This window comes from Vreelandella halophila (assembly GCF_019903425.1).
Classification (GTDB): domain Bacteria; phylum Pseudomonadota; class Gammaproteobacteria; order Pseudomonadales; family Oleiphilaceae; genus Halospina; species Halospina halophila.
In genome coordinates this window covers 1,633,328-1,848,799 of record NZ_JACHUZ010000013.1, presented here as the reverse complement: position 1 = coordinate 1,848,799, position 215,472 = coordinate 1,633,328, and the positions used below count along the sequence as shown (strand labels likewise).

Annotated in this window: 209 protein-coding genes, 8 tRNA genes and 3 pseudogenes (1 of these 220 running past the window's edge); 76 read left to right on the top strand and 144 right to left on the bottom strand. The window is 61.5% G+C overall.

Translation table 11 applies throughout. The features are described 5' to 3' along the window. Positions 1-249: 249 nt before the first annotated feature. The 12 genes from H4I92_RS12930 to H4I92_RS12875 all read right to left on the bottom strand — a co-directional run bounded on the left by H4I92_RS12930 (position 250) and on the right by H4I92_RS12875 (position 14,283). Entirely contained in the window at positions 250-1,074 is an 825-nt protein-coding gene (locus tag H4I92_RS12930; RefSeq protein ID WP_077530983.1) for a sulfite exporter TauE/SafE family protein, read from the bottom strand. After that, the gene (locus H4I92_RS12925) at positions 1,062-2,642 is read right to left on the bottom strand and encodes a gamma-glutamyltransferase family protein (protein WP_077530982.1); all 1,581 of its coding nucleotides are present in this window, start codon (positions 2,640-2,642) and stop codon (positions 1,062-1,064) included. Before H4I92_RS12925 ends, H4I92_RS12930 begins: the two co-directional genes overlap by 13 nt. Next, positions 2,642-3,847: an amidase gene (locus tag H4I92_RS12920; protein ID WP_077530981.1), complete on the bottom strand. Its 1,206-nt coding sequence runs from the start codon at positions 3,845-3,847 to the stop codon at positions 2,642-2,644. Before H4I92_RS12920 ends, H4I92_RS12925 begins: the two co-directional genes overlap by 1 nt. Before the next feature lie 16 nt (positions 3,848-3,863). Then, positions 3,864-4,955, bottom strand: coding sequence for a purine nucleoside permease (locus H4I92_RS12915; RefSeq protein ID WP_218668214.1), 1,092 nt, complete (start codon positions 4,953-4,955; stop codon positions 3,864-3,866). Between the two features lie 33 nt (positions 4,956-4,988). Next, a complete protein-coding gene (locus tag H4I92_RS12910) occupies positions 4,989-6,230 on the bottom strand; it encodes a tetratricopeptide repeat protein (RefSeq protein WP_077530980.1) in 1,242 nt (413 codons plus the stop codon). Positions 6,231-6,259: 29 nt separating this feature from the next. Next, positions 6,260-6,904 carry an energy transducer TonB gene (locus H4I92_RS12905; RefSeq protein WP_077530979.1) on the bottom strand — a complete coding sequence of 215 codons (645 nt, stop codon included), beginning with the start codon at positions 6,902-6,904 and terminating at the stop codon, positions 6,260-6,262. Next, on the bottom strand, positions 6,904-7,311 hold the full coding sequence (locus H4I92_RS12900; RefSeq protein WP_077530978.1) for an ExbD/TolR family protein: 408 nt from the start codon (positions 7,309-7,311) through the stop codon (positions 6,904-6,906). The genes H4I92_RS12905 and H4I92_RS12900 overlap by 1 nt, the downstream gene beginning before the upstream one ends. A gap of 25 nt (positions 7,312-7,336) precedes the next feature. Further along, entirely contained in the window at positions 7,337-7,849 is a 513-nt protein-coding gene (locus H4I92_RS12895; RefSeq protein WP_077530977.1) for a MotA/TolQ/ExbB proton channel family protein, read from the bottom strand. 14 nt (positions 7,850-7,863) lie between these two features. Continuing rightward, positions 7,864-9,249, bottom strand: coding sequence for a MotA/TolQ/ExbB proton channel family protein (locus tag H4I92_RS12890; RefSeq protein WP_218668213.1), 1,386 nt, complete (start codon positions 9,247-9,249; stop codon positions 7,864-7,866). A gap of 10 nt (positions 9,250-9,259) precedes the next feature. Further along, a complete protein-coding gene (locus tag H4I92_RS12885) occupies positions 9,260-10,015 on the bottom strand; it encodes a DUF3450 domain-containing protein (protein WP_077530975.1) in 756 nt (251 codons plus the stop codon). A 60-nt stretch (positions 10,016-10,075) separates the two neighbouring features. Then, positions 10,076-12,439 carry a TonB-dependent siderophore receptor gene (locus H4I92_RS12880; protein WP_245800980.1) on the bottom strand — a complete coding sequence of 788 codons (2,364 nt, stop codon included), beginning with the start codon at positions 12,437-12,439 and terminating at the stop codon, positions 10,076-10,078. Between the two features lie 443 nt (positions 12,440-12,882). Further along, on the bottom strand, positions 12,883-14,283 hold the full coding sequence (locus tag H4I92_RS12875) for an adenosine deaminase family protein (protein WP_143512690.1): 1,401 nt from the start codon (positions 14,281-14,283) through the stop codon (positions 12,883-12,885). Positions 14,284-14,586: 303 nt separating this feature from the next. Between H4I92_RS12875 and puuE the strand changes: the two genes are divergently transcribed. The 5 genes from puuE to H4I92_RS12850 all read left to right on the top strand — a co-directional run bounded on the left by puuE (position 14,587) and on the right by H4I92_RS12850 (position 19,776). Beyond that, positions 14,587-15,567, top strand: a complete 981-nt coding sequence (gene puuE / locus H4I92_RS12870; protein WP_077530973.1) for an allantoinase PuuE — start codon at positions 14,587-14,589, stop codon at positions 15,565-15,567. 56 nt (positions 15,568-15,623) lie between these two features. Next, positions 15,624-16,157 (top strand): cupin domain-containing protein, encoded by a 534-nt coding sequence (locus tag H4I92_RS12865; RefSeq protein WP_077531760.1) that lies wholly within the window; start codon positions 15,624-15,626, stop codon positions 16,155-16,157. Positions 16,158-16,517: 360 nt separating this feature from the next. Further along, on the top strand, positions 16,518-17,783 hold the full coding sequence (locus tag H4I92_RS12860) for a sensor domain-containing phosphodiesterase (RefSeq protein WP_077530972.1): 1,266 nt from the start codon (positions 16,518-16,520) through the stop codon (positions 17,781-17,783). Between the two features lie 37 nt (positions 17,784-17,820). Continuing rightward, entirely contained in the window at positions 17,821-18,918 is a 1,098-nt protein-coding gene (locus H4I92_RS12855) for a methyl-accepting chemotaxis protein (protein ID WP_077530971.1), read from the top strand. Between the two features lie 3 nt (positions 18,919-18,921). Further along, positions 18,922-19,776: a nitrate- and nitrite sensing domain-containing protein gene (locus tag H4I92_RS12850; RefSeq protein WP_077530970.1), complete on the top strand. Its 855-nt coding sequence runs from the start codon at positions 18,922-18,924 to the stop codon at positions 19,774-19,776. On the opposite strand, the gene fghA is transcribed toward H4I92_RS12850, so the two are convergent. Further along, positions 19,767-20,609 (bottom strand): S-formylglutathione hydrolase, encoded by an 843-nt coding sequence (gene fghA / locus H4I92_RS12845; RefSeq protein ID WP_077530969.1) that lies wholly within the window; start codon positions 20,607-20,609, stop codon positions 19,767-19,769. The genes H4I92_RS12850 and fghA overlap by 10 nt on opposite strands. A gap of 9 nt (positions 20,610-20,618) precedes the next feature. Then, positions 20,619-21,728, bottom strand: coding sequence for an S-(hydroxymethyl)glutathione dehydrogenase/class III alcohol dehydrogenase (locus tag H4I92_RS12840; protein ID WP_077530968.1), 1,110 nt, complete (start codon positions 21,726-21,728; stop codon positions 20,619-20,621). Positions 21,729-21,842: 114 nt separating this feature from the next. Here H4I92_RS12840 and H4I92_RS12835 point away from each other — a divergent pair, with 114 nt between their 5' ends. After that, positions 21,843-22,730: a LysR family transcriptional regulator gene (locus H4I92_RS12835; protein ID WP_077530967.1), complete on the top strand. Its 888-nt coding sequence runs from the start codon at positions 21,843-21,845 to the stop codon at positions 22,728-22,730. Here H4I92_RS12835 and eutC read toward each other — a convergent pair. The 21 genes from eutC to H4I92_RS12730 all read right to left on the bottom strand — a co-directional run bounded on the left by eutC (position 22,724) and on the right by H4I92_RS12730 (position 44,933). Next, positions 22,724-23,497, bottom strand: a complete 774-nt coding sequence (gene eutC, locus H4I92_RS12830) for an ethanolamine ammonia-lyase subunit EutC (protein WP_077530966.1) — start codon at positions 23,495-23,497, stop codon at positions 22,724-22,726. The genes H4I92_RS12835 and eutC overlap by 7 nt on opposite strands. Further along, positions 23,494-24,903: an ethanolamine ammonia-lyase subunit EutB gene (locus tag H4I92_RS12825; RefSeq protein WP_077530965.1), complete on the bottom strand. Its 1,410-nt coding sequence runs from the start codon at positions 24,901-24,903 to the stop codon at positions 23,494-23,496. Before H4I92_RS12825 ends, eutC begins: the two co-directional genes overlap by 4 nt. A 64-nt stretch (positions 24,904-24,967) precedes the next feature. Then, the gene (locus tag H4I92_RS12820) at positions 24,968-25,603 is read right to left on the bottom strand and encodes a helix-turn-helix domain-containing protein (RefSeq protein WP_245800907.1); all 636 of its coding nucleotides are present in this window, start codon (positions 25,601-25,603) and stop codon (positions 24,968-24,970) included. 91 nt (positions 25,604-25,694) lie between these two features. Then, a complete protein-coding gene (locus tag H4I92_RS12815) occupies positions 25,695-27,020 on the bottom strand; it encodes an FMN-binding glutamate synthase family protein (protein ID WP_077530964.1) in 1,326 nt (441 codons plus the stop codon). Further along, positions 27,013-27,714, bottom strand: coding sequence for a hypothetical protein (locus H4I92_RS12810; protein WP_077530963.1), 702 nt, complete (start codon positions 27,712-27,714; stop codon positions 27,013-27,015). The genes H4I92_RS12815 and H4I92_RS12810 overlap by 8 nt, the downstream gene beginning before the upstream one ends. After that, positions 27,711-28,637, bottom strand: a complete 927-nt coding sequence (locus tag H4I92_RS12805) for a class II glutamine amidotransferase (RefSeq protein ID WP_077530962.1) — start codon at positions 28,635-28,637, stop codon at positions 27,711-27,713. The genes H4I92_RS12810 and H4I92_RS12805 overlap by 4 nt, the downstream gene beginning before the upstream one ends. A 25-nt stretch (positions 28,638-28,662) precedes the next feature. Next, on the bottom strand, positions 28,663-29,997 hold the full coding sequence (glnT, locus tag H4I92_RS12800; RefSeq protein ID WP_077530961.1) for a type III glutamate--ammonia ligase: 1,335 nt from the start codon (positions 29,995-29,997) through the stop codon (positions 28,663-28,665). 17 nt (positions 29,998-30,014) lie between these two features. Then, positions 30,015-30,494, bottom strand: a complete 480-nt coding sequence (locus H4I92_RS12795) for a hypothetical protein (RefSeq protein WP_077530960.1) — start codon at positions 30,492-30,494, stop codon at positions 30,015-30,017. Beyond that, the gene (locus H4I92_RS12790; RefSeq protein ID WP_077530959.1) at positions 30,491-33,400 is read right to left on the bottom strand and encodes a 2Fe-2S iron-sulfur cluster-binding protein; all 2,910 of its coding nucleotides are present in this window, start codon (positions 33,398-33,400) and stop codon (positions 30,491-30,493) included. The genes H4I92_RS12795 and H4I92_RS12790 overlap by 4 nt, the downstream gene beginning before the upstream one ends. Next, the gene (locus H4I92_RS12785) at positions 33,381-33,653 is read right to left on the bottom strand and encodes a sarcosine oxidase subunit delta (protein WP_077530958.1); all 273 of its coding nucleotides are present in this window, start codon (positions 33,651-33,653) and stop codon (positions 33,381-33,383) included. Before H4I92_RS12785 ends, H4I92_RS12790 begins: the two co-directional genes overlap by 20 nt. A gap of 4 nt (positions 33,654-33,657) precedes the next feature. Continuing rightward, complete coding sequence (locus H4I92_RS12780) at positions 33,658-34,899, bottom strand: FAD-dependent oxidoreductase (protein WP_077530957.1); 1,242 nt, start codon at positions 34,897-34,899, stop codon at positions 33,658-33,660. 7 nt (positions 34,900-34,906) lie between these two features. Continuing rightward, on the bottom strand, positions 34,907-35,761 hold the full coding sequence (gene purU / locus H4I92_RS12775; RefSeq protein ID WP_143512688.1) for a formyltetrahydrofolate deformylase: 855 nt from the start codon (positions 35,759-35,761) through the stop codon (positions 34,907-34,909). Between the two features lie 454 nt (positions 35,762-36,215). Further along, a complete protein-coding gene (locus H4I92_RS12770) occupies positions 36,216-36,425 on the bottom strand; it encodes a hypothetical protein (RefSeq protein WP_143512685.1) in 210 nt (69 codons plus the stop codon). Between the two features lie 71 nt (positions 36,426-36,496). Further along, a complete protein-coding gene (locus H4I92_RS12765; RefSeq protein WP_077530955.1) occupies positions 36,497-37,798 on the bottom strand; it encodes an ammonium transporter in 1,302 nt (433 codons plus the stop codon). 271 nt (positions 37,799-38,069) lie between these two features. Continuing rightward, entirely contained in the window at positions 38,070-38,975 is a 906-nt protein-coding gene (locus H4I92_RS12760; RefSeq protein ID WP_077530954.1) for a DMT family transporter, read from the bottom strand. 32 nt (positions 38,976-39,007) lie between these two features. Next, positions 39,008-40,876, bottom strand: a complete 1,869-nt coding sequence (locus tag H4I92_RS12755) for a methyl-accepting chemotaxis protein (RefSeq protein ID WP_077530953.1) — start codon at positions 40,874-40,876, stop codon at positions 39,008-39,010. Between the two features lie 118 nt (positions 40,877-40,994). Beyond that, a complete protein-coding gene (locus H4I92_RS12750; RefSeq protein WP_077530952.1) occupies positions 40,995-42,059 on the bottom strand; it encodes a heme-dependent oxidative N-demethylase family protein in 1,065 nt (354 codons plus the stop codon). 41 nt (positions 42,060-42,100) lie between these two features. Further along, entirely contained in the window at positions 42,101-43,066 is a 966-nt protein-coding gene (locus H4I92_RS12745) for a PDR/VanB family oxidoreductase (protein ID WP_077530951.1), read from the bottom strand. Further along, positions 43,063-43,683: a dimethylamine monooxygenase subunit DmmA family protein gene (locus H4I92_RS12740; RefSeq protein WP_077530950.1), complete on the bottom strand. Its 621-nt coding sequence runs from the start codon at positions 43,681-43,683 to the stop codon at positions 43,063-43,065. Before H4I92_RS12740 ends, H4I92_RS12745 begins: the two co-directional genes overlap by 4 nt. A gap of 29 nt (positions 43,684-43,712) precedes the next feature. Beyond that, positions 43,713-44,069 (bottom strand): cupin domain-containing protein, encoded by a 357-nt coding sequence (locus tag H4I92_RS12735; protein WP_077530949.1) that lies wholly within the window; start codon positions 44,067-44,069, stop codon positions 43,713-43,715. A gap of 273 nt (positions 44,070-44,342) precedes the next feature. Next, entirely contained in the window at positions 44,343-44,933 is a 591-nt protein-coding gene (locus H4I92_RS12730; protein ID WP_077530948.1) for an acyl carrier protein phosphodiesterase, read from the bottom strand. A gap of 201 nt (positions 44,934-45,134) precedes the next feature. Between H4I92_RS12730 and H4I92_RS12725 the strand changes: the two genes are divergently transcribed. Beyond that, positions 45,135-46,049 (top strand): sensor domain-containing diguanylate cyclase, encoded by a 915-nt coding sequence (locus H4I92_RS12725; protein ID WP_077530947.1) that lies wholly within the window; start codon positions 45,135-45,137, stop codon positions 46,047-46,049. Positions 46,050-46,082: 33 nt separating this feature from the next. Here H4I92_RS12725 and H4I92_RS12720 read toward each other — a convergent pair whose 3' ends face one another. Next, positions 46,083-46,358: a fused DSP-PTPase phosphatase/NAD kinase-like protein gene (locus H4I92_RS12720; RefSeq protein WP_077530946.1), complete on the bottom strand. Its 276-nt coding sequence runs from the start codon at positions 46,356-46,358 to the stop codon at positions 46,083-46,085. Positions 46,359-46,468: 110 nt separating this feature from the next. Between H4I92_RS12720 and H4I92_RS12715 the strand changes: the two genes are divergently transcribed. Beyond that, positions 46,469-46,837, top strand: coding sequence for an ArsR/SmtB family transcription factor (locus H4I92_RS12715; protein ID WP_218668211.1), 369 nt, complete (start codon positions 46,469-46,471; stop codon positions 46,835-46,837). Positions 46,838-46,916: 79 nt separating this feature from the next. After that, the gene (locus tag H4I92_RS12710; RefSeq protein ID WP_077530945.1) at positions 46,917-47,663 is read left to right on the top strand and encodes a ParA family protein; all 747 of its coding nucleotides are present in this window, start codon (positions 46,917-46,919) and stop codon (positions 47,661-47,663) included. 34 nt (positions 47,664-47,697) lie between these two features. Here H4I92_RS12710 and H4I92_RS12705 read toward each other — a convergent pair whose 3' ends face one another. Continuing rightward, positions 47,698-47,997 (bottom strand): hypothetical protein, encoded by a 300-nt coding sequence (locus tag H4I92_RS12705; RefSeq protein ID WP_077530944.1) that lies wholly within the window; start codon positions 47,995-47,997, stop codon positions 47,698-47,700. Between the two features lie 222 nt (positions 47,998-48,219). On the opposite strand from H4I92_RS12705, the gene H4I92_RS12700 reads away from it, so the two are divergent. The 11 genes from H4I92_RS12700 (at position 48,220) to H4I92_RS12650 (ending at position 59,382) form a co-directional block, all read left to right on the top strand. Continuing rightward, complete coding sequence (locus H4I92_RS12700) at positions 48,220-49,458, top strand: sulfotransferase (protein ID WP_077530943.1); 1,239 nt, start codon at positions 48,220-48,222, stop codon at positions 49,456-49,458. Further along, positions 49,439-50,602, top strand: a complete 1,164-nt coding sequence (locus H4I92_RS12695; RefSeq protein WP_077530942.1) for a glycosyltransferase — start codon at positions 49,439-49,441, stop codon at positions 50,600-50,602. Before H4I92_RS12700 ends, H4I92_RS12695 begins: the two co-directional genes overlap by 20 nt. Continuing rightward, positions 50,572-51,339: a polysaccharide deacetylase family protein gene (locus tag H4I92_RS12690; RefSeq protein WP_077530941.1), complete on the top strand. Its 768-nt coding sequence runs from the start codon at positions 50,572-50,574 to the stop codon at positions 51,337-51,339. Before H4I92_RS12695 ends, H4I92_RS12690 begins: the two co-directional genes overlap by 31 nt. A gap of 109 nt (positions 51,340-51,448) precedes the next feature. Beyond that, entirely contained in the window at positions 51,449-51,793 is a 345-nt protein-coding gene (locus tag H4I92_RS12685; protein WP_077530940.1) for a DUF6482 family protein, read from the top strand. Between the two features lie 213 nt (positions 51,794-52,006). Continuing rightward, positions 52,007-52,573 (top strand): isopentenyl-diphosphate Delta-isomerase, encoded by a 567-nt coding sequence (gene idi, locus H4I92_RS12680; RefSeq protein ID WP_077530939.1) that lies wholly within the window; start codon positions 52,007-52,009, stop codon positions 52,571-52,573. Positions 52,574-52,799: 226 nt separating this feature from the next. Beyond that, positions 52,800-53,588: a bacteriorhodopsin-like gene (locus tag H4I92_RS12675; RefSeq protein ID WP_077530938.1), complete on the top strand. Its 789-nt coding sequence runs from the start codon at positions 52,800-52,802 to the stop codon at positions 53,586-53,588. Positions 53,589-53,721: 133 nt separating this feature from the next. Continuing rightward, a complete protein-coding gene (locus tag H4I92_RS12670) occupies positions 53,722-54,711 on the top strand; it encodes a polyprenyl synthetase family protein (RefSeq protein WP_077530937.1) in 990 nt (329 codons plus the stop codon). 1 nt (position 54,712) lies between these two features. Next, complete coding sequence (gene crtI / locus H4I92_RS12665; protein ID WP_077530936.1) at positions 54,713-56,272, top strand: phytoene desaturase family protein; 1,560 nt, start codon at positions 54,713-54,715, stop codon at positions 56,270-56,272. After that, the gene (locus H4I92_RS12660) at positions 56,269-57,270 is read left to right on the top strand and encodes a phytoene/squalene synthase family protein (protein ID WP_077530935.1); all 1,002 of its coding nucleotides are present in this window, start codon (positions 56,269-56,271) and stop codon (positions 57,268-57,270) included. Before crtI ends, H4I92_RS12660 begins: the two co-directional genes overlap by 4 nt. After that, positions 57,260-58,417, top strand: a complete 1,158-nt coding sequence (locus H4I92_RS12655) for a lycopene cyclase family protein (protein WP_077530934.1) — start codon at positions 57,260-57,262, stop codon at positions 58,415-58,417. The genes H4I92_RS12660 and H4I92_RS12655 overlap by 11 nt, the downstream gene beginning before the upstream one ends. Continuing rightward, on the top strand, positions 58,414-59,382 hold the full coding sequence (locus H4I92_RS12650; protein ID WP_077530933.1) for a Brp/Blh family beta-carotene 15,15'-dioxygenase: 969 nt from the start codon (positions 58,414-58,416) through the stop codon (positions 59,380-59,382). The genes H4I92_RS12655 and H4I92_RS12650 overlap by 4 nt, the downstream gene beginning before the upstream one ends. A 6-nt stretch (positions 59,383-59,388) precedes the next feature. On the opposite strand, the gene H4I92_RS12645 is transcribed toward H4I92_RS12650, so the two are convergent. After that, positions 59,389-60,093 carry an HAD family hydrolase gene (locus tag H4I92_RS12645; RefSeq protein WP_077530932.1) on the bottom strand — a complete coding sequence of 235 codons (705 nt, stop codon included), beginning with the start codon at positions 60,091-60,093 and terminating at the stop codon, positions 59,389-59,391. Positions 60,094-60,253: 160 nt separating this feature from the next. Here H4I92_RS12645 and H4I92_RS12640 point away from each other — a divergent pair, with 160 nt between their 5' ends. The 5 genes from H4I92_RS12640 to H4I92_RS12620 all read left to right on the top strand — a co-directional run bounded on the left by H4I92_RS12640 (position 60,254) and on the right by H4I92_RS12620 (position 64,469). After that, the gene (locus tag H4I92_RS12640; RefSeq protein ID WP_077530931.1) at positions 60,254-61,180 is read left to right on the top strand and encodes a homocysteine S-methyltransferase family protein; all 927 of its coding nucleotides are present in this window, start codon (positions 60,254-60,256) and stop codon (positions 61,178-61,180) included. A gap of 208 nt (positions 61,181-61,388) precedes the next feature. After that, positions 61,389-62,177 carry an ABC transporter ATP-binding protein gene (locus H4I92_RS12635; protein ID WP_077530930.1) on the top strand — a complete coding sequence of 263 codons (789 nt, stop codon included), beginning with the start codon at positions 61,389-61,391 and terminating at the stop codon, positions 62,175-62,177. Between the two features lie 90 nt (positions 62,178-62,267). Further along, positions 62,268-63,020 carry a transporter substrate-binding domain-containing protein gene (locus H4I92_RS12630; protein ID WP_077530929.1) on the top strand — a complete coding sequence of 251 codons (753 nt, stop codon included), beginning with the start codon at positions 62,268-62,270 and terminating at the stop codon, positions 63,018-63,020. An 18-nt stretch (positions 63,021-63,038) separates the two neighbouring features. Continuing rightward, positions 63,039-63,743, top strand: a complete 705-nt coding sequence (locus tag H4I92_RS12625) for an ABC transporter permease (RefSeq protein WP_077530928.1) — start codon at positions 63,039-63,041, stop codon at positions 63,741-63,743. A 3-nt stretch (positions 63,744-63,746) separates the two neighbouring features. Continuing rightward, positions 63,747-64,469 carry an ABC transporter permease gene (locus H4I92_RS12620; RefSeq protein ID WP_077530927.1) on the top strand — a complete coding sequence of 241 codons (723 nt, stop codon included), beginning with the start codon at positions 63,747-63,749 and terminating at the stop codon, positions 64,467-64,469. Between the two features lie 13 nt (positions 64,470-64,482). Here the strand turns inward: H4I92_RS12620 and H4I92_RS12615 are convergent, their stop codons facing one another. The 3 genes from H4I92_RS12615 to H4I92_RS12605 form a co-directional block, all read right to left on the bottom strand. Further along, on the bottom strand, positions 64,483-64,968 hold the full coding sequence (locus H4I92_RS12615; RefSeq protein WP_218668210.1) for a GNAT family N-acetyltransferase: 486 nt from the start codon (positions 64,966-64,968) through the stop codon (positions 64,483-64,485). 62 nt (positions 64,969-65,030) lie between these two features. Then, positions 65,031-65,435: an MOSC domain-containing protein gene (locus H4I92_RS12610; RefSeq protein WP_245800905.1), complete on the bottom strand. Its 405-nt coding sequence runs from the start codon at positions 65,433-65,435 to the stop codon at positions 65,031-65,033. Positions 65,436-65,578: 143 nt separating this feature from the next. Then, the gene (locus H4I92_RS12605; protein WP_218668285.1) at positions 65,579-65,959 is read right to left on the bottom strand and encodes a hypothetical protein; all 381 of its coding nucleotides are present in this window, start codon (positions 65,957-65,959) and stop codon (positions 65,579-65,581) included. A 52-nt stretch (positions 65,960-66,011) separates the two neighbouring features. On the opposite strand from H4I92_RS12605, the gene H4I92_RS12600 reads away from it, so the two are divergent. Together H4I92_RS12600 and H4I92_RS12595 are read left to right on the top strand one after the other, a co-directional pair. Next, on the top strand, positions 66,012-66,299 hold the full coding sequence (locus H4I92_RS12600) for a hypothetical protein (protein ID WP_077530924.1): 288 nt from the start codon (positions 66,012-66,014) through the stop codon (positions 66,297-66,299). 31 nt (positions 66,300-66,330) lie between these two features. After that, positions 66,331-66,957 carry an SOUL family heme-binding protein gene (locus H4I92_RS12595; RefSeq protein WP_218668209.1) on the top strand — a complete coding sequence of 209 codons (627 nt, stop codon included), beginning with the start codon at positions 66,331-66,333 and terminating at the stop codon, positions 66,955-66,957. A gap of 11 nt (positions 66,958-66,968) precedes the next feature. Here H4I92_RS12595 and H4I92_RS12590 read toward each other — a convergent pair whose 3' ends face one another. After that, positions 66,969-68,408, bottom strand: coding sequence for an aminotransferase-like domain-containing protein (locus H4I92_RS12590; RefSeq protein ID WP_077530923.1), 1,440 nt, complete (start codon positions 68,406-68,408; stop codon positions 66,969-66,971). 150 nt (positions 68,409-68,558) lie between these two features. Between H4I92_RS12590 and H4I92_RS12585 the strand changes: the two genes are divergently transcribed. The 4 genes from H4I92_RS12585 (at position 68,559) to H4I92_RS12570 (ending at position 71,779) form a co-directional block, all read left to right on the top strand. Further along, entirely contained in the window at positions 68,559-69,329 is a 771-nt protein-coding gene (locus H4I92_RS12585) for a class I SAM-dependent methyltransferase (RefSeq protein ID WP_077530922.1), read from the top strand. Between the two features lie 79 nt (positions 69,330-69,408). Further along, complete coding sequence (locus H4I92_RS12580) at positions 69,409-70,233, top strand: SAM-dependent methyltransferase (RefSeq protein WP_179105706.1); 825 nt, start codon at positions 69,409-69,411, stop codon at positions 70,231-70,233. Between the two features lie 96 nt (positions 70,234-70,329). After that, entirely contained in the window at positions 70,330-71,541 is a 1,212-nt protein-coding gene (locus H4I92_RS12575) for an enoyl-CoA hydratase (RefSeq protein WP_179105705.1), read from the top strand. Between the two features lie 16 nt (positions 71,542-71,557). After that, complete coding sequence (locus H4I92_RS12570; protein WP_077530920.1) at positions 71,558-71,779, top strand: hypothetical protein; 222 nt, start codon at positions 71,558-71,560, stop codon at positions 71,777-71,779. A gap of 234 nt (positions 71,780-72,013) precedes the next feature. On the opposite strand, the pseudogene H4I92_RS16925 reads toward H4I92_RS12570, so the two are convergent. From H4I92_RS16925 to H4I92_RS12550, 6 genes and pseudogenes are all read right to left on the bottom strand, one after another. Continuing rightward, positions 72,014-72,577, bottom strand: a pseudogene (locus tag H4I92_RS16925) (transposase); the annotation flags it as partial. Positions 72,578-72,579: 2 nt separating this feature from the next. After that, positions 72,580-72,897: pseudogene (locus tag H4I92_RS17180) on the bottom strand (IS1182 family transposase); the annotation flags it as partial. Between the two features lie 80 nt (positions 72,898-72,977). Beyond that, positions 72,978-73,515: pseudogene (locus H4I92_RS17175) on the bottom strand (transposase); the annotation flags it as partial. Between the two features lie 137 nt (positions 73,516-73,652). Continuing rightward, positions 73,653-74,279: a hypothetical protein gene (locus H4I92_RS12560; protein ID WP_077530919.1), complete on the bottom strand. Its 627-nt coding sequence runs from the start codon at positions 74,277-74,279 to the stop codon at positions 73,653-73,655. Positions 74,280-74,353: 74 nt separating this feature from the next. After that, positions 74,354-74,779, bottom strand: coding sequence for a hypothetical protein (locus H4I92_RS12555; RefSeq protein ID WP_143512683.1), 426 nt, complete (start codon positions 74,777-74,779; stop codon positions 74,354-74,356). A gap of 10 nt (positions 74,780-74,789) precedes the next feature. Beyond that, a complete protein-coding gene (locus H4I92_RS12550) occupies positions 74,790-75,158 on the bottom strand; it encodes a hypothetical protein (protein WP_143512681.1) in 369 nt (122 codons plus the stop codon). A 93-nt stretch (positions 75,159-75,251) separates the two neighbouring features. Here H4I92_RS12550 and H4I92_RS12545 point away from each other — a divergent pair, with 93 nt between their 5' ends. Then, entirely contained in the window at positions 75,252-76,202 is a 951-nt protein-coding gene (locus H4I92_RS12545) for an IS5 family transposase (protein WP_077528626.1), read from the top strand. 202 nt (positions 76,203-76,404) lie between these two features. Here H4I92_RS12545 and H4I92_RS12540 read toward each other — a convergent pair whose 3' ends face one another. The 7 genes from H4I92_RS12540 to putP form a co-directional block, all read right to left on the bottom strand. Next, the gene (locus tag H4I92_RS12540; protein WP_077530917.1) at positions 76,405-77,244 is read right to left on the bottom strand and encodes a hypothetical protein; all 840 of its coding nucleotides are present in this window, start codon (positions 77,242-77,244) and stop codon (positions 76,405-76,407) included. 415 nt (positions 77,245-77,659) lie between these two features. After that, positions 77,660-78,070: a type I restriction-modification system subunit M N-terminal domain-containing protein gene (locus tag H4I92_RS12535; protein WP_077530916.1), complete on the bottom strand. Its 411-nt coding sequence runs from the start codon at positions 78,068-78,070 to the stop codon at positions 77,660-77,662. Positions 78,071-78,209: 139 nt separating this feature from the next. Continuing rightward, a complete protein-coding gene (locus H4I92_RS12530) occupies positions 78,210-79,160 on the bottom strand; it encodes a 5-oxoprolinase subunit C family protein (protein ID WP_077530915.1) in 951 nt (316 codons plus the stop codon). Beyond that, positions 79,157-79,867 carry a 5-oxoprolinase subunit PxpB gene (gene pxpB / locus H4I92_RS12525; protein ID WP_077530914.1) on the bottom strand — a complete coding sequence of 237 codons (711 nt, stop codon included), beginning with the start codon at positions 79,865-79,867 and terminating at the stop codon, positions 79,157-79,159. The genes H4I92_RS12530 and pxpB overlap by 4 nt, the downstream gene beginning before the upstream one ends. Beyond that, positions 79,864-80,625, bottom strand: coding sequence for a 5-oxoprolinase subunit PxpA (locus H4I92_RS12520; protein ID WP_077530913.1), 762 nt, complete (start codon positions 80,623-80,625; stop codon positions 79,864-79,866). The genes pxpB and H4I92_RS12520 overlap by 4 nt, the downstream gene beginning before the upstream one ends. Positions 80,626-80,641: 16 nt before the next feature. Continuing rightward, positions 80,642-81,514 (bottom strand): urea carboxylase-associated family protein, encoded by an 873-nt coding sequence (locus H4I92_RS12515; protein ID WP_077530912.1) that lies wholly within the window; start codon positions 81,512-81,514, stop codon positions 80,642-80,644. 30 nt (positions 81,515-81,544) lie between these two features. Then, a complete protein-coding gene (gene putP / locus H4I92_RS12510) occupies positions 81,545-83,011 on the bottom strand; it encodes a sodium/proline symporter PutP (protein WP_077530911.1) in 1,467 nt (488 codons plus the stop codon). Positions 83,012-83,156: 145 nt separating this feature from the next. On the opposite strand from putP, the gene H4I92_RS12505 reads away from it, so the two are divergent. Further along, positions 83,157-84,068, top strand: coding sequence for a LysR substrate-binding domain-containing protein (locus H4I92_RS12505; RefSeq protein WP_179105704.1), 912 nt, complete (start codon positions 83,157-83,159; stop codon positions 84,066-84,068). 34 nt (positions 84,069-84,102) lie between these two features. Here H4I92_RS12505 and H4I92_RS12500 read toward each other — a convergent pair whose 3' ends face one another. Then, entirely contained in the window at positions 84,103-84,654 is a 552-nt protein-coding gene (locus H4I92_RS12500; protein WP_077530909.1) for a DUF2058 domain-containing protein, read from the bottom strand. Positions 84,655-84,819: 165 nt separating this feature from the next. Beyond that, positions 84,820-84,896, bottom strand: a tRNA-Val gene (locus H4I92_RS12495). Positions 84,897-84,998: 102 nt separating this feature from the next. Between H4I92_RS12495 and H4I92_RS12490 the strand changes: the two genes are divergently transcribed. Beyond that, positions 84,999-86,516, top strand: a complete 1,518-nt coding sequence (locus tag H4I92_RS12490; protein ID WP_077531755.1) for an SLC13 family permease — start codon at positions 84,999-85,001, stop codon at positions 86,514-86,516. Between the two features lie 5 nt (positions 86,517-86,521). On the opposite strand, the gene H4I92_RS12485 is transcribed toward H4I92_RS12490, so the two are convergent. The 3 genes from H4I92_RS12485 to purC are packed head-to-tail and all read right to left on the bottom strand — an operon-like array spanning position 86,522 to position 89,069. Further along, a complete protein-coding gene (locus H4I92_RS12485; protein WP_077530908.1) occupies positions 86,522-87,529 on the bottom strand; it encodes an NAD-dependent epimerase in 1,008 nt (335 codons plus the stop codon). Positions 87,530-87,544: 15 nt separating this feature from the next. Then, the gene (locus tag H4I92_RS12480) at positions 87,545-88,291 is read right to left on the bottom strand and encodes a TIGR04219 family outer membrane beta-barrel protein (RefSeq protein WP_179105703.1); all 747 of its coding nucleotides are present in this window, start codon (positions 88,289-88,291) and stop codon (positions 87,545-87,547) included. A 58-nt stretch (positions 88,292-88,349) separates the two neighbouring features. Then, positions 88,350-89,069 (bottom strand): phosphoribosylaminoimidazolesuccinocarboxamide synthase, encoded by a 720-nt coding sequence (purC, locus tag H4I92_RS12475; protein WP_077530906.1) that lies wholly within the window; start codon positions 89,067-89,069, stop codon positions 88,350-88,352. A gap of 143 nt (positions 89,070-89,212) precedes the next feature. On the opposite strand from purC, the gene H4I92_RS12470 reads away from it, so the two are divergent. Next, entirely contained in the window at positions 89,213-90,508 is a 1,296-nt protein-coding gene (locus H4I92_RS12470; RefSeq protein ID WP_077530905.1) for an MgtC/SapB family protein, read from the top strand. 13 nt (positions 90,509-90,521) lie between these two features. On the opposite strand, the gene bamC is transcribed toward H4I92_RS12470, so the two are convergent. The 4 genes from bamC to H4I92_RS12450 all read right to left on the bottom strand — a co-directional run bounded on the left by bamC (position 90,522) and on the right by H4I92_RS12450 (position 93,846). Beyond that, entirely contained in the window at positions 90,522-91,580 is a 1,059-nt protein-coding gene (bamC, locus tag H4I92_RS12465; protein WP_077530904.1) for an outer membrane protein assembly factor BamC, read from the bottom strand. Beyond that, entirely contained in the window at positions 91,571-92,446 is an 876-nt protein-coding gene (gene dapA, locus H4I92_RS12460; protein ID WP_077530903.1) for a 4-hydroxy-tetrahydrodipicolinate synthase, read from the bottom strand. Before dapA ends, bamC begins: the two co-directional genes overlap by 10 nt. A 72-nt stretch (positions 92,447-92,518) precedes the next feature. After that, positions 92,519-93,589: an AI-2E family transporter gene (locus tag H4I92_RS12455; protein WP_077530902.1), complete on the bottom strand. Its 1,071-nt coding sequence runs from the start codon at positions 93,587-93,589 to the stop codon at positions 92,519-92,521. After that, entirely contained in the window at positions 93,589-93,846 is a 258-nt protein-coding gene (locus tag H4I92_RS12450; RefSeq protein ID WP_077530901.1) for a sulfurtransferase TusA family protein, read from the bottom strand. Before H4I92_RS12450 ends, H4I92_RS12455 begins: the two co-directional genes overlap by 1 nt. A 110-nt stretch (positions 93,847-93,956) precedes the next feature. Here H4I92_RS12450 and H4I92_RS12445 point away from each other — a divergent pair, with 110 nt between their 5' ends. After that, on the top strand, positions 93,957-95,396 hold the full coding sequence (locus H4I92_RS12445) for a M48 family metalloprotease (RefSeq protein WP_077530900.1): 1,440 nt from the start codon (positions 93,957-93,959) through the stop codon (positions 95,394-95,396). An 8-nt stretch (positions 95,397-95,404) separates the two neighbouring features. On the opposite strand, the gene nadA is transcribed toward H4I92_RS12445, so the two are convergent. The 15 genes from nadA to aspS all read right to left on the bottom strand — a co-directional run bounded on the left by nadA (position 95,405) and on the right by aspS (position 106,931). Then, entirely contained in the window at positions 95,405-96,466 is a 1,062-nt protein-coding gene (nadA, locus tag H4I92_RS12440; protein WP_077530899.1) for a quinolinate synthase NadA, read from the bottom strand. A gap of 129 nt (positions 96,467-96,595) precedes the next feature. Then, positions 96,596-96,671, bottom strand: a tRNA-Lys gene (locus H4I92_RS12435). 28 nt (positions 96,672-96,699) lie between these two features. Next, positions 96,700-96,775, bottom strand: a tRNA-Lys gene (locus H4I92_RS12430). Between the two features lie 51 nt (positions 96,776-96,826). After that, positions 96,827-97,606 carry a tol-pal system protein YbgF gene (gene ybgF / locus H4I92_RS12425; RefSeq protein WP_179105702.1) on the bottom strand — a complete coding sequence of 260 codons (780 nt, stop codon included), beginning with the start codon at positions 97,604-97,606 and terminating at the stop codon, positions 96,827-96,829. 16 nt (positions 97,607-97,622) lie between these two features. Further along, positions 97,623-98,213 carry a peptidoglycan-associated lipoprotein Pal gene (gene pal / locus H4I92_RS12420; protein WP_077530897.1) on the bottom strand — a complete coding sequence of 197 codons (591 nt, stop codon included), beginning with the start codon at positions 98,211-98,213 and terminating at the stop codon, positions 97,623-97,625. 78 nt (positions 98,214-98,291) lie between these two features. Then, on the bottom strand, positions 98,292-99,605 hold the full coding sequence (gene tolB / locus H4I92_RS12415; RefSeq protein WP_077530896.1) for a Tol-Pal system beta propeller repeat protein TolB: 1,314 nt from the start codon (positions 99,603-99,605) through the stop codon (positions 98,292-98,294). A 6-nt stretch (positions 99,606-99,611) separates the two neighbouring features. Continuing rightward, positions 99,612-100,469 carry a cell envelope integrity TolA family protein gene (locus tag H4I92_RS12410; protein WP_077530895.1) on the bottom strand — a complete coding sequence of 286 codons (858 nt, stop codon included), beginning with the start codon at positions 100,467-100,469 and terminating at the stop codon, positions 99,612-99,614. 34 nt (positions 100,470-100,503) lie between these two features. Continuing rightward, positions 100,504-100,941 carry a protein TolR gene (tolR, locus tag H4I92_RS12405; protein ID WP_245800896.1) on the bottom strand — a complete coding sequence of 146 codons (438 nt, stop codon included), beginning with the start codon at positions 100,939-100,941 and terminating at the stop codon, positions 100,504-100,506. Between the two features lie 18 nt (positions 100,942-100,959). Continuing rightward, positions 100,960-101,646 (bottom strand): protein TolQ, encoded by a 687-nt coding sequence (gene tolQ, locus H4I92_RS12400; protein ID WP_077530894.1) that lies wholly within the window; start codon positions 101,644-101,646, stop codon positions 100,960-100,962. Positions 101,647-101,655: 9 nt separating this feature from the next. Next, on the bottom strand, positions 101,656-102,081 hold the full coding sequence (gene ybgC, locus H4I92_RS12395; protein WP_077530893.1) for a tol-pal system-associated acyl-CoA thioesterase: 426 nt from the start codon (positions 102,079-102,081) through the stop codon (positions 101,656-101,658). After that, positions 102,078-103,097 carry a Holliday junction branch migration DNA helicase RuvB gene (gene ruvB, locus H4I92_RS12390; protein ID WP_077530892.1) on the bottom strand — a complete coding sequence of 340 codons (1,020 nt, stop codon included), beginning with the start codon at positions 103,095-103,097 and terminating at the stop codon, positions 102,078-102,080. Before ruvB ends, ybgC begins: the two co-directional genes overlap by 4 nt. 136 nt (positions 103,098-103,233) lie before the next feature. Beyond that, on the bottom strand, positions 103,234-103,857 hold the full coding sequence (ruvA, locus tag H4I92_RS12385; protein ID WP_077530891.1) for a Holliday junction branch migration protein RuvA: 624 nt from the start codon (positions 103,855-103,857) through the stop codon (positions 103,234-103,236). Between the two features lie 12 nt (positions 103,858-103,869). After that, complete coding sequence (gene ruvC / locus H4I92_RS12380; RefSeq protein ID WP_077530890.1) at positions 103,870-104,385, bottom strand: crossover junction endodeoxyribonuclease RuvC; 516 nt, start codon at positions 104,383-104,385, stop codon at positions 103,870-103,872. Then, positions 104,382-105,134 carry a YebC/PmpR family DNA-binding transcriptional regulator gene (locus tag H4I92_RS12375; RefSeq protein WP_077530889.1) on the bottom strand — a complete coding sequence of 251 codons (753 nt, stop codon included), beginning with the start codon at positions 105,132-105,134 and terminating at the stop codon, positions 104,382-104,384. Before H4I92_RS12375 ends, ruvC begins: the two co-directional genes overlap by 4 nt. A 12-nt stretch (positions 105,135-105,146) precedes the next feature. Next, positions 105,147-106,931, bottom strand: a complete 1,785-nt coding sequence (aspS, locus tag H4I92_RS12370; RefSeq protein WP_077530888.1) for an aspartate--tRNA ligase — start codon at positions 106,929-106,931, stop codon at positions 105,147-105,149. Between the two features lie 200 nt (positions 106,932-107,131). On the opposite strand from aspS, the gene fabR reads away from it, so the two are divergent. Continuing rightward, entirely contained in the window at positions 107,132-107,743 is a 612-nt protein-coding gene (fabR, locus tag H4I92_RS12365; protein WP_077530887.1) for an HTH-type transcriptional repressor FabR, read from the top strand. Between the two features lie 70 nt (positions 107,744-107,813). Here fabR and H4I92_RS12360 read toward each other — a convergent pair whose 3' ends face one another. From H4I92_RS12360 to guaB, 5 genes are read right to left on the bottom strand one after another with little or no spacing between them, the layout of a single operon-like run. After that, positions 107,814-109,157, bottom strand: a complete 1,344-nt coding sequence (locus H4I92_RS12360; RefSeq protein WP_077530886.1) for a UDP-glucose dehydrogenase family protein — start codon at positions 109,155-109,157, stop codon at positions 107,814-107,816. Positions 109,158-109,168: 11 nt separating this feature from the next. Continuing rightward, positions 109,169-110,173, bottom strand: a complete 1,005-nt coding sequence (gene galE, locus H4I92_RS12355) for a UDP-glucose 4-epimerase GalE (RefSeq protein ID WP_077530885.1) — start codon at positions 110,171-110,173, stop codon at positions 109,169-109,171. Next, positions 110,170-110,673, bottom strand: a complete 504-nt coding sequence (gene tadA, locus H4I92_RS12350) for a tRNA adenosine(34) deaminase TadA (RefSeq protein WP_077530884.1) — start codon at positions 110,671-110,673, stop codon at positions 110,170-110,172. Before tadA ends, galE begins: the two co-directional genes overlap by 4 nt. Before the next feature lie 12 nt (positions 110,674-110,685). Continuing rightward, complete coding sequence (guaA, locus tag H4I92_RS12345; protein ID WP_077530883.1) at positions 110,686-112,263, bottom strand: glutamine-hydrolyzing GMP synthase; 1,578 nt, start codon at positions 112,261-112,263, stop codon at positions 110,686-110,688. A 23-nt stretch (positions 112,264-112,286) separates the two neighbouring features. Continuing rightward, positions 112,287-113,750 (bottom strand): IMP dehydrogenase, encoded by a 1,464-nt coding sequence (guaB, locus tag H4I92_RS12340; RefSeq protein ID WP_077530882.1) that lies wholly within the window; start codon positions 113,748-113,750, stop codon positions 112,287-112,289. A 148-nt stretch (positions 113,751-113,898) separates the two neighbouring features. Here guaB and xseA point away from each other — a divergent pair, with 148 nt between their 5' ends. The 3 genes from xseA (at position 113,899) to H4I92_RS12325 (ending at position 118,047) form a co-directional block, all read left to right on the top strand. Next, positions 113,899-115,266: an exodeoxyribonuclease VII large subunit gene (gene xseA, locus H4I92_RS12335; protein ID WP_077530881.1), complete on the top strand. Its 1,368-nt coding sequence runs from the start codon at positions 113,899-113,901 to the stop codon at positions 115,264-115,266. Positions 115,267-115,459: 193 nt separating this feature from the next. Then, positions 115,460-115,669 (top strand): cold-shock protein, encoded by a 210-nt coding sequence (locus H4I92_RS12330; RefSeq protein ID WP_077530880.1) that lies wholly within the window; start codon positions 115,460-115,462, stop codon positions 115,667-115,669. A gap of 293 nt (positions 115,670-115,962) precedes the next feature. Then, positions 115,963-118,047 (top strand): dehydrogenase, encoded by a 2,085-nt coding sequence (locus tag H4I92_RS12325; RefSeq protein ID WP_077531753.1) that lies wholly within the window; start codon positions 115,963-115,965, stop codon positions 118,045-118,047. Between the two features lie 54 nt (positions 118,048-118,101). Here the strand turns inward: H4I92_RS12325 and H4I92_RS12320 are convergent, their stop codons facing one another. Both H4I92_RS12320 and H4I92_RS12315 read right to left on the bottom strand, forming a co-directional pair. Beyond that, positions 118,102-118,347: a ClpX C4-type zinc finger protein gene (locus tag H4I92_RS12320; protein WP_077530879.1), complete on the bottom strand. Its 246-nt coding sequence runs from the start codon at positions 118,345-118,347 to the stop codon at positions 118,102-118,104. A 2-nt stretch (positions 118,348-118,349) separates the two neighbouring features. Then, positions 118,350-118,742: a thiol-disulfide oxidoreductase DCC family protein gene (locus tag H4I92_RS12315; RefSeq protein WP_077530878.1), complete on the bottom strand. Its 393-nt coding sequence runs from the start codon at positions 118,740-118,742 to the stop codon at positions 118,350-118,352. 97 nt (positions 118,743-118,839) lie between these two features. On the opposite strand from H4I92_RS12315, the gene H4I92_RS12310 reads away from it, so the two are divergent. Continuing rightward, positions 118,840-119,571 carry a DsbA family protein gene (locus tag H4I92_RS12310; RefSeq protein WP_077530877.1) on the top strand — a complete coding sequence of 244 codons (732 nt, stop codon included), beginning with the start codon at positions 118,840-118,842 and terminating at the stop codon, positions 119,569-119,571. On the opposite strand, the gene H4I92_RS12305 is transcribed toward H4I92_RS12310, so the two are convergent. The 4 genes from H4I92_RS12305 to cysQ all read right to left on the bottom strand — a co-directional run bounded on the left by H4I92_RS12305 (position 119,565) and on the right by cysQ (position 122,617). Further along, entirely contained in the window at positions 119,565-120,101 is a 537-nt protein-coding gene (locus H4I92_RS12305; protein ID WP_077530876.1) for a DUF192 domain-containing protein, read from the bottom strand. The genes H4I92_RS12310 and H4I92_RS12305 overlap by 7 nt on opposite strands. Further along, positions 120,098-120,364: a Smr/MutS family protein gene (locus H4I92_RS12300; protein ID WP_077530875.1), complete on the bottom strand. Its 267-nt coding sequence runs from the start codon at positions 120,362-120,364 to the stop codon at positions 120,098-120,100. The genes H4I92_RS12305 and H4I92_RS12300 overlap by 4 nt, the downstream gene beginning before the upstream one ends. Before the next feature lie 4 nt (positions 120,365-120,368). Then, positions 120,369-121,754, bottom strand: a complete 1,386-nt coding sequence (locus H4I92_RS12295; protein ID WP_077530874.1) for a sodium-dependent transporter — start codon at positions 121,752-121,754, stop codon at positions 120,369-120,371. Positions 121,755-121,849: 95 nt separating this feature from the next. Beyond that, positions 121,850-122,617: a 3'(2'),5'-bisphosphate nucleotidase CysQ gene (gene cysQ, locus H4I92_RS12290; RefSeq protein ID WP_077530873.1), complete on the bottom strand. Its 768-nt coding sequence runs from the start codon at positions 122,615-122,617 to the stop codon at positions 121,850-121,852. Positions 122,618-122,921: 304 nt separating this feature from the next. Here cysQ and lipA point away from each other — a divergent pair, with 304 nt between their 5' ends. Next, entirely contained in the window at positions 122,922-123,962 is a 1,041-nt protein-coding gene (gene lipA / locus H4I92_RS12285) for a lipoyl synthase (protein WP_077530872.1), read from the top strand. 81 nt (positions 123,963-124,043) lie between these two features. Here the strand turns inward: lipA and leuA are convergent, their stop codons facing one another. Next, positions 124,044-125,720 (bottom strand): 2-isopropylmalate synthase, encoded by a 1,677-nt coding sequence (gene leuA, locus H4I92_RS12280; protein WP_077530871.1) that lies wholly within the window; start codon positions 125,718-125,720, stop codon positions 124,044-124,046. A gap of 464 nt (positions 125,721-126,184) precedes the next feature. Between leuA and H4I92_RS12275 the strand changes: the two genes are divergently transcribed. Beyond that, positions 126,185-126,679: an Lrp/AsnC family transcriptional regulator gene (locus tag H4I92_RS12275; RefSeq protein WP_077530870.1), complete on the top strand. Its 495-nt coding sequence runs from the start codon at positions 126,185-126,187 to the stop codon at positions 126,677-126,679. An 8-nt stretch (positions 126,680-126,687) separates the two neighbouring features. Here H4I92_RS12275 and H4I92_RS12270 read toward each other — a convergent pair whose 3' ends face one another. Both H4I92_RS12270 and H4I92_RS12265 read right to left on the bottom strand, forming a co-directional pair. After that, the gene (locus H4I92_RS12270; protein ID WP_077530869.1) at positions 126,688-126,906 is read right to left on the bottom strand and encodes a DUF3565 domain-containing protein; all 219 of its coding nucleotides are present in this window, start codon (positions 126,904-126,906) and stop codon (positions 126,688-126,690) included. Further along, a complete protein-coding gene (locus H4I92_RS12265; protein ID WP_077530868.1) occupies positions 126,903-127,310 on the bottom strand; it encodes a PaaI family thioesterase in 408 nt (135 codons plus the stop codon). Before H4I92_RS12265 ends, H4I92_RS12270 begins: the two co-directional genes overlap by 4 nt. A gap of 126 nt (positions 127,311-127,436) precedes the next feature. Between H4I92_RS12265 and H4I92_RS12260 the strand changes: the two genes are divergently transcribed. After that, positions 127,437-129,170 carry a proline--tRNA ligase gene (locus H4I92_RS12260; RefSeq protein WP_077530867.1) on the top strand — a complete coding sequence of 578 codons (1,734 nt, stop codon included), beginning with the start codon at positions 127,437-127,439 and terminating at the stop codon, positions 129,168-129,170. A 10-nt stretch (positions 129,171-129,180) separates the two neighbouring features. Further along, positions 129,181-129,759, top strand: a complete 579-nt coding sequence (locus tag H4I92_RS12255; protein ID WP_077530866.1) for a lytic transglycosylase domain-containing protein — start codon at positions 129,181-129,183, stop codon at positions 129,757-129,759. Here H4I92_RS12255 and H4I92_RS12250 read toward each other — a convergent pair. The 4 genes from H4I92_RS12250 to H4I92_RS12235 all read right to left on the bottom strand — a co-directional run bounded on the left by H4I92_RS12250 (position 129,749) and on the right by H4I92_RS12235 (position 132,940). Further along, a complete protein-coding gene (locus tag H4I92_RS12250) occupies positions 129,749-130,012 on the bottom strand; it encodes a DUF2835 family protein (protein ID WP_077530865.1) in 264 nt (87 codons plus the stop codon). The genes H4I92_RS12255 and H4I92_RS12250 overlap by 11 nt on opposite strands. A 12-nt stretch (positions 130,013-130,024) precedes the next feature. Next, complete coding sequence (gene htpG / locus H4I92_RS12245; protein WP_077530864.1) at positions 130,025-131,932, bottom strand: molecular chaperone HtpG; 1,908 nt, start codon at positions 131,930-131,932, stop codon at positions 130,025-130,027. A gap of 103 nt (positions 131,933-132,035) precedes the next feature. Continuing rightward, positions 132,036-132,467, bottom strand: coding sequence for a PaaI family thioesterase (locus tag H4I92_RS12240; RefSeq protein ID WP_077530863.1), 432 nt, complete (start codon positions 132,465-132,467; stop codon positions 132,036-132,038). Further along, positions 132,464-132,940, bottom strand: coding sequence for a PaaI family thioesterase (locus H4I92_RS12235; RefSeq protein ID WP_077530862.1), 477 nt, complete (start codon positions 132,938-132,940; stop codon positions 132,464-132,466). The genes H4I92_RS12240 and H4I92_RS12235 overlap by 4 nt, the downstream gene beginning before the upstream one ends. 79 nt (positions 132,941-133,019) lie before the next feature. Between H4I92_RS12235 and H4I92_RS12230 the strand changes: the two genes are divergently transcribed. Beyond that, on the top strand, positions 133,020-134,312 hold the full coding sequence (locus H4I92_RS12230; RefSeq protein WP_143512679.1) for a M48 family metallopeptidase: 1,293 nt from the start codon (positions 133,020-133,022) through the stop codon (positions 134,310-134,312). On the opposite strand, the gene H4I92_RS12225 is transcribed toward H4I92_RS12230, so the two are convergent. Beyond that, entirely contained in the window at positions 134,295-135,200 is a 906-nt protein-coding gene (locus H4I92_RS12225; protein ID WP_245800894.1) for an alpha/beta fold hydrolase, read from the bottom strand. The genes H4I92_RS12230 and H4I92_RS12225 overlap by 18 nt on opposite strands. Before the next feature lie 154 nt (positions 135,201-135,354). Between H4I92_RS12225 and H4I92_RS12220 the strand changes: the two genes are divergently transcribed. Together H4I92_RS12220 and H4I92_RS12215 are read left to right on the top strand one after the other, a co-directional pair. Beyond that, positions 135,355-135,903: a hypothetical protein gene (locus H4I92_RS12220; RefSeq protein WP_077530859.1), complete on the top strand. Its 549-nt coding sequence runs from the start codon at positions 135,355-135,357 to the stop codon at positions 135,901-135,903. Next, positions 135,900-137,081, top strand: coding sequence for an iron-containing alcohol dehydrogenase (locus H4I92_RS12215; protein WP_077530858.1), 1,182 nt, complete (start codon positions 135,900-135,902; stop codon positions 137,079-137,081). The genes H4I92_RS12220 and H4I92_RS12215 overlap by 4 nt, the downstream gene beginning before the upstream one ends. Here the strand turns inward: H4I92_RS12215 and H4I92_RS12210 are convergent. The 3 genes from H4I92_RS12210 to H4I92_RS12200 are packed head-to-tail and all read right to left on the bottom strand — an operon-like array spanning position 137,078 to position 139,981. After that, positions 137,078-138,043, bottom strand: coding sequence for an ArsA family ATPase (locus H4I92_RS12210; protein WP_179105701.1), 966 nt, complete (start codon positions 138,041-138,043; stop codon positions 137,078-137,080). The genes H4I92_RS12215 and H4I92_RS12210 overlap by 4 nt on opposite strands. Beyond that, entirely contained in the window at positions 138,034-138,294 is a 261-nt protein-coding gene (locus tag H4I92_RS12205; RefSeq protein ID WP_077530856.1) for a cory-CC-star protein, read from the bottom strand. The genes H4I92_RS12210 and H4I92_RS12205 overlap by 10 nt, the downstream gene beginning before the upstream one ends. Further along, positions 138,287-139,981, bottom strand: a complete 1,695-nt coding sequence (locus H4I92_RS12200; protein WP_077530855.1) for a carbon starvation CstA family protein — start codon at positions 139,979-139,981, stop codon at positions 138,287-138,289. Before H4I92_RS12200 ends, H4I92_RS12205 begins: the two co-directional genes overlap by 8 nt. Before the next feature lie 159 nt (positions 139,982-140,140). On the opposite strand from H4I92_RS12200, the gene H4I92_RS12195 reads away from it, so the two are divergent. Beyond that, positions 140,141-140,701, top strand: coding sequence for an Hsp20/alpha crystallin family protein (locus tag H4I92_RS12195; protein WP_077530854.1), 561 nt, complete (start codon positions 140,141-140,143; stop codon positions 140,699-140,701). A 72-nt stretch (positions 140,702-140,773) separates the two neighbouring features. On the opposite strand, the gene gabT is transcribed toward H4I92_RS12195, so the two are convergent. The 3 genes from gabT to H4I92_RS12180 form a co-directional block, all read right to left on the bottom strand. Next, complete coding sequence (gene gabT, locus H4I92_RS12190; protein ID WP_077530853.1) at positions 140,774-142,051, bottom strand: 4-aminobutyrate--2-oxoglutarate transaminase; 1,278 nt, start codon at positions 142,049-142,051, stop codon at positions 140,774-140,776. A gap of 75 nt (positions 142,052-142,126) precedes the next feature. Further along, on the bottom strand, positions 142,127-144,613 hold the full coding sequence (locus H4I92_RS12185; protein ID WP_077530852.1) for an ABC transporter permease: 2,487 nt from the start codon (positions 144,611-144,613) through the stop codon (positions 142,127-142,129). Further along, the gene (locus H4I92_RS12180; RefSeq protein WP_077530851.1) at positions 144,610-145,311 is read right to left on the bottom strand and encodes an ABC transporter ATP-binding protein; all 702 of its coding nucleotides are present in this window, start codon (positions 145,309-145,311) and stop codon (positions 144,610-144,612) included. The genes H4I92_RS12185 and H4I92_RS12180 overlap by 4 nt, the downstream gene beginning before the upstream one ends. Positions 145,312-145,331: 20 nt before the next feature. Between H4I92_RS12180 and H4I92_RS12175 the strand changes: the two genes are divergently transcribed. Next, the gene (locus H4I92_RS12175; RefSeq protein ID WP_077530850.1) at positions 145,332-146,024 is read left to right on the top strand and encodes an arylesterase; all 693 of its coding nucleotides are present in this window, start codon (positions 145,332-145,334) and stop codon (positions 146,022-146,024) included. On the opposite strand, the gene H4I92_RS12170 is transcribed toward H4I92_RS12175, so the two are convergent. Continuing rightward, the gene (locus H4I92_RS12170) at positions 146,021-146,998 is read right to left on the bottom strand and encodes a YheT family hydrolase (RefSeq protein WP_077530849.1); all 978 of its coding nucleotides are present in this window, start codon (positions 146,996-146,998) and stop codon (positions 146,021-146,023) included. The two genes, H4I92_RS12175 and H4I92_RS12170, sit on opposite strands and share 4 nt — an antisense overlap. A gap of 241 nt (positions 146,999-147,239) precedes the next feature. Here H4I92_RS12170 and H4I92_RS12165 point away from each other — a divergent pair, with 241 nt between their 5' ends. From H4I92_RS12165 to H4I92_RS12155, 3 genes are all read left to right on the top strand, one after another. After that, a complete protein-coding gene (locus H4I92_RS12165; RefSeq protein ID WP_077530848.1) occupies positions 147,240-148,187 on the top strand; it encodes an esterase/lipase family protein in 948 nt (315 codons plus the stop codon). A gap of 60 nt (positions 148,188-148,247) precedes the next feature. Then, positions 148,248-149,285 carry a lipase secretion chaperone gene (locus H4I92_RS12160; RefSeq protein WP_077530847.1) on the top strand — a complete coding sequence of 346 codons (1,038 nt, stop codon included), beginning with the start codon at positions 148,248-148,250 and terminating at the stop codon, positions 149,283-149,285. A gap of 20 nt (positions 149,286-149,305) precedes the next feature. After that, a tRNA-Asn gene (locus H4I92_RS12155) sits at positions 149,306-149,381 on the top strand. Positions 149,382-149,385: 4 nt separating this feature from the next. Here the strand turns inward: H4I92_RS12155 and H4I92_RS12150 are convergent. Both H4I92_RS12150 and H4I92_RS12145 read right to left on the bottom strand, forming a co-directional pair. Next, positions 149,386-150,048, bottom strand: a complete 663-nt coding sequence (locus tag H4I92_RS12150) for a haloacid dehalogenase type II (protein ID WP_077530846.1) — start codon at positions 150,046-150,048, stop codon at positions 149,386-149,388. 11 nt (positions 150,049-150,059) lie between these two features. After that, positions 150,060-151,358, bottom strand: a complete 1,299-nt coding sequence (locus H4I92_RS12145) for a M18 family aminopeptidase (protein WP_077530845.1) — start codon at positions 151,356-151,358, stop codon at positions 150,060-150,062. A gap of 83 nt (positions 151,359-151,441) precedes the next feature. On the opposite strand from H4I92_RS12145, the gene H4I92_RS12140 reads away from it, so the two are divergent. Beyond that, on the top strand, positions 151,442-151,936 hold the full coding sequence (locus tag H4I92_RS12140) for a hypothetical protein (RefSeq protein ID WP_143512677.1): 495 nt from the start codon (positions 151,442-151,444) through the stop codon (positions 151,934-151,936). Between the two features lie 87 nt (positions 151,937-152,023). Next, on the top strand, positions 152,024-152,641 hold the full coding sequence (locus H4I92_RS12135; protein WP_077530843.1) for an outer membrane beta-barrel protein: 618 nt from the start codon (positions 152,024-152,026) through the stop codon (positions 152,639-152,641). Positions 152,642-152,656: 15 nt separating this feature from the next. Here H4I92_RS12135 and rlmKL read toward each other — a convergent pair whose 3' ends face one another. Next, complete coding sequence (gene rlmKL, locus H4I92_RS12130) at positions 152,657-154,171, bottom strand: bifunctional 23S rRNA (guanine(2069)-N(7))-methyltransferase RlmK/23S rRNA (guanine(2445)-N(2))-methyltransferase RlmL (RefSeq protein WP_080506802.1); 1,515 nt, start codon at positions 154,169-154,171, stop codon at positions 152,657-152,659. 311 nt (positions 154,172-154,482) lie between these two features. On the opposite strand from rlmKL, the gene rmf reads away from it, so the two are divergent. After that, complete coding sequence (rmf, locus tag H4I92_RS12125) at positions 154,483-154,695, top strand: ribosome modulation factor (RefSeq protein WP_077530841.1); 213 nt, start codon at positions 154,483-154,485, stop codon at positions 154,693-154,695. A gap of 179 nt (positions 154,696-154,874) precedes the next feature. Here the strand turns inward: rmf and H4I92_RS12120 are convergent, their stop codons facing one another. Next, positions 154,875-155,900: a quinone-dependent dihydroorotate dehydrogenase gene (locus tag H4I92_RS12120; protein ID WP_077530840.1), complete on the bottom strand. Its 1,026-nt coding sequence runs from the start codon at positions 155,898-155,900 to the stop codon at positions 154,875-154,877. 435 nt (positions 155,901-156,335) lie between these two features. Between H4I92_RS12120 and H4I92_RS12115 the strand changes: the two genes are divergently transcribed. Beyond that, a complete protein-coding gene (locus H4I92_RS12115; RefSeq protein WP_077530839.1) occupies positions 156,336-157,541 on the top strand; it encodes a cation diffusion facilitator family transporter in 1,206 nt (401 codons plus the stop codon). 211 nt (positions 157,542-157,752) lie between these two features. Here the strand turns inward: H4I92_RS12115 and uvrB are convergent, their stop codons facing one another. Continuing rightward, the gene (gene uvrB, locus H4I92_RS12110; RefSeq protein WP_077530838.1) at positions 157,753-159,780 is read right to left on the bottom strand and encodes an excinuclease ABC subunit UvrB; all 2,028 of its coding nucleotides are present in this window, start codon (positions 159,778-159,780) and stop codon (positions 157,753-157,755) included. A gap of 108 nt (positions 159,781-159,888) precedes the next feature. Here uvrB and H4I92_RS12105 point away from each other — a divergent pair, with 108 nt between their 5' ends. The 4 genes from H4I92_RS12105 (at position 159,889) to H4I92_RS12090 (ending at position 162,332) form a co-directional block, all read left to right on the top strand. Further along, positions 159,889-161,073: a pyridoxal phosphate-dependent aminotransferase gene (locus tag H4I92_RS12105; protein ID WP_143512675.1), complete on the top strand. Its 1,185-nt coding sequence runs from the start codon at positions 159,889-159,891 to the stop codon at positions 161,071-161,073. A 37-nt stretch (positions 161,074-161,110) separates the two neighbouring features. Beyond that, positions 161,111-161,186, top strand: a tRNA-Asn gene (locus H4I92_RS12100). Between the two features lie 56 nt (positions 161,187-161,242). Continuing rightward, positions 161,243-161,809 (top strand): nucleoside 2-deoxyribosyltransferase, encoded by a 567-nt coding sequence (locus H4I92_RS12095; RefSeq protein WP_077530837.1) that lies wholly within the window; start codon positions 161,243-161,245, stop codon positions 161,807-161,809. 160 nt (positions 161,810-161,969) lie between these two features. Further along, on the top strand, positions 161,970-162,332 hold the full coding sequence (locus H4I92_RS12090; RefSeq protein WP_077530836.1) for a translation initiation factor Sui1: 363 nt from the start codon (positions 161,970-161,972) through the stop codon (positions 162,330-162,332). On the opposite strand, the gene pyrF is transcribed toward H4I92_RS12090, so the two are convergent. From pyrF to gyrA, 11 genes are all read right to left on the bottom strand, one after another. Then, the gene (pyrF, locus tag H4I92_RS12085; RefSeq protein ID WP_077530835.1) at positions 162,329-163,024 is read right to left on the bottom strand and encodes an orotidine-5'-phosphate decarboxylase; all 696 of its coding nucleotides are present in this window, start codon (positions 163,022-163,024) and stop codon (positions 162,329-162,331) included. The two genes, H4I92_RS12090 and pyrF, sit on opposite strands and share 4 nt — an antisense overlap. 15 nt (positions 163,025-163,039) lie before the next feature. Continuing rightward, the gene (lapB, locus tag H4I92_RS12080) at positions 163,040-164,209 is read right to left on the bottom strand and encodes a lipopolysaccharide assembly protein LapB (protein ID WP_077530834.1); all 1,170 of its coding nucleotides are present in this window, start codon (positions 164,207-164,209) and stop codon (positions 163,040-163,042) included. Further along, positions 164,206-164,511, bottom strand: a complete 306-nt coding sequence (locus tag H4I92_RS12075) for a lipopolysaccharide assembly protein LapA domain-containing protein (protein ID WP_077530833.1) — start codon at positions 164,509-164,511, stop codon at positions 164,206-164,208. The genes lapB and H4I92_RS12075 overlap by 4 nt, the downstream gene beginning before the upstream one ends. 18 nt (positions 164,512-164,529) lie before the next feature. Beyond that, positions 164,530-164,844 carry an integration host factor subunit beta gene (locus H4I92_RS12070; protein ID WP_479694241.1) on the bottom strand — a complete coding sequence of 105 codons (315 nt, stop codon included), beginning with the start codon at positions 164,842-164,844 and terminating at the stop codon, positions 164,530-164,532. Positions 164,845-164,943: 99 nt separating this feature from the next. Continuing rightward, positions 164,944-166,629: a 30S ribosomal protein S1 gene (gene rpsA, locus H4I92_RS12065; protein WP_077530831.1), complete on the bottom strand. Its 1,686-nt coding sequence runs from the start codon at positions 166,627-166,629 to the stop codon at positions 164,944-164,946. A 132-nt stretch (positions 166,630-166,761) separates the two neighbouring features. Continuing rightward, positions 166,762-167,445: a (d)CMP kinase gene (cmk, locus tag H4I92_RS12060; protein WP_077530830.1), complete on the bottom strand. Its 684-nt coding sequence runs from the start codon at positions 167,443-167,445 to the stop codon at positions 166,762-166,764. Beyond that, positions 167,445-169,670 carry a bifunctional prephenate dehydrogenase/3-phosphoshikimate 1-carboxyvinyltransferase gene (locus tag H4I92_RS12055; protein WP_077530829.1) on the bottom strand — a complete coding sequence of 742 codons (2,226 nt, stop codon included), beginning with the start codon at positions 169,668-169,670 and terminating at the stop codon, positions 167,445-167,447. The genes cmk and H4I92_RS12055 overlap by 1 nt, the downstream gene beginning before the upstream one ends. After that, complete coding sequence (gene hisC / locus H4I92_RS12050) at positions 169,670-170,776, bottom strand: histidinol-phosphate transaminase (protein WP_077530828.1); 1,107 nt, start codon at positions 170,774-170,776, stop codon at positions 169,670-169,672. Before hisC ends, H4I92_RS12055 begins: the two co-directional genes overlap by 1 nt. Then, a complete protein-coding gene (gene pheA, locus H4I92_RS12045) occupies positions 170,776-171,873 on the bottom strand; it encodes a prephenate dehydratase (RefSeq protein WP_077530827.1) in 1,098 nt (365 codons plus the stop codon). Before pheA ends, hisC begins: the two co-directional genes overlap by 1 nt. Positions 171,874-171,875: 2 nt before the next feature. Continuing rightward, entirely contained in the window at positions 171,876-172,958 is a 1,083-nt protein-coding gene (serC, locus tag H4I92_RS12040; protein WP_077530826.1) for a 3-phosphoserine/phosphohydroxythreonine transaminase, read from the bottom strand. Between the two features lie 3 nt (positions 172,959-172,961). Continuing rightward, entirely contained in the window at positions 172,962-175,526 is a 2,565-nt protein-coding gene (gyrA, locus tag H4I92_RS12035; RefSeq protein ID WP_077530825.1) for a DNA gyrase subunit A, read from the bottom strand. 190 nt (positions 175,527-175,716) lie between these two features. Here gyrA and H4I92_RS12030 point away from each other — a divergent pair, with 190 nt between their 5' ends. Together H4I92_RS12030 and H4I92_RS12025 are read left to right on the top strand one after the other, a co-directional pair. Further along, positions 175,717-176,010 carry a helix-turn-helix transcriptional regulator gene (locus tag H4I92_RS12030; RefSeq protein ID WP_077530824.1) on the top strand — a complete coding sequence of 98 codons (294 nt, stop codon included), beginning with the start codon at positions 175,717-175,719 and terminating at the stop codon, positions 176,008-176,010. Continuing rightward, on the top strand, positions 176,007-177,263 hold the full coding sequence (locus H4I92_RS12025) for a type II toxin-antitoxin system HipA family toxin (RefSeq protein ID WP_077530823.1): 1,257 nt from the start codon (positions 176,007-176,009) through the stop codon (positions 177,261-177,263). The genes H4I92_RS12030 and H4I92_RS12025 overlap by 4 nt, the downstream gene beginning before the upstream one ends. An 8-nt stretch (positions 177,264-177,271) precedes the next feature. Here H4I92_RS12025 and H4I92_RS12020 read toward each other — a convergent pair whose 3' ends face one another. Next, entirely contained in the window at positions 177,272-177,613 is a 342-nt protein-coding gene (locus H4I92_RS12020; protein WP_077530822.1) for a 4a-hydroxytetrahydrobiopterin dehydratase, read from the bottom strand. A gap of 424 nt (positions 177,614-178,037) precedes the next feature. Here H4I92_RS12020 and H4I92_RS12015 point away from each other — a divergent pair, with 424 nt between their 5' ends. After that, positions 178,038-178,307 (top strand): hypothetical protein, encoded by a 270-nt coding sequence (locus H4I92_RS12015; protein WP_143512673.1) that lies wholly within the window; start codon positions 178,038-178,040, stop codon positions 178,305-178,307. Between the two features lie 1,058 nt (positions 178,308-179,365). Further along, on the top strand, positions 179,366-180,040 hold the full coding sequence (locus H4I92_RS12010) for a hypothetical protein (RefSeq protein ID WP_077530819.1): 675 nt from the start codon (positions 179,366-179,368) through the stop codon (positions 180,038-180,040). Between the two features lie 177 nt (positions 180,041-180,217). On the opposite strand, the gene H4I92_RS12005 is transcribed toward H4I92_RS12010, so the two are convergent. Continuing rightward, entirely contained in the window at positions 180,218-182,785 is a 2,568-nt protein-coding gene (locus tag H4I92_RS12005; RefSeq protein WP_218668208.1) for a penicillin acylase family protein, read from the bottom strand. A gap of 301 nt (positions 182,786-183,086) precedes the next feature. Here H4I92_RS12005 and H4I92_RS12000 point away from each other — a divergent pair, with 301 nt between their 5' ends. After that, positions 183,087-183,548 carry a host attachment protein gene (locus H4I92_RS12000; protein ID WP_077530817.1) on the top strand — a complete coding sequence of 154 codons (462 nt, stop codon included), beginning with the start codon at positions 183,087-183,089 and terminating at the stop codon, positions 183,546-183,548. Between the two features lie 7 nt (positions 183,549-183,555). Here the strand turns inward: H4I92_RS12000 and H4I92_RS11995 are convergent, their stop codons facing one another. Together H4I92_RS11995 and H4I92_RS11990 are read right to left on the bottom strand one after the other, a co-directional pair. Further along, positions 183,556-184,767 carry an argininosuccinate synthase gene (locus H4I92_RS11995; protein ID WP_077530816.1) on the bottom strand — a complete coding sequence of 404 codons (1,212 nt, stop codon included), beginning with the start codon at positions 184,765-184,767 and terminating at the stop codon, positions 183,556-183,558. 112 nt (positions 184,768-184,879) lie between these two features. Then, positions 184,880-185,803: a flagellar protein MotY gene (locus H4I92_RS11990; RefSeq protein ID WP_179105700.1), complete on the bottom strand. Its 924-nt coding sequence runs from the start codon at positions 185,801-185,803 to the stop codon at positions 184,880-184,882. A 93-nt stretch (positions 185,804-185,896) separates the two neighbouring features. Between H4I92_RS11990 and pyrC the strand changes: the two genes are divergently transcribed. Together pyrC and rnt are read left to right on the top strand one after the other, a co-directional pair. After that, the gene (gene pyrC / locus H4I92_RS11985; RefSeq protein ID WP_077530814.1) at positions 185,897-186,946 is read left to right on the top strand and encodes a dihydroorotase; all 1,050 of its coding nucleotides are present in this window, start codon (positions 185,897-185,899) and stop codon (positions 186,944-186,946) included. A 26-nt stretch (positions 186,947-186,972) separates the two neighbouring features. Beyond that, complete coding sequence (rnt, locus tag H4I92_RS11980; RefSeq protein ID WP_077530813.1) at positions 186,973-187,593, top strand: ribonuclease T; 621 nt, start codon at positions 186,973-186,975, stop codon at positions 187,591-187,593. Between the two features lie 52 nt (positions 187,594-187,645). On the opposite strand, the gene H4I92_RS11975 is transcribed toward rnt, so the two are convergent. The 9 genes from H4I92_RS11975 to alaS form a co-directional block, all read right to left on the bottom strand. After that, on the bottom strand, positions 187,646-188,971 hold the full coding sequence (locus tag H4I92_RS11975) for a sodium ion-translocating decarboxylase subunit beta (RefSeq protein WP_218668207.1): 1,326 nt from the start codon (positions 188,969-188,971) through the stop codon (positions 187,646-187,648). A gap of 15 nt (positions 188,972-188,986) precedes the next feature. Then, the gene (gene oadA, locus H4I92_RS11970; RefSeq protein WP_077530812.1) at positions 188,987-190,780 is read right to left on the bottom strand and encodes a sodium-extruding oxaloacetate decarboxylase subunit alpha; all 1,794 of its coding nucleotides are present in this window, start codon (positions 190,778-190,780) and stop codon (positions 188,987-188,989) included. A 57-nt stretch (positions 190,781-190,837) separates the two neighbouring features. Further along, positions 190,838-191,083: an OadG family protein gene (locus H4I92_RS11965; RefSeq protein ID WP_077530811.1), complete on the bottom strand. Its 246-nt coding sequence runs from the start codon at positions 191,081-191,083 to the stop codon at positions 190,838-190,840. 379 nt (positions 191,084-191,462) lie between these two features. Continuing rightward, positions 191,463-191,539 (bottom strand) — tRNA-Arg (locus H4I92_RS11960). 56 nt (positions 191,540-191,595) lie between these two features. Continuing rightward, positions 191,596-191,672 (bottom strand) — tRNA-Arg (locus H4I92_RS11955). A gap of 6 nt (positions 191,673-191,678) precedes the next feature. Next, positions 191,679-191,769, bottom strand: a tRNA-Ser gene (locus tag H4I92_RS11950). Positions 191,770-191,856: 87 nt separating this feature from the next. Continuing rightward, positions 191,857-192,048 carry a carbon storage regulator CsrA gene (csrA, locus tag H4I92_RS11945; RefSeq protein ID WP_077530810.1) on the bottom strand — a complete coding sequence of 64 codons (192 nt, stop codon included), beginning with the start codon at positions 192,046-192,048 and terminating at the stop codon, positions 191,857-191,859. 160 nt (positions 192,049-192,208) lie between these two features. Further along, complete coding sequence (locus H4I92_RS11940; protein WP_077530809.1) at positions 192,209-193,447, bottom strand: aspartate kinase; 1,239 nt, start codon at positions 193,445-193,447, stop codon at positions 192,209-192,211. Positions 193,448-193,559: 112 nt separating this feature from the next. Beyond that, positions 193,560-196,190, bottom strand: coding sequence for an alanine--tRNA ligase (gene alaS / locus H4I92_RS11935; protein ID WP_077530808.1), 2,631 nt, complete (start codon positions 196,188-196,190; stop codon positions 193,560-193,562). A 191-nt stretch (positions 196,191-196,381) separates the two neighbouring features. On the opposite strand from alaS, the gene H4I92_RS11930 reads away from it, so the two are divergent. Then, the gene (locus H4I92_RS11930; protein ID WP_077530807.1) at positions 196,382-196,888 is read left to right on the top strand and encodes an RDD family protein; all 507 of its coding nucleotides are present in this window, start codon (positions 196,382-196,384) and stop codon (positions 196,886-196,888) included. A gap of 6 nt (positions 196,889-196,894) precedes the next feature. Here the strand turns inward: H4I92_RS11930 and lptG are convergent, their stop codons facing one another. Together lptG and lptF are read right to left on the bottom strand one after the other, a co-directional pair. Beyond that, positions 196,895-197,953, bottom strand: coding sequence for an LPS export ABC transporter permease LptG (lptG, locus tag H4I92_RS11925; RefSeq protein ID WP_077530806.1), 1,059 nt, complete (start codon positions 197,951-197,953; stop codon positions 196,895-196,897). Beyond that, positions 197,944-199,029: an LPS export ABC transporter permease LptF gene (lptF, locus tag H4I92_RS11920; protein ID WP_077530805.1), complete on the bottom strand. Its 1,086-nt coding sequence runs from the start codon at positions 199,027-199,029 to the stop codon at positions 197,944-197,946. Before lptF ends, lptG begins: the two co-directional genes overlap by 10 nt. Positions 199,030-199,116: 87 nt before the next feature. Here lptF and H4I92_RS11915 point away from each other — a divergent pair, with 87 nt between their 5' ends. The 3 genes from H4I92_RS11915 to H4I92_RS11905 all read left to right on the top strand — a co-directional run bounded on the left by H4I92_RS11915 (position 199,117) and on the right by H4I92_RS11905 (position 203,111). Beyond that, entirely contained in the window at positions 199,117-199,554 is a 438-nt protein-coding gene (locus tag H4I92_RS11915) for a DNA polymerase III subunit chi (RefSeq protein ID WP_077530804.1), read from the top strand. A gap of 91 nt (positions 199,555-199,645) precedes the next feature. Further along, a complete protein-coding gene (locus H4I92_RS11910) occupies positions 199,646-202,498 on the top strand; it encodes a valine--tRNA ligase (protein WP_077530803.1) in 2,853 nt (950 codons plus the stop codon). Positions 202,499-202,544: 46 nt separating this feature from the next. After that, positions 202,545-203,111, top strand: coding sequence for a cob(I)yrinic acid a,c-diamide adenosyltransferase (locus H4I92_RS11905; protein WP_077530802.1), 567 nt, complete (start codon positions 202,545-202,547; stop codon positions 203,109-203,111). On the opposite strand, the gene H4I92_RS11900 is transcribed toward H4I92_RS11905, so the two are convergent. The 4 genes from H4I92_RS11900 to H4I92_RS11885 all read right to left on the bottom strand — a co-directional run bounded on the left by H4I92_RS11900 (position 203,101) and on the right by H4I92_RS11885 (position 209,175). Then, the gene (locus H4I92_RS11900) at positions 203,101-205,134 is read right to left on the bottom strand and encodes a methyl-accepting chemotaxis protein (RefSeq protein ID WP_077530801.1); all 2,034 of its coding nucleotides are present in this window, start codon (positions 205,132-205,134) and stop codon (positions 203,101-203,103) included. The genes H4I92_RS11905 and H4I92_RS11900 overlap by 11 nt on opposite strands. 226 nt (positions 205,135-205,360) lie before the next feature. Then, a complete protein-coding gene (locus H4I92_RS11895) occupies positions 205,361-206,251 on the bottom strand; it encodes a hypothetical protein (RefSeq protein WP_077530800.1) in 891 nt (296 codons plus the stop codon). Beyond that, positions 206,251-206,841 (bottom strand): 1,6-anhydro-N-acetylmuramyl-L-alanine amidase AmpD, encoded by a 591-nt coding sequence (gene ampD / locus H4I92_RS11890; RefSeq protein ID WP_479694240.1) that lies wholly within the window; start codon positions 206,839-206,841, stop codon positions 206,251-206,253. The genes H4I92_RS11895 and ampD overlap by 1 nt, the downstream gene beginning before the upstream one ends. A gap of 75 nt (positions 206,842-206,916) precedes the next feature. Then, complete coding sequence (locus H4I92_RS11885) at positions 206,917-209,175, bottom strand: DUF1631 domain-containing protein (RefSeq protein ID WP_077530799.1); 2,259 nt, start codon at positions 209,173-209,175, stop codon at positions 206,917-206,919. A 127-nt stretch (positions 209,176-209,302) separates the two neighbouring features. Here H4I92_RS11885 and nadC point away from each other — a divergent pair, with 127 nt between their 5' ends. Both nadC and thpR read left to right on the top strand, forming a co-directional pair. Then, entirely contained in the window at positions 209,303-210,160 is an 858-nt protein-coding gene (gene nadC, locus H4I92_RS11880) for a carboxylating nicotinate-nucleotide diphosphorylase (protein WP_338072767.1), read from the top strand. A gap of 73 nt (positions 210,161-210,233) precedes the next feature. Further along, positions 210,234-210,818: an RNA 2',3'-cyclic phosphodiesterase gene (thpR, locus tag H4I92_RS11875; RefSeq protein ID WP_281247517.1), complete on the top strand. Its 585-nt coding sequence runs from the start codon at positions 210,234-210,236 to the stop codon at positions 210,816-210,818. Here thpR and H4I92_RS11870 read toward each other — a convergent pair. The 4 genes from H4I92_RS11870 to H4I92_RS11855 are packed head-to-tail and all read right to left on the bottom strand — an operon-like array spanning position 210,815 to position 214,005. Further along, a complete protein-coding gene (locus H4I92_RS11870) occupies positions 210,815-211,156 on the bottom strand; it encodes a YqcC family protein (protein WP_218668206.1) in 342 nt (113 codons plus the stop codon). The genes thpR and H4I92_RS11870 overlap by 4 nt on opposite strands. A gap of 5 nt (positions 211,157-211,161) precedes the next feature. After that, positions 211,162-211,959 (bottom strand): ParA family protein, encoded by a 798-nt coding sequence (locus H4I92_RS11865; RefSeq protein WP_077530797.1) that lies wholly within the window; start codon positions 211,957-211,959, stop codon positions 211,162-211,164. Between the two features lie 54 nt (positions 211,960-212,013). Beyond that, on the bottom strand, positions 212,014-212,715 hold the full coding sequence (gene hda, locus H4I92_RS11860) for a DnaA regulatory inactivator Hda (protein ID WP_077530796.1): 702 nt from the start codon (positions 212,713-212,715) through the stop codon (positions 212,014-212,016). 9 nt (positions 212,716-212,724) lie between these two features. Then, entirely contained in the window at positions 212,725-214,005 is a 1,281-nt protein-coding gene (locus tag H4I92_RS11855; protein WP_179105698.1) for a DUF2066 domain-containing protein, read from the bottom strand. Positions 214,006-214,146: 141 nt separating this feature from the next. Here H4I92_RS11855 and purM point away from each other — a divergent pair, with 141 nt between their 5' ends. Beyond that, the gene (purM, locus tag H4I92_RS11850) at positions 214,147-215,202 is read left to right on the top strand and encodes a phosphoribosylformylglycinamidine cyclo-ligase (RefSeq protein WP_077530794.1); all 1,056 of its coding nucleotides are present in this window, start codon (positions 214,147-214,149) and stop codon (positions 215,200-215,202) included. Further along, positions 215,202-215,472: the beginning of a phosphoribosylglycinamide formyltransferase gene (purN, locus tag H4I92_RS11845; RefSeq protein ID WP_077530793.1), read on the top strand. Its footprint extends 389 nt past the window's final position; only the first 271 of its 660 coding nucleotides appear in the window; the start codon lies at positions 215,202-215,204; the stop codon falls past the right edge of the window. Before purM ends, purN begins: the two co-directional genes overlap by 1 nt.

Here is a 215,472-nt window from a genome sequence, read left to right as displayed (position 1 = left end):
ACCCCAGCTGGTGGGGCGCCGCCAAAAGGGAAGCCCCCCTCTTTCTCGTTTAAAAAGCCCCGCCGGTACAATGCCATGGTCTCATTCATGCAGCTGGTCATGGCGGGGTCGTACTGCCCCACCAACTGACAGGACATGGCCTGAAGAACCCGGGGATCCACCGTAATCGGGCCGGGCCCCATTAAGAGCCTGGGCGGGGGTGTAAAAGGCCGCATCGACGGTGATGCGGCGTTGAGTCCTTCCGTCATATCAACCTCCAAGGGCCTGCATCAGCATGCGTAACCCGCTGATGCAGAGAAACACCGCGAACACACGCTTAAGCATGAGTGCATCCAGCCTGGCGCCCAGGCTGGCCCCAACCGGTGCCATGAAAACCGTCAGCGGCACGATGGCCAGGAACCCCGCCAGATTGACCGCTCCCAGCATGCCAGCTGGCGCCCCCTCTGGAGTGGTCGCCAACAGCATCGCAATCGCTCCGGGCAGCGCAATCAGCAAACCGAAGAAAGCCGCCGTTCCGACAGCCCTGTGGGAGGGATAGTTGCACGCGGTCAGCATGGGCACGCCCATGGTGCCTCCGCCGATGCCAATCATCACCGAGAAGAATCCGATGCTCCCGGCCATCAGGCCCTGACCAGGGAGTCTCGGCAGACCGCTGGCCACCGGCTTTGCTCGGGGGCGCAGCAGGATATTGGCGGCCACCAGCAGGGCAATCACACCGAAAACGCCCCCGATCAGACTGCCGTCCGCATAGAGCGAGACAGTGCTGCCAGCCACCACGCCCGTAACCATGAACAGCCACCAGCGGCGAATGAGGGCCCAGTCGACATTGCCACGCCCATGATGGGCCCGGACCGACGAAATGCTGGTTGGTACAATCACCATCAGCGAGGTAGCGGTGGCCACGCGGATGGCCACATCCGGATCAATACCCATGGCCTGCAGGATGAAATAGAACACGGGCACAATGACGATGCCCCCGCCCACCCCAAGCAGACCCGCAAGCAGGCCCGCCAGCAGTCCGGTTGCAAGCATCCCCAGAACAAGGGGCAACCAGGCCGTTATCATGTCGAGCATACCCCCTCCCTGGCGGCGCCATCACTCCGTGGATCGCTGGCAGCAGTCACACCACCGTCGGGAAATCGCACCACGGCCCCGGCATGCCCCATCATCTCACTGTGATCGGGCACGGTCTTGAAGCGGTGGCCGCGCAATGCCAGCTCATCACCCAGATGACGGGCCAGGCTCGCCTCGAGCTTGAGATCATCATCCCGATCCCCCCAGGTCCGACCGAGGAGCCACCGACCCCGAGCTATGGATTCGCCGAGAGGCAGTCCGTCGTACAGGTAACGGGTGAAAAGCGCGGCCTGGGTCTGGGGCTGGCCCTCACCGCCCATGGTGCCGTAGCTCATACGCCGTCCGTCATCCAGAACCGCGAACGCCGGGTTCAGGGTATGGAACGGCTTATATCCCGGCTCCAGGGCATTACGGTGGTCGGCATCCAGACTGAAGCTCAGTCCCCGGTTGTTCCATACCAGTCCCGTACCCGGAATGGTCACTCCCGAACCGAACTCCCAGTAAACACTCTGGATGAAGCTAACCATGGTCCCTTCCGCATCCACACACCCCATCCAGACCGTGTCGCCAGGCTCCGCCGGCCACGGCCAGGGTGAGGCCTCTTTTCCCACGACCGCTGCCAGCTTGCCAATGGATACGCTGTTCAGATGAGACTCTGCAGGCGCACGCATCCGTGCAGGATCGGTAACTTCCCGATCCCTTACCCGAAACGCCTGCTTGGTCGCCTCAACCAGTGTGTGGACCCGGTCGGCGTCGGACCACTGCGGATCGTAGAGCTGATCGTAGATGGCAAGGATCAGCAGTGAGGCCAATCCCTGGGTAGGAGGCGGGAAATTGTAGAGGCTCCCGACGCGGGTTCGGACAGACAATGGCGTTACCTCTTGAGCTTCATACCCAGTGAGGTCGTTGGCGCGAATTGGGCTACCCCTGGCTGCCAGCTCCGCCGCCACGGTTTCAGCCAGCTCGCCGTCATAGAAATCCCTCGGCCCTTTGCGCGCCAGGTGCGCGAGCGTCTCCGCCAGGTCCGGGTTACGCAGCTGCTCCCCCTGCCGAAGCGGCCGTCCTTCAGGGGCGAAGATAGCCCGGAACGCCGTTTCATCGGCAAGCGATTCATGCACTTTCTCGCTGGCCACGGCCAGACTGGCCGTCACCTCAATTCCATCCCGCGCCAGTGCTTCAGCCGGAGCCAGAAGCTCCCCGTAAGGGCGGCGCTGCTCGGGTGCCACACAGCACTCACGGGCCTTTTCCCACCCACTCAGGGTGCCACCAAGCGTGAGCGCCGATAGCGGCCCCCGGGCAGGAATGGCATCACACCCCTGCTCCCGGTACCAGTCAATGCTGGCCAACGCCGCGGCATGACCACACGCATCAATCGCCCGGGGCGCTTCACCGGGACGCTGTACGAGCCAGAACCCGTCACCGGCGAGACTGTTCATGTGGGGATAGAGGACGGCGATCGCTGCCGAGGCGGCAATCATGGCGTCCACGGCGCTAGCGCCGTCACGCAACAGAGACAACCCAATATCAGCCGCCCCGCTGTGGGGCGCCGTAAAGGCAATATTGCTCATCAAATAGACTCCATTGGATTTTGGGCTTCCGCGCCGCAAAGCGCGTCCGCCAGCTTCAGAAGCATTAGATCCGAGTGTCGGGGCCCCAGAAGCGATACCCCTGCCGGTGCGCCTTCCCGGGTAATCACCGGGAGATGGACCTGGGGCAGACCGGCCAGACCAGCGGGGGCCGTCAGTCCCATAAGCTTCGCACGATAGTCACGCATCCATTCACTGCTGGCATCGAGGCGTGGTGCTGGGCCTGGGGTGGTCGGCATCACGATCGCGTCCACGCCTTCGAACCAGGCGCTGATATCCTGATGCAGACGCATCTGACCAGTCCGTGCCGCGGTCTCGTCTTCCGCACTCAGCCGGCAACACCATTCCAAACGGGTCCGGATGTCCTCCGCCATACGCGGATCCACCTCACGGAACCAATCCCCGTGGGTCTGCCAGATCGCCCGCCCCTGCAGGACCCGGAAATACTCACTGGCCGACTCGAGCCATGCCGCCTCGAGCGGTATGCGCCGATGAACCTCAAGCCGCGGCTGCTGGCGCAGCCAAGCCTCCTGATCTGCCTGCCAAAGCGCGACGCCATCCATGGTTGGTTCGAGCACGCCCACCCGCACAACCCCGCTGCCGTCGCACTCATCCGCCCCTGGCAGTAACGCCCGGCCAACCGCCAATAGTGTGGCCGAATCCCGGCTCATCCATCCGACCGTATCGAAAAGGGGGGCCAGCGGCACCATCCCCTCGGTCGAAATCGCACCGTGAGTGGGACGAACCCCGAACAGGCCGTTGTAGCTTGCGGGAACGCGGATGGAACCGCCCGTATCCGACCCCAGCCCGATGTCCGCTTCCCCGGCTGCAACGGCGACGGCAGAGCCGGTACTGGAGCCGCCGGGGAGTCGCTCCGGCGCCTTCGGATTCAGCGGCGTGCCGTAATGCGTATTCAAGCCGTTCAGGCTGTAGGCAAGCTCATCCGTCTGGGTCTTGCCGATTAGCTGAGCCCCCGCCTTCTGCAGGTCACGGATCACTGGCGATGTTTCACGGGCCACGGGGTGGGTTGCCAGCCAGTAGGGGTTACCCGCGCCGGTTCGGTGTCCGGCGATCGCAAAGAGGTCCTTGACGACCAGACGGAAACCAGACAGGGGGCCGCTTTCCGAGGACAGTTCACCGGGTGCGGCGCGCCATGTATAGGCGCGCGCATCGAACAGCTCATTCATGGGCACGGATCCGGAATCAGTCAATGTCACCGGGAGTGGGCACCCGCTCACGATAAACATCCCAGTTGGTGGTGATCTCATCCAGCACTGTCTCGCCAACCCGGTAGGCGGACTCCAGAGCCGCGTCAAGTCCGGCGTAGCCCTCGCTTTCCGCAACCAGGTTCTCTGCCGCGCCCACACCGGGCGGAGGCATGGTGTAATTGCTGCCGGTTCGGAGCACCATGACACGATCACTATCGGCAAGCCCCGCCTCATCCAACAGCCTCAGGGATAGGTAGCTGCCGCTGTCCTCCATGGCCGAAGTCACGAATTCCCCCTCTCCATCAGTCCAGTAATCCACCCACCGATTGGCCCAGTCGTTCATGATCTCCCCATGCCAGAACGTCATCGCTGCCAAGTGGTCGCCTTTCAGGACAAACGGAGCCTTTCTAGCATTCGGATGCTCCGTGTACAGGGAACGTGTTTCTTCCAGAGCCTCGGGGTTGGGCAGTTCCGTATCCTTTGTCAGTTCATAGGCCCAGTCGGTGAGTTCCGGGTTCAGCTGCTGCACCTCGAAGCTGGGATCGGGCTTGTTGGGGTCATAGGGCTTCTTCGCGTCCCTGGGAAAATAGCCGGTGTCCCAGTCGTCCGGTATCTCTCGGGCGTCGATGTGGTGCGCCAGATCCCCGTCGACCACGTATTCCGCCCAGGCAGCTGAACCCAGTGACGCATCCTCGGGATCAATACCGGCTATGCCGGCGATCAGCCAGTAGGCATTGGAAAGGTCAAAGCGCGGATCCATACCCAGTGCCATCACCGCCGAGGAGGAGTAGGCCGTCCCGATACCGGTCACAATGCTCAGCACACCGGTTTCCTCATTCACGTAGATATCATGATGCCCTTGGGGAAACGGATATCGCGTATCCAGTTCCTGGCGCTCCTTCCACAACTGAAATTCGCCCGGCTGGTCGCCTTCATCGTCACCGATCTCAAACATGGTGACCACGACGAACTTGATTGGAATCGGCTCTGGCTCCTGCTGGCCGGCCTGCATCATCGAGTGCTGCGCACAGCCGCCCAGCAGAACAAGCGCGGCTACGACCAGCGCATGGCGTGCATTAAACATCATGGTTCATTCCTCTTCTGGTTATGGACGGACACACTAGGCGCCTTCGGACTGATTCCGTTGTTTCCAGTTGTGCTGCTTCTGGAGCTGTTGCGCGTACTGAATCCAGCGCTGGGCACGCTCACGCGAGTCCTCAAAGGCACGGCCCTTGCGAAGGGCCTCGAAACCGCCTTCGAAATCTTCCTGCTCAGTCAGTGCGATACCCAGTAGAACCCAGGCCTCGCCAGGCTTTTCGAGCTCACTCTCTTGCGCCGAGCGCAGGCTGGCTTCCGCTTCCTGCCACCGCCCTCGCTCGATATGAAGGTTCGCGATGCGGACATGGGGATCTCCAGAGTCCCGCAGCGAGGCCAGCCGCTCGAGCGAATCGATGCCGTCCTTGTATTCCCGCGCGGAGATCCAGGCGTTGGCCAGCAGCTCCACGTAATCAGCCTCAGTAGGCAATGCCCCCTGCTCCAGAGCACGATCGAGCAGACGGGCACCTCTTTCGGGAATCCCACGGTTGATGGCCAACTGGATCATTGAGCGTATGGACCCTTCCTCCTCGAGCACCCCGGACTTCCAGGCCAACTGGAGAACGGCGAGGCCACTGTCCCGGTCATCCAGCTGGACATAAATGTTAGCCAGCTGTTTCCAGTAATCCGGTTTCTCTGGCCATCGACGCACCATCCGTTTCAGATCCCTGGCCGTCTGCCGGTAATCGCCTTGCTGGAAGCTGGACGCCACCAACAACTGGAACCAGCTCTCCCGGGGATCATCACTGGCCTCAATCGCCCTGTTGGCCATTGCCATGGCGCCGTCATAACGCTCGGTCTGGGCCATCAGGTTGGCCAGGAACATATACTGCTGCGGCTTTGGCTCCTCCTGGGATTCAAGCCAGGCTCTGGCATACTTTAGGGCCTGTTGATACTGTTCCTCGGAGGCATAAAGTTGCGCCAGCATGCGCCCGACCTGCTGATGCATCTGCTCAGGCAGCTTGCCGGTGTCGTGGCTCACTTTGAGGTGCTGGATGGCCTGCGGGTAGTTTTCCCGGCTCAATTCGACCCGTCCCAACATCTGCAGCACTACTGCCTGGTCTATGGTGTCGGCCTCGAGGTCCTCGCGCAGACCGTCAATCTCGTCATAGGCATCATCGAGCCGATCCTCCCCCATCAACTTCTGGGCTTCCTTGAGCCCCTCGTAGATCGGTCCGCTGACATTCTCCTCCCCGGACACGCCAGCCGAGACAAACGCCATCAAAACCCCGACCATCAACACCCAGTGTCCCGTTTTCCGAATCATCGCTCTGACCTCCCCTGCTCTACCCAGGCTCATTTGTCCAGGGTGAATTCAATCGTCTGTCGGGCTTTTTGTGGTCTGTTTTCGCCATTTTCGGTTTTCGGTCGGAAGCGCCAGCGCTTCATGGCACGAACAGCTGCATCATCGAACATCCGTGGTGGTTCCGACTCCAGCACCTCGACACTCGCCACTGTCCCGTCCGCGCGGATATCTACCGCCATGGTGACGTAACCCTCCAGGCCGGCCCGCTTGGCCTTCTGCGGGTAGTTGGGGGGCACCCGGAGGGTGGGCACGGCGTCGGAACTGAATCCCGAGAGCCCTCCACCACCACCGGCGCTCAGCCCTTCCAATGACATCCCATCACCCTGGCTGACCGAGGCGTCCATGCTTGGCATGTCCATGCTGAGTTGCTGGCTGGTATCCGGTTGATCGCTCTCGACGCTGGCGTCCGGCGTCTCGGGCGACGGTTCAGGCTCCGGCGGTGGATCCGGCTGTTCGCGGTCCTTGGTCTCCGCTTCCTGCTCCGCGGAGTCAACGCGCACGAAGTTGAGCGAGGCACTCTGGCTGTCCTCTTTCTCGAGGTCCCCATCCATCGCGACCAGCACCTGCATCCCGATGAACACCAGGAGGCTCAGCCCCGCCGCCACAAGAAGACTCAGAACGTACTTCGCCACCATTACCTGCTCTCCGAAGCAACCGACACCGATTCCGCCCCGGCCAGGCGGGCCTGATCCATAACCCTGATCAGGGTGTTCGTATTGGAATCCTGGTCCGCCACGATAACCACACCCGCTCCCGGGCTCTCAGCCAGAGCGCGTTCCACGTTGGCTCGCACGGCGCGCGTGTCGACCTCCCGGTCGTCCATGTAGATCTGGTTGTTGGCATTGATGCCCACCTGGATGCTGTTGGATTCGGTCTGTACCGCCGTTTCAGCGTTCGGCCGGGTCACGTCCACACCGGCCTCCTTCACGAAGGTGGATGTCACGATGAAAAAGATCAGCATGATGAAGACCACATCGAGCATGGGCGTCATGTCGATTTGGTTATCATCCTCCTCCCCGTTCAAAAACTGGTTGTCGTTCATAGCAACCTCTCTCGTGTGCAGGGCGTTAATGCGTGGTCATGCCACTCGCCAGCCGGTGCATTTCCCGCTGATAGCGCCGATTGAGTTCTGTGGAGAACGGGATTCCCAGGAGGGCGACCACCATCCCGGCCATGGTCGGGAAAGTGGCCGAACTGACCCCGTCCGCCATGGCGCGGGGGTTCCCCGATCCCAGGAATGCCATCACGTCAAAGACCTGGATCATGCCGGTGACAGTACCGAGCAGCCCCAGAAGGGGCAGTGCGGCGATCAGGGCCGTGATCAGGTTCAGATTCCGGATCATCTGGCAGTCCACCTCGGAAATCAGCTGTCGCCGATATTGTTCCCCGGCCCAGGAGCGCTTGTCCCCGGCCTGTTCCCAGCTCTCCAGGCGGGCGTGACGCTCCGCCGGCAACTGCCGGAAAAAGAACCAGTAGCGCTCGAAGATCAGGACGAACAGACAGAACGTCACCGCCAGGATCAGCCACAGGACGTCACCCCCTGTCTCCAGGAAATCATTCAGAAGGCCCAGTGGATCCATGCCCTCACCTCCCCCTAACTGTTCCGTGATTCGGCGATATTGACGGCCTTGCGGGCTACCATGCCGTAGGACTGTTCACCGATGATCTTGCCCAATTGCTGAATCCGACTGCTCAGAAAGCTGGAGGACAGCAGCAGTGGGATAGCGACGATCAGGCCCAAAACGGTCGTGATCAGCGCCTGGGAAATCCCGCCAGCCATGAGCTTGGGGTCACCGGTCCCGAACAGCGTGATCGCCTGGAAGGTGCTGATCATTCCCGTCACCGTGCCGAGCAGCCCCATAAGGGGTGCGATCGCTGCCAGTACCTTGACCGTGGGCAGCCCCTTGCGCAGCTCCGCCATATCCGAGAAGGTCACCTCATCCAGTTTCTTACTGAGCACATCCAGATCATCCAGGTGCTTGTTCTCGTAGTAGGCCAGCATCATCCGTCCGAGCGGGTTGTCCTCCCGGGCATGCTCCATATCGTTAAGCTGCTGCTTGATCCGCCGCGATGTGCGGGTAAGTCGGGCCGCGCGATCAACCACCACCAGAAGACCGATCACACCGAGGGCCAGAATGATGTAGCCGACGATACGCCCCTGCTGAATGCGCTCCATCAGGGTCGGAACCTGGACCAGAAGCCCCAAAAGCGCCCCTCGGGAGGGATCCAGGGAAAAGCCGACCTGGCTGCCGTCGCTTGTGTTGCTGAGTTCCGAGGCACTGTCGCGGGCCTGGCCACCAGGCTGGCGTGAAAGTTCAACCAGGGCCTGGGACTCCGGCGAAAACTCCAGGTACTTGTCTCCAGCAACCGCGTTGAACGTGCCCACCCGCGTTACCGGAACCGTGTCGCTCTGGCCACTTGGGCGTGTCACTTCGGTTTCAAAGCGTGAGACCTTTCCGGACTCCGAGATTTCCTGGAGCATCAGGCTCCAGAGTTCGCGCATCTGCCGGATAGTGGGAACATCCTCCACCTCAGCCAGGGACTCGATGGTGCTCCCCCGCTCCGGATGTTCGAGATTGACCATCGAGTCGAAGAGCGTGCCCTCCAGATCACCGGCAACCTGGCGGAAAACACCAAATAGTTCACCCAGATTGCCGCTGCGTTGATTCAGCTGCTCCTCGAGTTCCGCCAGTGTTGATTCGTTATCGTCAAAACGCTGCTGCAGTTCTTCCCGTTGAGCTTCGGCGGAAGCTACTTTGGATTGAACATCCTCCAGCATCGCCTCACGTTCTTCCGCACGCTGCAGGAAACGCTGCAGCCGCTCGTCGTTGTGAGTCGCCTCAGATTCCACGTCCTGTTGGACGCGCTGGTAAAGCTCATCAATGGTCGTCTGTGCAACAGACGGACCGGGCACTGCCACGACGAGCGCCGTAAAACAGACTGCCAGCGTTACAGCATGCTTGATTGGGGATTTCATCATTGCGGCATCCTTACTGCTCAGGCGCATTAATGGGCAGGGTCAGAAGCTCGGGAGGCGCCTGGTCCCGCGCGATTCGCAACCCTTCTTCAACCGATTCGAGGTAGCTGGGCTGGATCTTTTCCCAGCGATCCTCGGAGGGATTCCAGCGGCCGCTGTTCTCCCCATCCAGCGTCTGGTAATAGAGCCCGACACGGCCAATGCGCAGGAAATCGACCCGGCGTGCCTCGTCATCAATCACCAGATCGCCGCGATAGGCCTCGATCGTGCGGCCATACTCAAGTTCGACCTGGTAGGCTTCCAGGATGCGACGGTACTTTTCCCCGACCGTGACGTCCGCCCGGTCCACGAGATCGCGCAGGTTATCCACCCGCTCCTGGCGTTCCTGTTCGAGGAAGGGCGCATCTGCCTCTACCAGCTCGGCAAGCGTGTCCGTCATCTCGATCATCAATGGAAGCGCCCCGGTTTCGATGGTGTCGATCTCCTCGATCTGGCCCCGGATCTTTTCCATTTCCTCATTCTGTGAGTCGACAAGCCGATCCATCTGCCGGTTGTAGATCTCCAGGCTCTCCAGTCGCTTCACCGAGCTGCGGTATTGCTGGAAGTCCTGCTTGGCCTGGTCGTCCAGCTCATTGATGCGCGACTGCGTCGAGGCTGAATCACTGTTGATTGCCTTCTGGGTTTCAATACTGTCATCCACCGCCAATGCAATCGGCGATCCAATGACCACGGCGCAGATCGAAACACTGAGAAGTCTGCGAAAAACCATAATTACCCTCTTTCTCATATCAGCCCCGCCCACCGGGCGGGGCTACTGTTCAGCCGATTCTTAGAAGCTGTAGGAGAGACTCGCCGTCCAGTTACGCGGACGTTCCGGCTTGACCACGGTGGAACCGAAAAGGTCCGGGAAGTTGGAGCGGAAGTAATCCTCATCCGTAAGGTTGCGAACCTGCACGTCGAACTTCCAGGGGCCGGTGCGGTAGTTGAGCCCCGCATTGACCAGGGTGTAAGCCGGCAGGCGGACAGACTTGGAGAAGCCCGAGTAGACCGAGTCCACATGCTGGACACTGGTGGTCACCCCGAAACCGTTGCCGAACTGATAGGCACCGGTCACGCTGTAAACATGCTCCGGAACACCGGCCTTGCGGGCATCGCTCTCGGAATTAACGGGAATGATGCCACCCGGCTGGTTGGCATACTGATCCTCGGGGTCAGCTCCAGGGAGGTCTTCAGCACCCAGGAAGCTGAACTGCGACCCCGCATCAAGCGCCGTGAGATTAATGACCTCAAGGTTGGTGTAAGCGGCCGTAAGGGTCAGGTTGTCCGTAGCCAGAAAACGGGCTTCAAACTCATATCCTTCTGTTTCCGTCGTGTTATTGCTGGTCAGGTCCTGGGCGTTATAGTTGGTTCGTTCCTGCGTAAACCAGGCACCCGCCATAAACAATCGTCCGTTGAACAGGTCCGCCTTGACTCCAATCTCTTCAAGTTCAGAAGTGGCCATGGCATCACCGCTCGCAATAAGCCCCGGATCCACCTCTGAACCCTGATCGGATATTACCGTGGCCTGCTCCGAGACGGTCACATAGGGCGTTACCCCCCAGGGAGTTTGGTAGTTGACGCTAGCAGTCCAGGAAAGCTCGCTATCACTGTCATCCGCCTCCATTACATCGATGTCATTGGCAAGAATGTCGGGATCAATTCGACTGGCATCGCGGTTGGAGTCAAATTCCACATAGTCGTAACGAGTACCCAGAAGCACACCGACCCGGTCCGCAATAGTGAAGTCGCCCAGATAGGCGAGACCGTAGTTGGTGTAGCTGCCATAGCTGTAATCGTCGTAGTTTTCACCTGACTGTGTGGACAGAAGACGCTTGTCGCGGGGCGTTGAGGGCTGCGTCAGGTCCCTGCGGTCAAAGAACTCATAGCCAAAGTCGTTCCCACGCTCAAACTCGGTATGGCGAACACTCGGAGAGAGCTGGTGACTCGCCTGAAGCCAATCAGCATGTTCGGTATCAAACGAGAAGATGGTCTGATTCTCAACCACCCAGCTGTCTATGTTGCTGGAAAAGCCGTAGGTGTTCTCGTTGATGCTGTCCAGCGATTCATAGAAGGTCTTGTTCGTGATCCGTGCGTTGTTACCGAGATCATGAATCAAGTCAAAGTAGAGCGTGGTGACGTCCGACTCGAGGCGGTCCTCGGGAGCCACCAGAACCTGGTCGCCATCAAGCTTAGCTGTCCCGGAACTCTCAAGCGCGTCTTCAGGCTCAAGATCCGAGCTGTCTCCAATGAACCGCATCACATCCGAGAACTCACCGAAATAATTTTTCATTTCATCCCGTGACATGCGACCGTCATTGTTGGAATCCACATCGGGGGCAAGGCCCGTGGTGTAGGTCCCGTTATCGATCAGGTCCTGCGTCAGCCGGTTCCAGCCTGCGACCTGGTTACCATCGAAGTCCTGGCGCATGCCGCCAAACTCGATCCGGGTGCTATCACTGAAGGCGGTGTTGAAGGATGCCTGCAGCACATTCTGGTCAGTATCCGTATTGCGGTAATAGTCGTCCGAGGTTTCTGTTTCACCATAGAGGTAGTAACCGAAGTCCTGGCCCACGATTTCACCAGGACCACCAACCTCCGCTGTCAGCACGTTCTTGTCCCAACTGCCCTGGGTGAACGACATCTTACCCGTGGGCTCGTCCAGGTATTGCCCTGTTTCAACCCGTGCCGACTTGGGCACGAAATTTAGGTAGCCACCGATCTTGGATGGCCCCATGATGGGGCTCGCCGGGCCCCGAACCACGTCGACTCGATCCGAGGCTCCGATGGGGGTGGGGAAGTTACCCGGATTGTTGAGCCGGCGAACCCCCCTAAAATAGTTCTCACCAGGGTTACCACGAACATCCAGTGAACCACCAACCCCAAAAAAAGACTGGCGGAATGAACCCGGAGCAATCAGCGCCAGGTCGTTGATCGATTCAATCTCGAAGTTCTCCATCATGTCGGCACTGACCGAGGTCGCACCTCGCGGGGTCTCCATCAGGGTCTTGTCGAACCCGAATACTGATTCGACCGGTTCCGTCGGCATCATCCCCATGGGATCGTCCACTCTGTCCTGAGCCTGATACCGATCCAGCTCAAGCATGTCCTCGCTCTCACTGGTGGCCTGGTCTTCAGACGTCTGCCCCAAAGCCACCCCCGGAAAAACGATTGCGCAATGCAGCCCGATTACCAGGGCCAATCTATTTCTCTTAAAATGCGTCCCGTCGGTCATGTCCCGTCCACTCCTAAAGCCGTCTCACATACCGTTATCTGCCATCAGGCATCGGGTCCCCTGGCTGCAATCGCTGTGCCATTTCCTGTCCAATTGGTTACCTTTTGCGATTACCAGTATTTATATCTTATTTTTCAGTTACTTATGAATATAGTTTAATTGTCCGACAGGGTATTTATGTGATGGAGTGGCTCAAAGCTGGCTACTATGGCCGGCCCAGGAACCCCAAGTTGATGCAGCCGAGGAAGGCGGTGCACCAAAAGGTATCCTGATCATTAACGGGACATGACTATTCAGACATCAAAGGGGAAGGCGAAGACGGGGAGGCCGTCTTCAACTGCAGGATCAGGGCGCCAGGAGAGCAATCAGTGTCCTGCGCCGCACAGGTCGTAATGGCGGCATATGAAGCCATTGTAGGTTGGCTCTACATCCTCGAAAGCGGTTATGCCGGATTCACGGAATCTGGACTCAAAAGCCGCAATGTCATCCTTGTAACGCTTGATCAGCTGATCCCGGACACGCTCTTCCACAAACCCATGCCGCAGGGAATTGAGGCTCAGTGTCCGGATCTCGTGCCAGGAAAGATCAAACTCCCTGACAGCGACGAAGAACTCGTCAGTAAGGTTGGAATCCCACATGCCACGATCATCCGTGGAAAGCGCCACCGGAATGCCCAACCTCAGGTATTCCGGGAAGGGGTGCTCGGAGAAATCGTTCACATACTCAAGCAATAGGTTCGAGATCAGGTTGATCTCGATCAGGTAGGGACCGTGCCTCAATTCCCGTAACAGAGACTCGTCATTGATGAGCTGCAATCCGTGACCGATTCGGTCAGCCCCAAGCATCAGGGTATTGCGGATATGGCTGTTGGGTTCATCCAGCTCCCCCGCGTGAATCGCGAGGTTGACATCGCTATGCTCCTGGCGGAGGTTGCGCAGGGTGTCCCGAAAACGCATGGGGTATCCCTTGTCATTATCCTCTCGCCCCACCATATTGACCGCCACATAAAGGTCGCGGTTATTGCTCACGAATGCGTAGTCATCAATCAACTGCTGTTCCGCATTGGGCGCGAAACGCAAAATGGACTCCTGGAGCCGCACCGTGACACCGGTATCTAACGCATCTTCCTCGGCCAGCCGCTTCCTGTAGATATCCGCGACCTCGTCCCTGGGAATCCGCTCGCCGCCTGGTGTGCGATACCCTGCGCTGCCCATCATGGATTCCAGGTAAATCAGCCCCTCCTCAGAAAAGGCCTCCATGTTGCGATACAGCACCTCGGCCATCAGATAGGGATTGGCGGTCAGGGCCCCCAGACGTTGCCAATGACGCTGAAAGAACTCATCACGACCCTCGTGGGGTTTATCCAATCGGATGCTGTCGAGCCAGCCCTCTTTCTGCTGCCGGGTCAGATTCTCAAGCCGCCGATACTCGGACTGCCTACAATCCGACATGGATTCGTAGGTATCTTCAGTCACATTCCGGAAGTACATCTTGTAAGGGGTACGCCCGAACTCGTTCCGACCATACGCACCGCAATTGTTGATCCTGACCTTGGTGTAATAGCGATAGCCATTATCTTTCTGGTCCAGGGCCAGCTCGTACCACCAGGAAGGAAACGCGTTCCCACTCATATGATTGTGCAGATCGCCGCCTTTGGGCATGGCATAAAGGAAGCGATACAACTCATGATCCGAGGCGTTTTCCCGGAAGGTCTCGAACCAGGCATCGTCAGGTGGAATGGCGGCGGTGGCCGTACATGCCATCATCGCGAGTAACACTGAAACCAGAAGACTGCCAGCCCGACCACCAGAACACCGCATCATCTTTCCCGCCTTTCGTTCATTCATATAACCAACGAGTCAGCAATTTCTGTACCACGTCACTTCGCCTATTTAACGCCCGGTGCGAGGCTATCTTTTCCTGTCCAATTGGTCCAGTTTTGATCCTTGTTGGTGCATTCAACGATTGGATGCCCCCTTAACGCTCTTGAGTGCGCCCGAACACCAGCCCAATGCCGGCAACTAGCCCATGGCACACATCTTGAATCCTGCGGGTACTGATCGAACAAAATGGAGAGAACGGCATTGACTCAGAACTGGGCCAGTACTGAACCGGATTACCCACGGGATATGGTCGGGTATGGACGCGATCGCCCTCGGGCCAACTGGCCTGGAGGAGCCCGAATCGCACTGCAATTTGTGCTGAACTACGAAGAAGGGGGGGAGAACTGCGTACTCCACGGTGATGCCCATTCGGAGACGTTTCTCTCTGACATCATCGGAGCGCAACCCCACGCAAGCCGTCACATGAGCATGGAATCGCTGTACGAGTACGGCTCAAGGGCAGGCTTCTGGCGTATTCACAGACTGTTCCAGCACTACAGGCTGCCGATTACTGTCTTCGGGGTTGCCATGGCGATGCAGCGTAATCCAGATGCGGTTGAGGCCATGTTGGAGGCGGGGTGGGAGATCGCGAGCCATGGCTATCGCTGGATTGACTACCAGTCTGTTCCGGAAGTCCAGGAGCGGGAACACATGCAGGAGGCCATCCGAATTCACAGGGCGTTGACGGGTGCCACACCCCTCGGATGGTATACGGGGCGAGACAGCCCCAATACACGCCGGTTGGTTCTCGAGCAACAGCAATTCCTATACGACGCCGACTCATACGCCGACGATCTGCCCTACTGGCACCATGAGCCAGGCTATCGCCCCCACCTAGTGATTCCCTACACCCTGGATGCCAATGATATGCGATTCCTAACGCCCCAGGGATTCAATTCGGGTGAACAGTTTTTTCAGTATCTCAAGGACAGCTTCGACACCCTTTACGCAGAAGGCGACACCGCACCTGCAATGATGAGTGTCGGCCTGCACTGCCGAGTAATCGGACGTCCCGGTCGCTTCCAGGCGCTGGTGCGGTTTCTCGAGTATGCACTACAGCACGAGGATGTCTGGATATGCCGCCGTCTGGACATTGCGCGGCACTGGTACAAGGAGCACTACCCTACCTCTGACGCCCAACAAAGAATAGGACGCACACAGAAATGAAAAAGTGCATTACCGCAACAGCCATTGCAGTCACTCTCGCCACAGCAGGCTGCAGTATGCATGGACACCATGCATCGCCATCCCCCGCCGCCACTCCCGACAGGGCAGCCGTAATCGAGGGGCTCGGGCTCGAGAAACACGTTGAGGGGGGCTATTTCCGGCGCACCTACCAGGCTGATCATCGGCCCATGATGGAAACCGAAGCGGGAGAACGGTTTTTGATGACGTCTATTTACTACCTGTTGACCTCTGAATCGCCCGTCGGCCACTTCCATCGCAACCGATCGGACATCATGCATTATTTCCATCAAGGAGACCCGATACGGTACACACTGATCCACCCAGACGGCACCCTGGAGACCGTTGTGATGGGACCGAATGTCGCCAATGGGCAGCGACTGCAGCTACACGTAGCTGGCGGTATCTGGAAAGCGTCCGAACTTCTGGACGGCCCTCATGGCTACGGGCTGATCAGTGAGGCCGTCTCCCCAGGCTTTGATTACGACGACATGACACTGGGCGATGCGGCGATGCTCCGGGAGCGATTCCCGGAGCACAAGGGACTGTTCGAGGCGTTAATCCAGGAATAACCGTTATCAACCATAGATGGCGGTCCTGGAACTGCAGGTACTCCTCGATGAGGAGTGCACCAGCCCCATACATAGTGCACATCTTTGGAACACGACTCCATGAGCGCTTTACGCAATTTCACTAAATCCTCGGAATCCATGGATTGTTGCAGCAGACATATAGACTCTCGATGTTTACCACCTAAACAACGCCCCCCGCATAAAAATCAATAGGCATGGCCAATTCCCTGAATACCCTGAAAAATCCATCAATTTCCAGCAACACAGGTAACAAACAGAAACATTGCTCCGCCCTGCCTGGTACTTCTGTTGCTTGCTTATTAAATTGTCGTTGAGTGGAGAATCCAAGGCCTGAGCCCGATGAATGATCTCACTGGTTGTATACACGAACAGCGCGGCTGCCTGCCCAAGTGGTTTGGGGATTTCGAGCTTTCCTGTGAATTCCAGCCGATCGTCAGCCCAACGCACCGTCGGACCATCGGCTTCGAGGCACTGGCCAGGCCCCGCCGCGGAAATGCGCGCGTCTCACCCGCTACCCTGTTCTCGGAAGCCGAATCGGACGGCCACGAGCCTTGTCTCGATATCGCTCTCTGGCAACAGGCGCTCCATACCTACGCCGCAACCAGACCGAACGCATGGCTGTTCCTGAACCTGAGTGCGGCAAGCGTGGTGGATTCACGCACCGCGCCGGACATCCTGGCGCACCTCGTGCACCAATTCGGCCTCTCCTGCGACCGGATTGTGCTCGAGATCGTGGAAGACGCCGTCAGTGACCAGCCAGCACTGGCACGATTCGTGACGGGATGCCGAAGCCACGGCTTCCGGATCGCGATTGATGACTTCGGCGCCGGTGATGCCCACTTCGAACGGATCTGGCGCATCCGGCCGGACATCGTAAAGATGGACAGAGCGATGGTGGTTCACGCCGCTGAGAACGATCGCGCCTTCAGGCTTTTCCTGAGCCTGATCCGGATGATCCGGGAAAACGGCAGCCTGGTCCTCGTGGAGGGACTGGAAACCCGTGAGCAGGCGGCCCTTGCCTGGGAATCCGAGGCGGATTTCTACCAGGGATTCTGGTACAGCCATCCCCGCGCCGAATTGGAAACGGCCTCGGCGGAAGCGGAACCACGGCTTCAACAGGCTCAGAAACACTTTACGGCCCTTAACGACCAGCAGGAATCGGAACAGATCCAGTGCCTTCGCACCCTGCGTCACGAGATACTTGAGACCTGTCACCAGATTGCCGGCGGCACTGCCCTCCCAGAAGCCGCAACGCATCTGCTCACGTGCCCTGGCGCCAAACGGTGTTACCTGCTGGACACCCGCGGCGTACAACAGGGCCAGACCGCCTTCGCTGCCGGCTACGAAAGCAGGGGCTCAGCCTTCAACCCCCTACTGAGCGCCGAGGGGGCCAGCTGGTCTCACCGGGAATACTTCCGCAGTGCGACGAACCGGCCCGGCGAGATCCATCTTTCACGCCCTTATGTGGCACTGCCCGATTCAGCAAGGACGGTCACCGTTTCACATATGACCTTCACGTATTACGGCTACCGGATCCTGTGCCTCGATATCCATCCCGAACAGGCGTTTCCAGGGTCTCACCACCACCTTCCGCATCATATCTAGAGCATCAGTGACGCATTCAGAAAGGAGGCACCGTCCAATGATGATCCTAAGCCTTCCCGGAGGTCTGCTTGTTCAGGAAGCCGGGCTCAGGGGCGTCATCCGCCTTCTGGTCGGACTCGTTCTGGTGAGCCTGGTTGCGCCGCTCGTCTTGCCCTGGCCGATTGCCTTCGGGCTGGTTGTTGCCGGCGCTCTGATCGCTATTTCCGTCCTTCTCCTTGTCCTGCAGGAACTCGAGGCATCCGGCACCCCCGCCAGCCAGAGGAGTAAGTGGTTGGCCGGGGTTTTCGAAACGTCTCACGGTCACAATGTGGCGGAAGCCCAGCGGAACAGCCACGGGCTGCAGCAGCGGCTCGACGAGATCGCCCACGCTGCCGGCGAGGTGGCCCAAAGCGCGGAATCCGTCACGCAGAACGCCCAACAGCAGCATGAGGCCGCCGAGACCGCCGCCTCAGCTATTGAACAGATGAACGCCAGCATCAATGAGATCGCGGGTATCGCGAACGAATCCCGGGCCAGTAGCCTGCACGCCAGCGAGACCCTGGCGGACGGTATCCATAAACTCACCGAGCTGGTGGGGAATGTTGACAGCATGGCGCAACAGGCGCAGGCGACCAATGCACTGATGGCGGAGTTGAATGACTACTCACGCCGCATCACGGAGATGTCCACCACCATTCGCGGCATCGCGGACCAGACCAACCTGCTGGCACTGAACGCCGCCATCGAGGCCGCGCGAGCGGGGGACTACGGGCGTGGGTTTGCGGTGGTGGCGGATGAGGTGCGCCAGCTCGCCCGTTACAGCGAGGAGTCCGCGTCCGAGATCGACCGCAATAACCAGTCGGTTCTGGAACACATCGACACAGCCACCCAGCGGATCGGCCAGTTGACGGATAAGGCGGACACAAGCGCCAGCCGGTCCAGCGAGGTCAGCAACCTCCTGGCGCACGTTCAGGAAGGCGTGAACACGTTGACGGACCAGGTGATCCAGGTCGCAACCAGTACCGAACAGCAGAGCCAGGCGATCACCGAGATCGCAACGCTTGCGGATCGGGTGCGGGAAGGCAATGGCGACAACCTCGAGGCGGCCCGTCAGGCACGCACCATGGCGACACACCTTTCCCAGCTGACGGAGTGACCCATGCTGCCCTTCCCAGCAGAATCACTGTTGCTCCCAATTTTGCTCCTTGCTGCCACGGCCGGCCTCATACCGGCCCTTTTGATACGACAGCATTACCGGCATCAAAGGTTCCAGCGGATACAGCTGGCCCGCCTTCAAAGCCTGAGGGACCTGATCCTGAACCTGCAACGTCATAGGGGCCTGAGCACAGGCGTACTCTCTGGTGACTCAGGCATGCGGGCCGAGCTGGACAACCGGCGCTATCAACTGGATCGGATCATCCGGGAGGCACCGATGGATGATGCCCGCTACGCCGAGCGCTGGTCGGGCATTGCGGACCATTGGTCACGCCTGCGCCAGACCGACAACCACACAGTCGAGAACAACTTGGACCAGCATCACCAGATCATCCGTAATGCCCTCTTTCTGATCCAGGATGTCGCCGCGGACGACCGGGTAGCGCCCCACCCTGCCAACCAGCGCTGTATCTGGAACGAAGTGCTCGAGGCAGCGGAGTGGTCGGGCCAGGCCCGGGCACTGGGAACCGGCATGGCAGTAGCCGGCACCAGTTCGGCAGCCCAGCGAGTACGCATGCGGTTTCTCAGCGATAAAATCCAGGACCTTTCAGGCACGGCATTCGAAACCCTGAAGGATGCCCCATCCTCGAGCGTCAGCAACCAGCATCTGAACGAGGCGCAGCAGGCGGTTGAACGCCTGCTGCATGAGGTCGAGAACGAACTGCTGACAGCCGATCCCATCGTGATTCCCGCCAAGACCTATTTTGACGACGCCACGGCCACCGTGGATGCGCTCTTCACGCTGGTGGCGGACACGCTCGGTGCCATGGCCGAACACAACAGGCCCCGTCAGAGGTGACGGGCGTGAAACCGCAGATGATCCTCAATGAAGCTCGCAATGAAGAAATAGGAGTGGTCGTACCCGGGCTGGTACCTCAGGGTCAGATCAGCGCCGGCCTCGGTGCAGGCAGCCTCAAGGGCTTCAGGCTGGAGCTGCCCGGCCTCAAGGAAGTTGTCCGCATCCCCTTGGTCGACCAGCACCGGGTGAGCGGTACCTTGGGAGCGGATCAGCTCACTGGCATCCCATGCCTTCCAGGCCTCACGGTCATCGCCCAGGTAATTCCCAAAGGCCTTCTCCCCCCAGGGGCAGTTGACCGGGTGACAGATCGGCGCGAATGCGGACACGGACTGGTAGCGTTCCGGGTTGTGGAGCGCGCACACCAGGGCGCCATGGCCGCCCATGGAATGCCCTGAAATAGCCTCCTGCCCGTTGAGCGGGAAGACGTTGTGCACCAGGTCGGGCAGTTCCTCCACGACATAGCTGTACATACGGTAGTGCTGGTTCCAGGGCGCCTGGGTGGCGTCCACATAGAAACCGGCACCGGAGCCGAAATCGTAGCTGTCATGCTCACCGGGAAGGTCCGTCCCGCGCGGGCTGGTGTCCGGGCAGATAATCGCCATGCCCAGTTCCGCCGCCACACGGTGGGCACCGGCTTTCTGCATGAAGTTCTCGTCCGTGCAGGTCAGGCCCGAGAGCCACCACAGCAACGGGACGGACTGTGTTTCGGCCTGCGGCGGCAGGTAGATCCCGAAAACCATATCGCAGTCCAGGACCTCCGAGCGGTGGCGGTACCGCCGGAGCCAGCCACCGAAGCTCTTGTTCTCTGAAACCAATTCCAGTGTATCGGTCATGGATGCTCCTCAGTAATGCAGGACGGTACGGATGCTTTCGCCGCGGTGCAGCAGCTCAAACGCCTCGTTGATTTCCTCGAAGGGCATGTTGTGGGTGATGAACTCGTCGATCTTCACCTTGCCCTTCATGTAGTCATCCACATAGGTGGGCAGCTCACTGCGCCCCTTCACGCCACCGAAGGCGGAACCTTTCCAGACGCGCCCGGTCACCAGCTGCACGGGCCGGGTACTGATCTCCTCGCCGGCACCGGCAACGCCGATGATGATGGATTCGCCCCAGCCCTTGTGGCAGCACTCCAGGGCGGAACGCATGACGTTCACGTTGCCGATGCACTCAAAAGAGTAGTCCACGCCACCGTCGGTCTGGTCGATGATGACCTGCTGGATCGGGTCGCTGTAATCGTTCGGGTTCACGAAGTCGGTGGCGCCGAACTGGCGGGCCAGGTCGAACTTCTCCGGGTTCACGTCGATGGCAATGATCCGCTCAGCACCGATCATCTGGGCCCCCTGGATCACGGCCAGGCCGATAGCGCCGAGACCGAAAACGGCGATGGTCGAGCCGGGTTCCACCTTGGCGGTGTTGTGCACGGCGCCAATGCCGGTGGTCACGCCGCAGCCGAGCAGGCAGATCTTGTCCAGCGGTGCTTCCTTCGAGACCTTGGCCAGTGACACCTCGGGCAGCACCGTGTACTCACTGAAGGTCGAGCAGCCCATGTAGTGATGAAGGGGCTTGCCGTTGAGCGAGAAGCGCGAGGTGCCGTCCGGCATAACCCCCTGCCCCTGGGTGGCACGCACGGAACTGCAAAGGTTGGTCTTGCCAGAGCGGCAGAACTTGCACTGGCCGCATTCAGCGGTGTAGAGCGGGATGACGTGGTCGCCGGGCTGCAGACTGGTCACGCCCTGCCCCACTTCCTGCACCACGCCGGCGCCTTCGTGGCCGAGCACTGAGGGAAAAAGCCCCTCCGGGTCCGCGCCCGAGAGTGTGTAGGCATCGGTGTGGCAGACACTTGTTGCGGCCATGCGCACCAGGACTTCGCCCTGCTTCGGGCCTTCCACATCGATTTCTTCAAGTACCAGGGGCTTGTTGGCCTCCATGGCGAGTGCGGCGCGTGATTTCATCGAAATCCTCCGGAAGCGGTATGCGGGTTTATTGATTGGTATGGCGCAGTATAGGTATCTATGACCAGCGCTTTAATGCACCATGCGACAAAGGATTATTGCTGGAGAGCAACAATGCAGCACTGGGACCGGATCGAGGCCTTTGTCCAGGTGGTGCGGCAGGGGTCATTCGCCAACGCCGCCCGTCACCTCGGGGTTTCAAGCTCCCATGTCAGCCGCTTGGTAACCCGGCTGGAGACCCAGCTTGATACCCAGCTTCTGTATCGCACCACCCGCCAGCTGGGGCTGACAGACGCGGGCGAAGTGTACTTCAACCACTGTGCGCACCTGTTCGATGGCTTCCAGGAGGCGCTCAACGCCATCGGCGATTACCAGCAACGACCAAGCGGTGTCCTGCGTCTCACCTGTGCCGCCACTTTCGGGGAGCGCTACATTGCGCCACTGGTCAATAACTTCCTGCTCCGCCATCCCCAGCTGACTGTCGACCAGGAGTACACCAATCGCTGGGTGGATATCGTCAATGAGGGCTTCGATGTGGGGGTGCGTGCCGGCTCCATGCCCAGTTCATCGCTGATCGGGCGTCGACTGTGTGACAGGCGTGAATACGTTGTCGGTTCTCCAGCCTACTTCAGGCAGCGACCGGAACCTGAGTCGCTTGATGATCTCGCCAGCCACAATTGCCTGGTGGGTTCCAACGACTACTGGAGCTTTGACGTCGCGCAGCAGCACCGGGCGCTCAGGGTCCACGGCAACTGGCGGGGCAATTCCGGGGAGGCGCTCCTGGATGCGGTTCTCAAGGGGATCGGACTGGCACAGCTGCCGGACTACTACGTGCGGCACTACCTGGAGACGGGCGAGCTGATTTCAGTGCTCGACGACTGTATGTGCACTCATACCGCTGTCTGGGTCGTGTATCCCCGGCATCGGCATGTTTCCCCCAAGGTGCGCCAGTTCGTGGATTTCCTGGTCGAGAACATCAACGCCGACGAAACACCTCAGTAACCCTCAATCCCCGGCTCGTCCTGTTCGAGCAACTGGCTTTCATCCTTCAGCGAGACGCCCGTCAGGCCAAGCCGGAGTGCGCCCTTGACCAGGTACATCATGGTGTTTGCCGCCATCTCCGGTGCCTGGCCACCGTCCCGGATATTGGAAAGGCAGTTTCGCTCAGCATCCGTCATACCCGGGCGTGGGCCATAGGTCAGGTAGGCACCCAGGCTGTCAGCTGCCGAAAGCCCCGGACGCTCCCCGATGAGTACGACCACCAGCTTTGCGCCGAGGCTGGCGCCGATCGGATCACCGATGGCCACGCGCCCCTGGCGGGCCAGGACGATGGGCGCGAGACTCAGCCCCTCCCCGGCAGCCAGCCTGCCAAAGGCCTTAATGAGCGGAACCGCGTTCTCCGCAACCGCCAGGCCGGACAAACCATCCGTAACCACGATGCTGACATCCCAGGAGGCCCCTTCCATTGCCTCAAGCCGCTGGCTCTCACCCTCCGCCAGCTGTCTGCCCAGGTCCGGCCGCCGCAGGTAGACCTCACGCGACCCGGCCGCGCTGGCTACCTGCGCACAGGCGTACCCGAGTTCTTCAATGCGCGCCTTCAGGGCATCGAAATCGAGTTCGTAGTAGACGGCATCGCGGGCCCGGGCCCAGTCGTACTGGAAGGCCAGCAATTCCCTGGTCCCCAGGCTTGAGCCTGCAGTGTCCAGGGCGATCCGGGCGTTGGTCAGTTCACGCAGGCGACGGTAGGCGGGAGGCAGCTCGCGATTCATGTCGACGTCTCCATGGCAGCGGGCAACTGCCGTGCATGCTCCAGAAGCTTCTGGTCATGGGCAGGAGACAGAAGGCGATCCTGGGCATCAAAAACGCCCATGGCCTGAAGCCACTGCTCGAACTCAGGGGCCGGGCGTTTACCCAACAGCTGGCGGATGTAATTCACATCGTGAAAGGACGTGCTCTGGTAGCCCAGCATAATGTCATCCGCGCCCGGAACCCCCATCACGAACTGGCAACCGGCGGTCGACAGCAGCGTCAGCAGCCCGTCCATATCGTCCTGGTCCGCCTCCGCATGGTTGGTGTAGCAGACATCGCATCCCATGGGCAGGCCCATCAGCTTGCCGCAGAAATGATCCTCCAGCCCGGCACGGGTGATCTGTTTGCCATCCATCAGATACTCCGGGCCGATGAACCCAACCACCGTGTTCACGAGCAGTGGGTCGAATTCGCGGGCAACCGCATAGGCACGTGCCTCGCAGGTCTGCTGGTCAATGCCATGATGGGCGTCCGCGGAAAGGGCACTGCCCTGCCCGGTTTCAAAATACATAACGTTCTGGCCAATGCTTCCGCGCCCGAGCTCAAGCGCTGCTTCATGGGCCTCCCGCAGCAGCGCCAGGTCAATCCCGAAGGCACTGTTCGCAGCTTCGGTTCCCGCGATCGACTGAAAGATCAGATCGACCGGTGCATTGCGCTTCATGGCTTCAATCGCCGTGGTGACATGCGCCAGGACACAGGACTGCATGGGAATGGCGTACGCCTGACGGAGATCATCCATCAACTGGGTCAGGGCAATGTAGGATTGAACGTTGTCCGTTGCCGGATTGATGCCCACAGTGGCATCGCCGCAACCGTTCAGGAGCCCATCGAGAATGGAAGCGGCAATCCCCGTCGGATCATCGGTGGGGTGGTTCGGCTGAAGGCGGGAACTGAGCCGCCCTTCTCCCCCAATGGTATTGCGGAACCGGGTTTGCACACGGATACGGCTGGCCACGAGAATCAGGTCCTGGTTACGCATCAGTTTGCTGACGGCGGCAACCATCTCGGGGGTCAGTCCGGGCGACAGCCGCGCCAGTGCCTCACCATCAGCGTCATACCCCAGCAGCCAGTCCCGCCACTCGCCGACCGTCATATGGGCGATCGGGCGAAACGCCTCTGTATCATGCCGATCCATGATCAGGCGCGTCACCTCGTCCTCGTCATAGGGGATGATGGGTTCCTCGAGAAACCGGGCCAACGGCACGTCGGCCAGCGCCATCCGGGCCGCCACCCGTTCCTCGGCTGATCCGGCGGTGACGCCCGCCAGCTGGTCTCCCGAACGGAGCGGACTCGCCCGCGCCAGCAGCGTCGCCAGATCCGGAAATGTGTACCGCCGTGAACCGAGATCGACTGAATAGCCCTTCATCTGTGCTGCCCTTTTCCACTATCTTGCTGGCATTACCATGCAAGTTGGCTGCCACCCCTTCGGCTCATTCCCTGGGCGAGAAAATGGTCACAGCGAGAAACCGGATCGGGACCCTGGCGAGTCGCTCCGGCCCATGGGGAACCTGGGCGTCGAAGGTGAACGAATCCCCGGGTTCCAGGGTGTAGACGTGCTGACCGTGGCGGTAATCGATCCGTCCCTCCAGCATGTGGATGAACTGAACCCCCTCGTGCTGGAAGGTGGGGAACGCTTCGCTTTCGTCATCCATGGAAATCAGGAAGGGCTCGAAGTTTCTCTGGTGCCCCCGGTTGTACGCCAGCAGGTGATACGTATGCCCTTTCTTGGTGCCGCGACGCACCACCTCGAGCCCATCTCCGGCCTTGACGTGCTGGGCACCGCCCTCCGGCGAATCGTAATCCCGGAACAGTTGCGACAGGGTCAGGCCAAGCACGCTCGTGAGACGTGCCAGGGAGTCGAGACTGGTTGCCACCTGACCGTTTTCGATCTTGCTGACCATCCCCCTGCTCAGCCCCGCCAGCTCCGCCACGTCCGCGATCGTAAGCTCCTGGTTGATGCGTTTCTGACGCAACACAGTCCCGATGTAGCTCTCAAGCCCCATCTGGCGGTCTTCGTCCACGACCCGTGTAGCCAGGGTCTTGGGCACGTAAGGATCTTTCGTCACGGCAACCGTCACCTTCTGCTGATCAAAGTTCACCTCAGGGCCAGCCTGGCCCCAAGTGTGAAGAATCAGTATAGCAAGGGGCTCCGGTCAACTAGGTTCCCATTCCCGGAATCCACTCCGTACCCGCGAGCGGCACCCGTGCCATGGCGGCTGCCTCCATGTTGAGCGCGACCAGATCCTCAGGTTCCAGGTTATGCAGGTGCGATTTTCCACAGGCACGCGCGATGGTCTGGGCTTCCAGGGTCATCACCTGCAGGTAGTTGGCTAGGCGTCGTCCGGCCCGCTCTGGGTCCAGCCTGGCGGCCAGCTCCGGATCCTGGGTCGAAATACCCGCGGGATCCTGCCCGGCCTGGTAATCATCATAGAAGCCGGCTTCCGATCCGATCCGCTGGTAGTCCTCACTCCAGCGTGGGTGATTGCAGCCCAGGGCAATCAGGGCGGCAGTCCCGATTCCCACTGCATCCGCCCCCAGTGCCATGGCCTTGGCAACATCCGCACCGCTGCGGATGCCACCGGAGACAATCAGCTGAACGCGCCGGTGCATGCCCATCTCCTGCAGTGCCTGGACCGCCTGGGGAATGGCCGCGAGAATCGGGATGCCAACGTGCTCAATGAACACTTCCTGGGTGGCCGCCGTGCCGCCCTGCATCCCGTCCAGCACCACCACATCGGCACCGGATTTCACCGCCAGCTTCACATCGTAATAGGTGCGGCTCGCGCCCACCTTGATGTAGACCGGTGTCTTCCAGTCCGTGATCTCCCGCAGCTCCTCGATCTTGATGGCCAGGTCATCGGGGCCGGTCCAGTCCGGATGCCGGCAGGCGCTACGCTGGTCAATTCCTGCCGGCAGGGTGCGCATCTCAGCCACGCGCTCACTGATTTTCTGGCCCATCAGCATGCCACCGCCACCCGGCTTGGCACCCTGACCAAGAACCACCTCGATGGCATCCGCCATACGCAGATGGTCCGGATTCATGCCATATCGTGAGGGCAGGTACTGATACACAAGGTTTCGGGACTGGCCGCGCTCCTCGTCGGTCATGCCGCCATCGCCGGTGGTGGTACTGGTCCCCATGGCCGAGGCACCACGTCCAAGTGCTTCCTTGGCATTGGCGGAGAGGGCCCCGAAACTCATACCCGCGATGGTCACGGGAATATCGAGGTGCAGTGGCCTGCTGGCATAACGGTCGCCCAGAACCACATCGGTGGCGCACTTTTCCCGGTACCCTTCCAGGGGATAGCGGGACATGCTGGCGCCCAGGAACAGCAGGTCATCAAAGTGCGGCAGATGGCGTTTGGCCCCGAAACCGCGGATATCGTAGATACCCGTGTCAGCAGCGCGCTGGATCTCATGGATGGTCCGCCGATCGAAGGTTGCGGATTCGCGAAGCCCCCAGTCCTCGGTACGCTCACTCATGGCTGTCTCCTTGTTCGATACCGGCATTGTCGACGTGAAAGTTGTAGAGCTTGCGGGCCGATCCATAGCGGCGGAATTCGCCGGGATCAAAATCCATATCGGCGTGCGCCAGCAGCCCCCTGAGTTCTTCCCGGTGTTCCTCACGCATGGGCTTTTCGATGCAGTCCGCCCCAAGCGATTCCACCTGCCCCCGGACATAGAGCCGGGCCTCGTAGATGGAATCACCAAAGGCTTCTCCCGCGTCCCCACACACCACGAGCCGGCCGGCCTGCCCCATGAAGGCACTCATATGGCCAACGTCACCACCCACGACAATGTCGATCCCCTTCATCGAGATCCCGCAGCGGGCCGAGGCATTGCCCTCGATGACGAGCAGGCCGCCATGGCCGGTGGCACCGGCGGACTGCGAGGCGTTGCCGCGCACCCGCACAAGGCCCGACATCATGTTCTCGGCCACCCCCACCCCCACAGTCCCGTTGATTACAACGGTTGCGTGCTGGTTCATTCCGGCGCAGTAATACCCGGCGTGACCATCGATGGTCACTTGCAGTTCGTCGTTCAGGCCGCAGGCAAGCGCGTGGCGGCCGTCCGGATCACTGACATACCATTCGGTACCATCGTCCATGGCCCGGGGATCGTGAAGCGCTGAGTTCAGCTCGCGTACTGAGTGCTCAGCAAGACTCAGTTTTTTCATGTTCCCGTCTCCTCACTGGCCTGCTGGGCGTTTTCCCAGACATAAACCCGGCCCGGCTCGGGCTCCCAGACGCGTGCGCCGGCGATGCCGGGCAGACGCGCCAGTGCCCGGTATTCCGAGGCCATCGCCACGTAGGCATCCGTCTCCGCAAGCACCGCCGGCTTGCAGGCAATGGGGTCACGCAGTACGGCAAACCCGTCCCGCGTGCCGATGGTGAAGGTGTAGAAGCCATCAAGATCCTGGATCGCACTTTCCAGTGCCTGGGTCAGGGTCTCGCCCTCACGGAGCTTCCAGGTCAGGTACGCCGCGGCCACTTCCGAATCGTTCTCGGTTTCGAACGTCATGCCCTGGCGCTCAAGCTCCAACCGCAAGCGGTTGTGGTTCGACAGGGATCCGTTATGCACGAGGCAGAGATCCAGCCCCGTGGTGAACGGGTGACTGCCCTCCATGCTGACCGCACTCTCTGTCGCCATACGGGTATGCCCGATGATATGCGAGCCCTTCATACCGCTCAGGGAGAACCGGTCGGCCACCAGCCTGGGGTGCCCTACCCCCTTGAGAATCTCGATACTGCGGCCCACGCTCATGAGGCTCACGCCCGGGGCGTTACGGGCCAGCCACTCACGCACCCGCTCCTCCCCGGACCCGCTCTTGATCACAACCGCCGTGGCGTTGCGAAACCAGCTCAGCGGGTTACCAAGGTCCCGCTCCATGGCGGTAACCAGTCCCTCCCAGTCGTAGCCCGGCTCTTCGCTCTGCAGCGTGAACTTGAGCTGGTCGGCAGGCACTTCGTCTCCATAGATCGCAAAACCCGCGCTGTCCGGCCCCCGGTCCGCCATTGCCAGCAGCATGGGCTCGAACAGTTCACCCAAACGCGGCTCAAGCGACGGGTCTTTCAGATACAGTCCAACAATTCCACACATGGTTCTATCTCCTGGCCTCCCCGGTTCAGAAAAACTCCGCGTAACGCGTTACTTCCCAGTCGGAGACATGACGGCTGTACTCAATCCACTCATCCCGCTTGATCCGCAGGAATTCGCTGACAATGCCCTCGCCCAGCGTTTCACTGAAAAGCAGATCCGCCTCAAGCGCATCCAGCGCCTCATTGAGGTTCTGCGGGAGAAGGCCAATGCCGGCTTCTTCCCGCTGTTCGGGAGACAGGTCGTACAGGTTGATGTTCTGGGCCTTACCCGGGTCAAGCTTGCGTTCAACCCCGTCCAGCCCCGCGGCGATCATAGCGGCGGTCACCAGGTAGGGATTACAGCCCGAGTCCGGCAGACGGAACTCAAGCCGGCCATAGGGCACCCGCACCATAGCCGAGCGGTTGTTGTCGCCGTAGGTGATGTACACAGGCGCCCAGGTGGCACCGGAACTGGAGCCGCCCACGACCAGCCGCTTGTAGGAATTGACGGTGGGGGCTGCAAAGGCGCAGAGCGCGGGCGCATGCTCCAGAAGCCCGCCCAGGAAGTTGTACGCCAGGGGCGACAGCCCCAGCCCCTGGGGATCGTCGTCATCACCGAACAGGTTGCGCCCCTGCTCATCGGTAATGGACATGTGGTAGTGCATGCCGTTGCCCGTGCGGTTCGACATGGGCTTGGGCATAAACGAGCAGACCATTCCCAGGTGGTTGGCGATTTCGCCCGCCCCCATCCTAAGCAGCACAAAGCGGTCGGCGGATGTTAGGGCATCGCTGAACCTGTAGTTGATCTCGAACTGGCCGTTGGCGTCTTCGTGGTCGATCTGGTAAACCTCGAAGCCGACCTGCTGGAGGCTGGAAACCAGCTCCTCCAGGAAGGAACGGGCACGCGAAAGGCCCTTATAGTCGTAACAGGGTTTGTCGAGGTTGTCGGTATCGTCCACCAGTCGCAGCTGCCCGGACTCATCCCGCATGAACAGCGAGAATTCCGGCTCCAGGCCGGTATTAAAGGTCCAGCCCCGCTCATTCAGCCGTTCCAGCTGTCTCTGCAGGACATACCGGGAATCGTAGGGATGGGGTTCGTTATTGACGTAACCCGTGCAGGCCAGGCGTGCATAGCCCGGCTGCCATGGAATCGGGGTCAGCGTATCCAGATCACCCCTGGCCATGAAGTCCGGACCATGGGGCTCGATCCCCAGCCCCCATACCGCGAATCCCGCGAAGCCGGCACCATCCTCGACCACATTCATGAGACAGTTCGCCGGCACGGACTTGGTCTTGGCAACACCGTGGATATCCACGAACTGCGCCAGCACATAATGAATGTCATTCTCCGCCAACAGCGTTTCAGCATCTTTCGGCAACATCGTCACACTCCTCTCGCTCAATTGAATCTCTGATACCGGTCTGCAATGACCGCATCCAGAACACTTCGCAGGTAGTCACCCAGTGACGGGTCACAACCAACCAGAACGCCGCCTTCGTCGCTGCCCGTGACGTACAGCCAGGCATCAACACCGGCCATGCTTCCCATGAACCAGTCCCCACTCCCCATGCGGTGCATATCGTGCGAGCACAGTTCACTCATGACCTCACACCAGCTTTCCCCCTGAAGCCGCAGGATCCGGTCGCAGCGTTCAAAGCACCAGGGCGGCATGGATGCTTCGCCCGGTGTCCATCCCAGGCGATGCCCCACCAGGTACTCCCTTGCGCCCGTCCGCGCCACGAAACCGGCCTCATGCGGCAGGGCTTCCAGCTCACCGGGCGGCGTGGGCAATCCGTCGCGAGCAAGCGCCTCGGAGGCGCCCGGGCCCACCAACTGGTGGAGCGACAGCCGATGTTCCTCGGTTACGGTTAGGCTCATTGGTGACTCTCCTCACTGCTGTCCGGGTACCCGGCAAACTGGCGGCGGCCCTCCGGGTCGTAGAAAGGCGTGGTCATGCGCCAGGCGCTCACCATCCGGCCCTCGTCGATTCGTATCTGAAGGGGATCCCCGCGCTCGGCCAGGGCCCGGTCCACCATCGCCAGTCCAATGGGATGACCGAGAATGGGGCTGGCGGCCACGCTGGTGACGCGGCCCGCTATCTCGCCGTCCTCGATCACCAGATGGCACTCGCGGGGCAAGGGGGAATCCGCGGGAAGCGCAAAACCAACCAGCTGCTGGGACTCGCGCCCCTTCAGGTGAGCCAGTGCCGGACGCCCGCGGAAGAACGGCTTCTTCAGGTGAACAGACCAGGGCATACCCGTGTTGAACGGGGTAGTCAGTCCGTCGGTATCCTGCCCGACGATGATGTGCCCCTTCTCCAGGCGCAGAATCCGTTGTGCTTCCACTCCGAAAGGCCGTATCCCGGACTCAGACCCTGCGGCCATGAGGGAATCCCAGATGGTCCCCATCACAGACGCCGGTGCATGGATCTCATAGGCCAGTTCCCCGACGAACCCCACCCGAAGGAGGCGTACCCGGGCCTCGCCGATCCGGGCTTCGCGGACGCCCAGATTGGGGAAGGCTTCTTCATGCAGTGGCGTATCCACCAGGGACTCCAGCACACGCCGGCTTTCCGGCCCTGCCAGGTTCACCGCCCCCATCTGTCCAGTGCGATTGACCACGTGGACATCCAGCCCCCACTCGAGGGCGTGGCGCCGAAGCATTCGATAGGTGGCAGCCGCATGCCCGCTGGTTGCCGACAGGTAGAAGTGATCCTCGGCCAGGCGCGCTACAACACCGTCATCCTCGATCACGCCGGATTCGTCAACGATCAGTCCGTAGCGCGTCATTCCGGACCGCAGGTTCCCCATGCGCATGGTGTAGGAGCCTTCCAGCAGCCGGGCGGCATCCGGCCCGAAAACCTCGATCTTGCCCAGCGTCGACACATCGATCACACCCAGCGCGTTCCGGACTGCCTGAACCTCGTCAGCAATGGCAGCCTCTGGCTCCCTTGTGCCGCCGTAGTGGGCCACCCTGAGCCACTCGCCAGCTTCCATGAATTCGGCGCCGAGCTGCTGATGGCGATCGTGCAGCGGAGAAAGGCGCCTGGGCCGGAAGCGGCGGCCCGCCAGATCCTCCAGCCGGACGGGGTGATACATGGGGCGGGCGGTTGTGGTTCCGGTCGCATCCATGCCCTGGCCCATGTACCGTGCGAGAACCCGGATGGCATTGACGTTGGAGTGCTTGCCCTGGCTGGGCCCCATGCCCACGGTGGAGTAGCGCTTGAGAAGCTCGACGTTATCGAACCCCTCACGGGCGGCCTGCTCGAGGTCCTTAAGCTGCAGATCCTCGTCGAGATCCACGAAATTACGGCCCCGGGGATGGCGGGATACCGGCCACGCCGCGCCATGGGCCACGCTGTCGCGAAACAGCGAACGCGCCCGATACCCAGTTTCACCTTCCATGGCCGCAGTCAGGCAACGCACAGCCTCGCGGGCATCGTCCCGCTGCTGCTGGAGCGTGAAGGCACCATTGAGACGCCCCGCCGGAACAACCGTTTCGGGCCACTCAGAGGGGACCTGCATCTCCAGAGTGTCGTCATAACGCAAGCGACCGCCGGCCTGGTACAGCAGATGGGCAGCCGGTGCCCAGCCAGTGCTGACAAGAACACCGTCGCAATCAATGCGATCCACTGGTGACGATCCGCCGTCAGTCCCGATCAGGGAAACGCCGCTAACCGAGTTCCGACCATGCACTTCGTGAATGGTGGTCGCCGGCCACAGGGGCACTCCAGCACGGGTCAGTGCCCGCGCGTGCTCACTGTCACTGCCGGATTCCCCACAGATGGCAATGCCACGGATGCGAACGCCAGCTTCCTGCAGCTGACGGGCGGCCGCGTAGGCCTCGGGATTGGCGGCCAGCACCACCGCCTCCCTGCAGGGCATGATGCCGAAACGCTCCAGCAGCCGTTGGGCGCCCGAAACCAGCATCACGCCCGGGCGGTCGTTGTTCCGGAACACCGCCGGCTGCTCGAGCAGCCCAGCTGCCACCACCACGCCACGAGACCGAACCTTGACGATGCCATCCGGGGTCGCCACCGGAAGCCAGTGATCCTCGTAGTACCCGAGCACTACCGACGAGGTCATGACGGTTATACGCGGATGGGCGTCCACCTCTTCAAGCAGCTGCCCAAGCCACTGCCGGGCATCAGCATCCCCGCCCCACTGGTACCCGAGTGACCCTCCCAGGACCGGGTTCTCATCGGCCAGGATGACCTCAAGACCCTGAGCGGCAGCCTCAAGCACGGCACTCATTCCGGCGGGTCCGCCGCCCACCACCATGACATCGCAGTGGCCATAGCGTTTCGGCCTCCGGCGGGCCGACCATTGCATGTTGACCCGTCCCAGACCTGCCCGCTCGCGGATCATCCGCTCAAAGAACGGAAACAGCGAGCGTGGCCGGTGAAATGCCTTGTAGTAGAACCCGACCGGCATGAAACGCCCGAACCAGTCGAGGTAACGATCACGGTCCTTCCTGAGACCGCCACGCGCGTTGACCGGGTGCAGCTCCATGCCATCCTGAACAGGCGTTATGTCACCCCGGATGTTGGTATCGTCCCCGGTTTCAAACAGCGCGTTGACGTCGTGATTCGCCATGCTGACGACACCGCGTGGACGGTGGTACTTGAAACTGCGCCCCAGCAGCGAGACCCCGTTGGCAAGCAGTGCCGATGAAATGGTGTCCCCTGGATGAGCGGTGTAGGAGTGCCCCTCGAACTGGAAACGCAGCTTACGGGAACGATCGATCCACTCGCCGGGCCGGGGTTCATAGCATCGGAATGGCATAGGCCACCTCCTCGGGCTCAACAGTCCTCAGGATGTCGTTGGTCGCCGTATTCCGTTCCAGGACAAACCAGCGACCGGTCGGCCGGTGGTACCACCACTCGCGCAGGACCCCGGGAGCCCCGGCACGGTAGAAAACATGCTCGGCCAGCTGGTCAGGCGTCGGATCCTCCACGGGCGGGGCCCCTACTGCCCCGCCGTAGGTGAACTCAGCAGCCGGGCGTGGCCCGATAACCGGACAATCGATGATCTTCATAGCGTCAATGCCCCACTGAAGCGGCTCCCTTTTCCCCGACCAGTTCAAAGTCGCGGAAACGGGAGTAACGGAAAGGTTCGATCAGCTCATGGTTACGGCCGGTGGCCACGGTCTCCGCCATGGTCTTGCCGCTGATGGGAGTCGCCTTGAAACCCCAAGTACCCCAGCCGGCGTCCAGATAGAAGCCAGACAGCGGCGTGGTTCCCATGATCGGCGCGAAATCCGGCGTAAGATCGCTCATGCCGGCCCACTGGCGGACCACTCGCAGCCGGGAGGTAAACGGCATCAGGTCGACGATGTTGTCCGCCAGCCCCTCAACGAACCCGAATGTGGAACGGGTTGAATGAAGCACGAAGGGATCCACCGCCGCACCCATGACCAGCTCGCCCCGCGAGGACTGGCTGAGATAGAGGTGGAGGCTTCCGGACACCACGATGGTGTTGAGAAAGGGTTTAACCGGCTCCGTAACACAGGCCTGCAGGGGGAAAATCTCAATCGGCGTGGGCAGCCCAACCATGTCGGTGATGATGGGCGTTGATCCCGCCACCATTGAAATCACCGAGTCGCACTCAATCGTGCCCCGGTCGGTGGTAACGCCACGCACCCGCCCCCCGGACTGCTGGATGCCAGTGACCCGGGTTTTCTGGTGGAGCTCCACGCCACGCGCCGCGGCGGCACGACCATAGCCCCAGGCAACCGCGTCATGGCGTGCCACTGCCCCCGGGGCGTGATAAAGGGCCCCCATCACTGGCTGCGAGCCACCGCAATCCGGATCCAGGCCCGGGATTGCCTGCGTCACATAGTCGCGATCGACCACATGGCTTTCCACGCCCTGGTGCCGGTTGACCTCCGCACGCCAGCGCATGGTGCGCATGGCGTCATCGGAATGTGCCAGGGTGTAATGGCCGCGTGTGGAGTAGAACAGGTTGATGTCCAGGTCCTCGGAAAGGTCCTGGAACAACCGCAGGCTGGCATCGTAGAAACGGACCCCCTCGGGCGTCAGGTAGTTGGAGCGCACGATGGTCGTGTTCCGCCCCGTATTACCGCCGCCCAGATAACCCTGCTCAAGAACAGCGACATTGCGGATGCCGTGATCCCGCGCCAGGTAGTAGGCGCAGGCCAGGCCGTGGCCGCCGCCGCCGATGATGACCACATCGTAGTGAGACTTAAGCTCGCCGGGCTGAGGGAAGAACCGTGGTTCATCGTCCGTCCCTTTCAGTCCCAGTTTCAGCAGATGCAATGACATAGCACACCTATTGGAAAATGACGGTTTTGTTGCCGTGGATAAGGACCCGGTCCTCGAGCTGATAACGCAGTGCCCGGGCCAGTACGGTCTTCTCCACATCCCGGCCGAGCTGGACCATGTCCGCGACCGTGTTGTGGTGATTAACCCGCACAACGTCCTGCTCAATGATCGGGCCGGCATCGAGATCGGGCGTCGCGAAATGGCTGGTGGCGCCGATGAGCTTCACGCCACGCTCTGCCGCCTGCCGGTAGGGATGGGCACCGGCAAAGGACGGCAGAAAGCTGTGATGGATATTGATGATCTGCCCCTGGTAACGCTCGCAGAGGAAGGGCGGCAGGATCTGCATATAGCGCGCGAGGACAATGGTGTCCGCCTGCCTGCGCTGGAATATATCGTCCAGGGCGACGAAAGCCGCTTCCCGATCCTGCGGATCCACAGGAAGATGGATGAACTCGATCCCGTGCCATTCCACGAAGTCGCGCAGGTCCGGGTGATTGGACACAACACAGGGAATATCAAACGCCATATCGCCGCTGCGCCACCGGTACAGCAGATCCGAAAGGCAGTGGGACTCGCGGCTGGCCAGGATGATCACGCGCTGGCGCTTTTCCGAGTCGGTAACCCGCCACTGCATGGAAAACCGGCGGGCGATGGGAGCCAGCACCTCCCTGAACCCGTCCCCATCAAAAGGCAGGCTGTCGGCACTTACCTCGTAGCGCATGAAAAACCAGCCGTGATCCGGATCCGCAAACTGATGGGCTTCCGTAATCCAACCACCGTGCTGGGCGACGGCATCCGTTATGGCGGCCACGATACCCAGATCATCGGGACAGGACAGTATGAGTCGGTATCTGCGATTCATTGGATGATAGTTTCTCATTAATCAACTTTGTTTCATATAAAGAATGCAATCCCCTTGCCAACTCACAGCTTCACCACACCGCCCTTCAGAGAAACGGGAAAATCTTTTGATTCAGAAATCTATGGAACAAAGAAAGAAACCGACCTGACCACTCCTGCACTTTCTTTGTGCGAATCTTTTTTTACTGACCTAAAAAAACGCATGCTTCTTCGCCCTGCCGGCGGTGTAAAGAAAGAGTCCGGCATCCAGGGCTGTAACCGGGTGAAAGCCATCAGTTGCCTGAAAGAAATACGGGCGGGTCTCACCTGCAGTGAGCGGTATGGTTCGGAGCGGGTATTCCTGTACGAAAACAAAAGAAGCCCTGGGAACTCCAGGGCTTCGAGTACCCCCGAGAGGTCTGTGCCGCTCAACTCGCACACAGCCTCCCCGGGGATTGGTTGATGGTCCTGCGGGGTCAGATGTTGGCGCCCCGCATTCCCCCTTCCTTCACCAGGTCCGGGTCCAGGGACCGGAACGTCTGGTTCTCATGGATGATCATCCGACCAAGAACCCCGATCCCGATCCCAATGGCACCCAGCAGGAACAGCCACATTCCAGCTGAGCCGGGCCCGAAGGTGAATACCGCATTAGCCCCTTCCCACGCAGCAAATGTACTAGGATCCATAGTTCAACTCCTTCTTTAACAGGTTGATACGATGGGTCGCCAGCCAGGGCGACCCTCATGCATCCTCCAGCTCACTGGTTCGCGCGGGCTGGGATGGATGATTCCGGATAGGCCACGGACGGAACTTCCACCGCATCCAGACCAATCTTTTCGACCTCCTCGGGTACCCGAAGGACTCCCAGGGATTTCATGGCAAGTGACAGCCCATAGCCAGGAACAAAGCCAAGCGCCATCATCACGACTGCACCGATCAGCTGCCCGATGAAGGTAACGTCCGGCAGATCGCCCACATTCGGATAACCGTGCAGGAAGATCCCGGAGGCAATAAGGCTCCAGACACCGGCGAAACCATGAACCGAGATAGCGCCCACCGCATCGTCGATACCGGCTTTTTCAAGCATGCGACCGCCAATCGGTGCGAGACAGCCGCCGATGAAGGCAACCAGGAAGGCAACCGGCGGATAATAGACATCCAGACCCGCCGCCGCGGAAATGATCCCGGCAAGGGCGCCGGACATCATCCAGAAAGGCTCACGGCTGATCGCGTAGGCACCGATAACGCCACCGGCAAAGCCCATCAGCGTATTGAAACCAAACGCGGACAGGTTCGTTGGGTTGCCATAGATGGTGGTCCAGTCACTACCCACGTTGTAGATGATGCAGCCACCCAGGAAGCCAAAGAAGCCGACGATGATCAGCATCAGACCAATCAACGCCATGGGCAGGTTGTGCGGACGGATATCATTGATCTCACCATTGGGGCCGTATTTGCCCACGCGCGCACCCAGGTTGATCAGCACACCCAGCGCAAAGAACCCGGCCACGGTGTGAACGACCCCAGCGGCTCCGATGTCGTGATAGCCCAGCTCTGTCAGCAGCCAGCCGTCCGGATGCCAGCCCCAGGCGCCGCCCAGAATCCAGACGCCGGCCCCGAGCACGCACGCCAGGATCACATAGGCACTCAGCCGGATCCTTTCAATCGCTGCCCCCGAAAGGATTGATGCCGTGGTGGCACCAAACAGGGTAAAGGCAGCCCAGAAAACCCCGGTTCCCTTGTCCGATAGGTTGGGCCCCATATTCGAACTCCAGGGGGCGGCTGCCGAAGCGCCTTCCGTTATCGTGAAACCTCCGGGAAAAGCGTTGTAGATCCACCAACCTACAAAGTAAAAAGCCGGAATCAGGTAGGCCAGTGCCAGGATATTCTTGACCCCTGCCGTCAGCGAGTTCTTGACTCGTGACGCCCCCATTTCATAGGCAAGAAAGCCGGCGTGAATAAGAAACATGATGGCGGTACACCACCAGTAGTAAATCTCCATATCGACGGCGCTCAACAGCTCCACCGTTGATTGCAGTTGACTCAGTTGCTCTTCCATCAGCTCCACTCCCGCAGTTGACAGGCACTTCTTTTACTACAAAGAAACTATGTTTCTTCCCCGTTATTACCTATGCAAGCTGCGGGCCACACAGGGTCGAAACGAAGCGATGCCCCGTTTAACTTCCCTGGAATTCAATGGGTTGAGGGGGAAGGTGCTGAGATGGGAGCGAACGCAGAGGACAGCCAGAGCCCTGACCGTGCCCCAATCACGGGCGTGTCGGGGTCTGGGCTCTTCAGGACAGTGCACAGGGTGCGCTCTGAGGGGAGGATCAGGGGCAGGCTGCAGCCGTATGGGCGGTGGCTTCACGGGGCCAGGTCTCGATCACGGCCGCTGTTACCACCATGACGGCGCCCAGCACCATCCAGCCACCCAGGTGTTCCCCGGCAAGCAGGACCGCTGAGACCATACCTACCACCACTTCCCCCATCAGCAGGATCCCCACACGGGCAGGCTCCATCCGCTGGGCGCTCCAGAGAAAGGCAGTCAGCGCGAACGCCCACCAGACCCCGCCAAGAAACAGCGCCCAGGCCACGACTCCGCCCAGATTCCCGGAACTGATACCAGGCATAGCCACACCATCGAGAGCCAATGCCAGCAGGAGTGCAGTAATTAGGCCACCAAGGCAGAACACGAAGTTACACTCCACGGCACTCAGACCCGGCTGGGTCCGGATGCCGGTTGAGGAGATCGCCCAGACAAGCCCGGACATCAATGCCATCCAGTCACCGATGCCGCTGGGCAGTGGTATGCCGCCGTTGGATGGGCCCATGACCAGCGCGATCCCAACAAACCCCAGCACAATGGCCCCCACGCGCCAAGGTGTAATCGGCCATCCGAACCACAGCCGGCCGATCAGGGTGCTCCAGATCGGGGTCAGGTAAAACAGCAGGATAACGACAGCCACCTGGCCATAAAGAAGCCCATTCGAGTACAGAACGAACGCCCCACCACCGGCTCCCGTGACCATGAGCGTACCCAGGCCCGTCCGCCGGATCCGGTGGCGAGAGGGAATAACCCAGGGCGCAAGCAGCGCACAGGCAAAGAACAGGGCACAGACCGTTGCCCAGGAGCCAAGTGGTGCCGCTTCATTGATCTGACGCAGCGGAAACCAGTAGGTGCCCCACAGGCAGCCCACCAGAACGACAACGACACTCCCCAACCGGGCCTCTTTCATGTCAACTCACCTCGGCTGGACATCATGCGGGCTCAATCAATACTGAAATGGCGGCAGTGCGCCTGGTGGGTCCGCTCCAGCTCGGCAACCGTGACAACGCCTTCAGGGTACTGCCAGCCAGGATTATCGTAGACTTGGCCCAACCACTGCTGGAGTATGCCCTGGTAGGTCTGAGTCTGGCGGAACTCCCGGATAAACCGGTTGATGCTTTCGAGGAGCGTGTAACTCCCCGGCGAATTGGCCACGGCAGCGCTGTAGTACCACAGTTCATCGTCAATATTACCCGGCAGGATTTCAAGCTGCCCCCGCATGGGGCTGTCCTCGCCGTAGCAGACCCAGTGATAGATGGGCAGATCCACGGCAAACGCATCCACCACGCCGTTGGCCAGGCTGTCGTGAATGACGCTCTGGTCATTGTACGCCAGAAGATTGGCCAACCGGATCGTTCCGCCCGGCTTGCCGGCATTGGCCTGCCAGCGCAGTCCCTTCTGCTCCAGTATCTGCAGCGCGGCGGGGTCATTGATCACCCCGAGCACCCGCCCTTCCAGATCGGCGAGACCGGTAATGCGCTCATCACCGGCCCGGCGGGCCAGCACGTAGGGGAGAAAGGCGTAGGGTTCGGAGAAAGCAGCCCGGTCATATCCCGCCACTGGCGGCAGGGCGCTCCACGCCACATCCGCCTCGGGCTCTCCCCTTTTGCGGCCCGCTTCCAGCAGCTGGGTACAGAGCGCCCAGGGGTGCTCCACGAACTCACAGCGAACCCCGAGCCAGTCGGCGAAGGCACGCGCGCATTCCGCATCAAGGCCCTTGAGCGGTTCGTTCGGTGAGGAACGGAACGAGACCCCCAGAAAGGCCGGCTCAATCGCGATCCGGATCACCCCGCGTTCACGGATGTCAGCCAGTCGATCATAGCCGGGATCCGGCGTAATACGTTCCCGTTGGAGTACACTCGCGACAGCCTTCCGAGCCTCACGCGGGTCGTCTCCCGCATGACCGCCAGCAACCTCACGGAGCGTAGTGCGACTCCATTCACTGCGGGTCCGGGCATGACGGGTCGTATCACCCGCCAGGGCAACCGTCTCACTGATGATTCGGTTATTGCTCTGGATCTTGTCGATGTAGCCGCTCATGGATCCCAGCAGACGATGGGAAGTTCCCAGTGAATCGCTGACCTGATGGGAGAGTGTTTCCAGGCGCGCTTCCGCATCACTCAGAACCTGCGACAGGGACTCGGAGACAGCCGTCAGGTCAATCTGCTCGTCCGCCTCACGCGCACTCTGCTGGGTCCGCATGGCCAGGTCCCGGATCTCCGAGGCGACAACCGCGAACCCCTTGCCCGCTTCCCCGGCATGCGCCGCTTCAATGGATGCATTGAGTGACAGCAGCTGGACGGTCCGGCTGATGTCATCAATCGTCTTGATGAATGCCCGGGATCGCTCGGACTGATGTTCGATCCGTTCCGACAGGGTCGCGAAGCGATCAGTAAAAAACTGGTGCGTTTCCTGTAGCTCCTGATCCATCGCGGTGCGCAGCGAGTCAGCGTTGCGATCACTCTCATCAAGCTGCTCGCGCGTCTGGCCCAGGAACGTCTGCTGTTCCTCCGAACGGGCCCCTATTTCACCGAGCGTGGTATCAACCACATCAAGGCCCTGTTCCGCGTGAGCGACCAGAGCCTCGGCCCGCTCTGCGAGCAGCTGCAAGGCACGTGGTGAGCCGCCCGCCTGCTCCACAGCCTGCACCGACTCCAGGCCATGACGCACATTATCCGGTATGGCGCTTCCCCCAATCGCCAGTGCCCTGTGCACTTCCCCGGACTCCAGGGCATGCAGCCATTCAGGCAGGCTTTCCTGGCTCGCCCCATTTTCCTTGTTGCGCTGACCCAGTCCGGGGATCAAAAGCATGGCCTACTCCTGTATGGGTTCATTACAGACCGACTTCCTGTGATACTCGGGATAAAGCAAATTGCAGGCCAGCCAGAAGAGTGTCTGCGCCTGGCTCCCTCCGGCATGTAAACACCCTCTACCCGGGCGCTGCGCCCGGCGTCAGTTCTTCCCCATCATCGAACTGGGACAGGTAATCCACGACGAGAGGGCGATAGTCGATAAAGCCCTTGTAGTCCGCCAGATCATCAGGAAGCGTTTTCAGCACACGATGGAAGCGCTTGGCCCATTTGGGGATGGTGGCGAGCTCGTTCACGCTGATGAGATAGCAGCGGATGCTGAACAGCACGGCGTTGCTGCGCGGTAACCGATAAAGGGCCTGCAGCTCAACGCGCAGGTGAGCTTTGTCGCCGACGTTCTCCGGTGTTACGCGAGCCCGGTCGATGCCCCACTTGTGGTAGTTCTCCGGCGACGTATCCATACGCGGGTTGACCGTCATGGTCCAGTTCAGGCGCCGGACGGGATGGCCCACCTGCAGATTCAGGAGGTACTTGAGCGCGCGGTCAAAGATGCCCATTTCATGGGCTCGCGGCACCGGCCCGTGCCACTCATGGAAGTTCATGCCCAGATCGAACTGAAGCGACCAGTCCGCCTGACAGGTGAGCATGCCGCCATCCATGTAGAGCATGTCATCGCGCTGATCGTGCAGGGTGAAATCCCCCTGGACCTGGCGCGTGATGTACTCGAACGGCTCCCGTGGCAGGGTCTCTGGATCCCCGAACGTAAAGGTGTCACGGATACCCAGCAACCGGTTCTCCCAGGTCCAGCGATCGCCATCCCGGGTCAGTGTGAAGTGCTGCGGGTAGTCCGTGGAAAGCGACTCCATGAGAAGCTCGAGCGTATCCCACTGGGCCGTCATCATGTGCGGCAGCACCGTGCAGCGGCTGGGATCCTCTTCCAGCACCCGGCGGCGTTCCTCGATCTCTGACAGATAGTGCTCGTCAATGTCGAAAGCCGGTGCGTAGGCCGAACCCGGAGGCCCGCCATTGTGCGGCTCGATGTTGACCGAGTACATGTAGCTGTCCTCGGGAAACGGAAACGGGAATCGCCGTATAGCCTCCGGACTGTTGCTGTAGGTGAAGTCATCGCGGAAGGTTTCCACGGGTTTCACATTCGGCTCTGCGACTGTTGTTTCTGCTTGCATGGTTCGACTCCTGAGCGTTCACCGCCGCCGGCACCGCCGGCCTATAGATCCAGCACGACGCGTTGTGAGCGGGCCCTGGATACACAGATCATCATCCGGCTGTTTGCCGCTTTCACGTCGTCGGACAGGAAATGGTCGTAATGCTCGATATCGCCTTCGAGCACTCTGGTTTCGCATTCACCGCAGGCACCGCCCCGGCAGGAGCACGGCGGTTCCAGCCCTGCTCCCTCCAGCGCTTCCAGAACACTGGCAGTACCGGGCACCTCGATCTCCCGTTCACTCCTGTTACAGACCACCGTGAACGGCTCCCCCACAGGCGGCGCTGTAAACGCTTCGGCATGGACATGGCGCGCCGGCCACCCAAGCTGAGCCGCAGCATCGCTGACCCTTTCAATCAGTCCGGCAGGGCCACAGACGTAGACATGGGTGCCCAGCGGCTGATCACGCAGAATCGCGAGCGGATCCAGGTACTCGCCTCGATCGCTTTCGTAGAAGGTGGCGGTGGGCTCCCGGGCAGCAATGGCATCCCGATAGGGAGCGCCATCGTCATCCCTGAACTGGTAATGCAACTCATAGGGCACGCCACGCTGGCGCAGCTCGTGCATCTGTGCGAGAAACGGCGTTATCCCGATACCGCCAGCAATAAGCACATGCCGGCGGGCAAGGACATTCAAAGGGAACAGGTTGACGGGCGCGGATATTTCCAGGAGATCGCCCTCACCGAGCCGCTCATGCATGAACAGGGAGCCGCCCCGCCCCGCATCGTCACGGCGCACCGAGATCCGGTAACAGCGGCCGTCATCCGGCGGACTGGTGAGTGAGTAGGGATTGCGGTGGCAGACCTGCCCCTGCGCATCCTTCATGGTGACAACCACGTGGCTGCCCCCGGAGAAACATGGCAGGGTAATGCCCTCAGCGTGCTCGAGGGTAAAGGTCTTCACCGAGGGTGTGACCTGATCGATTCCGGCCACCCGCACCGGGATACTGGGTTGCTGTGAGGTGATCATGAATCAAGCTCCTCCGGCTCAGGCACGTCACCCGGCGCCTCGGCGTCCACACAGACCCCCTGGTAGACACCCAGCCGGCGTGAGAAGTGATCCCGGACGAAAAGATTCAGGCCACAGCCAGGACACTGGTATACGGTAGTGGATACGGCAGGATCGGTCGTTTTGCAGTGTATGCAGCACACCGGTCGCGCTGGCGGACCGCACCGCTCCATCTGGATGGCCGCCTCCGACATGCCCACCCCATCGCGGGCACTTGCCACGACCCGCCAAAGAAATGCTTCACTGCCGGCAACGTACAGCCGTACCCCCATACCGGCATCAGCAAGGTATTCATTCAACGCTTGGCAAAGCCCATCGGTATCGGGGAAAAAGCGGGGAGAGCCATGACCGTCGCGGGCCAACTCATCCCCCCGGTCAGGACCAGCACCTGCCGTATAGAACAGAGCCACTGACGATGCCGCCGGCGCCATGCCGTCATTCCCTTCGGCCAATTCGCGGCGCATCCGCAACAGTGCCTCCGTTCCCGGACCTTCGCCCGCGAGTACATGCTGGCAGGCCCCCGGATCAGGCGTGAGTCCGGTATAGACTGGTTTGCTCTTGATGCCTGGCATCGACATGCCGAACCTCCTCCATCACGGTTAACCCACTACCCTTCGCCTTCCCGGCGCTGTCCGCAGAAGAACCCGACGCCGAAATCATCGGTCTCGAACGTGATCTGACTGCCGGCAGGGAAATAGAAAACATCACCAGGACGGGCTTCGACACTCTGGCCGGTTTCATCCGTGATGGTGAAACCTCCGGCAAAGATGCACTTCATCTCATGGTAGGTGTAGTCATAGACCAGTGGCTTATCGGACTGCTCCATGCGGAAGAAGCCGCTCACAATGGTCTTGTCCGGGTCATCCGATACCGCGACGTCCCCGAGCCAGGCATTGCACCCCTCGACTTCCATGCTCGGAAAGCTGCGCTCGGAAGCACCGGGAAAATGGGTCATCTTCTTCATGAGAGATCTCCTTACTTGTTTCTCTGTGGGAATCAAATTTTCTCAAAAAGAATGCAAAAGATTTGCCAGGGAGATCTCAAAGGACGCTGCCCGTTTCTGGAAAGAACTCAAAGTATTGATATTATGCTTTTTATGGCTACAGGGCTGGGCACGGAAGCTGGCTGCATAGCCACCGCTCACGACAGGTAACGGTCGTCATTGCGTTCATTCTTAGTGCAGCTGGAGTCCTGATGCACTCTTGCAGGACATCAGGCGGCTCGAGGCGGGGATTGCTCAGATGGGAGCTGGTGGCTGACTCGCCCCGAGATCGCGTTGCAGATCGCGGAAGAAACAGAGGAAATGCGCTTCGAGAGTCTGGTCGTTTTGACGTATCTCCTCGATGATGCCGTCAAATCGGTTCGGAAACCGGATACGACCGGCAACCCGATCCAGCGCATAGCCGATGTTATCGAGGTCCCGATAATGGCCAAACCAGTCGTCCAGAGTGATCCGCCGGGTCACACGGATCATTGGATCCGGCATAAGGTGTTCGTGTTCCTGGAGCTCACGGTAGACCTGCCGGATAAAGGCATCAGGATCCCGGCCACTGAATTCAGGCCAGTATCTGAGCAGATAGTGATCATAGAGGATATCCAGCGCGACGCCGGCAAAGCGCCGGCGCCGCGCCGAGAACAGGCGCCGACTCGCCAGGACCTGGGGATGGCGGTCCGTGTAGCTGTCGACCGAGAGATGGTGCTGCACGCCCCACTGCACCTCCTCCGGCAGAGCCTGAACCCTCACGCCACGGCAGAAATCACCAAGAACGCTGCCAACCCTGGCCTCCGACGAATCCGGAGCCAGAAAGAGATGGGCGAGATGATTCACTGCACGCTCCTCTTACATTTCTGCATGGATGCCCCAATAGTCTCAGACTCCAGCCCGCCGACAAAGGATGGTTACGGCTTCTCCCGGGTAGCACTGGGCAGCAACAGGAGCGACAATGGAATCAAGGCATGAGGGAATACCGATTTGAGAAAGAACGGTCAGCACATGGTTCCTGTTCCCCAGTCGTAAAGGACACTCATATTGGAACACTCACCGGATTTCTTACGCGCGATTCTTGATTCCGTCAGCGAAACCATCGTGGTGATTGATGAGGCCGGCACTATCCAGTATGTGAATAGGGCGTGGCGTGACTACGGGGAAAACAACGACGCCTGCATCCCTGGTGACCACTGGCAGACGCTCAATTACCTTGCGGCGTGCGACAAGGCATCCGCCATGGGAGATGAGTTCGGCGCGGGAGCCGCTGAGGGCATACGCAGTGTTGTGAGCGGCAGACGACCGGAATTCTATCTTGAATACCCCTGTCACAGCCCCGATGAAAAACGCTGGTTCATGATGCGGGTTGCGCCATTGCAGTTGAATGAGGGCAGCTACTTTGTGATCGTCCACCAGAACATCACGGAACGGAAGCTGGCCGAGGAAAAAGTCAGCGCGCTCGCACGCATCGATGGGCTGACCGGGATCGCCAACCGGCGCGCCTTTGACGAATTCCTTCATGAGGAAGTCCGCCGGTGCATGAGGCTGGGCAAACCGGTCAGCATGGCCATCGTGGATCTGGATCATTTCAAACTACTGAATGACACCTTTGGCCATCAGGTCGGTGATGACACCCTGCGCCGGGTTGCCTCCCTCCTTCAGGAAACCGTAAACAGGCCAAGCGATACCTGTGCCCGGTACGGAGGTGAAGAGTTCGCCCTGATCTGGGGTGACACGTCACTGGAACAGGCACGGCAGCTGGCCAACCAGTTCCTGCGAAACCTCACCGAAGCAAAGATACTCAACCTACATTCCCCCACCGGCAAATACCTCACAGCCAGCATTGGCCTCACATCGATCATTCCCACTTCGGATTCCGACATGGAGAAACTGATCAGACAGGCGGACAACATGCTCTATGAAGCAAAGGCCAACGGACGCAATAGGATTGAGCCCTGACGCCGGCTCCCTGCTTCCTGGCCTCAAAGACTTCTACTGGGACGCACCCAGACCGACACGTTCCCGCACTGCCGGTACCCGACTGGTCTTCAGCCCGGCTGCCTTGGCCTCCTCCAGAGCGATCTCCGCGGGCACGCCCATATGATGGCGATACAGAGCCCACATCGCGCCTACCCGATTACTGCTGGCGCAGTGCACCAGAACGGGGTAGTTACCCGTCGTGGAGACAATCCTGGCGAACTCCTCTACCTGCTCTCCGGTAGGGGCCTTGCTGGAATAACACGGTTCTTCATCATCGTCTCTCTCCACAATTTCTACCTTATATTAAGTATTACTAATATAAAGACTGGAAAGTATCCGTTGCAAATACAAGAGCCACCTAACGCGGTATAATCTGACCCAAAACCGGAGAGCGACTTATGGATCCAGAGGACTATGCGAGAACCCTGCAGCAGTTCAGCGGCGCCTCGGCCCTTACGCCGGATGAAATGGCTGAGCACGCAGCCGAGGCGAGCCAGGTTCTTAAGTCGATCGCCAACCCCAACCGGCTGATGATTCTGTGCACGCTGACCGAGGGCGAGAAATCCGTGGGGTCCATCAACAGCAGTGTGCCACTCAGCCAGTCAGCCCTCTCCCAGCACCTGGCACGCCTCAGAGCTGAAAACCTCGTCAGTTTCAGGAAGGAGGGACAGTTGGTGCTTTACCGCATTCGGGACCCGCGGATTGTGGCGCTGATGAGCCGCCTTTATGAGCTTTACTGTGCACCCGATGCAACTTTAAGTTCCTGACTGTCATTGAATTGACATAAAGTAAGAGAAATTCAACCCTATAATACGATCCAAATTCTGAGTCGAATTATGAGCATGCATGCAGATCATCGCATTTCATAACGTTAAAGGCGGTGTTGGAAAAACGTCAGCCGCCGTGAATGTTGCGTATCTTGCGAGCCAGGCAGGTATATCCACACTTCTGTGGGATCTGGATCCTCAGGGAGCAGCCACTTGGTTTCTGTCTGAAGACACACCACAGCCTGGCAGGAAACTTGCACCCCTGATCAAAGGCAAATCGCCTGTTGGCGATTACGTCCGTTCGACGCCATACCCTAAACTCGAGTTGATCCCGGCCCACCAGAGTGCGCGCAATTTCGACATCAAGCTCAGTCAGGCTGGCTCGGGCCGGGAACTCAAACAATGGCTCAAGTCCCTGAGTGAGGAAACAGCTCTGGTCATTCTCGATTGCCCACCATCACTCTCGGAACTTGCCGAGCAGGTCATGGAGACCGCGAATGCGGTCTACGTGCCCATCATCCCGACGAAGCTCTCACTCAACAGCTGGGAGCAAATCGACGGTTTCGCGAAAGACCACAAGATTAAAGCCAAGCGCCTGCGGCCATTCTTCTCGATGGTCGATCGTCGGAAAACACTCCACAGGGAGTTAGCGGACAACCGGGCCAAAACCCTGCCGCGGGCATTAAATGCGGTGATTCCAAACGCCAGCGCGATCGAGCGAATGGGCGAAGAGAGAAAGCCACTGGAGCTGATGGCTCGGCGAAGCAAGGCAGCACAAGCCTACCGTGAGCTGTGGCAGGAAATCAGGGATAAACTAAAGCTCTGACCCAGGACACCTTGGATGACCTGCCCAGGTCATCCTAATCCGGAGCACTCCGACCCACACTGAAAACATCGACTGGGCCATCAAGACGTCCACTCGAACGGCCGTTGTTGATGGGCAGTACCTGTATCCCAAGCGCTTTCACATACTGGAAAAGAGCCGCCCGAATCCCGCTGATGAGCATCGTTTCCTGCTCACCGTCTTCCGATAGCCTGATCCGTATAAACACATCGGTTGCAATAACTTCAAGTTTTTCCTGGGGCACATAATCGATGTTTTCCAGCCCCTTGCACCCCCGCGCAATTTCTCTTTGGATCTGAGACATGGCCATACCCATCAAAACCTCCGGCACACAGGATGTAATGGTGAGAGCCCGCACCAACTCAGGCTCCCGTTCCGGGTTCTTGGAGGCCATCCTAGCGAGCTAATTTAACGATTTGGTGACACAGCAATCCCGCAGTTCCCCGGCTCGCGATCCCCGAACGGACCAGTGCTGGCTGTAACCCCCCTGTCACTTGATAGGGCTAACCTCTTCCCAACTGGAAACACAGGAAAAACCATGCTGACGCTCGCGCTCAGGAACCACGCCCGTTTACTGGGCGATACTCTACGTCCAGGACCGGAAAGCCAGGGGCGATTGACCCTCAAGCGCGCGGCTGTGATGGGCGTATTTCTGCCGGCCTACACATTGATCCAGTCAGTCAACGCCACGGGACTGGCTCTGGATCGACTGCTGTTCCCCGGCTTTCGGAAGGTTGTTGTAAATCGGCCGGTATTCGTTCTCGGCATGCCGAGGAGTGGCACTACCTTTCTGCATCGTCTTCTAGCGAAGGACGAAAAGCGCTTTACCTCTACCAGGCTCTGGGAACTGATTTTCGCACCCTCCATTACCCAACGCTATTTTTGGCTGGGCGTCGGTCGCGTGGACCGGGTCCTGGGCCGACCCTTGGGCAGATCCCTGGCCTTGGCTGAAAACGTGGTTTTCGGTTGGTTTGGCGACGTCCACCAGACGGGATTACGGGATACCGAGGAAGATTACCTGGCGCTTTCCCTTGTCGGAGCCTGTTTCTTGTTGGTACTTCCCTTCCCTGTCGAGCGCGTCTGGCGCCTGGCGTATTTTGACGAGCAGCTGAGCCCCAAGGAGCAGTGCCAGGTTATGACGTTCTACAAAAGCCTTGTCCAGCGTCATCTGTACGTCCACGGTACGGAACGGCGCTTCCTGTCCAAGAACCCGTCATTCACGCCCGTGATCAGGACCCTGGTCCGCCAATTCCCGGATGCTCAGTTCATTGCCTGTTACCGTACACCCGAGGCTGCTGCTCCTTCTCTGGTCAGTTCGCTCCAGCAAGGCGCGCGCCTTTTCGACCACAGGGATCCCAGTTCAGCGCTGAGCCGGAAGCTCATTGCCATGCTGAAATTCCAGGCCCGTCACCTTCTCACTAACCTTACGCCAATGGAACGGGACCAGTATGCGCTCATGGCCATGGAAGACCTCACCCCGGAACCCAGGCGCCAGATCGAACGTCTTTACACACGGCTGGGCTGGGAGCCCACGAACGAGTACAAAGCCGTACTGAACCGCGAAGAGCATAAAGCCAGGGGCTATACAAGCAGACACCGGTATTCACTCGCCAACCTCGGATTGGATAAGACCATGATCGAGCGTGACCTTGGTCCTGTGATCAGGGAGCTGGCTGATGCAGACCAGAAGCCGTCTGTCACTGAAACATCAGACGACGTTCACACCACTTTCACAGTGAGCTCCGATACTTCGCAGCATGGAAACGAGCGAGCTTAGAGTCCTGTTTGTTGTCGACGCGATCCAGGGGCGGAACGGCGTTGGCACCTACTTTCAGGATCTGGTGGACCATCTCGATCAACGGATCGGGCAAGCGGAACTGATCGCCCCGAGCATGGATAACCCAAGGGCCTACCAGGGCCTCGCACTGCCTGTTCCGGGCGACCCCACACAGAAACTCTATCTCCCGAGAATGCGTGTTCTCACACGCATCTTTCTCGACGTACAACCTCACGTAGTGGTGGTCCCCGGCCCTGGCCTCTACTCCCTGGCCGGCTTCTGGCTGGCCAGCAAGCTGGGCATTCCAGTATGCGTTACCTACCAGACAGACTACCGGCAACTGGCCCGGATCTACTTCAATCGTGTGGCAGGCTACCTGGGCGGCCGCCTTATGGACTGGCTGAACCTGACCATGTCCCGCCGTGCGTACTCCGCAATCACCGTCAGCGACCATATGACAGGGCTCGCCAGAGCCGCCGGCATCCCCAGCCCCAGACGGATCGGTACTCCGGTCGCCCGGACTTTTCTGGACAGACCCGTAACGCCCCTCCGCGAACGGCTTCAGTCCGTTCTGTATGTGGGACGGCTGGCCGCGGAGAAAAACATTGAGGCTTTCATCGAGTTGGCACGCCAACGGCCGGACCTGGATTTTCTCATTGCGGGTGATGGGCCCCAGCGACCCGAAATCGAGAAAGCGGCGCGAAAGCTCGACAATGTGCAGCTTCTTGGCTGGCTCCCCCGAACGGAGATCATCGACTGGCTGGACCGGGTAGATGCGCTGGTACTGCCCTCCTCGGTGGAAGCGTTCGGTACGGTCGCGCTGGAAGCGATGATGCGGCAACGGCTGGTACTGACCTCGCCCCAGTGTGGCATAAACCAATGGCCTGAACTCCGGCAATCCCTGTTCAGCGTGCAGGGTGACGAAAACCTCGGCCAGGCCCTTCAGCGGATGGAAGCACTGCCCGCCGAACAACGCCAGTCACTCGCTGAACAAAGCCGGCAAGCCGCCGTCAGCGTTAGTTCGGGCGCTGTAAACCAGTGGCTCGAAGTGCTGATGCAGGCAGCAACAAAGCGGGAGCCGAGAACAGTAAGCCATCCCACTGGAACCGTGGCATGGCTGCAGCGCCTGGACAGCCGCTATTGATTCCGGTTCAGCCTCTTGCCGTTACCGCAGAGCTCTCTGCACTGGTTTCCGTGCATGACGTTATGCCGGAGACTCGGCATCAAGTTGAGCGCATACTGCAGCGCCTGGACGCCATCCCTCCTGATGCCGTCGCCCTTCTGGTCGTTCCAAGCCGAGCCTGGACACCGCAAGACCTGAGTTGGCTGCACGGTTTGGCACAACAGGGGTACACCATGATCGGCCATGGCTGGTGCCATGAATGCGGACCGCCCCGGACGCTGAGGCACCGGCTGCACAGCCTTATCCTGTCCAACCGTGCCGCGGAGCATCTTTCGCTGACCGACAGCAGCATCGCCCAGTTGATGCACAGGTGCCAGAACTGGTTCCTGGAAGTGGGGCTTGGCTCCTGTGATGTCTACATTCCACCCGCCTGGGCCCTGGGGGCGGTCGAGCGCGACACGCTCGCCACCACGCCATTCCGCTATATTGAGACCCTTCGCGGGCTCCACGACCTCCAGACCGACCGCCGGCAGCATTTACCCGTAGCCGGTTTCGAGGCCGACCGCTGGTGGCGTGCGATCGCTACGCGACTCAGTAACCAGGTCAATGCATGGCTGGCGATTCGGCGTCAGATTCCTCTGCGTATTGCCATCCATCCCTACGACTGGCAATACCCTCTGGCTGATCAACTGGAGGCCCTGCTTGGCCGGGTAGACTGCTACAAGACTTACCCGCAGTCGCCCGGTAGCCACGGGTAATCTGGTTCTATAACCCACCCGGGAAAAAACATCTGCAGGCCAACGGGAATTGCCTGAAAGCCGGGACCGTCTTATTCTTGAATCACACATCCCGGGCGGAGGGAAAACAATGACTATCCAAACTTACCAACTCGGCGATCACACAACCCTGAAACAACTCTCACAGGCAATGGCTCAAGGCCTATCCCCCCTTGTTGAAGTACAGTCGATGGATGGCATCTATACGGTGCGCTTCCATGACGGCGGCAGCAACACACAGCTCAGCGACGATCAGGGTCGCACGCTCACGTTTTACGGCACAGGTAAGATTCGCGAGCTCCTTGGCAGCATCGGTCTAACCCATGGCGTACTGACCTGGAGTGATCAGTGCGGCGACGAGATGATCGGCGTTGATGGCCATGCGCCTACTCAGGAAGAAATGCTGGCCAATGGCACAAGAATCGCTTTCACCTGACTCAGGCAACCTACTCGCCAGAGCATTACTTTCTACCGCTGGAAAGAGCTGAACCGGCTTCCACTGTCGTATTCAATCAGAGTGGAGCTGTGACTATGGGTACTTTCATTCCCTTGAACCGAACGTTCAGTCAAATGCCTCCCCACTATACGGCGGAAGGGATTCCGCGCATTTCATCGCCGAAATCAGGCAATACCCGGAGGAAGAGGATCGATGGGCCAAAGCCGAACGAACATTGTCTCCTTTGACGAGGAGCCCCTGATCCTCGTTGATGAGAACAACCAGGTGCTGGGGTATGACTCCAAGGTGGCATGCCATCAGGGTGAGGGTCGGCTGCACCGCGCATTTTCCCTCTTTGTCTTCAATCGCAACAATGAGTTGCTTCTGCAGAAACGCAGCTCCCACAAACCCTTGTGGCCACTTTACTGGTCAAACAGTTGCTGCAGCCATCCACGGCGTGGCGAGGACGAGCTGGAGTCCGTGGAACGCCGCGTCCAGGAAGAACTTGCCATCACTGTACAACCGGAGTTTCTCTACCGCTTCAGCTATCACGCCTCCTTCGGTGAGCCCGGTACTGAGCGCGAGCTATGCTCGGTCTATATAGCGCGCTCAGATTCTCTGGTTGAGGTTAATGAAAGCGAGATCGCCGACTGGCGCTATATCACTCCTGAAGCGATGGATCGGAAACTGGTCGAAACTCCGGAACACTACACCCCTTGGCTTAAGCTGGAATGGCCTAACCTGCGCAACAATTTCTGGGACCGGGTGAAAGCGCTTTAAGGCGCTCGCGGCGCAACGACACCCAATTACAACCAAAACTTTATAACTTTTAATCTGATTTCCTGAATGGCGCGTAACCTTTCTATGAGTGAGCTGGCAGAGGACGCCTCTGCGGCAAAACTCGCGCGCCCCGCATAAGTAAGGGGCCAGTGCTGTGTAAGCGTTGCGACGCTAAGGTAGCGTCGGACCTCAAGCTCAGCAACAACCGTCAGAGGGAGCCATAACAATGCTTAACCTTGAAACGCTGTCCATGGATCAGTATTCGTTTATCGCGAATGCGTTTTCCTTCGGGTTTGCGGTAATGGCATCTACCACGATCTTCCTGTGGTTGATGCGTTCTTCCGTGGCACCCGCCTACCGGATGGCCGTCACCATTACCGGGCTGGTGACCGCTATTGCGGCCTATCATTACCTGCAGATCATGCTGTCGTGGGACCATGCGGCAAGCATTCAGGCGGGGGAAGTGGTTACAGGTGATGAACCATTCAACCGGGCCTATCGCTATGTGGACTGGCTGCTGACAGTGCCGCTTCTGCTGATTGAGCTGATTCTGGTCATGAAATTCACCCAGCAGGAAACCATCAACAAATCCCTGAAGCTGGGGGGCGCCGCAGCTCTGATGATTATACTGGGGTATCCCGGTGAAGTTGCAGAGACCATCGGTACACGCATGATCTTCTGGATTCTTTCGATGATTCCGTTCCTTTATATCGTTTATCAACTGGTAATAGGACTTAGGGAGTCGATCGATAAGCAGCCGGAGAACGTGAAAAGCCTGATCAACATTGCGTCGTATCTTGTCGTCGCATCCTGGGCGTTCTATCCCATCGTCTACCTGTTCCCGCTTGTAGGCTTCACCGGTGGGTCAGCCATCGTTGCGGTGGAAACCGGCTATACGATTGCGGATATCGTCGCGAAGGCAGTGTTTGGCCTGTTCATATTCACGATTGCACTGCGTAAAACAGAAGATGAAGGGAAGAGTGGTTCGGGCACCTCAGCCAACAAAAAGGCCTGAGGGTTTCTAAGCGGCTTGAAACCATGAAGAGGCGTCGGACGACAGGTCCGGCGCCGCTTCGGTTTGATCTGGTGGTAATTGCCGCCAGCATCAACGCGCAGTCGCAACAAATCGGTACCAAGGGAGTACAACAATGACGATCCCCTGCGTAACAACCGATGTGGATGCCGTCCGAACCAATGAACGACCCACGCCGAACATAACGGTTAATGATAGCGAAGCTGACGCCCGGGAGCTGAGGCAGGTACAGGCGTTGATCAAGGAGCGCCTGTTGGGACTGGACCACGGCCCTGCTACAGAGGCCGCCAGCTATCAGAACAGCACAACCGGCAGCCTGTTGAGGGCGCGTCTGGCGCTCGCCAGCGGCCACACCTTTCAGTGTTCCAACCAATACCGCGTAGCGGCTGCAGCCGCCTGCGAACTGATTCATAACGCCTCACTGGTGCACGATGACCTCTCGGATGGCGACGAGCACCGGCGCGGCAAACCGTCTGTCTGGAAACAGTTCGGTAGCGAAGTCGCCCTGTGTACCGGCGATCTTCTTTTATGCACAGCCTTTGGTGTTGCTGCCGATCTCACTGATCCACAGGAATCAAGCTCACTTGTGCGACAGCTGACGACCATGACCAGTCGCACCATTGTTGGGCAAAGTCGGGAAGTCGCTTCTTCCCACCAGCGGGCACACCCCAACTTCCGGGACTATCTTTACACCACCGCAGCCAAGACTGTGCCACTCATTGAATTACCGCTCATAACCGGCGCGGTGGCTGCCGGGGCGGAAGCCGACGTCCAGAGCCGCATGGGGCGACTGGCGAACGCCATTGGGCTGGCCTATCAGATCATCGACGACCTGGATGATCTGGAAAACGGCGTAGAAGGCCTGCATCCGTTTCACGCTTGGCATCACCACTGCCCCCCGGGGCAAGGGGGTACCGGGCAGCGCATTCAGCGAGCGACATTGCATGCCCAAGCCTCCCTTAACCGCGCCAGAGAGACCCTGGGCGATCTGGAAACCAGGGTACCCGTATCCTTGGCTCCCAGATTGCAACCATTACTGATACAGCTGGAGCAAAGAGCCCTCGCACACCGGCAGAACAGCCTACAAGACGCAGGGCCTGCATGACATGGCGCAATTACACAGCAGTAGCAGACAGACAAAAGCTGTCGTTGTCGGTGCGGGCTTTGGTGGACTGGCCGTCGCTCTCCGCCTGCTTGCGCGCGGTTATGCTGTAGACCTTCTGGAAAAGCACGCTGACCTTGGCGGACGCGCCAGAACGTTTGAACTGGATGGCCACCATTTTGACGCCGGACCAACGGTCATCACTGCCCCATTTATCTTCTCGGAACTGTTTGAGCGTTTCGGCGAAAACATTGAAGATCATGTCACTTTTCTGCCGGTCGCCCCGTTTTACCGCATGGACTTCACGGACGGCTCCCACTTCGACTACAGGGATACCACCGAGGCGATTATTGAGGAAATCGAGCGGTTGTCGCCCGGAGAAGGCAGCCAGTATCACGCCTTTCTTGAGGCTGCCGGGGCCATGTATCAGCGCGGCTTTGTGGAGTTGGCCACCCGCCCCTTCACCCGGATCAGCGATATGCTGGACGTCTTTCCGGACCTTGTTCGGCTGAGAGCGGACAGGAGCATCTACCAGTTTGTGGCCCGGTTCTTCCGGGATGAACGCCTGCGCAGGGCGTTTTCCGTACCCTCGCTGCTTGTCGGCGGTAACCCGTTCCGGACCTCGTCACTCTACGCGCTGATCCATGCGCTAGAACGCAGGGGTGGGGTCTGGTATGCCAAGGGCGGCACTGGCGCCCTGGTCAATGCATTGGCCGCACTCTTCCAGCGTCACGGCGGGCGGCTGCACACCGGACAATCCGTCGAGCGCCTTGAGATGGAGGGGGGGGTGGTGCGCGCGGCTCTCACTGGCAGCGGCCAGCGTTTCGAAGCCGACCTGCTGGTGAGTAACGCCGACCCACTCTACGTCTACAACCACTGGATTGCCCGTACGGCTCTGCAGCGCATTGCGGACGGCCACCGGGCGCGTCTCAAGCACTCAATGGGGTTGTTCGTGCTCTATTTCACGACCGATCGCATCTACTCCCAGCTCGAACATCACACCATCGTCTTTGGCGAGACCTTCCGTGAGATTCTCGACCAGATCTTTGATCAGCATGAAGTACCGGATGACCTGAGCCTCTACCTGCACCGCCCCGGCGCGACCGATCCCTCAATGGCACCCGCCAACGGCGATGCCTTCTACGTGCTGGCGCCCGTCCCGAACCTCCAGGGCAATCAGGACTGGACACAGCTCGCGCCGGAGCTGGAGCAGCGCATTGTCGATATTCTTGCGCGGCGTCTCATGCCGGACCTCCATGCACAGATACGGGCGAAGCGCAGTGTCTCACCGGTCTACTTTCATGATGCGCTCAACAGCCCCCATGGCAGTGGCTTCTCCATCGCGCCCACGCTCACGCAATCCGCCGGCCTGCGATTCCATAATCAGTCACCACGCTATCCCAACCTGTTCTTTGTGGGCGCAGGCGTCCATCCGGGCGCTGGCGTGCCGGGTGTGGTCTCTTCAGCCGGCGTTGTTGAGCGGCTGGTAAACCGTTGGGAAATGCAGCCTGAACAACGGGCGGGCAGAATCGATGCCTCGACGACCAATGGGGCGGGACCATGACTCTGGACCAGACTGGCGCCAGTACTGACGTGTTGCGACGCAATGGTCGCAGCTTTCACTGGGCAGGTCAGTTGTTGAGCGGTGACCAGATGGCCAGTGCAGCAAGCCTTTACAGCCTATGCCGCAGGATTGACGACCTGGCCGACGAGGCCGTAACCCCCTCACAACGCGTTTATGCGGGTGAACAGCTTCATGCGCTGAACGAAGCCCTGGCGCACGGCGCTCCCCCGGCCGAACCACAGAAACCGGTCTACGAGCAGGCCAGTGACCTTCTGGGCGGATACCCGGTTGCCATGGAGGCGCTGCAAGAACTCATCGCCACGGTGCAGCAGGACCTCAATCCAGTGCATATGACAGACCACGCGGAACTGCTTCAGTATTGCTATGGCGTGGCCGGAACAGTGGGCGTCATGATGAGCTGCCTTCTTGGCGCGGAACCACGAGCGCGGGCCCTGCCCCATGCCATTGACCTGGGGATCGCCATGCAGATGACGAACATTGCACGGGATGTCCTGGAGGACGCTGAGCTGGGCCGGGTTTATCTACCAGCAAAGGGCGCGGCGGGCCACCTCCACCCAGGCGCACTGGTTAGGGGAGATGTGTCCTCCCGCCATAACGCCTGGCTTGGTGTTCGCGAGCTGCTCTCGCACGCTGAGACCTACTACGCCAGCGGCTGGCAGGGATTGTGGTACCTGCCAGCCAGGCCCCGAATCGCCATAGCCGTGGCCGCCCGGCTTTACCGCGAGATCGGACGCCAGATTCTTCGCCGTGGCGAGGCAGCCTATTGGCAGCGTCGCAGCATGGTCGGTCCGCTCCGCAAGATCCAGGTGTCACTCGCAGCGGTAGTGCGGCTGGCGTTGATCCCCTCGCCTGATAAGGCAAGCGGGCACGATGCCCTTTTACACCGTGACCTTTCCACTTATCCCGGAGCCAATCAGCGAAACAAATGCACCGCGGCAGAACGCGATCAGCGGGCAGAGAGGGGCTATGGAAGCTAACGATCCGGATGAGGATATCGTGATCATTGGCGCCGGCCTTACAGGCCTCAGCCTCGCCTGCTGGCTGGAGGAACTGTCGAGCCGCAATGGGCAGGCCATGCCCCGTGTGCGCCTGCTTGAGCCCAGAACCACCTACGACAATGACCGTACCTGGTGCTTCTGGGATCGCGAGGATCACCCCTTCCGTCAACTGATCACCCACCGCTGGCCGCAATGGCAGGTCAGCGCCGGGAAAACACGCGTAGTGCAGTCCAGTCCGCGGACTTCTTACGCCCTGCTACCCGCGGACGCCCTTTACCGGCATGCACTGCATCGCATCGAAGCATGCCCGGCACTGACCCTCCAGCAGGGCGTAAACGTAGAGACCATCAATGAGGGCGAGAACATAATTCAGGTCATAACCGATACCGTCGAAGTGCGCGCCCATGCGGTAGTGGACACCCGACCGCCCGCAAACCTGCCAGAGACAACCACCACTGGCTTCTGGCAGGTCTTTACCGGCATGGAGATCCATTGCCCTGACCATGGCTATGAGGTTACAACCGCTCGACTTATGGACTTCCAGCCCTGCGATGATTATCCCTGTTTCGTCTACCTTCTGCCCAAGGATGAGCATCATCTGCTCGTCGAATGGACCGCATTCCAGCCCCAAAGATACAACCAGGACTGCGAGGCAAAACTTGAAAGCTGGCTCGCCAGTGAGGGCATCAAGGACTACCGGGTGCTGCGCGAGGAATCCTCGATGCTGCCCATGATCCCGATCAGCAGCGAGCGTCGCTCCGGCCGGGTGATCAAAGCCGGGGTTGGCGCTGGCTGGATGCGCGCTGCCACCGGCTACCATTTTGCAACCTGCCAGCGGTGCAGCATGATGCTGGCGCAGCAGATTCTAGCGGCCAAGGCCTCGAATCGATGGCACCTTCAACCGCCCACCGCACGTAGTTACTGGCTCGAATGGATGGACCGGGTTTTCCTGCGCGCACTCCGGCGCCACCCTGACAAGGCGTCTGAATGGTTTCTGGCACTGTTCTCTGCCACTACGGGGGCCCAGATGAGTCGATTCATGAACGACCAGCCCTGCCTGCGTGATGCAATGGCGATTGCCAGCGCGTTACCGCCAGGGCCTTTCCTGAAAGCGGCACTTGTATGAACGACGAAACGATAAACAAGGTCAGGGCCAGCCTCTACGGCAGCAACGGGGGACGCCGCCATCAATGGAGCGTTCTGGCTGCGGCCCTTGTTGCAGTGTTGGCAGCCCTTGCGTTACCACCGCTGTCAATTGAGCAGCAGTTCTGGATCGTGCTGGTGCCAATCGGCATTTTCGGCCTCTCTCACGGCGGTGCCGACCCCCTGATCCTCAAGCACCTCGCCTTGAACGAGCCGGGCAGACTGGCGCTTCTTACCAGCCTCTATGTCATCGCTTCCCTCGCCTTTGTGGCCTTGATTTGGTTCTTCCCAGTATTGGCGTTACTGGTGTTCCTGGCTCTCTCCATCTGGCACTTTGGTTTCACGGATGCCACCTTTCTCAGCGCCCACCCCAATGCCCTCCTACTGTGGCTTTGCGGAAGCCTGCCGATACTTGGCCCGATCCTTGGTCACACGAGCCAGACCAGTGAGCTTTTCGCGTGGCTGATCAAGCGTGAGCCACAAGCAGTGCTCTCAGTGCTGGAGCCCGCCGGGCCGTTACTGGCAGGTGTGTGGCTATTGGGTTTCGGAATCCTGGCCTACCGCCATTACGCCCAACTTGGCACACGTGTTCTGGCGGAGCTGGTCCTGGTGGCAACAGCACTGGTAGCACTACCGCCGTTGTTGGCCTTTGCGTTCTACTTTTGCGTTGTCCACAGCATTCGCCACTTCCTCTCCGTCATCCAGCAGGGGCTCGGGCGTGCGAAGACCAGATCCACTCTGGCGTTTCTGTGGCAAAAGGCCGCTCCGGCAACATTCGCCGCCATCGTTCTTGCACTCGGGGCATGGGCAGTGATGGTATTTTTAGAGCCGGACTCCCGCCTCCTGGTGGAAGCCATCCGCGTTATGTTTTGGGCCCTGGCGGCTCTCACGCTGCCCCATGGACTGATGGTCAAATTCTGGTGGGAAGGCAACCAGAAGCAGCCCTGATCCTACTCACAGCAGCTCCAGCTCGGGCTCCAAGCGTGCGAGTAATTCCGGAAGCTGATCCAGACTCCGGATCTCGTGATGGAACACCGGCGGCAGGTCCACCGGCCAGGGCGCACCGGTACGATTGAGCCAAACCGCACGCAGACCGTGCCGGGCAGCACCAGCAACATCCGTGAAAGGATCATCGCCCACATGGATCAGGCTCTGCATGGGGGTCCCCGTGCTGTCAGCCGCCGCCTCGAACATGAGGCGCTCAGGCTTCGCGGCGCCCACCTCGACAGCGGAAAGTGACGCCACGAAGTAATGGCCCATCCCAAGCCGATGCACATCGGCATTGCCGTTGGTCAGGGCGACCAGCGGCATACGCCCATGCAACCGCTCAAGGAGCGGCAATGCATCAGGGTAAAACTGTACTCGATGCCGTGCTTCCAGAAAGACTTCAAAAGCCTCTTCGGCAATCCGCCTCGGGAGGCCTGCGCCCTGCGCAGCATGCTCAAGGGTGCGAATTCGCAGGGCAGTCACATCATGTTTCAGCGAGGGATCCGATTCAACGAGATCAGCACGAAGAGCCCGCATTCGCTCGGGGGGATAGGCCGCGGCGACAGCTGGGTGGTGCGCCAGCAGGTAATCATGCAGGGCCCGCTCGGCCTGCTCAATGACGCCGTCCAGTTGCCATAGAGTCTCATCCAGATCGAGGCTTAATGCGGTCATTACAGTCTCCACGGGAAACGTCCAACTGGTCCAGTTTACGCCTGTATCGCGTGAAATGGATTCCGGATTTGATGAAATACCGCCCTTGAGCCTTTCCACGGAAAGGACTAGTGTCCAGAGACCGGTTCTTGTAGCCAAACCAACAACGGGATACCAAACAATGGCCTCAGAAAAAGAGCAGGTAGTACTTCTGGACGGCGGTATGGGCCAGGAACTCAGACGGCGCAGCACCCAGCCGGCCTCGCCGCTCTGGTCCGCCCAGGTCATGCTGGATGAGCCGGAGCTGGTCGTCGATGCTCACCGCGACTTCATCAATGCCGGTGCCCGCGTCATCACCCTCAATACTTACAGTGCAACGCCAACCCGGCTGGCCCGCGACGGTGAACCCGGGCTGTTTGAGCCACTGCACAGCGCCGCCCTGAACGCCGCCCGCAAGGCGCGCGACGAAAGCGGTGAGAATGTGCGGATCGCAGGATGTCTGCCGCCGCTGGTGGCGAGTTATCGACCGGAGGTTGCTCATGACGAAACCACCTGCCTCCATGAATACCGACAGATGGTCCAGGCTCAGAAAGCCGGTGGCGTCGATCTCTTTCTCTGCGAAACCATGTCCATTGCCCACGAGGCACGCGCGGCCACGACTGCGGCAGTAGAAAGCGGCCTGCCGGTATGGACGGCCTTCACTGTGGATGACACTGACGGCACCCGGTTGCGTTCCGGCGAGTCGCTGGCCGAGGCTGCACGGGAGGCCGTGAAAGCCGGGGCCGATGCCGTACTGGTCAACTGTGCGGTGCCGGAAGCGCTGACGACCGCCATGGATATACTGGCTGAGCTGGGCGTACCTTTCGGCGGCTATGCCAACGCCTTCACCTCCGTAGCGGCACTCGAGCCCGGTGGCACTGTTGACGTGCTGGAGGCACGCAAAGACCTGGATCCAGATGCCTATGCCGACCACGTTCTCCAGTGGGTTGAGAAGGGAGCGACCATCGTCGGCGGCTGCTGCGAGGTCGGCCCGGCCCATATCAAGGCACTGGCAGAGCGCCTGACCGGGGCGGGCTTCGGCATTCTGGATGGCGCTCAAAAGCCATGACCTGATTCCCGGCGGGCGAAAATGCTCCAGACTGAATGAGGTTGCCAGCGGTATCCGGGCTGCGCATACCGCACTTGACGTCACCACACTGATTGTGGATCTCGTCGATTCCGGACAGGCACGTGCTCATCATCCGTTCGCCAGGGCGCTATTGATTTTTGCCGCCACAGTCCGTAAAAAGCGCCTACCATGAACCCAGGAGCACGACATGGTCGATGACTGCGCCCCTCTCGTCTGCCGCGATATCCATAAATCCTTCGGTGACACGCCGGTTCTCAGTGGTCTGGATCTCGAGGCGCAGAAAGGCGATGTCGTTTCCATGATCGGCAGCTCCGGCTCCGGCAAGAGTACCTTCCTGCGCTGCCTCAACCTGCTGGAGACGCCCACCTCCGGGGAGGTCATCGTTCACGGGGAGCCCATCCAGTTCAAGCAGAATCGCAAGGGTATCCGGGTCCCGGCGGATCAGGGCCAGGTCGAGCGGATCCGCGCTCGCCTGTCCATGGTGTTCCAGAACTTCAACCTCTGGTCCCACATGACCGTACTGGAGAACATCATCGAGGCGCCGGTGCATGTTCTGAAAGTGCCGAAGAAGGAAGCCATCGAACGCGCGGAAGCCTATCTGGAGAAAGTGGGCATCCGTGAACGCAAGGACTATTACCCGGCCCAGATCTCAGGCGGGCAACAGCAACGGGCCGCCATCGCCCGGGCACTGGCGATGGAGCCGGAAGTCATGCTGTTCGATGAGCCAACCTCGGCACTGGATCCGGAACTCGTCGGGGATGTCCTGCGGGTGATGCAGAAGCTGGCCGAGGAAGGCCGCACCATGATCGTGGTCACCCATGAAATGGCTTTTGCCCGGGATGTGTGCAGCCAGGTCATGTTCCTGCATCAGGGCCGGATCGAGGAACAGGGCTCTCCGGAACAGGTCTTCAACAACCCGTCCTCAGAGCGCGTAAAGCAGTTCCTGGCTCCCAACTTCCAGAGATCGATCTTCTGATGTTTCCCGGGCTGGCCTGATCCTTGCTATCCTGCGCGCTTTTCGAACAATCACTCAACGTCTCAATCACAGAACCACGGAGTCACCACCATGAAACAATTCCTGATCGCCGCAGGCTGTATCCTTGCCATGGTGACCGGCTTGGCACAGGCCCAGGAGCGCCCGCTCCGCATCGCGTTTGACGTTCCCTACGAACCCTTTGAGTACAGGACGCCGGAAGGCGAACTGACCGGCTTCGAAGTGGAGCTTGCAGAAGCCATGTGCGAAGAGATGAACCGTGCGTGTGACTTCGTGGTTCAGGCCTGGGACGGCATGATTCCCGGCCTTATGGCGCGCAAGTACGACGCCATCATGTCCTCCATGTCGATCACCGAGCAGCGCGCGAAACGTGTACTGTTTTCCGAGCCCTATTACCGTACACCGGGTGGCTGGTTCGCGAAGAAAAGCACCAGCGTGGACGTGACCGACCGCTCTGCGATGGAAGGCAGGGTTGTCGGTGTGCAGCGCGGCACCACCATGGACAACTACGTGACCGAGAACCTGGGCAACATTGTTGAGGTCAAGCGCTATACCACCGCCGATGATATGAGGCTGGATCTTGAAAGCGACCGGCTCGACCTGGTGTTCGTGGATTACCCCGTGGGCGAGGAATACTTCCTTACCAAGGACAACTTCAAGGAAATCGGCGAACCGGTCAAGCTTGGCGAAGGCGTGGCGGTTGCCATGCGCAAGCGTGACAGGGAGCTGGCGAAGGAGATTAACGAGGCACTGGAAACGCTGAAGAACGATGGTACCTATGACACCATCATGAACCGCTATTTCGATTACAGCATCAAGATGTAGTAACGGATGGCCGCGTCCATGCTTGATTTCCACGGCTATGGCCCGGAGCTGCTCCGCGGTGCCATCGTCACCACAGAGCTGGCCTTCGCCTCCCTGGCGCTGGCCCTCGCCATGGGGCTGCTTGGTGCTTCCGCCAAGCTCTCCGGCAGCCGGGCAGCCAGGGGCGCTGCGACCTTCTACACCACGGTGATCCGCGGCATCCCCGACCTGGTTATGATGATGCTGTTCTACTACGGCGGCCAGGTTCTGATGAACCAACTGTCGGACTACCTCTATTACAACCACGGGATCGACTTCTTCGTTCAGTTCGACCCCTTCATGGCCGGTGTCCTGACCATCGGACTGATCTTCGGCGCCTACATGACGGAAACATTCCGGGGTGCCTTTCTTGCCGTCCCTACCGGTCAGATCGAGGCGGGACGCGCCTACGGCATGAACCGCTTCCAGGTCTTCTTCCGGATCATGTTCCCCCAGATGCTGCGCCATGCCCTGCCGGGCATCGGTAACAACTGGCAGGTACTGCTCAAGACCACGGCCCTGGTCTCGGTCATTGGCCTGTCGGATATGGTCCGCATCGCCGAGCAGGCCAGCAAGGCGGAGCATGCCCCGTTCAAGTTCTTCATTCCGGTTGCCGTTATGTACCTTTCCCTGACGGCAATCACCGAGCTGGCCATCAAGTGGCTCAACCGGCGCGCGAATGCCGGCGTCGTGGGAGGCATCTGAGCCATGCCCGAATTCCTTGCGGAGCTGCTCAACCAGAACGAGATCTTCAACGCCACCACGGTCATGCACTACTGGGGCGGGCTTGTCACGACGGTGCAGCTGGTGTTCCTGTCACTGGTCATCGGCCTGTTTCTGGCGGTCCCGCTGGCCATTCTGCGCACCATCAGGAATCCCTTCGTCTCTGGCCCGGTCTGGCTCTACACCTATATCTTCCGGGGTACGCCCCTGCTGATCCAGCTCTACATCATCTACTACGGGATCGGGCAGATCGAGGGCATCCAGGAAACATTCTGGTGGGATATCTTCCGGGATCCGTTCTACCCGGCGCTGCTGGCGTTCACCCTCAACACCGCTGCCTACACCACGGAAATCATCCGCGGCGCCCTGATGGCAACGCCCCAGGGCGAGGTCGAAGCAGCCAAGGCCTACGGCATGTCCTGGGCCCTGCGCATGCGCCGCATTGTCCTGCCCAGCGCCTTCCGCCGGGCGATCCAGGCCTATTCCAACGAGGTCATCTTCATGCTCCACGCCAGTGCTATCGCCAGCGTGGTCACCATTGTGGATCTGACCGGTGCCGCAAGGGATATCTACTCACGGTTCTACGCGCCGTTCACCGCGTTCGTTGCGGTTGCCCTTGTCTATATGGCCCTGACGTTCCTGATCGTCTATGGCTTCCGCCGTCTGGAGCAGCATCTTCTGAAACACCAGAGGCCCCTGAACCAGTAGCCCTGCCGCGGGCCTACGAACCGGCGGCAAAGTCCACCAGTGCCTGCCCTGCCAGACGGTAGTTCACCCACTCACTCTGTGGTTCCGCTCCAATAGACTCATAGAACCGTCTTGCCGGTTCATTCCAGTCCAGAACCGTCCATTCAAAGCGGCCGCAGCCCTTTGATACGGCGAACCGCGCGAGGTGCTTGAGCAGTGTTTTCCCGGCGCCACTGCCCCTGTACTCAGGAGACACATAAAGATCCTCAAGGTACAGACCATGCCGGCCGAGCCATGTCGAGAAATTGAAGAAATAGACCGCAAAGCCGATGGGCCTGCCAGCAATGCTGCAGATCACGGCTTCCGTGGTGGTTTCACTGCGGAACAGGGCATTTTCGATATCGGCCACCGTCGCCGATACCTCATGCTCTGCTTTCTCATAGATGGCGAGTTCCCTGACAAACCCCAGGATCAGGGTCGAGTCTTCAATGGTAGCCTGACGGATTTCGATCTCGGACAACGGTTGCTCCTGTGACCAACAGAACACTGCCACGACCCTGATCAAGTGGACCGCTGAGGGCATTATACTGCAAAGGGCTCGCGCCATAAGGCATCGCCCACCGCAATCTCCCCCTCTTCCAGGACGCGAGCAGTAATACCGCCGTGTCCACGCATGGCATTATAACCGCCCGGCCCGAGAAGCGACTCCATTTTACTGCATGGGTCACAGGGGCCCGTGTATTCCAGAAGCACCTCCCCGACACGGAACCACTTGCCCTTGAGGGCCAGGAGATTGATGCCGGACACCACAAGGTTACGTCGTAACGCCTCTGGCGCAACACTGTCATGGCCTGAACAGGAGGCAATGACGGGGAGATGCTCCGCCTGGATAAGGGTCACCTGACGACGGCTCGTTGACCGCCCCTTATACCGGTCGCCCTCAAGACCGCTACCCTGATAGACCCCGACCCGCGTAAGCGGTTCCATCGCTTCACCTCTGCCAGGACGAATTCCGATCCATTTGAGCTCGCCCACTTGAGGCAGCGTATCGAGAAGTGTTGCGAGAGATTTCGAGTCCGACATTATGGGCAAACTCCTCTTCCCGTGAGTACGTTGAACAGATTTGGCAACTAATCGTTCAGCACGGCTTCAACTGCGTCGACCAGTTCCGCGTCTGAGGGTAACACCCGACTGGGGAAACTGGCCGTCAACTTGCCTTCCGCATTCAGAACATACTTGTAGAAGTTCCACTCCGGCGCCCGCCCCCGGGACTGGATCATACTAAAAAGCGGATTCGCCTGATCGCCCGTAACGGATGTTGGAGCGACCATGGGGAACGTGACCCCATAGTTGACCCTGCATACATCGGCCGCATCCTGCTCAGTATCAGCCGCCTGGTTGAAGTCATCACTGGCGAAGCCCACCACCGCCAGGCCCTGATCCCGATAGCGCTGATGCAGATCCTCGAGCTCCCCCGAACTGACCTCTGAAGCCGCAACGGCTCGCCGTATTCACGACCAGCATTGGTTGCCCTCTGTAAGCCTTTTCATCAGTTCTGTCGTAATGCTTTGGGAACTGGTTCCGGATCAGGGCGACCCAGCAGTAAGCCTGTTCCAGCCGGGCCTGGTGAATACACCCGGCATACAGGATCACCTGAGCAAAGCCAGGCTTCTGGATCTACCGCACGCGGGATGGCTGAACCAGCGACTGAAGCGTGGTGACTGCATGAACGCAGAGCAGACTGCCAGTGTCCTCGCCCATACTTTGGACGAAGTCCCGATTATCGACTTCCACGGGCAGGTCTTTCATGGCGCGGATCTTGCGAAGGCGCTTTTTTTCTCGGCAAGCTGACCAAGAGTTCAACCCACTGGGAAGGTGCTTAATGGGTATCACACAGACATTCAGGCTGCTGGCATTACTCTGTCTCGGAGCCTTTCTTTCCGGGTGTGCCATGTTTGTTGAACAGCCCTCATACGAGATTGTGCGAAAAGACGGCGACTTTGAGCTGAGAGACTATGGCAGCGCCATTGTTGCCGAAACCCGGGTTGATGCCTCACTTGAGGAGGCCGGCGGCCAGGCGTTCGATAGGCTGTTCGGTTACATATCCGGTGAGAACAGGGTTGAAGCCAGTATCTCGATGACGTCACCGGTCACGCAGACAGCTGCCTCGGAAGAAATCGAAATGACCGCGCCCGTGGAGCAGTGGCAAACAGACTCGGGTTGGGCGGTCGCTTTTGTAATGCCGTCCTCTTACACACTTGAGACACTTCCAGAGCCAACAAACCCCAAGGTGACACTTAAGACCGTTCCCGCCCGCCGCGTTGCCGTGATTGAGTACTCGGGAACATGGAGCGAAAAACGTTTCCAGCGCCATTTGGATGAACTTGAGGAATGGATTGCGCAGGAGCGCCTGAAGATAGCAGGCCAACCAGTCTGGGCCCGCTATAATCCACCGTTCACGCCCTGGTTTCTGCGGCATAATGAAATCATGATCCCAGTCCAGAAATGATCCTGTGCTATTCATGCCACTGGTAAGAGCTCGCTGGCAAGTTCACCGACGCGCGCCAGAGCCCGTTCCAGACGCGCGTCCCGGGGCTGTGCGCAATTAAGCCGAATAAAGCGCTGGAACCTGCCCGTCGGGGAGAACATGGGCCCGGGCGCGATACTGATACGCTCTGCAAGCGCCCGGCGGTAGAGCTGGATGGCGTCGACGCTCTCGGGAAGTTCCACCCAGAGCACAAAACCACCCACTGGCCGGGTCGTACGGGTGCCTGCCGGAAAGTAGCGCGCCACGGCGCGCCGCATGGCCTCCACCGCCCGGGCATAGTCGCTGCGCACGCGGCGCAGGTAGCGATCATAGCCACCGCGTTCCAGAAAATCCGTCACGGCGAACCCAGGCCAGGCGGGGCTTGCCGCACTATAGGCATACTTGAGGTACTCCAGCCGGTCATGGAAACGTCCGGGCACCGCCCACCCCAGGCGCAATCCGGGCGAGAGCGTCTTGGAAAAAGAACCACAGTAGAGAACCCCACCACTGTTTTCATACGCCTTGGCCGCCCAGGGGCGCGGTGCCTGGAAGCTGAGATCGCCGTAGACGTCGTCCTCAATGAGCGGCACCTGCCGGGCCTCGCAGAGCTCCACCAGAGCCTGCTTGCGCTCGTCCGTCGCACAGTGCCCCAACGGGTTGCCGAAGTTGGGCATCACCATGACGGCGGCTACCGGCCATTGGTCGAGCGCCAGGGCGAGCGCCTCGGGCGCAATGCCCTCATCGGGATCCGTGGGAATCTCCAGCGTGCGCAGCCCCTGGGCTTCGATGGTTTGGAGAAGGCCGTAGAAAGTGGGTGACTCGATGGCGATCACGTCACCAGGATTGGCCACAGCCCGCAGTGACAGGGCAAGAGCCTCCTGGGCTCCATTGGTGATGATGATCTCCTCGGGCGCGTGCTGGCAGCCGGCATCGGCCATGCGCTGGGCGATCTGCTGGCGCAGCTCCGGCGGTCCGGGCGGAAAGGCGTATTCCAGAGCACGGTCGCCCCAGTTCCGCGCCACCCCGGCGAAACAGCGCTGCAGCGCATGGGCGGGCAGAAAGCTGGCGTGCGGCACCGCAGCGCCCAGGCGCACCTGGTCCGGTGCATTGGCCGCCTTGACCACCTGCAACACCAGCTCCTGCCCGGTCACCGCCGTGGGCGTGCTCTCCGGCGCGGACCGTTCCGGCGCCTCGGGTGGCTGCCAGGGGTGTTCCCGCACGTAATAGCCTGAGCGCGGGCGCGCCTCGATCAGCCCCCGGTCCTCCAGCAGCTGCTCAGCGGTGACGATGGTGGAGACACTGACTCCGAACTGCGCTGCCAGCTTGCGCATCCCCGGCAGGCGCGCTCCGGCGCCCCAGGTTCCCGCCTCGATCTGCGCTTCCAGGGCATTCGCCACCGTCTCGTAGCGCCAGGGTTCCGTTGCATCATTCATGGCAGTTACCGCCCCCTTCAATCGGTACAGTTCGCTTAAATGCAAAACTGTACCGATACATCAGTCTTCCATTGAATCTGTAATGATAACCGGATCAGCGCCAGACTACACCTCGTTGACGGAACGACCGTCGAAACCAACGGAGGTAAGATGACTATTCAGAATCTCGGAACCGGCAATCAATACGGCCAGTACACACCCGACTTCGTCGATTACTGGGACGACCTTGTGGGCTGGGAAGGCCGTAAGGCATCCGAAGGCGGCTTCTACGAGAAGCTACTCAAGGAAGCTGGCGCGAGCAACGTAGTGGATGTTGCCAGCGGCACCGGCTTCAACAGCATCAATCTGGCCCGTTCCGGCCTTGAGGTGACCGCCACTGACGGCTCGGAAAACATGCTCGCCCGCACACGCGAGAACGCCAGCAAGGTGGGCGTGACCTTCGCGCACAGCCAGGTGGCCGACTGGGTCAAGCTGGATGAGGAACTGGGCGAGGAACGCTTTGACGCCCTGGTGTGCCTGGGCAACTCCTTCACTCACCTGTTCGAGCACGAGGCCCGCGTGCAGGCCATGCAGGCTTTCTACAGGGTATTGCGCCCCGGTGGCATCATCATCATCGACCACCGCAACTATGACTCCATGCTCGACGGCGGCTACAGCTCCAAGCACGAGCACTACTACACCGGCAAGGGCGTAGAAGCCTATCCCGCCGAGCTGACATCAACCCTGGCGCGTTTCGAGTACAGATTCCCCGACGGCGCGCACTTCCAGCTCAACATGTTCCCGCTGCGCCAGGACTACATGTCGGAGCTTCTGGAACAGACCGGCTTTACCAACCTGACCCAATACGGCGACTTCGAACGGCCCTTCGACCGCAATGAAGTGGACTTCGTCCAGCAGGTAGCAATCAAGCCGAAAGCCTGAACACCCCTTCCGAGTTGACCACCCCGGGGCCTCATGCGCCCCGGTTTCACCGTCAATCCGAATGACCCGGAGAGGAACCATGAACACCGCGATTGAAGACGTGGTGGCGCAGACGCGCGACTACTATGACGGCGCCGCCAATGCCATCTACAAGGACATTTGGGGCGAGAACATCCACATGGGCCTGTTCGCGCACGCGGACGAAGACCTGCCCACAGCCATGGAGCGCACCAACCGCACCATGAGCGAAGACCTCGGGCTCGGCCCTGACGACCAGGTGCTGGACGTAGGCTGCGGCTACGGCGCCATGGCGCGCTACCTGGCGCGCGAGTACGGCTGCTCTGTACTTGCCACCAACATATCCGATAAGGAACTCGAATGGGGTCGTGAGCTCACCCGTGACGCCGGCCTCGACAGTAAGGTTGACTTCGCCTGGGCGGACTTCCACGCCCTGCCCTACGACGCCGAGAGCTTCTCCGTCTACTGGTCACAGGAAGCTTTCCTGCATGCAGCGGATAAACACAAGGTGTTGCAGGAGGCGCATCGTGTCCTCAAGCCCGGTGGCAAGCTGGTTTTTTCAGAGCTGCTGGTCCGGGCCGGTACACCGGAAGCCGACCGCCGGCGCATCTATGAGCGTGTGGGTGCGCCGGAAATGTGGGATGACAGCGACTACGAGCGCGCTATCAAAAACCTTGGCTTTACCATCCAGCGCCATGAGGACTGGTCGCTCAATGTTGCCCTGTCCTATGGCTGGGTACGATCCGAGCTGGAACGCCGGCGCGCGGAATTCGAGGAGCGCGTGGGCCGGGATGTGGTCGATGCCACCTCGCAGGCACTGCAGTTCTGGGTAGACCAGGCCGACGCCGACAGCATCGGCTGGGTGTACTACGTCGCGGAAAAATAGGCGGCGGAGCGCGGCGGTTCGGCGTTCCGCCGCGCCGACCTTGTGGCATTCCTGCCAAATGGCTAAGGTCGGGGAATGATCGGTGGGAGAGAACCTATGACGGATACCCGATACGGCGCCAAGTATTCCGATGCCTACATTCAGCAGCTTCTGGGATCAGTCAGACGCATTGCCATGGTGGGTGCCAGCGCTGACCCAGCCAAGCCAAGCAACGAGGTGCTGCAGTTCCTGACTGGCGCCGGGTACGAGGTGATACCGGTCAACCCCCGGCCGGATGTCACCGAAATCTGCGGCCTCAGAGTCTATCCCTCCCTGAAATTCATCGACCGGCCCGTGGATATGGTGGACGTTTTCCGGCCATCCGCAGAGCTGGTCGGCATCGCCCGTGAAGCTCAGGGTATCGGAGCGACAGTGCTCTGGGCACAACTCGGAATCCACGATGAAAAGGCTGAGCGCATTGCCGAACAGGGTGGCATGAAGGTGGTAATGGACCGGTGCCCCAAGATCGAACTGGCTGATCCCATTCTTCTGCGGGAAAGAACCAGCGAGGGCATCCTGCGCCTGACCCTGAATGATACCGAACGGCGCAATGCCCTCTCCATGGACATGCTGAAGCAGTTGCGGACGGCTCTGGAACAAGCCGCAGAGGATACCTCCGTCCGCGTTATCATCCTCTCAGCGAACGGTCGCGCATTCAGTGCCGGCCATGATCTGCGTGAGATGACACAGGCACGCCAGGCACCGGATGGCGGTCGAGCCTTCTTCGAGGAAACCATGGCTGCCTGCTGTGGTGTCATGCGGGGAATCGTTACCAACCCCAAACCGGTAATCGCCGAGGTGAATGGCGTTGCCACGGCGGCCGGCTGCCAGTTGGTTGCCAGCTGTGACCTCGCCTATGCCTCCCCTTCCGCCCGTTTCGCAACACCGGGTGTCTCGATCGGCCTGTTCTGTTCAACCCCGATGGTGGCGCTGTCCCGGAATGTTGGAAACAAGGCTGCCATGGAAATGCTCCTGACGGGGGAGATGATTGATGCGGAACGGGCGGCGGACATTGGCCTGATCAACCGGGCAGTACCGGAGGAACAGCTCAGTGACTACACTCTTGGGATTGCACAGACGATTGCCTCGAAATCCAGCATGACCCTGAAAACCGGCAAGGAGGCATTTTACCGGCAGCGGGAAATGTCGCTCGCCGAGGCGTATGAATACACTTCCAGGGTCATGGTCGATAATCTTATGACGCATGACGCGGAAGAAGGCATCAACGCGTTTATCGGGAAGCGTGAACCGCAGTGGTCGGATCAGTGAACAGAGAGGAATAACCATGCAGGTAGAGCAAGCGATTGATACACATGGCGCTGAAACCGTCTATCAAGCCGCTGCGCGGTATCTGGAAGGCGATTCCAACGCGCTCGCGGCCGTAGGGCTGGAAGTCGAGGAGCTGAACGAGGCGTGGCACATCCAGTCGACCGCCTGGCAATCAATGCCGCTGGAGGATCAGGCGGCGGTATACCTGGAGAGTTACAGGTCTTTAGCGGGCTGCTGACCGTTTATAGAACCGCCGTTTCCATTTTCTACAGTCTCAACGAGACTGTAGAAAAACCCGCTTCCGGGCGCAGTCCACAGCCTTCCTGATTGTTCGTTTCACCAGCTCATTCGCTGGTCCGATCATCTGGCACCGCTTCCGGTGTCCGGCTCCGTTTAGCCGAGTTCGCCAATGGGCGGCCTTAAAAAGGCCCGTCACAACCGGCTTCTGGCGGTACATTGCCGCCTCGCTGCCTTATGCCGCTAACTGCCCGTAGTTGGCCAGCTTCTCGATGTTGTGCACCAGGCAGTATAGCTGCCACTGCCCTTGGACCTTGCGCTTGCCGCGCAGACTGAACCGGTCCAGTCGCTTGGTCGTTCCGATATTGCCGAACACCGGTTCCACCACCGACATCCGGTGACTGTAGATGCGCTTGCCTTCGGGGCTGTCGACGCGATGTTTCATCCAGTCGGTGTAGTTCGGCGGGCGCTTGTGTTCCAGAGGGAAACTCACCTGTCGGCCAGCGCCGTGTCGGTGATCGGCGCTACGGGGATTGTGCATACATCGGTGTTTCTTCGGGCAAGGGCGACACTGGAGTAGGCGGCCTTCGAAGTAGGCTTTTGGGGTGCCGTTCTCATCTTCCCGGCTGCCCCGGTAACTGAGCCGGTTTCCTGCAGGGCAATCGCAGGTGAGGTTCACTGGATCGAAGTCGAATTCGCTAGCCGGGATAACCTCTTTCCATTGTGATGGGCTGGTGTTCTGGTGGCGTTTGCCGTATTTGGCCTTCTGTTCGGCGAAGGCCGGGTCGCGTTGGCGGAACCGGTGTCGGCGGTGACGATGGTGCCTTGTTGGAAAATATTGGCGTTGATGCCCAGTCGTCGGTAGCGTTGCTCCACGCGCTCGAGAACCGGCTTCAGGGTATGGTGCTCCTGGCCTTCGCCGAAGGCCTGGGCGTCAATGATGACCTGGTGCTTTTTATCCACCGTGGCTACGCCGTTGTAGCCCTGGATGGTGCCCTTGCCGGTGGTCATCTTGGCGCTTTCATTGTCCGTGATGTTGCTCTTCACTTCCTTGCTCCGCTTGCCCTGGCCCTTCCGTGGGCTCTGCGTCTTTAGGAAGCGGTCTATTTTGTTCTTCGCCTCATCCAGCGAGAGGATGGTCCTGGCCTCCCGGATCTGCTGATCGAGCTCGGCCTCCGTGGCGGCCTCATCCTGCTGGCGGTGTTCCTGGAGTCTATGGCGGATCAGCCGGCGCAGCTTATCCCGCTTATCGCCCAGTTCCTTGAAGGTGCCGGACCATTCCTTAGATGCATCCGAGGCCATCTTGCAGCCATCGATGGCGAACAGTTCGTTGCCCAAAAGGCCCTGTTCCTGACACACCAGAAGGACCTGCTCGAACAGCGCTTCGATCTCCTCCGCGTGGTTGCTCACGAACGCCGCCAGGGTGGTGAAGTGCGGCACCGTGTCGCAGGACAGGGCCTTGAAGAGGATGTTGGTCTCGCAGCACCACTGCATCTCGCGGCTGGAGGTGATGCCCTTGGAGTAGGCGAACAGGATGATCTTGAGAAGAATGGCCGGATCGTAGGCCAGTCGGCCTGTGTCTCCATTACGGTACTTGGGGTAAAAGACCGACAGATCCAGCTTGTGCTCGATCAGGTAATGGACGGCGTATTCGAAGGTCCCGGGCTGGAGCTGGTGGCGGTAGTTGATCACCACCATCGCGTCCTGGTCGTAGTTGTAGGGCTTGAAGCGGGGCATGCCAACGACTCCTTGTTGCTCGGGGCTAGCCTACCAAATCGGGGGTTTTTCTACAGTCTCAACGCCCGCCATCACCGGTGACAAAACCGGAGCGAAGCGGAGGGTTTGGCATCCGGTGCATGGCCTGGTTAGGGAGCTTACCACCCATGGTCCATATCCTGCCTGATGCTGAGATATTCTGAGATACCAGCTGATGCCCCTTCTAATATGATAGCCATGGCACCGATGACCTCGGAAAGATTGCGTAGATTAAGGCGAGGTATCTCGAGTTTCACAGACTTCTTCCCCGATAGATCCTTTGGATACCTGAACGACGTTGACCGCGGATCTGCCTTTTCAAATTCGGCTATCAGCTTACCCACAATTTTCAAATGTTCGCGATTTCCCTCTGGCCAAACTTCAAGCAAGATTTCTCGAGTTGGTTGCCACAACTTAGACAGACGATGCTCGGCCCCAGCCTCATGGGGTTTGTCTAGTAAACGGCGGCCATCTTCAAGCAGTGACTTGAGTCTTAATTCCAAATATTGACGGTAAAGAAAGACTATTGGGAACACCAACGAATCGCCTGTTCCGTTTCTGTTATTAACGCTTTCGACCAACGAATCAGCTGCTTCTTTGTACCCAACTATGTATAGCTCGGAAGCATCGTGGTACCAGTCTAGGCAGGCGTTCATCCACCAGTCGTCCGCCTCGGTGAACAGCTTGTCTTCAACATGGGGGAGTCTAATTTTGCCAGTTATGAGGTCTCGGAAATCGTCTGCCATGATTGACTCCCTAACGCTTTGCTCACCGGTAAATTGCGAGCGCAGCGAGTAATTTATCCGCGTGCAGCAACTTGTTAAGTCCTGAGCTTTTGACTACTGGTTTCAGCGACCAAACTATCGTAGCTATACGAATACAATAGTACCGATATGCTGAAACTTATTCCGATAATAATAGGCAGCCAAGAATTAATCAGGAAACAGAGAATTCCAAAACCGGCCATAAACGAGAGCACGCCCACCGTAAGCATCATCGAATGCAGGCGATCTGATTTGCTTGATGTAGCCTCAAAAATTTGGATATCCTTTGAAATCGCTGACGCACCAAGGAGCATAGGCATGGAAAATGAGAACAAAGACAACGCCACCCATTTTTGCGTCTGATCGGTGGGTAATCCAACAGTAAAAATGAATAAGCCTAGCGCAGCGGCAGCTGTGCCCCCACTCACCCATTGGAAAAATTTTGCCACTCTGATTTTATATATAAAGTCTATCGATTCCACGAGCTTCCTCCTAACATCCAAATATTACGCAAAATGTCGTATCCTTATCCAGAGCACCTAATACCACCAGCAGCAAAAATGAAAGGCCGAACCAGTATGCTGCTCCAGCACGAAGTGAATTCAAAAGACTTAAAGACGGATGCCTATTTTTACGGAGCAACTTTATGAAGCGCCGCCTCTTAATTGCTTCTGGAATATATAATATTCCTAGAAATACTAAAACCAACGATGCGTAGAACTGCGAACCTTCAAGCCCTACAACTGAAAGCGCTAAGGCAAAGCCCAAGACTCCGAAGATTTCATTCAAGAATAGGTACCAAGAGTTCATCCGTTGATCAATTTTTCGGCTGATCTCTTCATAATTTCTTTTGCTTGTCACGCACGACTCCTCTAAGATTTAAGGAACCTCTGAAAAAGCCCCCGGATTTGCGACAATAGCGCCAGAGCCACCAATCGGGAAGGTCTTCACGCCATGAGCCAGATCAGCTTTGCCGAAGCCGAATACCAGAACAAAAAGCGCAAGACCCGCCGCGAGAAGTTCCTGGAGCGCATGGATCAGCTGATCCCCTGGAAGAAGCTGGAGAACAAGGTTGCCCGCTACTATCCCAAGGGCGAGAACGGCCGCCGGCCGTATCCATTGCAGGTGATGCTTCGCATCCACTGCATGCAGCTGTTCTACAACCTTTCCGATCCAGCGATGGAAGACGAACTCTACGAGATCGAGTCCATGCGCCGCTTTGCCGGCCTGACCCTGGCCGATTCGATTCCGGACGAAACCACCATTCTCAACTTCCGCCATTTTCTGGAGCAGCACAACCTGGGCAAGGCGATGTTCAAGGAAGTGAACAAGCACCTGGAGCGCCAGGGCCTGATGCTGCGCGAAGGCAGCATCGTGGATGCCAGCATCATCTCCGCGCCCAGCTCGACCAAGAACAAAAGCGGCGAGAGGGATCCGGAAATGCACCAGACCCGCAAGGGCAACCAGTGGTATTTCGGAATGAAGATGCACACTGGTGTGGATGACGGTTTTGGGATGATCCATTCGCTGGAAGTGACTGCTGCCAATGAGCACGATCTCAATGCGGCTGGCGCGTTGCTCCACGGCGATGAAACACGGGTTTTTGGCGATTCCGGTTACCGGGGCATTGAGAAGCGCAAAGAGCACCGGCACCGGAACGTCGACTGGTTCATCGCCCGGCGCCCTGGTGTTACCCGACAGCTGGCGGAAGGCAGCAACCTTGCCAGGGCGGAAAAGATCAAGGCCAGTGTTCGGGCGAAGGTCGAGCATCCGTTTCGTACCATCAAGCGTCAGTTTGGTTACGCTAAGGTCCGCTACCGCGGCCTGGCGAAGAACGCCAATCGGCTTTACCTGTTGGCAGCGTTCAGCAACATGCTTGTCGGTGAACGATACCTCCCCGCGTAGGGGAAGTGTGTCCGGTGGCCGCCAAAAAGGCGTTAACCGGACAAAAGATGAACAAATAGACCGGGCATTTATCGCCGAAATCGGTTCATCTCCGGATCGAAATCGGGAATTGGCGTTCAAAACTGGTTATTCAGAGGTTCCTTAACGCCATTTGCAGTGGCCGGTTTGTTGCGCGCAGCGTGACAAGCCGAGCCGAGTAAGGCTATTTGTTAAGTGACTGATTGCCAAGTTTACGGAGAAGCACATGGATTGTTGCTAGGTAATAGTAAAACATCCAGCTTAGCCACAAGGCAGCATCATAGTTCGTTTTTTGCTGGTCATTGTGGTGACGAATACCAAAATTATTGGCCAGGTTAAAAAGATCCTTTTCATCTTTTTTGGTAAGGACAGACTTAACCTTGGGCCTTAGATACTCCAGTACATCCGCAAGATCACGGACGGCTTGCCTTCTGTCATCAATCGTTGACCCGTGCCTTCTATACTGTAAAACAGCGGAATTTACTCTAGCCTTTATGTTCTCATTGCTAGACGGTATATCTGCTTCGAAAATCGATTCAAAGCCCTTCTCGGGTTTGTGTAATATCTCACCTTGCGGGGAGAGCTCAAAAGCGCCCTTATACAAAGCTAATAGTTCGTTCATTTTTTGAGCAAACTCTGCTTCACCCTCAGACTTTCTGAATGTTTCCCAATGCATTCCACAACGAGCATAGTCATGAAATGTGCCATCTATCGGCTTTGATACTGTTTGGTAGAGGTACTCAATAAGGTCGAAAACATCATCCTCTTCCAAGTCGCCCAGGTTCGCTTCAATAGGCCATATCCCTTGCTTTCGAATCTTTAAGAGAATGTCCAACTCTACATCAGAGACTTTTCCAGGTACCTCGCCCATGTCAACACAACGCCAACCCAAGTACTCGTCAAAGTATCCCTCATCTTGGAAATTTCGAAATGAGCGGAAAAACAGGTCAAGAAACTCGGGAAACTCAAACCCCTCAGTATTCTTGTTTTTACCCGTTCGAACTGAGTAGAAAGTGTGTGCCATTCTTGTACCTAAGTAGACTTAATGCCAATGTTGAATGCATGGGCTATAACTCAGAAAAACTACTATTGACGCTCATACTTTAAAAGCCCCTCGTTGCGTGCCAGCCACTTCGGTACAACTACGACGTGCCGCCCATTACCAAGATCAAATATTTTATAGATTTGGGAGATCGGGAGAACATAGGACTCGCCGCAAAGACCTGCTTGGTAGAGGCTGCCGTATTCGAAATGACCGCCACTAACTTTATAGGAGCGTGACGTAGCACGCCTGATCATTACTTCGATCTCACAAGTTTCAGTCATATGCACTTAACAGGTAATGAATGGAATTCAGCGTTATCAATATTCCTGAATTCTAGATAACACCATCATCGCCAATACTTCAGTAACCTCAAAATCACTCCATAAACAACATGCTACCCCAGCGCGAGTCTCTTGCTGTGTAATCGTTTGAATTCCTGCCTTTGCGTATTCAATACCACTGTATTGGAGATGCGTTTCGGACTCAGATCCACGGCCGCGAATTCCTGGACGACCTGATACAGCAGGTTACCGCTCTCCAGCTGCTGGACGAAGTGCTCGAAGATGGGCCTGGCCTGGGCGCTGAACGAGTGTACGTAGCTCATCAGGTCTTCGCCGATCTGCGTGTCCAACAGGGACGCGAGGCTCAGAGGGGACCTGTTGTAGAACGGCTGGTCAGCGGCTCGGCCCAGCAGGGTGAACGGCAGGATGACGCGGCCGTACTGGGACTGCTTGAGGTCACCGCGCAGCAGATCGGCGATGGACCAGATGAAGGACGCAATCTCGGAGTGGTTTTCCGTGTTCATTCGGGCTCCATGCAGAGGGCCGCTGGATCAGTGCGAGCAACGGGATTCTGGGCGGCACCTGCGACAGGTGGTGTCGGAGGCATAGAAGCCGTTTGGGACTAAGGGTGTAGGATGCGGGGGGAGGCGTCAATCACGGGAATCACTGGCCCTGAAAGGAGCCTATCGCCTTCTGGGCCCCCAGGTACTCGCGGCGTGCCCGCTCAGTTGCAGTCGCTTGGAGCCGGACGGTTTCCCCGGTCTGGCACTGGGCAAGCCGTGCACGCGCCAGTGGCGTCAAGGTGCCCAGCCTGGGATAGCCACCAATCGTCTGGCGGTCGTTCATCAAGCAGATGGGCTGGCCGTCGGGTGGCACCTGGATGGCGCCGGCGGCCAGGCCTTCGGAGACCATGCCCGGGTGGTGGCAGACCAGTTCCGGGCCGGTGAGCCGTATCCCCATCCGGTCAGCTCGGGTGTCCACCTGCCAGGGCGCGTTGAACGCCTCGTACAGACTGGCACCATCAAAGAAAGCGGTCTGGCCCCCAGGGATCACGCCCAGCTCCGCGGGCTGGCCGTAGTCAGGCTGGTATTCCGGTGGCACACACGAAAATAAATGCAATGGCTGTGAACGGGCTTCTGGCTGGAGCTGGTCGCCATCGTCCAGTGGGCGTCCGCCCCCTTTGTGGCCGCCAAAGCCCTCACGCCCAACACAGGCCACACTGCCCAAAGCGGGCACACCCCGCCAGCCGCCGCAGGCCCCCAGGTAGGCGCGAATGCCGCAACGCGGCATCCCGAAGGCCAATCGGTCTCCTGCCTGGAGGGTGAACCGTTGCCAGGGGCGCAGCTGCTGGCCGTTAACACTGGCGCTGAGATCCGCACCACACAGCGACAGGGTCAGTTCCGCCTCCGCGACAAGCGCCAGGCCGCCGATGGCCACTTCAAGGACCGCCGCACCGGGATCGTTGCCCAACAGGGCATTGGCCCAGCCAGCGGCGTGCCAGTCCATGGGGCCGCCCTGAGTAATGCCGAGGTGACGCACCCCGAACCGACCCCCATCCTGCAACAGTGCCAGGGGCCCCGCTTTTTCGACGCGAAGCGCTGCGGCCAGGCTCATTGGGGCACCTCTTCCACCGGGCTGGTATCACCACCAAGCTTGATGAAGGTGTCGCGACTGATGGGGGTGAACCGGACCCGATCCCCGGGCTCCAGTGTGGTCATCGGGATTCGTTCAGCATCAAAAAGCACCACGGGGGTGCGGCCAACCAGGTTCCAGCCGCCAGGGGTCTGCTGCGGGTAGGCCGAAGTCTGGCGTTCGGCAATGGCGATGCTTCCCCGTGGGACTTTTTGCCGGGGCGTTGCCAGCCGTGGCATTGCCAGCCGGGGTGAAACCATGCCCATGAACGCGAATCCCGGAACAAACCCCAGCGCGAATACCTGATACTCGCAGGCGGCATGAGCGTCAGCCACCTGCTGGGGCGTCCAGTCGTTGCGAGCGGCGATGCGCTCAAGCTCCGGCCCCACGCTGGGGTCATACCAGACAGGGATCTCCACCAGACGCCCGCTGCCCATACTGCCATCAGGGGCCATCCGCTCAATCACCCGCTCAATCATCCGCCGCGCGCCCGTATCATCCAGTTGCCCGGGGTCGTACTGCACCAGCACCGTGGTATAGGACGGCACCAGATCCACCAGCAGTTTGCCAAAGGCGGCCCGACAGTCCTGGCAGAAGGCATTGATCCATGGCTGAACCGCCGGATCGATCCGCTCTGAGAATCTGACAAGCCAGGCGTCTATACCCGCGTTCTGCAGCTTTGGGGTCATTGCACTCCTCTGTTCACTCCATCCCTGAGGATCCGGCGTATCCGCTGCACGGCAGCGATGGACTCTGGATTATCGCCATGCACACACAGTGCGTCCGCCTCCAGGGTTATCGAAGAGCCATCCAGAGCGCTCACTGGCTCCCCACGGGCAATCCGGCTGGCCTGTTCCAGGATACGCTCTTCCTCGGAATGAACCGAGCCGGGCTCACTGCGGCTGACCAGGTAACCCTGGGCATCATAGGCACGATCCGCGAATGCTTCGAGCCAGATACCGACACCGTAGGCGCCAGCAAGCTGCTGAACCCACTGGTCATCCCCCGTTGCCATGACCATGAGCCTGAGCTGGGGATCAAAGCGGCGGACAGCATCCAGCACTGCTTCCAGCACCTCTGGGCGGTGCATCATGTCATTATAGAGCGCCCCATGGGGCTTCACATACTGCAGGGCAACGCCCTCGGCCCGGCAGAACGCGGCCAGCGCGCCTACCTGGTACAGCACCAGGTTCTGGACCTCATCGGCTGAACACCTGAGGGAGCGCCGCCCGAAACCGACAAGATCGGGATACCCTGGGTGTGCTCCGACGGTCACACCATGCTCGCCGGCAAGCCTGACGGTTTTCCGCATGTGGTCCTGATCAGAAGCGTGGAAGCCACAGGCCACGTTCGCCAGATCCACCACGGCCATAAGTGCCTCATCCCAGCCCATACGCCAGGGGCCGAAGCTTTCCCCCATGTCCGCATTGAGAAGCAGTGGCGCCATGGCTGTGCTGGCCTCCTTACTGGCCCATCTGTTCACGCTTGCGCTGCTCCCAGTCAATCCCGGGATCCCGGCGCCCGTGCTGGCCGCGGTATTTCGCGGTCTCCGGCGGCTGCCACCCTTTCAGGCGCTCCGGCTCAACGGCATAGACCTCAACACCCAGCGGGTTGCATGTCTCCAGAGGGTCCCGGGCGTTTTCGCCCCAAAGGTCCACCGACAGGTCGCCACCGGGGCAGCAGGACAGCGCGCACAGCAGGTCCGTTTCCGCAAAGAACTCGAGATAGTCCCCCTGGCGCGCGGGGCAGGCTTTCATGAAGTACTGGTCGTCATCATTGAGTCCAGTGCACTGGAAGATATTGAGGACATCGTGAACATCGCCCTCGTGCAGGCCCCAGGGCTCGACGGCCCTTACCAGGTTGGAATGACAGTGGAAATCAAAGTCCTCACCGGTCAGCAGCCGATTCACGTAAGGATCGCAGCGGGTGCCGAGCAGGTCGTGGACGCGCCCGCCTTCCGCATCCTCACCATAGTCAGCGAGGGTATCGTCAATGATCGTCGCCATTGGACGCAGATACGGCAGCGTCGACCACAGGCGGTCGTAGTTGCTGACATGCGCCCTTTGGAGTTGCCTTGTACGGGAAGCCCACATCCGTTCACGCGGGTTGTGCAGGTTCCACATATTGAAGTCCCCGACCTGGGGCCCATCGGTGATCCGCACCCGGAACACATGCCCTGCCGGCACCTCCCAGGCGAGACCACTACGGATGGGAACCGTGTGGGAGGCCACCAGGGTGCGCTCTCCGGCCGAGGCCCTGAGGCCATCGTAGAATTCCCGGTCGACCTCCAGCATTGAGCCTTTGGTTGCCTGATACGCCGCTTTCACGTTCGACATTTCTCTCTCCTGTATTACTGGATCCGGGGCTCAGGGCCTATCCCAGACATCCATGAGCTCACCGAACCTGGAACGCTCACGCTGACTGTCTCCCAGGCTGCTCACCAGAACAATGGCCAGCAGTGACAGGAAGAAGCCGGGCACCACTTCAAACATGTCAAAGATGCCCGCGGGCCCGCCACTCAGCGGCCGCCAGACGGCAACGGTCACGGCACCTGTAATCAGACCCGCAATGGCGCCATTGCGGCTCATGTTGGCCCAGAACAGCGACAGCAGGATCACCGGTCCGAATGCGGCTCCGAAGCCTCCCCAGGCGTAGGCGACCAGATCCAGAATGGTGCTGTCCTGATCCATGCCCAGAACGGCGGCTATAAGCGCTATGGCGACGACACTGCCCCGGCTCAGCCAAACCAGTTCACTCTGGCTGGCATCGGGCTTGATGAAGCCTCGGTAGATGTCCTCGGAGATGGCACTGGAGCAGACCAGGAGCTGGGAGTCGATGGTGCTCATGATCGCCGCCAGTACCCCAGCCAGTACGAACCCGGCAACCCAGGGATGGAACATCACGTTAACGAGTTCAATGAAAACCCGCTCGCTGTTTTCAAGTTCTCCCCCGAACCAGTAGTAACCCAGCGCACCAACAGCCACTGCGGAGATCATCGTGATCGAGGACCAGACCATGGCAATGCGGCGCGAGACCTTGACCGCTTCACGGTGGCGCACCGCCATGAACCGCACCACAACATGGGGCTGGCCGCAGTAGCCAATCGCCCACCCGGCAACGGAGAGCATGCCGACCACCGTCATCCCTTCCATGAAGCCGCCCAGTGGAGCCAGATCACCACTGCCGGCAACAGCGGGTGCACTGTCACCGGAGAGCAGGAACCAGGTCATCAGTGCCGCACTGGCCAGCGCAGCCGCCATCATCACCCCCTGGATAAGGTCAGACCATGAGGCCGCCAGGAATCCGCCCAGGAATGTGTAGCTCACGATGACGATGGCACTCACCCAAAGCGCCAGGCTGTAGTTGACATCGAACACGCCTTCGAAGAGGACGGCGCTGCCTACGAGGCCGGCGGAGACATAGAAAGTGAAGAACAGAAGCATCACTGCGGACGAGGCCGTTCGCAGAATCCGCTGGCTATCCATAAAGCGTGCTTCAAGGTAGTCCGGAACGGTCAGCGCATTGCCTGCCGCTTCGGTGAACACCCTCAGACGTTCGGCAATAACCTTCCAGTTGAAGTAGACGCCAACGAGCGTCCAGACCGCAATCCAGGCCTCTGAGAGCCCGCCGGAGAATACCGCTCCGGGCAGCCCCATAAGGGCCCAGCCACTGAGGTCTGATGCCCCGGCACTGAGCGCAGCAACGCCCGAGGGAAGATTACGGCCGCCCAGTATGTAGTCTGAGAGATCAGTGGTGGTGCGGTAGAAATAGATGCCGATGATCAACATCAGCAGAAGATAGAGTCCGAATGAAACGAGGACAGGTGTACTCATGGTGCCTCCTCAAGCGCTTGTTGTGCTTGTTGTCGAGGGATTCCGCCGCGAGTCGCCGACGCTATGCCTACACCCGGACTCTAGTTTGACATTAAACTCAAATAAATTGACGATTATTCCCCATTCACTTGAATTCAATTCAGATATGGCTCGCCCCTCTCTGACATCACTGCAGACGTTCCTGGAAGTTGCCCGCCATGGCGGCCTCGGCGGTGCCGCCGAGGCGCTTCACAAGACCCAGTCCGCCGTCAGCCACCAGCTCAGACAGCTGGAATCGAGTCTTGGCGTGACCCTCACGACCCGATCCGGAAGAAACCTGCAGTTGACGGCCGTTGGGCAACAGCTGGCGAAAGGATTGGAGGTAGGTTTTTCTGAAATCGATAAAGCGCTTGAGGAGACAGTGACCCACCAGAAACGGGAGGTTCTGCACATCAACTGCCTCCCTTCAGTGGCTGTGCGCTGGCTCATTCCAAGACTGGCCGGCTTCAGGGAGCAGTTCCCGGATTACCGGATCGACTTCCGCTACACGGGCGTTCTGGATCCCGGAATCCCTACGGACGCTGATATCAAGATCACCTGGCACGACGGCGTTCCCACGACCGATCAGCAGAAAGTCTGCCTGTTTTCCGGCGCCACCTGGCCAGTGGCAAGCCCGCTCTACCTGCAGCATTTCCCCGGCCCGATTGAACCCAGAACCCTGACGCGAATGGAAATCCTCCATGATGAGTTTCTGGATCCCTGGTATCAGTGGTTCAGGGAACACGGGCTCAACCCGCAGGGACTGGAGGACGGCGTGGTGTTCCAGGACTTCAACCTTCTCAGTGCAGCCGCGGTTTCCGGTCAGGGCGTCGCCCTTTGCCCGCCTCTGCTTATCGACCGGGAACTCTCCATAGGAGCTCTGGTTACCCTGTTTGATAACCCGGTCAACACGGAACGTGGATACTGGCTGTTCTATCGGGAGAACCCCCGGCCTGCTGTTCGTGATTTCGTGGACTGGATAACACGTGAAGCCGCTACAACGGAGCGGCGGGACGAGAGTCTGAACGAAAGCAAGTAACGTCCCGGGCGCGCCTTGCAGTCAGGCGTGAGAACTACCACATCAGGTCATCGGGGATCTCGAACCCCGCGTAGGGATCTTCCTCGTCATCGTCCTCTTTAGCTTTAGAACGCTCATGGAGGACGACGACCACTGACTCGTCACGCTCCTGGATCTTGCGGGCGATGCCTTCCGGAACCACATCGTAGGTGTTTTCAAGGCAGACGACCGCCAACTGCCCCCGGGCCAGGGCATCCACGGTCTGTTCGTCCACATACAACCTCTTGATCTTGCTGTTGTGCACGAACTGGTAAGGGGTCTCGCCGTCTTTCCGGCTCAGGCGGTTGGATTCCACCAGCTCGCGGATCTGCGCCTGTACCGCCCGCCGTTGCGCTTCCTCCTCGCGCTGGCGGTTCAGTTCCCGATCCCTGGCAGCCTGCTCTTCCCGTGCCTGCCGGGCCCGCTCACGGGTTTCGTTGACCGATTGCGTCCCCTTGGGCTGCTGCTTGCGCTGCTTCTGCTGCTGTTTCTTTTCGTTTTTAACAGCCTTGGCCTGTTTCTCATCGGCCAGTCCCTGTTTCAGCAGTTGATCCTGGAGTGACGGCATTCCTGAAGATCTCTCTGTTGAGTGAACGGATTGGCGCTGCCTGACTGAACACCAGTTCCGAAAGGGTTACAGCGGTATTGTATCTCCGATTCGTTTTCCCGCAATTCTACCGCACGGGATTACGAAAGGGCTTCTGAGAAGGGGTAAAAATCGAGGGAAATAAAATGGTAGGACCGGGCGGATTCGAACCGCCGACCTCTGCCATGTCAAGGCAGCGCTCTAACCAACTGAGCTACGGTCCTGCTGTGCGCGATGGGTGCGTAATATAGCGATCCACCCCGGGTCGGTCAACCATCAGCTGTTTTTTGCTGGCATCCGGATTCTTCATGGGTTTCAATGGCGCAATGAAACGCTGGCTCACCCATTCCGTCTCCGCCCTCACCTCTACTGAGCCCACCCTCATGGCAAGGCTAAGCCGATGGCGGGTCCAGCTGGGCTTTATCCTCGGTCCACTGGTGTTTGCAGGTATGCTGTTTGGCGGTGCACCGGAGTCCATGACACCGGAGAGCTGGCGCATTCTCGCCCTCACCCTCCTGATGGCGACCTGGTGGGTCACCGAGGCGCTGCCCATCGCGGTAACGGCGCTGCTGCCCGTGGCACTGATTCCGCTGATGAATGTTGCGCCCATCGATGAGGCCGCGGCCCCCTATGCCAACCCGCTGATCTTCCTCTTCCTGGGCGGCTTCCTGCTGGCCGAGGGCATCCAGCGCTGGAACCTGCACCGTCGTCTGGCGCTACTGGTGCTCAGTCTCTCCGGTACCCGGCCGGATCGGGTGGTGGGCGGCTTCATGGCCGCCACCGCCCTGCTGAGCATGTGGGTCAGCAACACCGCAACGGCGGCGCTGATGCTGCCCATCGGCCTTTCCGTGCTGACGCTGGTGGAAGAGAGCGACCGCGAACACAACCACCAGAACCTGAATGTGGCGCTGCTCCTGGGCATTGCCATGGGCGCCAACATCGGCGGTATGGCCACGTTGATCGGCACCCCGCCCAATGCCCTTCTGGCCGGCTACCTGCGGGACAGCCATGGGTTGGACATCACCTTCCTTTCCTGGATGGCGGTTGCCCTGCCACTGGCGCTCATGCTTCTGGGTACCGCCTGGTGGCTGCTGACCCGCCGGCTCTACGACCCTGGCCATATGCCGATTGAAGGGTTGGAGACGCTGCTGGCCCGCGAACGCGAGAACCTTGGCCCACTCACCGTGCCCCAGGCCATGGTGGGCATGGTTTTCCTGCTGGTAGCGGTGGCCTGGCTGACCAGGCCGTTGATCGAGACCCTGTTCGAGTCACTGCAGCTCACCGATGCCGGCATCGCCATCACCGGTGCCCTGCTGCTGTTTGTCATTCCTTCCGACTGGCGCCGCCCGAGCTTTCTCTTGAGCTGGGAGCAGGCCCGCAACCTGCCGTGGGGCGTACTGATTCTGGTGGGGGGTGGTCTTGCGCTGGGCTCGGCGATTGAATCCAGTGGCCTCGCAGCCGCCGCCGCGGAGCTGCTCTCATTCATGGCGAACTGGCCGCTGCTGTTGCTGATGCTCGCCGTGGCGGCACTGATCATGACGCTGAGCCATGTCACCAGCAATACGGCCACGGCCGCGACCATGCTGCCCCTTACGGCCTCCTTCGCACTGGCTCAGGACCTGTCGCTGATCCACCTGACGGTGCCGGTGGCCATGGCCGCCTCCTGCGCCTTCATGCTGCCGGTCGCCACGCCGCCGAATGCCATCATCTTCAGCAGCGAACGCATCAGCGTCGGCCAGATGGCGTACGCGGGCGCGTGGCTCAGTGGCATCACACTGCTGCTGATTGCGCTCTGGGTATGGGTGGTGGCAGCGCCGGTGCTGGGCTGGGTCACCGGCTACTGAGTGGTTCAGACCTGGTAGAAGTCCCGGTACCAGTCCACGAAGTTGCGGATACCGGTTTCCACAGGGGTCTCCGGCTGATAGCCGACGTCATTGATCAGATCCTGGACATCGGCATAGGTGGCGGGCACGTCTCCGGGCTGCATCGGCAGGTAGTTCTTTTCCGCCTTGCGCCCCAGGCACTCTTCCAGCACCTCGATGAACCGGGAAAGCTCCACCGGGTTGTTGCTGCCGATATTGTAGAGCCGGTAGGGCGCGTTGCTGGTGCCTGAATCCGGGTCCGCCCCACTCCATTCCGGGTTCGGGGTGGCCACGTGGTCCAGTGTTCGAATCACGCCCTCTACGATGTCATCGATGTAGGTGAAATCCCGCTGGTGATGACCATGGTTGAACACGTCGATGGGTTCACCGTTCAGGATCCGCTTCGTGAAAATGAACAGCGCCATGTCCGGCCGGCCCCAGGGCCCGTAGACGGTGAAGAACCGCAGGCCGGTGGTGGGCAGCCGGTAGAGATGACTGTAGGTGTGCGACATCAGCTCGTTGGCCTTCTTGGAGGCCGCATAGAGACTGAGCGGATGATCCACGTTGTCGTGGACCGAGAACGGCATGCTCTCGTTCGCCCCGTAGACGGAACTGCTGGAGGCGTACACCAGATGCTCCACACCGTTGTGGCGGCAGCCTTCCAGAATGTTCATGTGGCCCACCAGGTTGGCGTCCACGTAGGCGTTGGGATTCTCGATGGAATAGCGGACACCGGCCTGGGCGGCAAGGTGCACCACCCGTTGCGGCTGGTACTCACTGAACACCCGGGCCATGCCTTCGCGGTCCGCGATGTCCAGCCGCACCTCCGTAAACCCTTCACGGGGCGTCAGCCGCGCCAGCCGGGCTTCCTTGAGGGACACGTCGTAGTAGTCGTTGACGTTGTCCACGCCGATGACCTCATCGCCGCGATCCAGCAGGCGATGGGCCACATGTGAGCCGATGAACCCGGCCGTTCCCGTTACCAGTATCCGCAAGTCCGTTCTCCCTGATTAAAAGCCGACGCCGAGGCGCACAAAGGGCCCGCTCAGCTCGGTGTCCACGTTGAGATCGCCGGAGGCGTCCACGTCCACATCAAACTGGCGATAGCCACCCTGAATGTAGACCGGATCGGCATTGTAACTGATGTAACCTTCCACATCGGTGGCCGAATCGCCGTCATAGGAGATGTAGTTCAATTCCGCGCCCGCACCGAGGCCGGTCAGCGGCAGGTCCACATCCGCGCGGACGTGGCCCATGGGGAGGAATTCATCGACCTCGACCGTTTCACTGTTACCGCTTACCTGCTCGTTGATGAACACTTCACCATCGAAATGCTTCACATTCAGACCAAGATCCAGCGTCACAACAGGGATCGGCGCGGTATAGAAGGCGGTGTAATCATAGTGCGTCAGGTCAGCCCGGCTATTGACTTCACCGCTGTAGGTGGTGCCCTCAAACTCCTTGGCGAGAACGGTACCCGTTCCCTTGTGCTCTATATCGTTATACCGCAGCCGCAGGTTCGGAATCACCGGAACCGGATGGGCAAAACGGATGGAGAAGCTGTTGTGCCCCTCGCTGTCGTAACCGAGATCATTCTCCACATCGAACGGATCGCTGCCAGACTGGATGGTCCCGGACGCATCCGCGTTCCAGTAACCAGCAGTCACGTCCACGTCGACCAGCGGCACCACGGCATTGGCGGCGCCGGCACTGGTCATCAGCAGGGCACCGATAGTGGCTCTTGTTGTTGTCTTCATTGCGGAATCCTCTTGCTGTCGGCGTTTGAAGAAAGTCCCACCCAGTATCGACCTGAATTCACACACTTTCAAAGTCGATGCCCAGGCGCCGACCCACTTCCTCATAGGTTTCGATGACATCACCAAGATCCTGGCGGAAGCGGTCCTTGTCCATCTTGCGGCGGGTCTCTGCGTCCCAGATGCGGCAGCCGTCAGGGCTGAACTCGTCGCCCAGCACCAGGCGCCCGCCCGCACGGCCGAACTCCAACTTGTAATCCACCAGCAGCATACCCGCGTCCAGGAACAGCTGCTTGAGCACACGGTTCACCTCATAGGTGCGTTCCTTCATCTCCGTGAGTTCCTCCGCCCTGGCCCAGCCAAAGGTCTCGGCGAGGGACTCGTTGATCATGGGGTCGTGAAGGGCGTCGTCCTTGAGAAAAAGCTCGAAGGTGGGCGGCAGCAGCTCCTGGCCTTCCTGGACCCCCAGGCGCCGGCACAAGCTGCCCGCCGCGTAATTACGCACCACGCATTCCACCGGCAGCATCTCAAGGTTGCGCACCAGTGATTCATTGGGCGCCAGAACAAGCTCGAAATGGGTGGGAACACCCGCTTCTTCCAGCTTCTGCATGATGAAGGCGTTGAACAGGTTGTTGACCCGCCCCTTGCGATCAAGCTGGGCGACCTTTTCACCGTCAAAGGCGGACGTATCATCCCGGAATGCCAATACGAAACGCTCCGGATCGTCCGTCCGGTATACGGATTTCGCCTTGCCAGCGTAGAGCTCGCTGCCTTTTTCCATCACGCTCTCCCAGATTGCGGTTGCGGGGCCGATACCCGGCCCTGAACGCGCGAATGATAGCCGATCAGCGCCAGTCGACGCCATGATTGCTCAATGCGCGCCACTCCTCAGACCCCTATACTCTGCGTGCAGGGAGGACCGGCATGCAGTCACTGTTCAACGAGTTTATCACGGCCAATCTTGATGCCCTCCACCTGGGAGTGGCACTGATTCTGGGCATGCTGGTGGGGCTACAGCGCGGCTGGCAGGCCCGCGACCGGGATCCCGGCCAGCGCATCGCGGGCATCCGCACCCATGCACTGACCGGCCTGCTCGGCGGCATCACGGCGCTGCTTGCCCGGGAGGTCTCGCCCTGGCTGCTGCCCTCGGTATTCCTGGGGCTGGTGGCCCTGAACCTGCTGGCCTACTGGGTACGGGCGCCGCGCAGCGGCGATTACAGCATTACAGGCGCCATCGGCCTGATGCTGACATTCAGCTTTGGGGTCATGGCCGTCAGTCTAGATGTTGCACTGGCAGCTGGGGCAGCGGTAGTCACAACACTCATCCTGGACAATAAAGCGGAAATTCACGGCCTTCTGGGCAAGCTCCAGGCCGGTGAGCTGGATGCCGGACTCAAGCTGCTGCTGATTTCGGTGGTGATGCTGCCGCTGCTGCCCAACGAGGGCTTCGGCCCGGGCGGCGTGCTCAATCCCTACGAGATCTGGTGGCTGGTGGTGATGATTGCCAGCATCTTCTTCGTGGGCTATTTCGCCATCCGGGTGGCCGGGACCGGTAAGGGGATTCTGTTCACCAGCCTTTTCGCGGGCCTGAGTTCATCAACGGCCCTGACGCTTCATTTTGCCCGCCAGGCGCGGGACGCACAGGCACTTTCGCCACAGTTGGCGGCCGGTATCCTGATTGCCTGCGGCACCATGTTCCCGCGGATTCTGGTTTACTGCGCCGTTATCAACCCAGCGCTGCTACCGAGCCTGGTTCAGCCCGTTCTCGCAATGGCCCTTCTGCTCTATGTTCCAGCCGGTCTTATCTGGTACCGCAATCGGGCTGTACTGAATGTGGACCAGCCCATCCTCAACCGTAACCCCCTGGATCTCAAACCAGCGCTGCTGTTCGGCATCCTGCTGACGCTGATCCTGCTGGTGGGCCAGTGGCTGAAAGAATGGTTCGGTGATGCGGGGGTCTATGCGCTGGCCGCCGTCTCGGGCATTGCCGATGTGGATGCCATAACCCTGTCGCTGACGCGCATGTCCCAATCGGCGATCACCACGGAGACCGCCGTCATCGGGATCGTCCTGGCCTCAGCGGTAAACAATATCGTGAAGTCCGGAATGGCGGGCGTAATCGGCCCGGCAGCCCTGGGCACCCGAGTGGCCCTGCCCATGGGCCTGTCATTGGTGGCCGGTCTTGCAATCGTCGGCCTCCAGGCAGGCCTAACGGGCTGACAGGGCAGCCCGCTCAGCGCAGGCTTTCGTACAGGCTGTCCAGAACCTCGGCGGGCCGACCCGTCTGTTCCAGGGGCTCACGGGGCTCAAGGCTGAGCCGGTAGCCCCCGGTACTCTGCTGCAGCCGCAGCTCCGCATTGATTTCGGCCTCTGCCTGATAGCGCCAGAGCCACCAACCGCGGCTGCGCTGTTCCTCAGTGCGCAGGTCCAGATACCAGACGCCGTCACTGCGGTTACGGTCCACCACGGCCAGTTCCATGCTGTCCAGAACCTGGTCCACCTCTGCCCAGCTGCGATCAAAGGCCAGATCCAGCTCCAGTGACTGTGTCTCGCCGCCTTCACGTTCACGGCTTACGCGTTCGTCACGGGGCAGATCCAGCGCCACCCGGGAATAGGTCTTCGTATCCGCATTGGCTTCCAGGTAATCCGCCAGGTCCTTGAGCACCCTCTGTTCACGTCCGGCGTATTCAACGTCTTCACGCCACTCAAGACGCTCCCCGGGGCTGCTTTCCACAGCTCGAAGCCGTGCCTGGACTTCCGTGCTGCGGCTCTGAACACCATGCGCAACCCGCACCTGCAGGACCAGAGGGCGTTCCTGTTCACCCCCAATCCCGATCCACTCACGTGCCCGGGCCGAGCGGTTGAGAACACCGGTCTGCTGCACACCCGCGCGCGGATCGCCAAAGGCCACTTCAGCCCCGCGGTCATTCAGGAAATCCGAAATCGCGGGCCAGACGCGACCCGGAACATCGTTGATGATCAACCAACTCAGATCCCCTGAGCGGGAAACCTGATAGTTGTTTTCCATGATCTGGCCGGTCAGGTCTGGCGGACGCGGAATCTCAAACTCCCCGTCCTGCTCCACGGTAGCGTCACCGCGCACCTCCGGGATCACGTATTCACTCTCGAAAGACTCCCTGGAAAGTCCATCGGGCACCTCAAGTGGCTCGCCCAGCGGCTCCTCACGGTAGTCCAGGGAGCGGTCCGGGAACAGGCCGCAACCACCCGCCAGGGGCAGAACGGCGATGGCAGCTGTCAGGCGCAGTCGGCGGTTGGTCTGATTCAGAGGCATCCTGAAGCCCTGAGTGCTTCGCGCACATCCTCGTGGTATTCCTCGCTCAACGGCGTCAGGGGCAGGCGGATGCCCGGCCCGATCAGCCCCATCTCGCACATGGCCCACTTCACCGGAATCGGGTTGGCCTCCAGGAACAGCTTGCGGTTCAACGGGGTCAGGATCTCATCCAGCCGGCGGGCTTCCGTCTCATCGCCGCTTACCGCAGCGGCACAGGTCTGTGCCATCAGTTTCGGCGCGACATTGGCCGTCACCGAAACATTGCCGCTGCCACCGCGCAGCATAAGCTCCAGTGAGGTTCCATCATCGCCGGAATAGACCGCGATCCGGTCACCCACCATGCGCACCAGCTCCTCGCCCCGGCTGACGTTACCGGTGGCATCCTTGATGCCGACAATGTTCGGGATGTCGGCCAGCCGATTCGTGGTCTCATTCAGCATGTCGCAGGAGGTACGGCCGGGCACGTTGTAGAGGATCTGGTTGACGTCCACCGCCTCGGCCACGGTACGGAAGTGCTGGTAGAGCCCCTCCTGGGTGGGCTTGTTGTAGTACGGCACCACCAGAAGGCAGGCATCCACACCGATTTCCGCCGCTTCACGGGTGAGGTCCACCGCCTCGTGGGTCGAGTTGCCCCCCGTACCAGCAATGACCGGAATGCGGCCATTGGCGTGATTCACCACCCGGCGGATCACATTGATGTGTTCGTCCGGATCCAGTGTTGAAGACTCACCGGTCGTCCCCACAGCCACGATGGCACTTGTACCCGCCTCGACGTGATAGTCCACCAGTTTATCCAGGCATTCCCAATCGATACGCCCTTCGGCGCCCATCGGGGTTACCAGTGCAACCAGACTCCCAGTGATCATATCCGCTCCGATCCGGTTAAAAGGGCAATGGTAATCGCGGCATCAGGGCGAGACAAGAGCCGCGCTGGCCCATCAGGCTTCTGTTGTCCCGGGGCTCTCCTGGACCGGCCAGGCTTTCATGATGGCATTGAGCACAATCGCCAGAGGGATGGCGAAGAACACTCCCCACATGCCCCAGATGCCACCAAACACCAGAACCGCGAGCATGATGGTCACCGGGTGCAGGTCCACCACTTCGGAGAAAAGCAGCGGTACCAGCACATTGCCATCGAGCGCCTGGATGATCAGGTAGACCAGCATGAGCCAGAAGAACTCCTCGCTCCACCCGAACTGGAACAGTCCCACCATGGCAATGGGAATCGTCACCACCGCCGCCCCCACATACGGGATGACCACCGAGAACCCAACCAGCAGACTCAGCAGGGCGGCGTATTCCAACCCGATCATCTTGAGCGCGAAGTAAGTGACACCGCCGACAATCAGTATCTCAATGGCCTTTCCCCGGACGAAATTGGCAAACTGCATGTTCACCTCATGCCAGATGCGGTCCATCATTGGCCGCTGCTGGGGCAGGAAGCTGCCAAGCCGCTCCAGAATCAGGCGCCGGTCCTTGAGGAAGAAGAACACCAGTATCGGCACCAGCACCAGATAGACCAGCAGTGTGATGAGCCCTGGAATGCTCTCCAGCGAGAGCGACACAAGCCACTGCGTAATCTGGCCCATTTCCGTTGTCACCTGCCGGAACAGCGTGTTCACCTCTTCCATTGAGACAAGCTGCGGGTATTCCTGCGGCAGGGTCTCGATGTACTGCTGGGCCGCCCGCATCATTCTGGGCAGCTCCGCTGCCAGCCCCGACACCTGCCCCCAGACCAGCGGCAGAAGACCCAGGATGAAAGCAATGAAAAGCCCTATGAAGAACACGAACACCAGGGTCACTGACAGAAGGTGCGGTACTCCCAGGCGACAGAGCTTGGCCACCAGCCCCTGCAGGATGTAGGCGATGATGATGCCGGCGATGAAGGGCGCCAGAACCCGCCCAAGAAGGGCCATCACCAGGAAGGACGCCGCCAGTAGCAGAACAATGATGACGGCTTCTTCATTGGAAAAGTAACGGGCGGTGAATTCACGGAACATGCGGAGCATCAGGTCTGCCCTCCAGGGCTGGCCCCGCCGCATCGGATAAGGAAGACCCAGCGACCTTCAGCCTCCTCCTGCTGCTCCAGCTGATGGTTCGACAGCGAGAGAAAGGCGGGAATATCCCGCGCCGACCCAGGATCCGTGGCGACAACACGTAGGCATTGACCGCGGCTCATGCCATTGAGACAGAGCTTGGTCTTGAGCAGAGGCATTGGGCACTGCAGACCGCTGGCATCAAGATGCTGGTCCACGCTGTCGCTCATGGGCTGGTTCCGTTCGGTTTGACGCTGGCTCGATATCCTAGCATGGATGGCGTGTAAAACCGGAAGACCACCGCCTGTACCCGCCCCCCTGGATCTGGCATTGTTAAACTATGCGACGCGCCATTGTCTTTTTCCTGATCCTCTGCCTGACTGCCCTGCCGGCGATACCGGCCGAGGAGAACAGACTACCGGCGATCGGCAGCGGCGGACTGATCGCCGGCCAGCAGGAGCGGGCCATAGGGCAGCGGGTGCTCACCCAGCTGCGCCGCAATGCCCCCCTGGTTTCGGACCCCATGCTCAGGGAGTACTTCGAGGACACCCTGCACCGGATGATCCCCCATGCCCCGCTGCAGGACAGGGACATTACACCCCTGATCATTAACGAACCGTCACTCAATGCCTTCGCGGTCCCCGGCAACATCATCGGGATCCACACCGGCCTGCTCCGCACCGCCGAAACCGAACATGAATTCGCGGGGGTGGTAGCCCACGAGATCGCCCACCTCAGCCAGCGCCATTACGCCCGCCGCCTGGAACAACAGGAACGCAGCACGCCCCTGACCATCGCCGGCATGCTGGCCGGGCTCATCCTCACCGCCGCAACCGGCTCGGAAGCCGGCATTGCCGCCATCGCCGGCACCCAGGCACTGGCCATTGACCAGATGCTACGGCACAGCCGTGCCCATGAGCAGGAAGCCGATCGTCTCGGCATCGAGATCATGGCCCGGGCCGGCTACGACCCGGCGGGCATGCCGGCCATGTTCGAGCGCATGCTGAGTCAGGCCCGGCTGCAGGGCAACCGCCCACCGGAATACCTCTCAACCCACCCGCTGACCGAATCCCGGGTTGCGGATACGCGGGCAAGGGTTTCCGAATTCCGGAATAAGGAACGGTACGACGAACGGCTCGCCTACCACCTGGTACGCAACCGCGTCCGGCTGCACCACGGCGAGGATCCGGAAACGTTCATATCACGCTTCCGGGAAAAACAGGAGGAACAAAGCGGGCTTGAGGCGGATGCGGCACGCCATGGGCTGGCCGCCGCGTTGATTGCCGCTGACCGGGCCGGCGAGGCAATCCCCCACCTCAGGAAGCTGCTGGACGACTACGAGGGCGACATCTTCCTTGTTGCAGAGCTTGCGAGAGCCCTGCGCGGCGATGACCAGGCCGAAGAGGCCGCGGAACTGCTGGAACGCCACCTCCAGCGCCACCCCGGCAACCTGACCCTGAGCCGGACCCTGGCAGATACCCGCATGGAATTGAACCAGCCGGAAGCCGCAGCCCGACTTTACGAGAAACTGACGCGGGATTACGGAGGGGACGCGACGCTCTGGAGTGACCTTTCCGATGCCGCCGGGCGGGCGGGTAACCTGATCGAGGTTCATCGTGCGCGGGGCGAACGGTTACTGCTCCTGGGGGACGCGGAGGCAGCCGTGCGCCAATTCCGTCAGGCACTGGAACGGGCGCCCGCCAACCACACCCGCAAGACGCTGCTCCGGGACCGGCTGGAGGAGGCCAACCGCCAGGTCAGCGCCAACCGCCAGCGCTAAGGCAATCCTCAGGCGTTACCGGCCACCTTGAGCTGGCGGGCAGCCGTAAAGTCCAGCATACGCTGCAGCGGGATGAGCGCCTTCTCGCGCGTAGCGGCATCCACATGGATCTCCTCATCCTGTTCGCGCAGCACACGCAGCACGTTGTCCAGTCCGTTCATCGCCATCCAGGGGCAGTGGGCACAGCTGCGGCAGGTTGCGTCCTGCCCCGCGGTGGGTGCTTCGATGAGGTTCTTGTCCGGCGCCATTTCGTGCATCTTGTGGAAGATGCCGCTGTCAGTGGCCACGATGAAGTCCTGCGCATCCATCGTCCGCACCGCTTCAATCAACCGGGATGTGGACCCCACGACATCCGCCTGCTCAACCACCGCCGCCGGCGATTCCGGATGCGCCAGGACCACAGCGCCGGGCATGGTTGCCTTAAGATCCTCGACGCCCTGCCCCTTGAACTCCTCATGCACGATGCAGGAGCCATCCCAGAGCAGCATATCCGCCTGGGTTGAGCGCTGGATGTAGGCCCCGAGGTGTTTGTCCGGGGCCCACAGGATGGTTTCACCCCTGGAGTCCAGATAGTCAATAATGGCCTCCGCGCAGCTGGAGGTTACCACCCAGTCCGCGCGTGCCTTGACCGCCGCCGAGGTGTTGGCATAAACCACCACGGTCCGTTCCGGATGCTGGTCACAGAAGGCCGCGAATTCATCAGCGGGGCAGCCGATATCCAGTGAGCAGGTTGCCTCAAGCGTCGGCATCAGCACCCGCTTCTCCGGGTTCAGGATCTTGGCGGTTTCACCCATGAAGCGAACACCCGCAACCACCAGCGTCGAGGCCGGATGCTCGTTGCCAAAACGGGCCATTTCCAGCGAATCCGCGACACAGCCACCAGTTTCCTCGGCCAGAGACTGGATCAGGGGATCGGTGTAATAATGGGCCACCAGGACCGCATCCTGCGCCTCAAGCTCACGCCGGATCGCAGTGCGCAGTTCCTCCGCCTCGGCCCGACTCAGTGTTGGCGCCTCCTGCTCGTGCGCCAGATGTTCCTGAACCAGAATGCGGTCCTGCCTGTACGTCATGGAGTATGACCACCCTTTGAGTAAGCCGTTTAAAGGTTGTCTCCTACCCGTTTATGCCTCTGTCACCCGCATTTTTCAATGGTCGGATACAAACGGCCGGGCTGCGGGGTAAAAAAGCGGGGGTGGGAATGGTGGGTCGTGCAGGATTCGAACCTGCGACCAATTGGTTAAAAGCCAACTGCTCTACCAACTGAGCTAACGACCCCTGACAAAACCGGGAAGCATAACAATAGTGGTGGGTCGTGCAGGATTCGAACCTGCGACCAATTGGTTAAAAGCCAACTGCTCTACCAACTGAGCTAACGACCCAAACGAGGCGCATATGGTACTTAAATTTTCGGTTTTGGCAACCCGTTCGGATCAACCCATTTCATTGCGGTATTCACGCCCCAGCGCGGCGGCCTCGGATTCCGGGTAACGCTCTCCGAGCTGATCAAGGACCTCGCGGGCCTGTTCAGTATTACCGGCACGATCATGGGCAACCGCAAGCTTGAACAGCGCGTCCGGCGCCTTGCGATGGGATTCGTGTCTTGAGGTGACGATTGTGAACGCCTGCTGGGCCTGCTCGTGCTTGCCCTGGCTCAGGTAGAGTTCCCCCAGCCAGTAATAGGCGTTGACGCTCAGATCCCCTTCCGGATATTCCTCGAGAAAGCTGTAGATCTCGTCGATGGCCGCCTCATAGTCCTGCTCTTCCTGAATCAGGTACTGGATTGAGGCATAGGCTTCACGCTCGGCCTCATCAGGCTGGCGATAGGACACGGATTCCCCTCCGCCGTCACTTTCACCATCACTGTCGCCGCTGTTACCACTGTCGCTGGTATTCCCACTGCCTTTGGATTCACCGGAGGATTCCTCCAGATCCGACAGGCGTGAATCGAGATCAACCAGTCGCTCATCAAGATCAATGTAGCGCTCACGGGCCTGCTGCCTGAGGCGTTTCACCTGGTGGGAGGTTTGCTCAAGCTGGCCGCGCAGATGCTGCACTTCCGCCCGCAGGTCCTCAACCAGGAAAAACAGCTCACCGGCAGAGTTGCCTCCTGAGCGTTCCGCATCATTCCCGGACACCAACGGTGCCTCGCCGTCATTCTGGGCAATGGCCGGAGAGGCTCCGACCACCACCAGAATCAGACCTGCTGTCAACAGACTCCGCATGGGCTTATTCGTAGTTGATCTCAACCCGGCGATTCTCAGCCCAGGCTTCTTCGTCGTTGCCTTCAACCGCGGGCTGCTCCTCGCCGTAGCTGACGGTCTCGATCTGGTCCTCGGAGACGTCGTTCACGCGCAGGAAGCGGGCCACGGATTCCGCACGACGCTCACCCAGGGCCATGTTGTACTCACGGCTGCCACGCTGGTCGGTGTGGCCTTCAAGTACGACACTGGCATCGTCGTCTTCAGCCAGGTAAGCCGCATGCGCTTCCAGGATGGACTGGGACTCACGACGGATCTCGGAGCTGTCGAAATCGAAATAGATGGTGGAAGCGGCCTGCATGGCCTTTTCCTTCGCCTGATCCAGGGACTTCTGCGCACGCTCTTCCGCCGTCATGTCCTCTTCAGAGACGCCGCTGCCGTCACCGGCACCGTAGGCATCGCTGGAGTCAGCATCGGAATCACCCTGCTGCTCCATATCGCTCTCTTCCATACCGTTGGACCCAGAGCCCTCCGGTTCGGTTGCAGTTGAGCTGCAACCCGCTACGAAGAGAAGGGCAAAGCCCAGCATCAGTACACGGTTCTTGAGAAGATCGGTCATTGGCCTTCCTTTTTGGTTTTCCGGTTTTGGATTACGCTTAATGTAGGATGTTCCTGATAATACTGCAAACATCAGGATTTACTCCGCCAGCGGCGACCACGCGGGATCGCGGATGCCATCGTGCCTGACGGGCAGCGTGAAACGCGCATTCCCGTCAACCGTGGTCATCTCCAGCGCTCCCTTGCGCCCGCCGGCATTGGTGACGTAGAGCACCAGGCGCCCATTGGGTGCCATAGCCGGTGCCTCGTCAATTTCGGAGCCGGAGAGCACACGTTCCTCCCCGGTCTCCAGATCCACCGAGCCGAGCAGGAAGCGCCCATCGGCCCGGTGAATGTAGAAAAGTTCCTCGCCTTCCGGCCCGTAGATCGGATGGGCGTTGTAGCTGCCTTCAAAGGTCAGGCGCTCGGGCTCGCCCCCACTCAGGGACTGGATGTAGATCTGGGGATTGCCCGAGCGATCGGAGGTGAAGGCAAAGCGTTCACCGTCCGGTGACCAGCTTGGCTCGGTGTTGATGGAGTAATGCCGGGTCAAACGCCGTGGCTCCAGGCTGTCCAGGGGCATCTCGTAGATGTCCGCACTGCCGTCCTTGGACAGCGTCAGCAGCAGTGACTCCCCGTCCGGCGACCAGTCCGGGGCCGAGTTGAGCCCCTTGAACTGAGCAATCCGGCGCCGCTCGCCACTGCTCACCACCTGCCGGTAGATGGCAGGGCGGCCACCCTCGAACGACGCGTAGACCAGTTCCTTACCATCCGGCGACCACTCCGGGGAAAGGATCGGCTCACTGGAGCGCAGCAGAACCTGATCCCGATACCCATCCACATCACTGATCTTGAGCCGGTATTCAACGTCATTACCGCTGCCCGTGCGCGTCACAAAGGCAAGCCGGGTGTTGAAGATACCGGGAATCCCTGTGACCCGCTCATAGATGCGGTTGCTCACATGATGTGCCAGCGTGCGCAGTTCCGAAGGCGCGGCGGATGCCCGCGACCCAAGCAGCCGTTCCTGCTGGCTGACGTCGAACAGCTCATAGCTGAGGATGTAGCGGTTGCGTTCCGCGTCAAAATCCATCTCCCCAACCAGTACAAACTGCTGGCCCAGAACCCGCCAGTCCCGGAAGTGGATGTCATCCCCAGACGTCGGAAGACTGAGCATCCGGGACGGCTCAAGGGTCTTGAGATCACCGCTCATGGTCAGGTTGTCCCGGATAATCGTGTCCAGATCCTCCGGGGCATCCCGGGAATGGTTGCTCCCGAAAGGCACCACGGCGATGGGCATGCGCTGGTCCGCGCCCTCGGTAACGCGCACCACCATGTCAGCCTGCGCCACGAGGGTCGTCAGCATCAGACAGATCAGTGTCAGCACCTGGCCGGCTCTGCAATGGATCCTGGTCATGCTCGCCTACTCCTCGGGGCTGAATTCAATCGTAATACCACCACGGAACAGTTCATTGAACAGCGCTGAGTCATCCGGTGTCGGGAAGCTGTCCACCCGCCTGACCGCACTCATAGCTGACTCATCCAGTTGCTGACTGCCACTGCCATCCACCAGCTCCACTGAGCGCAACTCGCCCGTGGGCAGAATCTCAAGCCGCAGCCTGACCACCCGGTCTTCATTGCCCGGTGGTATATACCAGCTGTTCTGTACTTTCTGCTGGATCAGCACGTTGAAGCGTTTGCGTTCATCCGCTATGTCTACACCATCCATGCTGGAGGCGTCGACCTCAGCGCCCTGCTCCTGCTGCTCTTCATCCTCAGTCCTGGCCTCTTCCTCCGCGGCCTGCTCCGCCATTTCCCTGAGGCGTTCCTCCTGTTCCGAACGCCGGTCATCCTCCGGCTCCGGTTCTGGTTCTGGCTCCGGTTCTGGCTCCGGCTCCGGCTCCGGCTCCGGTTCTGGCTCCGGCTCCGGCTCTGGCTCCGGCTCTGGCTCCGGCTCTGGCTCCGGCTCCGGTTCTGGCTCCGGCTCTGGCTCCGGCTCCGGCTCCGGCTTTGGCTCAGGCTCCTGTTCCTGCTGCCGGGCTTCCACAACCCGAGCCTGAACGGCCTGGGGCTGCTGGAACTCCGGCTCCTGGGTCCGCCAGTCCCAGCCGGCCACCGCCAGGATCACGATCAGCAGGTGCAGCCCGACGGACCCCATGAAGGGCCACTTCCACTCCCGGAGCTCGGCTTCGTCCATCCCCAGAAGCCGGCTCCACAGCGGAATCGCCCTGTCCCCCAAGGCGCCCGCGGCCTGGATGATGCGTTGCCAGTCCCGTTTCATCGCGCTGACGCACCGTCCTGACCGAATCCGACCATCACTCGTCCTCCGGTGGCTCAGTGATCAGTCCCACTTGGCTTGCCCCGGCGCTCTGGAGGGACGACATCAGGCGGATCACCGTCCCATAGCGCACATGCTGGTCACCGCGCACATAGACGTCCGCGTCCGGACGTTCTGCAAGGATGGCGGCCACCTCGTCCACAACCGTGGCCAGGGACTTGGGCTTTCCGCGGTCATCCCCGACTTCCAGGAAATAACCACCGTTGGAATCCACCGAAATGATCACCGGCTCCTTTTCCGTATCCACCGGCAGCGGTTCCGCCTCGGTGCTCGGCAGATCCACGTCCACCCCCTGGGTCAGCATGGGCGCGGTGATCATGAAGATCACCAGCAGCACCAGCATGACGTCAATGTAGGGCACCACATTCATCTCGGACATCGGCGCCTGGCGCGAACGGCGTGGGCTCATATCCATGGCATCATCTCCCGGCGGTCACCCGCTGGCTCCGTGGCTGTGCACTCTCCGATGGAGGATGCTGGCGAATTCCTCGGCAAAGGTCTCATAGTTCTTGATCAGCGAATCCGTCTGGGAGGTGAAGCGGTTGTAGGCCACCACCGCCGGAATCGCTGCGAACAGGCCCATGGCCGTGGCAATCAGCGCCTCAGCGATGCCAGGCGCTACTGTCTGCAGCGTAGGCTGCTGCACCTGCGCCAGCCCGATGAAGCTGTTCATAATGCCCCAGACTGTGCCGAACAGGCCCACATAGGGGCTCGTAGAGCCAACCGTTGCCAGGAACGGCAGGTTGGCTTCCAGGCGCTCCAGCTCCCGTGCCAGAGCCACCTTCATGGCCCTCTGGGTACCATCCATCACCGCCTCGGCATCATGGCTCTGCTGGCGCAGCCGCGTGAACTCCTTGAAGCCGGCCCGGAAGACATTCTCCACCCCACCATGAGGCGCCGGGCTCCCGGTCACCTCCTTGTACAGCTGCCCCAGGTCCATGCCGGACCAGAAGCGCTCCTCGAAAGCCGCCTGCTCCTGCCGGGACTGGCGGTAGATCCGGATGCGCTGGAAGATCAGCCCCCAGGATCCAATGGACGCCAGCAGCAACAGCAGCATGACCAGTTGCACAATGATCCCGGCATTGGCGATCAGCGACCAGACCGAAAGATCTCCCTCCACGGAATGCTCCTATTCGTTGTTGGGTTTCAGTGTCCTGTTCACCAGGGCCTGGATGTCCTCGGGCATGCGCCGCGGCCGCCCTGAGGGCAGCTGGACGCAGGCCACTTTCACTTCGCCGCCAACCAGCAGCTCGCCCTCCGGCTTGCGGCGGGCTTGCTGGCGGAACGTCATGGCGGTGCGGGTACCGGCGATGAGATCCGCCGACACCAACAGCTCGTCATCCAGGAACGCCGGCTGGTGATACTGGACGTTGAGGCTGTGCACCACGAAGGCCACACCTTCGCTCTCCAGGCGTCCGCGCAGCGCCAGGCCCTCGGAGCGCACCCACTCGGTGCGCGCCCGTTCGAAATACTTCAGGTAATTGGCGTAGAAGACGATGCCCCCGGCATCCGTGTCCTCCACATAGACCCGCACCGGCCACTGGAACCCGCTCATCGGGCCGCCTCCCCTTCCGGTGCATCAAAACCGAAATGGAGATAGGCGTGCTGGGTTGCCATGCGCCCCCGCGGCGTGCGCATCATGAAGCCCTGCTGGATCAGGAAGGGTTCAAGCACGTCCTCGATGGTGCCCCGTTCCTCGCTGATGGCCGCAGAGAGGCTTTCCACCCCCACGGGCCCGCCGCCGAACTTCTCGATCAGCGCCAGCAGCAGGCGCCGGTCCATATGGTCGAAACCCTGATAGTCCACCTTGAGCATGTTCAGCGCCTGGTCCGCAATGGCTTCCGTCACCCGGCCGTCGGCACGGACTTCCGCAAAGTCCCGCACACGGCGCAGCAGCCGGTTGGCAATGCGTGGCGTGCCACGCGAGCGGCGCGCGATCTCGCGGGCGCCACCGTTTTCGATCTCGATGGACTGCAGCGCCGACGACCGTTCAATGATGTGCGTCAGGTCCTCGGTGCTGTAGAACTCCAGGCGCTGGACAATACCGAAGCGGTCCCGAAGCGGTGAGGTCAGCAGCCCGGCCCTGGTCGTGGCCCCCACGAGCGTGAAGGGTGGCAGATCCAGCTTGATGGAACGCGCCGCCGGCCCTTCGCCGATGACGATGTCCAGCTGGTAGTCCTCCATGGCCGGATACAGCACCTCCTCGACGGCGGCGCTCAGACGGTGGATCTCGTCGATGAAAAGCACATCGCCTTCTTCCAGGTTGGTCAGCAGCGCCGCCAGATCCCCAGCCTTCTCGAGCACAGGGCCGGAGGACGCCTTGATGGTGCTGCCCATCTCATTGGCGATGATATTGGCCAGTGTGGTCTTGCCCAGACCGGGCGGACCGAAGATGAGCACATGATCCAGGGCCTCGCGCCGACCGCGCGCGGCGCCCACAAAAATCTCCATCTGCTCGCTGACGGTGGGCTGCCCCACATACTCGCGCAGCGTATTCGGGCGTATCGCCCGGTCCTGGTTGTCTTCGCCCGGCTCCGACTGGCCGGAAATCAATCGATCGGATTCAATCATGCCGCGTTTCCTGCCACCGGCTCTGTCACGCCTATCTGGCCTTGCGGACCATCCTGTTCAGCGCCTGCATTTTACATTCTGTGATGCGTCAATCACGTTACGTGAATGTCAGCTGTGGAGCCAGAATTAAAAGGCTTTAACGGTTCATCATATTCTTCAGCGCCAGCCGGATCAGTTCCTGGCTGGTCATGCCGTCCTCGGCCACCGCCTGGAGCGCCCTGCCCGCTTCCTGAGGGCGATAACCCAGTGCGATCAACGCAGCCTCCGCCTCTTCCCGGGGGCTCGCGGACACGGGTTCGATACCGGGCAGCTCGCTGACCGCCTCCTCGCGCGTGGTGCCGGTCGGGCTCTTTTCCAGCTGACGGATGCGATCCCGCACCTCGATCAGCAGCCGTTCCGCGGTCTTCTTGCCCACACCAGGCACCTTGACCAGGGCGGCCACGTCGTTGTCCTCCACCACGCGGATGAAGGCGTCCGCCTCCAGCCCGGAGAGAATGGCCAGGGCCAGCTTGGGCCCCACGCCACTGGTGCGGATCAGCAGCCGGAAGAGCTCACGCTCGCCCTTGTTGGCAAAGCCATAGAGCTGCTGGGCGTCCTCGCGTACGGCCAGGTGGGTGTAGAGCACGGCTTCCTGGCCGGTATCCGGAAGGCGGAAGAAGGTGGTGTAGGGAATGTCCACTTCGTAACCCACACCCCCGGCTTCGATCAGGGCGTCACCGGGCTGTTTCTCGATCAGGATGCCGCGGATGCGACCGATCATGGCGAGTCTCCTTCAGCGTGCGCGCCCGTTGCGACTGCTGGACGCGCCTGTTCGTGCCAGCCCCTGGCGCAGATGCGCGTGGCACAGAGCGATGGCCAGGGCATCGGCGGCATCCTCGCGGGGCTGACGGGTGAGTTTGAAGATGGCCTGGACCATATGCTGGATCTGGTGCTTATCGGCACTGCCCTTGCCCACCGCCGCCTGCTTGACCTGGCGGGCGGAGTATTCAGCCACGGGCAGACCCGCGTTGGCGCCACAGACAATGGCAACGCCACGCGCCTGTCCAAGTTTTAAAGCGGAATCGACATTACGGGAGAGAAAAACCTTCTCGATGGCCATTTCTTCCGGTCGGTAGGTCTCGATGATCTCGGCGAGCCCGGCGTGGATCGTCTGGAGGCGCTCCGGCATGCTCTTGTCACCCATGGTGATGCAGCCGCTGTCCAGGTATTCCAGATGGCGACCATGGCTGCGGATGACACCGTAACCGGTGACCCGTGAGCCGGGGTCAACGCCCAGGATGATGGTCATGCGTTCCCGTAGCGCTCCAGCGCCGCCTCGGGGAAGTCAGCATTGGTGTAGACGTTCTGCACATCGTCCAGGTCCTCGAGCCGGTCGATCAGCTTGAGGTTGGTCTCCGCGCCCTCGTCGTCCAGCGCCACTGTCGTCATGGGCACCATGCTCACCTCGGCGTGATCAGGCTCCAGCCCGGCCTGCTTCAGGGCATCCTTCACGTCCATATACTGCTCGGGCGTGGTGATCACGTCCTTGGAGCCGTCCTCGTTGACCCGGACATCCTCGGCACCAGCCTCCAGGGCCGCCTCCATGATGGTGTCCTCGTCATACTCCGGACTGAAGCTCAGCGTACCCTGGCGGGTGAACAGGAAGCCCACGGAACCGTCAGTACCCAGATTGCCGCCGTGCTTGCTGAAGGCGTGGCGTACGTCCGAGACCGTACGGTTCTTGTTGTCGGTCATGGCCTCCACGTAGATGGCAACGCCACCTGGGCCATACCCCTCGTAGGTCAGCTCCTCGTAGTTCTCGCCATCGGTGTTGCCGGCGCCGCGCTCGATGGCGCGGTCGATGCTGTCCTTTTTCATGTTGTTGCTCAGTGCCTTGTCCACGGCACTGCGCAGGCGCGGGTTATCCTCCGGCGCCGGTCCGCCCTCCTTGGCGGCCACATAGAGTTCACGGATCAGCTTGGTGAAGATCTTGCCCCGCTTGGCATCCTGTGCCGCCTTGCGGTGCTTGATGTTCGACCACTTACTGTGTCCGGCCATGGCTTGCCTCGCTCAGTTGCTCTCGTCCTGATCGCTCTTCGCGCTGCGGCGCAGGCGGATGTGCAGCTCACGCAGCTGCTTCTCGTCCACTTCGCCGGGCGCGTCCGTCATCAGACAGGTCGCGTTCTGGGTTTTCGGGAACGGAATCACATCACGGATGGAGCCGGCACCAGTCATCAGCATCACCAGCCGGTCCAGGCCGAACGCCAGGCCACCGTGGGGCGGCGCGCCAAAGCGCAGGGCGTCCAGCAGGAAGCCGAACTTCTCGCGCGCTTCCTCCTCGCCGATGCCCAGGCTGTTGAAGACCACGTTCTGGGTGGCTTCGTCGTGGATACGGATGGAGCCGCCGCCCAGCTCGGTGCCGTTGAGCACCATGTCGTAGGCCCGCGACAGGGCGCCCGCCGGGTTGTTCTGGAGCTCCTCGGCGGAGACCGGCGCGGTGAACGGATGGTGCAGCGCGTGCAGCTTGCCGTCGTCGTCCTCCTCGAACATGGGGAAGTCGACGACCCAGCAGGGGGCCCATTCGCCTTCCACCATGCCCAGGTCATGGCCCAGGCGGACACGCAATGCGCCCAGGGCCTCGTCCACCACGCCGGCCTTGTCGGCGCCGAAGAAGACAAGGTCACCGTCGGTGGCCTCGACCCGGTCCATGATCGCCAGGGTCGCCTCCTCCCCGAGGAACTTGACGATGGGCGACTGCAGGCCCTCAATGCCGGCGGAACGGTCGTTGACCTTGATGTAGGCCAGCCCCTTGGCGCCGTAGATGCCGACGAACTCGGTGTAGTCGTCGATCTGCTTGCGGGTCAGTTCACCGCCACCCGGCACACGCAGGGCCGCGACCCGCCCTTTCGGGTCCTTCGCCGGGCCGGAGAAGACCTTGAAGTCCACTTCCTGGACCAGATCCTCAACGTCGACCAGCTCCAGCGGGATCCGCAGGTCGGGCTTGTCGCTGCCGAAGCGGCGGATGGCCTCGGCGTACGGCAGGCGCGGGAACTCGGGCAGGTTCACGCCCAGCAGGTCGCTGAAGAGGTTGCGCACCATGCGCTCCATGGCGTTCATGATGTCCTCTTCCGTGACGAAGGAAGCCTCCACGTCCACCTGGGTAAACTCGGGCTGGCGGTCCGCCCGCAGGTCCTCGTCGCGGAAGCACTTGGCAATCTGGTAGTAGCGGTCGATGCCGGAGACCATCAGCAGCTGCTTGAACAGCTGTGGCGACTGCGGCAGCGCGAAAAAGCTGCCCGCATGGGTACGGCTCGGCACCAGGTAGTCGCGGGCACCTTCCGGGGTGGCACGGGTCAGCACCGGCGTCTCAACGTCCATGAAGCCTTCGCTGTCCAGGAAGTTGCGCAGGTAGCTGGTCACGCGCGAGCGGAAGCGCAGGCGCTGGGCCATCTCCGGGCGGCGCAGGTCCACGTAGCGGTGGCGCAGGCGCACGTCCTCGCCCGCCTCGGTGTACTCGTCCAGCGGGAAGGGCGGCGTGGCGGCCTCGTTGAGGATCTCCAGTTCCTTGCCGAACACTTCCACCTGGCCGGTGGCCATATGGTCGTTCTCTGTCCCTTCGGGGCGGCGGCGCACGCGGCCGGTAATCCGGATGACGTACTCATTCCGCACCCGGTCCGCCTGGGCAAAACTGTCCGGGGTATCCGGATCGAACACCACCTGGGCGATGCCATCCCGGTCCCGGAGGTCGAGGAAGATCACGCCACCGTGGTCCCGGCGCCGATGGACCCAGCCGCAGAGCGTTACTGTCTCGTCAATGTGGGATTCGTTGATTCCGCCGCAATAGTGACTGCGCATACCCGTTGGTTCCTGTTTGCCTGAGGCTTCCGCCGATTGAGTTAAAGGCCAGTATTATAACGGCATCAGCCGGCGAAGTCAGACCATGACGACGTGATCGGGCGCACGTGCGACGCGGCTTTCGCCGCATTCGTGACGCGAAGGCCTGCAACGGCTACCATTAGCGGCGATTGAAGGATGATGAGAGGAGACAGCCCGGGGTGTCCGTTCGCGCTGAACAGAAACTCAGGACACGCCGTGCCCTGATGGATGCGTCGTTACGCCAGCTCAGCGCCGACCGTGGTTTCGGCAGCCTGAGCCTGCGCGAAATCGCCCGCGAGGCCGGCATTGCGCCCACCTCGTTCTACCGGCATTTCACGGACCTGGATGAACTAGGCCTGGCCCTCGTGGACGAGGCCGGCGTGGCCCTGCGCCAGCTGATGCGCCAGGCCCGCAAGCGCATCGAGCGCGAGGGCGGTGCCATCAATGCCTCCGTGGAAACCTTCATGGAGTACCTCACGGACAACGCCAACCTGTTCCGGCTGCTGCTGCGCGAGCGCACCGGCGTCTCCCGCATCTTCCGCACCGCCGTACAGGCGGAGATCGACCATTTCGTCACGGAGCTGGCGGAGGACCTGGAAAAACTGGCGGCGGACAAGCAGCGCCCCCTCTCGGACGCCCACATGGTCGCGGAGTCCATGGTGGTACTGGTCTTCCACCTGGGGGCGGAAGCGCTGGACGCGCCGGCCAAACAGCGCGCCCAGCTAAAGGATAAGCTCAAGGTTCAGCTGCGGATGATACTGGTCGGCGCCCAGGCAATGGCCAAAACGTAAAGAACGTCTGGAGCGGCGACGCTCAAAGCGCACGGAGCGCAACGCAGAAACCCGCCACACCAGGCGTTCTTCAACGTGTGCCGAACTGGTTGAGACCCCGCCCAATGGCGTAGTAACTCAGGCCGTGGCGCCCCAGCATTTTCTCGTCGTACAGGTTACGCCCGTCGAAGACCACCGGCGAGCGGATAGCGGCCGCGATCTGAGCGAAGTCCGGTGAGCGGAACTCCTTCCACTCGGTGCAGATCACCAGGCAGTCCGCACCCTTGAGGGCCTGTTCCTTGGTACCGCAGAGCTGCAGCTCCGGCTGGTCCGGGTAGATCCGCTGCGTCTCTTCCATGGCTTCCGGATCGAAGGCCTGAACCCTGGCACCTGCGGCCCAGAGTTTCTCCATCAGAACCCGGCTGGGCGCCTCGCGCATGTCGTCAGTCTTGGGCTTGAACGAAAGCCCCCAGAGCGCCACGGTCTTACCCGCCAGATCGCCGCCGTAGTAATGGCTGACCTTGTCGAAGAGCACATGCTTCTGGTCGTTGTTAACCGCCTCAACGGCGTCCAACAGGCGTGCCTCGTAGTCGTATTCCCGGGCGGTCCAGGCTAGCGCCTTGACGTCCTTGGGGAAACAGGAGCCGCCGTAACCACAGCCCGGGTAGATGAAGTGGTAACCGATGCGCGGGTCCGATCCCATGCCACGGCGCACGCATTCAATATCCGCGCCCAACCGCTCGGCCAGGTTCGCCACTTCGTTCATGAAACTGATCTTGGTGGCAAGCATGGCGTTGGCCGCATACTTGGTCAGCTCCGCCGAGCGCACATCCATGAAGATGACGCGCTCGTGGTTGCGATTGAACGGGTAATAGAGCTCGCGCAGCAACTCCTGGGCCCGTTCGCTCTCCGTACCCACGATGATGCGGTCCGGCTTCATGAAGTCGTCGACCGCCGCGCCTTCCTTGAGGAACTCGGGATTGGAGACGACATCAAAGTCGAGATCGGCGCCCCGCTCCCGGAGTTTGCCACGCACCGCCTCGCGCACCTTGTCCGCGGTTCCCACTGGCACCGTGGACTTGTCGATCACGACCTTGTAGTCGTTCATATGCTCGCCGATGCTGCCGGCTACGGCCAGGACGTACTTCAGGTCCGCAGAACCGTCCTCATCAGACGGGGTCCCCACCGCGATGAACTGCAGCTCGCCGTACTCAACCGCCTCCGCGACGTCGGTGGTGAACTGCAGCCGGCCGGCCCCGGTGTTGTGCGCCACAATGGGTTCCAGCCCGGGTTCGTAGATGGGAATGATGCCATCGCGCAGGCGGTCGATCTTGGCCTGGTCCACGTCCATGCACATGACATGGTGCCCCACCTCGGCCAGGCAGGCACCGGTGACAAGCCCGACATAGCCGGTTCCGAAAATGGTGATGCGCATGCTGCTGTTCCTTACTGATCCGTTGAGTTCTTCTGGCGCGCCTGCCAGTGGCGTTCCCAGTCAAGCGCGGTCTGCACGATGGTGTCCAGATCATCATAGGCCGGAGCCCAGTCGAGACGCTGGCGGATCCTGGCGTTGTCCGCCATCAATGCCTCCGGGTCGCCGGCACGGCGGTCAGTTTCCGTTACGGGGAAGTCCACGCCCGAGAGGCGTTTTACCACATCAATGACCTCGCGCACGGTGAATCCGCGCCCATAACCGCAGTTGAGCACCTCGGAGCCGTTGCCCCGCTCCATGTGCTCGAGGGCCCGGACATGGGCACTGGCCAGGTCCTCCACGTGGATGTAGTCCCGGATGCAGGTGCCATCCCGTGTACTGTAATCCGTGCCGAAGATCTGCATGCCCTCACGGGCGCCGGTGGCGCATTCGCAGGCGACCTTGATCAGGTGCGTGGCTTCCGGGGTGGCCTGGCCGAGGCGTGTCTGCGGGTCCGCGCCGGCCACGTTGAAGTAGCGCAGGATCACGTAGTCCAGGTCACTCGCGGCGGCGAGATCCATGATCATACGCTCGCTCATCATCTTGGAGGCGCCATAGGGGTTGATCGGCGCCAGCGGCAGGTCCTCGGTCAGCACCTGCTGGTCCGGCATGCCGTAGACGGCCGCCGTGGAGGAGAACACGATGCGGTCCACCCCGTGGCGACTCATGGCACCCAGCAGGTTCAGGGTATTGCGGGTGTTGTTGCTGTAATACTTGAGCGGATCGGCCACTGACTCCGGCACGATGATGTGGGCGGCGAAGTGCAGGACAGCGGCAAAGTTATTCGCCGCGAAAAGGGCCTCCAGGGCGTCCGGGTCGGCAAGGTCGCCCACGACCAGCTCACCATGCGTCACGGCCCATTCATGGCCAGTGGACAGGTTGTCGAACACCACCACGTCGTACCCTGCCTCGCCCAGCTGGCGCACCACATGGCTTCCAATGTAGCCGGCCCCGCCGGTCACCAACACCCTGTCTGTCACTCATCCTCTCCTTCTGAATCATTCCGGCGTTTTTTCTTCTCGGCCCGGCGGCGGGCAAAGAAGGCCGTAAGCTGGTCGCGGCACTGTGATTCGCAAACGCCCTCGCGGACCCCAATCTGCCAGTTCATGTGCTCCGCTTCCAGCATTCTGGCCTGGGAGCGGATGGCACCGGCCTTGGGTTCACGCGCACCGAACACCAGGGTCCCGACGCGGGCGTGCACAAGGGCACCAGCGCACATGGTACAGGGCTCAAGAGTCACATAGAGGACCGCATCGGTCAGCCGGTAATTGCCGACCCGCTGCGCCGCATCCCTGAGCGCCCGAACCTCCGCGTGCGCGGTCGGGTCATGGCCGGAAATGGGCTGATTGAACCCCTCGCCCACAGCCACCCCATCGAGAACGACCACCGCACCCACGGGCACCTCGTCCAGCGCTTCCGCCTGTTCCGCGAGTGCCAGTGCGCGGGCCATCCAGGCTTCGTCAGCCCCTTCGGTGGTCATGGGCAGACCCGGTTATTCCCACTCGATGGTCGCTGGTGGCTTGGAGGACACATCGTAGGTGACCCGGGATATACCCGGAATCTCGTTAATGATCCGGCTCGAAACCGTCTCGAGCAGCTCGTAGGGCAGATGGGCCCAGCGGGCGGTCATGAAATCCAGCGTCTCCACGGCGCGCAGCGCGATCACGTATTCATAGCGGCGGGCATCCCCAACCACGCCCACGGACTTCACCGGCAGGAAGACGGCAAAGGCCTGACTGGTGTGGTGGTACCAGTCGTAGTTGTGCAGCTCCTCGAGGAAGATCGCATCAGCCTCGCGCAGCATGTCCGCGTAATCCTTCTTCACCTCGCCCAGGATGCGCACGCCCAGACCCGGCCCCGGGAAGGGATGGCGGTAGACCATGTCATAGGGCAGGCCCAGCTCCAGGCCGATCTTCCGGACTTCGTCCTTGAACAGCTCACGCAACGGCTCCACCAGCTTGAGCTTCATGGTCTCGGGCAGACCGCCTACATTATGGTGGGACTTGATGACCGTGGCCTTACCACTACGCGACTGGGCGGACTCCACCACGTCCGGGTAGATGGTGCCCTGGGCGAGCCAGTCCACGTCCGTGATGGTCGCCGCCTCTTCGTCAAAGACCTCGATGAAGGTATTGCCGATGAGACGCCGCTTCTCTTCCGGATCCTGGACGCCCTCGAGACGGGACAGGAACCGATCCTCGGCATTGTGGTGGATGACGTTGACACCCATGTTGCGGGCGAACATGTCCATCACCTGCTTGCCCTCGTTGAGCCGCAGCAGGCCGTTGTCCACGAACACGCAGGTGAGCTGGTCGCCGATGGCGCGATGCAGCAACGCGGCCGTTACGGAGGAATCCACGCCGCCCGAGAGGCCGAGCAGGACTTTGCCACTGCCGACTTTCTCGCGGATCTGCTGGATGGCGTCCTCGACGATCTCGGCGGGCGTCCAGAGCGCCTCGCAGCCGCAGATATCCAGCACGAAATGGGAAAGGATGCGCTGCCCCTGAAGCGTGTGCGTCACCTCGGGATGGAACTGGACACCGTAGAGCCGACGGGAGGGGTTCTGCATGGCGGCGACCGGCGCACTGCCGGTGGCTGCCAGAACCTCAAAGCCCGCCGGTGTCTCAACCACCTGATCCCCATGGCTCATCCAGACATCCAGCAGACGTTCACCGGCATCTGTCACGTGATCGGAAATGCCATGAAGCAGATCGCTGTCCGCGGTGACCCGGACCTGGGCATACCCGAACTCACGCTTGTCGGAGCCGGCAACACGCCCGCCCAGTTCCTCGGCCATCGTCTGCATGCCATAGCAGATACCGAGAACCGGCACGCCCAGCTCGAACAGCCCCTCGGGAGCCCTGGGACTGCCCATTTCGGTAACGGACTCAGGCCCACCGGCGAGGATGATCCCGCTCGGCGCGTACTCACGCACCTCCTCCGGGGTGGCATCAAAGGGCCGGATCTCGCAGTAGACGCCGATCTCTCTGACCCGGCGGGCAATCAGCTGAGTGTACTGGGAACCAAAATCAAGGATCAGTATGCGGTGATCGTGGATGTTCCGGGTCATGCGGGCCTCTGGTTGTGGCGGACTCAGCTGATGCGATAGTTGGGCGCTTCCTTGGTGATGGTCACGTCATGCACGTGGCTCTCCCGGACACCCGCGTTGGTGATGCGCGAGAACTGCGGCTTGGTGCGCATCTCCTGCATATCAGCGCAGCCGGTATAGCCCATGGCCGCCTTCAGGCCACCCATGAGCTGGTGCACGATCGACTTCATCGGCCCCTTGCAGTCCACGCGACCTTCGATGCCTTCCGGCACCAGTTTGTCGATGCCCTCAGCTGCATCCTGGAAGTAGCGGTCGCTGGAGCCCTGCCCCATGGCGCCCAGCGAGCCCATGCCACGGTAAGCTTTGTAGGTGCGGCCCTGGTAGAGCTCAACCTCGCCCGGCGCCTCGTCGGTACCCGCCAGCAGGCTGCCCGCCATGACGGTATGGGCCCCTGCCGCGATGGCCTTGGCGATGTCCCCGGAGAAACGGATGCCGCCGTCGGCCACCACCGGAACATCACGGTTCCGCAGTGCCTCCGCCACGTTGGAAACGGCACTGATCTGGGGCACCCCGATACCCGCCACGATACGGGTGGTGCAGATGGAGCCGGGGCCGATACCGACCTTGACGCCATCCACGCCGGCATCCGCCAGTGCAATGGCCGCCTCGGCGGTAGCGATGTTGCCGCCGATCACCTGCAGATCCGGGTAATGTTCCTTGACCCAGCGGACCCGGTTGATCACGCCCTGGGAGTGGCCATGGGCGGTGTCCACGACAACCACGTCCACCCCGGCCTCGACCAGCGCATCCAGCCGCGCCTCGGTGTCACCACCGGTGCTGACGGCCGCGCCCACGCGCAGATGCCCCTGGGCATCCTTGCAGGCATCCGGGTAGTCCTCGGATTTCTGGATGTCCTTGACGGTGATCAGGCCGCGCAGCTCAAAGTCGTCGTTGACCACCAGAACCTTTTCGATGCGGTGCCGGTGCAGCAGGTCCTTGATGTTCTGGACGTCCTCACCCTCGCGAACGGTTACCAGTTTCTCGCGCGGGGTCATGATCTCTGATACCGGCGTATCCATACCGCTCTCAAAGCGGATATCGCGGCCTGTCACGATGCCCACCAGGTCGCGACCATCCACCACCGGAAGCCCGGAGATGCGGTTCGCCGAGGTGATCTGAACCAGCTCGCGCACCGTGGTGTTGGGCGACACGGTCACCGGATCCTTGACCACACCACTTTCGTATTTCTTGACCTTGCGGACGGCGGCGGCCTGCTGCTCAATGGTCATGTTCTTGTGGATCATGCCGATGCCACCGACCTGCGCCATGGCAATGGCCAGATCCGCTTCGGTCACCGTATCCATGGCCGCCGAGACCAGCGGCACATTAAGCTGGATCCCCCGGGTCAGGGGCGTTCGCAGATCCACCTCGTTGGGCATGACATCGGAATAGCCGGGGACGAGGAGTACATCGTCGAAGGTAAGCGCTTCTTCCGCGATTCGCAGCATTGGGTCCGCCTTATCAACTTGCCTTCCGGGGTTCTCTCTGGTTCACTCCGGTGCTGCGCACACCTCGGCAGACACGCTTCGGAAAACCCCTTCAGGGCGCCTGTGGCGCCGGTTTCAGTAAACGAACATTATACGTTGCGACGACTGAATGCGTAAAGACGAAAGCCCCGCCGCAGGCGCCTCCGGCGCCCTCACCGTCAGCCAGCTCAGCCGCCAGGTGAAGGGCCTGCTGGAGACCAGTTTCATGGAGGTTCAGGTGGAAGGCGAAATCTCCGGACTGAGCCGCCCCGCCTCCGGACACTGGTACTTCACCCTCAAGGATGAGCGCGCGCAGATCCGCTGCGCCATGTTCCGCAACCGTAACCGGCTCCTCAAGCAGCCCCCAACGGACGGTGAACAGGTACTGATCCGGGCGAAAGTCAGCCTTTACGAGGCACGGGGTGATTTCCAGCTGATTGTGGAGGCCATCGAGCCTGCCGGCAGGGGCGCCCTGCAGCGCGCATTCGAAGAGCTCAAGGCCCGCCTGGAACGCGAAGGCCTGTTCGCCATGGCGCACAAGCAGCAGGTACCGGTTCCACCCCGGCACCTGGGCCTGGTGACCTCCGCGACCGGGGCGGCCATAAGAGACATCCTGACGGTACTGAACCGCCGCTTCCCGGGGCTCCCGATCACCCTCTACCCGACGCCGGTACAGGGCGCCGATGCTACTGCGGGCATTGTCGCCGCCATTGAGCGCGCCCATCGCCACGGCCGCTGTGATGCCCTGATCGTGGGCAGGGGCGGCGGCTCACTCGAGGATCTCTGGTGCTTCAACGAGGAAGCCGTGGCCCGGGCCATCTTCAACAGCCGCATCCCCATCATCAGCGCCGTTGGTCACGAAGTGGATGTCACCATTGCTGACTTGGTGGCGGACCAGCGCGCCCCGACCCCATCAGCGGCCGCCGAGGCCATCTCACCCAACCGCCAGGAATTCCTGGACCGGCTGAGCGGGCTTGAGGAACGACTGATCCTGGGAGCCCGCCAACTTCTCCAGAAGCGCGGGGATCGGCTCAGCGAGCTGCACCAGCGGCTGCGCCATCCCCGCCAGCAGCTCCAGGAGCAGGCACAGCGGCTGGATGAACTGGAGGCCCGACTGCATCAGCAGACCCGCCGCCACCTGGGCCAGCTTCAGGAGCAGTTGAGCCAATACTGGCGACGCCTCACGGCCGTCCGCCCGGAACACCGCCTGCGCCTGGCCCGTGAGCAGGTCTCGGACAACCGGGAGCGGCTTGAACGGGCCATGCGCGCCCGCCTGGAGCGCGACCGGGAACGCACAAGCAGCCTGGGTGCACAGCTCGACCTGGTCAGCCCACTCGCCACTCTCAACCGGGGTTACGCCATTGCCCAGGACGAGCGCGGCACAATCGTCAGACGTGCCGAACAGCGTGCACCTGGAGACGCGATCCTCGTGCGGCTTGGAAAGGGTGCCCTGGACTGCCGTGTCGAAACCGTGAAAACAGATGATGAAAACCCTTGACGTGCCCCCGGACAGCAGAGATACTGCATCTGCTGCGCACGTTAAGCGGCTCTTGGAAGTGAAAGCATTACGACGACCTGCATCAGGACTCCTCGTTCGTTCCTCACCGAATAGGCCTTCAAGCGTCCCAGCTCAAAGCATCCTCAATACCGGGGATGTGAAAGAAAATCGTGTTTTTTAAGGAAAGTGCATCATGTCTGATCTCAATACTGGTCGCGTCAAGTGGTTCAACGAAGCAAAAGGCTTCGGTTTCATTGCTCGCGAAAACGGCTCTGACGTATTCGTACATTACAGTGCGATCAACGGAACCGGTTTCCGGACGCTGACCGAGGGGCAGGAAGTCCAGTTCGCTATTACGCAGGGCCCGAAAGGTCCGCAGGCGGAAAACGTAACCGCCGTGTAAAGCGACCGCAGGTCGAAAAGCCCGGCTCATCGAGCCGGGCTTTTTTTTGTTGCAAAATTCACATTCCCGCCTGTACCGACCCCATTCCTCCCCCTGTTATACTTTGCCCGACAATCGATCAAATAGCCTGAAACGATTGCACTCATAATCACAAAAACCCGTCCGCCGGTGCCGAACACCAACCACAAAGTGCGCCGGTCACCAGATCCGGGTTCAGTCAGCCTGACAGCTTCGTTGAAGGGATGCAGGTTCTGGACCATGCTGATGAACGGGAATACCAAGGGGAGAAGTCCATGAAGACGGTTGTCAGTATCAGCCTGGGGCCCGCCAGGCTCGATTATGACCTGGAGACCGAGTTTCTTGGTCAGACCATACGCGTCATCCGGATCGGTACGGATGGCAGTGTGGATCGCGCCGAAACCGCCATACGTGAGTGGGAACCCAAGGCCGATGTGATCGGCCTCGGCATGGTACAGGACCACTACCAGGTCGGCACCCACACCATCACCCATGAGGACACCAAGCGGCTGCAGGAAGCCGTTCAGTCAGTCCCCGTAACCACGGGCGCTACGCTGCGCAGCATCCTTCAGGACTGGGCGGTACGCCACACCCAGCTGGAGCTGGAGGAATGCTTCAACAATGCCAAGGTGCTTTTCCTGAATGGCCAGGCCAATTACCGCCCGGCCCGCGTGTTCAGCGAATACACCGAGAATCTGTTCTTCGCCGACCCGGTCACCCAGCTGGGCGTGCCCAAGATGCTCACCTCGCTGAGCCAGCTTGAGAGCTACGCCGCGGGCACTGGGCCGATCCAGTCCTGGAATATCGGCGACACCGTGGGTCGACTGCCGGTCGCCAGGAACGTGACCGAGTACGTGCTGCGCAAGGGCGCCCAGAACGCGGACGTCATCGCAGCCCGCTACAACGAGCTGGAAGCGATGGGCCTGGAAGAACTCGGCGGCAAGACCGTGCTCACGGCCTCCATCTCTGATGAGCGGCTCAAGGAGCTGGGCGACCGTGGCGTTAACGTCGTCATCGACTATACCCCACAGATCTTCAACGAGACCGTAGGCGTGAACGTGGTCGAGGCCATGATCCTGGCCGCCCTCGAGCGCTCGCCGGCCGAGATCACCCATGACGACTATCTGGAGATCATCACCAACGAGGGCATCGAGCCGCGGATCCTGTATCCGTCCGGGTACAAGCGCATCAGCCGCTTCGCCTTCGTGATCCACCCGCTGTCCCAGCAGTACTTCCGCAATGCCAAACCGCTGGACATGGTGGCCAACTACGCGCCCAAGACCTTCATGAACACCGTGGAGAAGGTCATGGCCTACTCGCCACCCTTCGTTTACTCCCGGGTGACCGGCATCAAGTCGCCAACGGGCGCGGAAGCCGAGGGCTGGCTGATCACCGTGGGCGGCACGCCCAAGGAGATCATGGCGCACAGCCCGGAATTCACCTACCGGCGCCTTCTGGCTGCGGCACGCTTGGCCAAGCGCCTGGGTGCGCAGATCATGGGCCTGGGGGCGTTCACCAAGGTGGTGGGCGACGCCGGGCTGACGGTCTCCAAGCGCTCGCCCCTGCCGATCACCACGGGCAACAGTTACAGCGCCTCCGGGGCACTCTGGGCTGCCCATGAGGCACTCAAGAAGCTTGGCCTGGTGGAAGTCGGCGACAACAACAAGGCCAAGGCGAAAGCCATGGTCGTTGGTGCTACCGGCTCCATCGGCGCCGTCTGTGCCCGCCTTCTGGCCAAGGCCGTGGACGAGGTCTACATCGTGGCCCGCGAGTCCGCCCGGCTGCTGGCGCTGAAGGAATCCATCATGAAGGAGACGCCGGAGGCGAAGGTCCACGTCACGTCCAACCCCAACAAGTACCTGCGGGAAATGGACATGATCGTGACCTCCACCTCCGGGGCCGGCAAGCGCATTCTGGACATCATGGAGGTCAAGCCGGGCTGCGTAATCACGGACGTGGCGCGGCCGCTGGACATCCCGCCGGAAGACGTGGCCAAGCGTCCCGACGTGCTGGTGATCGAGTCCGGCGAGGTGGAGCTGCCCGGCGACGTGCGCATGAAGAACATCGGCCTGCCGCCCAAGGTGGCCTACGCCTGCCTGGCGGAGACGATCGTTCTGGCACTCGAGGGCCGCTACGAGAACTTCACCGTGGGTCGCGAGATCGAGTGGGAGAAAGTCCGCGAGATCTACAAGCTGGGCCTTAAGCACGGCATGAAGCTGGCTTCCATCTCCGGAGTGAATGGCGTGTACACAGACGAGGATTTCGACCGGGTACGCACCCTGGCCATGGAGAAACGCGGCATCAAGCCGGCCGACTCCGGCAGCAAGGGCGGTAAGAAAAAGGCGGCAACCGCCTCCTGACATCGGCCCTTTCATAAAAAACCGCGGCTCCGCCCGCGGTTTTTTATGCCCGGTTCATGAGGACCGGAAGCTCGCCAGGCACTCGCGACAGATGCGGGCCCCGGCCCCATTGCTGACCATGGCACCCACCTCGGTCTGAGGGCGCCCGCAGAACGAGCACTGCCCATCAGCCTCGGTCCGATGGACCTGTTCGTCATCCCGCAACCCCAGCCGGCGCGCAATGGCATCCATCTTGTCGTCATCGAGCTGACTCGCGAGGGATTCAATCTCGCGGTCCAGCTCCTGATCGTCATCACTCATAATTACGGTTCCCGGTTGGATGTTGGCAGACGGCCCTCGCGCGCCAGCCGGCGCTGGACCCAGCGGTGATAGAGCGCGGACACAAGGCGCTTGATCGGCCCCAGGGAGAGCAGCCAGGCCAGCGGCTTAAGCACCGGCACTCGCTCCATCAGAAGAATATAGGCCGCCATTTCGCTGTGGATGCGCCCATCCGCATCCTCGACATGGAGCTCCTGCAGGGCCTGATCCGGATCGATCCCCCGTTCACGCAGGGCTGCCTCCTGGCCGGTGATGTCGAACCAGACCACACTCCGGCCTCCCTTGCCGGCCAGGCGTTCATAGAACTGCCGATCCCGGATGCAGGCCGGGCAGGAGCCATCGTAATAGACCACTAACCGGCTCTTCTGGCTGCCCATGATGACCTCCCGCCATGATGTTGTCAGCCCAGAGGGACAGCGCTACTCTCTGGGGACTTTCAACCATCATAACGAACAGGGAACAGGAAAGCCCATCATGGGAGAAGCGAAGAACCGCCAGAAAACCGGAAAACCCAGTCCCCTGAGTCGCAAGCGCCGCCGCCAGCGCTTGATTGGTGGCAGCCTGTTCGGGGTCGCCCTGCTGGCGGTGATCGGCGGCGTTATCTGGCTCAGCAGCCCGTCCCTGTCCGGGTCGTCCTCGCTGCCGACAGCCGAGGATCAACCCCCCTTCCCCGAAGAGCGGGACCGTCTCGGTGTACGTATCGGTGATCCGGACGCGCCTGTGGTTGTACGCGAATTCGCCGACTTCCAGTGCCCGGCCTGCGCTGACTTCGCCGAAAACCATGACCGCCTGATGGAGGAGTACGTGGACCCTGGCAAAGTCCGCTTCGTATTCTTCGACCTGCCGCTGCGCCAGCACCAGAATGCCGTTCCCGCAGCCAAGGCAGCTCGCTGCGCCGAGGATCAGGATGCCTGGAAACCCATGCACGACCACCTCTTCGAGCACCAGAGTGACTGGAGCAGTGCGGACAATCCGCAGAGCCTGTTCAGCGACTACGCCGCGTCACTCGGTCTGGAAAAGCGGGCCTTTGAACGCTGCATGGGCCTGGACCGGATTGAGCGGGAAGTCCAGGAAAGCCGCAACCTGGCACGGGACCTGAGGGTTACCACCACGCCCACCATCATGGTGGACAACATCCCACTGAGCCGTGCCAGCTGGGCCCAGCTGGAAGCTGTTATTGAACGCGAACTGAAAGCCGTTCAGTGAGCCTCCGGCAGGGTTCCGGGCGTCAGTTCAACAGCGTTGTCACAGGCTGCCCTGCCACCATCCTGTGAAAGCTGGATGGCCTCGCCTTCGCTGACGCCCAACGCCGCCGGCAGTCCCTGGTTCACTTCCAGCGCCATCCAGTGATCCACCTCCGCCGGATAGCTGGCACAGCCGGAACCGGACTCCTCCAGGCAGGGAGCCATGTCCTTGATGGAGCGCACCACGCCCTGGTCATCCAGGAACAGGATCGTCAGGGGAATACGCGTCCGGTGCATCCAGAAGCTGTTGTCCGGCCCCTGCTCGCGGGGGTAGACAAACAGCATGCCGGCACGCCGCGGCAACTCATCTCGCCCACGCAGCCCCTCCTGGCGCTCTGTGGGCGTAACGGCAAGCTCCGCTTCCAGTGGAATCCGGCGTTCACCGGCGGGAAGGCAGAGTGTCACCGGGTCCGCAGACGGATCCTCCCCGCTGACACTGCCGCAGCCGGCAATCACCGCCATGAACATGGGCACCAATACGCGCACCTTCATTGTTTCCCCCTGAAACGGAAATACACGAACAGCCGCCCGTGATTATCCCGATCCTTGTCCAGGCGATGATAGCGCTGCTTGATGTCCTTGCGGTCCAGGAAGCGCAGGACGCGCTTCTTGAGCTGACCACTGCCCTTGCCGGGAATGATCTCGATAGTCGGAACGCGCTTGCGCTCCGCCTCGTCGATGATGTCCTCCAGGGCCTGCTCGATCCGATCCCCCTTGTTGAAGATGGGATGCAGATCGAGCGTCAGCTTGGCCATGGCATCACTCCCCGGTGATAAAGGAAAGCAGGCCGGTGGCGTTGAGGAAGATGAACAGCACCGCTGCCGGCGCAACAATGCGGGTCACCCACAGCCACAGCAGGAAGAGATTGTGGTGGTTGTGGGTATCCAGCTCCGCCGCCACGGTGGTGGTGCGCATCTTCCAGCCCACGAACAGTGCCACGAAGAGCCCGCCCAGCGGCAGCAGGATATTGCTGGAGATGAACTCAATGGTGTTGAAGATGGTCATGCCCGGCAGCAGATGGAAACCGGACCAAGCATTCATGGAAAGGCCACAGGCAGCACCAAGCAACCAGATCAGGGCGGAGATAATGGCCGCCGCCTTGACTCGACCTCCGCCGAAGGACTCGGAGAGGTAGGCAACAGCCGGCTCAAGCAGCGACATGCCGGAGGTAATGGCCGCCACCGACAGCAGCGCAAAGAAGACAACCCCCAGAACCGCACCGAAGGTGATCTCACCGAAGACAATCGGCAGGGTCTGGAATACCAGCCCGGGCCCCTCGCCAGGCTCCAGTCCGACGGAAAACACGATCGGAAAGATCGCGAAGCCGGCGAGCAGCGCGGTCAGCGTGTCCATGCCCACGATCCAGCCAGTGCTGACCGGAATTGAGTTGTCCTGCGGCAGGTAAGCGCCATAAACCATGATCGCGCCCATCCCCAGGCTCAGCGTGAAGAACGCCTGCCCAAGAGCCGCGAGCACGGTGTCGCCGTCCAAGGCGCCGAAATCGGGCGTAGCAAGGAAGGTCATGGCATCCCCAAAGCCTTCCGTGGTCATGCCATAGACCACCAGCCCCACCAGCAGGAAGAAAAGCAGAGGCATCAGCAGAGTGACCGCCCGCTGCAGGCCCTTCTTGACGCCAGAGGCCACGATGCCGAAAACAATCAGCATAAAGAGCGTGTGCCACCCCAGTACGGCGGACGGGCTGCCCACAAGCCCATTGAACATCCCTTCAGCAGACTCCGAGGTCATTCCGGCGAAACCACCGATCAGAGCCTCATAACCGTAATAAAGGGACCAGCCCCCGACCACGCTGTAGAAAGAAAGGATCAGGAAACCGGCGATCACGCCCATCCAGCCGACCAGCGCCCATTTCTGGTTGAGCCCTTCCTCCCGGGCAATCAACCGCAGGCTGTTGATGGGACTGCGCCGGCCCTTGCGGCCAATGGTGACCTCACCGATGATGATCGGCAGGCCGACCAGCAGGATGCAGGCGAGATAGAGTATGACAAAGGCGGAGCCGCCGTTCTCACCCACCAGGTAAGGGAAGCGCCACAGATTACCGAGACCAACGGCGGAGCCGGTGGCAGCAAGGATGAAAATCAGACCACTGGACCACTCACCGTGGACCGAGCTTCGCTTCTCATTCATGATTGAGCCCTTCCCGTTTTTCTGTCGTTCCTGAAACCAGTGCGTAACCGCGAAACCCTAGCGGCAATTAATTATCGGATCAATACTGCAACGACTCAGGCCGGTGAAAACCAGGGCCCCGCTGCAACAAAATGCGGGTTGTACACACTTTCCTTACCATAGAGCAGTGGCTCGCCCTCGAAGGTCAGGACCCGGCCGCCGGCTGCCTCAAGCACCGCCTGGGCGGCACCGGTATCCCACTCACAGGTCGGCCCCACACGCGGGTAGATGTCCGCCTCACCCTCGGCAATCCGGCAGAACTTCAGCGACGACCCCGCCTGCACCAGGCAATGTGACCCAAGACTCTCAATGAACGCCTCCGTGTCCGCGTTCATATGGTTCTTGCTCGCCACCACGCGCTTCTCCTCCGGCGGCTCAACCACCTGCAGACGCACCGTCTCCCCTTCCTTACGCCGGAATGCCCCGCTGGAGCGGCTCCCCCAGTACTCAATCCCCAGTGCCGGCACCGTCACCACACCCATCACCGGCACGCCATTCTCGATCAGTGCAATGTTCACTGTGAACTCACCGGTCTGCTTGATGAAATCCTTGGTCCCGTCAATCGGATCCACCAGCCAGAACGCTTCCCAGTGCCTGCGTTCATCCCAGGACACTTCCTCCTCCTCCGAAAGGATCGGCAGCATGGGCTCCAGTGAACGTAGCCCCTGGACAATCCGGTGATGGGACGCCATATCAGCTTCGGTCAGAGGACTGTCATCCTGCTTCTGCGTAACCTCGTAATCCTGACGGTAGAACGCCATCACCTTCTCGCCAGCGTCCGCCGCAATGGCCAGAACCTCGGGAACAAGCGCGTCGTAATCCATGCAGACAATCCGTAACGGGTGGCTTTAATGGGCGGAATTGTGGCGCCAGAGCGGATCTGAGTCCAGCCACCCACGATTTTTGGCGGCAGTTTCGTTATAATCGGGGCAGTCTTCGCGAACCGTACTGGCCCTCCGTGGCGCTGGAGCGGTATGGGCGGGGCTGCCTTCGATGGGAAGCTCGATCGCCAGGGATGGCGATCGCGCAGCCTACAGGGATGTACTTGTGGCGTTTCCCAGCGAAGGTTGCCCCGCCCTTACCGCCGCAACACGGCAAGAGCCAGCCAACCAGGATTCGAGCACGATTATGAGTGATCGCCAGAAACCCCGCAGCGGCGAAAAGTTCCGTAGCGAACACGGCATCGCCGCCATCAAGGACGGCCAGAAAGCCTCCCGTGCCCAGGAAACCGAGCGCACCCGAAAGCCCTCCTGGCTGCGCGCCAGAATGCCCGGCGGCGAACGCTTCGAACAGGTCAAAAAGAACGTCCACGAACACCGCCTGAGCACCGTCTGCGAGGAAAGCCACTGTCCCAACATGGGCGAATGCTGGAACAACGGCACCGCCACCATCATGGTCATGGGCTCCGTGTGCACCCGCGCCTGCCGCTTCTGCGCTGTCGACACCGGCAACCCCAAGGGCTGGCTCGATCAGGACGAACCCGAGAACACCGCGCACTCCGTGGAAATGATGGGCCTGCGCTACATCGTGCTCACCTCCGTCGACCGGGACGACCTGGACGACTTCGGCGCCGGCCACTACGCCGACTGCGTGCGCGCCATCAAGCGCCGCACCCCGCACGTGGCCGTGGAAGCCCTGACCCCGGACTTCGACAACATCACCGAGCACGTGGAAACCGTGGTCGACTCCGGCCTGGAAGTTTTCGCCCAGAACGTCGAGACCGTGGAAAGGCTGACCGAGCGGGTGCGTGACCCGCGCGCCGGCTACAAGAAGACGCTGGATGTCCTCGAGCACGCCAAGAAGCACAACCCGAAGGTCATCACCAAGACCAGCCTGATGCTGGGCCTGGGCGAGACCGAGGATGAAGTACTGGAGACCATGGACGACCTGCGCGCCATCGGCGTCGACATCGTCACCTTCGGCCAGTACCTGCAGCCCACGCGCAACCACCTGCCAGTGGAACGCTGGGTCACGCCCGAGGAATTCGAGTGGTATCGGGAGAAAGGTCTGGAGAAGGGCTTCCTGGAAGTGCCTTCCGGCCCCATGGTCCGCTCCAGCTATCGCGCGGACCGGGTGTTCGAGAAGAACAACCTGGGGCTGTCGGAGGCGCCGGAAGTGCCGGGCAGCGAGCCGGACCCGAACATCATTCCGGTCAAGACCGTCGGCTGAGCCCGTTTTCCCCCTCTGTAGGAGCGAGCTTGCTCGCGATTGAACACCCGTATTGAGTTCAATCGCGCGCAAGGCGCGCTCCTACATGACAGCTGCGGTATCCACGGCATTCGCGTTGACGCACCGCGCCACCGAAGAAAGCAGCGCCTGCAGGGTCGCGGACGTAGTGTCCTCGGCCAGGGCCGCCGCACTGTAGACCTCGCCGTTCACCTGGATCCGGATGCAGGCCAGCGCATTGGCGCTGGTGCCCTCGCCCAGTGCGAACTCGTCATAGGCTTCAACCGCCACGCTGATGTCGTGACGCCGCTGCAGCGCATCCACCACGGCCTCGACCGCGCCCTGGCCGCCGCCCTTCAGTTCGGTACGCTCGCCATTGCCCACCACGACCGATGCCTGGACGCCGTCATCCGTGCGGTGCAGGTCATAGGTGTGCAGCGTCCAGCCCTTGGGCACCTGCAGGTAGTCGCGCTCGAACAGCTTGTGGATGGTGGATGAATCCACCTCGCCACCGGTGATTTCCGCCTCCTTCTGGACCACCTTGGCGAACTCGATCTGCAGCCAGCGTGGCAGGCTGATGCCGTAGTCGCGCTCCAGCACCATGGCCACGCCGCCCTTCCCGGACTGGCTGTTAATGCGCACCACTTCCTCGTAGCGCCGGCCAATGTCATGTGGATCAATGGGCAGGTAGGCCACATCCCAGATGTCGTTCTCGCCATGCTTGGCCATGCACTTGCGGATGGCGTCCTGGTGGCTTCCGGAGAAGGCCGTGAACACCAGTTCACCCGCCCAGGGATGGCGCGGATGGGTCGCGATCTCGGTGCAGGCCTCGACCACGTCCACAATCTCGGCCATGCCGGACAGGTCCACCTCCGGGTCGATGCCCTGGGAATAGAGGTTCATGCCGAAGGTCACCAGGTCCATGTTGCCGGTGCGCTCGCCATTGCCCAGCAGCGTGCCCTCGACCCGGTCCGCGCCGGCCATGATGGCGAGCTCCGCCGCTGCGATGGCACAGCCGCGGTCATTGTGGGTGTGCACGCTCAGACTGAAGTGGTCGCGGTAGCGCACATGGTCACAGAACCACTCGATCTGGTCCGCGAACACGTTGGGCGTGGCCATCTCCACCGTCGCCGGCAGGTTGATGATGACGTCCTGGCCCTGGTCCGGGCGCCAGACGTCGTTGACCGCGTCCACCACTTCCACGGCGTAGTCCACCTCGGTGGCGGAGAAGCTCTCCGGCGAATACTGGAAGGTCCACTGGGTGTCCGGGTAATTTTTCGCGTGGCGCTGGACTTCCTTCGCCCCGTCCACCGCGATCTGTTTCACGCCCTCCATGTCCATCTCGAACACCTGCTCGCGCTGGGCGGTGGAGGTGGAGTTGTAGACGTGCACGATCGCGCGATGGACCCCGTCCAACGCCTCGAAGGAACGCTTGATCAGCTCCGGCCGCGCCTGGGTCAGGATCTGGATACTGACATCCTCGGGGATGCGGTTCTCCGTGATCAGCTTGCGGCAGAAGTCGAAATCCGGCTGGCTCGCCGCCGGGAATCCGATCTCGATCTGCTTGTAGCCGAGCTTGACCAGCAGATCGAACAGGCGCTGCTTCTGGGCAATGTTCATGGGCTTGACCAGCGCCTGGTTGCCATCGCGCAGGTCAACGGCGGAATAGATCGGCGCCTTCTCGATGACCTTGTTCGGCCAGCGCCGGTCGGTCTTGTTGAGCGGCTTGAAGGGCCGGTACTTGCGATGGTCAAAGGCCATGGTCTGCTCCCTCTTGCGTTGCCTTACTGTGCCTGGAATCGGATCAAGGCATCGGGGAACCCGTCCACGCGGCTTCCCGGATGCCTCTGTCTATTATCAATAGTGTGGTCGAAACACCTGCGGCACAAGCGTGGGGCAAGCCACCGGGGCCTGCCCTGCCGCCGCGCCTGCGCTGCGGAGGGTGGATCACACCGTCTGCTCCGCTCTCGGGCGCTTGTGGCACCCGGTCCAGGGTGGCGTCGCGGACCGCCACCGGCGACCCCTGGTGTGGAGCCGCCTTTCCGGAAGCATGGCGCCGGCGCGGTAACGCCGGATCACCCCCCGGGGACATGACCAAGGTAACCAAAATACCGGGCAATGTGTTTGCGAATTTGTGGTTATTTCGGAATTTTTAGCAATATCCTGCTAATATTACCCCTCATAAGGAACAATCATTTCCTCTTCCACGAACAAGGCGTTATTCCATGGCAAAAACTGACTCCGAACTGGTCCAGATCGACCGCATCGACCGCCAGATCCTGGAGCACCTGCAGAAGGACGGCGGCCTCACCAACCAGCAGCTGGCGGAAAGGGTCGGGCTTTCGCCCTCCCCCTGCTCACGCCGGGTGAAGGCTCTGGAGGAAGCCGGCATCATCCTGGGCCGCAAGACCCTGCTGGAGCGGCGCAAACTGGGGCTGTCCCTGACCGTCATCCTGCAGATCGGCATGGACCGCCACACGCCGGAGCGCTTCCAGGAATTCGAGGAACAGGTGGCCACCTACCCGGAGGTCCAGGAACTCTACCTGATCACCGGCCAGCAGGCGGACTACATCCTCAAGGTGGTGGTGCCGGACATGGAGCACTACCAGCAGTTCCTGCTCAACAAGGTCACCCGCATCACCGGAGTCAGCGGGGTGCACTCCAGCTTCGTGATGCGGCGGGTAATCGACAACACCGAGCTGCCGCTGAAGTACCTCTGAAGGTCGCGTCAGTCCTCCCGGGGCTGCTCGTCCGGCAGCGCGCCCTCATCACACTTCTTGCAGGCCAGGCCGATGCCGAGCATGGAATCACGTCCCTCCGGGGTCACCACCCAGGGAAGGTTAATGAACGGCGGCTCATGGCGTACATGCTGGTTATGGCCGCAGGCCAGCTGCGCGACCCAGTGGCCTTCATCGTCCCGGTGGTAACCCGTGATCGGCTGTCTCATGGCAGGGAATAGGTTCCGCTGACATGGGCAACCAGTGCATCACTGCCCTCGGAGAACAGCTGGACCTCGCAGAAGGCGTTACGGCGGCCCAGTTTCAGAACCTCGGCCCGGGCGAACAGGTCGCAGCGGCCCGGCTTGCGCAGGAAATTGATGTTCAGGTTACTGGTGACCGCCATCTGCACCTCGCCCAGCGCCCCAAGGACCGCCGCATACATGGTGGCGTCCGCCAGAGCCATCTGAACCGGTCCGGAGAGCGTCCCACCCGGGCGCACCATGCGGTCGCTGAACGGCACCCGCGCCGTTGCGGCCTGAGGTTCAATAGCCTGCACCCGGAAATCGATGTCCTCGGCCATGGGAACCCCCTCCCGGATCAACTGCTGCACCTCGTCCGCGCTCAACTTCATGGTTCCACTGTCTCCTGATTCGTTCTCGCGTGGCCGCCACCCTGTACCCTGGCGGGCGGACTTCGTAGAATAACCCCTCTCTTACTGAACAGTCACATTCGCCACAGCCCTGACGGACCGACACCTATGCGTGCAAGCCAGTACCTGATCGCCACCCTCAAGGAAACCCCCGCGGACGCCGAGATCGTCAGCCACCAGCTGATGCTGCGCGCGGGCATGATCCGGCGCCTGGCCGGCGGCCTCTACACCTGGCTGCCACTGGGGCTGCGGGTACTGCGCAAGGTGGAACGGATCGTGCGCGAGGAGATGGACCGCTCCGGCGCCCAGGAGGTGCTGATGCCCGCCATCCAGCCCGCCGAGCTCTGGCAGGAAAGCGGCCGCTGGGAGGAATACGGCGACGAGCTGCTGCGCCTGAAGGACCGCCACGAGCGTGACTTCTGCTATGGCCCCACGCACGAGGAAGTGATCACTGATATTGCCCGCAACGAACTCCGGAGTTACCGCGACCTCCCGGCAAACTTCTACCAGATCCAGACCAAGTTCCGGGATGAGCGCCGCCCCCGCTTCGGTGTGATGCGTTCGCGCGAGTTCCTGATGAAGGACGCCTACTCCTTCCACGCCAGCCCGGAGTCGCTGAACGAGACCTATGAGCTCATGGTCGAGACCTACAGCGCCATCTTCCGCCGCCTGGGCCTGGACTTCCGGGCCGTGGAGGCGGACTCCGGCGCCATTGGTGGCAGCAAGTCCCAGGAGTTCCACGTGCTGGCCAGCTCCGGCGAGGACGCCATCGCCTTCAGCTCCGACAGCGACTATGCCGCGAATATTGAGCTCGCCGAGGCACTGCCCCCTGCTGGAGAGCGGCCCACCGCCATGGAAACCATGCAGGAAGTAGCCACCCCGGACCAGAACACCATTGACCAGGTGGCCGATTATCTGAACACCACGCCGGACCGCGTGCTCAAGACACTGCTGGTGCATGCGCCCCAAAAGGATGAGAGCAGCAACGACCAGCCCCTGGTGGCCCTGGTGCTGCGCGGCGATCACACCCTGAACGACCTCAAGGCGGAGCGGCGTGCGGACGTGGCCGAACCGCTGACCATGGCCAGTGACGAGGAGATCCGCAAGGCACTTGGGGTGGACGCAGGCTCCATCGGCCCCGTCGCACTCCGGGTACCCATGATCGTTGATCACGCCGCGGCGCACCTGGCGGACTTTGTCTGCGGCGCCAACCGCACGGGTTACCACCTGACCGGGGTCAACTGGGACCGCGACGTCGCCCCGGGTGAGACCGCCGACCTGCGCGAAGTGGAGGAAGGCGATCCCAGCCCGGACGGCCACGGCGTTCTTGGCATCCAGCGCGGGATCGAGGTGGGCCATGTGTTCAAACTGGGCCGCAAGTACAGCGAAGCCATGAACGCCACGGTGCTGGACGAGAACGGCAAGTCAGTGCACATGGACATGGGCTGCTACGGCATCGGCGTATCACGCCTGGTCGCGGCTGCCATCGAGCAGAACCACGACGACAGCGGCATTACCTGGCCCACCGCCATTGCCCCCTTCGAGATCGCCATCGTCACCCTCAACGGCCACAAGTCCGAGCGCGTGGCACAGGCGGCGGAGAAGCTCTACGAGCAGCTGCGCCAGACCGGCTACGACGTGCTGCTGGACGACCGCAAGGAACGCCCGGGCGTGAAGTTCGCGGACCTGGAACTGATCGGCATCCCGCACCGGGTGGTCATCAGTGACCGCGGCCTGGAAGCCGGCACCCTTGAATACAAGGGCCGCACCGATGCGGACAAGCAGGATGTGGCAGTGGACGACATCATCCGCTTCCTGGCGGCGCAGGTGATCGCGGACTAGACTCCGGGGTATGCGTACCGCCGTCAGCACCGTTGTACTGGGGCTCGCCCTGCTGCTGTCAGGCCCGGCCCATACCGCAACCAACACCCAGCCGGATCCGGAACTGCGGTCCAAGCTCCGCGAGGCCGTCAAAGCCTCAGAGAGTTTCGACGACCGCTTTGACGCCGAGGTCTGGCTGGTGGACATGTCCGGCCGCACCGAACGCTGGCTCGACAACCACGACCGGCGCCTGGACATACTCCGCCTGGTGCACCGCGAAGCCACCCGCCGTGATCTGTCACCGGAAGTGGTCCTGGCCGTTATCCAGGTGGAAAGCGGCTTTGACCGCTTCGCCATCTCCCCTGTCGGGGCCCAGGGCCTGATGCAGGTCATGCCCTTCTGGAAGAAGGAGATTGGCCGCCCGGACGACAACCTCACCAAGATCGAGACCAACCTGGTCTACGGCACCACCATTCTCGCGCATTATCTGGAGAGGGAAGACGGCAATCTCGCGAAGGCGCTTGCCCGTTACAACGGAAGTGTCGGAAAAACCTGGTATGCGGAAAGGGTGTTTAACGCGCTGGAGCAGTACTTCCACGTCAACCGATAGGGGACGGTGGCGTGTCGCGCGGTACATCGGCAATCTTCTCGACGGAATGGAACTTCCCATCGCCGTCGTAGTGGATCATGAAACTGCCAAAGACACCCTCATGTTCCATCCACGGCTGGAGAATACGGGCGGGAAAAACGACGGACCGCCCGTCACGCGCCCTTACCCAGACACGCCAGGCGGTCCCTTCGTAGACGCGGAGCCAGTCATCCCGGTGGATCACTACATCCACGATCACCGACTCCCCGGCCATGCAGCCTCCGGCTTACTCCGCCAGTTCCAGGAGCAGGCGGTTGAGGCGGGACACATAGGTGCCCGGGTCCTCGATCTCCTGACCGCTGGCCAGAGTGGCCTGGTCAAAGATCACCTGGGCGAGGTCCGAGAACCGTTCCTCGCCCTGCTCCTTTTCAAGCCGCTGCAGCAGCGGATGGTCCACATTGATCTCGAAGATGGGCTTGGAATCGGGAACCGGCTGGCCCGCTGCTTCCATGATCTTGCGCATCTGCTGGCCCATGTCGTAGTCGCCAACCACCAGGCAGGCCGGTGACTCGGTCAGGCGCTTGGTCACCTTCACTTCCTTAACCCGGTCGGACAGCACCTTCTGGATGCGTTCGACCAGATCCTTGTGCTCCTCGGAAGCCTGCTCCTGCTCCTTCTTCTCCTCTTCGGACTCGACCTCGTCCAGGTCCAGCTCGCCGCGGGAGATGTCCTGCAGGTGCTTGCCCTCGTACTCGCTGAGGTAGCCCATCATCCACTCGTCGATGCGGTCCGTCAGCAGCAGCACCTCAATGCCCTTCTTGCGGAAGATCTCCAGGTGCGGGCTGGCCTTGGCCGCCTGGTGGGAATCCGCGGTCAGGAAGTAGATCTTCTCCTGGCCTTCCTTCATGCGGGCCACGTAGTCGTCCAGAGATACGTTCTGCGTGGGTTCGCCGGTGTGGGTGGAAGCAAAGCGCAGCAGCGGAGAGATCTTCTCGCGGTTGCCGAAGTCTTCCGCCGGGCCTTCCTTCAGCACCTGGCCGAACTGGTCCCAGAACTGCTGATACTTCTCGGGGTCGTTGTTGGCCAGCTTCTTGAGCATGTCCAGAACCCGCTTGGTCAGCGCGGTGCGGATGCTCTCCACGGTGCTGTCGTTCTGCAGGATCTCGCGGGAGACGTTCAGCGACAGGTCGTTGCTGTCGATCACGCCGCGCACGAACCTCAGGTACAGCGGCAGGAACTGCTCGGCGTCGTCCATGATGAACACGCGCTGCACGTACAGCTTCAGGCCGCGGGATGCTTCGCGGTTGTAGAGGTCGAACGGCGCCCGGCCCGGAATGTAGAGCAGGCTGGTGTAGTCCAGCGAGCCTTCAACCCGGTTGTGGGACCAGGTCAGCGGGTCCTCGAAGTCGTGGGCAATGTGCTTGTAGAACGCCTTGTATTCGTCCTCGGACACCTCGTTGCGCGGCCGGGTCCACAGGGCCGTGGCCTCGTTGACGGTCTCCTCTGCGGGCTTGTCTTCCTGGTTCTCGTCCTCTTCGCCGCTGGGCTCCGGAGGCATGCGGACCGGGAAGGAAATATGGTCGGAGTACTTCTTGACCAGGTGGCGCAGACGGTGGCCGTCCGCGAAATCCTTGGCATCCTCACGCAGGTGCAGGACAACGGTTGTACCCCGTGGCGCACCCTCGACCGGCTCAATGGTAAATTGGCCGTCACCACTGGAGACCCAGTGCACGCCCTCGGATGACTTGGTGCCGGCCTTGCGGGTGGTCACTTCCACCTGGTCGGCAACGATGAAGGAGGAGTAGAAACCAACGCCGAACTGGCCGATCAGCTTGGCGTCCTTCTGCTGGTCGCCGGTGAGCTGGTTCAGGAAGTCGGAGGTGCCGGACTTGGCGATGGTGCCCAGGTTCTCGATCACCTCATCACGGGTCATGCCGATGCCGTTATCCCGGATGGTGACGGTGCCGGCTTCCGAATCGTAGCTCAGATGAATGGCCAGATCCGGATCTTCCTCCAGAAGCGCGTTATTGGACAGGGCCTCGAAGCGAAGCTTGTCCTCCGCGTCGGAGGCATTGGAGATCAACTCCCGCAGGAAGACTTCCCGGTTGGAATACAGGGAGTTGATAACGATGTTGAGGAGCTGTTTGACCTCGGTCTGGAAGCCAAGTGTTTCTTTCTGTGCTTCGGCAGTCATGACGCGCCGCACTCCTTGATGGTTGTTGCCTGCTTGAACCTGTTGTCAGCTGGCAATCTTGGGGCGGTGCGCCGGATTTCAAGGGCAACCCCGATCAGGAGCCTCAGTCCATGATGAAATGGGCGCGGGCCGTGGCAATGGGCTTGCGCCGGGACTGCTGCCAGGCGGTCACGATCACGTTCGCCACCCGGTTGCCCTGGCGGGTCAGGTGGCATTCACAGAAGGTATCCCGGTCCAGCCCCGCGCGCAGGTAATCCAGGGAAAAATCCACGATTCGCGGCAACCGGGGTGTCTCCTGGGACATCATCAGCGAGATCATGGCGGACATCTCGAGGAAGCCACCGATAACGCCTCCGTGGATGGCGGGCAGGATGGGATTGCCGAGGTTGTCGTCACTGCGCGGCAGGCGGAACACCACTTCCTCACCGAAGGTCTCGCATTCCATGCCCAGGGTGCGGGCGTAGGGCACAGCCCGGATCAGGGCCTGGTAGTCACCGGCCTGCAGGGCACTGCGCATCTCACCGGACAGGCTCATTCGTCATCCCCTCCCGTGATCAGGTCGCGGTAGGCCTTGGGCGTGGCTTCAGGGCCGATCCGCATGAAGGTCCCGACACAATGGGCGATGGTCTGCTCCGGATCCTCCTGGAAGGTCTCGCAGCGGGTAAAAACGATGTTGTTGGTTACCCGGTAGGCCCGCGCCCGTGCGTATACCGGATACCCCGGCTCAGCCGCCCGCATGTAGTCCACCCGCAGGTCGAGCGTGGGGCAGAGTTCAAACTCCGGCAGCGCGCAGATCACCACCGTGCCCGAAGCGGTGTCCATCAATGTGGTGATGGCGCCACCATGGATCACCCCTGTTTCAGGGTTGCCCACAATGGCATCGGAATACGGCAGTTCCACGACCAGCTCGTTCTCAGTGGCGGACAGTGCCCGGATACCCAGATGCTGGCAGTGACGCAGGGTCCCGATGAAGCGCGAGACCCGGCCAAAGAGGGTTTCATCATTCATGGCGGCTTTGCAATCTGCAGGGAATCCGGCGCACTATAACGAAAACAAGGCCCCATTCACAGACGAGGTGACCCGACCCATGCGGCGTATGAACCACCCCCACGCCCTGCTCGCCCTTATCATCCTTTCCGCGCTGATCACAACCGGCTGTGGCGTCAATCCCGTCACTGGTGAGCGCGAACTGCGGCTGGTCTCCGAGTCCGACGAGCTGCAGATCGGAAGGCAACAGTACCAACCCACCATCCAGACCCAGGGCGGACGCTACTACCGCGACGAGAAACTGAACAACTACGTCTCCGACGTGGGCCAGTCCCTGGCGGAGGTCAGCGACCGCCCCGACCTGCCCTATGAGTTCACCGTGATCAACAGCGGCGTGCCCAACGCCTGGGCCCTGCCGGGTGGCAAGATCGCCATCAACCGGGGCCTGCTCACGGAGCTTGATAACGAGGCCCAGCTGGCGGCGGTCATGGGGCATGAGATTGTGCACGCAGCGGCCCGACACAGTGCCCAGCGCATGCAGCGAGGCACCCTCATCAACCTTGGGATGGCCGGAATAGGCCTGGGCCTGGCGCTGAAGGGCAATGAATACGCTGGACTGATCATGGGCGGTGCCGCCCTGGGTTCCCAACTGATCATGGCGCAGTACAGCCGCAGCCACGAACTGGAATCCGACCGCTACGGCATGCAGTACATGGCCGAGGCCGGCTACAACCCGGAAGCCGCCGTCCAGCTCCAGGAAGTCTTCGTGCGTCTGTCGGAGAATGAGCAGAGCAACTTTGTCACCGGGCTTTTCCGCTCCCACCCCCCTTCCCAGGAGCGGGTGGAGGCCAACCGCCGGATTGCGGATGAACTGGGGCGCGACGGCACCTTCGGGAAGGAACGCTACCAGCGCATGATGGCCGGTCTGCGGGAGGATGCGGACGCCTACGAGGCCTACGACCGCGCCCGCAAGGCCGCCGGCGAAGAGGAGTACGAAAAGGCTCTGGCGCTGCTGGAACAGGCCATTGAGCAGGTTCCCGATGAAGCCGCGTTCCGGGAACTGCGCGCGGATATCCGGATGCAGGAGGGACAGACCGAATCCGCGCTGGCGGACTACAACCGGGCGGTGGAGCTCTACCCGGAGATGTTCAGTTACCGCATCGGACGAGGGCTCGCCCACGAGGAGCTGGACAACTTTGACGCCGCGGAGAAGGACTTCAAGGCCTCGCTGGAGGTCGTGCCCACCAGCATCGCCTACCTTGGGCTCGGCGATGCGATTTCCGGCCAGGGGCGTACCAGCGAGGCCCGCCAGTACTACCAGAAGGCCGCCCAGGGCGAAGGCAGGATTGGCGATATTGCCCGCCAGAGGCTGGAGTCACTGAGCGGCGGCTAGCGCTGCGCGCACCCTTTCGGCAGCGGTTCCCGGGGCCTGCTGCATAAAGCAGTGCCCCCCGGGCAGTGTCTCGGCACTCACGTTCCGGTTGAGTGTGACCCATTGTGCAACGGAGTCGCGCACGAAGTCGTAGGTACTCTCGCCATGGATCACATGGCTGGGGGTGCGCAAGCGCTTCATGGCCCGCCACAGTCCACGTGGATAGCCGGCAAAAATCGCCGCCTCCACCTCTGGCGGACACCGCAGCACCACCTGGCCGTCCTGCTCGATCAGCGCATGGTCCACGTAGGCCCGGAGCGCTTCCGGAGTCCAGCCCCGGAACATGCCCCGCCCTTCCAGGCTTTCCAGAGCCGTGGCACGGTCCGGCCACTCACGCCGGCGCTGGCGGGTTTTCTTCGAGAAACCGTTGTTCTGCCAGAGCCCCAGCCAGGTACCGATGCGCATCACCCACAGCATCCGCTGGGAGAAGATGATCGGGTCCAGCAGAACGGCACGGTCAAACAGGGCCGGGTCCCGCTCCATCATCAGCAGGCTCATGATACCGCCGAAGCTGTGACCCATGGCGTACTGGCACTGCCCCTCCCAAAGGGGCGCGAAGGCCCGCCAGGTTTCCTCGCAGAGCTCCGAGGTCCGGTTCCAGCCCAGAAAATCCCCATTGGCCTCACTGGCACCATGGCCCTGAACGTCACTCAGGAAAAGATCGTAGTCTTCGGCCAGAAGCGCCAGCAATGGCAGGTAGACCAGGCTGTTGTAACCATTGCCGTGGATGAAATGCACCACTGGCCGGCCACTGGGCTGTGAATGCCAGCCAGTGACGAGATGGCCCGCGGACGTGCGACGCTCCCAGTACTTCAACCCGGGAATCGGGGCGGGTGCCGTTTGTGCCAATGCCTGTTCCTCCCGTTCTGGATAACCTGCCACCCTGTCATCGGTTCCGGCCCTGTGATACAAAAGGCGTCGGACAATTCAGGTGGGCTGCACACGGTGGCGTAGCCTACCACGTTCAACCCGTAACCGCTCTCTACTCAGGGAATCGACCACAATGATTCGAGAACGTTTGAGACCCCTGGCGTCACAGGCCAAACGCGCCTATGTCCAGCTGATGCTGGACGTGGTCGGCCGCTCACTGGAAGCCATCAGCGAGGTGGACGACCAGGTACGCAACGAAGTAACCGTCCTGCCTGACGGCTTCCTTTTCTCGATGCAGGTCATGCCGAAAGGGCCTGCGCTGTTCATGCGCAAGCAGCGCGACGGCAGCCTGCAGTATCTTGGCGGCAGTGTTGCACAGCGCCCGGATCTGAGCATCCAGTTCAAGCACCTGCACCACGCCTTCCTGGTACTGTCGTTCCAGGAGAAAACCGCCCAGTCCTTTGCCAATGACCGCATGCTGGTGGATGGCGACCTGGGCTACGCGGTACGCATGACGCGCGTGCTCAACCGCCTCGAGACCTTCATCCTGCCGCGGCTGGTGGCATCGCGCGCGGTGAAGGAGTACCCGGATAATCTGGGCCTGCCGGAAAAAGTCTTCAGCGCGGCCCGGATCTACCTGAAAGTGGCGATGAATTTTGTGGACACGGTGAGGTCATCATGAGCTATTACGAATTCTTCTGTCCGGTCAAGGTCATCGCCGGCCAGGCAGCATTGGAACACCTGCCCTACGAGTTCAGCTCCCGTGCAGTGGAACGGCCCATGGTGGTCACCGACAAGGGCGTGCGTAACGCCGGGCTGCTGGACAAGGTCCTGGCTGCCTGCGAGGAAGGCGGCATGGACATCACGGTCGTCTATGACGACGTGCCCGCCGACTCCTCCAAGCAGACGGTCACGGCCATCGCGAAGGAATACCGCAAGCAGAAGTGCGATGGCATCCTGGCCATCGGTGGCGGCTCGCCCATTGATACCGCCAAGGCGGTCAACATCCTGGTGTCCGAAGGCGGTGACGACATTGCCCAGTACGCCGGCTCCGGTGTTCTCAAGCGCCCGCTCAAGCCGTTCTTCGTGATCCCGACCACCGCCGGTACCGGCTCCGAGGTCACTAACGTGGCCGTGATCGCGGATACCGAGAAAGAGGTCAAGCTGCCGTTCGCGTCCAGCTTCATGCTGCCGGACGCAGCGGTGATCGACCCGCGCATGACGCTCACCCTGCCGCCCCAGATTACGGCGGCCACGGGCATGGACGCCATGACCCACTCGGTGGAAGCCTTCACCTGCCTGGCCAAGAACCCGCTGAGCGACGCCTACGCGGCAGCGGCCATCAGGAAGATCAGCAACAACCTGCTGAAGGTCATGGAAAAGCCGGACGACGCCGAGCGCCGTCTGGAACTAGCCCAGGCTTCCACCATGGCCGGTATTGCCTTCTCGAACTCGATGGTCGGCCTGGTACACGCGCTCGGGCATTCACTGGGTGCGGTCTGCCACCTGCCCCACGGGCTGTGCATGAGCCTGTTCCTGCCCTATGTGCTGGAGTACAACCTGGGGCAGATCCGCGAGCCCCTGAGCGAGCTGTTGCTGCACCTGGCAGGGCCCGAGATCTACGCCATGACCCCGAAGAGCCAGCGCGCCGAGGAGTCCATCGCGACCATCCGCAAGCTGCGTGACGACCTCCACCGCCACTGCGGGCTGCCGCGCACGCTGCAGGAAACCGGCAAGGTGGAAAAGAGCCAGCTGGACCGCATCGCGCAGATGACCATCGACGATGGCTCCATTATGTTCAACCCGAAGGAAGCCTCACTGGAGGACGCCCGCGCGGTACTGGAGAAGGCCTGGGCCTAGAGCGCCCCGGCCAGTGCCTCAAGCCCCTGGTCACGGCTCACATCAGCCGCGTTCAGGGGCAGCTGGATCAGGGTGAGCGCCGGGAAGGCCCTGCGGGTCGCCTCGATGTGGTCCGCCTCGGACTCGCGACGCCGACGGGCAAAATCCCCGTCCGCACTCTCGGGCAGGACGCGGTTGAGGATCAGGGTATCCACCCGGACATTCACCTCTTCCAGGGTTGCCACCATGCGGTGGGTTTCCTCCCGTGACAGGCGGTCCGGGTTCAGCACCGGAATGAACCGGGTCCGGTTCGGATCCCTCAGGCGGTCCCGCATCGCCATGTAACGGTCCCGGCGCTCGGTCAGGATCCGCGCGGCCCGGTCCTCCGGGCTGCCTTCCTCGCCTTGGAGCGCACTGCTGGTGTCCATCGCCTCCCGGCGTTTCTCCAGAAGCGCGTCCGTCCAGGTCCGCATCACCTCCGGGAGCTGAAGCAGCTGAAGCGTATGCCCCGTAGGCGCGGTATCGAACACGATCCGGTCGTATCGGTGCTCATTCTCGAGGGTCAGGCGTACCAGCTCATCCAGCAGGGCCGCTTCTTCAGCGCCGGGCGCGCCGGCGGCAAGTGAGGCCTGACGTTCCGCCGCCTCGCGCACTTCCGGGCTGGCCAGGTCCCGCAGGTTATCGCGGACCTGACTGATGTAGCGCTCCAGGGCCTTTGCGGGATCCAGCTCCAGCGCCTCCACACCCTTGGCCACCGGTCGGGGCGAGGCATCGAGCGCCGTCAGCCACAGATCCCCCAGGGAATGGGCCGGGTCCGTGGAGATAACCAGCACATGCTCACCTTCCTGGCCCCGGCCCAGGGCATAGGCGGAAGCGCAGGTGGTCTTGCCCACTCCCCCCTTGCCCCCGAAGAACACCAGCCGCGCACCCTCGCCCGTATCCACCGGCGCGGACCTGCGCCCGAAGAGTCGTCCTAGCAGCAACGGAAGCCCTCCAGCGGGGAATGCTCCATGCCCATGCGCTGGTGCCAGTCGTGGAAGTCTTCCAGCATGAAGGGCACCAGCTCGAGGGTATAGAAGGCCGCCGGATTGGGAACGCCCAGTGACTCGGACAGCACCATGAGCCGGAACAGGTCGTCCTTCCGACGCTGGGCACGACGTTCGATCCGGCGATAAGGCGCCTGGTACATCTCATCATAGAACGAGAACAGGCGCTGCAGCCCCTGCCTAATCATTGTTCATATCCAGCATTTCCGAGGGATCACGCTTCTGGCGCACCGCGTTAACGCCTTCGAGAATCAGCCAGATGTTGAGCACGAAGATGAAACCACCGATCACCACCAGCAGCATGTTGCCGTCCCGCAGATAGCTGCCGATGTTGATGATCATGCTCCAGATGGTCATCGCGCCCACAAACAGGAACGGCACCAGGCTGTAGATGACCGGGCGTTTCAGGTGCCACAGGATCAGGGTCAGCACCAGCAGGGAAAGCCCGGCTGTGAGCTGGTTGGTGGTGCCGAACAATGGCCAGAGCACCATGCCACCCGCCCCCGGATTGGAGGGGTCGGCGAAGAACGCCAGCGCGGCACAGCTCAGGAACACCAGAACAGTGGCGAAGTTGATGTTACCCAGGGCCGGCATCCGGTACTGACGACCGATTTCACCCAGAATGAACCGCTGCAGGCGCATGCTGGTGTCCAGGGTGGTCGCTGCGAAAGCTACGACCATCATCGACATGAAGGTGGTGGCCACCTCCACCGGAATACCAAGGTTGTTCACATGGTTGCCGGCCCCCTCGACGAAAGCCGCAATCCCCTGGCTGCTCGCCTGGGCCCAGGAACCGTAATGCTCATTCCACTCACCCACGGTGGCAAAGCCGGCGCCCGTCGCCAGAATGGCCGCAACCGCCAGAAGCCCCTCGCCCGTGGACCCCAGATAGCCCACAAAGCGGGCATCGGTTTCATGCGCCAGCTGCTTGGAAGAGGTGCCGGAGCTGACCAGCCCGTGGAATCCGGAAATGGCACCACAGGCGATGGTTACGAACAGCAGTGGCAGCAGCGGCGGTGCATCGTCGGGAACGGCCGTGTTGTACATGGGCGCCACAATTTCGGGCGTGCCAACAAACACACCCAGATAGACCAGAGCAAGACAGATGAACAGCAGGTGGGAGTTGATGAAATCCCTGGGCTGCAGCAGGAGCCAGACCGGCAGGCGTGAGGCGATAGCGCCGTAACCCAGCATGATCAGCACCCACCAGGCGGTGCTGGAATAGCCGCCCATCTGCTCGGGCAACCCCAGCGGCGCCAGGGTGCCGGCATAGACGAGGAAAAGCAGGGCAACCAACCCAACCAGTGACGGCACCAGTATGTGCCAGTTGCGGCGATAGACCAGGAAGCCGATGGTGATGGCAATGGGAATCTGTAGCCAGTACGGCAGAACACTTTCGGGGAAAGACGAGAAGAGTGTACCTATGGCCACAGCAAAAACCGCGTTTACCATCAGCAGCAGGAAGAAAATGATCAACAGGAACAGCATCAGTGCGCGCGGGCTGATGACGTTGCGGGCGATCATTCCCACCGACTGGCCGCGGTTGCGGACGGATGCCCAGAGCGTGCCGAAGTCATGGATGCCGGCCATGAAGACCGTGCCGATCAGCACCCACGCCAGGGCCGGCCCCCATCCCCAGATCATGGCGATGGCTGGACCGATGATGGGAGCGGCCCCCGCGACGGACGTGAAATGGTGGCCCCAGAGAATGAACTTGTTGGTGGGAACAAAGTCCACACTGTCCTCATACCGACGCGCCGGAGTCCGGTAGTCCGGACTCAGCTGAAACAGGCGTTCAGCGAGAAAACGGGAGTAGTAGCGGTAACCAAGAAAAAAGACGGCGAACGCCATCAATGCCATCAGCCAGCTTGTCACGGAATCCTCCTGCGATGCCCTGTGAATGGGGTTACAAGACGGCCAGAAACCTTAACCCCTGAGGCGCCGGGTGTACAGGCCACCTCTTGAAACCACGGCTTCCGCCCTGCATCTATAAAGGTAGAAGGTCATGATGAATCCGTCAGAGGAGGTGATGCTATGGACCTGAAAAAGATCTCCCCGTGGAACTGGTTCCGGAAAGAACAGGAGCAGGCCCGTGAACAACAGACCCTGAATTCCGTTCCCGCAACCCGTGAAGGAAGTTCACAGGCGGTGAGCCGCGATCCGGTAATGAGCCTGCACAACCGGATGGACCAACTCTTTGATGATTTCTACCGCCAGTTCGGCCTTTCTCCGTGGCCGGCACTGGGCAGCGGGATAACGGACGACTTCTTCCGGCCGTCTGTGGACATCAAGGAGAGCGAGAATAGCTACACCCTGCATGTGGACATGCCCGGTGTTGAAAAGGATGACGTGAAGGTGGAAGTGGATGGTGATGCGCTCATCATCCGGGGCGAGAAACAACAGGAACGGGACGACAGCGACGACAACTACCACTTTGTCGAGCGCCGCTATGGCGCCTTCCAGCGGATCCTGGATCTGCCGGCGGACGCAAAAGCGAACGACCTCAAGGCAAAGTTCCGCAACGGCGTACTGACCATCACCATTGGCCGTGATCCGGAGCAGTCCGGAGGCACCCGCCGGATCGAAGTGGAATAACACGGGTACAGGATCCGCAACGACAAAGGGGCTCCCGCGGGAGCCCCTTTTTTACGATCCTGAAGCAGGTGCTCAGCCGTGAACCTCGGCCAGCGCCTCCTCGATCATGCCCAGGCCTTCCTCGAGAACCTCGTTCTCGATGGTCACCGGCATCAGGAACCGGAGCGTATTGCCGTACATGCCGCAGCTGAGCAGGATCAGGCCCCTCTCCTTGACCTTGCCCACGATGGCCGCGGCCATCTCGGCATCCGGTTCGTGGGTATCCCGGCTCTTCACCAACTCGAAGGCCGCCATGGCGCCGAGGCGACGCACGTTGTCCACGTGCGGGAAGCGCCGGTGCCAATCGTTGAAGCGTTCTTCCAGGCGCGCGCCCAGGGCCCGGCTCTTGCCGAGGATGTCCTCCTCCTCGAACACGTCGATGGCAGCGATGGCCGCGGCGCAGGCCAGCGGGTTACCGGTGTAGGTACCGCCCAGGGAGTTGCCGCCGGAGCTGTCCATGATGTGGTCGGTGCCCACCACGGCGGAGATCGGCATGCCGTCGGCCATGCTCTTGGCCATGGTCATCATGTCCGGCTCCACATCGCTGTGCTCAATGGCGAACATCTTACCGGTACGACCGAAACCGGACTGGACCTCGTCCACGATCATGCGAATCCCGTGTTCGTCACAGATCGACCGGATCTTCTGCAGGAACTCCGGTGATGCGGCGTAGAAACCGCCCTCACCCAGGACCGGCTCGATCACGATGGCCGCGGTGTGCTGGGGCGCGGAATCCGCCTTGAAGGTGGCCTCGAGACCCCGAAGGGCTTCTTCTTCGCTCACGCCGTGATACGGCACCGGGAAGGGAGCGCGGAAGACACCACCCGGCATGGGGCCGAAATCGGTCTGGTAGGGATGAACCTTGCCGTTCATCGCCATGGTCATGAAGGTCCGGCCGTGATAGCCGCCTGTGAAGCAGATGACGTTGCTGCGCCCGGTGCTTGCACGGGCGATCTTGACGGCGTTCTCCAGGGCTTCGGCTCCGGAGTTGGCCAGGAAGACCTTGCCATGGCCGCGTACCGGCACGATGTTGCTAAGTTTTTCGGCCAGCTGCACATAGGGGGCGTAGGGCATCACCGTCTGGCAGGTGTGCATCAGCTTGTCGAGCTGGCCCTTGACCGCTTCAACCACCCGGGGGTGGCGATGGCCCAGGTTGAGTACACCGATGCCTCCGGCAAAATCGACCATGCGCTTGCCGTCCGCATCCCAAACCACGGCGTTCTCCGCGTGATCGGCGAACTGCTTGTTGGGGCTGGCACCGCCAGCGGCAACGTATTTCTCCTTCAGAGCCTGAAGCTGCTCGTTGTTCATCGAATCTCTCCCTCCGGGAATTTGGGGATAGGAACCCTGATAGTATGCAGGCTCGCCCGCTGTTTTTCCACGGGCTCAGTCCTCCAGGCGGCGTAACAGCAGCATGGGCGAGACGTTCAGTACCGGTGACAGCTGCCACCGCCCCATCAGCGCCAGCACCAGTGCACTGACTGCCGGAAGAATCAGCCAGAGCTCTGCGTGCAGCCGGAAGCTGCCCTCGAACAGCCGGTACTGCAGCGCCCAGACCGCCAGCTCCGCCGCCAGCACCCCGAGAAAGCCCGCAATCAGCCCCATGAGCGCGAACTCCAGCATGCTGCTGCCCACTAGCAGCCCCCTGCGGGCACCCAGGGTCCGCAGCAGGGCCCCTTCGCGCTGACGCGCCCCCAGGGTGGCACTGACCACGGCCGCCATCACCAGCAGCGCCGAAACCAGGATCATGCTGAGCAGCGCCTCCATGGCACGGGTCACCTGGGCAATGATGCTCCGGATGCGCTCAATGAAATGATCCACCTCCAGGATGGATACCGCCGGGAACTGCCGGCCCAGCTCGTTGAGCAGGTCCTTGCGCCCCTCCTCCAGATGGAAGCTCGTCAGCCAGGTGGCGGACAGCTCTTCCAGCTTCCCGGGCGCGAAGACCATGAAGAAGTTCGGCCGCATACTTTCCCACTGCACGCTGCGAACACTGCGTACCGGCGCGGTGACCTGCTGACCCCCGATCCGGAACGTCAGTTCATCGCCCATTGAGAGTCCCATTTCCTCGAACAGCTCAGCTTCTACGGAAACCCCCTCGCCCCCGGTTTCATCCCACCACTGGCCGCGTTCCAGGCTGTTGTCCGAGGGCAGCTTTTCCATCCAGGTCAGGTTCAGATCCCGGTTCAGTGCGCCGATCTCCTCATGCTTGGATACCGCCTGACGCACCGGCTCATCGTTGATCCGCACCAGACGGCCCCGGACCATGGGGTACAGGGCCTCGAAGCTCATGCCGTGTTCCTCCAGAAATTCACCGACGCTGTCCACCTTCTCCGGAGCGATATTGATCAGGAAATGATTGGGCGCATCGTCCGGCAGCTGGCGATGCCAGTCCTCCAGCAGCGCCGAGCGTGTGAGGAAGAGCGTTGCCGCCAGCATAAGGACCATGGCAAAGACCGACATCTGGGCCAGCCCGGAACGCCGGTGGCGGTACAGTGCCACCAGTGCCAGGCGCCAGGCGCGATTGCCGCCCCGGATACGCCCGAGGACACTGACGATGCCCGCGGACAGCAGCGTGAGAACCGCCAGTAGCGCAGCCAGTCCGCCCAGCAGCGCCAGCACCAGCCAGACCTCGCCGCTGTAGAACCAGAGCAGCCCGAAGATGGCCACCACCGCGATCAGCAGATCCAGAAACACCCAGCGCCCATGCTCACCGGGCGCGGCCCGCAGCACCTGCATGGCGGTGACACGGCGCAGGCGCCGGATGGGCGGCCAGGCAAAGGCGAACAGCGCTACGAAAGCGGTGACCAGCGCTGGCAGCAGCGCGGCCGGACTGATCTGCCAGGCCACCGGATCCTCCAGGAAGCGGTTGGCGATGTGGGCCAGAACCGCGAACAGCGGCAGTGCGAGCAACAGGCCGAGGCCCGTGCCGACAATGCCCCAGAGGCCCAGGCGCAGCAGGTAAAGACGGCCGATGGTGCGCCCGTCCAGCCCCAGGGTCTTGAGCAGGGCCACGGTATCGCGCTGGCCCAGGGCATACTGGCGGCTGGCAACAGCCACCGCCACAGCGGCAAGAAGTACAGCCAGGCTGCCCCCGAGCAGCAGGAAGCGTTCCGCCCGGTCCAGGGCGTCCGAAACACCGGCTTGGCCATCCTCCACACTGCGCCAGCGCTGGCCTTCACTGAGCCTGGGCTTGAGCCATTCATGGAAGGCGTTCAGATCCGACTCCGGACCGGCATACAGATCCCGGTAGGTCACACGGCTGCCCGGCTGTACCACGCCGGCCGCCTCCACATCCGCATGGTGCATCATCACCCGGGGCGCCAGGGCGGCCAGGTCGAACCCCGCATCCGGGGAACGCACCAGAACGCCAGTGATGCGCAACCGCACCTCGCCAACACCAACGCGATCACCGGGTTCAACATCCAGGAGTCTCAGAAGGCGCGAATTCACCCATATCCCGCCCTGCTCCGGGCCATGATCCACCATCCGCCTTGGTTCGCCGGGCGCGTCCTGCATCTCGACCTCGCCCCGCAGGGGGTAGTCGCCATCCACGGCCCGTACGCGCACCAGTTCCATGCCGTCCCCACCCTGGAGCATGGTGGCAAACGAGATCTGGCGCGCGGTGGCCAGCCCCCGGCTCTCCGCCTCGTTCCGGAATTCATCAGGCAGTGGATGGGAAGACGCCAGCTGGCGATCCGCGGCCAGGAACCCGGTGGCGGAGCTCATGATGGTGCGCTGCAGGTGGTCGGCGAACAGCCCGATGGTCGCCACGATCCCCACGGCTACCATGAGCGAGGCCAGCATCACCCGCACATCCCGCTGGCGCCAGTCCCGCCGCGAGAGCCACCCGAGCCGGTGAAGACCGCTCATGAGGAGGGCTCCGTGGTGGCGTCGAGCAGCCTGCCGCCGTCCATGCGGATGCGGCGGTCACAGCGCCCGGCCAGCTCCTCGTCGTGGGTCACCAGCACCAGGGTGGTGCCCTGCTCGGCGTTGAGCGCCATCAGCAGGTCCGCAATCTGCTGGCCAGTGGTCGTGTCCAGGTTGCCCGTGGGCTCATCGGCGAACAGTACCGCCGGGTTGGCGGCAAAGGCCCTGGCTATGGCAACCCGCTGCTGCTCACCCCCGGAGAGCTGCCGGGGCGTGTGCCCTAGGCGCTCGCCCAGCCCCACGCGCTCAAGCAGCTCCCTTGCCCGGTCCGAGGCATCGCGCACATCACCGAGTTCCAGCGGCAGCAGAACGTTTTCCAGCGCGCTCAGGGTAGGCAGCAACTGGAAGGACTGGAACACGAAGCCCACCCGGTTGGCACGGTGGCGGGCACGGCTGTCCTCGTCCATGGCGCTGATGCGCTCACCGGCCAGGTCCACGGTTCCGGCGGTGGGCAGGTCCAGCCCCGCCAGGAGCCCGAGCAGCGTGGTCTTGCCCGAACCGGAGCGGCCCAGGATGGCCACCGACTCCCCGGCGGCCACGCTGAGGTTGATGTCACTCAGCAGGGTCAGTGTCTCCTCCCCCACTTGCACCTGGTGACTCAGGTCCTGTGCCCTTATGATTGCGTCAGTTGCCTCACTCACCCATGGTCTCCGGTTGGTCTATGACAGCAGTGAATCCTAATCGCCACGCCCATCGTGGTACACCCTCAGGGAATACGCATCGCAGCCTTTCCGGTTCATTCGCGTTCGCCCTCGCGCTTGGCCTCTTCATCCTGCTGCTCCCCGCAGCGGCCCCGGCGAACACCCTGGTGGTCTACGGCGACAGCCTGAGTGCCGCCTACGGCATCGCCGAGGAGGACGGCTGGGTCAGCCTGCTGGAAGAGCGCATGGCGCAGGAGGCACCGGAATGGGAGGTGGTCAATGCCAGCATCAGCGGTGAAACCACCGATGGCGGGCTGCGCCGGATCGAGCGGATGCTGGAAGCCCAATTCCCGGAACTGGTCATCCTGGAACTCGGAGGCAACGACGGACTGCGCGGCAAGGATCCGGGCACCATCCAATCCAATCTCACAGCCATGGTCGAGCGCATCCGGGACGAGGGCGCCAGGGTATTGCTGGTTGGCATTGAGATTCCCCCGAACTACGGGCGCACCTATACGGATGCGTTCCGCCAGCAGTACCGGAATCTCGCGGAAAAGAAGGATCTGGCCTTTATCCCCTTCCTGCTTGAGGGCATCCACAACAAGGAAGGCATGATGCAGGACGACGGCATCCACCCCACTACCAAAGCCCAGCCTCTTATCCGGGACCGTGTGTGGGAGGCACTACAGCCGCTGCTGGCGGAAACGGACTAGTCCAGGGACTCCAGGAACCGCATCGCCCGCCACTCGGACCAGTAATGCCCGTTGCGCTCATCCCCCACAAAGCCCACATGGCCGCCGTAACGGGGAACTTCCAGCCGGATCCGGCGGTTGTCCATCACCTCCGCGTGGGGGTAGCTGCCGGGGCTCAGAAAGGGATCATCCGCCGCGTTGACGATCAGCGCCGGCACCCGGATGCCCCCCAGGAAGCGGGTGCTGGAGCAGCGGTACCAGTAGTCCTCGGCGTCCCGGAAGCCGTGCAGTGGCGCGGTGTACTGGTCGTCGTACTCCGCAAAGGTTTTCATGCGGTCGAGCCCCTCCAGGGGGATGAGATCGGGATAGAGCTCATGCTTGGCCCGGACCTTGACCCGCAGCTCATCCATGAAACGGCTCATGTAGAAGCGGTTGGCGGGCTTGGCCAGTTCCCGGGCGCTGCCTGCCAGATCGCACGGCACCGAGAAGACCGCGGCACCCCGGATGCGGGGATCCAGTGATGCCCCACGCTCCCCCAGGTAGACCAGGGTGACGTTACCGCCCATGCTGAAACCGCCCAGCGCGATGCTGTCATAGGCCGGCGACTCAGCCAGCGCCCGCTCCACCACCAGCGAGAGGTCGTCGCTGGAACCGCTGTGATAGAAGCACGGCTGGCGGTTCATCTCGCCGCTGCAGGAGCGGAAGTTCCAGGCCAGCACATCCCAGCCGCTGGCCAACGCCGCCTGCACCATGCCCAGCATGTAGGGGCGGCGGCTGTAGCCCTCCAGTCCATGGCTGAGGACCAGCAGCCGCCCGTTGCCGCGCTGGTACCAGTCAAGATCCAGGAAATCGTCGTCCGGCGTCTCCAGGCGCTCTGTGGTATCCGGCACAAAGTCGATCCGGCGGAAGAGCGTGGGCCAGACGGTCTGCAGATGGGGATTGCGGAGCCACACCGGAGGCTGGAACTGCTCGTTGCTGCGGTTTTTCTGCGTCATGGGAAGCGAGTGTATCGACTCGCCCGGTCCCTCAGGAAGTGCTTTTGATCCGTCTGGGCCTGTGATCCATGTCACCGGGTTACATAATGCTCCGCATTTTTACCAGTTCAGATAACACGATTCCACAAAGAGCACTGCCCTTCCTCTTCTCCTTGTGCTTGGATGAAATCTGGACAAGGCGTGCTGGCGATAGTACACGCCCCCTGAATGGTTATTCGACAAACAACAAAAGGAAATCGATATGACCTTCCGGAAACAGACCGCAACGGTCTTCACGGGCACGGCTCTCGCCCTGACCCTCGGCGCCCACAGCGCAAGCGCTGGCTTCCTCGACAGTCTCTTCAGCTGGGGTGATGACCAGGGCTACACTGAAACCGAATACCCCATCGTTCTCGTGCATGGGCTCTCCGGTTTCGATGAGCTTTTCGGGTTCGTCGACTACTTCAACGGTGTTCCGGGCGCACTGGCGGAAGACGGCGCCGACGTCTACGTCCCCCAGGTCTCGGCCGCGAATTCCACCGAGGTGCGCGGTGAACAGCTCCTGGCCCAGGTCCAGGAGATTGTCGCTACCACGGATGCCGGGAAAGTGAACCTGATCGGCCACAGTCACGGTGGTCCAACGGTCCGCTACGTAGCCGGCGTTGCGCCGGACCTGGTCGCCTCGGCCTCCAGTGTCAGTGGCGTGAACTGGGGTACGCCCGTCGCGGATGACATGGCCAGCGGCGAGCTGGATGGGCTCGGTGACATTGTATTCAGCATCGTGGACGGAGCCTCCGGTGGCGGCCTGCCACAGGACACCGGCGCGGCCATTGAATCACTGACCACGGATGGCAGCGTTGCCTTCAACCAGGACTTCCCGGCAGGGGTTCCATCCGAGTACTGCGGCAATGACGGCGCCGGCGAAGTGAACGGAGTCCGTTATTACTCCTGGGGCGGCGACGTGATCAAGACGAACCTGGCCGACGTCAGTGACCCCCTCCTGGCCGCAACCGGCACCCTGATCGACGAGCCCAATGACGGTCTGGTGCCGGCCTGCAGCATGAAGCTGGGTGAGGTGATCAGCGTGGGGTATGACCTCAACCACCTGGACACGGTGAATCACCTGTTCGGCATGACCTCGCGCAACGCGGCGGATCCGGTCGAGCTGTATCGCCAGCAGGCCAACCGACTCAAGCAGGCCGGACTCTGATCCTGCCTTCCAGAGCACACCCCGGCCTGTAACGGGCCGGGGTTACCGGAGTACTCTGACATGGGCATCAAGCATGGACTTTGGCCCGGCGCAATCGCCGGCACTATCACGTTCGTTTTCAGCCTTTACCTTCTGTCCCCGGAAAGCCCCGAAGCGCCTTCCCCGGAGGGGTCGGTAACAACCCTGCAACCCTCAAACCCAGAGCCGGAGGTGGACGGCAACCGCAAGCCCACTGAAACCGCACCCCGGGAGCTGCCCCTGGATGAGACGGTGGAGGGCATTGCCATTGACGGCGCCATCCGCGTGGATATGAACGGCAACCTGGTGTACGACCGGGATCTGCGCCGATTCATGGACTTTTTCATCGGTCTGACCCAATCCCCCGAGGACGAAGCCGCAATGCGGGAGCGCATGCGCCAGGCCATGAGAGAGAAGGACGTTCCGGAAACCATCCGCCAGGACGTCATTGACACCCTCAATCGCTACCTGGACTACCGGAAAGCTGCGGCCAACCTGGAAACCCGCATGGGCGAAGCAAGCCCCGAGCGGATGAGGAACGTGCTGAAGGACCTGAAGCAACTGCGCCGCAGCCACCTGGGCGAGGCCATGGCCGAGGGCTTTTTCGGGCGCGAACAGCGACGTATCGAGAACCAGCTGGCCCGCCAGCGGATCCAGTCCAACCCGGACCTCAGCACCGACGAGAAGCGTGAACGCATTCTGGAGCTTGAGGAGAATCTGCCGGAATACGCACAGCAGGTGCGGGAGCGCTCACGAACCTATACCAACCTGCGGGAAAAAACGCGCCGGATGCGCGAGGAAGGCGCCAGTGATGCGGAAATCCATGCCCTGCGCACACGGGAACTTGGTGCCGAAGCGGCCGATCAGTTGGCGGAACTGGACGATCAGCGCGCACAGTGGCAACGCAGGCTGGAACGCTACCGGCAGCGGAAGCAGCGCATCCAGGACAATGACAACCTGACCCGGGCTGACCGGCGCAATGTACTGGAGAAGCTGCGTTCGGAGCATTTCGATTCGGAGGCGGAGCGCCGCCGCGCCCGGGCACTGTCGCGGATTGACGCCTCACGCCAGGATGGGTAGTATTCGCCCTCTCCTGCTGCTCCCCGATAGCTCAGTTGGTAGAGCACCTGACTGTTAATCAGGTTGTCGCTGGTTCGAGCCCAGCTCGGGGAGCCAATCTTCAGCCCAGTACTCCGGGCAGCTCGGTCAGATCCCCTATGACCGCATTGGGCTCAAAGCCCCAGTCCTCGAAGACCATACCCGGCTCACGCTTCACCCAGATCGCCATCAGTCCGGCGGAACGGGCCCCGATCACGTCCCAGCTGTTGCTGGAGACCAGGCACAGTGGCGCCTCGAATGCCCCCGTGGCCCGGCGCGCATAGGCATACACCGCCGGATCCGGCTTGAAGCTTCGGATATCGTCCACGGAAACCAGCCCCTCAAGATGCTCGCGCAGCCCATTGTGCCCGAGTACTTTCTCGAGCGCCGGATAGGTGCCGTTCGAGAACGCGAACCGCCGGTATCCAGCCACGGCCCGGAGCCCTTCCTGCGCATCCGGAAACGCCGGCAGTTCCAGGAAGGACTGGATCAGGGCGTCCTCGCGCTCGCTGTCCAGGCTCAGGCCGTGAACGCGGAACGCGGTCTGCAGCGCCTGCCGGGTGCAGGTCCCGAAATCCTTGTAGCAGCGCATCAGGCCACGCCGGAAGGCGTACTCAACCTGCTTCTCCCGCCAGAGCCGGCTGACGGCATCCGCCGCGTCCCCTGCATCCTGTCTCAGATGCACCACCATGCCGGAGGGATCCACCAGGGTTCCGTAGACATCAAATGCCAGCGTCAATGCCATCGTTGCCTCACTCAGTCCCAGAGACTGTCCAGTTCAAAATAGCGGCGCAGCACACGGTAGAGCGTGTGCGCGTCACGGTTGCCCGCCATCTCCCGGATGGAATGCATGGCGAGCTGGGGAACGCCCACATCCAGAGTACTGATACCAATACCCGCGGCGGTCAGGGGGCCAATGGTGCTGCCGCAGCCCATGTCGGAACGCACCACGAAAGTCTGGCAGGGCACCCCGAGTTCGCCACTCAGGTGCCGGAAAAGGCCACTGGTGCGGGTACTGCTGGCGTAACGCTGATTACGGTTGATCTTGATCACCGGCCCCTCATTCATCACCGGGCCGTGGGCGTCGTCGTAGTGGTCCGGGTAATTGGGATGGATGGCATGGGCATTGTCGACGGACATCATCATGGAGCGGGCCAGTGCCCGATGCCGGTCCTCGCCTTCGACCCAGCGCTGCAGCACGGATTCCAGCAGGGGCCCCTGGGCGCCCTCGGCGGTCATGCTGCCCACTTCCTCATGGTCGTTGAACACCGCCAGGGCTGGCTGGGTGCCGTCCGAGGCAAGCAGCGACTGGACGCCCAGCCAGCAGCTCAGCAGGTTATCCAGCCGTGCGGAGGTGATGAACTCCCCGGCCATACCCACCCGGGCCGGAGCCTGGGTATCGTAGAGACAGATCTCGTGCTCCAGCACCCGGCGCAGGCTGATCTCCGGCTGGTCAGCCCGCAGCTGCTGCGCCAGAAGCTGGGCGAAATCCGTGTCCGGATGCTCCGCGGTGAGCAGGGTCACCGGCGGCAGGTGCTGCTGGCTGTTGATGCTGCGGCTGCTGTTGGCATCCCGGTCCAGATGGATCGCCAGCGAGGGGATCACCGCCACGGGCCGGCGGAAGTCCACCAGGGCGTCTCGTCTGCGGCCCTGATCGTCCTCATAGGTCACCCGCCCCGCCATGGACAGATCCCGGTCGAACCAGGGATTGAGCAGCGCCCCGCCATAGACCTCCACGCCCAGCTGAAGGCAGCCGTTGCGGCGGATCTCGGGGTTGGGTTTGACGCGCAGGCAGGGGCTGTCCGTGTGTGCGCCCATCATGCGCCAGCCGGCCTCCACCGGCGATCGCCGCCCGGTGTGGAAAGCCACGAGCGCCGACCCATTGCGCACCACGTAATAGCCCTGCCCGGCCTCCAGCGACCAGGGCTCGCCCTCGTCCAGGCGCTGGAATCCGGCCGCTTCGAGCATCCCGGCCATGTTGTCTACGGCATGCCAGGGCGTTGGGGACTGCCCCAGAAATTCGAGCAGGCCCTCGTTGAAGGTGTTCAGTTCCATGCGGGCTCCCGTCTGCGTCTCGCCTCAGAAAGTGTACGGGTTTACCATTGGGCCCCACCAGCATAGCGCAGGATGAGACCCCCATGCGGATTCCACAGTTTCTCAAATTCGAGTACGACGACAACGGGCCGCGGCTGTTCCCCACTGCCGTGGCCTGGTCCCTGAGCGACGGCCGGATCAAGTACGTCATTATCCGCCCCGAGGACGACTGGCTGGCGGAGGACCTGGACGAACGCCTGCTGGATGACGAGTTCTTCCGTGAAAAGGGCGTGGCACCGGTGGACGTGCTGCGGGAAATGAACGAGGACCTGGGCGAGACCACGGTATTCTCGGACGGCCTGGACCCGGACGACCAGCTGCTGGATTTCCTGTGCGAGGCCCTGGGCATCCAGGCCGGGTTCGAACTGGCGCCCATGACCGCCCTGCTTCACCATGAGAGCTTCGAAAGTCTCAACGACCGTTACCAGGACATCATCCTGCGCGAGACCCTGGATGCCAGCGTGGCCGAGAACGCGGTCTACGCCCAGCTCCTGCTCGCGCGCGAGGAAGGGCTGACCGACCCGGATTCCTCCGGCTGAACGCGGACTTTGTGACCGGTTTCGACGACAACGCGCTCCAGGTGGGTGACAATCCGCGGCAATTCAGCGCCACGGATAAGCCAGCCTATGCGCCGCATTCCCGTTCTCCTGACCTGCACTGCGCTCCTGGTGGCCACCAGCCTGCCGGCCATGGCCCAGCAGAGACCGCAGCGCCCCCAGCAGCCGGAAGCTGAAAGCAAGGCCGGCGAGTACTATCTCGGTGTGACCGGCTCGCACTTCCGGCACAAGAACCTGAGTGACGGCAACGGCAAGACCACCGTCACCACCTCGGGAATCGTGATCGGCAAGTTCCTGAATGACTACGTCAAGGTCGAGGCACGGGGTGGCGCGGCGCCCTCTCCCCAGGAAGAGACCGCCGACCTGGAACTGGACATCGACTACTACGCCAGCGCCTACATCGGCGTCTACTACCACTGGACAATGTTCTCACGCGCCTACGCGCAGTTCGGAATGAGCCATGTGGAGACCACGGCCACGCGCACCAGTGAGGACGACGACGGCAATGTGACCGTGACCGAGGAGCCCTACCTCGACACCAGCATGAGCCGCAGCTGGCTGGTGGGCACGGATGTGGATTTCATTGGCAACTCCAGTCTGTTCGTGGAATACGGCCAGCTGCACCAGGACACCACAACAAGCATCCGCATCCGCCAGTGGAACGTCGGCCTGCGGCTGGACTTCTGAACCACTTGTCCGGTTTCAGCGCCTGACGTACTCGTAGGACACGGCACCGGGGTCAATACCCAGCACATCCGGTGCCACTGCCAGTACCTCCGCAAGCCTCTGGCGCGCCGCCTTCTCCGGTACCGAGGCAGGCGGCGCGTATTCCATAATGGTCAGTTGCTCCCCGGTCTGGGTAATGCGCACCGCGTATTCCGGTATATCCGCGTCATAGAGGCAATGGCTCTCGTCGGGCGCCTGATTGATCTTCCGGCGCAGGTGGCGCCGGTTCTTGCGCAGCCGGTTGGCCAGCATCGCGGCCCGTTCCTCGTTGTGGATCGCGGGCTCCGGGATGCCCGTGCGCACCTCTTCCAGCGACTGCTCCGGCTGGCGGAACTCGCTCTCCCGGATGTCGAACAGCAGCAGCGTGGTTTCCAGTGAGCCGTTGTAGAACCGGTACTGGCGCCGTGAGCGCAGACCCAGTTGATGCCCCAACTCCGATTCCGACAACAGCAGCCCGAAGCGCCAGCCCACAGCCTCGCTGCGGAGCCGTTCCCCCAGGATCCGGAACAGCTCCGCCGCCCGCTCCCGGGACTCCAGCCGGTTGCCGTAGGGCGGATTGGTCAGGATCAGGCCGGTTCTCGCCTTCTCCGGCATACGCCAGTCCGCGACGTCGCATTTCTCCACATGGATCCGGTCACTGAAGCCGGCGCGCTCGATGTTGCGCCAGGCCGCAGCCACCACGCGGCCATCCATGTCCGTACCCCTGAAACGGACCCGACTGTTCGCCAGCCCCCGTGCCCGGCGCTCGTCCGCCTGCGCCTGCTGCTCGGGCCAGCCTTCGGTGCTCCCCGGCCACCCCTCAAAGGCAAAGCCACGGAACAGCCCGGGCGCGGTATCCGTCGCCATCATGGCAGCCTCCACCAGAATGGTCCCGGAGCCACAGAAAGGGTCCGCCAGATCCCCACCAGCGCTGGCCACTTGCGGCCACCCGGCCCGGTACAGAATGCCGGCGGCCAGGGTTTCGCGCAGTGGTGCCTCGCCGGCCTCACTGCGGTAGCCGCGCTGATGCAGGCTGGCACCGGCCATATCCAGCCCCAGCTCCAGCTGGCCCTGCCGCAGTCTCGCCTGTATCGGCAGATCCGGTTGATCGGGCGTCATGACCGGCTCTGTTACACCCTGGCTGCGGACCCGTTCCATCAGCCCGTCCTTCACGCACTGGGCGCCGAAGCGCGGACTGAGAATATCGCCGTGGGTGCCCTGGAAGCGGACCCGGAAAGTCATCTCCGGGCGCAGCCACTCTTCCCAGGGAATGGCTTTCGCCGCCTGCCGCACGGTGTCCGCGCTGTCCGCCGGGGCCCGGTGGAGATGGAGGATGACCCGGCTCGCCAGGCGCGACCACAGGCATATACCACGGGCACCGGCCATATCCGTCCGCACCCAGAGCCCGGCGGACGCACGCCCGGTCACCTCTATACCAAAGGCGGCCATCTCATCCGCCAGCAGTTCCAGAAGGCCCCATGAGGCGGTTACAAAAAAATCATTGGTCTTCAATTCCACGGATCCTTGGCGTTTGTGCCCGTCACAGAAGGGTTATTGGCGTCGCCAATCAGAACCCTGGGCATGATTGGTTTTATCTGGGTATACACTGCTCAGATTTTGCGCTTTACTGACTATGACGCGTCAATGACACCGCCTGTGAAGATCAGGCGGCAAGGGCCCTGACAGGATCGATCCATCCGCCAACGCCCCTGAGCGGATCACCGTCGGTTTCACGCTGCCGACAGACCGCGACGGGTGCTCATCCAAGGGTGGCGGACTCGTGCGCACGCTCATGACCGACATGACCACATGAGGTAAAGAGCATGAAAAGACAGAAGCGAGACATGTCAGCCCGCGCCTACAAACGCGGTTACATGGCAGGTTTGTCCGGCAGATCCAAGGAAATCTGCCCACTGGATAAACCGGAGACCCGTCAGGAATGGATGAACGGGTGGCGGGAAGGTCGGGAAGACCATTGGAGCGGACTGACACAGGGTGTCTCCTCAATACACAAGATGCCGAATCTGACAGCGTGAAGCGACTGCCGCGAGGCGGCCGACCCGTAAAAACCTGAAAGCACTGCATGCCACCGTAAAGGGGCTACAGACCTGAGGGGGCCACCCGCCCCCTGACACATACAGAGACTCCATCTCTGCATACGCGAAAAGGGGACCACTCGTCCCCTACGGGCCCGCCAGAGCGGGCCCGTTTTCGTTCAGGCCCCGGAGCCCCCCTCAATGGCGCGCACGCAATCCCCGACCAGTTTCGGCCCCCGATAGATGAGCCCGGAATACAGCTGGACCGCCGAGGCCCCAGCCCGGATCTTGGCAAGCGCCCCCGCACTGCTGGTAATACCGCCTACCCCGATGATGGGGAAATCCGCCCCCAGTTCTGCACGCAGCTGGCGGATCACCGCCGTGGACGGTTCCGCCAGCGGACGACCGCTCAGACCACCGGTTTCCTCGCCCTGTGGATCCCGCAGCACCGCCGAATGATCCACCGTGGTATTGGTGGCGATGACACCATCCATCCCCACCCCGCGCAGCGTCTGGGCCATAAAGCGGACAGCGGCTTCATCCATGTCCGGCGCCACCTTGACCGCGATCGGCACGTAATGGCCCATGGACTCGGTTAGCGCCAGCTGCTTCTCTCGGATCCCGGCCAGCAGCGACCGCAGTGCATCCCCGTGCTGCAGATCCCGGAGACCCGGTGTGTTGGGAGAGGAGACGTTGATGGTGAGATAGTCCGCCAGCGACCACATGCGTTCAATCCCGGCGAGATAGTCATCCAGAGCCTGATCCGCCGGGGTATCCTTGTTACGGCCCACATTGATCCCCAGTATGCCGCTGTAGCGACTGGCGCGGATGTTGGCGGCCATGGCCTCGAGGCCATGGTTGTTGAAGCCCATGCGGTTGATAATGGCCTCATGGGCCGGTAGCCGAAACAGCCTTGGCTTCGGATTCCCGGGCTGCGGGCGCGGGGTTACGGTGCCGATTTCCAGGAACCCGAACCCCAGTTCCCCCAGGGCATCAATGTAGCGCCCCTCTTTGTCCAGGCCTGCGGCCAGCCCTACCGGATTCGGCAGGGTCAGCCCCATCACCTCAACGGGCGCAGCAGGGGGTGCGGGCCACAGACGCCCGAGAAGCCCGGTTCCCGCAACCGCTCGTGCCGATTCCAGCGCCAGCCAGTGGGCCGTCTCTGGAGGGAGCCGGAAAAAAAGGGGGCGCAGGGCCTGGTACATTGGGGATCACCGGGGTGGTTTTCTGCTGTAAAGCCAGCAGTATACAGGAATGGAGGCGGTGGCCGTTAAGCGCTTTCCGTGTCAGAGCGATGACAGAGGCATGACCTTTTCCACGGAATCTGTGGAAAACTCTGTGAATTTTTTTGTGGCAAACCGCCAGACCGCCTGCCAATGGCGGAGATCTGCAGATTGTACATTTTTTAACCAATAATTTTTCTTTTATTTTTCAGTTATTTATAAAGGTGCGTGCGCTAAGTCCGGCTTCTGACAGCATTTTGCGAATAACTGGATCCAGCACCACTTCTGTGCATAAAATCAACCCCGTTCCTTACCATTGAAGAATGAAAGGGTTGGCCAGACCATTTACACTGCGCCCTGTCCCCGGTCGCCGTATCCGGGTTATCCTGAGCGCGCCCGAGAGAAGCAGTGCGGTTTATGAATGCATCTGAAGACACAGCCCTTGACCGTGCGCCGGAAAGCGAGCTCCAGTCCGCGCGCAGGGTAACCCTCGTTGGGCTCGTTCTCGACGCCCTTCTGGGCGTGGTGAAGGTCATCGTCGGCTTTTTCTACAATTCCTATGCCCTGATCGCGGACGGCGTCCACTCCTTCTCCGATGTCGCCTCGGACATCATGGTACTGGTGCTGTTCCGCATCTCCCGTGAGGAGCCGGACGAAGACCACCCCTATGGTCACGAACGCTTCGAGACACTGGGCGCCGTTATTCTTGGCAGTGCCCTGATCGCACTTGCCGGCGCCCTGGCCTGGGAAGCCGCGCAGCGGGTCATGAGTTCCGAACTCGGCGTGCCCGGATGGCCGGTACTGGTCGTGGCCGGTGCTGCCGTCCTCGGCAAGGAATGGATTTACCACTACACCCTCAGGGTTGGGAAAGCCATCCGCTCCGACCTGCTGGTGGCCAACGCCTGGCACAGCCGCACTGACGCCTTCTCCTCCATCGTGGTGATGCTCGGCGCCTCCGGGGCCATGCTCGGCTACCCCTGGCTCGACGCCGTCGCCGCCTGCGGCATCGCCGTGATCGTCGCCCGTGTGGGCTGGCACCTCGCCTGGGACAACGTCAAGGAACTGGTGGACACCGCCATGCCGGTGGAAAAACAGCGCCACCTGCGCGAAGTCGCCGAAGCCACCGAAGGGGTCCGCTCGGTGAATGCCATCAAGAGCCGCCGCATGGGCTCCGACTTCCTCCTCGACATCCACCTCCAGGTAGACCCGGAAGTCAGCGTCTCCGAAGGCCACGAGATCGGCGTGCGTGCCGAGCACCGCCTGCTCGAGGCCGTGCCGGACGTGCGCGAGGTCACCTTCCACATCGACGCCGAGGACGAAGCCGTCCAACAGAACGTCCACGCCGCCATCCTGCCCTCGCGCAGCGCCGTGGCCAACGAACTCGAGGAACGCTGGGGCGACCTCATCAACTTCCACAACACCTGCCCGCCCCGGCTGCACTACCTCTCGGACGAAGTCTCCGTGGAGCTCTACCTGGAAAGCCGCACGGCGGTGAACGAGGACTCCCGCGACCAGCAGTGCCTCACCTGCCAGCTCAAGTCCCGCACGAAAGACCTCCCCTGGATCGGCGACATCCGCATCTGGTACGCCGACGAATTCCGCACCGGGCCGAACCAGAACTGATCCACCACTCTCCCCCGGCAGGAGCGGCGTCCCGAGACACGCAATGAAAACAAACTCGGTGTTCAGGGGAGCAGGGGATGCTCGGAGGGAAGCTCTGGAGCCATGGATGGCGGAAGAGCAGCGTACAGGGATGTATTTACAGCGTTTCCCGGAGAGCATCCCCTGCTCCCCTGAACGCCAGGCAGCCTATCAACAGGCTTGAGACAACACCTCAGCCATACCTTAAAGCCGCCTCCTTCAACTTATTCGCCTCATCCCTGAGCCGAGCCGCCTTCTCAAACTCCAGATTCGACGCCGCCTTGTACATCTCATCCTCAAGCCGATCGATCTCCTTCAGCATCTGATCCGCATCCTTGCCATGCACATCCACCGAATACTCCGCCGACGACTCCGCCACCTCGCGGCTGCCGTCACCCCGCTTACGCTGAACATGCACACCCTCCATGATGTCCGCCACCTTCTTGTCCAGCCCCTTGGGCGTGATCCCGTGCGCCTCGTTGTGAGCCATCTGCTTCTCGCGCCGGCGCTCCGTCTCATCAATGGCGCGACGCATCGAGCCCGTCTCACGGTCCGCGTACAGGATCGCCTTGCCATTCACATTCCGGGCCGCACGCCCCATGGTCTGGATCAGGGACCGGTCCGAACGCAGGAAGCCCTCCTTGTCCGCATCCAGGATCGCCACCAGTGAGACCTCCGGCATATCCAGCCCCTCACGCAGCAGGTTGATGCCCACCAGCACATCAAACTCACCCCGGCGCAGGTCGCGTACAATCTCCACACGTTCCACCGTGTCCACGTCCGAGTGCAGATAGCGCACCCGCACATTGTGCTCCTCCAGGAAATCCGTCAGATCCTCCGCCATGCGCTTGGTCATGGTGGTTACCAGCACCCGTTCGCCCGCCTCGGCGCAGCGGCGCACCTCCGAAAGCAGATCGTCCACCTGGGTCGTGGCCGGGCGCACCTCGATCTCCGGATCCACCAGCCCGGTCGGCCGGACCACCTGCTCGGCCACCTGCCCGGCATGCTCGGCCTCGTACTTGGCCGGCGTCGCCGAGACAAAGATCATCTGAGGCGCCATGCGCTCCCACTCATCAAAGCGCATGGGCCGGTTATCCAGCGCCGAGGGCAGCCGGAATCCGTACTCCACCAGCGTCTCCTTGCGCGAGCGGTCGCCCTTGTACATGCCACCGATCTGGGGAATGGTCACGTGGGACTCGTCGATCATCAGAAGCGCATTGTCCGGGAGGTAGTCGAACAACGTGGGTGGCGCCTCGCCCGGCTGGCGCCCAGACAGATAGCGCGAGTAGTTCTCGATGCCGTTGCAGTAGCCCAGCTCCAGCATCATCTCCATGTCGTAACGGGTACGCTCCTCCAGCCGCTGGGCCTCCAGCAGCTTGTTGTTGTCGCGCAGCTGCTTCAGGCGCTCGTCCAGTTCCTCCTTGATGGAATCCACCGCGTTCAGGATCTTCTCGCGCGGCGTCACATAGTGCGTCTTGGGGTAGATGGTGACGCGCGGCACGCGCTGGATGACTTCGCCCGTCAATGGGTCGAACCAGGCAATGTTCTCCACCTCGTCATCAAACAGCTGGATGCGCACCGCCTGGTCCTCGGACTCCGCCGGGAACACATCGATCACCTCGCCCCGCACCCGGTAGTTGCCCCGCTGCAGCTCGGTCTCGTTGCGGGTGTACTGCAATTCCGCCAGCCGCCGCACAATGTCGCGCTGGTCCACCTGCTCGCCCCGGGTCACGTGCAGGATCATGCGCAGGTAGGACTCCGGGTCGCCCAGGCCGTAGATGGATGACACGGTCGAGACGATGATCGCGTCCGGGCGCTCCAGCAGGGCCTTGGTGGCGGAGAGGCGCATCTGCTCGATATGCTCGTTCACCGAGGCGTCCTTCTCGATGAAGGTGTCCGATGCCGGGACATAGGCCTCCGGCTGATAGTAGTCGTAATAGGACACGAAGTATTCCACCGCATTGTCCGGGAAGAAATCCCGGAACTCACCGTAGAGCTGGGCGGCCAGCGTCTTGTTGTGGGCCATGATGATGGTCGGGCGCTGCACCTGCTCGATCACCTTGGCCATGGTGAAGGTCTTGCCCGAGCCGGTAACACCCAGCAATGTCTGGTGCATCAGGCCGTCATGGATGCCCTCAACCAGCTTCTCTATCGCCTGGGGCTGGTCACCCGCAGGCTCAAAATCCGAAGCCACTCGGAATGTCAGGTCGTCTTTCGACATAGGGTTGCGTCTCTTTCGGATCCCGGGGATCGCACATGGCGGGAATGCTCATGCTATCATGTTCCCAACGTTGTTCCGGCACACCGACTTTTCAACAGGAGCCCGAGTTTGAGCGCGCAACTGTCCAACCGCGTCCAGCAGATCAAGCCCTCGCCCACACTCGCCATTACCAGCAAGGCAGCCGAGCTGCGCGCTGCCGGCCAGGACATCATCGGCCTGGGTGCCGGCGAGCCCGACTTTGACACCCCCGACCACATCAAACAGGCAGCGGTCGACGCACTCAATGCCGGCAAGACCAAGTACACCCCGGTCGACGGCACGCCCGAGCTCAAGGACGCCATCATCGAGAAGTTCCGCCGGGACAATAACCTGACGTACGAACGCAACCAGATCCTGGTCTCCTGCGGCGGCAAGCAGAGCTTCTTCAACCTGGCCCTGGCCCTGCTCAACCCGGGCGATGAGGTTATCATCCCGGCACCCTACTGGGTCTCCTACCCGGACATGGTGAAGATCGCCGAGGGCACGCCCGTCATCCTCGAGAGCAGCGCCGAAACGGGCTTCAAGGTCACCGCCGAGCAGATCCGCAGCGCCCTGACCGAGCGCACGAAACTGGTCGTGATCAACAGCCCCTCCAACCCCAGCGGCAAGGCCTACAGCCGTGAGGAACTGGCCGCCATCGGCAAGGTGCTGGAAGAGCGCCCGGACGTCATGATCGCCACCGACGACATGTACGAGCACATCCTCTGGAACGGCGACTTCGTCAACATCGTCAACGCCACGCCCTCACTGAAGGACCGTACCTTCGTGCTCAACGGCGTCTCCAAGGCCTACTCCATGACCGGCTGGCGCATCGGCTACGCCGCCGGCCCGGCGGACGTGATCGGGGCCATGAAAAAGATCCAGTCCCAGAGCACCTCCAACCCGGCCTCCATCTCCCAGGCCGGCGCCACCGCCGCCCTGAACGGCCCGCAGGACTGCGTCGGTGAAATGCTCAAGGCTTTCAAAGAGCGCCACGACTACGTGGTCAAGGCCCTGAACGAGCTGCCAGGCGTGGACTGCATCGAGAGCGACGGCACCTTCTACGCCTTCCCAGGCTTCCAGGGCGCCATCGAGGCAACCCCGGGCGTGAGCAACGACCAGGAACTGGCCGAACACCTGCTGAAGGAAGCCGGCGTCGCCCTGGTCCCCGGCTCCGCCTTCGGCACGCCGGGCCACATGCGCCTGAGCTACGCCACCAGCATGGACAACCTGAAAAACGCCATCGAGCGCCTCGGGAAAGTTCTGAAGACTTGACGAAGGGGCCAAGCGCCCCTAATATACGCAGCGCTTATCCCCGATAGCTCAGTTGGTAGAGCACCTGACTGTTAATCAGGTTGTCGCTGGTTCGAGCCCAGCTCGGGGAGCCAAACATCGCAAAAAGCCGCTCCACGGAGCGGCTTTTTCTGTTTCAGGGGTCTGAAAAATGGCAAGCATCTACCTCGCGGGACCGGACGTCTTCTTCCCCGAGACCATCCGCAATCGCATTGAAGCCAGCAAGAAGGCCATCCTCGCCGAACACGGCCTCGAGGCCCTCTCCCCCTGCGACAACAAACTGGACCTCGACAACGCCAGCAACCCGGCCCAGCTCATCTACGAGGCCAACCGCGCCCTCATGAACCAGGCCGACGGCCTCATAGCCAACCTCACCCCCTTCCGCGGCCCCAGCGCCGACGCCGGCACCATCTTCGAACTCGGCTTCATGACCGCCCTGGGAAAACCCGTGAGCGCCTACACCACCTGCACCACCCCCTATAACCAACGGGTTTCAGGGGGCTCAGAAACCGACGGCAACGGCATGCTGGTTGAAGGATTCGGCCTGTGCGATAACCTGATGCTGGACTGCGGTATTGAAGCCAGTGGCGGGACTTTTGTTTCCGGATCACTCGAATGGCGAAGCGAGGGATTCACGCCGGAGGAATGCTTCGATGAGACGATTTTCAGGGAAGCGACAAAAGCAATTGCGCTCAAGCTTGGTACTCTGAGCGAATAGCAACACAGTTTAAGTGGCAGGGTGTGGTAATCCTAAGCGGGAAGCTCTGGAGCCATGGATGGCGGAAGAGCAGCCTACAGGGACGTACTCGTGGCGATTCCCGATTAGGACTACCACAGCCTGTCACCCGCAGAAACGCACCAGTCTGGAGACAACACCAATGGGCAGGAACAAAGAAGGCGGCCTCGTCTACTCCACCGAAGCAGGCGGCAAAACCTGCCCCGAATGCCGCCACCCCCTCGACCAGTGCCAGTGCAGCAACGAAACCCGCTCAACCACCAGCGACGGCACCGTCCGCATCCAGCGCGAAACCAAAGGCCGCAAAGGCAAGGGCGTCACCCTGATCACAGGCCTCGACCTCCCCGAAAAAGACCTCAAGGCCCTCGCCAAAACCCTCAAGGCCAAATGCGGCACCGGCGGCACCATCCGGGAAGGCGTGATCGAAATCCAGGGCGACCACCGGGACACCCTGCTCGCTGAACTCGAAAAGAAAGGCTGGAAAGCCAAAAAAGCTGGCGGTTAGACGCCCGCCAGCTCCTGCTCAATGGCCGCAAGCGCCGCCATCGGATCCTCCGCCCGCGTGATCGGCCGGCCGATCACCAGATCATCACTACCCGCCGCAACCGCCTTTGCCGGCGTCATCACCCGCTGCTGATCCCCCTGGACCGCGAAAGCCGGCCGGATCCCAGGCGTCACGAGCCGAAAATCGGGTCCCATGGACTCACGCAACGAGGACACCTCGGCCGCCGAGCAAACCACCCCGTCCAGACCGGATTCGCCCGCCATGGTAGCCAGGCGGTTAACCGTCGCCCCGGCACCGCTCTCCCAGCCAATCTCCCGGATCTCGGCATCCGTCAAGCTCGTCAGCACCGTTACCCCGATCAGAAGCGGCCGGTCGTCGCCGACATTTTCCAGCTCGCGTACACAGGCTTCCATCATCCGGCGCCCGCCGGAGGCATGCACATTCACCATCCACACCCCCAGCTCCGCCGCCGAAGCCACAGCAGCCGCCGCCGTATTCGGAATATCATGGAATTTCAGATCCAGAAAGACCTCAAACCCACGCCCCTGCAGGGCCTGCACAAACCCCGGACCGAAACGGGTGAACATCTCCTTGCCCACCTTGAGCCGGCAGCGGGCCGGATCCAGCTGATCCACCAGCTGTAATGCCTCCAGACGATCCGCAAAATCCAGCGCAACAATGATTGATGCCATCAATGACTCCCGTGACTACTCGCCCTCGACACCCTGATAGGGCTCGACGGTTTCCCAGTTCTTGCAGCTCGGACACAGCCAGTGCAGCTGCTGGCCACCAAAACCACAGCGGATGCACTGGTAGGCCGGCCGGTTCTCCAGCAACCGCTGCCCGACCTGTCGTACCAGATTCGGGGTGGTCCCTTTTCGCGGTTCCTGCCCTTCCTCCATTTCCAGAAGATGCATAAGGGCCCTGAGGCTCGGGCGCTGCTGCAGTTCACCGTGAAGCAGGTAGAGCGCGTGATCCCGCGAGTTGAAACGTTCCTCCTCCTCCGCGAGGCAGAGCAGAAGGGTGGTCGAAGGGTGGTCCCGGTAGATCCGGTGCAGGCGCCGGCGAAGCTTACGCTCCACTCCGAACTCCCGGGCCAGGCTGACCAGGCGCCGCACCGCCTCCGGACCAAAGGCCGGATTCTGGTCGAACACCTTGAAAAGCAGCTGCTGCGCCTCGCGCCAATTGCCGCGCTCACGCGCCAGATCCGCCAACAGCAGGCTGGCACGGACACACCCCGAGTCGTGAGCTAGAGCCTGCTCCAGAAGCTCCCGTGGGTCCGGAACCCGGCTCACTGCCCCCTGATCCGAAGCCTGCTCGCACAGAAGATGGGCAAGCTGCTTGCGGATTTCCCGGGTATCGCTGATACCCACCAGGGTGCGGGCCACTTCCACGGCCTTCTCCCAGTCCCGCTCGCGCTGATAGATCAGTACCAGCTGCTCCGCCGCCCGGGCGCCGTAGGAGCGGGTACCCAACAGCTCATGCAGCAGCGCCTCGGCCCGGTCCAGAAGTCCGGCCGCCAGGTAGTCCAATGCCAGTTCGTAGGTCACCTGGGAGGAATAGCGCCCCGGCAGTTCCGGTCGCGCCAGCAGGTTCTGGTGGATCAGGGTTGCCCGTTCGACCTCACCCCGGTCACGGAAGTGGGCACCTATGGACAGGTGGAGATTCACCGTCTCCCGGTTGACCTCCAGCGAGTCCAGGAAGGATTCAATCGCCTCGTCGGAATAATTGGTAAACAGGAACTGGAGACGTTCCCGAAGCCGGTCCTCATCATCAATGGGAGCGGGTGAGGCCTGCCGGCGCAGCCGCCAACGCCCGAGCGCCCAGCCGATGCCGACTGCCACCGCCAGCAACAGCCACTGCAGGATGGTGTTCATTCAATACTCTTGATTGGATCCCGTTGCAGTCCACGAGATTGCTGTTCAGACCTGCGAAGCTTCCGTTCCGCCCGCCGGCGCCCGGCCCTTGCCCGCATCAGCGGTACCAGCATGGCGGCCGCCCCCAGCAGGGCGCCCACGATCAGCGTAAGCACCAGGACCAGCGCTACGCTGATCGGCGGAGTCTGCACCAGCAGCAGATCCAGCACCACCTCCTGGCGGTTGCTGAAGCTGAACAGCATCGCCGCCAGTCCCAGCACCAGCGCCAGCAGAACAAGAACAATACGACGTATCCTGGCCATCCGGCCCTCCCTGCCGGATCAGTAGCCGGCCTTCATGCTGTCATTGACCTTCTCGCGCAGATCCTTGCCCGGCTTGAAGTGGGGGACATACTTTTCGGGCAGGTTCACGGATTCACCGGTCTTGGGATTGCGGCCCACCCGTGGCGCCCGGTAGTGCAGGGAAAAGCTCCCGAAACCGCGGATCTCGATCCGCTCCCCTTCGGCAAGGGACTGGGACATATGATCAATGATCGTCTTGACCGCCAGCTCCACATCCTTACCGGAAAGCTGGGACTGTTTCGAGGCGATCACTTCTACCAGTTCGGATTTTGTCATGGTCCTGTCCTTCCTCACAGGTTCAGCAACGCCTTCAGTTTAGCGAACCTGATGAAAAAGACAAAAAAAACGGGCTGTTACAGCCCGTTTTTTTAACACTTTACAGCGGAACCGGCATCAGCCGTTGTCGTTCTGCTGCATCTGCTCCTTGATCAGGTCACCGATGGTGGTGGCGCTGCTGCTGTTATCAGCCTTTTCGCGCACATCCCGCATGGCTTCCTTGTCGTCCTCTACGTCCTTGGACTTGATCGACAGGTTGATTACGCGGTTCTTGCGGTCAACGCTGATGATCTTGGCTTCCACCTCATCGCCTTCCTGGAGCACGTTGCGTGCGTCCTCAACCTTGTCACGGCTGATCTCGGAGGCCTTGAGCGTGGCTTCCACCTCTTCGTTCAGGGTGACGGTCGCACCCTTGGCGTCAACGCTGCTCACGGTGCCTGTAACGATGCTGCCACGGTCATTGACCTGGGTGAACTCGGCGAAGGGATCGCTCTCGAGCTGCTTAATGCCAAGCGAGATGCGCTCACGCTCCGGATCCACGGACAGGATGACGGTTTCAACCTCATCGCCCTTCTTGTACTTGCGCACCGCTTCCTCGCCGGTTTCGTTCCAGCTGATGTCGGACAGGTGCACCAGGCCGTCGATGCCGCCCTCAAGGCCGATGAAGATGCCGAAGTCCGTGATGGACTTGATCTTGCCGGTAATCCGGTCGCCCTTGTTGTAGTTCTGGGAGAACTCTTCCCAGGGGTTCGGCTGGCACTGCTTGATGCCGAGCGAGATGCGGCGGCGTTCCTCGTCGATATCGAGAATCATCACCTCGATCTCGTCGCCCACATCCACAACCTTGGAGGGATGGATGTTCTTGTTGGTCCAGTCCATCTCGGAGACGTGTACCAGACCCTCGACACCCTCTTCCAGCTCGGCGAAGCAGCCGTAGTCGGTCAGGTTGGTGACCTTGGCCGGCACGCGGGTGTTCTCCGGATAGCGGCCCTTGATGTTGACCCACGGATCCTCGCCCAGCTGCTTCAGGCCGAGGGATACACGGTTGCGTTCACGGTCGAACTTGAGGACCTTGACGTTGATCTCGTCGCCAACGTTCACGATCTCGCTCGGATGCTTGATGCGCTTCCAGGCCATGTCCGTGATGTGCAGCAGGCCGTCGACACCGCCCAGATCCACGAAGGCACCGTAGTCGGTCAGGTTCTTGACGATGCCCTTGATTTCCATGCCTTCTGTCAGCGTCTCGAGCAGCTGCTCACGCTCGGCACTGTTCTCGGCTTCCAGCACGGCGCGGCGGGAAACCACCACGTTGTTGCGCTTGGCGTCGAGCTTGATGACCTTGAAATCCAGCTCTTTGTTCTCGAGGTGCGTGGTGTCGCGCACCGGGCGGACGTCGACCAGGGAGCCCGGCAGGAAAGCCCGGATACCCTTGAGGTCGACGGTGAAGCCGCCCTTGACCTTGCCATTGATCACACCCTTGACTGCTTCTTCCGCCTCGAAGGCCTTCTCCAGCTCCTTCCAGGCTTCAGCGCGCTTCGCTTTCTCGCGCGACAGGCGGGTTGCCCCGAAGCCGTCTTCCACGGCGTCCAGCGCCACGTCAACCTCGTCGCCTGCCGCGACTTCCAGCTCCCCGTTCTCGTTGTAGAACTGGGAAACCGGGATGATGCCCTCGGACTTGAGTCCCGCGTTGACCGTGACCCAGTCACTGTCAACGTCCACAACCGTGGCCTTGACAATGGACCCCGGCTGCATATCAATGTCTTTCAGGCTCTCTTCAAAAAGTTCCGCAAAGCTTTCGCTCATTGTGTGTCCTATGTGATCAATACCAAGCTCCCCGCGAGCCAGCCCTCCGGGGTCTGTTCACCATAAACCAACGCACCGCCATGCTGGCCTCACGCGGTCCGCCGGCACTTTTCCAATAACAAAAAGGCGCTGTCAGGTATGGCCCGTTACTGCCAGGACCTGGTCCAGCACCTCGTCAATGGACAATCCGGTTGTATCCACAACCCGCGCGTCATGCGCCGGTTTGAGAGGCGCTGCGGAACGGTTCATATCCCGTTCATCGCGCGCCTGAATCTCTTTTACAAGGTCGGGGAGTCTAACATCCTCCCCCTGAGCCAGCAACTGCTCGTGCCGGCGCCGCGCCCGTTCCTCCGCCGAGGCGGTGAGAAAGATCTTGTGGCTGGCATCCGGAAAGACCACCGTGCCCATATCGCGGCCGTCGGCCACCAGCCCCGGGGGCTGGCAGAAGTCACGCTGGCGCTGAAGGAGTGCCTCGCGGACCGACGGGAGCGCCGCCACACGCGAGGCCCGGTCTCCGCACTCCTCGGTGCGGATGGCGGTGGTGACATCCTCACCGTCCAGAAATACGCGCGCGGGATCATCCCCCGGCCTGGGTTCAAAACGCACATCCAGCGCCTGGGCAACGCCGGCCAGCGCCGTTTCATCATCAAAGTCCACCGCCTGTTTCATGCCCGCCAGGGCCGTGAGGCGATAGAGCGCGCCGCTGTCGAGCAGGTGCCACCCCAGGCGCCGTGCCAGAAGCTGGGTGATGGTGCCTTTGCCCGCGCCGCCGGGGCCATCGACGGCAATCACCGGTGCCTGTTCGGATGCTGTCATTACGTCTCCTCGGAAGATTCAATCGTCAGCCCGACCTGGTTGGCCAGTGCCACAAAACCCGGGAAGGAGGTGGCGACGTTCGCGCAGTCGTCGATGACCACGGGCCCGGTTGCGCGCAGCGCCGCCACCGCGAAGGCCATGGCAATGCGGTGATCACCATGGCTGTTGATCCGGCCGCTGCCGTAGGCACCGCCCTGGATCAGGATCCCGTCCTCCCGGACCTCGCTGGTAACACCCAGGATATCCAGGCCGTCGGCCATGACCTGGATCCGGTCGCTTTCCTTGACCCGCAGCTCGGCGGCGCCGGTCAGCTCGGTGCTGCCCTCGGCGTTGGCGGCCGCGATGAAAATGGCCGGGAACTCGTCGATGGCCAGCGGCACCTGATCCTCGGGGATGCGGATGCCCTTGAGCGGCGTATGCCGAACGCGCAGATCCGCCACCGGCTCACCGCCGGCTTCATGCTCGTTGTGCAGCTCGATGGACGCGCCCATGACCCGCAGGATATTGATCACCCCGATACGGGTTGGGTTGACGCCCACGTGGCGCAACCACAGATCCGACCCGGGCGTGATCGCGGCGGCCACAATGAAGAAGGTTGCCGAAGAAATGTCCGCCGGCACGTCGATGGCGCAGGCGTTCAGGCGACCACCGCCGCTGAGCCTTGCCACAGCTCCCTCCTGCACCACGGGATAACCAAAGCCCTTGAGCATGCGCTCGGTATGATCCCGGGTAGGCGCCGGCTCTGTCACCGCGGTCTCGCCCTCTGCGTAGAGCCCGGCCAGCAGCAGGCAGGATTTAACCTGGGCGCTGGCCACCGGCAGCTCATAGTCAATGCCCTTGAGCGGCTGACCGCCGGCAATGTGCAGCGGCGGACGGCCGCCCTCGGCGGTATCAATATGCGCTCCCATCCGCCGCAGCGGGTCCGCCACCCGGGCCATGGGCCTACGGGTCAGGCTGGCATCACCGGTCAGTTCCGTATCAAAGCGCTGCCCTGCCAGCAGCCCTGCGAAAAGGCGCATGGCGGTGCCGGAGTTGCCCACGTAGAGCGAACCGTGCGGGGGCTGGAGGCCGTTCAGGCCAACGCCATGGATGCGCACAAAGCCGGCATCCGGCCCCTCGATGGTCACGCCCATGTCGCGGAAGGCCTGGAGGGTCGCTAGGCTGTCCTCGCCCTCAAGGAAGCCTGAGACATCGGTGATGCCCTCGGCAAGCGCTCCGAGCATGATGGCCCGGTGGGACATGGACTTGTCCCCGGGCACCCGGATGTCGCCCTGGATGGCCTCCCCCGGCCGGGCGGTGTAGGTCACGGTCTGGTCGGTCATGGTGTTGAGATAGGCCTCACCGGAAAGGATTCGGGAAAAATGCTCGCGCGCCGCCTTGGCGCGGGTGAACACCTGCTGCAGGCGCTGGCCGTCGCCGGCCTCGATGGCCTCGCCGAGCTGGTCCAGATCCTCCCGGAAATGGCCCAGCGCCTCGAGTACCGCCCTGCGGTTGGCGAGGAAGATGTCACGCCACATCACCGGGTCACTGGCGGCAATGCGCGTGAAGTCCCGGAAGCCGCCGGCGGCATAGCGGAAGATATCCTGGTTGTCGTCCTCGCCGGCGAGCGTGTCCACCAGGGAAAAGGCGATCAGGTGTGGCAGGTGGCTGGTGGCGGCCAGCACCTCGTCATGCCGGGCAACGGACATGGTCAGAACCTCCGCGCCACAGGCGGCCCAGAGGCGGCACATCGACGCAAGAGCGGCGGAATCGGTCTCGGGCTCCGGCGTCAGGATCACCTTGTGATCTCGAAAAAGATCCGGGTCGGCCGCGCCAACCCCACTCTTTTCGGAGCCCGCGATCGGATGCCCCGGAACAACCCTGGCGGGGAGCTCACCGAAAACACCCCGCACATCCGCCACGAATCCGCCCTTGACGCTGCCCACATCCGTGAGCACCGCATCCTTCGGCAGGGTATCGCGGATCTGCTCCAGGACGACACGGTTGGCGCGCACGGGCACGGCAAGAACGACAAGATCCGCCCCTGCCACGGCCCGCGCCGCGTCCGGTTCGCTTTCATCAATCAGGCCCAGCCGCCGCCCTTCCTCGAGGGGGCCGGGGCGCTCATCGCAGCCGACCACCGTGGCCACCAGCCCCTGGGCCTTCGCAGCCCGCGCCAGGGAACCGCCAATCAGCCCCAGGCCGATCACGACCATCCGCTGGAAGAGGGGCTCGCCGCCGGCCATCAGCCCAGCACCTTCTCCAGCGCCTCGAGGCAGCGCCGGTTCTCGTGCTCAAGACCCACCGACACGCGCAGGTGCCGGGGCATGCCGTAGGCGCCCACGGGGCGGACGATAACGCCCTCGCGCAACAGGGCGTCGTTCACCTCGTTGGCATCCCGGCCGGTATCCAGGGCAATGAAGTTGGCCGCCGAGGGAATGTAGCCCAGCCCAAGCCGATCAAAGCCGCTTGCCAGCTGTTCCAGCCCGGCCCGGTTCACCTCGATCGCGCGGTCAATGTAGGCCTGGTCATCCAGAACCGCTGTTGCCGCCGCCTGTGCCAGCGCGTTGCCGTTGAAGGGCTGGCGCACCCGGTTGATCACGTCCGCAATTTCCGGGCTGGAGATGCCGTAGCCCATGCGCAGCCCCGCCAGGCCCCAGGCCTTGGAGAAGGTGCGCGAGACCACCAGGTTGGGGAACTCGCTCAACCACTGGACGCCGTCCGCATACTGGGGCCCCTGCAGGTACTCGCAGTAGGCCTCGTCCAGCACCACGATCACGTTCTCCGGCACCCGTTGGAGGAACCGGTAGACGGCATCCTTCTCAACCACGGTGCCGGTGGGATTATTGGGATTGGCCACGAACACGACCCGGGTGCGCTCGGTGATCGCGGCGGCCATGGCGTCCAGGTCATGCCCCCAGTCCACGGCGGGCACCTTCACATGATCCGCGCCGATGGCCTGGGTCACGATCGGGTAGACGGCAAAGGCGTGTTCGGAATAGACAACCTCGGTCCCCGGCTCGGCAAAGGCGCGAGCCACCAGCTCGAGGACGTCGTTGGAGCCGTTGCCGAAGGTCAGCATTTCCGGCGTCACGCCCAGGCGCTCCGCCAGGGTCTGGCGCAGGGTGTAGGCGGCGCCGTCCGGGTAGCGGGTGACCTCCGGAAGTGCCTTTTCCACGGCCGCCGTTACCCGGTCACTGGGCCCGAGCGGGTTCTCGTTGCTGGCCAGCTTCACGATCCGCGCCGGATCCAGCCCCAGCTCCCGCGCCAGCTCATCCACCGGCTTGCCGGGCTGGTACGGCTGCAGGCCCTGGACGCCACGTGCCGCCAGTGCTTCGTAATCACAGCTCATCACAGCACTCCCATGGGATAGGACCCAAGGTGTTTCAGCTCCTGGCTCTGGGCTTCGATCTCATCCAGAACCGCCCGGATGGCCGGTGCGTCCCGGTGCCCGACGAAGTCGATGTAGAACACATAGGCCCAGGTGGCGCTGGGCGACGGGCGGGTTTCCAGCCGGGTCAGGTCGATGTTCTCGCGCTTGAACGGCTCCAGGAGCTCGTAGAGCGCGCCCGGGCGGTTACGCGTGGACACCAGGATGGAGGTCTTGTCCTGCCCGCTGGGCGGCACCGCCTCGGTGCCGATGATCAGGAAGCGGGTGGTGTTGTCCGGCCGGTCCTCAATGTTGCTGTGTGCCGGCTCCAGGCCATAGAGGGAGGCGGCCATGTCCCCGGCGATCGCGGCGGCGCCCTCTTCCTGGCTCGCCAGGCGCGCCGCCTCCGCGTTGCTGGACACGGTAATGCGTTCAACGGCCGGCCAGTGGCTGTCCAGCCATTTCCGGCACTGGGCGAAGGACTGCTGGTGCGAGTAAAGGCGCGTGATGCCGGCCTCGTCCTGGTCCGGCCGCTTGAGCAGATGATGATGGATGCGCAGCTGCACCTCGCCACAGATCTTCAGCGGCGAACCCATGAACATGTCCAGCGTGTGATTGATCATGCCCTCGGTGGAGTTTTCCACCGGTACCACGCCGTACTGGGCGTTGCCGGACTCCACCTCACGGAAGACGTCATCAATGGCCGACAGCGGCGTACTCAGCACGGAATGCCCGAAGTGCTTGAGCGCCGCTGCCTGGGTAAAGGTGCCCTCGGGCCCCAGGAAGGCGATGGTCATGGGCTTCTCGAGCGCCAGGCAGGCGGACATCACCTCCCGGAACAGGCGCGCCATCTCCTCGTCCGCCAGCGGACCAGGGTTACGCTCCTTGATCCGGCTGAGGATCTGCGTCTCGCGCTCCGGGCGATAGAAGGCGACGTCCTCGTCCGGGTTGGCCTGCAGCTTCACTTCAGCCACATCCCGGGCGCACTCGGCCCGTTCGCTGATCAGTTTCAGCAGGTCGTCATCGATCTGGTCAATGCGCTCGCGCAACCGGGCCAGGCGCGCCTCTTCGTCGCTCATGGTCAGCCTTTTTCTTTTTCGAATTCCGCCATGTAGTCAATCAGCGCCTCGATGCCGGCTTCCGGCATGGCGTTGTAGATGCTCGCGCGCATACCGCCCACGGACCGGTGCCCCTTGAGGTTCAGCAGGCCGCGCGCCTCGGCGCCCTCGAGGAAGGCACTGTTGAGGCTGTCGTCCGCCAGCGTAAAGGGCACGTTCATCAGCGAGCGGTATTCCGGCTGCACCGGGTTGGCGTAGAAGTCGCTCTCGTCGATGAAGCCGTAGAGCCGGCTGGCCTTGCGGCGGTTGATGTCCGCCATGGCCTGGAGGCCGCCCTGGCGCTTGAGCCACTGGAAGACCAGCCCGGCCAGGTACCACGAATAGGTGGCCGGCGTGTTGTACATGGAGTCCGCCTTGTCATGGATGGCGTAGTCCAGCATGGCCGGCGTGCCCTCGCGGGCATTGCCGATCAGGTCACGGCGCACGATCACGATGGTCAGCCCCGCCGGGCCGATGTTCTTCTGGGCACCGGCGTAGATCATGCCGAAGCGGCTCACGTCCACCGGCTCTGAGAGGATGGCCGAGGACCAGTCCGCCACCACGGGCACGTTGCCGGCCTCCGGGAAGCGACTGTACGCCAGCCCGCCGATGGTCTCATTGGGCGTGATGTGCAGGTAGCGGGCATCCGGGCGGGTACGCCATTCGGCCGGGTCCGGCACATGGGTGTAGCCGGCATCCTCGGAACTGGCCACTTCCTTCACATCCGCCATCCGGCCGGCCTCGGCAATGGCCTTGCGAGACCAGACGCCGGTGTTGACGTAGTCCACCGGGTCATTCGGGCCCGCCAGGTTCAGGGGCACGCCCGCGAACTGGCTGCTGGCACCGCCCTGCAGGAAGAGGACGGCGTAGTCGTCCGGAATGCCCATCAGCTCGCGCAGGTCCTGTTCCGCCTGCTGCGCAATGCCCATGAAGGCATCCCCCCGATGGCTCATTTCCATGACCGACAGGCCCTTGCCCTGCCAGTCCAGCATCTCGTCGCGCGCCTGCTCAAGCACTTCCTGCGGCAATGCCGCCGGGCCGGCGCAGAAGTTATAGGCTCGTGTCATGGGTCAGTCCTGTTCCCCGTCTTCGTCGTCATCGTCACTGCTGTCCTCGATCCGCTGGATGCCCACCAGGCACTCGTCGTCACCGGTCATCCGGATCAGGCGCACGCCCTGGGTATTCCGGCCGCTGATCGAGACATCCTCAATGCCGGTACGCACCAGGGTCCCCTGGTTGGTGATCAGCATGATCTCGTTGCCCTCGAACACCTGCAGCGCGCACACCAGGTCACCGTTGCGCTCGGAGCGCTGCATGGCGATCACACCCTGGCTGCCGCGGCTGTAGGCCGGGAATTCGCTCACTTTCGTGCGCTTGCCGAAGCCGTACTCGCTGGCGGTGAGGATGTAGCCCTCGGGATCCGGCTGGATCAGCGAAACCACCTGTTCGCCCGCCTTGAGCCGGATGCCGCGCACGCCCCGGGCGTTACGGCCCATGGAGCGCACCTGGTCCTCGGTGAAGCGCACCGCCTTACCGGAGGTGGCCAGCATCATGATCTCGGTGCTGCCGTCGGTGATGACGGCGCCGATGAGGTGATCGCCCTCATCCAAGTTGGTGGCGATCAGGCCGGAGCTGCGCGGCCGGGAGAAGTTCTCCAACGGCGTCTTCTTGACCGTGCCGTTGGCGGTGGCCAGGAATACGTAATGCCCTTCGGTGTACTCACGTACTGGCAGGAAGGTGGAGATCCGCTCGTCCTCGTCCAGCGGCAGGATGTTGACCATGGGCCGCCCACGGGAGTTGCGGCTGCCCTGGGGTATCTCGAACACCCGCAGCCAGTAGACCTTGCCCTTGTCCGTGAAGCACAGGATGGTGTCGTGGGAGTTGGCCACCAGCAGGGTCTCGATGAAGTCCTCATCCTTCATGCTGGTGGCGGACTTGCCACGGCCACCCCGACGCTGGGCCCTGTAGTCCTCCAGCGGCTGCGTCTTGGCGTAGCCGTTGTGGGAGATGGTGACCACCAGGTCCTCTTCATCGATCAGGTCCGCCGTGGTCAGATCCTGGCGCGAGCTTACGATCTCGGTGCGGCGCTCGTCGCCGTACTCGTCACGGACTTTTTCCAGCTCTTCGCGGATCACCTGCATGAGGCGGTCCGGATTTCTCAGGATATCGAGCAGATCCTCGATCTTGGCGAGGATCTCCTTGTACTCGGTGAACAGCTTCTCGGTCTCAAGACCGGTCAGGCGATGCAAGCGCAGGTCCAGGATGGCCTGGGCCTGTTCCGGAGAGAGATTGTACTTCCCATCGCGCAGGCCATAGCCCTCCGGCAGGTCGTCCGGGCGGCAGGCATCGGCGCCGGCACGCTCGAGCATGTCGTTGACCTGCCCCGGCTGCCAGCCCTGAGCCAGCAGCTTTTCCTTCGCCTCGGCGGCGCCCGGCGAGGCCTTGATCAGCTCGATCACTTCGTCGATGTTCGCCAGCGCCACGGAGAGCCCTTCCAGCACATGGCCGCGCTCGCGTGCCTTGCGCAGCTCATAGATGGTGCGGCGTGTAACCACTTCACGCCGGTGCAGCAGGAAGCGCTCCAGCATCTGCTTGAGGTTCAGGGTCTGGGGTTCACCGTCGACCAGGGCCACGCAGTTGATGCCGAAGACGTTCTCGAGCTGGGTGTTCTTGAACAGGTTGTTGACGATCACCTCGGGGTTCTCGCCCTTGCGCACCTCGATCACAATTCGGATGCCTTCCTTGCTGGACTCATCCCTCAGTTCGCTGATGCCCTCGAGGCGCTTTTCCTTGACCAGTTCCGCGATCTTCTCGATCAGCCGCGCCTTGTTCACCTGGTACGGCAGCTCGTTGAAGATGATGGCGTCCTTACCGGTCTTCTTGTCGTGCTCGATCTCATGCCGGGCGCGCACGTAGATGCGGCCACGGCCGGTCCGGTACGCCTGCACGATGCCCGCGCGGCCGCTGATCAGACCCTCGGTGGGGAAATCCGGCCCCGGGACGTATTCCATCAGGTCATCCACGGTAAGCGAGTCATCGTCCACCAGCGCCAGGCAGGCTTCAACCACTTCGCGCAGGTTGTGCGGCGGGATATTGGTGGCCATGCCCACCGCGATGCCGGAGGAGCCGTTGACCAGCAGGTTCGGGACCCGCGTTGGCAGCACCTCGGGAATCTGCTCGGTGCCGTCGTAGTTGGGCACGTAGTCGACGGTTTCCTTGTCGAGGTCCGCCAGCAGCTCGTGGGCGAGCTTGCGCATGCGCACCTCGGTGTAACGCATCGCCGCTGCGTTGTCGCCGTCAATGGAACCGAAGTTGCCCTGGCCGTCCACCAATGTGTAACGGAGGGAGAAAGGCTGAGCCATGCGCACGATGGTGTCGTACACGGCTGCGTCACCATGGGGGTGATATTTACCAATGACGTCACCCACGACACGGGCGGACTTCTTGTAGGCCTTGTTCCAGTCGTTGCCGAGCTCGTCCATGGCGAAGAGCACCCGGCGATGCACCGGCTTGAGTCCATCCCGCACATCCGGCAGCGCACGCCCCACGATCACGCTCATGGCGTAATCCAGGTAGGACTGTTTGAGTTCTTCTTCGATGTTAACCGGCAGGATTTCTCTGGCTAGCTCTCCCATCAGGGCGTCATCCTTCCTGTGTTCTGGCGGTGGTTGAAGCGTGCGAGCCGGGCACGCCAAAGCCGGAAATTATACCACAGAAAGGATGAGGCCGGGGAATCTGGAGCAGACGAAGCGCGTCTCACGCAACAAGACAAAGCATCAAAAACGATGCTATAGTGCGATTAAAGCAACTTATAGGGTGCTTAAAATGCTTCAGAAGCAACTTCGGGAGCGGCGCAAGGCCCTTGGGCTGACCCAGCGCGAGGTCGCGGAGCGGGTCAACATGCCCCGGCAGCAGTATCAAAGACTGGAAGCAGGAGGTAACCCCAGGCTGGAGACACTGGAGCTGGTGGCTGCCAGCCTTAACGCGGAGCTCATGCTTGTCCCCCTGGAAAAGCGGGCCGAAGCCCTGAACCTGACCCGCACCCAATCCGACCATTCCGTTCCCTTGGACGAAGATCCCTGGAAGGGAATGCTGGGCGATGATGAGGGGGGAAAATGAAACCGGAGTCCGTTAGAACTCTATCACTGAACCTCCACGGCAGGCATATCGGCTACCTTGCCGGTTATGAAAACGGCACCAGTATTGCAGCGTTTGAGGAAGACTACGTCCTCGACCCCAACCGACCAACACTGACGCTCGCCGCCAGTTCACACTTCCCAAAAGCCAGACAGCTTCTGTCATCGGCCTGGATTCGCCAGCAGCGCCTGCACCCGGTTTTTTCCAACATGCTTCCGGAAGGGGCGCTTCGAGAATGGCTGGCACAACGACTCCAGGTACACCCGGATCACGAATTCCCTTTGATGGCCGCACTCGGCCGGGATCTTCCCGGCGCGCTGATCGCCTCCCCAGTGGCCGCAGAAGCGGTTCCCGATTGGGTCCTCTCGCACCGAACCAGCACCCCGGCAGCGTTTGACGACCCTGCTACTTTCCATGGGTTTTCGCTGCCAGGCGTCCAGATGAAATTCTCCATGCGCATGGCTGAGGGCCGATTCAGGCTGGGGCTGGATGACGAACCCGGCGACTGGATTGTTAAAACGCCCTCACAGCGTTTTGCCGCCGTCCCGGAAAATGAATACTCGGCCATGAAGCTCGCGGAAGCGGCCGGTGTTGTTATCCCGGAGATGCGGCTCATCTCCACCGGAACCCTGGACGGATTGCCCTCCCTGAATGTGCCCTGCGATCAACCCGCTTTTGCCATCAAACGTTTTGATCGCGAGGACGGAGAACGGATCCATATCGAGGATTTTGCCCAGATCCTGTTCAAATACCCTCACGATAAGTACCGGGCCGCCAACTATGAGCAGGTTACCCGGCTTATCTATGAATACACCGGTGACCCGTTGCGTAATGTGCAGGAGACAGCTCGCAGGCTTCTTGTGAACCTGTTACTCGCCAATGGCGACGCACACCTGAAGAACTGGTCCCTTATATACCCTGACGGTCGGCAACCGGAACTTGCGCCCGCCTACGACATCGTCGCCACCCGCGCCTATATGGACGGCGAACGCCAAGCGGCCCTTAACCTGAACCGGCGCAAGGATTGGTACGGCATCGGCTGGGAGGATTTTCGTGCCTGGGCGCGCCACGCCGACATCCCCTGGGGTAGCATCGAACCGACGCTACGAGAAACGCTTCAGGCTGCTCGCGAACAGTGGCCAAGGCTTCTGCGGGAACTGCCCATGGCCGAAGCCCACAAGCAGACCCTCCATGCACACTGGCGTCAACTGAAACCGGAGTGGCGCATCGGCTAACAGCCGCTTCAGCCGGCGAAAAGCTCGTCCGTACGCGCGGCCATAATGAAGTCGTTGCGGTGCAACCCGCCGATCTTGTGGGTCCACCAGGTGACCGTCACCTTGCCGTACTCGGTGGTGATCATCGGGTGATGGTCCACTTCCTCGGCCATATCCCCGACCTTGTTGGTAAAGGCCAGCGCCTCGGCGAAGTTCTTCAGCTTGAAGGTCCGCTCCAGCTGCTCTTCCCCATTGCGGAAGACATAGGACCATTCAGGCACCTCGGCACCCAGCTCTTTCTTTTCCTGCTCGGTCGCCAGCGGCGAATCCTTGCTACAGGCCTCACAGGTCTGTTGTGTCAGTGCGCTCATGCTTGCATCTCCCTTCGTGTCAGATATTTAGGATGCGACCCCATCATTGCTCGCTGAACCCGGTTCGTAAACCCAATCTGAAAGGTGCCGCCTACCGCTAACAAAGCGTGAACCAGCCGGCAAATTAACGGATTGTCAGCCTCGACAACCCCCGGACCGGTCTACCTTTTCAGTCAGGCACCGTAATCTCGGCCATCATACCGGCACCTGTTCGGGTTGAACGGGCGCAGCACCGAATTGCGACAAGACAATAAAAGGAAAGAAGGTCCAATCCTATGTACAAAAAAACATTACTGAGCCTTGCCGTCGCCTCTACCTTGGGCCTCACGGGGTGCTTCTCCGATGGGGGGAGCAAGAACGCGGGGGCAACGACAGGCCAACGCCAACGCAGGCGGAACAGGGTACCTACCCGATCTTCAACCCCTTGACCAGCGAGCTGCCCCTGCCCAACGACCTGATCTTTGATTCGGAAGCGGGTGACGGCTCTTTCGCGGTGGATATCGGCCCTGCCGACGAAGGCAACCCGGTGCTGGAAGCTTTGAATAACCTCAGTGGGGCCTCGACCGTGGCTCCGGCGGTAGTGCGGTTCAATGGCGAGATCGACGCGTCAACAGTAGATTCACTGTGCTTTCATCATGCAGGGCAGCAGTTCGGTCCCGAACCCGAACCAGAACGTTTTCCTTCTCGGGACTGAATACCCCAGTGGGGAGCCGGTACGGGCTCTGAACGCTGGCGAGCCTCCGACTCTACCAGTAGCGTTAGCAGCAAACTTGGCGGGAGGCGCAACACTGACGGCGCAGGAAGAGGAAGCTGTCGCAGAATTGATCGGCACTACTGCCACACCAGCTAATGCGGGCGCATATCTCGCCAACAGGGTAACCAACCGCCAGTTTGATCATAACGTGGTCGAGCTAAATGACACCTCTGCGATTCGAATTCGACCCAATCAGCCCCTTGATCCCCTCAAGCGCTACGTCGTTGGGATCACGGATGGCGTGAAACACCGGATGGGGAATCTATAAAGAGCTCACCGACCTACAACAAGCTCCGCCAAGATGATGAAGGTGAATTGCCCAACGCGAGGCTTCAGTCAGTTCGCACCTTGATCAACAGCTTCTGGGAGCAGACAGCATCCAGTTACTTCCGATTAACTAACAAGAGCGGCGAGGGCGCGGGGCTGGATACGATTTCTGACGCAAATATCGCTGTTTCTTATAGCTTTACGACAAGTCAAGATGAAGATGTGCTGACCTACATCGCTGAGCCGGCGAAGTGGATCGAGGATCAGGTCCTTTTAACATAGCGGTTGATAACTTCACCCCGAGCGACCTGAGCGAAGATCTATCGCCATTTAATCCATCGCCCACTTCGTTCCAGTGCATCCGCTCAGCACTGAAAGGCTCTCTGTCAGGTGGTGGTGTTAACTTCGCTTCACCCGAGGCTCGGGATTACAGCCTCGGAAGCCCAACCGATGGCGACGAGTTGTCCCCCGCATTGTCCAGCTTTGGAGGCGAGAATGTAGATGTCCTCCAAGGTAGCATTACACTACCCTACTATCTGGGCATCCCGTAAGCCTCCAACCCAGCTCCGGTTCGCACCGAATCTTGGTCAGTCAATTCTGGTTCTGCGGCGGCCATTGCGGAAGCGACCGGTTTCACAATCCCGCAGGCCAACTCGGATGTCAGTCAGGTACTGAACTACAATTTCCCCTTCCCGGAGAAGCAGGCTGACATTGAAGTACCACTGCTGGTCATGACACCTGTCGCATGGGTTGTTGGGCTTCTGGAAAACTCGCCCTCTTCCGCCCCTCAAATCCTTGGTGGTCTTCAAGCCTCGGCGGATCTGAGCCAGGGCGATGCGAGCCTCGAAACCTTCCTGAGAGTGAACCAGCATTCTCAGGATTCGGTGGATCCGATCAACTACTCGGAAAACCTTGCCAACTTGAACCTACTGATTGGCCAGATCAACGGCGACCGGACAACACCTAATGCGGCCGACGACCGTTACAGCGATAACGTCGAGAACTTCAATACGGAGCCCCTGAATATCACGCTGGGTAACGGTTTCCAGATCGACTCTCTCGCGGCACCTCTTACAGGAAGCGAAGCGCTGTCCAAGACTTTGGGCGCCAACAGCGTTCCGGTCGCGTCTGGTGTATCGACTCCGGCAATCAGCCGCTATCTGGTAGGTGTTCATGGAACACCAGTCATTCCCCAGGCTAAAACCGCTGAAGAAAGCGATGTTCTTAAGGATCGCACCTTGGCTGCCGGGGAAGAAACGGTCGTAAACAGCGCCAGCGCACAAGGCGCCTTCGGTGAAATGGTCGCTCAAACACTAGACCTGATTGCCGATCCATCTGAAGTCTCCGGTGGTGGTGATGCTGGCAATGCGAACCCTGCGCTCCTGCAAATAGCAACAACCTCCTAAGTTGAATCCCTTGAGGATATATGCCCTAAGTATTTGGAGTTGATGTCATACGCCGATCAAATCACGTCGATACCCAAATGATCGAGGCCGAGATCCACTAAATTAAGCGCGTCTGTTAGGGATAGAGAGAGTAGAAAACAGTAATGAATGGGCGGGGCTTGGCCCCGCCCGGACGGATCAGTTGGAAATAGTGGTTGTGCCGTTATCCAGCAGATTCTGCCGAATCTCGCTCTCACTGAACGGGAAGGGACGCGGGTTCTTATCCGAGTACCGCTGGGCCTGATCATTGAAGAACGGCGAGTCCGGATCCGTGGACTGGGAGTAGGAAGTCAGACCGTAGGCCTTGGGTCCATCCTCCGTAAACTCGAGCCCGAAGTGGTAGCTTGCACCCCGGATTTTGAACCACTTGCCCTGCTGTTCCGCAAGTCCTGCCGTGTTCGGCAGTGTGACCGGATTCACACGCGGGTATAGGGTATCCTGCTTGGTCGGAAGATCCCTGACACCGACCGCGTTAAAGGTTCCATCAATGCCGCCATTGCCACCATGCCAGGGGAACGACTGGCCCAAAGCCCTGGGTGAGCCGCCGGGCGGTACACCGCCGGAGGGTTGATAGACCTGTACGTCCCGCAGTGCGGCGTTGTAACTCACACCTGCGGTGTCTAGGGCATTCAGGCCCTGCGCCAGGGATTGCAGCATCCGGTCATCTGCCATCCCTGCATTAGCAGGATCAGGGCCTGCCGGTGTTGCCACTGGCTGGCTCGGGTCAAATGCCGTCGTCAACTCACCCGGGTTGTCCTCAATGACGTTCAGGTAGTTGGCGATGAACACCCGGAATACAGGGGCACCAACGCTGTCCAGATCGTAGTAGCCATCCCAGTTGGCGAGCACATCGCATCCCTCGTCCACCGCCCGACTTCCACCATCCGGCAGATTAACCGCCATTGCTCCAATCGTCGTACACCGACTCCTCAACTCGGAGAGATACTGTTCTGCCCAGAAGCTCCGGTCATTATAGATGGTGTCAATCAGGTCCTGGGCACTGAACTTACCATCCTGCCCTGCCGGCCACTTGGTCTGGGTGCCATTACCAAACCCATCACTCTGGGGGTTCTGCAGCATCTTGATGCCAATGCGTGTCCGCGGCCCCTGCTCCACCTCTTCCAGCCCAAACAAAGGCGAATAGCCGGTCAGGAACGACTTGGGGTTGGTGGCCCAATGACTGTCGTTGGAGTTCTGAACCCAGTCGGACCGTTGCAGCTTCGGCCTGTCCTCAAAAGGCACGATGCCGTTGCACTCGCCTTCAACCCAATCATCCCGGGAGGTATCACCGTCCAGAAGGACCACCCCTGAGTTGAACAGATCCCTATAGTCGGCACTGGCCTGGCGCTTGAAATTAACGACCTCCTGAGATTCCTCTGAAAGGTTGGGCACCGAACTGCTGTCGATGTAGTACGCGTTGCCCTCGGCATCCGCATAGATGGTATTGGTCCAGAGTGTCGAACCGCATTCCCGGAACACATCCTTGAACTCCTCCAGGTTACTGGCACGACTCATGCGCAACCAGGTATCCAGCAGGTTGTTCCGGTTCAGGTTGGCATCCCGGTAAGTGTAGGCTGTACCGTCATCGCCCCACTGCGACAATCCACCCTCTGTCGCCTCCTGTAGGCGAACCATCGGGCCATACTCGGAGTAGTAGAAGGTGCGTTCCAGTGTCTGGGTTTCTGGTGCACCCGTATTAACCTCAATCTGGAACGTCCTCGATGTAATCGATTTTTCCTCACCGTCCTTGATGTACGTCATTGGATCACCATCCTTCAACGTCAGCTCATAGACGGTAAAACGGTTACTGGTCGTTACCGTATGGGACCACCCCAGGTTCTCATTGTAGTTAATGAGAGGAATTGCGGTCCCCAATAGACCAGCACCCTGAACGTTGAGGTAGTCCGGGACCGTTAACTGCATCTGGTAAAGACGGCGGGGGCCCGTGTACGGAAAGTGAGGGTTGCCCAGCAGAGCACCGCCGCTGGCCGAACTCAGGTCGCTGCCAATAGCCCAGGCATTACTGGCCATAGCCGGTTTTTCCTTAAGAGCCTGGCTGCCACCCTGAACCGCGTTACGGGCGACACCGGAAGTCATCTGCTGCACTTTCTCCGTCGGCTCAGCGGAAGCCATCACCGGCGATGGGCTGGGCGATTCGCCAGGTGGGGTTGCTCCGAATACCGCACCGGTCGCGAACCCCTGCCCACTGGCAAACTGGGCAATCACCCTATAATGCGCCAACAGATCCACCGGCTCAATCTGCATCACCCAGGGCTGACCCTGACACTGGCTCGAGTGATCTGACGGATCCGTCTCTTCAAGGTACTGGTTATAGCCGGCGGTATAGCCATCGAGCATAGCGCGACTTTCATCACTGAGCTGTTCGTAGCCGTCTTTAGCGCCTCCGTATACGTCCTGCGCCTTAAGACTGAAGTCACTGATAATATTGACATCGTTCGGACCGGGTCCAAAATACTTCGCGCGTTCGCTGCGGGCCTTTACGATGGTTTCTGCAAGAGTACAAAGGTTGTCACTAGCTTGGGCATACCCGGCGCCAAAAGCGACGGAGCCCAACGTATCGGCCTGGATGTGCGGAACACCGTTAGTCGTGCGGCGGACCGTTGCGTTGTATTCATCATTTACAGGTTCAAGTCGGTTCCCGGAGCTGGATCCGGAGTCACCGTCGAAGAAACAACCTGATAGCATCAATGTACCTGCGAGCAGTACCACACCGGGCACTCGCTTTAGCCAGGGAGAAGTCATACCTGCATCCTCTTATTGTTTATTGTTGTTCCTGCTTTAAACAGGCCATTACTGCCGCTTCGATCAAATTACTACACCGTGACCGATGGTCATAGGCCTCATGAAACAAATCACTCTATTTTCAGTGATTGACTCCCGGAGATTGACCGGTCACGTCACACCCCCCTTGCCCCACCCCCAAACAGCCCCCACAGTGATTCTATAAAGGAGTTCTTCACCCACCGATCCGTAGAGGAGAGGCTCCATGAACAACCCCCACTTCACCATGCCGAAGGTTCGCATCGTGGTTGCCGACGCCAGCCGCGCACGCCTGTTCACCACGGACTCCCCCAAGGGCGACTTCAAAGAGGTGGACACCCTGATCAACCCCGAAGCCCGACTGCATGACGGCGACCTGACCACGGACCGCCCCGGCCGCCAGGCGGATTCCATGAACAGCGGCCGAAGCGCCATGGAGGAGCACAGCGAACCGAAGGAAGTGGAGGCACAGAAGTTCGCGAGGGAGCTGGCGGATAATCTGGAGCACACCCGCAGCCAGGGCGAACTGGACAAGATCTACATTGCCGCCCCGCCCAAATTCCTGGGCGAGCTGCGCAAACATCTTAAGCCAGAGCTCAGGGCAATCGTGGCGGAGGAGATTGGCAAGGACTTTTCCCAGATGAGCGCCCGGGAACTGCGCAAGCACTTCCCGGAACGCATCAAGTAGGAGGGGCTTAGAGGGAGCGCCCCTTGGAGGCGGCGATACGCAGGCGGAGGGCATTCAGCTTGATGAAGCCTTCCGCATCCTTCTGGTCGTAGGCGCCCTCGTCCTCCTCAAAGGTTGCAACCTTCTCATCAAAGAGCGAGTCCTCTGAACGGCGGCCCAGGACCTCCACGTTACCCTTGTAGAGCTTGAGGCGTACATCGCCATTGACGTGGCCCTGGGTCTCGTCGATCAGGGCCTGCATGGCGCGGCGCTCGGGGGCCCACCAGTAGCCGTTGTACACCACCTCCGCGTAGCGCGGCATGATGCTGTCCTTCAGGTGGGCCACTTCCCGGTCCAGCGTGATCGATTCAATGGCACGATGAGCCTTTAGCATAACGGTGCCGCCCGGGGTCTCGTAGCAACCGCGGGACTTCATGCCCACGTAGCGGTTCTCGACGATGTCGATCCGGCCGATGCCGTTATCGCCGGCAACCTTATTGAGGTACGAAAGTACCTCGTGGGGCTTCATGCGCTCGCCATTGATGGCGACGATGTCCCCGCACTCATAGGTCACGTCCAGGATGGTCGGCTCGTCCGGCGCCTGCTCGGGCGAGACGCTCCAGCGCCACATGTCGTCCTCGGCCTGGGCCCAGGGGTCCTCCAGCACTTCGCCCTCGTAGGAGATATGCAGGAGGTTGGCGTCCATGGAGTACGGGGACTTGCCCTGCTGTTTCTCAACGGGAATGCCGTGGTGATCACAGTAGTCGAGCAGCTTCTGGCGGGAATTGAGGTCCCATTCGCGCCAGGGAGCGATGACCTTGATGCCGGGCTTGAGCGCGTAGGCGCCCAGCTCGAAGCGTACCTGGTCGTTGCCCTTGCCGGTGGCACCGTGCGCGATGGCGTCCGCGCCCGTCTCGTTGGCGATCTCCACCAGGCGACGGGCGATCAGCGGGCGGGCAATGGAGGTACCCAGCAGGTACTCGCCCTCATAGACAGTGTTGGCGCGGAACATCGGGTAGACGTAGTCGCGCGTGAACTCCTCGCGCAGGTCCTCAATGTAGATTTCCTTCACGCCCAGGCCCTTGGCTTTTTCACGCGCGGGCTCGACCTCCTCGCCCTGGCCGATGTCGGCGGTGAAGGTCACCACCTCGCAGTCGTAGGTTTCCTGGAGCCATTTGACGATGACGGAGGTATCGAGCCCCCCGGAGTAGGCCAGAACGACCTTGTTGATGTCTGACATCGCTGTTTCGCCTTATCCGGAATTCATGAACGCCGGGTGCCCACGGCACCCGGGCCTGCTGATCAGTGGCGGGTATTTTACGGCAAGGGCGGGGTCCGGAGCCAATCCGGCTTCAGTCAACGATCACCAGGTCATCGCGCTGGGCCTGGGTCACCACCGGCTCGGCTTCGCCGTCATCGTTCTCCCGTTCGAGCCGAACCGTGGCTCGACGGTGCCTCGGGCCGGGCGTTTCCACACCGGCAACCGGATAGCGGTCGCCATGGAAGCGCTTGACGAGCTGGTCCTCCGGAACCCCCTGCTCCTGGAGGTAGCCGGCTACCACATCCGCCCTCGCCTCGGACAGTTCACGGTTGCGCAGAGGGGTTCCGATACTGTCGGTATGCCCATCCACGTAGATCTGCGTGACCCGGTCATCAGCTTTAACGTACAGGGCCACGTCATCAAGGCGCTCACGGGCTTCCTGGCTCAGGTGGGATTCATCCAGATCGAACAGGACCACGGTGCGCTGAACCTGGTCGTAGTTCACCGGCAGAAGCTCACTCTGACAACGGCGGAAGGACCGATGGGGACTGCCGTAGTTGACGTGGTTCAGCCGCACGCGCACCGGGCGTTCGCTCTGGCGTGCCCGGCGGGTAAAGGTAGGCCTGCGCCCGTCCCGGAGACTGGCAAGCATCCGCTCACTGGTGCCGGAGGAAAGCTCCACGGGCCGGTCATGGTCATCCTCCACCCGCACATACCCCAGATCATCCACGGGCTTGCCAGCCTTCCAGGAAGGCTGCTCGATAACCAGCGCTGCCTCCCCCGCCCGCATGGGATTGCGGACAGGCTGCAGAAAGAAGCGCAGTGATTCCCCCGCGCGATGATAGAAGACCGCCTCGCCATAACCGGGGACCGGATGCGTCAACGTGCACGCGAAGACGGAATCCGAGAGGATCCAGCGGCTGTTTTCGATGCCTGCCGAGAATGTGGTGCCCAGGGCGCCCGAGGGCAGCCAGGCAGCAAGCAGCGCGGCGACAATCCAGTGACGTGGCTTCATGGCAATTGGAACCATTGTTCTGACGCTTCAACCTCGGGTATCGGCAGCCAGCACCGGAACTTGAGCCCCGGATCTTCTGGTATACTTCGCGCCATGACCGACACACTGACCCTGACCCGACCCGACGACTGGCACCTGCATGTCCGCGATGGCGACATTATGCGCCAGGTGGTTCCCGCGTCGGCGCAACGCTTCGGCCGCGCCATCATCATGCCCAACCTGACACCGCCAGTCACCACGGCGGCTCAGGCCCTGGATTACCGTGAGCGGATCCGAAGCGCTGTGCCGGCCGGCAGCGCGTTTGAGCCACTGATGACGCTCTACCTCACGGACAATACCACGCCGGACATGATCCGCGAGGCGGCCCGCGCCGGCGTGGTGGCCGGCAAGCTCTACCCAGCGGGCGCCACCACAAACTCCGACTCCGGCGTCACCGACATCCGCCATATTGATGCCGCCCTGGAAACCATGGCGGAAGAGGGCCTGCTGCTGCTCACCCATGGGGAAGTGACCCGCCCCGAAGTCGATATCTTCGACCGGGAAAAGGTCTTCATCGACGAGGTCCTGGCGCCCCTTATCGAGCGCCTGCCCGGCCTGCGGGTGGTCATGGAGCACATTACGACGGCGGACGCCGCTGAATTCGTACGGTCAAGAGAGCACAACCTGGGCGCCACCATCACGCCCCAGCACCTGCTCTTCAACCGCAACCACCTGCTGGTGGGCGGCATCCGGCCGCATTTCTACTGCCTACCGATCCTCAAGCGCCACCGCCATCAGCAGGCACTGCGGGAAGCCGCCACCAGCGGGGATCCCCGGTTCTTCCTGGGCACGGACTCCGCCCCCCACGACCGCAATCGCAAGGAAACCGGTTGCGGCTGCGCGGGCTGTTATTCAGCCTACGCGGCCATCGAACTCTATGCCCACTTTTTTGAGGAAGCCGAGGCTCTGGACCGCCTGGAAGGCTTTGCTTCCCTGCACGGGGCGGACTTCTACGGGCTGCCCCGCAACGCTGACCGCATCACCCTGCGCCGGGATCCGCACACGATTCCCGATGTCCTTCATGACGACGGCCATCCCATTGTGCCCCTGAATGCCGGCAGCACGCTGAACTGGCGGATCGACGACGGGGAGACCCCGGAGTGAGCAGCCAGGCGCCAACACCGACGCTGATGCAGCAACGCTTCCGGGGCTTCCTGCCGGTTGTGGTGGACGTGGAAACCGGGGGTTTCAATGCCGCCACTGACGCGCTGCTTGAAATCGCCACGGTCCTTCTGGAAATGGATGACGAGGGCTGGATTTACCCGGGCGAGCGCATCCAGTACAACGTGCAGCCTTTCGAGGGAGCCAACCTTGAAAAGGCCGCGCTCCAGTTCACGGGCATCGAGCCAGGCAACCCCCTGCGCGATGAACGGCCGGAACTGGAAGCCATGCGCGGCACCTTCCAGCCCATCCGTCAGGCCGTGCGCCGCAACCAGTGCAAGCGCGCCGTACTGGTGGGCCACAACGCGACCTTTGATCTGGGCTTTGTAAAGGCTGCGTCCGAACGGCAGAACATCAAGCGCAACCCGTTCCACCCCTTCTCAACGTTCGATACGTCCGCCCTGTCCGGTCTGGCACTGGGTCACACGGTCCTGGCGGAAGCCTGCCGGCTGGCGGATATTGAGTTCGACAACAAAGAGGCCCACTCCGCCCTGTATGACGCGAATAAGACAGCGGAGCTGTTCTGTCTGATCGTGAACCGCTGGAAAGCGTTGGGGGGATGGCCGCCGCCGTCACCCGGAGAGGCCTGAAAAAGGAAGGAAGGGACCGGCGCCCTGGACAGGGCCGCCGGTCACGCCGGGATCAGCCCCCGACGAACTTGATCATCACGCCAGCCGCCACGGCGGAACCGATAACACCGGCCACGTTCGGGCCCATGGCGTGCATCAGGAGGAAGTTCTGATGATTCTCCTCCAGACCCACCTTGTTGGATACCCGGGCCGCCATCGGCACGGCGGATACCCCGGCTGAGCCGATCAGCGGGTTGATCTTCTCCTTGGTCAGCGCGTTCATGAGCTTGGCCATGAGGACACCGCACATGGTGCCCACCGCAAAGGCCCCGATTCCGAGCACCAGAATACCCAGAGTCTGGGTGTTCAGGAACGCCTCAGCGGCCATCTTGGACCCAACCGCGAGTCCCAGAATGATGGTGACGGCATTGATCAGCGAGTTCTGGACCGTGTCGCTCAGACGCTCGACCACGCCGCACTCCTTCATGAGGTTACCGAAGCAGAACATACCCAGAAGCGGTGTTGCGTCCGGAAGAAACATGCCTGTCAGAACCAGGATGCAGACCGGGAACAGGATCTTTTCCAGCTTACCGACTTCACGCAGCTGACTCATCTTCAGCTTGCGCTCCTCGGGAGTGGTGAACGCTCGCATGATGGGCGGCTGAATCAATGGCACCAGGGCCATGTAGGAATAGGCCGCAACCGCGATCGCCCCCAGAAGGTGCGGCGCCAGGATGCTGGACACATAGATGGAGGTGGGACCATCGGCACCACCGATGATGCCAACGGCCGCAGCCTCCGCCACGGAGAACTCCATCAGGCCACTGGAGTTGAGCAGCGCCGCACCAAGCACGGTGGCGAAGATACCGAACTGTGCCGCGGCACCCAGCAGCATGGTCTTGGGGTTGGCCAGAAGCGGACCGAAATCCGTCATGGCCCCGACACCCATGAAGATCAGCAGGGGCGCAACGCCACTTTCGATCGCCACTGCATAGAACGACTGGATGATGCCAGGCGAATAGCCCATATCCGTAGCCACCTGGGTGGCGCTGAGAGCCGCTTCGGCGTCCAGGCCCTTATAGGCCTCGATAAAGGACTTGATGACTTCAGGCGTCACCTTCTGGCCCATTTCGAAGCTGACATCCATCACGGATGCCAACGCAGCCAGCACCCTCGGCGACTCACTGTAGATGGCCGCCTCGATCGCGCTCTGGGCCAGCCCCGCCTCCGGAAGGTTGGCGAGGATGGTACCGAAGCCGATCGGCACGAGGAGCAGTGGCTCAAACTTCTTGTTGATTGCCAGGTAGAGCAGCACCAGGCCCACCACGATCATCGTGAGCGCGCCCGGCGTGAGATTGTACAGACCGCTACCGGTCCATAGAGTCATGAGGTTGTCCATGCCGTACAGCCCTTCTTATCCCAGAGTCAGAAGTTCGTCGCCAACGGCCACGCTGTCGCCGACCTTGACGGTAACGGAGCCGACCGTACCGGAACGGTCCGCCTTCACCTCGGTCTCCATCTTCATGGCCTCGAGAATGATCAGCACGTCGCCTTCATTGACCTGCTGGCCGGGGCTCACATGAACCTTGAAAATGTTGCCGGCCAGAGGCGCGGATACCGGTTCCCCGCCACCCGCTGGTGCTGGCGCCTGGCCACCACCGGCCGGAGCCTGGGCCTGACCACCGCCCTGCGCGGGCTGGATGTTGGTGATGTCGCCACCGTCGGCAACCTCCACCACATAGGACTGGCCTTCGACCGTAACGGTATAGGTCTCGGGCTCACCAGGCGCAGCCGGCTTGGCCGCTTCCTCGCCGGTCGGAACCGGTTCAAAGGCTTCCGGGTTACCGCGATTCTCCAGGAACTTCAGACCGATCTGCGGGAAGAGCGCATAGGTCAGGACGTCATCCACCTCGTTGTCCGCGATGGTGAAGCTCTTGTCCTTCGCTTCCTGGCGGAGCTCTTCTGTCAGCCGCTCCATCTCGGGCTCAATCAGATCAGCGGGGCGACAGGTGACCGGCTCGCCACCGTCGAGGACCCGCTCCTGCAGCTCCTTGTTGCAGTCGGCCGGCGCCGCGCCGTACTCACCCTTGAGCACCGCGGAGGTCTCCTTGGAAATGGACTTGTAGCGCTCACCGGTCAGCACATTGAGTACCGCCTGGGTGCCCACGATCTGGGAAGTCGGTGTAACCAGCGGGATGTAGCCCAGATCCTCGCGCACACGTGGGATCTCGGCCAGCAGTTCATCCATCTTGTCGCCGGCGTTCTGCTCCTTGAGCTGGCCTTCCATGTTGGTAAGCATGCCACCCGGCACCTGGGCCACGAGGATCCGTGAGTCCACACCCCGCAGGGAGCCCTCGAACTTCGCGTACTTCTTGCGCACTTCGCGGAAGTACTTGGCGATATCCTCCAGTTTCTCGATATCCAGACCGGTGTCACGCTCCGTATCCTGCATGATCGCCACAACCGATTCAGTAGGCGAATGCCCGTAGGTCATGCTCATGGAAGAAATGGCGGCGTCCACCCGGTCGACACCCGCCTCGGCCGCCTTGATGATGCTGGCGGTAGACATGCCGGTGGTCGCATGGGAGTGGAACTGGATGGGAATACCAAGTTCCTTCTTGAGGCGGGTCACCAGCTCGTAGCAGACATAGGGCTTCATGAGCCCCGCCATGTCCTTGATCGCAAGGGAATCCGCACCCATGGACTCGATCTTCTTCGCCAGGTCCACCCACATCTCAATGGTGTGAACCGGGCTGACCGTGTATGAGATGGTGCCCTGCGCGTGCTTGCCGGTCTCCTTCGTGGCCTGGATGGCGGTCTCCAGGTTGCGCGGGTCGTTCATCGCGTCGAAGATCCGGAACACGTCCACGCCGTTCTCGGAAGCACGCTCCACAAAGCGGCGCACTACGTCATCCGCATAATGGCGGTAGCCCAGCAGGTTCTGGCCACGCAGCAGCATTTGCTGGCGGGTGTTGGGCATGGCTTTTTTCAACTCACGGATCCGCTCCCAGGGGTCCTCGCCCAGATAGCGGATGCAGGAATCAAAGGTGGCCCCGCCCCAGGACTCAACTGACCAGAAGCCCACCTGATCGAGCTTCTCGGCGATCGGCAGCATATCGTCCAGTCGCATGCGGGTCGCGAACAGGGACTGATGCGCGTCACGCAGCACCACATCCGTGATCCCCAGGGGTTGCTTGCTGTCTGTCATCGTTCTGACCTTTTTTATCTCGTGTAGGGTTCCCGGCCGCGCGTCAGGCGCGGCGAGTCATTGCCGGCGACGAGCCCGGTGCCTGGCAACGGCTTCGGAAATAACCGCCTTGAGTTTCGGGTCCTGCATGGCATCAGCGCCACCCTGGGCTCCACCTCGGGGGCGAGCCGGCTCCGGGGGCGCAATACGCCCCGCGATGCGGGACATCAGCATGGTGACGAACACCAGAATGATCAGAAAGGAAAACACGAACCCCATGCCGACCAGCATCAGGTCCAGAGCCCCCTGCATCACTTCATCCATGGAAATCACCTTTCAAGCGGGATTCATTGGTTGCGAAAGCCACTCATAGACCTCGCAAAATCTGCCACAATTTACAGTTTCTCGCCTTAACGGGCAATAAAAAACCGGCTTCTGCGGCGAAGCGCGGCGTTTTATACCCATAATTTCAGTCGATTGCAAGCTAAGGGTTGATAAAAAGCAAGCCGCTCCAGCCAAGGCGGAGGCGAACGGAAGATAGCAGGAACACTTCCTACGGGAATGATCGGAGAGCCACTCCCCACCACAGCAACACCTTTTACCGGACTTACCGAAAGGGCGCCGATAACACTGGTGAGGCAACAAAGCTAAAAGAAGGTGCGGCTGAGCAGATGCTGACACGCTTTTGGTATCAGTTTAGAAATGGTGCGGCTGGGAGGATTCGAACCCCCGACCCCGTGGTTCGTAGCCACGTGCTCTATCCAGCTGAGCTACAGCCGCTTATAAGGCAGGTTTTGCAAAAGAACACTGATACCTCTCGATATCAGTGCGAAATCTGGTGCGGCCGGGAGGATTCGAACCTCCGACCCCGTGGTTCGTAGCCACGTGCTCTATCCAGCTGAGCTACGGCCGCAGATAATGGCGGAGAGGGAGGGATTCGAACCCTCGGTACGCGCAATGCGTACGGCTCCTTAGCAGGGAGCTGGTTTCAGCCACTCACCCACCTCTCCGTGAGAACGCGGCGTATACTACCATATGTGACGCGTTTTCATAGGGTTGACGCGAAAATTCATGGCAGCCGCCGCACAGGCCCGGACTCACTCGCGTTCCGGCTCGTCTTCGTCCTGCTCCTGCTGGATGCGCTGATAGATTTCCTCACGGTGCACGGCCACTTCCTTCGGCGCGTTCACGCCGATACGCACCTGGTTTCCCTTGACGCCGAGAACGGTCACAGTCACCTCATCACCGACCATGAGTGTCTCGCCGACGCGACGTGTCAGAATCAGCATTTCCCAAACTCCTTGTTCCGTTTTAACCGCTTTCCGGTTATACGCCCCCACTGCCCTTTCCGGCTCAGTCGCGAGACGCTCCCCAGTGTCGTTTTCAGTTCGGCTTCCTAATTATTGGAGCCTGCACGCGTTTTCGCCAGTCATGTTTTGTTATGGTTGTTCAGTCTTCTTCCCGGATTTCAGCCTCTTCAAGGCCGAATGCGCTGTGCAGCGTGCGCACTGCCAGCTCCAGGTATTTCTCATTGATCACCACCGAGATCTTGATTTCGGAGGTTGAGATCATCTGGATATTGATGCCTTCCGCGGAAAGCGCATCGAACATCCGTGAGGCAACGCCCGCATGGGAGCGCATACCCACGCCCACAATGGATACCTTGGCAATGTGCTCATCGCCCTGTACAGCCTGTACGTCGAGATCACGACCCAAGTTTTCCAGAAGCTCCAGTGACTGACGGTAGTCGTTCCTGTGAACCGTGAACGTGAAGTCGGTGCGGTTATCCGAACCGACATTCTGGACGATCATGTCCACTTCAATTCCCGCGTCACTGACCGGCTTGAGGATACGTGAAGCGACGCCGGGAACGTCCGCCACACCCACTACCGTCAGCTTGGCTTCATCGCGGTTAAACGCGATACCCGAGACCACTGGCTTTTCCATATCGTCCTCGTCGTCAAAGGTGATCAGGGTTCCGGAACCCTCCTTGAAGCTGGAAAGCACCCTGACCGGTACGTTGTACTTGCCGGCGAATTCCACCGAGCGGATCTGCAGCACCTTGGAGCCCAGGCTGGCCATCTCGAGCATCTCCTCAAAGGTGATGGTCTCGAGCCGGCGGGCGCCGTCCACGATCCGCGGATCCGTGGTGTAGACGCCGTCCACATCGGTGTAGATATGGCACTCGTCGGCCTTGAGCGCAGCCGCAAGCGCCACGGCCGTGGTGTCCGAGCCACCACGGCCAAGCGTGGTGATGCGGCCTTCCTCGTCCATCCCCTGGAAACCGGCCACAACCACCACGCGCCCGGAATCCAGATCGCTGCGCATGTTGTGCTCGTCAATATCCTGGATACGGGCTTTGGTGTGAGAGCTGTCAGTGGTGATGCGAACCTGGCCGCCGGTGTAGGAGCGGGCATCCACGCCCCGCTTCAGCAAGGCCATGCTGAGGAGTGCAATGGTCACCTGCTCGCCGGTGGAAACCAGAACATCCATCTCACGTGGATCCGGATCATCCATCACCTGGCTGGCGAGATCAATCAGCCGATTGGTCTCGCCACTCATGGCCGAAACCACGACCACAACATCGTCTCCGGCCTCACGCGCGGCCTGGAGCTGATCCGCGACTGACTCGATCCGATCAATCGAGCCAACGGAGGTGCCGCCGAATTTCTTTACGTACAACGCCATGTGTGCGTATTCCTTGCCCGAACGGATTAAATGAATCCCGGTTCACTACTAGCGCCGGACGAATTATAGACCTGTTTGGCCAGCTGTACAGGTAGGGATAGCCCTTAGACCCTCAGCTCCCTGAGTTCTCGCGCACCCAGCCTTCCACGGCCGCAATCGCATCAGGCAGACCAGCCGGATCGCTACCGCCACCCTGGGCCATGTCCGGGCGGCCCCCGCCCTTGCCGCCAACCTTCGGGGCAATGGCCTTCATCAGGTCACCCGCCTTCAGCTGGCCGGTGAGATCCTTGGTGACACCGGCCACGAGCGTGACCTTGCCATCCGCGGCGGCGCCCAGCAGCACCACGGCACTGCCGAGCTTGTTCTTGAGCTGGTCGGCGGTTTCCATGAGGGCCTTGCGATCCGCGCCCTGCATGTCCGCGGCCACCACCCTGATGCCATTAACATCCACAGCGCTGTCCGCCAGGTCGCTGCCGGCGGCGCTGGCCAGCTTGCCCTTGAGCTGCTCCACTTCCTTCTCGAGCTGGCGGTTGTGCTCCACCAGTGATTCCACGCGCTCCACGGCGGACTCCGGCGCGCCCTTCACCAGGGCCGCGATGCGCGAGAGACGCATCTCCTGCTCCCGGTCATGGCTCAGCGCGGCGTCCCCGGTCAGTGCCTCGATACGACGCACCCCGGAGGAAATGCCGGTCTCCGTGACAATCCGGAACAGGCCGACATCCCCGGTGCGCTCCACATGGGTACCACCGCACAGCTCAATGGAGAAACCACCAGTGCCCATGGACAGCACCCTGACGGTGTCACCGTACTTCTCTCCGAAAAGCGCCATGGCCCCCATGCCCTTCGCGGTTTCCATATCGGTAACCCGGGTCTCCACTGGCGTATTGGCACGCACCTGCTCGTTAACCATCCGCTCGATGCGCTCCAGTTCTTCGGCGGTCACCGCCTCGAAATGGGAAAAGTCGAACCGCAGCCGCTCGGCGTTGACCAGGGAACCCTTCTGGGCCACGTGTTCCCCGAGCACGGTCCGCAGCGCCGCGTGCAGAAGATGGGTGGCGGAGTGGTTGAGTGCGGTGTTCGCCCGGCGATCGCCGTTCACCTCGGCGTGCAGGGCCATGCCCGGTTCCACCGTTCCGGCTACAACACGGCCGATGTGCAGATGATGGCCATCCTCTTTCTGGGTGTCCTCCACCTCGAAACGCCCACCGGACCAGCTCAGCACGCCTGTATCGCCCACCTGACCGCCGGACTCCCCGTAGAAGGGGGTGCGATCCAGCACCACAACGGCACGCTCGCCCACACCGGCGGAACGGCGCTCGCCTTCCACGAGTACGACGCGGACCTCACCACCGTCCTCAAAGTTGCCGTAACCAGTGAACTCGGTCTCGCCCTCCAAGCTGAGCCCCGCGTTGTAATCGATACCGAACTTACTGGCCGCGCGGGCGCGCTCGCGCTGGGCTTCCATGGCCTTTTCGTAGCCGTCATGATCCAGCGTCAGGCCGCGTTCCCGGGCGATGTCGTTGGTCAGGTCCACCGGGAAGCCAAAGGTATCGTAGAGGGTGAAGACCGTCTCGCCGGGAATCTCGGTACCGCTGAGCTGGGCGATGTCATCCTCCAGCAGCTTCAGGCCCTTCTCCAGGGTCCGTGCGAACTGCTCTTCTTCCTGCTTCAGGATCTTCTCGATCTGCGGGCGGGCTTTGGTCAGCTCGGGATAGGCCTCGCCCATCAGCGTTTCCAGCGGCTCAACCAGCCTGTGGAAGAAGGTACCGGTAGCACCGAGCTTGTTGCCATGCCGGGCCGCCCGCCGGATGATACGGCGCAGCACAAAGCCCCGTCCTTCATTGGAGGGCATCACGCCATCGGCGATCAGGAAGGCGCAGGAGCGGATGTGGTCGGCGATCACACAGACCGAGGCCTGATCCTTATCGAGACCTCCCAGTTCTTCGGAGACAGAGCCCAGAAGCGACTGGAACAGGTCGATTTCATAGTTGCTGTGCACGCCCTGAAGCACCGCCGCAATGCGCTCCAGCCCCATGCCGGTATCAACGGATGGGCTCGGCAGGTCGTGCATGACGCCGTCGGCCGTGCGGTTGAACTGCATGAAGACGATGTTCCAGATCTCGATGTAGCGGTCGCCGTCCTCGTCCTCACTGCCGGGCGGGCCACCAGCCACGTCCGGGCCGTGGTCGTAGAACACCTCGGAACAGGGACCGCAGGGTCCGGTGTCGCCCATGGACCAGAAATTGTCGGACTTGTAGGGCACCCCGTCCTCATCGCCGATGCGCACGATGCGCTCAGCGGGCACCCCGATCTCCTCGTTCCAGATCCGGTAGGCATCCTCGTCGGTCTGGTAGACCGTGACCCAGAGCTTTTCGGCGGGCAGCCCCAGCCACTGGGAATCGGTCAGGAAGGTCCAGGCAAAGTTGATCGCTTCTCGCTTGAAGTAGTCGCCGAAGCTGAAGTTGCCCAGCATCTCGAAGAAGGTGTGGTGGCGCGCGGTGTAGCCCACGTTCTCGAGATCATTGTGCTTGCCGCCGGCACGGACACAGCGCTGGGACGACACAGCCCGGGTATAGCCCCGGTCCTCCCGCCCCAGGAAGGCATCCTTGAACTGGTTCATGCCCGCGTTGGTGAACAGCAGGGTTGGATCGTCCGCCGGCACCAGTGAACTGCTGGGAACAATGGTGTGCCCGTTCTGACGGAAATACTCCAGAAACGCACTGCGCAGCTCGGCTGTTTTCATAGCGGACTCGGACCCGTTCTCTTGGTGGTGAGGATTGCATTGATTCTGAGGGCGACACTCTAACACAGCCGCAAAAAGCCGGGGAACGCGCCATACGGGGACCGTATCACGCCTCTGGCAACGGGCCACCTCGCCGCGCCGGCCCTGAGCCGGTACAATACCGGCCACTTCCAGCAATTGCCGTGCGCCCGATGACCAGCGAACCCGCGACCTCCGACTCGCATCCTCCGGCCCCCCTCTGGCGCCGCCTGATGGCCATGCTCTATGACAGCCTGCTGTGCCTCGCACTGATCTTCGTGGTCACCGCGGCCTACACTGGCCTGCATAAGCTGCTGATCAGCATCGGCCTGTTCAGCGACCGCTACGCCACCATGGCGACCCCCGGGGGCAGTGTTGGACACGACCCGGTTCTGACCCTGGTGCTGATTGCCAGCCTGTGGCTGTTCTTTGGATTTTTCTGGCGGCGGGCCGGGCAGACCCTGGGTATGCAGACCTGGCGGATACGGATCGAGAACACGGACGGATCCGTAGTCAGTTGGACCCAGGCGCTGCTGAGGATCATTGCGGGAGCGCTGAGCTGGGCTACCTTCGGGCTTGGGTGGCTGTGGCAGTGGCTGGATTCACAGCACCGGAGCTGGACGGACCGCCTGTCGGGAAGCCGTACGGTGCAGTTGCCCAAAAAGAACAGAAAGCAGTAACCGGTTTTACCCTGCCCTGCGCAGCAGCACCACCCCGATACTCCCGGCAATAGCGATGGGAACGATGGTTGCCAGCGCTGGGCTGAAGCCATACACCAGGCTCATGGGCCCCAGCAGGTCCTGGGTGTATTTGAAGCCAAGCCCAGCCAGCAGCCCACAGAAAATCCGGAATCCCATAGTGACCGAGCGCAGCGGCCCGAACACGAAGGAAATGGCAAGCAGGACCATAGCGGCGGTCCCCAGCGGCTGCAGGGTCTTCTTCCAGAACGCGAGCCAGTAGTCGCTGGCATTCAGGCCCTGACTCTCCATGTAGGTGGCATAGGTATAGAGGCCACTGATCGCCAGCCGATCCGGCCTCACCGTCAACACACTGAGCACATCCGGCGAGAGACCATTCTCCCAGCGGAAGGTGTCCTGCTTATCCGTGCTAACGGACTGCTCCCGGATCCGGGAGTGGCTCACATCATGCAGCAGCCAGTAATCGCCCTGGTACTCCCCGCGCTCGGCATAGAGAGCTTCCTCCAGCCACTCGTCCTCACCGAAACGGAACAGGGAGACGCCATGGAGTTCACCACTGGGCAACACCGTGTTGAAGTGCATGAACACATCATCCTCCCGGTGCCAGAACCCATGGGTTGCCGCCGCCTGCCCTCCGTGACGGGCAACCGCTTTGTTGCTCTGGGCGGCCTGTTCGGCAGGAGGCGCCACGAAATCACCGATCACCAGACTGACCAGCACCACCACCAGCGCCGGTTTCATGGCGGACCAGGCGATGCGCCCCAGCGAGACACCCGCGGCCCGGATCACCACCAGCTCGGAATTGTTCGCCAGCTGGCCCAGCCCCACCAGGGCGCCCATGAATGCGGCCAGCGGCAGGAACTCATAGATCCTCCGCGGCAGGGTATAGAGCATGAAGAGGAAAGCATCCCACGCCTGGTAGTCGTTGACCGTGTCCTCGAGCTCCGCGATGTAGGCGAAGACGAAATCCAATGCCTGGACCACCAGCAGCACCAGCAGTATGGAAGCCGCCACCACCCGCATAATGTAGCCGTCAATCAGACGCATGACGCACCCCCGCGCAGCCGCATTGCAGGCCAGCCCAGCATGGCCATGCCCAGCACCAGGTAAGCGCCATGCACGACCCACAGCCCCGCCTGAGTGGGGACCTGGCCTGAGGCAATGGCATCCCGCCCCAGGATCAGCACGCCCAGATAGCTGATGAACACCAGGATCCCCGGCAGCAGGTGGAAGAAGCGACCCTGACGGGGATTCACCCGGCTCAGCGGAATGGCGAGCACCGTGATCACCAGAACCAGCAGCGGCAGGGACAGGCGCCAGTGCACCATGGCCTGATCGGCCCGCGCCTCGGACGCCATAAGCTCGAGCGTGGGCTGGCTTTCACGGGATCCTCCCGAGCTCACGCCGGTAGGCGATTCGATCCTGAGCCCGTAATCCTCAAAGGTCATGGCATCGAATTCCGCTCCGCCCGGCCGCCCCTCAAAACGGACCCCCTCATGGAGCACCAGGAACCGCTCACCCTCTTCTTCCACAATCTGGGTGCCCTCAACCGCCTTCATGAGCGTGAAGCGCCCGTCTTTCCCGCCTTCTGCCATGAACACCCCTTCCAGGGTCTGCTTGTCATCACTCATGGCCCGGGTATAGGTGACACGGTCGTTCGAGCCCATCTCCTGGAAGCGCCCCGGCGCCAGCATCTCGAAACCGGTACGCTGGGCCTGTTCCGCGAAGATGCGGTCCACCTGCTGGATCCCCGCCGGGGTCAGCCACAGACTCATGGCCCCTACCAGACATGCCACCAGAATTCCCGGCCCCAGGGTCAGGAACAGGACCTGGCGCTCACTCACACCGCAGGCGGTCAGCACTGTCATTTCGCTTTCCTGATACATGCGCCCGTAGGTCAGCAGGATTCCCAGGAAGAAACTCAGTGGCAGAATCAGCTCGAGGAATTCCGGGAGCCGGTAGCCCATCACGATAAAGATGGCGTTGGCCGCGTATTCGCCTTCCGCAGCCGAGGCCAGATACTGCAGGAAGCGGCCGCTCATGAAGATGAGCAGCAGTACCAGCGCAACGGCGGTCATGGTGGTCAGGACCTGGCGGCCCAGGTACCGGAAAATGATGAACACGGGCAGCCCCAGCGTCTCGATCGCCTGACAGGAAGGGCCATTCTAGATAACCTGTGGCGGCAATGACAGCCAACCCCGGAAGACACCATGAGTCACTGGTTCCACATCCTCGCCGGCTCCGGCCGTGACGCCCGCCTGCTGCATGCGGCGAGACTGACGGAAAAGGCCTGGCAGGATGGCGACCGCGTGGCCCTGTTCTGCGATGACCCGGACACAGGCGAAGCGCTGGACGGCATGCTGTGGTCCTTCCGCCCGGAGGCCTTCCTGCCCCATGACCGGCTGCGGAGCAGCGACCAGAGCCCCACGGCACCGATCGCCGTGCTTGAGTGCGAACCATCGGCCAGCGACTGGGACACACTGATCATTGTGGCAACCACCCTGCCCACGACGGCGGACGGCTTCGCCCGCCTTGCCCTGATTGCCAGCAATGACGACGACAGTCTCCAGCGCGCCAGGGCCCAATACCGGCAGCTGCGCGAACTGGGTATCACCCCGCAGGTCCACGATTTCCGCAAGCCGCACTGACGGTTCGCCGGTGACGGGCCACCATGTATAATCGACGGTCTGTTAACCTTTAGTGCCTTAACCCAAACCAGCAGACCCGGGCCGAACAAACATGGACAAGACCTACCAGCCGGAAAAGATCGAGAACCAGTGGTACCGGACCTGGGAAGAGCGCGGCTATTTCGCGCCTTCCGGCCAGGGCGATCCCTTCTGCATCATGATCCCGCCGCCCAACGTGACCGGCAGCCTGCACATGGGCCATGCCTTCCAGCATACGCTCATGGATGCGCTGATCCGTCACCGCCGCATGAAGGGCGACAACACCCTCTGGCAGGTGGGCAGTGACCACGCCGGCATCGCCACCCAGATGGTGGTGGAACGCAACCTGGCCAGCGACGAAGGCCAGACGCGCCATGACCTCGGGCGCGAGGCCTTCATCGACAAGGTCTGGGAATGGAAGCAGCAGTCCGGCGGCACCATCACCAGCCAGATGCGCCGGCTGGGCACCTCGGTGGACTGGGATCACGAGCGCTTCACCATGGACGACGGTTTCTACCGTGCCGTCCAGGAAGTCTTTGTCCGGCTCTTCGACGACGGCCTGATCTACCGCGGCAAGCGCCTGGTCAACTGGGACCCGAAACTGCACACCGCCATCTCCGACCTTGAGGTGGAGAACACCGAGGAGCAGGGCCAGTTCTGGCATTTCCGCTACCCCATTAACGGCGGCCAGACCACCGCCGAGGGCGCGGACTACCTGGTGGTCGGCACCACCCGCCCGGAAACCATGCTCGGTGATACCGCCGTGGCGGTAAACCCGGAGGACGAGCGCTACAAACACCTGATCGGCGGCACCATCCGGCTACCGCTGGTGGAGCGCGACATCCCGATTGTGGGCGACGAACACGCCGACCCGGAAATGGGCAGCGGCTGCGTCAAGATTACCCCGGCCCATGACTTCAACGACTATGCGGTGGGCCAGCGCTGCGACCTGCCGCTGGTGAACATCCTCACACCGGACGCCAGCATTCGTGAGCAGGCCGAGGTCTTCAATGCCGACGGCACGCCCAACCATGAGCTGGACGGCACCATGCCGGTCGCCTTCGCCGGCCTCAACCGCTTTGATGCGCGCGAAAAGATCGTTGAGGCCATGAAGGCGGAAGGCCGCCTGCACGGGGTGGACGCCCACACCCTCAAGGTCCCGCGCGGCGACCGTTCCGGGCTGATCATTGAACCCCTGCTCACGGACCAGTGGTTCGTCGCCACCAAACCTCTCGCCGAACCGGCCATCAAGGCGGTGGAGAACGGCGATATCGAATTCGTCCCCGATCAGTACGCCAATATGTACTACGCCTGGATGCGCGAGATCCAGGACTGGTGCATCTCCCGGCAGCTCTGGTGGGGTCACCGCATTCCCGCCTGGTACGACCGCGAGGGCAAGGTCTACGTCGGCCGCACCGAGCAGGAGGTGCGCGAGAAATACGAACTGGCAGCGGATTGCGCACTGGAACAGGACGAGGACGTGCTCGACACCTGGTTCAGCTCCGCGCTCTGGACCTTCGGCACCCTGGGCTGGCCCGAGGACACCGAGCGCCTGCGCACCTACCACCCCACCCAGGTGCTGGTCACCGGCTTCGACATCATCTTCTTCTGGGTTGCCCGGATGATCATGATGACGATGCAGTTCATGAAGCATGAGGATGGATCGCCCCAGGTGCCCTTCCAGCAGGTCTATGTGACCGGGCTGATCCGGGATGAGCACGGCAACAAGATGTCCAAGTCCAAGGGCAACGTGCTCGACCCCATGGACATGATCGACGGCATCAGCTGCGAGGACCTGGTGGCCAAGCGCACGGCCAACATGATGCAGCCCCAGCTGGCAGAGAAGATCGCAAAGAACACCCGCAGTGAGTTCCCGGAGGGCATCCAGCCCCACGGCACCGACGCCCTGCGCTTCACACTGGCCGCGCTGGCCTCCACCGGGCGCGACATCAACTGGGACATGAAGCGTCTCGAGGGCTACCGCAACTTCTGCAACAAGCTCTGGAACGCCGCCCGCTACGTGCTGATGAACACCGAGGCCCAGGACTGCGGCACCTCGGGCGAGCCCATAGAGCTCTCCCTGGCGGACCGCTGGATCCTCAGCCGGCTGCAGACCTGCGTCGAGGAAACCAATGGCTTCTTCGACCAGTACCGCTTCGACCGCATTGCCCAGAGCATCTACGACTTCCTCTGGAACGAATACTGCGACTGGTACCTGGAGCTCTCCAAGCCGGTTCTCTATGACGACAGCGAAACACCTGAGCGCAAGCGCGGCACAAGGCGTACCCTGGTCCAGGTTCTGGAGACCGTGCTGCGCCTCGCTCACCCGCTGATGCCGTTCATCACCGAAGAGATCTGGCAGCGCGTGGCACCGCTGGCCGGGGTCGAAGGTGACACCGTCATGCTGCAGGCCTATCCGGAACCCAGCCCGACCCTGGAGGATGCCGACGCCGAGGCAAACATCGAATGGCTCAAGGGCGTGATCCTGGCCGTTCGCAATATACGCGGCGAAATGAATATATCCCCCGCCCGGGCCCTCCCGGTACTGCTGCGCCACGGCGATGAACAGGACCAGGAACGCCTGGAAGCCAACCGAACCTTCCTCAAGTCGCTGGCAAAACTCGAAAGTATCGATTGGGTGGGTAAGGGCGAAGCACCGCTCGCCGCCACACAGCTGGTGGGCGAACTGGAAGTGCTGGTACCCATGGCCAACCTCATCGACAGGGATGAGGAGATCGCACGTCTGAGCCGCGAACTGGAGAAGCTTGATAAGGAAATCCAGCGCCTCAGCGGCAAGCTTGGTAATGCCGGTTTTGTGGAGAAAGCCCCGGCCGAGGTGGTCGAGAAGGAAAAAGCCAAGCTGGAAGACGCGGAAAGCCAGCGCCAGCGCCTGAACGAACAGCTGGAACAGATCCGGGCGCTGTAAGACAGCGTATCTCCGGGATCAGTCACAACAGACAACGGATGCACGTATGGGTAACCGCCTCTCCAAGATCTACACCCGCACCGGTGATGACGGCACCACCGGGCTGGCCGATGGCAACCGCATCGCCAAGAACAGCCTGCGAGTGGAAGCCATGGGCACCATGGACGAACTCAACGCCCAGATGGGCATCCTGATCGAGTCACTCGGGGGTGAGGAAGCGGAACTGAAGGAGGTCCTGCAGCGGGTGCAGCACCACCTATTCGACCTGGGCGGCGAATTCGCCATCCCGGGAAGCCGGGTAGTGGCGGACAGTCACATCGACTGGCTCGAAGGCACCCTGGACCACTGGAACCAGGACCTGCCACCACTGAAGAACTTCGTGCTGCCAGGAGGTTCCATGCCCGCCGCCCAGTGTCACATGGCAAGAGCCGTATGCCGTCGCGCCGAGCGCATCACGGTGGCGCTGGGTCACGAGGAATCCATCAACCCGGATGCGCGACAGTACCTGAACCGGCTCTCGGACTTCCTGTTCGTGGCCTCGCGGGTGCTGGCGCGCCGCGAAGGCGCTGCAGAAGTGCTCTGGGACCAGCAGATGAGCAAGCCTACACCCTGAAGCGCTCCACCTGCTCATGCAGTGATGCGGTCAGATCCGAGAGTTCACGGCTGGCCGCAAGTGTCTCCTCGGCGTTGCCTGCGGTCTCACGGCCCACCTCGGAAATGGTCTCAACATTGCTGTTGATGTTGTTGGCCACAGCGGACTGTTCCTCGGCCGCCTGGGCGATCTGCTGACTCATGTCCACGATGCGCGAGATGGCATTGACGATGTTCTCGAGCGCCTCGGTCACCTCACCCGACTTGGTAACCGTCTCGTTGGTCACGTCGTGGCTGTTGTTCATGGCCTTGACGGCGTCCTTCACGCCGGAATGGAGCCGCCCGACCATCTCCTCGATCTCTTCCGTGGACTTGTGGGTGCGCTGGGACAGTGAGCGGACTTCGTCCGCCACGACCGCAAAGCCTCGTCCATGCTCACCGGCCCGGGCCGCCTCGATAGCGGCGTTCAGTGCCAGCAGGTTGGTCTGCTCGGCAATCGCCTTGATTTCGCCCACCACCTGGCTGATGCTGTCGCTGTCATTGCTGACCCGGTCGATGACATCTGCCGAGCCCTTGATCTCATCCGCCAGCCGGTTGATCGTCTGGACGGTATCACCGACCACGACACGTCCTTGGTCCGCCTCAGAATCGGCTTCATTGGCGTAGTCCGAAGCCTGCTGGGAGCTCTGGGCCACTTCCTGGACCGTATCCACCATCTGCTTCATGGCATCGTTGATCTGGTCGGTCTCCTGCATCTGGCGGGCGACCGCATCCGAATTGGAGGTGGCTGTCTCGTTCACGCGCTGTGCCTGCTGGTCCACCCGATTGACCGTCTCGCGCACCGACTCCACCAGTTCCCGGATGCTGGTAGTCATGCCGTTGAACTCGGTACTGAGCTCACCCAGCTCGTCCCGGCTGTTGAGTTCGAGCTGGACCCGCATGTCACCATCCGCGACACGGCGGGCGGAATCCGCGAACTTGCGGATGGCAGAGCGCACTGAGTAGTAGAAGCCGGTGTAGAGCCAGACAATGATCAGCAGCACCACTGCCAGTGAGGCAAAGATGACGGTCCGCTGTTGGCGCTCGCTGGCCAGGCGTGCCTCAAGCTGCCCCCGGATGGCGCCGAGTATGTCATTGCCCACGGAATAGAGCTGGCCAATGGGCTCGGACACACGCGCATCATAGTCCTCTGCCGGGAACTCAAGGCGGAAGGGAGTGATCACTTCCTCCTCCATGAGGTCACGGATCTCGATGGGCGCCTTGCTGAGCCGCTCCGCATCCTGTGTGAAACGCTGGCCAATAACAGGCGCTGCATCGAACCCCAGGTCGAAAGCCGTCTGAAGCTGGTTGCTGACGTTGGTGAGGCTGTCATAGATGCCGTTCATGCGCTCACTGAGCGGCCCCGAGAGCCGCCCCTCATTGAGCCCGTAAAGGCCGAAAGTGCGGGCTTGCCCCATCTCATCGGCAACCGGCGTCATGCCATTGATGACCAGCTCCAGCAGCATCTGCACGCTATTGGATGGATCCTGCCCCAGCCCGCTGACCTGGAGCACCGTGTTGCGCAGCGCCAGCGTCTTCTGGAAAAAACGATCGTAAAGATTGAACTGACGGTCCGGTGTCTGCAGGTACTGATTCTCCTCCAGCATGCCGTTCCAGGCCGAGGTCACCTCATCCAGCTGGGTCTTAAGGGTATCACCATTATCCAAGGTATCCGCATAGTCGCTCAGAACCTGCAGCTGCTGGGTGACCCTGGCCCTGGCCTGCTGTGACTTGTCCCGGAGTCCGCCTTCGAGCTCGCGCACCCGCACCACCGTGTGGTAATCGCGGAAACGCTGGGCACTGCGCACCAGATCATTGGCCTCGGCAACGGCCTCAGTACCATCCATCGCCCTTTCCAGATCATCAATGGAGACGTTCAGCTGGCTCACCAGAAGGTACCCGAGTCCCGCTATCGGGATCAGGAACAGGATGCTGATCAGGCTGAACTTGTAGACAAACTTCAGCCTGTTCATCAGCAGAATGGCGGGTGCTAGCAGTTTCTTCACGGTACGCCCTCCGAGCGTTCAAACACACCAGTCGTACTGGCAGGCCGGCCTGGGTCCCGCCGGCGCTATCGCCTGTGTGCCGCACTCCGATGCGGCGTCCATCGATTCAGAGAAGCCACTGGAATCATTCCGTGTCCGGAAGTCTAGGTCAGATGTGCCCCGGAACAAGCCCGATCCGTCAGTTTCATGGCCTGTTTAACGACTTTTTCCCGCGGATCTTGAGCCTTCAGGGCAGAATCCCCATGAGCGCGAGCACAGCCAGGACCGCCAGCCAGACAAGCAGGCTGCGGTTGAGCAGATGGCGTACGGCCAAAAGGCTCCTGTGGCCGTAATCCGGCCAGCCATCCGGGTCATGCGCCTGGAAGCGGGCGGGATCCAGGGCGTAGCTGGACAGGGCACTGCCGGCGGCAGTCAGCAGTACATCGCCACAGCTGTCCGTCCGCCGGGGATGACGGTTGCGGGGTTCGCCCGACCAGCCGGAAAAATCCCCGGCCACGGCAAAGCTGAATGACAGCAGCCAGCGCGGCGGCATGGCGAGCCAGTGGACCCAGCGCCCGAGGAGGTTGCGGACCCCTGTGGAAGGGTAATGGTCGCGCAGCATCAGGGCCACCAGGATCAGAACCACCCCGGCAGGGCCCAGGAGGGCATACCAGAACAGCGGCAGGAAGTAGCGTTCAAAGGTGGTCTGGATCAGAGCCCCACAGAGGCTCAGGTGAAGCTGCTCCGGTGCCAGCGCCGCACCGCGCTGCTCCACAGGCAGCAACGGCGCGACATGGTACCAGGCTGCCTGCATATCCCCGGAACGCCAGGCTGCACTGTAGGCCCTGAGCGGCGCCCGCCAGCCCGGCATGCCGGTACCGGCCACCAGCAGTGCGAGCGCCAGAAGGCTTGCCCAGAGCCCCCCGGCGATACCACTTGTCCCCCATGAAAGCAGACCGGTGAGAACAACGAGCAGTCCGTACAGGGGCAGCAGCCAGCGCAGCGTACGCCGCCCCCCGTCCTTTTCCGGCGGTGCATGCTCCAGGAGCCGCCTCTGCCAGTACCCCGGATCCAGCCAGCCGCGGGCATCGAGTTGCCGGCGCAGCATCCAGGCCAGAAGAATCACCAGAAGACGCATCAGCTCAGTCCCTCTGCCGTCTGTGCAATGCCCCGCCGGAGCCGCAGCCAGTCAAAGGCGGGCCCCGGATCGGTCTTGCGCTCCGGCGCAATGTCGGCATGCCCCACAACCCGGTCCGGGGTAATATACGGGAAACTGCGCATGATGCCCCGGGCCAGCGGAATCAGGCGGTCGTACTGGGCTTCCGTATAGGGCGTGTCATCGGTGCCCTCCAGCTCAATACCAATGCCGAAGTCATTGCATTCCGCCTGGCCATTGAAACAGGAACGCCCGGCGTGCCAGGCCCGATCCCGCAGGGAAACAAACTGCACCAGTTGCCCGTCGCGCCGGATCAGAAGGTGGGCTGATACACGCAGGTTACGCAGCCGCTCAAACCAGGGGTGCTCACTGCAGTCCAGGATGTTGCAGAAGAGGCGCTCGATGGCGTCGCCACCGAACTCACCGGGAGGGAGGCTGATACCGTGAATCACCAGCAGCGAAACGCCGGCTTCTGCAGGCCGGGCATCGTGGTTGTCCGAGGGCCTGGGTTGCGCCGCCGGCAGCCATCCCTCCGGGTTGGGCATCAGGAATTCAACAGGATCACTGGCCAATGCGCTTCCCTCACTCGCGGGTTCAGGCGGCAGTGAAGCACAGTGGCCATATTTTGCAAGAGGGAACCCGAAGCCTCAGGCGGTCTGCCCCTGGCGCAGGCTGTCGATGACCGACTCCAGGGCGCGGTCAAAGATCAGGCCATCATCCAGCATCTCGAGGGTGCCATCCGCCAGGGCCTGATTGACCTCCGGCATCATGTACTCCACCACCCGGGCGCCGTTGCGGTTAACAAAGATGTACTTGCCCGTGGCGCGGATGACCGCCGCCAGCTTGCAGCGCACAGGGCTGCCCTCAGGGGGCTGCCATGTAAGCCAGGCCCCCACGCTCAGGTCCGGGGGCGTCACCGCCTCGGCTTCTTCCTCGGGCTGCTCGGGCACGACCTCGGCAGGCGCTTCAAGCGGCTGCTCCGCAGCGAGCTCATCACCGGACGCTTCGGCCAGGCCTGGGGGCGCCTCGCTGGTGAGATCCAGCTCACTGCCGCCGGTGGTCTCCTGCGGCGCTTCTTCCTTCGGTGCGGTCTTCAGGCGCTGGAGCACATCCACATGCACCAGCTCAAGCTGATGCAGGCTGCGGTCCGTTTCAAAGGGATCCCAGCCGATCTTTTCCAGGCTCTCGCGCACGCTTCGCACAATGCCGGGGATCTCACGCAACAGCACTGAGCGGGTGGAGGCCAGGAAGGGTGCTGGGTCCAGGCTCCAGAGCAGCCTGTCGGTCAGCTCGCACTGCGCCTTCCAGCCTTCGCCCTCATCACCCTCGCGCAGGTAATGCCACTTGAGCACACGGAACCAGGCACTCTCCAGAAAGCCCTGCAGGCTCTCCGGCACCGTGTACCGAGCCCGTGCCTCGCTCAGGAAACGTTCCACCTCGGCCCTGGCCTGCTCATCCCGGGCGCGCCCTTCCTCGGCATCGCGCAGGCGCTGCTCCACCAGTTCGCGCCGCCGCCGATTCTTCTCCATGAAGGCGGTGAAGTCGTCCAGAACGGACTCAAAGACGCTCACGTCATCACTGTATTCATTCAGGATCCGGCTGACCGCGGATTCCATCTTCTCGTAGAGCGGATCACGGCTGCTCTCGCTGCCCTCGTTCCACACCAGCGCCGCCGAGGACAGCTCATTGAGCAGTTTACGGGCAGGATGACCACCACGCTCGAAGAAGGCCGGATCCACAAGGGCCACCTTGACCATGGGAATCTGAAGCCGGCCGATCAACGCCTGCATCGTCTCGGGCAGGCGGCGATCCTCCAGGATGAAATCGAACAGCATGGAAACCAGGTTGATCACGTCCGAATCCACCTGGCGCACATTGCGATCATTGCTGTTAACCAGTCCCTGGACAACAGGCACCACACCACCCGCTTGGGCGGCCTCGGCCGAAAGCTGAACCCCGGAGAGCATTTGCACCAGTTCGGAGGTCTGTACCGGAGCACCGCCCTGACCCGAACCAATGACCGGAAAGCCCTGACCAGCCCCCATGGAGCCGGACGGCATGCCGCCGCCCTGGCCAACGCCCGAATGCATCATCTCGATCAGGCTCCGGATGTCAGTGCCACTGGACTGCTCGGCCCCGTCACCGGAAACCTGGCCGCCGCTGGCCTGGCCTGACGAACCAGCGGGCGCACCCTGGCTGCTGTCGCGGCGCTGATGCTGGGGCATCGGATTCTTGAGGTTGGGGAGTACCCCCTCATCACTGAGGTGCTGGTTCGCCTCGGTGTACAGGTTATCCAGCTGATTGATCAGTAGTTTGTCGAACAGCTTGTAGATCACCAGGCGGGAGCGTATATCGATGGACAGAGAGGAGCAGACGTCAGCAAGACCGTGACAGATGACTTCCGGCCCGAGCGGATTGCGCGAGGACGCCAGGTCCGGGTTGCGGAGCAGTTCCGCGACACGCTGGCGCAGCAGCTCCACCTGGTCGGTGTAGCGGTTGCGGATGCGCTGGATCATGTTGTCCACCGCCACCTGCTCTTCCAGATCATCGTCCTCCACCAGCGAAAGCGACTCCAGGTCAGACTCGCCCTCGCTGTGCCGCCCCGGCGCCGGCTCGAAGTGACCGCCTTCGTTGAAGGCACGGCTCAGCCACTGCTGGAAGGCCATGGTCATGGACTTGCGCTGCATGCGCAGTTCACGCATGGCATCAAAGTAGGTGGTCTGCTCGGCATTGGAGCGTGAGCGTTCGGAGAGATCGAACAGGGCGTCATCGGCGCTGTCGAAGAAAGCGTCAAGCAGTGTGCGGAAACGGACCGCCGCCCTGTCGCGCAGGCTGATCAGCGGGGATGGCAGCTGGCGCCCTTCCCCGGACTGACCCAGGGTGACTACATTCTCTCCACGACTCATCTGTCTGGCTCCCGAACTTCAGCGAAACGCCGGTTGGATTTTCAACGGTTCCACTATAGAGTCGGAGCGCGTCAATCTGTGTCAGAATTTGTCACCTTTTGTGACCACCGTCAGCAAGGGCCAGACCATGATGAACCCGATCCCCGCTGCCACACTGCGTCAGGCCGTGACACGCGACGTCGCCGCCAGTATCGCCGAGGATGAAGGCTCCGGTGACCGCACCGCCGCCCTTATTGATCCGGCGCGCGTGGTCGAGGCCGGCGTTATTGTGCGTCATGAGGCGGTGATCGCCGGCAGACTCTGGGTGGATGAGTGCTTCCGGCAGGTGGATCCGCGCCTGGACGTGGTGTGGCACTGCAGTGAGGGGGAGCGGGTGGCGGCGGACTCGCTCCTCGTTACCATCACCGGCCCCGCCCAATCGCTGCTCACCGCTGAACGCATCGCGCTCAACTGGCTGCAGACGCTCTCCGGTGTGGCGACGCGCTGCCGGAACTATGCGGACCGTATCGCGCATACCGGAACCCGGCTCCTGGATACCCGCAAGACCCTGCCGGGGCTCCGCATCGCCCAGAAATACGCGGTGGGCTGTGGCGGCTGTGCCAACCACCGCATCGGCCTGTACGACGGCATCCTCATCAAGGAGAACCACATCGCCAGCTGCGGCTCCATAACCGCCGCCGTTGAGCGTGCCCGGCAGACATCCCCGGATGTGCCCCTGGAGGTGGAGACGGAAACCGAAGCGGAAGTGGCGGAAGCCATTGCTGCCGGCGCCGAACGCATCATGCTGGATGAGTTCCCGCTGGAGAGCATGGCGCGGATGGTGGAACGCTACCGTGGTCAGGCCCGTTTTGAGGCCTCCGGCGGCATTACGGAGGACAACCTGGCGGCCATTGCGGAAACCGGCGTCGACTTTATCTCCCTGGGCATACTGACCAAAGACGTCACGGCCGTGGATCTCTCGCTGCGCATCCGGGGCGATACCTAAGAAGGGCACAGCGGCCCGTGAGCGTCTATAGTGAGAGACAGACAGGTTGCCTGCGACAGAGGAGGAGCCGAAGGTGGCCGATGCGATTCGAAGTTTCCTTGCAGTGCCGGTAGGAAAATCCGTGGCCGACCCCCTCATGGCCACGGTCAATGCCTCAACCCACGCCCTGCCGCCCTTGCGGGTCACCCCATGGGCGAACCTGCACCTGACACTGGTTTTTCTGGGCGCCATTCCACGCTCAGTCCTGGATGAGCAGGTCATTCCGCGGGTGGGTGAACTGCTGGCGGGCGGGCGCCCGGGCCGGATCCACTTCCGCCAGGTAGCGGGTTTCCCCGATCCCGGCAGCCCCCGCCACCTGGTCCTGGAAGGTTACGCCTCCCCCACCATCGAAACGCTTCAGCGCACCCTCAGGGAGGGCTTGGCGGAGACACTCGGGCATGCCCGGCAGGAACAGCAGTGGCGCCCACACATCACGGTCGCCCATTTCCGGGACCGCAAACCGCGCCCCATAACAGCCACGCCCTGGCAGGCGGAACTGCCAGTGGCCGAGGTCTGTCTCTACGAAAGCGAGCAGGGCCTGCACGGCCCCGTGTACAGGGTGCGGGAGCGCTGGCCGCTGGCTCAGGAACCGGACGAGGCCGACGCTACGGAGACCTAGCGCGCGGCGGTTACCAGCTCATCCAGCCGCCGGAGCGCCTCGATCAGCAGGCTCCCGTCCTGCTCAAGGTTCCGGAAGTATTCCTCGGCCATGGGGGCCACATCACACCAGGGAGGCATGGATTCGCCCCCTTCCAGCATACCCTCCAGCTTGGGCAGGAACACGAACTGGACCCACTCCGGGAAGTTCATGGTATCCACGCAGAAGGGCTGCACACTGGCAAAGGCCTCGGGTGATGGCGGCACAGTGCTGTGCAGCGCCAGTTCCGAAAGTGCCTGTTCCACGCTTTTCATGCTGCCAGGCAGAGCCTGGCGCGCGTGTTCCCGATCCATCGCCATGCGCCTCAGGCTCCCAGCGGTTCCACATCCACGGTCTCACCATTGAGCAGACCGTAGAGATCCTGGAAACGCGCCGTGAGGTTGTGCTTCGGCGCCATATGGATCAGGGGCCGGCCCACCTGGTGGGATTCCTTCATCTTCACCGAGGACGGCAGGCGGACCGGCAGCACCGGCAGCCCCTCATCCGTCAGCTCCTGGACAAGCCGGCGCGGCAGGCTGGCCTGGCTCTGGAACTGGTTGGCGATGATGCCCTCGATCATCAGGTCCGGATTGTGATCCTCCTGGAGCTCCTGGATCTCGCCCATGATGCTGTACAGCGCCTGGCGGGAGAAATCGTCGCAGTCAAAGGGGATCAGGCAGCGTTGCGCCGCGATCAGAGCCGAACGGGTATAGAAGTTCAGCGCCGGTGCCGTGTCGATGTAGATCGCATCATAGAGGTCACTGAGGCGGCTCAGGTGATCGCGCAGCTTGTAGATCTTATGCTTGGCTTCCAGCTTGCGCTCCAGGTAGTCCAGCTCGGGACTCGAGGGCAGCACATGCAGGTTCGGGAACGCCGAGGCATGCACGAATTCCTCGGGGCGGCGGCTGGAGATGCGGAAAGCGATGGACTGTTCGAGCAGGTCGGCCACCGTGTCCTTCAGCTCTTCCGCGGGCTTACCCAGCAGATACTGGGTCGAATTGCCCTGCGGATCCAGGTCAACCACCAGTGTCCGCACCCCGCGGCTGGCACTGATGGCCGCCAGATTGCTCACGATACTGGATTTCCCCACACCGCCCTTCTGATTGAAAACAACCCGGCGCATGGCTTTCCCCCTGTGTTGTTGCTGTTATCGATGAAATCCCTGTAGTTCGGGAGTCTACCAGCCCAGCACCTGCCTGACGAAGGGTACTGTCAGCCGTCTCTGCTGTTGCAGCGAGGCCTCGTCCAGGCGGTCCAGAAGCCCCAGCAGTTCGCCTGGATCCCGGGGAGCACGGCGCAGGATGTAACGGGTCACCTCCTCCGGCATGGCAAGCCCACGGTTTTCCGCACGCGCCCTGAGCATGGCCGCGCGCTGGTCATCGTCGGGAAGGGCCAGCTGCCAGACGGGCAAGGCCCGGAGGCGCGATGCCAGATCCGGCAGCGCCCAGTCCAGCGCCGCCGGCGGCTGCCGGCTGGCGATCAGCAGGCGGCCGCCGGCATCCTGCACACGGTTGAACAGGTGCAGCAGTGCCTCCTGCCAGGCGGGATTGGCAGGCAGTCCTTCCAGATCATCCAGACAGACGGGATCGAACCCCTCAAAACCCTGAAGCGCCTCCGGCGCCAGTGTCGCCGCCTCGCGCAGACTGAGCGACACCGGCTGGAGGCCGGCCGCCTCCGCGGCCAGGCAGACGGCATTGAGGAGGTGGCTCTTACCCGCGCCGGCATCGCCGCACAGCACCACGGAACCGGCGTCCGCAGAGGCCGGCCAGGCCTGAAGCCGAGCAACCAGCGCCGCGTTGGAGCCGGCCTGGAAGTTGTCGAAGCCGGCTTCATCCCGCAGCCGAATCCGAAGGGGAAACTGGGAAGGCGTCTGTGTCATGGCCCCATTCTACTGCAGCGTGGCACCGCTTGCCCCGGCATCCTCTCCGGAATCCAGCGGCACGATCTCCTGCGCCTCACCACGGCCGGGCAGCATGCCGCTGCCGCGCTCGCCGTCCCAGCGGTAGTACAGCCTGAGCGCACCATCCTCGGGGTCAGCGGGAATCGCACCGTCCGGCGGCCCGCCCATCAGCACCAGCCGCTCATCGAGCCCGATGTAATCACGCAGAACGCGCAGATCACCGTTGAAGGCCAGCTCCAGGGTCAGGTGATGCTGCTGTACCGTCTCCACCTGCACCGAGCGGATCGGCTCCAGTCCGGCCAGGGAGCGGCGCACACCGGCATAGGACTCCAGCGACCCCACATTGGTCACCACCATATGCGAGGAACGCAGGTCCTGCCCCTTGGGTGGCGCAACGGCATAACGGTCGGCAAGCCGGTCAGCCCAGGCGTCCACCAGCTGTCGCACCACCATGGCCCGCTCATCCTCCCGGACGACACCGTCCGCTACCCGGTCATCGCCCCGCCACAACTGCCAGCGTGCCCGCCAGCCACCACCGGCACGATTGACCCTGACCGTCGCCATCAGGTCATGAGGGTAGCGTCGGGACGCCTGCTGTATGGGCCTCTGAAACAGCCCCCAGATCTCGGAAAGACTGACTTCCGAACGATCCCGGTCATCATGGAAGGGCAATGCAAGCGGCAGCCCCCGACGCTGGGATTCAGCCCAGAGTGGTTCCTTCCAGGGCCCCCGTTCTGCGGCAATGGCTTCCCTGTCCAGAGGCTGCATGGGTTCCTCCAGAAAGGGAGGAAGGGTATTTTCCCGGTGGATCAGCTCACGATCACCGCGATCATCCACCGCAAACCAGACCAGAATCCGGGGACGGCTGGCGCCCCACACCGCTACGCCCCGCTCAGCCAGCATCTGACCGACTGCCGGCGCACTCAGAGTGGCATGCAGCTCAAGCTTCTCTTCGTTACGCCGGTAGCTGAAGGCATCGATGAAGCGGGCGGCATCTCCATCCAGGGCGCGCTCAGGGGTACTGCCCCCATCATCGGCCGGCACCAGCTCCCGCACATCGGCGGGATCACCGGTGAGACGCAGCAGCACCTGGCGCAGGGCTTGCCGGAAAGCCTCATCCCGCGCCCCGGGACCGGTATCATCAACCGGTACCACCGCCTGGTACAGGCGGTCCACAACCACTGCCTGAGCAGGGCCGGCCAGCACCAACAGCAGCAGAAGACCACCTGTCAGCAGCCCTGCCCGAAACCGATCAATGCGCTGTTCCACCCGAACTCCCATCGTCCACTGTCTCGCCCTCTAAGGTCGGCTCAGGATACAACAACCACCACGAGCACGACACCCACGGCATTTGGCCGGGGATGGCCACGGTGCTAGAATCCGCGCAATGCCCGTTTCGAGGAACGCCCCATGAGCGATACCAACCAGGGAATGACCTACCGCGACGCCGGAGTCGACATTGATGCCGGCAGTGAGCTGGTCGACCGCATCGGCGAGAGCGTTGCACGCACCCAGCGGCCGGAGGTTCTGGGTGGCCTGGGCGGTTTCGGAGGGGCCTTCGCAGTACCAGAGGGCTACAAGGAGCCTGTCCTGATCTCCGGGACAGACGGAGTCGGCACCAAGCTCCGACTGGCCATGGACACGGAACGCCACGACCGCATCGGTATCGACCTGGTGGCCATGTGCGTGAATGACATCATCGTCACCGGCGCCGAACCCCTGTTCTTCCTCGACTACTACGCCACCGGCAAGCTCAACAACGACATCGCCGCCGATGTCATCAAGGGCATTGCCCAAGGCTGCGAGAACGCCGGCTGCTCGCTGGTTGGCGGCGAGACCGCGGAAATGCCCGGCATGTACCAGGGTAACGACTACGACCTTGCCGGCTTCTGCGTGGGGATTGTGGAGCGCAAACGCCTGATCGACGGAAGCCGTGTGGAAGCCGGTAACGCCCTGATCGGTCTCGGATCCTCGGGCCCGCACTCCAACGGCTACTCCCTGATCCGCCGCATCCTGGAGCACACCGATGCGGACCTGAAGCAGTCCGTGGGCACGGAGAGCCTGGGTGAGGCCCTGATGGCGCCCACCCGCATCTATGTGAAGCCGCTGCTGGAGATCCTGCACCAGTTCGATGTCCGCGCCATGGCCCACATCACCGGTGGCGGTCTCACCGAAAACGTGCCGCGCGTGCTGCCCGAAGGCACGGAAGCGGTCATCGATACCCACAGCTGGCAGTGGCCAGACGTCTTCCAGTGGCTGCAGCGCGCCGGTAACGTAGCCACCGATGAGATGTTCCGCACCTTCAACTGCGGTGTCGGCATGGTGGTCTGCATTCCGGAGACCGAGCGTGACCAGGTTCTGGAAACTCTCAATGACGCGGGCGAGGATGCGTGGCTCCTGGGCTATATCCAGGAATCCGATGACTCCGCCGGTGTCCGTTTCGTCCCCGACAACAGCGAACGCTGATGCCGGATGCCCTGCCACGTATCGTTGTTCTCATCTCCGGGGGTGGCACCAACCTCCAGGCACTGATCGACGCCGAGGCCGCCGGCACGCTGGATGGCACCATTGCCGGGGTCATCAGCAACCGGGCGGGGGTCAGGGGCCTGGAGCGGGCTGAAAACGCCGGCATTCCCGTTCAGGTCATTCCGCACCGCGACCATGCCAGCCGGGAATCCTTCGACCAGGCCCTGATGGCCGCTATTGATGGTTTCAGTCCGGATCTGGTGGTCCTGG

Bases quoted from the DNA above. Each gene is read 5' to 3' on its own strand.
- H4I92_RS12930 (WP_077530983.1), bottom strand. From the start codon at position 1,074: ATGCTCGACATGATAACGGCCTGGTTGCCCCTTGTTCTGGGGATGCTT.
- H4I92_RS12925 (WP_077530982.1), bottom strand. From the start codon at position 2,642: ATGAGCAATATTGCCTTTACGGCGCCCCACAGCGGGGCGGCTGATATT.
- H4I92_RS12920 (WP_077530981.1), bottom strand. From the start codon at position 3,847: ATGAATGAGCTGTTCGATGCGCGCGCCTATACATGGCGCGCCGCACCC.
- H4I92_RS12915 (WP_218668214.1), bottom strand. From the start codon at position 4,955: ATGATGTTTAATGCACGCCATGCGCTGGTCGTAGCCGCGCTTGTTCTG.
- H4I92_RS12910 (WP_077530980.1), bottom strand. From the start codon at position 6,230: ATGATTCGGAAAACGGGACACTGGGTGTTGATGGTCGGGGTTTTGATG.
- H4I92_RS12905 (WP_077530979.1), bottom strand. From the start codon at position 6,904: ATGGTGGCGAAGTACGTTCTGAGTCTTCTTGTGGCGGCGGGGCTGAGC.
- H4I92_RS12900 (WP_077530978.1), bottom strand. From the start codon at position 7,311: ATGAACGACAACCAGTTTTTGAACGGGGAGGAGGATGATAACCAAATC.
- H4I92_RS12895 (WP_077530977.1), bottom strand. From the start codon at position 7,849: ATGGATCCACTGGGCCTTCTGAATGATTTCCTGGAGACAGGGGGTGAC.
- H4I92_RS12890 (WP_218668213.1), bottom strand. From the start codon at position 9,249: ATGATGAAATCCCCAATCAAGCATGCTGTAACGCTGGCAGTCTGTTTT.
- H4I92_RS12885 (WP_077530975.1), bottom strand. From the start codon at position 10,015: ATGGTTTTTCGCAGACTTCTCAGTGTTTCGATCTGCGCCGTGGTCATT.
- H4I92_RS12875 (WP_143512690.1), bottom strand. From the start codon at position 14,283: ATGATGGCATGTACGGCCACCGCCGCCATTCCACCTGACGATGCCTGG.
- puuE (WP_077530973.1), top strand. From the start codon at position 14,587: ATGGAGAGAACGGCATTGACTCAGAACTGGGCCAGTACTGAACCGGAT.
- H4I92_RS12865 (WP_077531760.1), top strand. From the start codon at position 15,624: ATGCATGGACACCATGCATCGCCATCCCCCGCCGCCACTCCCGACAGG.
- H4I92_RS12860 (WP_077530972.1), top strand. From the start codon at position 16,518: ATGAATGATCTCACTGGTTGTATACACGAACAGCGCGGCTGCCTGCCC.
- H4I92_RS12855 (WP_077530971.1), top strand. From the start codon at position 17,821: ATGATGATCCTAAGCCTTCCCGGAGGTCTGCTTGTTCAGGAAGCCGGG.
- H4I92_RS12850 (WP_077530970.1), top strand. From the start codon at position 18,922: ATGCTGCCCTTCCCAGCAGAATCACTGTTGCTCCCAATTTTGCTCCTT.
- fghA (WP_077530969.1), bottom strand. From the start codon at position 20,609: ATGACCGATACACTGGAATTGGTTTCAGAGAACAAGAGCTTCGGTGGC.
- H4I92_RS12840 (WP_077530968.1), bottom strand. From the start codon at position 21,728: ATGAAATCACGCGCCGCACTCGCCATGGAGGCCAACAAGCCCCTGGTA.
- H4I92_RS12835 (WP_077530967.1), top strand. From the start codon at position 21,843: ATGCAGCACTGGGACCGGATCGAGGCCTTTGTCCAGGTGGTGCGGCAG.
- eutC (WP_077530966.1), bottom strand. From the start codon at position 23,497: ATGAATCGCGAGCTGCCTCCCGCCTACCGTCGCCTGCGTGAACTGACC.
- H4I92_RS12825 (WP_077530965.1), bottom strand. From the start codon at position 24,903: ATGAAGGGCTATTCAGTCGATCTCGGTTCACGGCGGTACACATTTCCG.
- H4I92_RS12815 (WP_077530964.1), bottom strand. From the start codon at position 27,020: ATGAGTGAGCGTACCGAGGACTGGGGGCTTCGCGAATCCGCAACCTTC.
- H4I92_RS12810 (WP_077530963.1), bottom strand. From the start codon at position 27,714: ATGAAAAAACTGAGTCTTGCTGAGCACTCAGTACGCGAGCTGAACTCA.
- H4I92_RS12805 (WP_077530962.1), bottom strand. From the start codon at position 28,637: ATGTGTGGAATTGTTGGACTGTATCTGAAAGACCCGTCGCTTGAGCCG.
- glnT (WP_077530961.1), bottom strand. From the start codon at position 29,997: ATGTTGCCGAAAGATGCTGAAACGCTGTTGGCGGAGAATGACATTCAT.
- H4I92_RS12795 (WP_077530960.1), bottom strand. From the start codon at position 30,494: ATGAGCCTAACCGTAACCGAGGAACATCGGCTGTCGCTCCACCAGTTG.
- H4I92_RS12790 (WP_077530959.1), bottom strand. From the start codon at position 33,400: ATGCCATTCCGATGCTATGAACCCCGGCCCGGCGAGTGGATCGATCGT.
- H4I92_RS12785 (WP_077530958.1), bottom strand. From the start codon at position 33,653: ATGAAGATCATCGATTGTCCGGTTATCGGGCCACGCCCGGCTGCTGAG.
- H4I92_RS12780 (WP_077530957.1), bottom strand. From the start codon at position 34,899: ATGTCATTGCATCTGCTGAAACTGGGACTGAAAGGGACGGACGATGAA.
- purU (WP_143512688.1), bottom strand. From the start codon at position 35,761: ATGAATCGCAGATACCGACTCATACTGTCCTGTCCCGATGATCTGGGT.
- H4I92_RS12770 (WP_143512685.1), bottom strand. From the start codon at position 36,425: ATGGATCCTAGTACATTTGCTGCGTGGGAAGGGGCTAATGCGGTATTC.
- H4I92_RS12765 (WP_077530955.1), bottom strand. From the start codon at position 37,798: ATGGAAGAGCAACTGAGTCAACTGCAATCAACGGTGGAGCTGTTGAGC.
- H4I92_RS12760 (WP_077530954.1), bottom strand. From the start codon at position 38,975: ATGAAAGAGGCCCGGTTGGGGAGTGTCGTTGTCGTTCTGGTGGGCTGC.
- H4I92_RS12755 (WP_077530953.1), bottom strand. From the start codon at position 40,876: ATGCTTTTGATCCCCGGACTGGGTCAGCGCAACAAGGAAAATGGGGCG.
- H4I92_RS12750 (WP_077530952.1), bottom strand. From the start codon at position 42,059: ATGCAAGCAGAAACAACAGTCGCAGAGCCGAATGTGAAACCCGTGGAA.
- H4I92_RS12745 (WP_077530951.1), bottom strand. From the start codon at position 43,066: ATGATCACCTCACAGCAACCCAGTATCCCGGTGCGGGTGGCCGGAATC.
- H4I92_RS12740 (WP_077530950.1), bottom strand. From the start codon at position 43,683: ATGTCGATGCCAGGCATCAAGAGCAAACCAGTCTATACCGGACTCACG.
- H4I92_RS12735 (WP_077530949.1), bottom strand. From the start codon at position 44,069: ATGAAGAAGATGACCCATTTTCCCGGTGCTTCCGAGCGCAGCTTTCCG.
- H4I92_RS12715 (WP_218668211.1), top strand. From the start codon at position 46,469: ATGGATCCAGAGGACTATGCGAGAACCCTGCAGCAGTTCAGCGGCGCC.
- H4I92_RS12710 (WP_077530945.1), top strand. From the start codon at position 46,917: ATGCAGATCATCGCATTTCATAACGTTAAAGGCGGTGTTGGAAAAACG.
- H4I92_RS12705 (WP_077530944.1), bottom strand. From the start codon at position 47,997: ATGGGTATGGCCATGTCTCAGATCCAAAGAGAAATTGCGCGGGGGTGC.
- H4I92_RS12700 (WP_077530943.1), top strand. From the start codon at position 48,220: ATGCTGACGCTCGCGCTCAGGAACCACGCCCGTTTACTGGGCGATACT.
- H4I92_RS12695 (WP_077530942.1), top strand. From the start codon at position 49,439: ATGGAAACGAGCGAGCTTAGAGTCCTGTTTGTTGTCGACGCGATCCAG.
- H4I92_RS12690 (WP_077530941.1), top strand. From the start codon at position 50,572: ATGGCTGCAGCGCCTGGACAGCCGCTATTGATTCCGGTTCAGCCTCTT.
- H4I92_RS12685 (WP_077530940.1), top strand. From the start codon at position 51,449: ATGACTATCCAAACTTACCAACTCGGCGATCACACAACCCTGAAACAA.
- idi (WP_077530939.1), top strand. From the start codon at position 52,007: ATGGGCCAAAGCCGAACGAACATTGTCTCCTTTGACGAGGAGCCCCTG.
- H4I92_RS12675 (WP_077530938.1), top strand. From the start codon at position 52,800: ATGCTTAACCTTGAAACGCTGTCCATGGATCAGTATTCGTTTATCGCG.
- H4I92_RS12670 (WP_077530937.1), top strand. From the start codon at position 53,722: ATGACGATCCCCTGCGTAACAACCGATGTGGATGCCGTCCGAACCAAT.
- crtI (WP_077530936.1), top strand. From the start codon at position 54,713: ATGGCGCAATTACACAGCAGTAGCAGACAGACAAAAGCTGTCGTTGTC.
- H4I92_RS12660 (WP_077530935.1), top strand. From the start codon at position 56,269: ATGACTCTGGACCAGACTGGCGCCAGTACTGACGTGTTGCGACGCAAT.
- H4I92_RS12655 (WP_077530934.1), top strand. From the start codon at position 57,260: ATGGAAGCTAACGATCCGGATGAGGATATCGTGATCATTGGCGCCGGC.
- H4I92_RS12650 (WP_077530933.1), top strand. From the start codon at position 58,414: ATGAACGACGAAACGATAAACAAGGTCAGGGCCAGCCTCTACGGCAGC.
- H4I92_RS12645 (WP_077530932.1), bottom strand. From the start codon at position 60,093: ATGACCGCATTAAGCCTCGATCTGGATGAGACTCTATGGCAACTGGAC.
- H4I92_RS12640 (WP_077530931.1), top strand. From the start codon at position 60,254: ATGGCCTCAGAAAAAGAGCAGGTAGTACTTCTGGACGGCGGTATGGGC.
- H4I92_RS12635 (WP_077530930.1), top strand. From the start codon at position 61,389: ATGGTCGATGACTGCGCCCCTCTCGTCTGCCGCGATATCCATAAATCC.
- H4I92_RS12630 (WP_077530929.1), top strand. From the start codon at position 62,268: ATGAAACAATTCCTGATCGCCGCAGGCTGTATCCTTGCCATGGTGACC.
- H4I92_RS12625 (WP_077530928.1), top strand. From the start codon at position 63,039: ATGCTTGATTTCCACGGCTATGGCCCGGAGCTGCTCCGCGGTGCCATC.
- H4I92_RS12620 (WP_077530927.1), top strand. From the start codon at position 63,747: ATGCCCGAATTCCTTGCGGAGCTGCTCAACCAGAACGAGATCTTCAAC.
- H4I92_RS12610 (WP_245800905.1), bottom strand. From the start codon at position 65,435: ATGGAACCGCTTACGCGGGTCGGGGTCTATCAGGGTAGCGGTCTTGAG.
- H4I92_RS12600 (WP_077530924.1), top strand. From the start codon at position 66,012: ATGCTTTGGGAACTGGTTCCGGATCAGGGCGACCCAGCAGTAAGCCTG.
- H4I92_RS12595 (WP_218668209.1), top strand. From the start codon at position 66,331: ATGGGTATCACACAGACATTCAGGCTGCTGGCATTACTCTGTCTCGGA.
- H4I92_RS12590 (WP_077530923.1), bottom strand. From the start codon at position 68,408: ATGAATGATGCAACGGAACCCTGGCGCTACGAGACGGTGGCGAATGCC.
- H4I92_RS12585 (WP_077530922.1), top strand. From the start codon at position 68,559: ATGACTATTCAGAATCTCGGAACCGGCAATCAATACGGCCAGTACACA.
- H4I92_RS12580 (WP_179105706.1), top strand. From the start codon at position 69,409: ATGAACACCGCGATTGAAGACGTGGTGGCGCAGACGCGCGACTACTAT.
- H4I92_RS12575 (WP_179105705.1), top strand. From the start codon at position 70,330: ATGACGGATACCCGATACGGCGCCAAGTATTCCGATGCCTACATTCAG.
- H4I92_RS12570 (WP_077530920.1), top strand. From the start codon at position 71,558: ATGCAGGTAGAGCAAGCGATTGATACACATGGCGCTGAAACCGTCTAT.
- H4I92_RS12560 (WP_077530919.1), bottom strand. From the start codon at position 74,279: ATGGCAGACGATTTCCGAGACCTCATAACTGGCAAAATTAGACTCCCC.
- H4I92_RS12545 (WP_077528626.1), top strand. From the start codon at position 75,252: ATGAGCCAGATCAGCTTTGCCGAAGCCGAATACCAGAACAAAAAGCGC.
- H4I92_RS12540 (WP_077530917.1), bottom strand. From the start codon at position 77,244: ATGGCACACACTTTCTACTCAGTTCGAACGGGTAAAAACAAGAATACT.
- H4I92_RS12535 (WP_077530916.1), bottom strand. From the start codon at position 78,070: ATGAACACGGAAAACCACTCCGAGATTGCGTCCTTCATCTGGTCCATC.
- H4I92_RS12530 (WP_077530915.1), bottom strand. From the start codon at position 79,160: ATGAGCCTGGCCGCAGCGCTTCGCGTCGAAAAAGCGGGGCCCCTGGCA.
- pxpB (WP_077530914.1), bottom strand. From the start codon at position 79,867: ATGACCCCAAAGCTGCAGAACGCGGGTATAGACGCCTGGCTTGTCAGA.
- H4I92_RS12520 (WP_077530913.1), bottom strand. From the start codon at position 80,625: ATGGCGCCACTGCTTCTCAATGCGGACATGGGGGAAAGCTTCGGCCCC.
- H4I92_RS12515 (WP_077530912.1), bottom strand. From the start codon at position 81,514: ATGTCGAACGTGAAAGCGGCGTATCAGGCAACCAAAGGCTCAATGCTG.
- putP (WP_077530911.1), bottom strand. From the start codon at position 83,011: ATGAGTACACCTGTCCTCGTTTCATTCGGACTCTATCTTCTGCTGATG.
- H4I92_RS12505 (WP_179105704.1), top strand. From the start codon at position 83,157: ATGGCTCGCCCCTCTCTGACATCACTGCAGACGTTCCTGGAAGTTGCC.
- H4I92_RS12500 (WP_077530909.1), bottom strand. From the start codon at position 84,654: ATGCCGTCACTCCAGGATCAACTGCTGAAACAGGGACTGGCCGATGAG.
- H4I92_RS12490 (WP_077531755.1), top strand. From the start codon at position 84,999: ATGAAACGCTGGCTCACCCATTCCGTCTCCGCCCTCACCTCTACTGAG.
- H4I92_RS12480 (WP_179105703.1), bottom strand. From the start codon at position 88,291: ATGAAGACAACAACAAGAGCCACTATCGGTGCCCTGCTGATGACCAGT.
- purC (WP_077530906.1), bottom strand. From the start codon at position 89,069: ATGGAAAAAGGCAGCGAGCTCTACGCTGGCAAGGCGAAATCCGTATAC.
- H4I92_RS12470 (WP_077530905.1), top strand. From the start codon at position 89,213: ATGCAGTCACTGTTCAACGAGTTTATCACGGCCAATCTTGATGCCCTC.
- bamC (WP_077530904.1), bottom strand. From the start codon at position 91,580: ATGCCTCTGAATCAGACCAACCGCCGACTGCGCCTGACAGCTGCCATC.
- dapA (WP_077530903.1), bottom strand. From the start codon at position 92,446: ATGATCACTGGGAGTCTGGTTGCACTGGTAACCCCGATGGGCGCCGAA.
- H4I92_RS12455 (WP_077530902.1), bottom strand. From the start codon at position 93,589: ATGCTCCGCATGTTCCGTGAATTCACCGCCCGTTACTTTTCCAATGAA.
- H4I92_RS12450 (WP_077530901.1), bottom strand. From the start codon at position 93,846: ATGAGCGACAGCGTGGACCAGCATCTTGATGCCAGCGGTCTGCAGTGC.
- H4I92_RS12445 (WP_077530900.1), top strand. From the start codon at position 93,957: ATGCGACGCGCCATTGTCTTTTTCCTGATCCTCTGCCTGACTGCCCTG.
- nadA (WP_077530899.1), bottom strand. From the start codon at position 96,466: ATGACGTACAGGCAGGACCGCATTCTGGTTCAGGAACATCTGGCGCAC.
- pal (WP_077530897.1), bottom strand. From the start codon at position 98,213: ATGACCGATCTTCTCAAGAACCGTGTACTGATGCTGGGCTTTGCCCTT.
- tolB (WP_077530896.1), bottom strand. From the start codon at position 99,605: ATGACCAGGATCCATTGCAGAGCCGGCCAGGTGCTGACACTGATCTGT.
- H4I92_RS12410 (WP_077530895.1), bottom strand. From the start codon at position 100,469: ATGAAACGGGACTGGCAACGCATCATCCAGGCCGCGGGCGCCTTGGGG.
- tolR (WP_245800896.1), bottom strand. From the start codon at position 100,941: ATGGATATGAGCCCACGCCGTTCGCGCCAGGCGCCGATGTCCGAGATG.
- ybgC (WP_077530893.1), bottom strand. From the start codon at position 102,081: ATGAGCGGGTTCCAGTGGCCGGTGCGGGTCTATGTGGAGGACACGGAT.
- ruvB (WP_077530892.1), bottom strand. From the start codon at position 103,097: ATGATTGAATCCGATCGATTGATTTCCGGCCAGTCGGAGCCGGGCGAA.
- ruvA (WP_077530891.1), bottom strand. From the start codon at position 103,857: ATGATCGGTCGCATCCGCGGCATCCTGATCGAGAAACAGCCCGGTGAC.
- ruvC (WP_077530890.1), bottom strand. From the start codon at position 104,385: ATGACCATCATCCTGGGCGTTGACCCCGGCTCACGGGTCACCGGTTAC.
- H4I92_RS12375 (WP_077530889.1), bottom strand. From the start codon at position 105,134: ATGGCCGGACACAGTAAGTGGTCGAACATCAAGCACCGCAAGGCGGCA.
- aspS (WP_077530888.1), bottom strand. From the start codon at position 106,931: ATGCGCAGTCACTATTGCGGCGGAATCAACGAATCCCACATTGACGAG.
- H4I92_RS12360 (WP_077530886.1), bottom strand. From the start codon at position 109,157: ATGCGCATCACCATTTTCGGAACCGGCTATGTCGGGCTTGTCACCGGT.
- tadA (WP_077530884.1), bottom strand. From the start codon at position 110,673: ATGACCACCGAAGGGGCTGACGAAGCCTGGATGGCCCGCGCACTGGCA.
- guaA (WP_077530883.1), bottom strand. From the start codon at position 112,263: ATGACCCGGAACATCCACGATCACCGCATACTGATCCTTGATTTTGGT.
- guaB (WP_077530882.1), bottom strand. From the start codon at position 113,750: ATGCTGCGAATCGCGGAAGAAGCGCTTACCTTCGACGATGTACTCCTC.
- xseA (WP_077530881.1), top strand. From the start codon at position 113,899: ATGCGTAAAGACGAAAGCCCCGCCGCAGGCGCCTCCGGCGCCCTCACC.
- H4I92_RS12330 (WP_077530880.1), top strand. From the start codon at position 115,460: ATGTCTGATCTCAATACTGGTCGCGTCAAGTGGTTCAACGAAGCAAAA.
- H4I92_RS12325 (WP_077531753.1), top strand. From the start codon at position 115,963: ATGAAGACGGTTGTCAGTATCAGCCTGGGGCCCGCCAGGCTCGATTAT.
- H4I92_RS12320 (WP_077530879.1), bottom strand. From the start codon at position 118,347: ATGAGTGATGACGATCAGGAGCTGGACCGCGAGATTGAATCCCTCGCG.
- H4I92_RS12315 (WP_077530878.1), bottom strand. From the start codon at position 118,742: ATGGGCAGCCAGAAGAGCCGGTTAGTGGTCTATTACGATGGCTCCTGC.
- H4I92_RS12310 (WP_077530877.1), top strand. From the start codon at position 118,840: ATGGGAGAAGCGAAGAACCGCCAGAAAACCGGAAAACCCAGTCCCCTG.
- H4I92_RS12305 (WP_077530876.1), bottom strand. From the start codon at position 120,101: ATGAAGGTGCGCGTATTGGTGCCCATGTTCATGGCGGTGATTGCCGGC.
- H4I92_RS12300 (WP_077530875.1), bottom strand. From the start codon at position 120,364: ATGGCCAAGCTGACGCTCGATCTGCATCCCATCTTCAACAAGGGGGAT.
- H4I92_RS12295 (WP_077530874.1), bottom strand. From the start codon at position 121,754: ATGAATGAGAAGCGAAGCTCGGTCCACGGTGAGTGGTCCAGTGGTCTG.
- cysQ (WP_077530873.1), bottom strand. From the start codon at position 122,617: ATGGATTACGACGCGCTTGTTCCCGAGGTTCTGGCCATTGCGGCGGAC.
- lipA (WP_077530872.1), top strand. From the start codon at position 122,922: ATGAGTGATCGCCAGAAACCCCGCAGCGGCGAAAAGTTCCGTAGCGAA.
- leuA (WP_077530871.1), bottom strand. From the start codon at position 125,720: ATGGCCTTTGACCATCGCAAGTACCGGCCCTTCAAGCCGCTCAACAAG.
- H4I92_RS12275 (WP_077530870.1), top strand. From the start codon at position 126,185: ATGGCAAAAACTGACTCCGAACTGGTCCAGATCGACCGCATCGACCGC.
- H4I92_RS12270 (WP_077530869.1), bottom strand. From the start codon at position 126,906: ATGAGACAGCCGATCACGGGTTACCACCGGGACGATGAAGGCCACTGG.
- H4I92_RS12265 (WP_077530868.1), bottom strand. From the start codon at position 127,310: ATGAAGTTGAGCGCGGACGAGGTGCAGCAGTTGATCCGGGAGGGGGTT.
- H4I92_RS12260 (WP_077530867.1), top strand. From the start codon at position 127,437: ATGCGTGCAAGCCAGTACCTGATCGCCACCCTCAAGGAAACCCCCGCG.
- H4I92_RS12255 (WP_077530866.1), top strand. From the start codon at position 129,181: ATGCGTACCGCCGTCAGCACCGTTGTACTGGGGCTCGCCCTGCTGCTG.
- H4I92_RS12250 (WP_077530865.1), bottom strand. From the start codon at position 130,012: ATGGCCGGGGAGTCGGTGATCGTGGATGTAGTGATCCACCGGGATGAC.
- htpG (WP_077530864.1), bottom strand. From the start codon at position 131,932: ATGACTGCCGAAGCACAGAAAGAAACACTTGGCTTCCAGACCGAGGTC.
- H4I92_RS12240 (WP_077530863.1), bottom strand. From the start codon at position 132,467: ATGAGCCTGTCCGGTGAGATGCGCAGTGCCCTGCAGGCCGGTGACTAC.
- H4I92_RS12235 (WP_077530862.1), bottom strand. From the start codon at position 132,940: ATGAATGATGAAACCCTCTTTGGCCGGGTCTCGCGCTTCATCGGGACC.
- H4I92_RS12230 (WP_143512679.1), top strand. From the start codon at position 133,020: ATGCGGCGTATGAACCACCCCCACGCCCTGCTCGCCCTTATCATCCTT.
- H4I92_RS12220 (WP_077530859.1), top strand. From the start codon at position 135,355: ATGATTCGAGAACGTTTGAGACCCCTGGCGTCACAGGCCAAACGCGCC.
- H4I92_RS12215 (WP_077530858.1), top strand. From the start codon at position 135,900: ATGAGCTATTACGAATTCTTCTGTCCGGTCAAGGTCATCGCCGGCCAG.
- H4I92_RS12205 (WP_077530856.1), bottom strand. From the start codon at position 138,294: ATGATTAGGCAGGGGCTGCAGCGCCTGTTCTCGTTCTATGATGAGATG.
- H4I92_RS12195 (WP_077530854.1), top strand. From the start codon at position 140,141: ATGGACCTGAAAAAGATCTCCCCGTGGAACTGGTTCCGGAAAGAACAG.
- gabT (WP_077530853.1), bottom strand. From the start codon at position 142,051: ATGAACAACGAGCAGCTTCAGGCTCTGAAGGAGAAATACGTTGCCGCT.
- H4I92_RS12185 (WP_077530852.1), bottom strand. From the start codon at position 144,613: ATGAGCGGTCTTCACCGGCTCGGGTGGCTCTCGCGGCGGGACTGGCGC.
- H4I92_RS12175 (WP_077530850.1), top strand. From the start codon at position 145,332: ATGACAGCAGTGAATCCTAATCGCCACGCCCATCGTGGTACACCCTCA.
- H4I92_RS12170 (WP_077530849.1), bottom strand. From the start codon at position 146,998: ATGACGCAGAAAAACCGCAGCAACGAGCAGTTCCAGCCTCCGGTGTGG.
- H4I92_RS12165 (WP_077530848.1), top strand. From the start codon at position 147,240: ATGACCTTCCGGAAACAGACCGCAACGGTCTTCACGGGCACGGCTCTC.
- H4I92_RS12160 (WP_077530847.1), top strand. From the start codon at position 148,248: ATGGGCATCAAGCATGGACTTTGGCCCGGCGCAATCGCCGGCACTATC.
- H4I92_RS12150 (WP_077530846.1), bottom strand. From the start codon at position 150,048: ATGGCATTGACGCTGGCATTTGATGTCTACGGAACCCTGGTGGATCCC.
- H4I92_RS12145 (WP_077530845.1), bottom strand. From the start codon at position 151,358: ATGGAACTGAACACCTTCAACGAGGGCCTGCTCGAATTTCTGGGGCAG.
- H4I92_RS12140 (WP_143512677.1), top strand. From the start codon at position 151,442: ATGCGGATTCCACAGTTTCTCAAATTCGAGTACGACGACAACGGGCCG.
- H4I92_RS12135 (WP_077530843.1), top strand. From the start codon at position 152,024: ATGCGCCGCATTCCCGTTCTCCTGACCTGCACTGCGCTCCTGGTGGCC.
- rmf (WP_077530841.1), top strand. From the start codon at position 154,483: ATGAAAAGACAGAAGCGAGACATGTCAGCCCGCGCCTACAAACGCGGT.
- H4I92_RS12120 (WP_077530840.1), bottom strand. From the start codon at position 155,900: ATGTACCAGGCCCTGCGCCCCCTTTTTTTCCGGCTCCCTCCAGAGACG.
- H4I92_RS12115 (WP_077530839.1), top strand. From the start codon at position 156,336: ATGAATGCATCTGAAGACACAGCCCTTGACCGTGCGCCGGAAAGCGAG.
- uvrB (WP_077530838.1), bottom strand. From the start codon at position 159,780: ATGTCGAAAGACGACCTGACATTCCGAGTGGCTTCGGATTTTGAGCCT.
- H4I92_RS12095 (WP_077530837.1), top strand. From the start codon at position 161,243: ATGGCAAGCATCTACCTCGCGGGACCGGACGTCTTCTTCCCCGAGACC.
- H4I92_RS12090 (WP_077530836.1), top strand. From the start codon at position 161,970: ATGGGCAGGAACAAAGAAGGCGGCCTCGTCTACTCCACCGAAGCAGGC.
- pyrF (WP_077530835.1), bottom strand. From the start codon at position 163,024: ATGGCATCAATCATTGTTGCGCTGGATTTTGCGGATCGTCTGGAGGCA.
- lapB (WP_077530834.1), bottom strand. From the start codon at position 164,209: ATGAACACCATCCTGCAGTGGCTGTTGCTGGCGGTGGCAGTCGGCATC.
- H4I92_RS12075 (WP_077530833.1), bottom strand. From the start codon at position 164,511: ATGGCCAGGATACGTCGTATTGTTCTTGTTCTGCTGGCGCTGGTGCTG.
- rpsA (WP_077530831.1), bottom strand. From the start codon at position 166,629: ATGAGCGAAAGCTTTGCGGAACTTTTTGAAGAGAGCCTGAAAGACATT.
- cmk (WP_077530830.1), bottom strand. From the start codon at position 167,445: ATGACAGCATCCGAACAGGCACCGGTGATTGCCGTCGATGGCCCCGGC.
- H4I92_RS12055 (WP_077530829.1), bottom strand. From the start codon at position 169,670: ATGGCCGGCGGCGAGCCCCTCTTCCAGCGGATGGTCGTGATCGGCCTG.
- hisC (WP_077530828.1), bottom strand. From the start codon at position 170,776: ATGAGCTGTGATTACGAAGCACTGGCGGCACGTGGCGTCCAGGGCCTG.
- pheA (WP_077530827.1), bottom strand. From the start codon at position 171,873: ATGAGCGACGAAGAGGCGCGCCTGGCCCGGTTGCGCGAGCGCATTGAC.
- serC (WP_077530826.1), bottom strand. From the start codon at position 172,958: ATGACACGAGCCTATAACTTCTGCGCCGGCCCGGCGGCATTGCCGCAG.
- gyrA (WP_077530825.1), bottom strand. From the start codon at position 175,526: ATGGGAGAGCTAGCCAGAGAAATCCTGCCGGTTAACATCGAAGAAGAA.
- H4I92_RS12030 (WP_077530824.1), top strand. From the start codon at position 175,717: ATGCTTCAGAAGCAACTTCGGGAGCGGCGCAAGGCCCTTGGGCTGACC.
- H4I92_RS12025 (WP_077530823.1), top strand. From the start codon at position 176,007: ATGAAACCGGAGTCCGTTAGAACTCTATCACTGAACCTCCACGGCAGG.
- H4I92_RS12020 (WP_077530822.1), bottom strand. From the start codon at position 177,613: ATGAGCGCACTGACACAACAGACCTGTGAGGCCTGTAGCAAGGATTCG.
- H4I92_RS12010 (WP_077530819.1), top strand. From the start codon at position 179,366: ATGACACCTGTCGCATGGGTTGTTGGGCTTCTGGAAAACTCGCCCTCT.
- H4I92_RS12005 (WP_218668208.1), bottom strand. From the start codon at position 182,785: ATGCTATCAGGTTGTTTCTTCGACGGTGACTCCGGATCCAGCTCCGGG.
- H4I92_RS12000 (WP_077530817.1), top strand. From the start codon at position 183,087: ATGAACAACCCCCACTTCACCATGCCGAAGGTTCGCATCGTGGTTGCC.
- H4I92_RS11995 (WP_077530816.1), bottom strand. From the start codon at position 184,767: ATGTCAGACATCAACAAGGTCGTTCTGGCCTACTCCGGGGGGCTCGAT.
- H4I92_RS11990 (WP_179105700.1), bottom strand. From the start codon at position 185,803: ATGAAGCCACGTCACTGGATTGTCGCCGCGCTGCTTGCTGCCTGGCTG.
- pyrC (WP_077530814.1), top strand. From the start codon at position 185,897: ATGACCGACACACTGACCCTGACCCGACCCGACGACTGGCACCTGCAT.
- rnt (WP_077530813.1), top strand. From the start codon at position 186,973: ATGCAGCAACGCTTCCGGGGCTTCCTGCCGGTTGTGGTGGACGTGGAA.
- H4I92_RS11975 (WP_218668207.1), bottom strand. From the start codon at position 188,971: ATGGACAACCTCATGACTCTATGGACCGGTAGCGGTCTGTACAATCTC.
- oadA (WP_077530812.1), bottom strand. From the start codon at position 190,780: ATGACAGACAGCAAGCAACCCCTGGGGATCACGGATGTGGTGCTGCGT.
- H4I92_RS11965 (WP_077530811.1), bottom strand. From the start codon at position 191,083: ATGGATGAAGTGATGCAGGGGGCTCTGGACCTGATGCTGGTCGGCATG.
- csrA (WP_077530810.1), bottom strand. From the start codon at position 192,048: ATGCTGATTCTGACACGTCGCGTCGGCGAGACACTCATGGTCGGTGAT.
- H4I92_RS11940 (WP_077530809.1), bottom strand. From the start codon at position 193,447: ATGGCGTTGTACGTAAAGAAATTCGGCGGCACCTCCGTTGGCTCGATT.
- alaS (WP_077530808.1), bottom strand. From the start codon at position 196,190: ATGAAAACAGCCGAGCTGCGCAGTGCGTTTCTGGAGTATTTCCGTCAG.
- H4I92_RS11930 (WP_077530807.1), top strand. From the start codon at position 196,382: ATGACCAGCGAACCCGCGACCTCCGACTCGCATCCTCCGGCCCCCCTC.
- lptG (WP_077530806.1), bottom strand. From the start codon at position 197,953: ATGCGTCTGATTGACGGCTACATTATGCGGGTGGTGGCGGCTTCCATA.
- H4I92_RS11915 (WP_077530804.1), top strand. From the start codon at position 199,117: ATGAGTCACTGGTTCCACATCCTCGCCGGCTCCGGCCGTGACGCCCGC.
- H4I92_RS11910 (WP_077530803.1), top strand. From the start codon at position 199,646: ATGGACAAGACCTACCAGCCGGAAAAGATCGAGAACCAGTGGTACCGG.
- H4I92_RS11905 (WP_077530802.1), top strand. From the start codon at position 202,545: ATGGGTAACCGCCTCTCCAAGATCTACACCCGCACCGGTGATGACGGC.
- H4I92_RS11895 (WP_077530800.1), bottom strand. From the start codon at position 206,251: ATGCGTCTTCTGGTGATTCTTCTGGCCTGGATGCTGCGCCGGCAACTC.
- H4I92_RS11885 (WP_077530799.1), bottom strand. From the start codon at position 209,175: ATGAGTCGTGGAGAGAATGTAGTCACCCTGGGTCAGTCCGGGGAAGGG.
- nadC (WP_338072767.1), top strand. From the start codon at position 209,303: ATGATGAACCCGATCCCCGCTGCCACACTGCGTCAGGCCGTGACACGC.
- H4I92_RS11870 (WP_218668206.1), bottom strand. From the start codon at position 211,156: ATGGCGATGGATCGGGAACACGCGCGCCAGGCTCTGCCTGGCAGCATG.
- H4I92_RS11865 (WP_077530797.1), bottom strand. From the start codon at position 211,959: ATGCGCCGGGTTGTTTTCAATCAGAAGGGCGGTGTGGGGAAATCCAGT.
- hda (WP_077530796.1), bottom strand. From the start codon at position 212,715: ATGACACAGACGCCTTCCCAGTTTCCCCTTCGGATTCGGCTGCGGGAT.
- purM (WP_077530794.1), top strand. From the start codon at position 214,147: ATGAGCGATACCAACCAGGGAATGACCTACCGCGACGCCGGAGTCGAC.